Below are 230,686 nucleotides of genomic sequence, written 5' to 3' on the forward strand. Positions count from 1 at the left end.
GATCGCCTGGGCGGCGGTGTGCAGCGCGCTCATCGACGAGCCGCACAGGCGGCTGACGGTCTGGCCGGCCGCGGTGTGAGGGATCTGGGTCATCAGCGACGCCATGCGCGCGATGTTCCAGCCCTGCTCCAGGGTCTGGTTCACGCAGCCCCAGATCACGTCCTCGACTTCGTTCGGGTCGACCTTGACGTTGCGTTCCAGCAGCTTGCTGATCAGGTGCGCCGACATGTCCTCGGCACGGGTATTGCGGTGCATGCCGCCCTTGGAGCGGCCCATCGGAGTACGACCGAAGTCGACAATCACGACGTCTCTAGGATTCAAGCTCATATAGTTCACTCTCGCTCTAGTGTGGGCGCTTAACCGAAGAACCGCTGGCCATTCTTGGCCATCTCACGCAGCTTCGCGGTCGGGTGGTACAGCGCGCCCAGATCGGCGTACTGGTCAGCCAGGGCAACGAACTCGGCCACACCGATAGAATCGATGTAACGCAGCGCACCGCCACGGAAGGGAGGGAAACCGATGCCGTAGACCAGACCCATGTCGGCTTCGGCGGCGGTTTCGACAATACCGTCTTCCAGGCAACGCACGGTTTCCAGGCACAGCGGGATCATCATCCAGTTGATGATGTCCTCGTCGGTCACCTCACGCTGTTCGTAGATGATCGGCTTGAGCACTTCCAGCACCGAGGAATCGGCGACTTTCTTCTGCTTGCCGCGCTTGTCGGTCTCGTAGGCGTAGAAGCCCTTGCCATTCTTCTGGCCCAGGCGCTTGGCTTCGTACAAGGCGTCGACAGCCGAACGACGGTCATCCTTCATGCGGTCCGGGAAACCCTCGGCCATCACGTCACGGCCATGGTGGCCGGTGTCGATGCCGACCACGTCCATCAGGTACGCCGGGCCCATCGGCCAGCCGAACTTCTCCATGATCTTGTCGATACGGACGAAGTCCACACCGGCGCTGACCAGCTTGGCGAAACCACCGAAGTACGGGAACAGGATGCGGTTGACCAGGAAGCCCGGGCAGTCGTTGACCACGATCGGGTTCTTGCCCATTTTCTTGGCGTACGCCACGGTAGTCGCTACCGCTTGCTCGCTGGACTTCTCGCCACGGATCACTTCCACCAGCGGCATCATGTGCACCGGGTTGAAGAAGTGCATGCCGACGAAGTTTTCCGGACGCTTGAGGGCCTTGGCCAGCAGGCTGATGGAAATGGTCGAGGTGTTGGAAGCGAGGATCGCATCTTCCTTGACCTGGGCTTCCACTTCCGCCAGTACCGCCTGCTTGACCTTCGGATTCTCGACCACGGCCTCGACCACCAGGTCGACATGACCGAAGTCACCGTAGGACAGGGTCGGACGAATGCCGTTGAGCACTTCGGCCATCTTCGCCGCGGTCATCCGGCCCTTGTCGACACGACCGACCAACAGCTTGGCGGCTTCGGCCAGCCCCTGCTCGATACCGTGCTCGTTGATGTCCTTCATCAGGATCGGCGTGCCCTTGGACGCCGACTGATAGGCGATACCGCCGCCCATGATACCAGCGCCCAGTACGGCGGCCTGTTTCACGTCCTTGGCGATTTCGTCGTAGGCCTTGGCCTTTTTCTTCAGCTCCTGGTCATTCAGGAACAGGCCGATCAGGCTTTGTGCAGCCGAGGTCTTGGCCAGTTTCACGAAGCCGGCGGCTTCGATTTCCAGGGCCTTGTCACGACCGAAGTTGGCGGCTTTCTGGATGGTCTTGATCGCTTCGACCGGGGCCGGGTAGTTCGGACCGGCCTGACCGGCGACAAAACCCTTGGCGGTTTCGAACGCCATCATCTGTTCGATGGCGTTGAGCTTGAGCTTGTCCAGCTTGGGTTGGCGCTTGGCCTTGTGATCGATCTCGCCGGAAATGGCGCGCTTGATCAGTTCCAGAGCGGCTTCCTGGAGTTTTTCCGGAGCGACCACGGCATCGACGGCGCCGACTTTCAAGGCATCTTCGGCACGGTTTTCCTTACCGGCGGCGATCCACTCGATGGCGTTGTCCGCACCGATCAGGCGCGGCAGGCGCACGGTGCCGCCAAAGCCCGGGTAGATCCCCAGCTTGACTTCCGGCAGGCCGATCTTGGCGCTGGCGGACATGACGCGGAAGTCCGCGGCCAGGCACATTTCCAGACCGCCACCCAGGGCGATGCCATTGATCGCGGCAACGGTCGGCACGGCCAGGTCTTCGAAATCGCTGAAAATCTTGTTGGCTTCGAGGTTGCCCGCCACGAGCTCGGCATCCGGCAACTTGAAGTTGTCGACAAATTCGGTGATGTCGGCGCCGACGATGAACACGTCCTTGCCGCTGCTGACAATCACACCCTTGACCGAGGCATCGGCCTTGATGGTGTCTACCGCCTGACGCAATTCGTTCAGGGTTAGACGGTTGAACTTGTTGACGGACTCACCCTTGAGATCGAACTTCAGTTCGACGATGCCACTTTCAAGAGCCTTAACCGTGATGGCTTTACCTTCGTAAATCATCAACTGATCTCCACGATATGGAAGCTGAACAGTACACGTCGGACGCTAACTTCTGGCCCGGCATTGACCTCATCGTCACTGCTACGCCAAGCCGCCAGGCACACCCGCCGACGCGATAGTCGGGATTCTGTAAGAGCCGTCTGATCAGACAAACGCTCAATTCATACGCCCGTTTGATTTGGGTGTGGACACCTTCACGGAATTCGAGGCAATTGTCAATTGCCGAAAACGCCCCTGAAAATGCGACTTTCCAGTCATTTTCCAGGCGCCCGGACGCTCCAGCAGCCGGCCTGATGGCGCTTCATTCATGAAATCAATAACAAACGAAGCGACCGAGTCAGACGGAAATACAGGAATAGACCTACCAGACCCCAAGAAACAGCCTAGTGGAAAATAGGGACGCTTTTTATGAAGACAAGGCGTAAGCTCGGCAACACAGATTGACCGGCCTGCCTGGCCAACCCCAGCCCGATGTTGCCTGTCGGGCTTTTTATTGGCTGTTTTTCCAGTCGTCGGCCGGCGCCGTTGCAGCCCGGCCCGCCTGCCTCATGCCAGTGCCTTGAGCACCCCGGCAATGGCCTGCAGCACCTGCACTTCGCCACGTTCACCCCAGTAGAGCGCGATCATCTGCCTGTCCGCCTCGACCTTGAACACATTGGCCGGCAATGTCCTGAAATGAACCAGCAGGGATTCGTCCTCCAGCACTTCGCGCCACTGGTTGACCCAGATCCCGGGCTCGGTCTGCCAGTAGCTCCAGCAAGCCGGTTCCTTGCCACGACGGGGCCGGTGATACTGTGCACAGGGGCTCGGCGGCTCCTGCGGCAGCCAGTGCGGCCACTCCTGGGGCGCCAGTTGCATGCCCAGGCCGATGCGGCGCGCCTCCATGCGCAGGGCCATCTGACCGCTCTGGCGGCGCGAGGGACGCAACCACGCCAGAGGGCTGAGGACCACTGCCAGGATTGACACCACTATCCAGACCGTCATATCTCTACTCCCCGAACATTATTCATGAGCGATTGGGTCACTGCCGAACCAATCAGCTTGAAACGAGCCATACTTACAGCAATTGCGATCCTCAGGAGGTGCCTTCATGCCCTACCACCACATTCTGGTTGCCGTCGACCTGACGGAAGAATGCGACCCGGTCATTCATCGCGCACGCGAACTGTCGGTCAGCAACAGCGCCAAACTGTCCCTGGTGCATATCGTCGAGCCCATGGCCATGGCCTTCGGCGGCGATGTGCCGATGGATCTGTCCCAACTGCAGCAGCAACAGTTCGACCAGGCCAAGGAGCGCCTGGAGCGGCTGATCCTCAAGTATCCCGAACTGTCGCGAGACACCAGTCACCTGACCTACGGCCAACCCCGCCAGGAAATCCATCACCTGGCCAAGGAACAGGCCTGTGACCTGATCGTGGTCGGCAGCCACGGCCGCCATGGCCTGGCCCTGCTACTCGGCTCCACCGCCAATGACGTGCTGCACGGCGCGCCGTGCGACGTCCTCGCGGTCCGCCTGCAAAGCAAGAGCTGATCATCAAAAAGCCCGGCACGAAGCCGGGCTTTTTGATTGCAAGTCGATCAATCAGGCATCCAGCTCGGCCCAACGCTCGACCATCACCTCCAGTTCAGCCTGGAGTTTTTCCAACCGGGCGATCACTGCTGCCGTTTCCGCTGCGGGGCGCTGATAGAAACCGGTTTCGGCCATCTCCGCCTCGACAGCAGCGATCTGCTGCTCCTTGGCATCGATCTCGCCCGGCAGGGCTTCCAGCTCGCGCTGCAGCTTGTAGCTGAGCTTCTTCTTCGCGGCCGGAGCTTCGGCCGGGGCGGCCGCCGGTGCCGGCGCAGCGGTGACGACCGCCGAATTCAGCTCGGCCTTGCCCGATTTGTTCTCGGTCACGCCCAGCAGGCGTGGCGAGCCACCCTGGCGCAGCCAGTCCTGATAACCACCGACGTATTCGCGGACCTTGCCTTCGCCTTCGAAGACCAGGGTGCTGGTCACCACGTTATCGAGGAATGCCCGGTCGTGGCTGACCATCAGCACGGTGCCCTTGAAGGTCAACAGCACTTCTTCCAGCAGCTCGAGGGTTTCCACGTCGAGGTCGTTGGTCGGTTCGTCGAGCACCAGCAGGTTCGCCGGCTTGCTGAACAGCTTGGCCAGCAGCAGGCGCGCGCGCTCGCCACCGGACAGGGCCTTGACCGGCGTCCGCGCACGCTGCGGGCTGAACAGGAAGTCGCCGAGGTAGCTGAGCACGTGACGGCTCTGACCATCGATATCGATAAAGTCGCGGCCTTCGGCGACGTTGTCGATCACGGTCTTTTCCAGGTCCAGCTGATGACGCAACTGGTCGAAGTAGGCCACGTCGATGCGGGTGCCCTCTTCCACCTTGCCGCTGGTCGGTACCAGGCCGCTGAGCATCAGCTTCAACAGGGTGGTCTTGCCGGTGCCGTTGGCCCCCAGCAGGCCGATCCGGTCGCCGCGCTGCAGGACCATGGAGAAATCCTTGATCAGGAACGGGCCGCCCGGGTGGGCAAAGCTGACATTGTCGAGGACCATGACCTGCTTGCCGGACTTGTCGGCGGTATCCAGCTGGATATTCGCCTTGCCGGTACGCTCGCGACGTTCGCTACGCTCCACGCGCAAGGCCTTCAATGCCCGCACACGGCCTTCGTTACGGGTACGCCGGGCCTTGATGCCCTGGCGAATCCAGACCTCTTCCTGGGCCAGGCGCTTGTCGAACAGTGCGTTGGCGGTCTCTTCAGCGGCCAAGGCCGCTTCCTTGTGCACCAGGAAGCTGGCGTAGTCGCCGTTCCAGTCGATCAGGCCGCCGCGATCCAGTTCGAGGATACGGGTCGCCAGGTTCTGCAGGAAAGAACGGTCGTGGGTGATGAACAGCACGGCGCCCTGGAAATCCTTCAGGGCCTCTTCCAGCCAGGCGATCGCACCGATATCCAGGTGGTTGGTCGGCTCGTCGAGCAGCAGCAGGTCCGGTTCGGACACCAGCGCCTGGGCCAGCAGTACGCGACGACGCCAGCCGCCGGACAACTCGGCGAGGGTCTTATCGGCCGGCAACTGCAGGCGGCTCAGGGTGCTGTCGACCAGCGTCTGCAAGCGCCAGCCGTCACGGGCCTCGAGGTCGTGCTGGACATGCATCAGCTTGTCCAGGTCGGCATCGGTGACGATGTTCTGGCTCAGGTGGTGATACTGCGCGAGCAACTCGCCGACGCCGTCCAGGCCCTGGGCCACGACATCGAATACGGTCCGCTCGTCGGCCACCGGCAGTTCTTGCGGCAATTCGCCGATCTTGAGCCCGGGCGCACGCCAGACGGAGCCGTCATCGGGCTTCTGATCGCCCTTGACCAGCTTCAACATGCTGGACTTGCCTGTGCCGTTGCGGCCGATGATGCACACCCGCTCACCACGGGCGATCTGCCAGGACACCTTGTCCAACAACGGCATGGCGCCGAAAGCAAGGGACACATCGCTGAATTTGAGCAGGGTCATGAGCTTCTCCAAAAACCGGGCGCGCATTCTACCTGACTTGAGCCCCGAGGCGGCCGCGATTTTTGCCAATGCCCCGGCCAAGATGACATTTAGTATCAAGTTGCGTACAGCGCCCGGCAAAACTTTCGCCCGCCGCCGGCAAAAGGCTAAGCTACCCGACAATCAGTGTCGGTCCTGCCGGCACTTGCCCGTTTTTTTTGCTCGGAAGTCTCATGCGCAGCCGTCTTTTCAATTTTTTATCGTGTCTGCTTCTTTCCACCTGCGCCGTTCAAGCTGCACAGGCCGTCGACCTCGCCCAGCAACGCCAACTCTACGATGAAGCCAAGCGCGCCCTGGCCAAGGGTGACTCCGGCCCCTACTTCCAGTATCAGGACACGTTGCAGACCTATCCGCTGGAACCGTACCTGGCCTACGACGAGCTGACCGCCCGGCTGAAAACCGCCAGCAACGCCGAGATCGAGAAGTTCCTCGCCGAACACGGCGACCTGCCCCAGGCCAACTGGATGAAGCTGCGCTGGTTGCGCTGGCTGGCCGAACGTGGCGACTGGGCCCCCTTCGTCAAGTACTACGACCCGAAACTGAATTTCACCGAACTGGACTGCCTCAACGGCCAGTACCAGCTCAGCCACAACCTGCGTGCCGAAGGCTACGCCACGGCGGAAAAACTCTGGTTGACCGGCAAGACCCAGCCAGCCGCCTGCGACGCGCTGTTCGACCGCTGGGCGACGGAAGGCCAACTGACCGAGCAAAAACGCTGGCAACGCGTCAAGCTGGCCGCCGAAGCCCGCAACTACGGACTTGCCAGCGCCCTGGTCAAGGGCCTGAGCACCCTCGGCCCGCAAGGTCGGATGATGATCGAGGTGGCACAGAAACCCGACCTGCTGAGCCAGCCTTCACGCTTCGTGCCGGCCGACGAAGCCATGTCCGACGTGGTCGGCCTGGGCCTGCGCCGCCTCGCCCGCCAGGACCCGGACAAGGCCATGGCCCTGCTCGACGGCTATGCCACCAGCATGCACTTCTCCCGTGACGAAAAGGTTTCGATCGCCCGCGAGGTCGGCCTGACCCTGGCGCGCCGCTACGACAGCCGCGCCCTCGAGATCATGACCCAGTACGACCCGGAGCTGCGTGACAACACCGTCACCGAGTGGCGCCTGCGCCTGCTGCTGCGCCTGGGGCGCTGGGAAGATGCCTACCAGTTGACTCGCAGGCTGCCCCAGGACCTGGCGACGACCAATCGCTGGCGCTACTGGCAGGCCCGCAGCCTGGAACTGGCGCAACCGCAGAATCCACAGGCACTGGTGCTGTTGAAGAATGTCGCCCGTGAACGCGACTTCTACGGCTTTCTCGCCGCCGATCGCTCGCAGACCGCCTACCAGTTGACCAACCGCCCGCTGGTACTCAGCCAGCAGCTGATCAACAAGGTCCGCAATACGCCAGGCGTGCGCCGGGCGCTGGAACTGCATGACCGCGGCCAGATCGTCGACGGTCGCCGCGAGTGGTACCACGTCAGCCGGATGTTCAACCGTGACGAAATGGTCGCCCAGGCCAGGCTGGCCTACGACTTGAAGTGGTACTTCCCGGCGATTCGCACCATCAGCCAGGCGCAGTACTGGGACGACCTGGATATCCGCTTCCCGATGGCCCACCGCGATACGCTGGTACGCGAAGCCAAGCTGCGCGGCCTGCATTCGAGCTGGGTGTTTGCCATTACCCGCCAGGAAAGTGCCTTCATGGACGATGCCCGCTCCAGCGTCGGCGCCACCGGTCTGATGCAACTGATGCCCGGCACCGCCAAGGAAACCGCGCGCAAGTTCAGCATCCCGCTGGCATCGCCCCAGCAGGTGCTGGATCCGGACAAGAACGTGCAACTGGGTGCCGCTTACCTGAGCCAGGTCCACGGCCAGTTCAACGGCAACCGCGTACTCGCCACCGCCGCCTACAACGCCGGCCCGGGTCGGGTCAGGCAGTGGCTCAAGGGCGCGAACCACCTGAGTTTCGACGTCTGGGTGGAAAGCATCCCGTTCGACGAGACCCGGCAATACGTGCAGAACGTGCTGTCGTACTCGGTGATCTACGGCCAGAAGCTCAACGCACCGCAGCCGCTGGTTGACTGGAACGAGCGGTTTTTCGACGATCAATAATCAGGGACCTACAGGAAGCCCCCGCAGGACCCGCGCCTAACCCTGAACAGGTGTCCGCGCGCGCCCCGTGGGAGCTGGCTTGCCGGCGAAGAGGTCGGCAAGGCTGGCACCGCCTGATCGACCGCTATCGTCGGCAAGCCGGCGCCCACCGTTCACTTCATTATTCGAGAACGGTCACCGGCATCCCCACTTCGAGCCGCCCCTGGCCGTCATTGACCAGGTTCTGCCCGAACATCACATCCCCATCCTGCTCGCGGTAGGTCTTGAGCGTCGTCAACGGTTCCCGGTCGGCGCTACGCTCCCCGGACTGCGGGTCAATGGTGGTCAGGATGCAGCGCGAGCACGGTTTGACCACGCGAAACTCGACGTCACCGATACGAATGCGCTTCCATTGATCCTCGGCAAACGCCGTGCTGCCTTCGATCACCAGGTTGGGACGAAAACGCAGCATCTCCAGAGGCCGTCCGACCTTATGGGAAAGGTCTTCCAGCGAGGCCTGGCCGATCAGCAGCAACGGGAAACCATCGGCAAACGCCACACGGTCATCATCCCTGCCGTAGCCCGGCTGGGTGATCCGCGCCCGCTCCAGCGGTACATGCACCAGGCGCACCGGCTTGCCGATAAACCCGCTGAGCCAGGCCGCCGCTTCATCGCCAGCATCGGGCACCCGCAAGGTATCGCTCCAGATGGTCACGCCACGCAACGACTGGTCGGCCGGCGGCAGTGCCACGTCCAGCGACGGACGCCCCGGCGCGCTCAGGGTCAGGCCACCCGCGGCATTCCACAGGGCGGACAGCTGGCTCATGCCTGCGACGGCACGCTGGGTCAGGAAACGTCCGTTGGCTTCGTCCACCACCATCCAGCGTCGATCCCCGCTCAACCCCAACTCGTCGAGCGGGCTGTGCTGCAGGGATTCGCCCTTGCCGGACTTCAATGGGTAACGATACAGCGCGCTCAGACGCAACATGTCCAACTCCCGTAGAGGTAAAACCCCGATTCTACAGGAGGGTGGACCAGCGCAACACCGAGCGGCCGGCCAAACAGCGGCCTATGGCAGCCAACCGTACGGGATCAGGCTTCATCCAGCAGCAGACGCTGACGCACCACATCCACCAGTTTGTCTGGCTGGAACTTGGACAGGAAGTTGTCGCAGCCAACCTTCTTCACCATGGCATCGTTGAAGCTTCCGGACAGCGAAGTATGCAGCACCACATACAGACCGCGCAGGCGCGGGTCGTTGCGAATCTCGGTGGTCAGGCGGTAGCCGTCCATCTCCGGCATTTCCGCATCGGTAAAGACCATCAGCAGCTTGTCGGTCATCACCGCGCCGGCATCGGCCCAGCCCTTGAGCATGTTCAAGGCCTTCAGGCCATCGCTGGCGATATGCATCTTCACCCCCAACTGGCCCAGGGTATCGCGCAGCTGCGACAAGGCCACGTTGGAGTCGTCGACCAGCAGCACCTCGCGGCCCCGCGCACGCTCCATCACCGGGTCATCGAGTTTTTCACGGGACACCTTGGCGTTGTACGGAACGATCTCCGCCAGGACTTTCTCGACATCGATGATTTCCACCAACTGGTCGTCGACCTTGCTGATGGCGGTCAGGTAATGCTGGCGGCCGGCACTGGTCGGCGGCGGCAGAATCGCCTCCCAGTTCATGTTGACGATGCGATCCACGCCACCGACCAGGAACGCCTGCACCGAACGGTTGTATTCGGTCACGATAATGGTGCTGTTGGGGCCCGGGACCAGGGGACGCATGCCGATCGCCTGGGACAGGTCGATCACCGGCAGGGTCTGCCCCCGCAGATTGACCACACCGCAGACAAACGGATGGCGCTGCGGCATCAGGGTCAGCTTGGGCAGTTGCAGGACTTCCTGAACCTTGAACACGTTGATCGCGAACAGCTGGCGACCGGCCAGGCGAAACATGAGAATCTCCAGACGATTCTCACCCACCAGTTGCGTACGTTGGTCTACCGTGTCGAGAATGCCGGCCATCAATCACTCCTGGGGCGCTGATACAAAAAGACTACATTGAGAGAGTTATCGGCCGGACCCGCCAGACCTTGACCCTCCGACAAAATGCCATGCAAAACGTTTGATGTCACATTAACATCATGCTTTACTGGACTCATCGCCCTGACTCGACACAATTCCCTCCCGGCGCGACCACAAATTGCTCCTTTGGTTCCCCTCCATAGGGGAATCCCCTAGTAACAATCAGGCCCAACCTGATATTCGCGATATCCAATAGCCATTAATGTGACGCCATTCTCATTGCATGAATGGAGTCAGGCTTTTGCTTTCGATCGCGGGACGGTGGCCAGAAAGCCAGGCAAGGCGCCTCACAAATCTTGTGGAAGCGCTCTGGAACGGCCCTTTTGAACGATCTCTGCAAGCGTCGGGACTCTTTTTCCTGAAGATGAGCGCGCGCAACCCAAGAATGTTGCGCAATCAATCAAGACTGAAACAATCGGAAACAGACTACAGACATCCTCTGTTGGCCGACATTAACTTAACGCCGTTCGCCAAGCGCGACGTTCTATCGCCTGCCGATGTTTTCATGGAGATAAAGCATGCTGAACGGTAAAGAGTGGCAGACGAGTCTGCCGGAATTCCTCGTCGAGGCTGGAACCCTGCAGGCGAAAATGCAGGAGTGCTGCCAGCACCTGGGCCTGATCCGCAACGATCGGGATGCGATCGACTGCCTGCTCGCCGCGCTGCACAAGCTGGCCGGCCGCGCCGATGTGCTCGGCGTACGCTGCATGGCCGACTTCTGCCGGCATATCCACGGCGTGCTGAGCCATGCTCCCGAACAGCTCAACCTGCACAATGACGCCTTGCAGGCGCTGCAGGATTGCCTGACCCTGCTGGCATGGCAACTGGAACTGATCGATCCCCATACGGGCCAATTGAGCCTCGACGACAGCGAACAGGCCGAACTGATCGCGGCCCTGGCGGCACAGACCGACCTGTCCGGAACCCAGCTCACCGAGCCGAAAGCCTTCGCACTGATCACCTTTCCCGGACAATCCGTTTGAACAGCGGCACTTTCGCCCATGCATTTACATTAGCTATTTCCAATAGTTAAACGCGTCTTACGCCTCCCTCATAGTCAAAACCGACACGACCAACTAACGAGCAACTTCCCGGTTTCAGACTGGGTTTTTTAGTGCGCGAAGAATAACTAGCGTACACATGACAAAGTGCCGTAAGTTCACAAGTAAGCAGGCTGCAGCGAGCGGTTTCCCGGGCGTTCTGGAACCACCGTACAAAAATGCTGACCATTCGGACATATATCACCGGGGACGACCAACCTTAAACGAAGTGCTATTATGCTGCCCGCTCACTTATGTGCTTGATGGCAAAGTGATTTCATCTTGAATCCTGATGACGCCAGCACTGTTTTGCCGTGTAAACATATACATCACACCACCTTGTGTATAAGTATTGAACCGTAGCCGTTTTTTCAAACAGAGTCCCGCCGGCGACAGCGTGGGGCTCCCCGTAGCGAACACTCATTGGCTCTACACGCTATGTACGCCAGCCTCAAGTCCTTAAAGCCTTGGCTCCCCTCTCGCAAAAACGCCCGCCGGCTGACCGTCCTGCTCTGTGTCGCCTCGGCCGTGATGAGCCTGTCGGTCTATCTGAATTGTTCGAGCCTGCCGCGAAGCCTGTTGCTGCTGATCCTGCTGATGCTGAACCTGGCCGCGCTGACCAGCGTCTGGCTGCAGCACCGGGTGTCACAGACATCGATCAATTTTCAACCCCAGGAACTCGCCGATCGCCTGCTGGAAGTGCAGGAAAACGAACGTCACCGCCTCAGCCGTGAACTGCACGACGATATCGGCCAACTGCTGACGGCCGCCAAACTGCAGACCCAGTGGTTGCAGGGACGCCTGCCGGAGGAATTGCGCAACCACTGCGCCGACCTGAGCAATACCCTGGACGAAACCCTGGCCAAGGTGCGGGACGTGTCGGCGATTCTCAATCCACGCCAGTTGGCCAGCCTCGGACTAGAAGCCAGCCTGCGCGCCCACCTGCTCAAGACCCTGGGCAATACCACGGTGCACTGGAGCCTGGAATGCCAGCAGCGGTTGACCGGGTTGTCCGAGGAAATGGCCGTGACCGCCTTTCGCGTGACCCAGGAAGCCGTTACCAACATGTTGCGCCACGCCAAGGCCAGCAACCTGCTGATACGCCTCAAGCGCCTGCCCGAAGGCCTGTCGCTGCATATCACCGACGATGGCCTGGGTTTTTCCCCGGCAGCCAATCCGGGCGAGCAGGGCCAGCGCGGCATGGCCGGCATGGCGGAGCGTATCGAACAGTTGGGCGGCACATTGACAGTCACCAGCGGACCCGGCAAAGGTACGCAAATCGAAGCCCTTCTTCCCTGGGCCCCCGGGCCCTCGAACGAGCCAGTACGAATAAGGTTCTATGACCTGCAACTTACTTCTTGTGGATGACCACTCTCTGATCAGGGCCGGTGTGCGTGCCCTGGTACTGGATATTCCGGGCTACGCCGTGATCGGCGAAGCCAATGACGGCGCACAGTTGCTCGAAGCCGTCGAACGCCTGAACCCGGATATCATCCTGCTCGACCTGTCCATGCGCGATACCGGCGGGCTCGACGCCTTGCGCCAGCTCCAGGCGGTACGCCCGCAGAGCAAGGTACTGATCCTGTCGATGCACACCGATCCGCAGTTGATCATGCAGGCCCTGGAAATCGGCGCCCATGGCTATCTGCTCAAGGACACCACCGCCACCGAACTGGCCCAGGCCCTGGAGGCCTTGCGCAACGACGAGCGCTACCTCAGCCCGGCGATCGCCCACACGGTGATCAACCAGGCCCTGACCCAGGTCCAGCGCCATTCGCCGGTGGAAACCGAGACCCATAACCTGACCGGACGCCAGCTGGAAATCCTGCGGTTGATCGTGCGCGGCAAATCCACCCGGGAAATCGCCAACGGCCTGGGCCTGAGCATCAAGACCGTGGAAACCCACCGCTCGCAGATCATGAAGCGCCTGCAGATTTTCGACGTCGCCGGGCTGGTCCTGTTCGCCGTCCGCGAGCGCATCATCAGCCTCGACGACTGAGCAGCGGCGAGTCCGCCGGCAAATGCACCTGCAACGCCCCGGCACGCGCTTCGAAACGCAGGCAATCGCTTTCCAGGGGTTCGCCGTCGAGGTTCAGGTACAAGCCTTCGGCAACCTTGATCTCGACCCAGGGCAGGCGGGCCCGGACGAACATGTTGTCGATCCCCCAACCATCGCTCATCAGGCTGCGCAGCGTCCCCACCACCTCCTGGGGCGCCGGCAGGATACTGATATCGAGCAGGCCATCATCGGCCAGCGCCTCGGGGCACAGCAGGTGCCCGCCGCCTGCCTGGCGCCCGTTGCCGATCCCCAGTGCCAGCAGTTCACCCCGCCAATGGAAATCCGGCCCCTGCAACTCGCCATAGGCGGCATGCAGTTCGTTGAAGCGTGACAACCCGGTAAACAGGTAGGCCGCGCCACCCAGGACCTTCTTCAGGTCTTCCGAGGTATTGGCCGTCACCTGACTGCCGAAACCGCCGGTGGCCATGTTCAGGAACAACTGCCCGCCGACAGCGCCCAGGTCGATCGGCCGGGCCGGCACCTCCAGCAGTTGCAAGGCCAGGGCCGGCTCCAGCGGCACTCCGGCGGCACGGGCAAAGTCATTGGCGGTGCCCAGCGGCATCAGCACCAGGCTCGCCTCGCTGGCGGCCAGGGCCAGGGCTTCGGCGATCTCGCGCAAGGTGCCGTCACCACCGCCGGCGATCAACTGCCGATAACCCATGTCCAGCGCTTCATCCACCAGGCGCCGGGCATCGCCGGCCTCCCAGGTGACGCGCACCGCCAGTTCCCAGCCTTCCCGCCGCTTGCCCTCGACCGCTGCCCGCACGTCTTCGTTGAGGGCCTGCTTGCCATGCAGAATCAGCAATGCCTTGCGCTCGTTCATGAGCCGTTTCTCCTGTGTCGATGGGCCTGGAACATGTGGACCACGGCGAGCTGAAAACGACCTGGCGCAACGGGATTTATTTCACCGCTACCCGCCCGAACGCTCTGGAACGCGCGTGATATAGCACAACAGGGGCGCTTCGGATTTTTTTTAGCTACAAGACATCATTCAATTAGCGACCCGCTGTTTCATGAGCTTTACTCAAGCCCGTGCCATTCAAACGAGAGGAAATATCGGCCGCCGCAGCGATAAAAGCGGGGGCATACCTTCAAACGGTTGACTGCCGATACCGGGCCCGCCCGGTAGAGAATTAGCCATCAGGGACGGGGTTATCGCGAAAAACCTTGTGGCTTTGCCATAGGAAGTACCTGCCGTAGTGCTTCGTAGTTGCCATTTCGCGATGGTAGAAAGGGAGGGGTCACATGCGTTTGCAACCCGTCGACAGCTTATTGCTCACTCGACCCAGCATGGTCGAGTACTTTCTGTTCGGCATCCGTCTGGTCCACGGCCTGACGGCCATTCTGCCCGGGCTGTTGCTGCTGGTTTACCTGCGCGAGCAGAGTCCCGAGATCACCCGCAGCTACCTGACCATCCTGCTGTTCTTCGGTGTCATCAGCGTACTGATCTTCCAGGCCCTGGGGGTCTATGCCGAAACCATCTTCAGCAACCTGCTGCGCTTCCAGCTCACCCTCTTCGCCTGGTCCTCGGCGTTCTGCCTGCTGCTGTTCATGCACCACGGCCTGCAACTGTTCAGCTACCTGACCAATACCCAACTGCTGGTCTGGTTCCTCGCCAGCCTGGTGCTGTTCGGCATCGAGCGCCTGATCCTGCTGACGCTGTTCCAGCAACTGATGCAACGCGGCATCTTCCTGCAGAACGCGGTGATCCTCGGCGCCACCGAGAACGGCCAGCGCCTGGCCGAATACCTGGCCCAGCACCAGGACATCCGCTCCGGCGTCATCGGCTTTATCGACGACCGCATCGGCCGGCTGCCGAAAACCATGGTCAACCTGCCGCTGCTGGGCAACTCCAGCGACCTGGAACGGCTGATCCGCGAGGAGAAGGTCACCCAGGTGCTGGTCGCCCTGCCCTGGTCGGCCGAGAACCGCATGGACTACATCATCCGCGAACTGCGCCGGCTACCGGTCAATGTGCTGCTGGTGCCGGACATGGTCGCCTTCCGCCATGCCCACAACCGCATCACCGAAGTCGCCAACCTGCCGATGTTCAACGCTTCCGAAGTGCCCCTGCGCGGCTGGTCGCCGATGTTCAAGCGCCTCGAGGACATGGTGCTGTCGAGCACCGCGCTGATTCTTTTGTCACCGGTGATGCTGCTGGTGGCCCTGGCGATTAAACTCGACTCCCCCGGCCCGGTGCTGTTTCGCCAGAAACGCTATGGCTACAACAACCGGCTGATCGAAGTCTTCAAGTTTCGCTCGATGCATCAGCACCAGAGCGACGCCAACGCAGAGAAACAGACCACCCGCGGCGACCCACGGATCACCCGGGTCGGCCGTTTCATCCGCAAGACCAGCCTCGACGAGTTGCCCCAATTGTTCAATGTATTCATCGGCAGCATGTCCATGGTCGGCCCGCGGCCCCACGCCACGGCGACCAAGGCCGCCGGCATCCTGTTCGAAGAAGCCGTCAAGGAATACACCTCGCGCCACCGGGTCAAGCCGGGGATCACCGGGCTGGCGCAGATCAACGGCTATCGTGGCGAAACCGACACGCTGGAAAAAATCGAGAAACGCGTGGAGTTCGACCTGGAGTACATCGAAAACTGGTCGATCTGGTTCGACCTCTACATTCTGTTCCGCACTGTCCCGGCAGTGCTCCTGACACGCGAGGCCTTCTGAATGAGCCTACTCATTCCCTGCATCATCGCCGGCGGTGCCGGTACCCGACTCTGGCCGGTGTCCCGCGAGGCCATGCCCAAGCCCTTCATGCGCCTGCCCGACGGCGAAAGCCTGCTGCAGAAGACTTTCCGCCGCGCCGCCGGTCTCGCTGACGTCCAGCGCCTGCTGACGGTGACCAACCGCGAGGTGTTCTTTCGCACCCTGGATGACTATCGCCTGCTCAACAAAAGCGCCGCGGCCCTGGACTTCATCCTCGAACCGTTCGGTCGCAACACCGCGCCGGCGATCGCCGCCGCCGCCCTGCATGTTGCCCGCCTGTACGGCGAGGATGCGCAACTGCTGGTGTTGCCCGCGGACCATCTGATCAAGGACCTGGACGCCTTCGCCAAGGCGGTGCGCAGCGCCCGGCAACTGGCGGAACAGGGCTGGCTGGTGACCTTCGGCCTGGTGCCGACCAAGGCCGAGACCGGCTTCGGCTATATCGAGAAAGGCCAGGCCCTGGGCAACGACAGCTTCCAGGTCGCCCGCTTTGTCGAGAAGCCCGACGCGGCCACTGCCCAGCGCTACCTCGACGGTGGCCTGCACCTGTGGAACGCCGGCATGTTCTGCATGCGCGCCGACGCCGTGCTGCGCGAACTGCAGGAACATGCACCGGATGTCCTGGCGGCGATGACCGAGTGCCTGGCCCACAGCCACAGCCGCGAGGGCAACCAGGAATTGCAGCTGGAACTCGACGGCAAGACCCTGGCCCTGGCCCCGGATATTTCCATCGACTATGCGTTGATGGAGCGCTCGCAAAAAGTCGCGGTGGTGCCCTGCCAGCTGGGTTGGAGCGATATCGGCTCCTGGCAGGCGGTACGCGAATTGAGCCCGGCCGACGCCAACGGCAACCAGTGCAATGGCGAAACCGTGCTGCATGACGTGAGCAACTGCTACATCGACTCACCCAAGCGCCTGGTCGGCGGGGTCGGCCTCAAGGACCTGATCATCATCGACACCCCCGATGCCCTGCTGATCGCCGACGGCAAGCGCAGCCAGGACGTTCGGCTCATCGCCCAGGAACTCAAGCGCCAGGGCCACGACGCCTACCGCCTGCACCGCACCGTGACCCGGCCATGGGGCACCTACACCGTGCTCGAAGAGGGCAAGCGTTTCAAGATCAAGCGCATCGTGGTCAAGCCCGAGGCCTCACTGTCGCTGCAGATGCACCACCACCGCAGCGAACACTGGATCGTCGTCAGCGGCATGGCGCGGGTCACCAACGGCGACCACGAATTCCTGCTCGACACCAATGAATCGACCTTCATCAAGCCGGGCAAGACCCATCGCCTGGTCAACCCCGGGGTGATTGACCTGGTGATGATCGAAGTGCAGAGCGGCGAGTACCTCGGCGAGGACGACATCGTGCGTTTCACCGACATTTACGGGCGGGTTCCCGCCACCACCGACAAGGCCTGAAACACCGTCAACGCAATGCCACCTAGCCCGTCAGGGAGCTGCAGATATGCACGACAGGAAGACTGACCGATGAAAAACATCCTGCTGATCCTCAGTGTTTTCTTACTCAGCGCTTGCAGCATCCCGGCCAAGGTGGCCCTGCCGGACGGCAACATATTGCGTGAAGGTCACCGCGCCGGTGACGCCCTGGCCGGCAAGCCGTTGCCAGCGCAGCGGATCCGCGCCGGCGATACCCTGCGTATCGTGCGCAACACCGGCGAGGCGCCGTCGATCTCCGCGTTCACCGCCAACTCGATCTATGAACTGACCCTGTTCACCGTGATGAACGACGGCAGTTTCGCCTACCCCTACATCGGCAACGTCAAGGCGGCGGGCCTGACCCCGCAGCAACTGACGCTGGTCCTCGAAGACAAGCTCAAGAACATCTACCAGGACTCGGCCCTGACCGTGAACATCTCCACTGCACCGAGCAACACCGTGTTCGTCGGTGGTTCGGTGCGCAACCCCGCCAGCCTGCCGGTGACCACCGTCACCACCCTCGAACAGGCGCTGATCGGCGCCGGCGGCCTGCTGCCGGTGGGCGACAGCCGCAACGTCGCGCTGCTGCGCCAGGAAGACGACGGCCGCTACAAGACCTACTTCTTCGACTACCGCGACACCATGCTCGCCGGCGTCAGCAACCGGCCGCCGGTGCTGCTGCAACGCGGCGACGTGGTGTTCGTACCCAAGTCCCATGTGGGCAATGGCATCGAATGGGTCGACCTGTACCTGAACCAGCTGATTCCGTTCCAGAAATCGATCGGTATCGGGGTGAACTACAACTTGCGCGATAACAACAACTGATCGTTAAGGACAACAGACATGATCAATATCCGTTCCTTCCGCGATTTGTTGCGCCTGTTCTTCATCTTCAAGCGCGAAGTGAAAATCACCGTGCTGGTGACCCTCATCATCATCCTGCTGGGGGCCTTCCTGCTGCCGAACCGATACGAGTCCACGGCGTTGTTGCTGGTCAAGCCCGGGCGTGACACCAGCACCCTGCCGATCGAGATCTCCGACCGCCAGGCCACCATCATCCCCAGTGCCCAGCGTGATCCGATCCTCGACGAAGAGCGCATGCTCACCGGACGACCGATTGCCCGCCTGGTCGCCGAGCAATACCTCGACCAGTTGTCCAAGGTGCCGCCACAGGAAGGTTTTATCGGCACCCTCAAGACCCTGGTAAAAAGCGCGGTGCAGGGTGTGATCGAAGCCGGCCGCGGCTTCCTGCAACTGCTCGGCCTGGTGGAAAAACAGACCCCGGTCGAACGCCTGGCCGATCAGTTGTCGAGGAATTTCAGCGTGACCCACGCCGCCGGGTCTTCGGTGATGGAGATCAGCTTCAAGTGGAACGATCCGCAGGTCGCCCAGACCATCGTCAAGAGCTGGGTCGAACAGTACGAGCAGGAACGCACCCGCAGCCTCGGGCGCAAGAGCCTCTACACCTTCTATGAAGGCGAGAGCAAGGCGACCCAGGCACGGATCCTCGACTACAAGAAACAGATCGAGACCCACCTCAACCAGCTGGGCGCGGTGAGCATCGCCGAACGCCTGAACGATATCTCACGCAACCTCAACAACCTGCGCGGCGAGCACCTGAACACCACCCGTGCCGTCGCCTCGACCCAGAGCGGCCTGGAGCGGATCCAGGCGCAGCTCAACAGCATGAAGAAAGAAATCAGCATCGGCCGGCAGATGAGCATCAACCCGGACCGCCAGGACCTGCAACAGCGGATCAACGCCAAGCAGATCGAGCGCCAGGAAATGCTCCGCACCTTCAAGGAAGGCGCGCCACCGGTGCGGGCCATGGACACCGCCATTGCCAACCTGCAGGATCTGCTCAAGTCGCAGAACGCGGTGGTCCAGCGCACCGACAACCTCGCGCCGAACCCGGTCTACACCCGCCTGCAGAACAGCTTCGCCGACCAGCAGGCCAGCCTCAGCCGCCTGACGACCCAGGCCGCGCAACAGAAAACCCAGCTCGAACAGCTGGAAAAGGATCGTCGCCAGGCCCTGGCCATCGAGCCGGAAATGTCGCGCCTGCAACGGGAACTCGACGCCGCCGAGAAAAGCTTCGCGCTGTACAGCGACAGCACCGAGAAAGCGCGGATCGACCGTGAACTGGACAAGAGCCAGATCAGCAACATCGCGGTGATCGAGCACGCCACCCTCAACGAAAGCCGGGTCTTCCCGAAAAGCCTGAGCATGTTGCTGCTGGCGATTCCCCTGAGCCTGGCGGTCGGCCTGCTGGCCCTGTACTTCTTCTACCTGCTGGACCAGCGCATCCACGACGGCGACAAGATCGAGGAACGCTTCGGGGTCAAGGTCTGGACCAGCCTGCAGGACATCAGCGACGGCCAGGCGCAACGGCGCACGGCCTTCACCGCCAGCATGTACCGGCTGTACGGGGTGCTACCGCTGGAACAGGTCGCCGAACACGGCCTGGCCATCGGCCTGACGTCGGCCCGCCATGGCGAAGGGGTCAGCTTCGTCATCGAGCATCTCACCCAGTTGCTGCGCGAGCGCGGCCATAACGTCCGTATCGCCGGGCCGGGCCCCGCGCAACCGGGAGAAATCCTCCTGCTCGATGCCGGCGGTTTCTTCTCCAACCAGGAAGCCTTCGTGATCCTGCGCCAGGCCAATCTGATTGCGCTGATCGTCGAGGCGGAAACCACCACGGTGCCGATCCTGGAGAACGCCCTGTCGACCCTCAACACCGCGTTCAAGCGGGTCGACGGCATCATCCTCAATCGCCGCCGCTTCGAGATCCCGGAGCGTGTCCTCAACGCCCTGGCCCGTATCCGGAGCCATGCCTGATGCATATCGCCCTGCTCGCCCCCCTGCCCCCGGAACAGAACGGCATCGCCGACTACGCCGGGCACCTGAAGGCCGCGCTGGAAAGCCAGGGCGTGCGTGTCAGCACGCCGCTGGCGGGGCTGGGCAACGATCCGCAGCGAGCGATCCAGGGAGTGGCCGACGGCGATTGGCACGGGATCGACCTGGTCCATGGGGAAATCGGTGGCGGCCGCCTGGCCGAGTTCCACGCCCTGAAAGCCTTGCGCGCGCGCTTTGCCCGGTTGCCGCTGACCGCCACCATCCATGATCCGGAACGCCTGGTCTGGCGCCGCGAGCGCCTGCCCTGGCCGCTGTCGCTGGCGAGCAGGCTGCCGTCACCGCTGCCCCAGGTAGCGACGGTGCTGGCCGACCCGCTGTGCCTGCACGAAGAACGACAATTGGCGCGCAGCCTGACCCGACTGATCACCCTGACCCAGTCCGGCGGCCACTGCCTGCGCCAGCGCATGGGCCTGCACAGCGAACAGATGGCGGTGATCCCCCATGGCAACCTCGCCATCGCCCCGGCCCCGCTGCCATCCCTGGATCCGTTGAAGCTGCTGTACTTCGGCTTTATCTATCGCGGCAAGGGCATCGAGGACCTGCTCGACGCCCTGGCGATGACCTTTGCCCAGCAACCCGGATTGCGCGCCAGGCTGCGCCTGACCCTGGCCGGCGGCAGCGAGCCGGAAATGGCCTTCGGCCCGGCCGGCAGCTACCTCGATCAGTTGCGCCAGCATATCCGGCGACTCAACCTGCAAGACAGCATCGACTGGCAGCTCGACCTGCCGGCCGCCGAGATTCCCCGGGTGATCCAGGCCCACCACGTGATGGTCCTGCCGTACCGCGAGTCGAGCAAGCTCAAGCTGCTGGGCAACCTGCGCGGTACCAGCGGCGCGCTGTCCTGGGCCGCCGCCTGCGGCCGTGGCGCGATCACTTCCGACGCCCGCTCCTTTGCCGAAGAGGTGGCCCAGGGCAACGGGGTGATCTTTCCCCAGGGCAATGTCAGCGCCCTGGCCGCCGAGATCAGCCATCTGTGTGCCACCCCCGAGCTGGCGATCCGCTGGGCCGAGCACGCCAGCATGATCGGCAACCAGCGGGTCTGGAGCCAGACCGCGAAACGCTTCCTGCAGGTCTTCCAGGAAGCCTGCCGAGGACAAGAAGATGTTGCGTAGAACCTTGCTCTGGGTGCCGCTGCTGGGACTGCTGGGCGGCGTGGCCTGCACGCTGCCCTGGAGCACCGGCGCCCAGGCCCAGGTATTGCTCAAGGCGCCACGGGCAGTCGAGTGGAAAGACTTCCTCGGGGTCAACGTGCAGTTCCAGTACTTCGACCCGGCCATTTACCAGAAGCAGATGGACCGGCTCGACGCCCTGGGCCTGAACTGGGTACGCCTGACCATCCACTGGCCGATGATCGAACCGCAGGCGGGGGTCTATGATCTCGCCACCCTGGACGCCGCGATGACGGCGATGCAGAGCCACCGGTACAACACCGTCGCCTATCTGGTCGGCTCGCCAGCCTTTGCCAGCAGCGCCCCGGCCGGTACGCCCAGTGCCGACCAGTACCCACCCAGCGATTTCAATCTGTTCGCCAGCCGCATGGCGACCCTGGCCCGGCGCTATCCCCAGGTGAACACCTGGCAGGTCTGGAACGAACCGAACATCATCTGGCTGCCCAAGGAAGACCCGACGGCCTACTACCGGCTGCTGACCACCACCGCCAAGGCGATCCGCGCCGCCGTGCCGGGCAAACCGGTCGCCACCGCCGGCATGGCCTACTACAGCCAGATGCACAGCACCCCGGGGCTGATGCTCGACAGCCTGCTGAGCCAGGGCCTGGCCAGCCAGAACATCATTGCCGCCTACCATCCCTACTCCGAGCTGCCCGAGGGCGACAACGCCGGCACGCAGGATTTTCTCAGTCAGGGCAATGGCCTCAACAGCACCCTGCATGGCGCCGGCGTGTCCCAGGTCTGGGCCACCGAATGGGGCTGGTCGAGCTATGCCGGACCACGGGAAATGCAGGCGCTGATCGGCATCGGCGGCCAGCAGGACTACACCCTGCGCCGACTGGCCCTGATGAGCGCCATGGACTACCAGCGGATCTTCCTCTTCAACCTCAGCGACCTCGACTCCCGGGCCAGTCCGCGTGACCAGTACTACGGCCTGCTGGACCTAGATGGCGAGCCGAAGCCGGTCTACACCGCCCTGAAGAACTTCTTCGACGTCACCGGTCCGGCGCTGCAACCCGCCGACACCCCCAGCCTGAGCAATGCGCCCGACGATCTGTTCAGCGTCACCTGGACCCGTGGCGACGGCGCCCGTGTCTGGATGTTCTGGAGCGCCAGCGGCACCCGCCTGCAACTGCCCGGCGTCACCCGCGCGGCGCTGTTCGATCCCCTCGCCGGCACCCGTACCGACCTGAGCGATGCCCAGGCCGTCACCGTGCCGCTGAAAACCAGCCTGCAACTGTTGGTGTGGTCGCCATGAAAATTCTCTGGACCCTGCCCTACCTGCCCTGGCCCACCACCAGCGGTGGCAAGACCCGGCAATTCCACCTGCTGCGCAGCCTCGCCGCGCGCGGGCACCGGATCACCTTGCTGGTGCAGTCGAAGAGCGAACTCGACGCTGCCACGCGCAACGCCCTGGAACCCTGTCTCGAACGCCTGATCGTGGTACCGCGGCGCTCGCTGCGCAGCCTGCAGACGTTGTTCACCGTCCTCTGCGCGCCCTACCCGATGCTGGCCGCCATCAACGGCTCGGCGCCGCGCCTGCAACAGCAGTTCCGGGCGCTGCTCGACGAACACTGGGACGTGATCCAGATCGAGCACAGCTACAGCTTCCAGCCCTTCGAGCAACCGCTGCTCGACGCCCGACGGGACTTTATCCTCACTGAACACAATGTCGAGTCGGCCCTCGGCGCGGCCAGCTACGACCGGCTGCCGGGCTGGATGAAACCCTTCACACTGTATGACCAGTGGCGTTACCGCCGCTGGGAAAGCCGGGTGTTCCGCCAGGCCGCCGAACTGATCGCCGTGACCCGCCAGGACGCCGATGTGCTGCGCCTGCAGACCGGCAAGCCGGTGGCCGTGGTGGTCAACGGCGTCGACACCGGCCATTACGCCGGCGTCCAGCCCGACCTGCACGCCCAGCGCCTGCTGTTTATCGGCAACTATGAATACAGCCCGAACCTGGATGCGGTCGAATGGGCGCTGGAAGAAATCCTCCCGGCCCTCTGGAAGCTCAATCCCGGCGTGCGTTTCGCCATTGCCGGGTTCGGCCTGCCGGATGCCTGGCGCCAGCGCTGGGACGACCCGCGCATCGAATGGCAAGGCTTTGTCCCCGACCTGCGCACCCTGCAAAGCCGCGCCTCGGTCTTTTTCGCGCCCCTGCGCCAGGGCGGCGGCTCCAAACTCAAGGTGCTGGAAGCCATGGCCGCCGGCCTGCCGGTGGTCACCACCGACCAGGGCAGCTCGGGCCTGAAAGTCGAGAACGGCCGCCATTACCTGGGCAGCGAAGACCCGCAGGCCCTGGCCAGGATTCTCGCCGATGCCCTGGCGCACCCTTCGCGACTGCACCAGATCGCCGAAGCCGGTCGTGCCTACGTCAAGGCCGAACATGACTGGTCCGTGGCTGCCGCGCAGCTCGAAGCGGTCTACTCCCGACTCCCACGCCTCAAGGAGCAAGTGCCCGTATGCGCATAGGCCTGGATTACCGCCCAGCGGCGGGTTACACCCACAGCGGCATCGGCCGCCAGAACCTGGCACTGGAGGACGCCCTGCGCGCCCACCCCGACGTGCAACTGCAACTGTTCGGCGTGGCGCCGGAAGATCATCCGCTGCGCCGCCGGGTCCATTGCCCACGCTGGGGCGCACCGCTGCAAGGCGTGCACCGCCTGCCCCTGCGGCTGAAATTCGAGGGGGCTTCCTGCCCGGCGCACTGCGCGAGGCCGGCGTGGAAATCTATATCTGCAACTTCAACATGGGCCTGCCCCTGGGCCGCAAGCCGGCCGGCATGCGCTATGTGCTGCAGTTGCATGACCTGTTCCAGCTGACGCTGCAGAACAGCCACGGTTCCAGGCTCAAGGAGCGGATCTACGGCACCACCGACAAGCTGTCGATCGGTCACTCGGTGAAGGTTGCCGACCGCATCTGGACACCATCGCAGTACACCGCCGACGAACTGGTCAAGCTGTTCCCCACGGCCCGTGACAAGGTCCGGGTACTGCCCAACCTGGTCGGCGGCTTCACCGAGGAGCCCGCCGACATCGGCGACCTGCAACTACCGGCGCGCTACTGGCTGGCGGTGGGCACCCGTGAACCGCGCAAGAACATGCCCTGGTTCGTCGCCGCCTGGCAGGCCGCGCGCCAGCAATCGGCCGAGGTTCCGGAACTGGTGCTGATCGGTGCGCCGGAACACCTGCCCGCGGAGCTGCAGCACCTGCCCGGCCTGCATTACCTGAACGGCATCAGCGATGCCCAACTGCACGCGGTGTACCGCCAGGCCGCACGCCTGTGGCAGCCGTCCTACGCCGAGGGTTTCGGCCTGCCGGTGATCGAGGCCCTCAGCGTCGGCACCTCGGTGGCCGTCGCCAGCGGCTCGTCCCTGGATGAAATCACCCCGCCGGACAGCCCACGCTTCTCGCCCACCGACAGCACCGCCCTGACCGCGCTGATGGTCAGCCTGGCCGACGCCCCCGGCGAAGACCCCGCGCTGCTCAAGGTCTGGGCCGCCCGCTACGCCACCAGTGCCTATCGCGAGCGCTTCAACCAACTGCTCGAGGATCTGAGATAATGCCGTTGGCGATGCCCATAGCACTGTTGTTCAGCCTGGTATTCGGCGTGCTGGTCTGGCTGTTGCCGGCGTTCAAGGTGCTGGTGGTCCTGATCGGCATCGCCGGAGTGGTGACGATCATCCGCCACCCGCTGTGGGGTCTGCTGCTGTTCACCGTGCTCGCCACGTTCCTGCCCTACTCGACGGTACAGATCGGCCTGCGCACCACGGTATCCGAAGCGCTGGTCCTGCTGGTCTGGGGCAGCGTGCTGGTCCAGGGGATCTTCAACAACCTGCCGGCCAAACCGGCATTGCTGCGCACCGAGCGCTGGCTGGTGGCGCTGATGCTGTTCAGCGCCTTCCCCTTTGTCATCGGCCAACTGACGGTGAATGCCGACGGCAACGGCCCGGTGAACTGGATCCGCTGGTTGCTGAACCTCTCGGTACTGTTCCTCGTCCCGCGCCTGCTGGACACCACGAAGGCCCGCGAACAGGCGGTGACCGGCCTGCTGCTGGGGACCCTGCTGCTGTTGCTGCTGTCGATCCCGGTGTTTCTCAAGAACGGCACCGCCACCAGCATGACGCCGATCCTCGCCAACCTCGGCTACGGCGGGATCGAGGTCCTGGGCGACAGTCTCAGCGCCCTGTCCAACCGCATGGGCTCGCCCTGGATGCACCCCAACGTCACCGGCGGCGCCCTGGCCCTGCTCCTGCCCCTGGCCTTCTGTTTCGGCCTGACGCGCCAGGGCTGGCCACGGGCGCTGGGCTTCGCCGTCGCCGGCCTGGGCGTGATCGCCCTGTTGCTGACCGGCTCGCGCGGCGCCCTGCTGAGCCTGATCGTGGTGCTGATATGGATGGCCCGCAAGCGCGTGCCCTACACCGGCCGCCTGCTGATGGCCGGCGTCGCCTTCGGCACCTTGCTGCTGATGTTCTACCCGCCGTTGCAAGACCGCCTGCTGACCCTCTTCTCGAGCAACGACGCCAGTACCAGCGTGCGTTTCGACGAGTACTCGCACTTCCCCGAGGCCGTCGCGATGTTCCCCTTCGGCATCGGTTTCAAGGTCGAGCCACCGGTGCCCGGCACCGGCCTCTGGGGGATTTCCAATCTGTGGCTGAACTTCGTCTACAAGCTCGGCGTGCCAGGCCTGCTGCTGTTCGTCGCGGTGATCTGGAGCTGGTGGCGGGAAACCCGTCCCTCCCGGCGCACCATCCGCCTGACGGCGGACAACGCGCTCTGGCTCGGCACCACCTCGGGCCTGATGGCCGCCCTGCTCAGCGGCATTTTCGACCACTACTTCAGCTTCACCCAGGTCCTGATCGCGCTGTTCTGGCTGCTGCTCGGCCTGAACCTGCATGAAGCCCGACGCCTCAAGCTCAAGGCCGCGAGCCTTTCTGGAGTCCAACCATGAAACACCGCATGTTTCACTCCCTGAACCTGCAGCAGGCCCTGCCCGAGTACGCGGTGAAAATGGGCGTCAACCTGGACGAACTGCAGGCCACCTATCAGTGGATGCTGGAAAACGACGTGTGCTTCGAGCAGCCGCTCAAGGGCAATGTGCTGTGCTTCATCAGCTACCTGAATATCGAGACGCGGATCGAGCCGCCACTGGCCCGGCGCTTCTATGCCTTGCTCGGGCGCGAGATCAAGGGCGCGCTGATCCCGCTCTACGGAATCAACTGGCCGACCCTGCGCGACCGCATGCTGCGCTGGTGGGAGCTGGCCTACAACATCCTGGTCTGCAAGATCCCCAGCCACACCCTGCGCCTGCTCTGGCTACGGCTGGGCGGGGCGAAGATCGGCAAGGGCTCGACGGTCTGGCGCAACACCGAAGTACTCGGCGTCGACAGCCTGCGGATCGGCAATGACAGCACGGTCGGCTGGCATTGCCAGCTGGATGCCCGGGGCGGGCTGATCATCGGCGACCATGTGACCATCGCCTCCCACGTGCTGGTCATCGCCGGCGGGCACGATGTCCAGGCTCCGGAGTTCTGGGCCGTCGGCGGACCGGTTTATATCCGCGACTACGCCTGGGTCGCCAGCCGCGCGCTGCTCTCCTTCGGTGCCGATATCGGCGAGGGCGCGGTGGTCGGCGGCAACTGCGTGGTGTCCAAGCCGGTGCCGGCCTACGCGATTGTCGGCGGCCCGGATGCGGCGATCAAAGGCGAACGCTGCCGCAACCTGAACTACAAAGTGGGCGGCAAAGGCCTGTTCACTTTGTTCCACTGAGTCGCGACAGTGTTTGGTTCAACCCTGTGGCTGACCCTCGCGACCCTCACCGGCCTGGCCGCCGGGTTCGCCCGGGAATGGCTGCTGGTCGCGGCCTGGGGCGCCGGCGGGCGCAGCGACAGTTTCCTGGTCGCGCTGTTCCTGCCGGAAGCCTTGCGCATGGCGCTTGCCGCCGGCCTGCTCAGCGCGGCGGCACTGCCGCTCTACCAGCAACGCTCGGCCACCGGACAGGCCGACTGGCTCGGCGCGCTGGCTCCGCGCCTGCTGCTCTGCGGCCTGCTGCTGGGGGGGCTGCTGAGCATCGGGGCGCCACTGTGGGTCCGCCTTATCGGCCCCGGGCTCGACGGCCAGGGTTACGCACTCGCGGGCGACAGCCTGCACTGGCTGGCTTGGTGTGCACCGGGATTTATCCTCCATGCGCTGTTCTGCGTGCCGTTGCAGGCCCGCTCGCGGTTTGTCCTGGCCGGCCTCGGCTCGTTGCTGTTCAACCTGCCGCCGGTGCTGTACCTGGCGATCCTGCGACATGCCGCGACGCCAACCGGCCTGGCCGCCGCCTGTGTCCTCGGCAGCCTGTTGATGCCGACCATCCTCTTGCCATCGCTGTACCGCGGCGGCTGGAAACCCTGGAAACCGGGGCATGCGCCCGGGGCCGGCCGCGAGCTGCTGCAACGGATAGGCCCGTTGCTCAGCAGCAACCTGGCGAGCCAGGGCCTGGCCCTGCTGGAACGGATGGTCGCCTCGCTGCTCGGCGAAGGCGCGGTCACCTGGATCAACCTGGCGCGCAAACTGATCAACCTGCCCCTGATCGCCCTGATGAGCCTGAATCAGGTGCTGCTCGGCCTGATGAGCGGCAGCGCCGGCGCCGAACGCCTGTCCCTGCTGCGCAAGGGCCTGGCCAGCGCCACGTTGCTGACCCTGCCGGCCGTCGCCGGCCTGATCGGTGCCGCCGCCGCGCTGGTCAGCCTGCTGCTGCCCAACCAGGCCGGCGACAGCCCGCTGCCGGAACTGCTGGCGTGGTTCTCCGTACCGCTGATGTTCGGCGCCTGGAACGCCCTGCTCGCCCGCTACGCCTATGCCGCCGGCGACACCCGCCTGCCGCTCAACTGCGAACTGACCGGCAGCCTGCTCAATGCCCTAATGCTGGCCGTGCTGCCCTATTTCTTCGGTTTGATCGGCATTGCCCTGGCAGCGGTCTGCGGGGTGATCCTGACCGGCCTGCTGCTGATGCGCCGTCAACAACTGCTGGCCGAAGTGCCCTGGCGCAGCCACTGGTTGCTCGGGCTCGGCGTCATGGGCCTGGCCGCCCTGTTGCTGCATCCCCTGGCGGGTATCTGGTTGCAACTGGGTCTGAGCACCCTGTGCAGCCTGGTCCTGCTGATCGCCCTGGCATTCTGGCTGCGCCCCTGGCGCCCGCTGTCCCCTGGAGGCTGAACCATGTCGACGCTCAACGTGGCCTGCGTGATCCCGACCTACAACGGCTGCCGGGACCTGGCGCGCCTGCTCGACTCCCTCGACCGCCAGACGGCGGTCTTCACGACCCTGATCGTCGACTCCAGCTCCAGCGACGGCACCTTCGAACTGGCCAGCGCACGCTGCCCCAATGTCTTGCGCATCGACAGCAGGGACTTCAACCACGGCGGCACCCGCCAGATGATGGTCGAGCGCAATCCCGGTCATGACATCTACGTGTTCATGACCCAGGATGCCTACCTCGAGGACCCCGAGGCGCTGGCCAATATCGTCCGGCCGTTTGCCGACGACAGCATCGGCGCGGTCTGCGGCCGGCAGCTGCCGCACCTGGATGCCAGCCCGCTGGCCGAGCATGCCCGGCTGTTCAACTACCCGCCGACGTCCCAGGTCAAGAGCCTGGAGGATGCGCCCCGGCTGGGGATCAAGACCGCCTTCGCCTCCAACTCCTTTTGCGCCTACCGGCGCCGGGCACTGATGCAGGTGGGCGGATTCCCGCAGCATGTGATCCTCTCGGAAGACATGTACGTGGCGGCGAAGATGCTCATGGCCGGCTGGAAAGTCGCCTACGAAGGCAGTGCCTGCTGCCGGCACTCGCACAACTACACCCTCGGTGAGGAATTTCGTCGCTACTTCGACATCGGCGTATTCCATGCCCGCGAACCCTGGATCCGCCAACAGTTCGGCGGGGCGGGAGGAGAAGGCCTGAGGTATGTGCTGTCCGAGCTGAGGTTTCTCGGCCCCGGACGTTGCCTGGCGTGGCCGGGCTCGCTATGGCGCAATGCGGTGAAGCTGTTTGCCTACAAACTCAGCCAGCAGGAACGCCATCTGCCCAAGGGTCTGAAAAAAAGCCTCGGCATGTACAAACGCTACTGGGACAGCCCCTATGCCTGACCCAGCGGCCACTTCAGACGCCGGCGACTTTTCCTATGAACATCCGGGAATCGCCTCAATTGACCGAAAAGCGAAATAGCGCGATTTTCCATGGTGTGATCAGGGCAATGGCGCCCGGGACATGAACCACCGAGGACGTGAAAACACATGGAAGTTGAGCTACAGCACTGCGTGACACCCTGCCTGCATCCGGCTCCCCGATGGTCGGGCAATCACGAGGCAATGCAGCAATCCCAGTCACCCACCGACCCCACCAAGACCGGCGAACCGTCTGGAGGCGACACCATGGAACCGCGAATCACCGAACTGGAAACCCACCTGGAGTACATCCACCGCGATCTCGGCGAAGTCCGCGGCGATGTGAAATCGATCAAGGCCCGCCTCGCCTATATCGCCGGCGGCACGGCGGTCCTGGGAGTGCTGCTGAGCTGGGTCGCCAACCACCGGCTGGATCAGATACTGCGCTTGCTGGCTGCCTGAGCATGCTGCCCGGTCGCCCCTTGTCCGGGGCGGCCACCGGAAAAATGGCCTCCGGCCAGACGCCTCTCCCTCAAAGCGCGATCGGCTTGCGCCCTGCAAACGAGTGGGCCAGCGTACCGCCGTCCACCAGTTCCAGCTCACCACCCAGGGGAACGCCATGGGCGATACGCGAGGTGATCAGCCCCTTGTTGGAGAGCAGTTGGGCAATGTAGTGCGCCGTGGCTTCGCCCTCGACCGTCGGGTTGGTGGCGAGGATGATCTCGCTGAAGCTGCCCTGTTCTTCGATACGTGCCAGCAACTGCGGAATGCCAATGGCTTCCGGCCCAAGGCCATCGAGCGGCGACAGGTGCCCCTTGAGCACGAAGTAACGTCCGCGATAACCGGTCTGCTCCACCGCGTAGACATCCATCGGTCCTTCGACCACACACAACAAGGTGTCGTCACGCCGCGGATCGGCACACTGCGGGCAGAGGTCGTCTTCGGTCAGGGTCCGGCACTGGCGGCAATGCCCGACGCCTTCCATGGCCTGGCCCAAAGCCTGTGCCAGGCGCGCGCCGCCGCTGCGATCGCGCTCGAGCAGTTGCAGGGCCATGCGCTGGGCGGTTTTCTGGCCGACGCCGGGCAAAACCCGAAAGGCGTCGATCAGTTGGCGAATCAGGGGGCTGAAGCTCATGGGAAAAGGTCCGACAAAACTGCGAGAGGCGGTTTATACCCGTGGCTCCGGCCAGCGTCAAATGCACAGGCGACCAGCCCCGGAAACAACAATGCCAGGCAGCGAGCCTGGCATTGCTTGAGTACAAAATACCTCAGGTTCCGTACGAAAACTCGCCGAGCGGCGATCAGGCAAGGCAAGCCTGCTTCAACGCAGCCTGATCGTCGCCCAGGCAGTTTTCGTACAGGGCCTAGAACGGCATCTTGAAGCCCGGCGGCAGCTGCATGCCGGCGGTCATGCCGGACATCTTGTCCGAGCTGTTGGCTTCGATCTTGCGCACGGCGTCGTTGACGGCAGCGGCAAACAGATCTTCCAGCACTTCACGGTCATCGTCGCTGACACCTTCCAGCAGGCTCGGGTCGATGCTCACGCGCTTGATATCGTGACGCCCGGTCATGACCACGGTGACCATGTCGCCGCCAGCCTTGCCGGTGATTTCAGCGTTGGCCAGTTCTTCCTGCATCTTGGCCATTTTTTCCTGCATCTGCTGCGCCTGCTTCATCAGGCCGGCCATGCCACCCTTCATCATGGGAATCACCTCAAAAGTTGCTTGGACAATAGGCGCAAGGCTCCGGCCTCGCGCCGCTCAGTTATTAACCCTGGGTCACCAGGGCTTCGACAGGTTCGATTGTATCGTCACGGATCACCGCACCGAACTGTTGCATCATTTGCTGGATGAACGGATCGGCATGAATCGAGGCCACAGCCTCGTTCTGGCGTTCGTGGCGCCGGCGGGACGCCGCCTGGGCCGGGGTTTCCTGCTCGGGCTTGATCAGCTCGATGGTCACCTTCAGCGTCCGCCCATGGTACTGGTTCAGCGCATCGTTCACGCGACGCAACTGCGTGGCGTTGAACAGGGCGCTGTGGGCCGGGTCCAGGTGCAGCAGCCAGTCATCGCCGTCGACCGCGATCAGCGTGCAGTTGGCCGCGATGCTGCCGGTCATGCCGGAGATCGGCAGTTTCGGGAACAGTTGCAACCACTCCAGCGCCAGGCCGGTGGCCGGCTGCGCGGCCGGCAACGGCTCGGGCTCCGGTGCCGGCTCGGCGGTGTGTTCACTGGCCAGGTCGTCGAGGTAGCTATAGGACGAGTCCATATCCGGCTCGATATAGTCTTCATCCAGCGGCGGCTCGTCGTCGCGATCCGGGCCCGGAGTCGCGGCATCCACCTGGGCCGGGGTCGGCTCGGGAATGGTGGCGGCCGCCCACTCGGGGGCGTCCGGCACCACGCTGTCAGGCGTCGGCAGCGGCATCGGCACCAGTTCCGGCTGCTCGGCGGCGGTTTCCAGCACCGGCTCTACGGCGGGCTCCTGCACCACCGGCTCGGCGGGTTCGTTCCAGGGCAGGTCGACTTCTTCGACCGCGGCGGCCAGGGGTTCGGGCACGGTAGCCGCCTCGACCACCGGCTCCGGCTCCGGCTCAGGCACGGCTTCGACCACCGGCGCCGGGGCTGGTTGCACCACGGGCGCGGGGACTGGCGCAGCGGCCGGCGCAGCGACTGGCACGACATCGGCCTCGACCGCCGGAGCCACAGCCGCGACAACCGGCGCAGCAGCCGCTGGGCCAGCCACGTTCTGGGTGGAATCAACTGTGGCCTGGCTGATCCCCACTGGCTTTAGCGGCTGCCTCGGTGCCGAGGCACTGTCGGCCGGCCGGAACGCGAGCATTCGCAGCAGGACCATCTCGAAGCCGCCACGCGGGTCCGGCGCCAGCGGCAGGTCGCGCCGGCCGATCAGGCCCATCTGGTAGTAAAACTGTACGTCTTCGGCCGGCAATGCCTGGGCCAGGGCCAACACGCGATCACGGTCGCCGTGACCGTTGTCGACGCCTTCCGGCAGGGCCTGGGCAATCGCCACGCGGTGCAGCACATTGAGGATTTCCGAGAGCACGCCGTTCCAGTCCGGGCCCTGCTCGGCCAGATGCCGTACCGCTTCGAGCAACGCCTTGGCATCGCCTTCGATCAGCGCGTGCAGCACATCGTAGACCTGGCCGTGGTCCAGGGTGCCGAGCATCGCCCGCACATCGCTGGCCATGACCTTGCCCTCACCGAAGGCAATGGCCTGGTCGGTCAGGCTCATCGCATCGCGCATCGAACCGTCCGCCGCGCGACCGAGCAACCACAGGGCGTCGTCTTCGAATGGCACGTTCTCGACCCCGAGCACGTGGGTCAAATGCTCGACCACCCGCTCCGGGGTCATGTTCTTCAGGGAGAACTGCAGGCAGCGCGACAAAATCGTTGCAGGAAGTTTCTGAGGATCGGTGGTCGCCAGGATGAACTTGACGTAGGGCGGCGGCTCTTCCAGGGTTTTCAGCAAGGCGTTGAACGAGTGGCTGGAAAGCATGTGCACTTCGTCGATCAGGTAGACCTTGAAGCGCCCGCGGCTCGGCGCGTACTGCACGTTGTCCAGCAGTTCGCGGGTGTCCTCGACCTTGGTGCGGCTCGCGGCGTCGATCTCGATCAGGTCGACAAAACGGCCCTCGTCGATCTCGCGGCATACCGAACAGGTGCCACAGGGTGACGAGGTGATCCCGGTTTCGCAATTCAGGCACTTGGCGATGATCCGCGCAATGGTGGTCTTGCCTACACCCCGGGTACCGGTGAACAGATAGGCGTGGTGCAGCCGCTGGCTGTCCAGAGCATTGATCAGCGCCTTGAGCACATGGGTCTGGCCGACCATTTCGCGGAACGAGCGCGGACGCCATTTACGTGCAAGAACCTGATAACTCATCGATAACCGTCGCATCTGGAAAGCGGAAGACCGCTAATGCTAGCGGAGCAGGGGCGAAATTGCATCCGGCGTGCTTCTCTAATCTGACTAAGCTGCACTTTGTGGGAGAATTCGCGTCCTGAAGCGTCGTACTCCAGACGGAGAGTTGAATGCGTGTAGTGTGGGGCGCCCTCGTACTGATGACCGCCAACTGTTTTGCCGCGCCTGCGCCGTTGCGCTTCGCCGTGGCCGACAGCTGGGCCATGCCGCTGGTCCAGATCGAGAACGACCGACCGACCCAGGGCATTCTCTACGACCTGATGACCAGCCTTGCCCAGCAGGTCGGAGTACCGGCCGAGTTTCACGTGCTGGCCCGGGCCCGCGTGCAGAGCGCCATGGAACACGGCGAAATCGACGTGCGCTGCTATGCCGCGCAATCCTGGCTGCCGAACCAGTCGGGCGACTATATATGGAGTATTCCCCTGCTGATGCAGCGCGATGTGCTGATCAGCAATGCCGAACACCCGCGCCAGGTCAAGCCGCAAAGCCTGCCCAGACAGCCTGTCGGCACGGTATTGAGCTACACCTACCCGACCCTGCAGCCGTTGTTCGACAGTGGCCAGTTGATCCGCGACGACGCCCGCAACCAGGAACAGGTGCTGCAGAAACTCTCGGCGGGCCGCTATCACTATGCGGTCAGCAACCAGTGGAGCCTGGACTGGTTCAACCAGAAGCTGATGCCACAACAGCAACTGCATGCCGTCGCGGTGCTGCAGGAACAACCGGTGGGCTGTTTTGTGCGCAACGACCCGGCGCTGCCGGTGCAGCGCATCCTGCGGACCTTGCTGAGAATGAAGATGTCCGGGGAAATCGACGGGATCATCGGGCTCTACACCGGCAATGGCGAGCAACTGGACAGCCCCACGCCTCCCTCTGCGGAAAAACCCGATGACCTGTAGGAGCCCGGCCTGTCGGCGATGACACCCGCAACCTTTTCACCGACAAAGCGGGCTTCCACAGGATGCGTGAAGGCTCAAGCGGTGGTGCTCCACAACCCCGACGGGACAAACCCCGCGACCCAGTCCGGCACCTCGTCGGCCGCCATCGGCCGGGCAATGAAATAGCCCTGGGCCACGTCACAACCCAGGTTCATCAGCAGGCGCCCGTGCTCGGCGGTCTCCAGGCCCTCGGCAATCACCTCGCGACCAAAGGCCCGGGCCAGGCTGATCACAGCCGTGGTCAGGGCCAGGTCATCCTTGTCGTGGAGGATATCGCGCACAAAGGAACGATCGATCTTGATGGTCTGGGTCGGCATGCGCTTGAGGTAGCTCAGGGACGAGTAACCGGTGCCGAAGTCATCCAGGGAAAAACGCACGCCGAGGGCCTGGCAGGCCCGCAGGCACTGGCTGACCCGCTGGATGTTCTCGATGGCCACCGACTCGATGATTTCCAGGTCGAGCATCTGTGGCGGTACTTCGGCATGCCGGGTCAGCAAGGCGCGCAGGCGCTCGACAAAATCCCCGCGCTGGAAATGCCGGGCAGCGATATTCAGGCTGACCGGCCAGTTGTGGCCGGCCTGCAACCAAACCTGCATCTGCGCCATGACCCGGTCGATCACCCACTCGCCGACTTCGATGATCACATCGGTCTGGGCCACCAGCGGCAGGAACTCATGGGGTTCGAGCAGGCCCTTGTGGGGGCTTTCCCAGCGCACCAGCGCCTCGAAGCCGACCACCGTGCCGGTACGCATGTTGACCTTGGGCTGATAGACCAGGCGCAACTCATCGCCGGTCAGTGCATGGCGCATCAGCTCAACGCTCTGGTGCGTGGCCTTGACCTCCTGGTCCTGGGATACATCGAACAGATGGAAACGGTTGCGCCCGCCCTGCTTGGCCAGGTACATCGCCTGGTCCGCGTGGCGCAACAAGGTATCGGCGTCTTCATTGTCGTTGGGGAACAGGGTCACACCGATGCTGGCACAGACATGGATATCCTGGCCGAGGAGCGAATACGGCGCGGAGATCGCCAGCAGCACCCGCTGCAACGCCGCGTGCAGTTCCTGGCTGTCGCGCACATAACGCAGGATCAGCACGAACTCGTCACCGGACAGGCGTGCCACCACATCCTCGCCACGCATGATCCCGCGCAGGCGCGCCGCCACTTCCACCAGCAGCGCGTCACCGCTGGCATGCCCGTAGCCGTCGTTGACCGCCTTGAAGCCGTCCAGGTCGAGCATGCACACCGCCAGCGGAATATGCTCGCGCCGGGAGAACTCCAGGGCCTGGTTCAACAGATCGGAGAGGAACGCGCGGTTCGGCAGGCCGGTCAGTACATCGTGGCCCACCCGCCACTGCAAGGTGTGCAGCAGTCGCAGCTTTTCGCTGACATCAAAACGGATCGACATGTACTTGCGGACCCGTCCCGTCTCTTCGTCCAGCAGCGGCACCATGGTACTGTCGACCCAGTACAGCGAACCGTCCTTGGCACGGTTGCAGACCTCGCCCTTCCAGACCCGGCCAAGGGCGATGGTGCGCCACATCTCACTGAAGAATTCGGTCGGATGAAAACCGGAATTGAGCATCCGGTGGTTCTGCCCCAGCAGCTCCTCGCGGCTGTAGCCGGAGATCTCGCAGAACGGGTCGTTGACGTAGGTAATCCTTCCGCTCAGATCCGTCTCGGAGAAAATCGCTGCTGCATCCACCACCTTGCGGTACGTCTCGTCCATGACTCAGCTCACCTGGGCAGCTACCGGTTGAACTGATCGACACGCTGTTCGAAAGAACTTCGACGAGGATCAACTAGAGTTAAATGAAGGTCATCAGCAAACAGCGGGGTTGGCGAGCGGCACTCCGTGAAACCAACGCCCGAAGGCACGGCTTGACGGTCGTGGCATGAACTCAAGAGAAATGCGAGGATTTCCTGTTTCATCATTTTGCCACCTGAAACCAGATCACCAAATACCTGTCATAACCGTCGATTCTACGAATTGCATCACATTATGCAATAGAAGGTGATGAATCATGGCGTTGTCTAATGTAAAGATTTGTCGTTAAGTTCTTGATTCTAAATGGGAATTGAGCGATGGAAATTTCAAGTTTGGGTACGGCCATCAGGCGCTATCGCAAGGTAGCGGGGCTAACTCAGGCTGAACTTGGCGAGAAAACCGGTTTTGACCCGAAAACCATCAGCCGCTTCGAAACCGGCAGTTACACCCCCAGCGTGGAAGCCCTGTTTCTGTTCGCCGACGTACTGGGAGTGAAGCTCAAGGCCTTTTTTGCGGATATGGCTGACGAAGACGAACAGCGTGCCTACCTGTTCGGCGTCATTCACAAAGCGCCCTCGAAGGACCTGGGAAAGCTGATCGTCGCGGTCGATCTAGCCCTTGCCAAGCCTTAGCCTCATGCCACTGCGCGCCTGGCGCCGCGACCACGCTACTGACAAAAGCTGACAGCCCCCGGGTTAGGCTGGGTTGCCCTGGAATCACCACAAACGATTCCAGGCCTTCCCACCACTTTCCCAGGAACCACACCGTGACCGATCCCAACTACTTCATGCTGTATGTCGAAAGCCCCGCCGTCAGCGTCGACTTCTACCGTCGCCTGCTGGGCAAGGAGCCGCTGATCGACACGCCGGATTTCGCCCTGTTCGCGCTGGACTCGGGCATCAAGCTCGGCCTCTGGTCGGCCAGCGTCGTGACGCCTGCCGTGCCACACACCGGCGGCGGCGGCGAGATGGCCTTCAATGTCGGCGAGAACGCCATTGTCGACGAACTCCATGAAGCCTGGCGCGAACTGGGGGTGCGCATCGTCCAGCCGCCGAGCACCCTGGGTTTCGGTTATGCCTTCGTTGCGGTGGACCCCGATGCACACCGGTTGCGGGTGTATTCGCCGTCCCCTTCACTGCGCTGATCCAGCGGTCCGGCAGCCGGCCTCTGCCGGCGCCCCTCGAAGTGCAGGCCCAGCACGCTCGCCAGGACAATCGAGCCGCCCAGCAGGACCATGCCCGAGACACCGACACCGAGGATCAACGCCGCCATCAGCATGGCCACCGGCGGGATCAGGTACAAGGCGATGGAGGAACGGCTGACCGTCGAGTGCGTCAGCACATAACCCCAGGCCAGGTACGCCAGGGCACTGGGGAAAATACCCAGCACCAGCACCGCCACATTCACCCGCACGGGGGCCAGCGTCACCTCCTGCGCCAGCCCCGGTCCGTAGACACAGAGCAACAGCAGCGTTCCGGCCCAGACCATGTAGCACACGGTGGTCAACCCGCTGTAGTGATGGGCATAGTGTTTCTGCAGGGTGAAATACAGGCTCCAGGACAGCGCCGCGAGCAGGACCAGCAAGCCCCGGGGATTGAACGGGCCGACGCCGTGATCGCCCCACACCACCACCAGCGCCCCGGCCAGCCCCACAAACACACCCAGCCAGCGCCAGCCCGTCACCGACTCCTTCAGCCAGAAGAACGCGATCAGCGTACTGAACAACGGCGTCGACTGGGCCAGTACGCTCCCGGCCCCGGGGCTGACCCACTGCTGCCCATAGTTGAGGCTGACGTGATGCAGGAAGATCGCGAAGAAACCCAGCACGAACAGCCAGGGCAGATCGCGGACCCGGGGCAAGGCAATGCCCTTCATCAGCGCCACTGCGGCCATGAACACCGATGCGATCAGAAAGCGCAGCAGGGCCAGGTGTCCGGGGCTGTAGCTTTCCAGGCCGATATGGATGCCGATGGGCGAATACGCCCAGCACAGGATGACCAGGGCGGTGGCCAATGAAATTTTTATACGCGGCAGGGCTTTCACGAGAACGCTACATCCAAGATGATCCAGGGGTGTGGCCAGTCTTGAGCGGCGTGGCGACAAGCACAATTGACGAATATTGAGTCGAGAATTCACCGGGAGTGAATCATGGAACTGGCGCAAATGCGCATGGTGAAAGCCGTCGCCGAAACCGGCAGCATCGCCCTCGCGGCCCAACGGCTGCATTGCGTGCCGTCCAACATCACCACGCGCATCAAGCACCTGGAAAGCGAGCTGGGCACCGACCTGTTCGTCCGCGCCGGGCGCGGCCTGAGCATCAGCCCCGCCGGCGAAGTGTTCCTCGAATATTGTGCGCAGATCCTCAACCTGGTGGACGAGGCCAAACGCGCCGTCGACGCCAACACCCGGCCCTCCGGCACCTTGCGCATCGGCGCCATCGAATCCTGCGCCACCGTGCACCTGCCGGCCCTGCTCGCCGAATACCATCGGACCTATCCCGAGGTCAGTCTGGAACTGATCACCGGGACCTGGACGCAACTGCTGGAAGATGTCCGCCAACGCCGGCTCGACGGCGCCCTGGTGGCTGCCGATATCCACCACCCGAAAATCGCCAGCACCGCGTTGTACAGCGAAAAACTGGTGCTGATCAGCGCCGCCGACAGCGCACCGATCCACAATGCCCACGACCTGCTGGGCCGCACCCTGATCATGTGGCCGAACGGCTGCCCCTACCGCGCGGCGCTGAAGAACTGGGTCCAGGACTGCGACCGCAACCCACCGATTGCCAGCTACGGCAGTTGGGGCACGATCATCGGCAGCGTCAATGCCGGTGCCGGCGTCTCGCTGGTGCCCGAAGGCATCCTGCGTCGCTACGAACAGTCGACGGGGCTGGCGACCTATCGCTTCGACGAACTGGCCCCCGTGCAAAACAGCTTTATCTGGCACAGGGAAACCACCCGCCATCCGGCCCGCGAGGCCTTTGCGCGACTGCTGCGGGAACGCCTGGAAACGCGTCCGGAGTAGCGCGCCTACACGGCAATCTGGCGATTCGCCAGTCCCTTCAGGTATTCTGCCAGGCAAATTAATTCAAAATGTAAGGGACTACGATGAAACACCTGCGCCAGCTGTTGGCGGCCGTGTTGCTCAGCGCAACCACTCTGCCCGCCATTGCCGCCAGTACCCCCGCTCCAGCCCCCACCGCCAGCGAGCAACCGCACCAGAGCGCCGAACAGTGGCTCACCACCCTCAAGCAGCAGCACGGCACCATCACCCTGCCGAGCGGTATCGCCACCCTGCAACTCAACAACGAGTTCTACTACCTGTCGCCGGACGACACCGAGCGCCTGCTGACCGAAGCCTGGGGCAACCCGCCGGGCCACAAGACCCTGGGCATGATCATCCCCACTGCCGTCAGCCCCCTGGCGGACAACGGCTGGGGCGTGATCGTCAGCTACAAGAACGACGGACATATCTCCGACGATGATGCCGCCAAGATCGACTACGCCGACCTGCTCAAGCAGATGCAGGCCGACGATGAAGAAGACAACAAGGAGCGGCGCAAGCAGGGTTACGCCGGCCTGCAACTGCTGGGCTGGGCCGAACCGCCGAGCTATGACCAGGGCAGCCACAAGATGTACTGGGCCCGCGAACTGAAAGCCGATGACGCCCAACAGAACACCCTGAACTACAGCATTCGCGTGCTGGGGCGCCAGGGCGTGCTGGAACTGAATGCCGTAGCGGCGATGGCCGACCTGCCGACCATCAAGCAGGAAGTGCCGAAGATCCTCGCGTTCACCAACTTCACCGATGGCAACCGCTACGCCGACTTCGACTCCAGCACCGACAAACTGGCGCCCTACGGCCTGGCAGCCCTGGTGGCCGGCGGCATCGCGGCCAAGGCCGGCCTGTTCGCCAAGATCGGCGTAGCCCTGCTGGCCTTCAAGAAATTCATCGTGATCGGCCTGGTGGTGATTGCCGGCTTCTTGCGCAAGTTGTTCAAGCGCACATAAGCCCCACGCGTCCTGTGCTTGATCGTTCCCACGCTCCGCGTGGGAATGCCGCATGGGACGCTCCGCGTCCGCTCTCACAGCCCCTATCGCCCCCCATCGAACAACCCGAGCGTTTCGGCACAATGGTCGAGCGCCGCGGCACAATGCCCAGCCCCCCATCTCCCTAGACTCGTCCTGAATCCCCCCAAAGACGAGGTCATCATGAAAAACCGCTTCCTGCTCACCGCCCTCAGCCTCGGCCTGAGCATCACCGCCCACGCCGCCGACTTCACCGTGACCAGCCGCGATATCAGCAACGGCAAGCCCATGAGCAGCCGCGAAGTGTTCCAGGGCTTCGGTTGCGAAGGCGGCAACACCTCCCCGCAACTGTCCTGGCAGAACGCCCCGGCGGGCACCAAAAGCTTCGCGATCACCGCCTACGACCCCGACGCCCCGACCGGCAGCGGCTGGTGGCACTGGACCGTGGTCAACCTGCCGACCTCCACCCACGAACTGCCTTCCGGCGCCGGCAGCCAGGGCGGCCAGCTACCCGCGGGCGCCGTGCAAGGTCGCACCGACTACGGCCAACCGGGCTTCGGCGGTGCCTGCCCGCCTGTGGGCGATAAACCTCATCGCTATCAGTTCACCGTCTGGGCCCTGAAGACGGATAAACTCCCGGTCAATGAACAGGCCAGCGGCGCCATGGTGGGCTACATGCTCAATGCCAACGCCCTGGGCAAGGCCACACTGACCGCCACCTACGGACGTTAGTTTTTTTGTACGGAGCCTGAGAATCATGAACGCCCCCGCCGGCATCCAGCACCGCCAGCGCCGTATCGGCGCCAGCGTCATCCAGGCCCGCCAGCCCCATGCGCTGCAACGGGTGCCGATTTTCGTCACCACCCTGTGTCGCGTGCGCCAGGGTGAAAAAGTGATGAGTTGGGACGACCGGCAGATGCGCGTGGGATCGCGACACCTGATCCTGATGCCGGCGGGGCGTGAAGTCGGGGTCGGCAACTACCCCGGCACCCAGGGGTTCTACATCGCCGATACCGTGAGCTTTCCCACGGAACTGCTGCGAACCTTTATTGCCCGCCATAGCCAGCAACTCGCGCCACTTCCCGGACGCGGGAGCACCCAGGAACTCTGTGTGCCGCTGGACCGGCATACCACTTCAGCCTGGGAAAACCTGCTGGAAGCCATCAATGCCGATTCGCCGGACGCCCTGTGCAGCCATTACGCCGAAGCCGTGCTGCTGGCATTGGCCCTGGGCGGCTGGGCCGGGCCGTTGTTACTGGATCGCAACGACCCGTTGTGCGAGCGCGTGCAGCAGATCGTCATGAGCGACCCCGCGCGGGACTGGACCGTCGCGGACGTGGCCGAACGGCTGAACCTGGGCGCCTCGACCTTGCGCCGCCAACTGGCGAACGAGGACGACAGCTTCAGCAACATCCTCGAAAATGTCCGGCTGGGCATGGCCTTGCAATGGCTGCAGACCACACCACGGCCGATAGGAGAAATAGCCGCAGCCAGCGGCTATGCCTCGGCGTCACGCTTTGCCGTGCGCTTTCGCAAGCATTACGGGTTGTCGCCGAGGGAGTTGCGGGCAGTCTTGTAGTCAGTCCGGATAGCCTCAGGGCTGCCCAACCCAATCGGTCGAAAAGGCCAGGTCTCTCTGTGCCTCCAGTTCCGCCAGGCGCTCACTGAGCTGCTTGTGCATCACCATGAACGAATCGCTGCCCAGTGCCAGCCGCTTCGGCGCGGGGTGTTGATCGACGCTTTCGATCATCAGCCGGACCATTTTTGCCGGGTCGCCGATCGGCATGACGGTGCCATCCTCGATCATTCTCCGGGCATGGCTAGCGGGCGAAACATCGTAGGCGTCATTCTTCGGTCCGAGCCTGGCACTGCCATAGCGGAACCGGGTACGGGCGCCACCCGGCTCGACCAGCGTGCAGCCGATGCCAAAGCCCCCCACCTCCAGGTTGACCGCGTCGATAAAACCTTCGATACCCCATTTCGTCGCGTGATACAGGGATCCGCCGGGGAACACGGCCTGGCCTCCGACGCTGGATAGCTGGAGGAGAGAAAAACCGGGCATGGCAAAATGAAGCGCTGATCTTGATTCGGCACTTTATTCGATATGCAGGAGATAGGGTTTAGCAGGAGGCGTTATGGAGGCAACCCCACCAGCCACACCCCGGCACACAATGTTCCCGCTGTGGCTGCTCCCTTCCGGGCCTGACCAGGTTAACGGGTAATCGTTGCGGGGGGACCGATGGGGTCACCATAACGACGCTCGCCTGGCAGCGAGCCGCGCCATTGTACCTAGATAACGAGAAGTTACAACCGCCAGGCGCCGATAAAAATTCGATGGAGCTCAAGCACTTGTCGACATTGCCCAGCCCTATTGTCGATCACTGCGTGTGGGAGCGACCGGCGGTGGTGTTGCTCACGACGGTGTCTGGCTGACGGACGCCTTCGCGGGCAAGCCCGCTCCCACAAGGGCCGGGGGTGCCAGGGGCCATTATGGGCGGGCCGCTTATATTGGAGTTGTGGATCAGGCCGTTATCGCTAGCGGACGCAGAGCGTCCGGGGAGGCGTTACCACGCGGAGCGTGGGAACGATCAAACAGGGACAGCCGTCCCTCAGGTCGCCAGCTGCAACACCTCATCCGCCCGACCACCCTCCTCCTGGATCACCAGGTGAATAAAGTGCAGTTTGGCGATGGTCGCCGGCGGCAGAACAAAGGGATAGAAATCCGGTTGGCCCATGCTGCGGGACAGTTCGTTGAGCATGCCCGCCAGTTCGATCCAGGCGTTGACGAAGGACAGGAACGCCGGGCCTTCCGGATGCTGCGGGTCATAGAGCACGTTGGTGGGGAACGGCTGGTAGTCGAAGTCCGATTCGCGGGCGCTCATGCCGAAGCCCAGCGCCGTGTCCACCGCGTCCATCATGTGCAGGTAGTGCGCCCAGGTTTCCGCCCAGTCTTCCCAGGGGTGCATGGTGGCGTAGGCGCTGACGTAGCGCTGCTGCCAGTCCGCCGGAGCGCCGTTCTGGTAGTGGCGCTCCAGTGCGTCGGCGTAGCTCGCGCGCTCGTCGCCGAACAGGCCGCGAAACGGTTCCAGCCACTGGTCGTTGGCAATCAGCCGGTCCCAGTAGTAATGCCCGACTTCATGGCGGAAATGGCCGAGCAAGGTGCGGTACGGTTCGCGCATCTGTACCCGGACCTTTTCCCGATGGGCGTCGTCGGCCTCCTTGATATCGAGGGTGATCAGGCCATTAGCGTGGCCGGTCATCGGCGATTTGCCTTCCAGGTCGACGCCGACGAAGTCGAAGGCCAGGCCATTTTCCTCGTCCCAGGTTTTCGGGATGACTTGCAGGCCCAGGGTGATCAGTTGCGCCACCAGGCGGCGCTTGGCGGTTTCGACCTTGCGCCAGCGCTCGGGGTTTTCCGGGACCGACAGGTCGGGGATGGTGCGGTTGAGGCTGCAAGCGGTGCACAGGGGGCTGCTGTGGGCGTAGGGGATCAGCCAGTTGCAGGCCGCCGCGGTGTCGAGGTTGCCGCAACGGCGGAACAGGCCGGCTTCGGGGTTGGCATCGAGTTGCCAGCTGTCCGGGTACGGACCCGGTTGCAGGGAGGACAGGTGGCTGCCCTGGGGTTCGTAACCCAGGGCCGCGGAACAGGCCAGGCACTGGCTGTTGCGGAAGAACACCGATTGACCGCAGCGGCAATGCCAGACCTTGCTGTTGCGCGAGGGCTCGGAGGCAAAGGGCGCGGCGATGCGGGAACTGAGACGTTCGAAGAAGCGGTACATGGCGATCTCTCCCTGGGACCTGCCAAGACTAGATCATTGGAGCGGCGGCAGGTTCCCTTTAGATCGCAACCGAAAGCATGGGAACGATCAATCCGTAGGAGCCGGGCCTGCCAGCGAAGCTCTTGGCGATCTTGAGGATGCCATCGCCGGCAAGCCGGCTCCTACAGTTGGGCGTCGTACACAAGTCCTGAGCACGCCCGGAACCTGTGGGAGCCTGGCTTGCCAGCGAAGCTCTTGGCGATCTTGGGGACGCCATCGCCGGCAAGCCAGCTCCTACAGTTGGGCGTCATACACAAATCCTGAGCACGCCCGAAACCTGTGGGAGCCTGGCTTGCCAGCGAAGCTCTTGGCGATCTTGAGGACGCCATCGCCGGCAAGCCGGCTCCCACAGTAGGGCGTCGTACACAAATCCTGAGCACGCCCGGAACCTGTGGGAGCCTGGCTTGCCAGCGAAGCTCTTGGCGATCTTGGGGACGCCATCGCCGGCAAGCCGGCTCCTACAGGGAGCAGATGCAGGACCTCAGATTTCGATACCGTGTCCTTTCAGGAACGCCACGAATGCTTCTTCGTCCAGCACCTTGAGTCCCAGTTCGTTGGCCTTGGCCAGCTTCGAGCCGGCGCCCGGGCCTGCGACCACGCAGTGGGTCTTGGCCGAGACGGAACCGGCGACCTTCGCCCCCAGGCTTTCCAGCTTGTCCTTGGCGATATCGCGGCTCATCAGTTCCAGCGAGCCGGTCAGTACCCAGGTCTGGCCCGTCAGCGGCAAGCCGGCGACAGCCTTTTTCTCGCTCTGCCAGTGCATGCCGAAATCACGCAGTTGCGCCTCGATCGCCAGGGCTCGCTCGGCATTCCCCGGTTGCTCGAAGAATTCGCGCACGGCATTGGCCGGCTTTTCGTTCAAGGCCTGGCGCAGGTCCAGCCAGTCGGCGTTGATGATGCCTTCGACCGAACCGAACTTGGCCGCCAGTTTTTCCGCCGCCGTCGGCCCCACCGAGCTGATGTCCAGCTTGGCGACCAGCCCGGCCAGGGTGGTGCTGGCGGCGAACTCGGCGCCCAGTTCACCCTGGTCCTGCAGGGTCAGCCCACGTTCCAGCAGCTGGGCGATCACCGTACGGTTGTGTTCGTCTTCAAAGAAACTGTGGATCTCGTGGGCCACTTCCATACCGACATCCGGCAGGTAGGTCAGTACCGACGGCAAGGCCTGCATGACCCGCTCCAGCGAGCCCAGGGAGCGGGCCAGGACCTTGGCGGTCTCCTCGCCCACATCGGGAATGCCCAACGCGTAGATGAAACGCGCCAGGCTCGGCTGCTTGCTATCGGCGATGGCTTCCAGCAGGTTACGGGTCGACAGTTCGGCAAAGCCTTCGAGGTCGACGATGTCTTCGTGTTTCAGGGTGTAGAGATCGGCCGGCGAGGCGATCAGTTTTTCATCCACCAGTTGCTCGATGGTCTTGTCGCCAAGGCCTTCGATATCCATCGCCCGTCGCGAGACGAAGTGGATGATCGCCTGCTTGAGTTGCGCACCGCAGGCCAGGCGACCGACACAACGATACACCGCGCCCTCGCTGACCGTTTCGCGGCCCTTGCTGCGCTTGATCAGTTGCGTGCGCTCGACATGGGAGCCGCAGACCGGGCAGCTCTGCGGGATCTCGACGGCACGGGCGCTTTCCGGGCGGCGCTCGGTGACGACCTGCACCACTTGCGGGATCACGTCGCCGGCACGGCGGATGATCACCGTGTCGCCGATCATCAGTCCCAGACGCGCCACTTCATCCATATTGTGCAAGGTGGCGTTGGATACCGTGACCCCGGCCACCTTGACCGGCTTCAAGCGCGCCACCGGGGTGACCGCGCCGGTACGACCGACCTGGAATTCCACATCCAGCAGTTCGGTGAGTTCTTCCATGGCCGGGAATTTGTGGGCAATCGCCCAGCGCGGCTCGCGGGCACGGAAGCCCAGTTCACGCTGGGACGCCAGGCTGTTGACCTTGAACACCACGCCATCGATTTCATAGGGCAGCGCGTTGCGGCGCTCGCCGATATCGCGGTAATAGTCCAGGCACTCGTCGATGCCCTTGGCCAGCTTCAGTTCGCGACTGACCGGCATGCCCCAGGCCTTGAGTTGCTGCAGGTTGCCGATATGGGTGTCGGCGATGTCCGCCGAGACCTGGCCCAGGCCGTAGCAGCAGAATTCCAGCGGGCGGCTGGCGGTGATCTTCGAATCCAACTGGCGCAGGCTGCCCGCCGCGGCGTTGCGCGGGTTGGCGAAGGTCTTGCCACCGGCTTCCAGTTGGGTGGCGTTGAGACGTTCGAAACCCGCCTTGGACATGAACACTTCACCGCGCACCTCGAGGGTGGCCGGCCAGCCGCTGCCGTGCAGCTTGAGCGGGATATTGCGCACGGTGCGCACGTTGATGCTGATGTCTTCGCCGGTGGTGCCGTCGCCACGGGTGGCGCCGCGCACGAGCGCTCCGTCCTGGTACAACAGGCTGACCGCCAGGCCGTCGAGTTTCGGCTCGCAGCTGTATTCGACTGCCGCACCGCCACCGAACAGGTCGCCGGCCGGCAGGTCGAGGCCTTCGCTGACACGGCGATCGAACTCGCGCATGTCGGTTTCTTCGAAGGCGTTGCCCAGGCTCAGCATCGGGATTTCATGCCGGACCTGGGTGAAGGCCGACAGGGCCGCGCTGCCGACGCGCTGGGTCGGCGAATCGGCGCTGACCAGTTCCGGGTGTTCGGCTTCCAGCGCCTTGAGTTCGTGGAACAGGCGGTCGTACTCGGCGTCCGGAATGCTCGGCTCGTCGAGCACGTGGTAACGGTAGTTATGCTGATCCAGCTCAGCGCGCAGCTCTAGAATGCGGGTATGGGCAGCAGTCATGGGGGTCTCTCATAAAGCAAGGGAGCAGCCGAGGCTGCTCCCTATGTTAGTGCGTTTTTTGTGGTGAGGCGCCGGGGCCACTTCGCCGCGATGCGGCGTCCCGACAAGCGCGCTCCCACAGTAGCAGTGAGTCGAACACAGAATGTGTGGGAGCGGGCTTGCCCGCGAAAGGGCCCTCGAGAACGCCCAAAAATTCGACGCTTAACGCTTCTGGGTCAGGGCGCGACGTTCGAACTCGACGATCCGCTGACGGTAATGCTCGATGGTCTGGGCGGTCAGCACGCTGCGCTGGTCATCCTTCAACTCGCCATTGAGTTCCTGGGACAGTTTGCGGGCGGCGGCCACCATCACGTCGAAGGCCTGCTTCGGATAACGCGGGCCCGGCAAGCCGAGGAAGAAGCTCACCGCCGGGGTGCTGAAGTGGTCGATATCGTCGAGATCGAACACGCCCGGCTTGACCGCGTTGGCCATGGAGAACAGGACTTCGCCATTGCCGGCCATGCTTTCGTGGCGGTGGAAGATATCCATCTCACCGAAACGCAGACCGCTTTCAAGGATGTTCTGCAGCAATGCCGGGCCCTTGAAGCCGTTGGCATCGCGGCTGATCACGCTGATCACCAGGACTTCTTCCGCCGCGGGCTGTTCCTTGTCCTGGCGTGCGGCCGGCTTGTGTTCATCCGGGAAATCGTCGTCGCGGCTGCTGAAGCTCGGGCCTTCTTCCAGGTCCAGGTTCAGATTCAGGTCGCCCTGGCTCGGCTCGCTGTTGCGTTTGCCGCGCTTGGACGGTTTTTCCCGAGGCTCGCGCGCCGGCATGCTCACCGATGGCAAGTCATGCTCATCGAGCTCGGGTTCCTTGTGGGTTTCCAGCACACGGGGCGGGCCCAGCAATTCGGCGCTGGAGTCATCGTCCGGCAGATTCGAGAAGCTGCGATCCAGACGAAACTTGAGCTTGCCCTTGCCGCCGCGCATCCGGCGCCAGCCATCAAAAAGAATACCGGCAATGACAATTATGCCGATGACGATCAGCCACTCGCGCAGACCGATTTCCATGTAATCCCGTGCCTCTAATAATGGTTCTATGAAGAAAGGGCGGAAAACCCTTTAAAGCGTGGCGCCAACTCTATGTTCTGACAGGCGTTTTTTCCCACGCACAAGAAAATTGGACATTAAATTAACACGACCAAAGGCAACTTTACACCGTCTGTCGTACAGGGTATGCATTAATAAGTCCCCAAGGATCAGTGCTAGTTCCCGCAAGGTCCCAGGAAAACCCCTTGCGTCTCGAATCTGTTGGCTTCGCCAGCCGCCGTCTCAGGCGTCGACCATCGCCATGGCCTCCTCGACATCCACCGCCACCAGCCGGGAGCAACCGGGCTCGTGCATCGTCACGCCCATCAGTTGATCGGCCATTTCCATGGCGATCTTGTTGTGGGTGATATAGATGAACTGCACCGATTCCGACATTTCCTTGACCAATCGGGCATAACGTCCAACGTTAGCGTCATCCAGCGGGGCGTCAACTTCGTCGAGCATACAAAACGGTGCCGGATTCAACTTGAAGATGGAGAAAACCAGGGCCAGGGCGGTCAGGGCTTTTTCACCACCGGAGAGCAAATGGATGGTGCTGTTCTTTTTCCCCGGGGGTCGCGCCATGATCGTGACCCCGGTATCGAGCAGATCATCGCCGGTAAGATCCAGGTACGCGCTGCCACCGCCAAACACTTTTGGAAACAAAGCTTGTAGGCCGGCGTTGATCTGGTCGAAGGTGTCCTTGAAGCGATTGCGGGTTTCCTTGTCGATCTTGCGAATGACGTTTTCCAGGGTTTCGAGGGCCTCGACCAGATCGGCGTCCTGCGCATCCAGATAACGTTTACGCTCCGATTGTTGCTGGTATTCGTCGATGGCCGCGAGGTTGATCGCGCCCAGGCGCTGGATGCGCGCGGCAATCCGCTCCAGTTCTTCCTCGGCGGCCTTCTCGCTGGCCTCGGCGGTCAGGGTGGCGAGCACGCCGTGGAGATCGTAGCCGTCTTCGAGCAACTGGTCCTGCAAGGTCTTGCGGCGCACGGTCAGGGCTTGCCATTCCATGCGCTGCTGTTCGAGCTGGCCGCGGATCAGCTGGGATTGCTGCTCGGCCTGGCTGCGGCGCTTTTCGGCATCGCGCAGTTCGCGGTCGGCATCTTCGAGGGCGATCTGCGCGGTCTTGAGTTCGACATCGACGCTCATGCGCTTGTCGAGCAATTCTTCGAGCTTGAGGCGCAGCTCTTCCAGCGGGGCCTCGCCCTCCTCCAGGTTCAGGCTCAACTGTTCGCGTTTTTCGGTCAGGCGTTCGGACTGCAGCTCCAGACGCTCAAGGGCCTGACGGGTGGAGTCGTGCTGGGCCTTCAGCGAACCGAGACGGACCGCCAACTGATGGGTATGGTCCTTGTGCTGGCGGGCTTCCTGGCGCACCCGGTCAAGGCGTTCGCGCAGGCTGTCGCGCTGGGCCAGCAACAGCTCGCGCTGCTCGGTATCCACCGCCATGGCGTCGAGGGCTTCCTGCAGTTGCAGGCGCGCTTCACCGACTTCCTCGTGTTCCTGGGCCCGCTGCTCGCCCAGTTCGCCGAGCTCTTCGTCGAGACGGGTACGACGCAGTTGCAATTGCTCGGCCTTGGCCTTGCCGGCGGACAACCTGGCCTTCAATTCGCCTTGCTGGCGGGCTTCATCCTGCAGCAAGCGGCGCAGGTGTTCGCGACCGGTTTCCTGCTGGCGCTGGGTGGCCCGCAGGGTTTGCAACTGGGTTTCCAAAGCCGCCAGGGTTTCTTCGCGCTCTTCGCGCTCCAGGCCCAACTGCTGGATTTCCTGGCCGCGGGCAAGCATGCCGCTTTCCGCTTCGCTGGCGCGGCGCACCCGCAGGAAATGTCGGCCGACCCAGAAGCCGTCGCGGCTGATCAGGCTTTCCCCGACCGCCAGTTGGCCGCGCAAGGCCAGGGCCTGCTCCAGGCTCTCGACGGGCCGGACCTGACCCAGCCAAGGCGACAGATCGATATCCGCCTCGACTTTCTCCAGCAGGCTGCCGGGCACTCGCGTGCCGTCGGCCGCCGGACTGAGCAGGCGCAGGTCGCCCTGCTGGAAACCGCTCAAGTCGAGGCCGGCAAAATTATCTACCAGCACCGCCTGCAAGTCGGCACCGAGCACGGTTTCCACCGCCAGTTCCCAGCCGGCTTCGACCTTCAGGCCCTGGGCCAGTCGCGGACGCTCGGCCAGATGCTGTTCGCGCAGCCATTCGGCGGTGCCGGTGCCCGGATCGAGCGCCGCCTGCTGCAAGGCTTCCAGGGAAGCGAGACGGCCGTTGAGCCGTTGCAGGTCGCCCTGGGCCTGTTGCTGGTCCTGGGTGGCCTTGTGCAAATCCTGGCGCAGTTGTTCGAGGCGTTCGACCTGCGCATCTTCACTGGCCTGCAAATCTTCCAGCGTCTGCTCGCTTTCGGCCAACTGCTCGTTGAGTTCGAGGATCGCCGCGTCTTCCGGATCCGCCGCGAGCAAGGCGCGCTCTTCGGTCAGACGCCGCTGGCGCTCGGCCAGGCGCTCCATGTTGGCTTCCAGTTGCTGGATCCGCGACTGCTGGACTTCCGACTGCCGCCGGGGCTCGGCCGAGCGCAGGTTGAAGGCGTCCCACTGCTCCTGCCAGCCGTGCATGGTGGCCTCGGACTCTTCCAGCGCAGCGGCGGCCTCTTCGGCGGCGGCGCTGGTCAGTTCCTGCTCGGGCTCGAGCATCGCCAGCTCTTCGCCGAGGGTCGCCAGCAAGGTGCGGTCATGGCCCAGGTGCGATTCGGTTTCCAGGCGCGCGCGCTCGGCCTCGCGCAGATCGTCCTGCAACTGGCGCAGGCGTTGCTGGCCGTGCTGGATGCTCTGCTCGACCCGGGCGATGTCGCCGCCGACCGAATAGAAGCGCCCCTGCACCAGATTGAAGCGTTCGGACAGTTCATGGTGCCCGTCGCGCAGGCGCTCGATACTGGCATCGGCGTTGCGCTGTTCGGCCACCAGGGCTTCGAAGCTGATTTCCTGGTTGCCGATGATCGACTCGCGCTGGCCGACCTGTTCATTCAGTGCCTGCCAGCGCAAGGCCGACAGTTGGGCCTTGAGCTGGCGCTCCTCGCCCTTGTATTCCTGATACTTCTCGGCGGCCTGGGCCTGGCGGTGCAGGCGTTCGAGCTGGCGCTCGAGCTCTTCGCGCAGGTCAGTCAGGCGCGCCAGATTCTCGTGGGTCCGGCGGATACGGTTTTCGGTTTCCCGGCGGCGTTCCTTGTACTTGGAGATCCCCGCCGCTTCTTCGATGAAGTTGCGCAGGTCTTCCGGCTTGGCCTCGATCAGCTTGGAGATCATCCCCTGCTCGATGATCGAGTAGCTGCGCGGCCCCAGGCCGGTGCCGAGGAAGATATCGGTAATGTCCCGGCGCCGGCATTTGGTGCCATTGAGGAAATAGCTGTTCTGGCTGTCGCGGGTCACTTTGCGGCGGATGGAAATTTCCGCGTAGGCCGCGTATTCGCCGATCAGGGTGCCATCGGAGTTGTCGAACACCAGTTCGATGCTCGCCTGGCTGACCGGCTTGCGGCTGGTGGAGCCGTTGAAGATGACGTCGGTCATCGACTCGCCGCGCAGGTTTTTCGCCGAGCTCTCGCCCATCACCCAGCGCACGGCGTCGATGATGTTCGACTTGCCGCAGCCATTGGGCCCGACCACCGCCGCCATGTTACTGGGGAAGTTCACCGTGGTCGGGTCGACGAAGGATTTGAACCCCGCCAACTTGATGCACTTGAGCCGCACGCTTAATCGACCGCCAGGGCAGACAGCACGATGTCACAGCTGCGCTGGGCGTAGCTGGCCAGGACTTCGCGGATCAGCGGCAGGTCACGGGCGATCACCGCCGCCAGCAGTTGCGCGAACAGTTCCAGGTATTCGGTCATTTCCGCCTTGCGCTGCTCCAGCGCCAGGTAATAGGCACGACTCATGGCCGGCTGCAGGTTCTCGACGGTTTCCTGCAGGTACGGGTTGTCGGCAAACGGATACGCGGCGCGCATCACGTTGAAGCTGTCTTCGACAAAGGTACGGATGTCCTGGCGCTCATAGCTGGCGCTCAGGCGCTGCTGCAATTGCAGGAACGGCGCCAGGTCGGTCTGCACTTTCCAGCGCTGGGCCACGGCATTGCCCAGCAGGATGTACAGCTCGCTCATCAGGGTGCACAGGCTCTGCACCTTGTGGGCGGTGAGCTCGGTCACGTGGGCGCCCCGGCGCGGCAGGATGGCGATCAGATGGCGGCGTTCGAGAATCAACAAGGCTTCGCGTACGGAGCCACGACTGACATTGAGCGCCAGCGTGACTTTCTGTTCCTGGATGCGCTCTCCGGGTTTGAGTTCGCCGCGAATGATGCGTTCGGCGAGGTGGTGAGCAATTTGCTCGGCGAGGCTGTCCGGCGCCTTGAACGTCATGGTTTTCCTTCAAAATCTTTGATCAGTGCAAGCGGCGCAGTGTAGCGCAATTGGTACGTGATGGCGCAGGGCCCAGTGGGCGGAATTTGGCACGGAATACGCATTTGATCCACAGCTAGACTTAAAGCAGAGCCTGCCGTTCATCACTCCGGTTGGCGAAAGCCGCCTTTGAATTCAAAGGGGTTTTCCCGGATGGCGGAATTTCCTGACCTTTCGGTCAGATTTTTATTGACCTGAAAGTCAGACATCACTAGATTCTGCCTCAACGGTCAACAACAATAATGAGTCTGCGAGGCCTTCCGTGATCCAGTTTTTACTCAACCAGGAACTCCGTAGCGAGCACGCCCTGGACCCGAACCTGACGGTGCTCAACTATCTGCGCGAGCACCTGGGCAAGCCCGGCACCAAGGAAGGCTGCGCCAGTGGCGACTGCGGTGCCTGCACCGTGGTGGTCGGCGAACTGCACACGGACGATTCGGGCACCGAGCGGATTCGCTATCGCAGCCTCAACTCGTGCCTGACCTTCGTCTCCTCGCTGCACGGCAAGCAACTGATCAGCGTCGAGGATCTCAAGCACCAGGGCCAGTTGCACAGCGTGCAGAAGGCCATGGTCGAATGCCACGGTTCACAGTGCGGCTTCTGCACGCCGGGCTTTGTCATGTCGCTGTTCGCCCTGCAGAAGAACAGCGAGGCCCCGGACAGCCACAAGGCCCACGAAGCCCTGGCCGGCAACCTCTGCCGTTGCACCGGCTATCGGCCGATCCTCGCCGCCGCCGAGCAGGCCTGCTGCAACAAGCCCGCCGATCAGTTCGATGCCCGCGAAGCCCAGACCATCGCCCGCCTGAAGGCCATCGCCCCCACCGAAACCGGCGAACTGAACAGCGGCGACAAGCGCTGCCTGGTGCCGCTGACGGTCGCCGACCTGGCCGAACTCTACGGCTCGCACCCGGAAGCCCGACTGCTGGCCGGCGGTACCGACCTGGCCCTGGAAGTCACCCAGTTCCATCGTCCCCTGCCGGTGATGATCTACGTCGGTAACGTCGCCGAGCTCAAGCGTGTCGAGACCTTCGACGATCGCCTGGAAATCGGTGCCGCCACCCCGCTGTCGGATTGTTATGCCGCCCTGAAGGCCGAGTACCCGGATTTCGGTGAGTTGTTGCAGCGCTTCGCCTCGCTGCAGATTCGCAACCAGGGCACTCTCGGCGGCAATATCGGCAACGCCTCGCCCATCGGTGATTCACCACCCCTGCTGATCGCGCTGAATGCGCAACTGGTCCTGCGCAAAGGCAGCGGCAGCCGCACCCTGGCACTGGAAGACTATTTCATCGATTACCGGGTGACCGCCCGCCAGGAAAGCGAATTCATCGAGAAGATCATCGTGCCACGGGCCAGCGCCGAACAGCGCTTCCGTGCCTACAAGGTGTCCAAGCGCCTGGATGACGATATTTCCGCGGTCTGCGCCGCGTTCAACCTGCGGATCGAGAACGGCGTGGTCACCGACGCGCGGATCGCCTTCGGCGGCATGGCGGCGATTCCGAAACGCGCCAGGGCCTGCGAAGCCGCGCTGGTCGGTGCGGCCTGGAACCTTGCCGGCATCGAGCGCGCCTGCCGGGCGCTGGCCGAGGACTTCACACCGCTGTCGGACTTCCGCGCCAGCAAGGAATACCGCCTGCTCAGCGCCCAGAACCTGTTGCGCAAATACTTCATCGAACTGCAAACGCCGCATATCGAGACACGGGTGACCGCTTATGTCTAACCATCCTGTTGTGGAAAAAACCCAGGCCGAGCTCGCCGAGCTGTTCGCCCGGGACCTGACCACCGGTGTCGGCCGCAGCGTCAAGCACGACAGCGCCGACAAGCATGTGGCCGGCGAAGCGGTGTATATCGATGACCGCCTGGAATTCCCCAACCAGTTGCACGTCTATGCACGCCTGTCGGACCGCGCCCATGCACGGATCATCAGCATCGACACCGCGCCCTGCCATGCCTTTGCCGGCGTGCGTATCGTCATCACCCACGAAGACATTCCCGGCCTCAAGGATATCGGCCCGCTGCTGCCCGGCGATCCCCTGCTGGCGATCGACAAGGTCGAGTTCGTCGGCCAGCCGGTGCTCGCCGTCGCCGCGAAGGACATGGAAACCGCGCGCAAGGCGGCCATGGCGGCGGTCATCGAATACGAAGACCTGGAGCCGGTGCTGGATGTGGTCGAGGCCCTGCGCAAGCGGCATTTCGTCCTCGACAGCCATACCCACAAGCGCGGCGACTCGGCTGCCGCGCTGGCCAGCGCCGAACACCGGATCCAGGGCAACCTGCATATCGGCGGCCAGGAACACTTCTACCTGGAGACCCAGATATCCTCGGTGATGCCCACCGAAGACGGCGGCATGATCGTCTATTGCTCGACCCAGAACCCCACCGAAGTGCAGAAACTGGTGGCCGAGGTGCTGGATGTGTCGATGAACAAGATCGTCGTCGACATGCGTCGCATGGGCGGCGGCTTCGGTGGCAAGGAAACCCAGGCGGCCAGCCCGGCATGCCTGTGCGCGGTGGTGGCGCGGCTGACCGGGCAACCGACCAAGATGCGCCTGCCACGGGTCGAAGACATGCTGATGACCGGCAAGCGCCATCCGTTCTATATCGAGTACGACGTCGGTTTCGACGGCAGCGGGCGCCTGCACGGGATCAACCTGGAACTGGCCGGCAACTGTGGCTGCTCGCCGGACCTCTCGGCGTCGATCGTCGACCGGGCGATGTTCCACTCCGACAATGCCTATTACCTGGGCGACGCGACGGTCAACGGCCATCGCTGCAAGACCCACACCGCCTCGAACACCGCCTACCGCGGCTTCGGCGGCCCGCAGGGGATGGTCGCCATCGAGGAAGTGATGGACAGCATCGCCCGCCACCTGGGCCTCGACCCGCTGGCGGTGCGCAAGGCCAACTACTACGGCAAGACCGAACGCAACGTCACCCATTACTACCAGACCGTCGAGCACAACATGCTCGAAGAGATGACCGCCGAGCTGGAAGCCAGCAGCCAGTACGCCGAGCGCCGGGAAACCATTCGCCGCTACAACGCCCACAGTCCGATCCTGAAAAAAGGCCTGGCGCTGACCCCGGTGAAGTTCGGCATCTCCTTCACCGCCAGCTTTCTCAACCAGGCCGGCGCGCTGGTGCACGTCTATACCGACGGCAGCATCCACCTGAACCACGGCGGCACGGAAATGGGCCAGGGCTTGAACACCAAGGTGGCCCAGGTGGTGGCCGAAGTGTTCCAGGTGGAAATCGACCGGGTGCAGATCACCGCCACCAACACCGACAAGGTGCCGAACACTTCGCCCACCGCCGCCTCCAGCGGTGCCGACCTGAACGGCAAGGCGGCGCAGAATGCCGCCGAAATCATCAAGCGGCGGCTGGTGGAGTTCGCTGCGCGGCAGTACAAGGTCAGCGAGGAAGATGTCGAGTTCCGCAACGGCCATGTGCGGGTGCGCGAGCAGATCCTGACGTTCGAGGCGCTGATCCAGCAGGCATATTTCGCCCAGGTGTCGCTGTCGAGCACCGGCTTCTACAAGACGCCGAAGATCTACTACGACCGCAGCCAGGCCCGTGGCCGTCCGTTCTACTATTTCGCCTATGGCGCGGCCTGCGCCGAGGTGATCGTCGATACCCTGACCGGCGAGTACAAGATGCTGCGCACCGATATCCTGCATGACGTCGGTGCCTCGCTGAACCCGGCCATCGATGTCGGCCAGGTCGAAGGCGGGTTCGTCCAGGGCATGGGTTGGCTGACCATGGAGGAACTGGTGTGGAACGCCAAGGGCAAGCTGATGACCAACGGCCCGGCCAGCTACAAGATCCCGGCGGTGGCGGACATGCCGCTGGACCTGCGGGTGAAGCTGGTGGAAAACCGCAAGAACCCGGAAGACACGGTGTTCCACTCCAAGGCCGTCGGCGAACCGCCGTTCATGCTGGGGATCGCGGTATGGTGCGCGCTCAAGGATGCGGTGGCGAGCCTGGCGGATTACCGGGTACAGCCGAAGATCGACGCCCCGGCGACGCCGGAGCGAGTGTTGTGGGGCTGCGAACAGATGCGTCAGGTCAAGGCAGGACAGACCGTGCCGGATGACCAGGAAACGGTGTCATCATGACCAGGCCCTACGTACCCGGATCGCCAGCAAGCCGGCTCCCACATTATGTGGGCCACCGGCGGGCCGTGAGCGAGGCAAAACCTGTAGGAGCCGGCTTGCTGGCGATAGCCTTCGAACAGACGACACGGAGGTGTCCATGAACGATTGGATCAGTGCCCTGGCCGACTTGCAGAACCAGGGTGACCCCTGCGTGCTGGTGACCATTATCGAGGAACTCGGCTCGACGCCGCGCAATGCCGGTTCGAAAATGGTCGTCAGCGCCAGTAGCACCTTCGATACCATTGGCGGCGGCCATCTGGAATACAAGGCCACCCAGATCGCCCGGGACATGCTCGCCAGCGGCCAGCAGAACACCCACCTGGAGCGCTTCAGCCTGGGCGCCAGCCTCGGCCAGTGTTGCGGCGGGGTCACGGTGCTGCTATTCGAACCAATGGGCCAAGTCCAGGCCGAGATCGCCGTGTTCGGCGCGGGCCACGTCGGCCGCGCCCTGGTGCCGCTGCTCGCCAGCCTGCCCTGCCGGGTGCGCTGGATCGATTCCCGGGAGCAGGAGTTTCCGCCGCAGATCCCCAGCGGCGTGCGCAAGATCATCAGTGACGAACCGGTGGAGGAAATCGACCGCCTGCCCGCCGGCAGCTATTGCATCGTCATGACCCACAACCACCCGCTCGACCTGGAACTCAGCGCCGCGATCCTCAAGCGCAACGACTTCGCCTACTTCGGCCTGATCGGTTCGAAGACCAAGCGGGTGAAGTTCGAACACCGCCTGCGCGAACGCGGCTACGACAATGCGCTGCTGCAACGCATGCGCTGCCCGATGGGCCTGGCCGAGGTCAAGGGCAAGTTGCCCGTGGAAATCGCCATCTCCATCGCCGGCGAGGTCATCGCCACCTATAACGCGAATTTCGGCCAGCACACCGCGAGCGCCGAACCCATTGCCAAACTGCTGCCGGCCTCGCGCCGCAGCCATGCTTCCAAATGAAAACTTCGCATGAAGCCTGGAAGTGAAAACCACGAATTGAGACAGACCATGCCCCAGACACGCAAAGCCTACCGCGCCGCCCTCCTGCACAGCATCGCCGACCCGGCCGAAGTCGGCATCGACGCCTCCTACGAGTATTTCGAGGACGGCCTGCTGGTGGTCGAGAACGGCAAGATCAGCGCCATCGGCCATGCCAGCGAGCTGCTGCCGACGCTGCCGGCCGATATCGCCGTCACTCACTACACCGACGCGCTGATCACCCCGGGCTTTATCGACACCCATATCCACCTGCCGCAGACCGGCATGGTCGGTGCCTATGGCGAACAATTGCTCGACTGGCTGAACACCTACACCTTCCCCTGTGAAAGCCAGTTCGCCGACCCGGCCCACGCCGAGGAAGTCGCGGATATCTTCATCAAGGAACTGCTGCGCAACGGCACCACTACCGCGCTGGTGTTCGGCAGCGTGCATCCGCAGTCGGTCAATGCCTTCTTCGAGGCCGCCGGGAAACTCGACCTGCGGATGATCGCCGGCAAGGTGATGATGGATCGCAATGCCCCCGACTACCTGACCGATACCGCCGAGTCGGGCTACCTGGAAAGCAAGGCGCTGATCGAGCGCTGGCATGGCAAGGGTCGCCTGCACTATGCGGTGACCCCACGCTTTGCCCCGACCTCGACCCCGGAACAATTGACCCTGGCCGGCCAGTTGCTGGGCGAATACCCGGATCTGTACATGCAGACCCATATCAGCGAAAACCTGCAGGAAGTGCAATGGGTCAAGGAACTGTTCCCGGAGCGCAAGGGCTACCTGGATGTCTATGACCATTACCAGTTGCTGGGAGAGCGCTCGGTGTTCGCCCACGGCGTGCACCTGTGCGACGACGAATGCGCGCGGCTGGCACAGACCGGATCGGCGGTGGCGTTCTGTCCGACCTCGAACTTCTTCCTCGGCAGCGGCCTGTTCAACCTGCCGATGGCCGAGAAGCACAAGCTGAATGTCGGGATCGGTACGGATGTCGGCGGCGGCACCAGCTTCTCGATCCTGCAGACACTGAACGAGGCGTACAAGGTCATGCAGTTGCAAGGGGCGCGGTTGAGCCCGTTCAAGTCGCTGTACCTGGCGACCCTCGGCGGCGCCCGGGCCTTGCGCCTGGAAGAGCGGATCGGCAACCTGCGGGCCGGCAGCGACGCCGACTTCCTGGTACTCGACTACCACGCCACGCCATTGCTCAGCTATCGCCTGAAGCAGGCCAGGAGCATCGACGAAACGCTGTTCGTGTTGATGACCCTGGGGGATGACCGCACGGTGCAGCAGACCTACGCGGCGGGGAACCTGGTGCACCAGCGATAAGTGCACAAACCCAGCCACTGAACTGATCGTTCCCACGCTCCGCGTGGGAATGTCTCTCTGGACGCTCTGCGTCCGCTGTTGTGACGCGGAGCGTCACGGACTGCATTCCCACGCGGAGCATGGGAACGATCAATCGCCAGCAAGCCGGCTCCCACAATGACCGCGTCGACTGCCGGTCAGGACGGCCTCTACAGCTTCGCCGCGGGCCGACCCGGCTTCTTCGCCAGCAGCAGGTGCGAGAACACCGCGTGCAGGTCGTCCGAAGCGCTCTCCTCGTCGAGGTTGAGCTTGCTGTCGATATGGTCCATGTGGTGCATCATCAGGTCCACGGCCAGGACCGCGTCCCGCGCCTCGATGGCATCGATCAGCTGGGTGTGCTCGTCGTAGGAGCAGTGCGAGCGGTTGCCGCTTTCATACTGGGCAATGATCAGCGAGGTCTGGGACACCAGGCTGCGCTGGAAGCTGATCAGCGGCGCATTCTTCGCCGCCTCCGCCAGCTTCAGGTGGAACTCGCCGGACAGGCGGATCCCCGCCCCGCGATCACCACGGGAAAAGCTCTCGCGCTCGTCGTGGACCATCTGCCGCAACTCGGCCAGTTGCTCGGCCGTCGCGTACTGCACCGCCAGCTCGGTGATCGCCTTCTCCACCATGCGCCGGGCAAAGAACACCTGACGGGCTTCCTCGACGCTCGGACTGGCCACCACCGCGCCGCGGTTGGGCCGCAGCAAGACCACGCCCTCGTGGGCCAGGCGCGACAAGGCACGGCGAATGATGGTCCGGCTGACCCCGAAAATCTCTCCCAGTGCCTCTTCGCTCAATTTGGTACCGGGCGCCAGGCGCTGTTCGAGGATCGCCTCGAAGATATGCGCATAGACAATATCGTCCTGGGTTCCGCTGCGGCCGGCCTTGCCTGCTCGCGGTTGTTTCTTGAGGGGCTGCAACTGTTCGTTCATGGGCACTCGAGTCGGAAAACGGCGGCGAATGGACTGTAATACAGCACAGTGGGTCGCTGACAAGTATCGCGTAAAATCATGGCACATTGTACACAACCTGTGTAGCCAACACGACTGTACGGCTATTTGCGGCATTGGCTGTATTGCAATAGACGGTTACTTTTGCGTTTAGGCTGCAAGAAGCATTCACGCCTGTTTTCCAGCAGCGTTTTCCAGAGCAAGGAATCCCGCCATGACCGACATCACTCAAGCGCGCCTGCGCCCCCTGGCCGACACCTCGCCTTCCGCGGTGGTCGCCGGTTTCATTGCGATGATGACCGGCTACACCAGCTCCCTGGTGTTGATGTTCCAGGCCGGACAAGCCGCCGGCCTGAGCGGCGGACAGATTTCCTCGTGGATCTGGGCGCTGTCCATCGGCATGGCAATCTGCAGCATCGGCCTGTCCCTGCGCTACCGAACGCCCGTGACGGTTGCCTGGTCGACCCCGGGTGCCGCACTGCTGATCACCAGCCTGTCCGGCGTCACCTACGGCGAAGCGATCGGTGCCTATATCACCTGCGCGGTGCTGGTGACGATCTGTGGCCTGACAGGCAGCTTCGAAAAACTGGTCAAGCGCCTGCCTTCGTCCCTGGCAGCGGCGCTGCTGGCCGGCATCCTGTTCAAGATCGGCAGCGAGATCTTTGTCGCCGCCCAGCACCGCACGGGCCTGGTGCTGGGGATGTTCTTCACCTATCTGGTGGCCAAGCGCCTGTCGCCACGCTACGCGGTGCTCGCGGCGCTGCTGGTCGGCACCGCCCTTTCCGGGTTGCTGGGCCTGCTGGACTTCAGTGGCTTTCACCTGGAGGTGGCAACACCGGTCTGGACCACCCCGTCGTTCTCGCTGGCGGCGACCATCAGTATCGGCATTCCGCTGTTCGTGGTGGCCATGACTTCGCAGAACATGCCGGGCATCGCCGTGCTGCGGGCAGACGGCTACGACGTGCCCGCCTCGCCCCTGATCAGCGTGACCGGCATCGCTTCGCTGCTACTGGCGCCGTTCGGCTCCCACGGGATCAACCTGGCGGCCATCAGCGCAGCGATCTGCACCGGGCCCCATGCCCATGAGGACAAGAGCAAGCGCTACACCGCGGCGGTGTGGTGCGGGATCTTCTACGGGATCGCCGGGACGTTCGGCGCCACGCTGGCCGCGCTGTTCGCCGCGCTGCCAAAAGAGCTGGTACTGTCGATTGCCGCGCTGGCGCTGTTCGGCTCGATCATCAACGGCCTGAGTATCGCCATGAACGAACCCCGGGAACGGGAAGCCGCGCTGATCACCTTCATGGTCACCGCATCGGGCTTCACCCTGTTTTCGGTAGGCTCGGCGTTCTGGGGGATTGTCGCGGGCATGCTGACGCTGATGATCCTCAACTGGCGCAAGGCCTGAACTCATCGATTCAACGTGTAGGAACCGGCTTGCTGGCGATGAGGCCAGCAAGTCCTGCACCGCTCCCACGGACGCCATCGCCGACAAGCCGGCTCCCACAAAGAACCCGGGCAGCTCAGAGGCGGAAATGCCCGACCATGCCCTTCAGTTCCATCCCCAACTGCGCCAGTTCGATACTGGAGGCCGCGTTGCCCTGCATCGCCACCGCCGATTGATCGGCACTGGCCCGAATGCTGGTCACACTGCGATTGATCTCTTCCGCCACCGAGCTTTGCTCCTCGGCGGCCGCGGCAATCTGCTGGTTCATCTGCTGGATCAGCGACACCGCCGCGGCGATGCTGCCCAGGGCGCTTTCAGTCTGCAGGGCATCGCTGACCGCCAGCTTGACCAGTTCACCGCTGCTGCGGATCTGCTGCACCGACGATTGCGCGGCTGAACGCAGGGCGCTGACCAGCCGTTCGATTTCTTCCGTGGACTGCTGGGTGCGCTTGGCCAGGGCCCGCACCTCGTCCGCCACCACCGCGAAACCGCGTCCCTGCTCACCGGCACGGGCCGCCTCGATCGCGGCATTGAGCGCCAGCAGGTTGGTCTGCTCGGCCACGCTCTTGATCACACTCAGCACGGTGCCGATATTCTGGATTTCCGCACTCAGGCTTTCGATGCTCAGGCTGGCCGAGTTGGCCGAGTCCGCCAGTTGCTCGATACGTTGCATGCTCTGGCGCACCACCTGCTGGCCGCTGTCGACCTTGTCGTCGGCGGTCTGTGCCGCCTGCGCGGCCTCTTCGGCATTGCGCGCGACATCATGGACCGTGGCGGTCATCTGGTTCATCGCCGTCGCCACCTGCTCGGTTTCTTCCTTCTGCGTGCTGACTTCCAGGTTGGTCTGCTCGGTCACCGCCGACAGGGAATGCGCCGAGGTCGCCAACTGCTCGATCCCGGCTTGCAAGCCACTGACGATGCCGCTCAGGCCGGCGCCCATCTGCTGCATCGCCTGCATCAACTGGCCGATCTCGTCACGACGCTGGACCTCCACCGTGCCGGTCAGGTCGCCGGCGGCGATCTGCTGGGCCACCCGGATCACGCTGCGCAGCGGCGCGACAATCAGGCGGGTGATCACCAGCGCCGCCACCAGGCCGACCAACAAGGCCAGGGCGGACGAACCGATGATCAGTATCGAGTTCTTCTTCAGTTCGGCCTGCATCGACTGATCTTCAGCCGCGTAGGCCTGGTTGACCCGCTCGACCACCTGCGCGGCACGCTCGTGCAGTTGCTGGTAGACCTTCTTTTCCTGCTCCAGCAGGCCGGTGTACTCGGTGAGCTTTTCACCGAAACTGGCGATATGGCCGCCGACCTCATTGAGTACCGTCTGGTAGCCGGGGTCCTTGACCGCGGTCTTGAGCTGTTCGACGCCGGCCAGGGCCTGGTCCGCCTGTTCGATCTTGCCCTGGGCCTGGTTTTCCTCGTCGCCCTTGCGGCTTTGATCGAGACGCACCCGCGCCTCGTTCATCGCCTGCAGCATCAACTGCGAGACGTGGCTGACCTGGCCGGCCTGCTCGATGAACTCGCTGCCTTCCTTGCCCTCGGACTGCTTGAGTCCATAGGCGCCATCATCGGCCAGGCCGGCCTGCAGGACATCGAGGTTGTTGGCCACACTGGAGACCGACCAACTGGCCATCTCCAGCGCCAGGTCCTTGGCCTGGGTCAGCTCGACAAATTCGTCGAACGCCTTGCGATAGGCCACCAGGGCCTGCTCGACATCGGTCATCACCGGCACGTTGGCCGGTGATTGCGCCTTGAGTGCCTCTGCCTGCGCCGCCAGGGCATCCACGCCCTCATGCAGCGCATCGACCGTCTTGGCGTCCGAATGCAGGGCATAGTCCTGCTCCAGCAGGCGCACCTTGAGCAGGCTGCTGTTGAGCGAGGACATCTGCTTCAGCCCTTCGAAACGCAGACTGATGGTCTGCAAGGACCAGACGCCGATTGCCGCCACCAATCCGGTCAGCAGCAATACCAGGGCAAAACCGATGCCCATCTTCTTCGCCATACCCAGGTTGGCAAAACGTCCTTGCACGGCAGAAATCATGGTGCTTAATCCCCGTTCGAATGCTGAAGGCGCACAAGCCATTCAAGATTCGTGCAGATTCGCAACCACGACCGGTGAAGCACAAGCCTTTGGCGCCGGAATAATGGCCAAAAGCTACACCCGCGTCGTTTTCAGAATGGTCGAGGTCGATTCGGTATCGCCCAGCAAACGGAAGAATTTCTGTGCCCGCTGATCCGCCGCATAGGCCACGTTGATCCGCAGCCAGCCCGCGGAAGTTGCCCTCGGGGTAAAGACCGCATCCTGTGCAAGCAATACCCCGAGTTTATGGGCACCGGCCTGGACCTGGGTAGGACTGTAACGTCGGCTGCGCGCCCAGACGAACATGCCGCCGGACGGCTCGCTGAAAACTTCCCAGCCCGTCTCTTCGAGCAGGTCCAGGGTCGTGGCCATCTCCGCCCCCAGCCGCTGGCGCAGGCGCTGTACCAGCTTGCGATAGGCGCCGTTGGCCAGCAGCGTGGCAACCACGCATTCGGCAAAGCGCGAAGCCCCCAGGCTGGTAATCATCTTCACCTCGGCCAGGCGCTGGATCAGCCCGGCGTGAGCGCGGATAAAGCCGACCTTCAGGGAACTGCTCAGGGTCTTGGAGAAACCACCCAGGTAGATGACCCGCTGCTGCGAGTCCAGTGCCGCCAGTTGCACTCCGGGGCCGCCCTGCAGATCGCTGAAGGCGCCGTCCTCGACAATCAGGAAATCCTCCGACTGCGCCAGCTGCAACAACTGCGTGGCGACCGGGAGGGTCAGGCTGCTGCCCGTCGGATTATGGTAGAGGCTGTTGATGAACAGGCACTTCGGCCGGTGCCTGCGCAGGTGTCCGCGCAACACCTCGATGTCAGGGCCCGTGCGCGTCCTGGGGACTTCCAGCAATTCGATGCCCTGCAAGGCCAGGAGCTTGTAGAGATTGCCATAACCCGGAGTCTCGACCAGCACGCAATCCCCCGGCCTGAGCAGCGTGCGCACCAGCAGGTCGAGGCCCTGGGTGATGCCCAGGGTCGTCAGGACTTCGCCGTCGCCGGACTGAATGCCTTTCTGGGTCAGGCGCTTGTGCAATTGCTGGCGCAAGGCGGGCAAGCCCAAGGGGGTGCTGTAGTGGAACAGGCCCTGCATCTGGGTCCGGCTGACTTCACGCACCGCATAACCGATATCGTCACTTTCCCGCCAGCCCTGGGGAATCCAGCCACAGCCCAGTTTCAACTCCCCCAATGGATGCTCGCTGAACGCTCCCCACTGGGTTTCCAACCCCTCGTACCACTCCGGCTCGGTACCGGGGGAGGACGCCGTGCCGCTGTCGGCGACAATGAACACCGAGCCATTGCGTGACGCCAGTACCCCCTGCATGACCAGGCGCTCATAGGCCTCGGTCACATTGGCCTGACTGAGAGAGTTTTCCTTGGCCAACTGTCGCACCGACGGCAGGCGCGTCCCCGGACAGGCCCGGGTCAGGCGGGTCCATTCGACGATCGCACTGACGATTTGCTGCACGACGGGCACCAGTGCCTGCCGATCAATTTCCAGATCCATTGTGTGTGACGCTCCAAAGCACGGTTATTTCTCGTTAAACAGTTAAACACAAAAGCCCGGCACCTCAGCTTGCACAAAAAGCTTCCCGGTACTCCCCTGCAAGCCCCGTATACCGCGGCCTGCAGCGCCTGACTGACGGCCGCGAGGGAATATACCGACGGGACGCGCCACACTGGCGGACATAAAAAAACCCGCACTGGGCGGGTTCCTTTACCGGGGGGCTACAGGCAGCGGCGAACAGCACGACAGATCAAATGGCCGTGGCTCCGCCATCCACTGCCAGGGCGTGACCGGTGGTGAACGCCGCGCCGTCGCTGCACAGGTAGAGCACCGCGCTGGCAATCTCCTCGACCTTGCCGATACGGCCGACCGGGTGCATCGCCGCGGCGAACTCGCCCTTCTTCGGATCGGCCTCATAGGCGCGCCGGAACATGTCGGTGTCGATCACCGCCGGGCATACGGCGTTGACACGAATTTTCTTCTTCGCGTATTCGATCGCCGCCGATTTGGTCAGGCCGATCACCGCGTGCTTGGAAGCCGCATAGATGCTCATCTTCGGCGCGGCCCCGAGGCCGGCGACCGACGCCGTGTTGACGATCGCGCCGCCGCCCTGGGCGAGCATCAACGGCAACTGGTACTTCATGCATAGCCAGACGCCTTTGACATTGACGCCCATGATCGCGTCGAACTCATCCAGGGTGCCATCGGCCAACTTGCCCTTCTCGATCTCGATCCCGGCATTGTTGAAGGCGTAATCGACCCGACCGTAGGCAGCGACGGCCTGTTCCATGAGTTTCTGCACGTCGGCTTCCTGGGTGACATTGCAGCGGACGAAGATCGCCTCGCCACCGTCGGCACGGATCAATTCGACGGTGCCCTCGCCCCCCGCCACATCCAGGTCGGCCACCACCACCTTCAGGCCTTCGGCGGCAAAGGCCTGGGCGGTTGCCCGGCCAATCCCGGCGGCAGCGCCGGTCACCAGGGCCACCTGGCCGGAAAACGTCATGCTCATGGTTCTGTCCTCGCTGAGTGGGTGAAAGGTCGCGTTAACCGAGTCTAGCCAGTGGTCGGCTCCGCGGGGCAGCACTATCAGAAGGCCGGTTATCGCCTTATGCACCGTAGTGATAAGTTGTGGTGATAACAGCGCGATGACCACCATCATTGCAGTGGATCGCAGCCTATTCGCCCGACGGGCAAAACTTGCCGTGATGCCGATCAGGGTCTATCTACAAGGCTTCATTGATCGCTTCGAGTGCCTGCCATGACCACCCAGAACAATCGCCAATTCCTCCTGGCCAAACGCCCGGTCGGGGCTGCGAACCGTGACACCTTCACCTATCAGGAAGTCCCGGTGGGCGAGCCGGGGGCAAACCAGATCCTAGTCCGCAACGAGTACCTGTCCCTGGACCCCGCGATGCGCGGCTGGATGAACGAAGGCAAGTCCTATATCCCGCCGGTGGGCCTGGGTGAGGTCATGCGTGCGCTGGGAGTCGGCAAGGTGATTGCTTCCAACAACCCGGGGTTTGCCGTCGGCGACTACGTCAACGGTGCGCTGGGCGTGCAGGATTATTTCCTCGGTGAGCCACGGGGCTTCTACAAGGTCGATCCGAAGCTGGCGCCGCTGCCGGTCTACCTGTCGGCGCTGGGCATGACCGGGATGACCGCCTACTTCGCCCTGCTCGATGTCGGTGCGCCGAAAGCCGGTGAAACCGTGGTGATCTCCGGGGCCGCCGGAGCCGTGGGCAGCATTGCCGGACAGATCGCCAAGCTCAAGGGCTGCCGTGTGGTGGGGATTGCCGGCGGCGCGCAGAAGTGCCGGTTCCTGGTCGACGAACTGGGCTTCGACGGCACCATCGACTACAAGAACGAAGACGTTCAGGCCGGTCTGAAACGCGAGTGTCCGAAGGGTGTCGACGTGTATTTCGACAATGTCGGCGGCGATATCCTCGACGCCGTGCTGACCCGCCTGAACCTCAAGGCTCGCGTGGTGATCTGCGGGGCCATCAGCCAGTACAACAACAAGGAAGCCGTCAAGGGTCCGGCCAACTACCTGGCGCTGCTGGTCAATCGCGCACGCATGGAAGGTTTCGTGGTCATGGACTACGCCGCGCGCTTCGCCGCCGCCGGGCAGGAAATGGCCGGCTGGATGGCCAAGGGGCAGCTCAAGAGCAAGGAGGATATCGTCGAGGGCCTGCAGACTTTCCCCGAAACCCTGGGCAAGCTGTTCAGTGGCGAGAATTTCGGCAAGCTGGTGCTGAAGGTCTGAAAGGACTGCTCACCACGACCGGCAGGAGCGGGCTTGCCCGCTCCCGCACAAGCACCACTCCCCCACCGGCAGGCCGGATCAGGCCAGCTCGGCCACGACCGCCGCCAGGGCCTGGGCCGGGTCTGCCGCCTGGCTGATCGGGCGACCGATCACCAGGTAGTCGGAACCGGCCTGCAGTGCCTGGCGTGGCGTCAGGATCCGTCGTTGGTCGTCCTGGGCGCTGCCCGCCGGACGAATCCCCGGGGTCACCAGTTGCAGGCCCGGATGGGCACTCTTCAGCGCCGTGGCTTCCAGCGCCGAACACACCAGGCCATCGAGCCCGGCCTTCTCGGCCAGGGCCGCCAGACGCAGCACCTGCACCTGCGGCTCGACATCCAGGCCGATACCCGCCAGGTCTTCACGCTCCATGCTGGTCAGCACGGTCACGCCGATCAACAACGGCTTCGGACCGCTGCGCTGGTCGAGCACTTCACGACAGGCCGCCATCATGCGCAGGCCACCGGAGCAATGGACATTGACCATCCAGACCCCCATTTCCGCGGCTGCCTTGACCGCCATCGCGGTGGTGTTGGGAATGTCGTGGAACTTGAGATCCAGGAACACTTCGAAGCCCTTGTCGCGCAGGGTCCCGACAATTTCCGAGGCGCAGCTGGTGAACAGTTCCTTGCCGACTTTGACCCGGCACAGTTTCGGGTCCAGTTGATCGGCCAGCTTCAGGGCGGCGTCACGGGTGGGGTAATCCAGGGCGACGATGATAGGAGTCTGGCAGGCGGACATGGATGGGCTCTCAGGCAAGTCGAAATCGGCGCGGATTGTAGCGCAAGCCGGGGCTGATCGGGACCCGGTGATCGGCAAATGTGCCCACGGCGCGCCATAAAGGTCCCCACTCGCACCAATTAAAGTCGAAATCCCGGGCAACATCGGCGAAATATCCTCGATACGACAGCTTTTTCACCCTTTGCGACGCATTCCCCGGCGCTGGCACGTCCGCTGCACCCGCCTGTTCCGAGCGGTATCCAAACGGTTCAGGGAGAAACATATGAACACTCGACTCAAGCCCACGCTGGGCACGTTGCATCTGTGGGGCATCGCCGTCGGCCTGGTGATTTCCGGCGAGTATTTCGGCTGGAGCTACGGCTGGGGCGTCGCCGGTACGCTCGGATTCCTGGTGACATCGTTGATGGTCGCGGCGATGTACACCTGCTTCATCTTCAGCTTTACCGAACTGACCACCGCCATTCCCCACGCGGGCGGCCCCTTTGCCTACAGCCGCCGGGCCTTTGGCGAGAAAGGCGGGCTGATCGCCGGCCTGGCGACACTGATCGAGTTTGTCTTCGCGCCACCGGCCATTGCCCTGGCCATCGGTGCCTACCTGAATGTGCAGTTCCCCGCGCTTGATCCCAAGCATGCCGCCGTGGGCGCCTACATTGTGTTCATGGGCCTGAACATCCTCGGGGTGAAACTGGCCGCCACCTTCGAACTGGTGGTCTGCGTCCTGGCGGTGGCCGAGTTGCTGGTATTCATGGGCGTGGTCGCACCGGCCTTCAGCTTCAGCCATTTCGCCCTGAACGGCTGGGCCGGAGCCGACAGCTTCGGCGCGCCGGCGATTGCCGGGATGTTCGCAGCCATTCCGTTTGCCATCTGGTTTTTCCTCGCGATCGAAGGCGCCGCCATGGCCGCCGAAGAAGCCAAGGATCCGAAACGCACCATTCCCAAGGCCTATATCAGCGGCATCCTGACCCTGGTGCTGCTGGCGATGGGCGTGATGTTCTTCGCCGGTGGCGTCGGTGACTGGCGTACCTTGTCGAACATCAACGATCCCCTGCCACAGGCGATGAAAGCCGTGGTCGGCGACAGCTCCGGCTGGCTGCACATGCTGGTGTGGATCGGCCTGTTCGGCCTGGTGGCGAGTTTCCACGGGATCATCCTCGGTTATTCGCGCCAGTTCTTCGCCCTGGCCCGCGCCGGCTACCTGCCCGCGTCCCTGGCCAAGCTCTCGCGCTTCCAGACCCCGCATCGCGCCATTATCGTCGGCGGCCTGATCGGCATCGCCGCCATCTACAGCGACGGCCTGATCAACCTCAGCGGCATGACCCTCACCGCGGCCATGATCACCATGGCGGTATTCGGCGCGATCGTCATGTACATCATGAGCATGCTCAGCCTGTTCAAACTGCGCAAAACCGAGCCGGACCTGGAGCGCACCTTCCGCGCGCCGGGCTATCCGCTCGTCCCGGCCATCGCGCTGTTCCTGGCCGTGGTCTGCCTGGTCGCCATGGCCTGGTTCAACGCGCTGATCGGCCTGATCTTCGTCGGCTTCATGGCCGCCGGCTTCCTGTACTTCCTGCTGACCGCGCAGTTGCGCGCCGACGCCCCGGCGGATGCGATGCTGACCGGGCAGTAAGAGCTATCGGAGCAGAACGGGCTTACAATTGAACCACTGAGAAATCCCGTGACTCAAAGTGGTAAGGGCCGGCATCCCGCACGAACTTCTCGCGCGGGATCGGTCCATCAAGGAGAATCCCATGCCCTGGTATGCCTGGTTGATCATCGTGGTTGCCATCGGCTCCATCGTCGGCGGCCTGATGATGTTGCGCGACACCGCCACCAAAGTGGAGCTCACCGACGAACAGCGCAAGCGCGTCCAGGAGCGCAACGCCGAGATGGATGCCAAGGACGCGCAGGACCGCTGACACCCCCTCCTGCATTTGAACGGATTTGAACCAACCTTCAAAAAATCCAACCCTCTGCCGACAACTCACAGTTATCATTGGCCGGAGATTTGGAGGTTGAGCCATGCGCTATTCACACGATCATAAAGCCCAGACCCACGAGCGCATCATCAAGGAAGCAGCGGCCCGCTTTCGCCGTGACGGTATTGGCGCGACCGGCCTGCAGCCCTTGATGAAAGCCCTGGGCCTGACCCACGGCGGCTTCTACGCGCACTTCAAATCCAAGGACGAACTGGTCGAGAAAGCCCTGCAGGAAGCCGCGGCGGAACTGGACGTGCATTGCGACACGCTGTTCAGCCAGGACAAGCCGGTACAGGCGTTCATCGACAGCTACCTGTCCGAGTGGCACCTGACCACGCCGGAACACGGATGCCCATTGCCGACCATGTGCTCGGAGCTGGGACAACGTGGCGCACCGAGCCCGACCACCGACACGGTGATCGAGTCCCGGCTCAAGCAGGTCGAGGAGGCGCTGGGTGGCGGACCGGATGCACAGGACCAGAGTATCGTGATGCTGGCGACGCTGGTCGGGGCGCTGGTGCTCTCGCGCAGTGCGGAAGACGCCGAACTGGCGCAGAAGATCCTGGATGTGACCAGGGCGCATTTGAAGGATCAGGTGGAGTAAGGCTCGCCAGGGGCTGCGACAACCAGAGCCCCTGACGAAAAAGAGACCGATCCCCGGACCGGTCTCGAGCGCCGGATCGACGCCGTCAGTTGATCGCCAGTTGGTCGCGATTCTTGTCGAGAATCGCCTTGCCGATCCCCTTGACCTCAAGCAACTCATCCACCGAAGAGAAAGGTCCGTTCGCTTCCCGATAGGCGACGATGGCCTGGGCCTTGGCCTCGCCGATGCCCGACAGTTCACGCTGGATGGTTTCGGCATCGGCGGTGTTCAGGTTGACCTTGCCGGCTTTTGGAGCGGACTCCGCCTGACTCGCGGGTGCGGCTTGCTGGCCGGTCTGGGCGGCTGGCGCCGCATTGACCGCCGCGGTGGCGCCGAGCAGAACGGTTAACAACAGGGAGGGGAAAAAGCCTGTACGCATAGGTGACACTCCATGACATCGTAGGGGAAAGCAGCTTTTCCGAAGCTGCTTTCCAAACCTAGGTGATGCTGGAGCCTTGTCAAAAACGAGGCCGTTACCGGGTGTGTAGCTTCAGGGATCCATGCGCCGCTGCTGATAGATCCAGTCCACTATCTCACCGTCCGGGGCATAGCCGCTGACAGTGTCCCGCAACAACTGACGCACGCGCGCGTAGTCATCGTCCTCCACGGCCGCAAGCAATTCGGACAGGCGCAACTTGAGCGCCTCCCAGGGCAGCAGGTCTTCATTGGCGGTCATGATCATCGGATGCTGGGTCGCCGCCACGTTGTCGCCGATCAGCAACTCTTCGTAAAGCTTTTCTCCAGGTCGCAACCCCGAGAACTCGATCGCGATATCACCATGAGGGTTCTTGTCGGAACGGATACTCAGGCCGGAAAGGTGAATCATCTTTTCCGCCAGCTCGACAATCCTGACCGGTTCGCCCATGTCCAGGACAAACACATCGCCCCCCTGCCCCATCGAGCCGGCCTGGATGACCAGTTGGGCGGCTTCAGGGATAGTCATGAAGTAACGCGTGATCTTCGGATGGGTCACCGTCAGCGGCCCACCCGCCTTGATCTGCTTGTGGAACAACGGAATAACCGACCCCGACGAACCCAGCACGTTGCCAAACCGAACCATGGTGAAACGGGTCTTGTTGACCCGGGACACATTGCTAGAATCACCAAAGAGCACCGGTGCCAGCTCACGACTGAGGGCCTGCAGGGTCATCTCGGCCAGACGCTTGGTGCTGCCCATGACATTGGTCGGCCGCACCGCCTTGTCGGTGGAAATGAGCACGAAGTTCGCCACGCCGGCCTGCAATGCCGCCTGAGCGGTGTTCAGGGTGCCGATCACATTGTTCAGCACGCCTTCGGCGATGTTGTGCTCGACCATGGGCACGTGCTTGTACGCCGCCGCATGGTAGACCGTCTCCACACGCCAGGTTTTCATGACAGACAGCAACTTGTCCGGATTACGCACAGAGCCGAGGATCGGCAGCAGGCGCACGGACAGGGACTCACGGGCCACGCGCCGCTCAAGCTCCGACAAGATGCTGTAGAGATTGAACTCACTGTGCTCGAAAAGCAGAAGCGTCGTTGGGCGCAAGGCAAGAATCTGCCGGCAAAGCTCCGAACCAATGGAGCCGCCGGCTCCGGTGACAAGCACCGCACGGCCCTTGATGCAATGCTCAAGCAGTTCAGCCTGGGCAGGCACGGCGTCACGCCCGAGCAGATCGGCGATATCGACTTCCTGGATATCGTCGACCTTGACCCGCCCGCTGGCCAGATCCATGAACCCGGGCACACTGCGTACATGCAAGGGGTAACCTTCCAGGAAACCAAGAATCTCACGGCGGCGCCCGCGGGAAGAGGAAGGAATCGCCAGCAGGATTTCCTGGGCTCCCGTGGTATCGATCATCTGCTGGATATGCTTGGGTTTGTAGACCTGCAACCCGGAAATACTGCGATCGGCAATACTGCTGTCATCGTCAATAAAGGCAACGGGCTGCATGGCGCGGCCCATGCGCAGCGCAGCAACCAGTTGGTTACCCGCCGAACCGGCTCCGTACACTGCCACCTTCGTCAGCCCGCTATCACGATTGGCAAAAGGCATGTGCTGGGAGGCACCAAACCAATCCCCCAGGAAGTACTGGCGCATCACCAGACGCAGACCACCGATCATGATCAGGCTCAACCACCAGTAGTTGAACATGATGGATCGCGGCACCACTGTCTGGTGGTTGCTATAGAGATAGACCACCACACCGAGGATCAGCGCGGACAGGCTCACCGCCTTGACGATGGCGATCAGGGCATCATTGCCGAAATAACGCATCACCGCCCGGTACAACCCGAATTTTACAAACAGCGGAATAGCCACCACAGGCGCGGAGAGAAACAACCAGCGGTGCTGGGTAAACGGGTTGATCACGTCGTCCAGCCCCAGCCTGACGACAAACGACATCCACAGCGCCAACCACACCAGCACAATGTCGGCGATGACCTGAAGAACGCGTTTTTGCCGACGCGGGAGGCCTAACAAAAAGGCTCGTATCTTATCCATAACCCCTCTAAGGCCAGTATCCAAAAAACGGCAATACACATGCTGTATCCGATACAGGCATGTCCAAGCCAACTGGAAAAACGATAACGCTCAGCCCGCTTTTTCCAGCTCGCCCGCGTGAAACCTGAAGGCCAGGAAAACCAACGGCACATACGCGACAATCAGCCCGATGGCGCCGTCCACTATCGACAATCCGACACATAGGGCAATCGGCAACAACCAGCCAAGATTGATCCCGGTTACCGCCAGAGTCACCGGCAGATGGCTGCCCACCTGCCGCGAGGCAAATTGATAGGCATGACTGCGATGCGCCTCGTACACCTTGTCACCACGCAGTAAACGTCGTATCAACGTAAACGTCGCGTCGACGACGAACACGCCCAGCAAAATCAACCACACCCACAGCAACCGGGGTTCAGCCCAGGCCGCATGAAGGGAAAGCCCGCCGAGCATCACGCCGAGAAAACCGCTGCCGGCATCACCCATGAAAATCCTGGCAGGTGGAAAATTCCAGTATAGAAAACCACCGACCGCCATCGCCAGCAGCAACGGCGGCCAGATCAGGCCTGCATTGTCTGTGAGTGTATAGACAAGACACGCGCCGAGGCACGCCGTCAGCGCTTCTACGCTGGCAATCCCGTCGATTCCATCCATGAAATTATAAAGATTGAGCATCCACACCAGATAGAAGGCGGCCAAGACATCACCGACCAACCCCAGGTTGATACGTGCGCCCATGATATCAAGAGTCGGCAGGCCACCCATCCAGAAAAGCAACCAGGCCGCCGCCGAAAAATGAGCCAACAAGCGCCAGCGAGCAGCTACATGGCCATGATCGTCGAGAAACCCCACCAGCGCGATACAGGCGCCGGCACCCAGCAGCGCCCAGACGATGGGCCAAAGCACGATGCCGGTAAACGCCAGGACAGGCAAGACAGCCAGGAAACTGACGACGATGGCCACGCCACCACCACGGGGAGTGGCGACGGAATGAGAGCTGCGCTCGTTGGGAATATCCATCAGGCTGCGCGCCAACGCGTAATGACGAAGAGCGCCCGTCAACAATAACGACGCCATCAACACGACCAAACAGCACAACAAAATCATCATCAAGCCAAGATCCTTGCCACACTTAAATAACGATATTCACGAGCAGCTTTTACTCGCCAGACCCGGAAACTTTACGCGTCGTAAAAAACAGGAGGCCAAGCCAGAAAATACTCGACCTGGCAGTTGGGCCCGCGAATATAGACGACTCTACGCAATAACTCGACACTTGCCACCATGGACAAGAAAACCAGCGAAATACAGAGGGGAAGAGATAACGGGGAAATAGCCGCTACGACCGGACATGATCCCGGAGCACAAAGGGAGACAGTGAACCGAACGGGTCAATCCCGGATGCCATCCAATAAACGGAATGCCGATTTATCGGGATAGATACAATCGCCCGCAGGGTGATGAACAACGGGACAGATCACCAGGCCAGACGCATACGCACCTGGCGAAGATGATCAGGCATCATCATGCTCTTCATCTTCATTCACCCGATCCCGAAGCTCCTTCCCCGGTTTGAAGTGCGGTACAAACTTCCCATCCAGGCTGACCGACTGCCCGGTCTTGGGATTGCGCCCCACGCGCGGTGCGCGATAGTGCAGGGAAAAGCTACCGAATCCACGAATTTCGATCCGGTCCCCAGTCGCCAGGCACTGGGACATTTGCTCAAGCATGGTCTTGATGGCCAACTCGACATCCTTGGATGAGAGCAGCCCCTGATGGGTGACAATTCGTTCGATCAACTCCGACTTCGTCATATTTTTCCCTTCTTTTTCAAGCAGCTAGGAAAAGCGCTTCGAAGGTTTTAGCATGACCTGAGGATTTTGAACAGCCCATCTATTGACTTATCTGCATACCAGATACGTCCGGGCCTGGAGGTGTGTATATCGACTAGTTGCAGATCACCAGCATCGTCCGGGTGGCATAGCCTGCCGGATTCCAGCCAAAGAGATAGTCACCTTCATCATCCTTGGCATCACTGGACTTGGTGACGACCTTGTAGCCCTGAGCCTTGCACTCGCGAGCCGCCCGTTTGTAGCACTTTTCCCAGCCGGAACCCAATCCCGAGCAGTCGATCTCGATACCGCTCACACCGTGCCTGACGTGGGTCTTGGCGTTGGTGGTACATCCGGCAAGCAACGCCAGGGCAAATACTGCTATGAGCTTGCTCATTCACATCCTTATCAAGGTGACACCCTGAGAAAAGCCTTCGACAGCTGACAATGGCTGATCCAGACACACAGATCTTTACACTTATAAATGTGACCGTAGCACGTCCGATTTGGTTTCACCCGTGAAACACTCAAATCCCGGCCATAAAAAAGGGCGACCGAAGTCGCCCTTTTTTCAACAGTCAGACAGAACTCAGTTCTGTTTGGCCATTGCTTGACGCAGCAGAGCAGCCATGGTGGTGTCAGCTGCTTCGCCTTCCGGAGCTGCTTTCAGGCTCTGGATGGCTTCTTTCTCGTCTTCAACGTCTTTCGACTTGATCGACAGCTGGATCACGCGGCTCTTGCGGTCAACGCTGATGATCTTGGCTTCTACTTCTTCGCCTTCCTTCAGGACGTTACGCGCGTCTTCAACGCGGTCACGGCTGATTTCGGAGGCTTTCAGAGTCGCTTCGATATCGTCGGCCAGAACGATGATGGCGCCTTTGGCGTCAACTTCTTTCACAGTGCCTTTAACGATGGCGCCTTTGTCGTTAACCGAGACGTACTCGGAGAACGGGTCGCTTTCCAGTTGCTTGATGCCCAGGGAGATGCGCTCACGCTCTGGGTCAACCGACAGGATGACGGTGTCCAGCTCGTCGCCCTTCTTGAAACGACGTACGGCTTCTTCGCCCACTTCGTTCCAGGAGATGTCGGACAGGTGAACCAGACCGTCGATGCCGCCGTCCAGACCAATGAAGATACCGAAATCGGTGATCGACTTGATGGTGCCGGAGATCTTGTCGCCCTTGTTGAACTGGCCAGAGAAGTCTTCCCATGGGTTCGACTTGCACTGCTTGATGCCCAGGGAGATACGACGACGCTCTTCGTCGATGTCCAGAACCATGACTTCCACTTCGTCGCCGACTTGTACGACTTTCGAAGGGTGGATGTTCTTGTTGGTCCAGTCCATTTCCGAAACGTGCACCAGACCTTCAACGCCTTCTTCCAGCTCAGCGAAGCAGCCGTAGTCGGTCAGGTTGGTTACACGCGCGGTAACGCGGGTGCTTTCTGGGTAACGGGCTTTGATAGCAACCCATGGATCTTCGCCCAGCTGCTTTAGGCCCAGGGAAACACGATTGCGCTCGCGATCGTACTTCAGAACCTTGACATCGATCTCGTCGCCAACGTTGACGATTTCCGATGGATGCTTGATGCGCTTCCAGGCCATGTCGGTGATGTGCAGCAGGCCATCGACGCCACCCAGATCGACGAATGCGCCGTAGTCGGTGAGGTTCTTGACGATACCCTTGACTTGCTGACCTTCCTGCAGGGATTCCAGCAGAGCTTCACGCTCGGCGGAGTTCTCGGCTTCCAGGACGCTGCGGCGGGAAACGACAACGTTGTTGCGTTTCTGGTCGAGCTTGATGACCTTGAACTCGAGCTCTTTGCCTTCCAGGTGCGTGGTGTCGCGCACTGGACGGACGTCAACCAGGGAACCTGGCAGGAACGCACGGATGCCGTTAACGTCGACAGTGAAGCCGCCTTTAACCTTACCGTTGATAACGCCCTTGACCACTTCCTCGGCTGCGAAGGCTGCTTCCAGAACGATCCAGCATTCAGCGCGCTTGGCTTTTTCACGGGACAGCTTGGTTTCACCAAAGCCGTCTTCAACCGAATCCAGCGCCACGTGAACTTCGTCACCGACGTTGATGTTCAGCTCGCCAGCATCGTTGTAGAACTGTTCCAGCGGGATCAGAGCTTCAGACTTCAGACCAGCGTGGACAGTGACCCAACGAGCTTGGTAATCGATATCAACGATAACACCGGTGATGATCGAACCAGCCTGAAGATTAAGGGTCTTCAAGCTCTCTTCAAAGAGTTCCGCAAAGCTTTCGCTCATTTTAATTCCTGTTGATAAGGGCGAAGAATACGCCCATCTGCCACACCCCAGACGGTGTGGGTTACGTTCATATGAAAGAAGCCATGCAGGACTATGACTGGTCCCCTGCACGCTTCTTGGTCACCCGGCGATATCGCGAATGGCGATCTCGCTCATGATGCGTTCCAGCACCTGCTCGATGGACAACTCCGTGGAATCCAGCTGTATGGCGTCAGCCGCCGGCTTGAGCGGGGCTACCGCTCGCTGGGTGTCACGCTCATCGCGTGCACGTATCTCATCTAGCAGACTCGACAGACTAACATCATCGCCCTTGGCCTTCAACTGCAAGTACCGGCGACGCGCCCGCTCCTCGGAACTGGCGGTGAGGAAAATCTTCAGCGGCGCATCGGGAAACACTACGGTCCCCATGTCGCGACCGTCGGCCACCAGTCCCGGCGGCTCCTGGAATGCGCGCTGGCGCTGCAGCAAGGCGTCGCGCACCGCCGGCAGGGCCGCGACCTGGGAAGCACCGGCACCGATCGACTCGTTGCGGATATCCTGGGTGACATCGTCCCCTTCGAGAATGATGCGCTGCGGCTGGCCGTCGGTCGCACCGATGAACTGCACGTCGAGATGGGCGGCCAGCAGCTTGAGGGACTCTTCGTTGGTCAGGTCGACACCGTGATTGCGCGCGGCGAAGGCCAGCAACCGATACAGCGCACCAGAGTCCAGCAGGCACCAGCCCAGACGCTTGGCCAGCAGACCGGCGATAGTGCCCTTGCCCGAGCCGCTGGGTCCGTCGATGGCGATGACTGGAGCTTGAATATTCACGACTGAGCCTCTTTGTGATCATCGTTGGCGTTCATTGTGTCCTTGCGGGCCCGTCGGGCCAAGATCCTGCCGAAATGTTCGCGTGCCGCCTGGGCCCGCTCGAACACATCCAGCAGTTGATGCCCATCCCCCGCGTCGACGGCATCGCGCAAGACATCCAGGTCGCTGCGGAAGGTGTCCAGTGCACGCAACACCGCCTCGCGATTGGCCAGGAAGATGTCGTGCCACATGACCGGATCGCTGCCGGCAATTCGCGTGAAATCACGGAATCCACCGGCGGCGTAACGGAAAATCTCCAGGTTCTCGTTGCGCTTGGCCAGGGAATCCACCAGGCCGAAAGCCAGCAGGTGCGGCAAATGACTGGTGGCCGCCAGGACTTCGTCGTGGCGCTGGACCTGCATATGCTCGACATCCGCGCCCAGGGCACGCCACAGCCGGTCGACCGTGGCCACCGCCGCCGGATCGGTTTCATCCAGCGGGGTCAGGATCACCTTGTGCCGGCGGAACAGCTTGCCGTTGGAAGCCTGCACCCCGCTCTGTTCGGATCCGGCAATCGGGTGCCCGGGCACGAACCGCGGCGGCATGGCGCCAAACGCCGAGCAGGCGGCACGCACCACATTGCCCTTGGCACTGCCGACATCCGTCAGGATCGCTTGCCCCAGGTCCATGCCCGCCAACAGGCCGAGCATCTTCTCCATGGCCAGGATCGGCACCGCCAGTTGAATCACATCGGCTCCCCGACAAGCGGTCGCCAGATCTTCCTCGCAGCGATCGACCACCCCCAGCTCCACCGCCAACTGGCGTGATTGCGGATCGAGATCGACACCGACCACTTCCCGGCAGAGGCCGCTTTCCCGCAGCCCCTTGGCGAAGGAACCGCCAATCAGCCCGAGACCGACCACCACCAGGCGGCCGATCATAGGCGTCACAGATTGCATCGGCATGACATCAACCACGAGCCAGGACCTTGGCCAGGGCCTCGAGCAAACGACTGTTTTCACTGGCCAGGCCAATACTGATGCGCAGGTGCCGCGGCAAACCATAACCGGCGATCGGACGCACGATCACGCCCTCGCGCAGCAGGCCCCGGTAAACCGGCCCCGCGTCGCGACCGACATCGACAGCGAGGAAATTGGCGCGCGAGGGAATCCAGCCCAGGCCCATCTGCCGGAAACCTTCCTCCAGTTGCCGCATGCCGGCTTCGTTCAGCTCGCGACTGCGTGCCACGTACTCGACATCGTCCAGCGCGGCATGGGCCGCCACCAGGGCGAGACTGTTCACGTTGAACGGCTGGCGCACCCGATTGAGGATGTCCGCCACCGCCGGCGACGACAGCCCGTAGCCGACACGCAGCGCCGCCAGGCCGTAGGCCTTGGAGAACGTGCGGGAAACCAGCAGGTTCGGATAGGTCGACAGGTAGTTCAGGCCATTCGGCAGATCTTCGCCCTGGGCGTACTCGATATACGCCTCGTCCAGCACCACCAGCACATTGCCGGGCACCTTCGCCAGGAAGGCTTCCAGCGCCTGCGGGCCGAACCAGGTGCCGGTCGGGTTGTTCGGGTTGGCGATAAACACCACGCGGGTGTTCTCGTCGATCGCCGCCAGCATCGCCGGCAGGTCATGTCCGAAATCCCTGGCCGGAGCCACGCGGGCGTCGGCGGCCACGGCCTGGGTCACGATCGGATAGATCGCGAAGGCATGCTCGCTGAAGACCGCATTCAGGCCCGGCGCCAGGTAGGCACGGGCGACCAGTTCGAGGATATCGTTGGAACCGTTGCCCAGGGTCACCTGGCTGGCCTGCACGCCGCACAACTCGGACAGGCGCTGCTTCAGCTCGAAGCCGTTGCCGTCCGGGTAGCGGGTCAGGTCGGCCAACGCCTCGCCAATCGCCGCCAGGGCCCTGGGACTGGCGCCCAGCGGGTTTTCATTGCTCGCCAGCTTGATGATGCGCGCCGGATCGATATCCAGCTCGCGCGCCAATTCGTCCACGGGCTTGCCCGGAACGTAAGGCGAAAGTTGTTGCACGCCCGGCTGCGCCAGGGCGAGGAAGTCGCCACTCATGTTCAACGCCTTTAGAGAACCGCTTTCGGGTAGGAACCCAGCACCTTGAGGGCCACCGCTTCCTGACTGATCTTCTCCAGCACACCCTTGACCAGCGGATCACGGTGATGGCCGACGAAGTCGATAAAGAACACGTACGTCCATTTACCGCTGCGCGAAGGTCGGGTTTCGATTCGCGTCAGGTCAATCCCGTTGTCGTGGAACGGCACCAGCAGCTCATGGAGCGCGCCGGGCTTGTTGCTCATGGAAACAATGATCGAGGTCTTGTCGTCGCCGGTCGGCGGCACTTCCTGGCTGCCGATCATCAGGAACCGCGTGGAGTTGTCCGGACGGTCCTCGATTTTCTCGGCCAGGCGGGTCAACCCATACAGGCCTGCCGCCATATCGCCGGCAATCGCCGCCGAATTCCACTCACCCTTGACCCGCTTGGCCGCCTCGGCGTTGCTCGACACCGCCACGCGCTCGACATTCGGATAATGGGCGTCCAGCCATTTGCGGCACTGGGCCAGCGACTGGGCATGGGAGTAGATGCGACTGATGCTGTCGGTCTTGGTATTTTCGCCCACCAGCAGATGGTGGTGGATACGCAGCTCGACTTCGCCACAGATCACCATGTCGTGCTCGAGGAAACTGTCGAGGGTGTGGTTGACCGCACCCTCGGTGGAGTTTTCCACCGGCACCACGCCGAAGTTCACCGCACCGGCGGCGACTTCACGGAATACTTCATCGATGGCCGCCATCGGCTTGCTGATCACCGCATGACCGAAGTGCTTCATCGCCGCCGCCTGGGTAAAGGTACCCTCGGGGCCCAGATAAGCCACTTTCAGCGGCTGCTCCAGCGCCAGGCAGGAGGACATGATCTCGCGGAACAACCGCGCCATCTCCTCATTGCCCAGCGGCCCCTGGTTGCGCTCCATGACTCGCTTGAGCACCTGGGCTTCACGCTCCGGGCGATAGAACACCGGCACTTCGCCTTCGGCCAGCGAGGCCATCTTTACCCGCGCGACTTCCTGGGCGCAGCGTGCGCGCTCGCTGATCAGCTCGAGGACTTTCTCGTCGAGACTGTCGATGCGCAGGCGCAGTGCCTTGAGTTCTTGCTCAGACATTAGCCGTGTTCCTTCTCGAACTCTGCCATGTACGCCACCAGCGCATTGACTGCATTGATGTCGACGGCGTTATAGATGGAGGCACGCATGCCGCCCACCGAACGGTGACCCTTGAGGTTCAACAGGCCGCGGGCGTCGGCGCCGGCCAGGAACGGTTTGTCCAGGCGGTCGTCAGCCAGACGGAACGGCACGTTCATCCACGAGCGGTCGGTCTTGTTGATCGGGTTGCTGTACAGGCCGCTGGCATCGATGAAGTCATACAGAGTGCGCTGCTTGACCTCATTGAGCTTGCCGATGGCCGCTATACCACCCTGCTCCTTCAGCCACTCGAATACCAGCCCGGAGAGGTACCAGGCCAGGGTCGGCGGCGTGTTGTACATGGAGCCGTTGTCGGCCGCGACCTTGTAGTTGAGCATGGTCGGGCAGATCGAACGCGCGTGCCCCAGGAGGTCTTCGCGAATGATGTTCACGACGATGCCGCTCGGGCCGATGTTCTTCTGCGCACCGGCGTAGATCATGCCGAAGCGGGAGATATCCACAGGGCGCGAGAGAATGTCCGAGGACATGTCGGCGACCAGCGGCACATCGCCGGTTTCCGGAATCCAGTTGAATTCCAGGCCACCGATGGTTTCGTTCGGCGCGTAGTGAACGTAGGCAGCATCCTTGGACAGGTTCCACTCGTTCTGCCCGGGAATGGCGAAGTAGTCGTAGGGCTTGGCCGTGGCCGCCACATTGACAGCACCATAACGCGAGGCTTCTTCGATGGCTTTCTGCGACCAGATACCGGTATCGATATAGTCGGCCTTGCCGTTTTCAGGCAGCAGGTTCAATGGAATCTGGGAAAACTGCTGGCTGGCGCCACCTTGCAGGAACAGCACCTTGTAGTTCGAGGGGATATCCAGCAGGTCGCGCAGATCCTGCTCGGCCTTGGTGGCGATGGAGACGAATTCATCGCTGCGATGACTCATTTCCATGACCGACAGCCCTTTGCCGTGCCAGTCCAGCAATTCCGACTGGGCACGCAACAGGACAGCTTCAGGCAGCGCAGCGGGACCCGCGCAGAAGTTATAGGCTCGTTTGCTCACATCCACTCTCGCTTTGCTTGGAGATATACACGCCGCCCGTCCTGCCCGGCGCCCTGCAGGAAAGAATCGCCGGCCGAGCGGGCCGGGGAATCTCGATACTCCTGACACGACGAAGCGGTCCGACAACGACCGCTCCGCGTTCGATCACAACCGATCACACCTCGATCGGTTGTCCTACAGTAGCTACAACGTCAGGCGCAGGCGCTTGATTAATCCTGCGGTTCAACTTCGTCGGCCGCAGCATCCAGCGACGAATCGTCGGCCACGCCGTCGATCATCACCTCGCCGCCGAACTCGACGCCTTCTTCACTTTCCAGGTCCTCGCCTTCGACTTCCGATGGCTCCTGCACACGCTCCAGGCCGACCAGGGTCTCGTCGCTGGCCAGCTTGATCAGGGTCACGCCCTGGGTGTTACGGCCCAGGCTGGAAACCTCGTCGACACGGGTACGCACCAGCGTGCCCTGGTCGGAAATCAGCATGATTTCCTCGCCTTCCTGCACCTGGATCGCGCCAATCAGCTGGCCGTTGCGGTCCTTGGTGACCATGGCGATCACGCCCTGGCCGCCACGTCCGCGCCGCGGGAACTTGCTCAGCGGAGTGCGCTTGCCGAAACCGCGCTCGGAAGCGGTCAGGATCTGCGCCCCCGATTCCGGGATCAGCATGGAGATCAACTGCTGGCCCTTGCCGATACGCATGCCGCGGATACCACGGGCGCCACGGCCCATCTCGCGAACCACGCTCTCGGCGAAACGAATCACCTTGCCGGCGTTGGAGAACAGCATGACTTCCTTGGCGCCATCGGTGATCGCCGCGGCAATCAGGGTATCGCCTTCCTTCAGCTTCAGGGCGATCAGGCCGCTGGAGCGTGGACGGCTGAATTGTGCCAGCGGGGTTTTCTTGACCGTACCAAAGGCCGTGGCCATGAAGATATAGGCACCGGTCGGCTCGGCCACCAACTCTGCCGTGTCGCCATCGACTTCTTCGGCCGCATCGGCCGCTTCATCGGCTTCGATCACTTCGCCTTCGATCACCGCATCATCGGCATCGTCCAGGTCGTCATCGGCACCGGCGCTCTGCTGCAGGGCCTCCAGGTCGATCTGCAGCATGGTGGTGATGTACTCGCCTTCGTCCAGCGGCAGCAGGTTGACCAGCGGACGGCCGCGAGCGGCGCGGGACGCTTCGGGAATTTCATAGGTCTTGAGCCAGTACACCTTGCCCTTGCTGGAGAACAGCAGGAGCGTGGCATGGCTGTTGGCGACCAGCAGGTGGGAGATGTAGTCCTCATCCTTGACGCCGGTCGCCGACTTGCCCTTACCACCGCGACGCTGGGCCTGGTAGGCCGACAGCGGCTGGGTCTTGGCGTAGCCGCTGTGGGAAATGGTCACCACGCGCTCTTCTTCCGGGATCATGTCGCCCAGGGTCAGGTCGAGGCGCGCATCGAGGATTTCGGTGCGACGCGCATCGCCGTACTCTGCGCGGATGACTTCCAGCTCTTCGCGGATCACTTCCATCAGGCGCGTGGCGCTGTTGAGGATGCGGATCAGCTCGCCGATCTGGTTGAGGATCTCCTGGTATTCGGCCAGCAGCTTCTCGTGCTCCAGGCCGGTCAGGCGGTGCAGGCGCAGCTCCAGGATGGCTTGTGCCTGTTCCGGCGACAGGAAATACTTGCCGTCGCGCAGGCCGTATTGCGGATCGAGGTTTTCCGGACGGCAGGAATCTGCCCCGGCACGCTCGACCATGGTCATCACCGCACTGGATTCCCAGGGCGTGCTGATCAGCGCTTCCTTGGCTTCCGACGGCGTCGGCGAAGCCTTGATCAGGGCGATCACCGGGTCGATGTTCGACAGGGCCACGGCCTGGCCTTCGAGGATATGTCCACGCTCGCGGGCCTTGCGCAGTTCGAACACGGTACGCCGGGTGACGACTTCGCGACGGTGACGGACAAAGGCTTCCAGCAGGTCCTTGAGATTGAGGATCCGCGGACGACCGTCGATCAGCGCAACGATGTTGATGCCGAACACACTCTGCAACTGGGTCTGGGCGTAGAGGTTGTTGAGAATCACCTCGGGCACTTCGCCACGACGCAGCTCGATCACGACGCGCATACCGTCCTTGTCGGACTCGTCGCGCAGCTCGGTGATGCCTTCGAGCTTCTTCTCTTTGACCAGCTCGGCGATCTTCTCGATCAGGCGAGCCTTGTTCAATTGATAAGGCAGTTCGGTGATGACGATCTGCTGGCGACCACCGACCTTGTCGATATCCTCGACGGTCGAGCGGGCACGCATGTAGATGCGTCCGCGACCGGTGCGGTAGGCCTCGATGATCCCGGCGCGGCCGTTGATGATCGCGGCGGTCGGGAAGTCCGGCCCCGGGATGAACTGCATCAGTTCGTCGACGGTCAGCTCGGGGTTGTCGATCAGCGCCAGGCAGCCGTCGATCACTTCACCGAGGTTGTGCGGCGGGATGTTGGTCGCCATGCCCACGGCGATACCGCTGGAACCGTTGACCAGCAGGTTGGGGATACGGGTCGGCATGACCGCCGGGATCTGCTCGGTGCCGTCATAGTTAGGCACCCAGTCCACGGTTTCCTTGTGCAGGTCGGCCAGCAGCTCGTGCGCCAGCTTGGTCATGCGCACTTCGGTGTATCGCATGGCCGCGGCATTGTCACCGTCGACCGAACCGAAGTTGCCCTGGCCGTCGACCAGGAGATAACGCAGGGAGAATGGCTGCGCCATCCGAACAATGGTGTCGTACACCGCGGTATCACCGTGAGGGTGATACTTACCGATCACGTCACCGACCACACGGGCAGATTTCTTGTACGGCTTGTTCCAGTCGTTACCCAGCTCGCTCATCGCAAACAGGACACGCCGGTGCACGGGCTTCAAGCCATCGCGCGCATCGGGCAATGCCCGCCCGACAATCACGCTCATCGCGTAGTCGAGGTAGGACTGTTTCAGCTCGTCTTCGATATTGACCGGGAGGATTTCTTTGGCCAGTTCGCCCATGAGAAGCCTGATTCCTTTTTCTGGTGAAACCTCGTCGCATCCATATGGGACGAACGAAGCTTGCCGCTGCCGACCTGATGCCTGGCAACGACTTACGACAAATCAACGAGTTATGCCATGGATCTGCGCAGTAAGGGCAGTCGGTTCGGACAGCCCTGGAAACCGCCGAATGTTATCACAATCGCCGCCACGCACCTATCCCCGGATACATAAGGATGTAGACAGGCGACCAACGAAACCCTTCGAGAGCGCATCGGGAGGGGCTTAAAAGCAAAATGCCTGCATCCAGACCCCGAAAAAATCACCTGGCCGGAAAAAAACCGGCTCAGTGCAGGCGCTTGCGACACATCAATTGAGTCATCTTCGCGGCGTCCGGTCGTTCGACTATGCCCTTTTCGGTCACGATGACATCGATCAGGTCCGCCGGCGTCACATCGAATACCGGATTGAACGCTTCGACCGGCACACCGAGCCGCTGCCCGCCGACGCTGAGCAATTCGTCGCCATCGCGCTCTTCCAGCACGATATCGTCGCCGCTGGCCAGGCTCATGTCGATGGTCGAGCTCGCGGCCACGACCATGAACCGCACGCCATGGTGCATGGCACAGACGGCCAGTTGGTAGGTGCCGATCTTGCTCGCCACATCGCCGTTCGCGGTGATCCGGTCGGCCCCGACGATGACCCAGGTCACGCCCTTGGTCTTCAGGATGTGGGCGGCGGCGGAATCGGCGTTCACGGTCACCGGGATGTCCGCGTTGGCCAGTTCCCAGGCGGTCAGGCGCGATCCCTGCAGCCAGGGCCGGGTTTCGTCGACGTAGACCCGCTCGACCATGCCTTCGAGGAATGCACCGCGAATCACCCCCAGCGCGGTACCGAAGCCACCGGTCGCCAAGGCGCCGGTATTGCCGTGGGTGAGGATCGCCTGGGCATTGCCCTGATGCTTGCGGATCAGGTCGACACCCAACTGCGCCATGGTCAGGTTGGCCTCACGATCGCTTTCATGGATGGCAATGGCCTCGGCCTCCAGCGCCGCCAGCGGATCGGCGAGGTCACGGGCGCGCTCCAGGCGTTCGCGCATCCGCCCGAGAGCCCAGGAAAGATTGACCGCGGTCGGTCGCGAAGCGGCCAGCAAGGCAAAATCCTCTTCCAGCGCCGCCACCCAGCCACGCCCGTCGGCAAACCGCGCGCGCGCCGCCAGCACCAGGCCGTAGGCGGCAGCGATGCCGATGACCGGCGCGCCGCGCACGACCCTCTCGCGAATCGCCTCGGCCACCCCGGCCGCGCTGTTACAGGCCAACCAGCTGTCCTCGAACGGCAGGATGCGCTGGTCGAGCAGATACAAGGCCCCCTGGCGCCAATCGATGGCCTTGACCTTTTCCGCTGCCAACAACCGATCGCGCATGATTCACTCCGCACTGGGAAACAAAAGCCGCCGATTATAGCGAGCCCCCCGCCAAGACGCTCGGGTATACTTCGCCGTCCTTTTGTATAAAGCCTGGAAGCCGTCCTCGATGCCGAACATCGCCGCCCCGCTCGACTTGCTGTTGCTGCCCACCTGGCTGGTGCCTGTCGAACCCGCCGGCGTGGTCCTCAAGGAGCACGGCCTGGGCATCCGCGACGGGCGTATCGTCTTTATCGGCCCGCGGGCCGAGGCCTTGAAACTCAAGGCCGGCGAAGTCCGCGAGCTGCCGGGGGCACTGCTCGCCCCGGGACTGGTGAATGCCCATGGCCATGCCGCCATGACCCTGTTCCGTGGCCTGGCCGACGACCTGCCGCTGATGACCTGGCTGGAGCAACATATCTGGCCCGCCGAAGGCAAGTGGGTCGACGAAACCTTCGTCCGCGACGGCACCGACCTGGCCATTGCCGAACAGCTCAAGGGCGGCATCAGTTGTTTCTCGGACATGTACTTTTTCCCGAAAGTTGCCAGCGAGTGCGTCCATGACAGCGGCATTCGCGCCCAGATCGCCGTGCCCATCCTCGACTTCCCGATCCCCGGCGCGGCCAGCAGCGACGAATCCCTGCGCCAGGCCATCGAACTGTTCGGCGACCTCAAGCATCACCCCCGTATCAAGATAGCCTTCGGTCCCCATGCACCTTATACCGTCGGCGACGAAAACCTGGAAAAAATCCGCGTCATCGCCGAAGAACTCGACGCCGCGATCCATATGCATGTGCATGAGACCGCCTTCGAGGTCCAGCAGGCGGTTGAACAGAACGGCGAACGGCCACTGACCCGCCTGGCTCGCCTCGGCCTGCTGGGACCGCGCTTCCAGGCCGTGCACATGACCCAGATCAGCGATGACGACCTGGCCTTGCTGGTAGAAAGCAACACCAGCGTGATCCACTGCCCGGAATCGAACCTGAAACTGGCCAGCGGCTTCTGCCCGGTGGAACGCCTGTGGCAGGCCGGCGTCAATGTGGCAGTAGGCACCGATGGCGCGGCGAGCAACAATGACCTCGACCTGCTGGGTGAAACCCGTACCGCCGCCCTGCTGGCCAAGGCCGTTGCCGGCTCCGCCAGCGCCCTGGATGCCCATCGCGCCCTGCGCATGGCCACCCTGAACGGCGCGCGCGCCCTGGGCCTGGAGAGTGAAATCGGCACCCTGGAAGTCGGCAAGGCCGCGGATATCGTCGCCTTCGACCTTTCCGGCATGGCCCAGCAACCGGTCTATGATCCGGTGTCCACCCTGATCTACGCCAGCGGCCGCGAGTGTGTGCAACACCTGTGGGTTGGCGGCAAGCAACTGCTCGACGACCGGCGCCTGACCCGCCTGGACGAACAACGACTGAGCGCCACGGCCCGGACCTGGGGCCGGCGCATCGGCGGTCATGCGCACTGATTTGATCATCCCGGGCCCGAACGGTCCTGGATCACCCTGGTTTCCAAGTTTTCAGAGGATAGTTCCATGAGCAACGTCGACCACGCCGAAATCGCCAAATTCGAAGCCCTCGCCCATCGCTGGTGGGACCGTGAAAGCGAGTTCAAGCCGCTGCACGACATCAATCCGCTGCGGGTCAACTGGATCGACGAGCGGGTCAAGCTGGCCGGCAAGAAAGTCCTCGACGTCGGTTGCGGCGGCGGCATCCTCAGTGAAGCCATGGCCCAGCGCGGCGCCACGGTCATGGGCATCGACATGGGCGAGGCGCCCCTGGCCGTGGCCCAACTGCACCAACTGGAATCGGGTGTCAGCGTCGAGTACCGGCAGATCACCGCCGAAGCCCTGGCCGAGGAAATGCCCGAGCAGTTCGACGTGGTCACCTGCCTGGAAATGCTGGAGCACGTACCCGATCCATCGTCGGTGATTCGCGCCTGCTTCCGCATGGTCAAGCCCGGCGGCCAGGTGTTCTTCTCCACCATCAACCGCAACCCGAAGGCCTATCTGTTCGCCATCGTCGGCGCCGAATACATCATGGGCCTGCTGCCACGCGGCACCCACGACTTCAAGAAATTCATCCGTCCTTCCGAGCTGGGCTCCTGGAGCCGCGACGCCGGCCTGTCGGTCAAGGACATCATCGGCCTGACCTACAACCCGCTGACCAAGCACTACAAGCTGGCTCCGGACGTGGCGGTGAACTACATGATCCAGACCCTGCGCGAGGAATGACCGATGCGTTTGAGAGCGGTTCTCTTCGACATGGACGGTACCCTGCTCGATACCGCGCCGGACTTTATCGCCATCTGCCAGGCCATGCTGGCTGATCGCGGGCTGCCGGCGATTGCCGACAGGCTGATCCGCGACGAGATTTCCGGCGGTGCCCGCGCGATGGTCGCCGTGACCTTCATGATGGACCCCGAGTCACCAGGCTTCGAGGAACTGCGCCAGGAGTTCCTCGAGCGCTACCTGAAGGCCTGCGCCGTCCACAGCAAGCTGTTCGACGGCATGGGCGAGTTGCTGGCGGATATCGAGAAAGCCAATCTGCTCTGGGGCGTGGTCACCAACAAACCGTTGCGCTTCGCCGAGCCGATCATGCAGCAGCTCGGCCTGGCCGAACGCTCGGCCCTGCTGATCTGCCCGGACCATGTGAAGAACAGCAAACCCGACCCGGAGCCGCTGATCCTGGCGTGCAAGATGCTCGACCTGGACCCGGCCAGTGTCCTGTTTGTCGGCGACGACCTGCGCGATATCGAATCGGGCCGCGACGCCGGGACCCGTACCGCCGCCGTGCGCTACGGCTACATCCACCCGGACGACAACCCCGATCACTGGGGCGCCGACGTCGTGGTGGATCATCCACTGGACCTGCGCAAGGTCCTGGATAACGCGCTGTGCAGTTGTTGAGCTGATTCCTGCGGGAGCCGGCTTGCCGGCGATAGCTTCGACGCGGGTATCTGTCCGATCACGCCGCCTGGATCGCCAGCAAGCCGGCTCCCATGGATAGCGTCATTCTTACATTTGTTGAGGTTCAGCCATGTTTGATTACTCCGCCCGCCCCGAATTGCTCAAGGATCGGGTGATCCTGGTCACCGGCGCCGGCCGCGGCATCGGCGCGGCCGCCGCCAGGACCTATGCCGCCCACGGCGCCACCGTGCTGTTGCTGGGCAAGACCGAGGCCAACCTGACCCAGGTCTATGACGAGATCGAAGCCGCCGGCCATCCACAACCGGCGGTGATTCCGTTCAACCTGGAAACCGCCCTGCCGCACCAGTACGACGAACTGGCGGCAATGATCGAGACCGAGTTCGGCCACCTCGACGGCCTGCTCCACAACGCCTCGATCATTGGCCCGCGCACGCCGATCGAACAGCTCTCGGGCGAAAACTTCATGCGGGTCATGCAAGTCAACGTCAACGCGATGTTCATGCTGACCAGCACTCTGCTGCCATTGCTCAAGCTGTCCCAAGACGCCTCGGTGATCTTCACTTCCAGCAGCGTCGGCCGCAAGGGCCGTGCCTACTGGGGCGCCTACGGGGTCTCCAAGTTCGCCACCGAGGGCCTGATGCAGACCCTGGCCGACGAACTCGACAACGTTGCCCCCGTGCGCGCCAACAGCATCAATCCCGGCGCCACTCGCACCAGCATGCGCGCCCAGGCCTATCCCGGAGAGGACCCGCAGAACAATCCGACGCCTGAAGAGATCATGCCGGTCTACCTGTACCTGATGGGCCCGGACAGCACCGGCATCAACGGCCAGGCCTTCAACGCCCAGTAATCCATCCCTCCTCACGCCCCCCGTGCCGGAATACCGGCACGGCAAGTCGGGCATTTCAAAAAGCCAGTACGGCAAGTCAAACAACTGCCGCCCGTCCCCGGCTTTGCCCTTCAAGCAAAAAACAACCTGATGAATTGCAACGAGTTTTATTTGATTGAACCGGTTGGCACGACTTTCGCTCTAACTTCCCTCAGACAGGTTGTGTGAAAGCCGCGGGCGTTCCATCGGCTCGGGCTACCAAGCCCGGGCGAAACGATTAGACTGTTGCCAATTGTCCTACGGGACTGATGGATCAGTACGACGCGCAGCCCCCAAGCCGCTCTCACCAGCCTGTAAGACCGCATGCTGTACCCAGGGGCTGACCACCATGAAGACACCGATCCAGACCAACACCATTGACTTCGACAGTGCCAAGTTGCAGCGCCTGGGTTTCGGTCAAGCCCCCAGTCTTTTCCAACGCCCCACCACCCTCACCCAGCTGCGCCAGCAACTCGGCCTGCAGTTGCAGACCAGCCTTGAGCCGGAACGCATCCTCGGCCTGTTCTTCCGCGAGATTCAGCGCCTGGTCCCCCTGCACTCACTGATCTACGTGCATCAAAGCAGCGACCTGCGCCTCGAATTCGGCCAGCGCGGTCATCACTCGGTGAGCTACAGCCTCAGCCACGAGGGCGAGCACCTGGGGCAGTTGCTGTTCCGGCGCAACCAGCGCTTCACCGAACAGGAACTGGGCAACCTGGAGTCACTGCTCTCCTGCCTGCTCTATCCGGTACGCAACGCCTTGCTGTACCGCGCCGCCACCCAGAGCGCGCTGCGCGACCCACTGACCGAGACCGGCAACCGCATTGCCATGGACCAGACCCTGCAACGGGAAATCGAATTGGCCCGTCGCCACAGCCAGCCGCTCTCGTTGTTGATGCTCGATATCGATCACTTCAAGCGCATCAACGACAGCCACGGCCACAGCGCCGGCGACCAGGTACTCAAGGCCGTCGCCGCCTCGATCAAGAGCCAGCTGCGCAATATCGACATGGTGTTCCGGTATGGCGGGGAAGAGTTCCTGATCGTCCTGTCCAACACCAGTCGCGAAGCGGCGGCCATGGTCGGTGAACGCCTGCGCCAGGCGGCGCAGAGCCAGGATTATCCGGCCAACGAGCAGACCATCGCCCTGACGGTGAGCCTGGGCTGCGCCACCTTGCTGGCGGGGGAGTCAACGGAAAGCCTGCTGCGGCGCGCGGACAGCGCCTTGTATGTGGCCAAGCGCGAAGGTCGCAACCGACTGGCAATGGCGGGGTAACCCCCGCCACCTGTCAACTCAGCCTGCAGCGAGTTCTGCCTGGCGCTCACGGGCGACCGGGACCTTTTCCAGCTGCATGCAACGTTCCAGGAACAGGTACATGTAGTCGTAGCTCTTGCAGACGGCCTGGCGCAGCTCGACCTGCAACGCCTTGCTCGGATTCATGCCCGCCAGGGTGCAGACGATCTCCAGCGCTTCCCACGGATGAGCATCGTCATACTGGGCGTGCATCTTCAGCCATTTCATCGCCCGCTTGCGCTCCTCCTCGGGGAATGCCGCCGCGTAGACGCCAGAGGAGCAGACCACCGCCGACCATTCGCCGGTGGCCCCTTCGATGGCGTAGTTGGTCGCGGCAATCGCCACCACCAGCGAATCCGCCGAGCTGGTATGCCAGCACCAGTGGCTCAAGGCATGCAGTTCAGGGGCGACCTGTTGCGCCTGCAGGTCTTCGAGCGTCACGCCATGGGCTCGACTCCAGTGCACCCAGTAGTCGGCATGGTTCAACTCCACGCGGATATTGCGCATCAGCCAGCGACGCGCCATGTCCTCGCCAGGATGGCGGGCAAAGCGGGTCTTGGTGAGATTCTGGGCCATGTACAACGCAAACTGTTCTACCACCGGCCAGCCGCCAATCAGGTACTGGCGCATGGTTTTCGCGCTCAGCTTGTTGTCGCGCATCCGCTGGTAAAGTTCGTGTTCGACAACCCGGCGCTTGCTCTCGCTACAGTCCCGAATAAGCTGTTGTGCCCATGCGGGGTAGCTGGAGGCTTCCATAAGCGGGCCGGTTCTGCTGAATGTGTCGATCACTGTCGAGCTCCTTTTGAGTGGTGATGTGTGCAGACCTGCAAAGGTTTCAGCGGAACGTGCCAGGCGCCCTGAACAACAAGGGTCGAGGTCGCGCGGGTCGACACAGCAGACTGTCGCACGTGAACAGCTGCGGGCGTTCGATCACATAGCCCTGAGCATAATCGACACCGATCTCCAGCAATGCCTGCTCGATCTGCGGCGTTTCAACAAACTCGGCAATGGTTCGCTTCCCCATGACATGGCCGATGTGATTGATCACTTCGACCATGGCGCGGTTAATCGGGTCGTCCAGCATATCCTTTACGAAACTTCCATCGATCTTCAGGAAGTCTACAGGCAAATGTTTAAGATATGCGAATGAAGACATACCGGCACAAAAGTCATCCAGAGAGAAGTGACAACCCAACCCTTTGAGCTCATTGATAAAACGAATGGCACTCCCGAGGTTGGAAATAGCGCTGGTTTCAGTGATTTCAAAACAGATCAGCCGCGGCGGAATCCCGTGCAGGGCAAATTGCTCGTGGAGGAAGCCGAGGAAGTTCTCGTCGCCGATGGTCGTGCCTGACAGATTGATCGCACACATCGCCATCGGCTCTTCACGCTCCAGGGCAATGCACTGCGCCACCACCTTGAACACGTTCTGCACCACCCAGCGGTCCAGCTGGTTCATCAGACCGTAGCGCTCGGCCGCCGGGATAAAGCTGTCAGGGAGGATCATCCGCCCTGCTTCATCATGCAACCTGAGCAGGATTTCTACATGACCATCTGCATGATCGGTCTGACCCAGCGCGGAAATTTCCTGCGAGTACAGGCAAAAACGATCCTCCTCCAGGGCCATGTGCAGACGCTGGACCCAGGCCATTTCGCCGAAGCGCAGGGACAACTCCGAATCGTCGGCGTGATACACCTGAACCCGGTTGCGACCTTTTTCCTTGGCCATGTAGCACGCCATGTCCGCCGCCCGCAGGGAGGATTCCAGCGTCGCGGGCGTCTGCTGGATATGCACCAGACCGATACTGACCGTGGTGACAAAGGGCCGCCCTTTCCAGACAAAGTGCAGATTCTGCACAGTCTGACGTAATCCTTCCGCGATTTTTTCAGAGACGTCTGAAGGGCAATTCTCCAGCAAAATGCCGAACTCATCACCGCCCAGCCGCGCCAGGGTATCGCCTTCGCGCAGGCCGGATTGCAACAGCGCGCAGATATGCCGGAGCAGTTCGTCACCGGCGGCATGCCCACAGGTGTCGTTGACCAGCTTGAACTGGTCCAGGTCGAGGAACATCAGAGCGTGTCGACCGGGCTGGCGCCCCAGGTTATGCAGCGCCTGCTCCAGGCGGTATTCGAATTCGCGCCGGTTCGCCAGGCCGGTCAAGGCATCGTGGGTGGCCTGCCAGGACAGGTTGGCGATGTATTGCCGCTCCTGGGTCATGTCGTGCAGCACCAGCACCGCACCACTGACCTTCCCCGCATTGCGGATCGGCGCCCCGACCAGGGTCACCGACACGGTACTGCCGTCCAGCCGCTGGATCAGCTTGGAGTGCTCGCTGCCGCCGCCCAACTGCCCGCTGAGAATATGTTCGATCAGGGTAAAACCTTCCTCCTGGGCATTTTCGTCCAGCAGGTTGAACAGTGCCGCCAGAGGTAATCCGTAGGCCTGGGCTGCTTTCCAGTGGGTCAGGTGCTCCGCGGCGGGGTTCATATAGGCAATGGCCCCCTCGACATCGGTGGTGATCACCCCGTCGCCGATGGACTCCAGGGTGATCTGCGCCCGCTCCTTTTCCAGTTGCAGGGCGTCGGCAAAGGCATGGCGCTGGGCCAGCAGCTTGTGCGTGCGCAGCAAAGCCAGGGCGATCAGCCCGAGGGCCGTGGCGAGGTTGGTGATCAGCAGCAGTCGCAGGATCACCCGCGAGCCTTCGCCCAGGGCATCGCTGAAGGCCCTGGCAGCCGGGGTCACCCCGTCGTTGATGGCGAAGATCCGGCCTTTCCAGTGCTGGATGTCGGCAGCGCTTGCCATATTGGCGGAAATCGCCCGGTGCATCTGCTGGGCAACCTCATCCAGTTGCACCAGGTAGCCATCGCCCACCGTCCACTTTTCGATGGCCTGTTCGAGGTAACTGAAATGGCGAAAATTGAGGTACAGCCAGATCAGGCTGGAGACGTCATCCGGGTGATTGCCGCCCTGCAGGATCCCCCGACGCGCCGCTTCCAGGTCGGGTGTCGCGGCATCCAGGGCGATGCGCAGCTCATGCCCGCCCTGGGGCACGGCAATCGCCTGCTGGTACTTGAGGAAAATCGCCTCGTCGCGGCTGTCGGCATACAGGTTGAGGTAGTAGATCGCGTCCTTCTGCCCCTTTGACCAGAGACTCTCGCCAGCCACATAACCCCGCACGGCAGAAAGCACATAGAGGCTGAGACAACCGAGCAATGCCTGAAACAGCACGACGGCGATAAAGGGCCAGACGATGCCCAACAGCCGTGGCGTTCCGAGAGTTTGCTTGCGCTTCATGAGTTCCCTTGCATCAGCACAGCCAGATGGACAGCCGAGAGAATTTCACCCCTGATAGCACAGCCTAGGCTAATTTCAGCAACCTCGAATGGATCGTTGATCGACTCGAAACCACCGCTTCTGGCCAGGTATCCACCGACAACAAGGGAAAAATATTTCTTCCAGTCAATTCAACCACTAAGCACAGAAATTCGCGAAAAACTCAAGAGCGTCAAATTTTCTGCAGGTGCCCGTAAAGCTTGGCGTACAGGCCACCTTCGGCGATCAGCTGTTGATGGTCGCCATCTTCGGCTATCCGGCCGCCATCGAACACCAGCACGCGATCGGCCTGTTTTACCGCCGACAGGCGATGGGCAATGATCAAGGTGGTACGACCGCTGAGAAACCGGCTCAAGGCCTGATGCAGGTTGTATTCGGTGGCGGCGTCCAGTGCCGAGGTCGCCTCGTCGAGAATCACCACCTTGGGTTCGGCCAGTACCATCCGGGCAATCGCCAGGCGCTGGCGCTGCCCGCCGGACAGGCGCACGCCGGAACGCCCGACAATGCTGTCCAGGCCCTGGGGCAGGACCCTGATGGTGCTGTCGAGTTGGGCGATTTCCAGGGCGCGCCAGCAGGCTTCGTCACTGCGTTCGCGGCCCATGGTGAGATTGGCGCGGACCGTGTCGTTGAACAGCGCCGGGTGCTGCAGCACCACTGCGACATGCTCGCGCACGGTCTCCAGGCCGATTTCGGCCTGGGACGAGCCGCCAAACCTGATGGTCCCGGACTGCGGCGTATAGAGACCGAGCAGCAATTGCACCAGGGTGCTCTTGCCACCGCCGCTGGCACCGACGATCGCGACCTTTTCACCCGGCGCGATGGACAGGTCCAGTTGATCGAGAACCGGCTCGTCGCCATAGGCAAAGCTCAGCCCGCGCACTTCGATCCCGACCGTATCCCGCCCGACAAACGGGTCGACGCCACCCGGATACTGCGGCTCGTCGGCACGCGCCAGCAATTCGTTGATCCGCGTCAGCGCGCCGCCTGCCGCGTAGAAGGCGTATTGCAGGTTGAGCAGTTGTTCCACCGGACCGATCATGAACCACAGGTAACTGAACACCGCGAGCATCTGACCGATCGACAGGTCCGAAAACAGCACGGTGAGCATGGCCGCCGCGCGGAAGATATCGATGCCGAACTGGAACAGCAGGCCACTGGCCCGACTCGACGCGTCGCTTTTCCACTGCGAGGCCACGGCATAGTCGCGCACTTCCCGGGCCCGCTGTCCGAGGCGGCCGAGAAAAAAGCCCTGGCGATTGCCGGCGCGGACTTCCTGGATGGCATCGAGGGTTTCCGTCAGTGCCTGGGTGAACCGCGAAGTGCTGTCGTTCTCCAGCTTCTTCAGGTGCTTGACGCGCTTGCCCAGTTGCACCGTGAAGTAGATCACCAGCGGATTGAACAGCAGGATCAGCAGCGCCAGCTTCCAGTGCATCCACACCAGGATGCCGGAGGTGCCGACCAGCATCAGCATCGCCACCAGGAAACGGCTCAGGGTTTCCCCGACAAATTTGTCGAGGGTATCCAGGTCGGTGACCAGGTGCGTGGTCACCGTGCCACTGCCGAGGCTTTCGTACTCACCCAGGGAAATCCGCTTCAGGCGCTCGATCAGGCGGGTGCGGATGCGATAGACGATATCCTTCGCCAGCCCGGCAAACAGCCGGGCCTGGAGGACGTTGAACAACAGCGCGCCACAACGCAGGCACAAGGTGATCAGCAGCATCAGGCCGATATAACCGACCGCGCTCTGCCAACCGCCGGGCAGCAGATGGTTCATCACCTGCAACGCCGCGTCGCCGTGCTTGAGCAGCACCTCGTCCACCAGCAATGGCAGCAACAGCGGGATCGGCACGCTGCACAGGGTCGCCATGACCGCGACGCCATTGGCAATCCACAAGGCCTTTCTGTGCTGCAGTGCCAGGCGCCGGATTTCCGCCCAGCTCAGGCGGTCGGCGGGTTGTCGCGAAGCGTCGGGATCAGGCACAGGCCGCACGCTCCAGCCAGCGGCCGAGCAGCGGTGACAACTCGGAAAGGGGCTGGTAGCCATTGGTCAACAGCGCCAGCTGGCCATTGCGCTCGGCCAGCAGGGTCGGGAAACCGGCGATGCCCAGGTCCTGGACCCAGGTAAAGTCCGCCGCCGTGGCCGCATGCTGCTCGGCCTTGTCGTAGGCCTCGGCAAACTCGATGCGCGGCACGCCGGCCGCCTCGGCCAACTCCACCAGCACACTGGCCTGGGTGACATCCCGTCCTTCAACGTAGAAAGCCCGCTGGATCAGCCCCACCAGCCGCCAGGCGCAGTCCGCCGCCAGGCTTCGTGCGGTGATCACCGCCCGGCACGCCGGCTCGGTGTCGTAGACAAAACCCTCGGGCAAGGCGCCTTCGAAGGTGAAGGGCTGGCCGGTGGCCTCGGTGACCGCCTGCCAGTGCTCGAGGATGTAACGCCGGGTGGTCGGTTCCAGGGCCGTGCCGCTGCCGGTGCGCAAGCCACCCATCACCAGGTGCAACTCGACGCCCGCGGCCTGCGCCTGCTTGACCAGGGCCTCGGCCACCGGGGCAAAGCCCCAGCACCAGGAGCACATCGGATCCATCACATAGAGCAGGCGCGCGGACATGGTTCAGGCCTCGGAAGGTTGGCGATAGTTGTAGCCGATCGGATGGGGTTGATTGCGCGCCTTGGCCAACTCGATCTGCTTCTGCCGGTCGATGGCACTGCGGCGGGTCTTCTCGCTCAGTGTGTTCCAGCAATGCGGACAACTGATGCCGGCCACATAGTGTTCCGACGCACGGTCTTCGACGCTGACAGGCGTACGGCAGGCGTGGCACTGATCGTAGTCGCCTTCGCTCAGGTCATGGCGAACGGTCACGCGGTTATCGAACACGAAGCAGTCGCCACGCCATTGGCTCTGTTCCTGGGGCACTTCCTCGAGGTACTTGAGGATCCCGCCCTTGAGGTGATAGACCTCGTCGAAACCCTGGCCGAGCATATAGCTCGAGGCCTTCTCGCAACGAATGCCGCCGGTGCAGAACATGGCGACCTTCTTGTGCCGGGCCGGGTCGAAGTTGGCCTTGATGTAGTCGGGAAACTCGCGAAAGCTGGTGGTTTTCGGATCGATGGCGCCTTCGAAGGTACCGATCGAGACCTCGTAGTCGTTGCGGGTATCGATCAGCAGCACTTCCGGATCGGCAATCAGGGCGTTCCAGTCCTGCGGATCGACATAGGTACCGACCTGCTTGTTCGGGTCCACGCCTTCGACGCCCAAGGTTACGATTTCCTTCTTCAGCTTGACCTTGGTCCGATAGAACGGCTGGTCGTCGCAGTAGGATTCCTTGTGGTCGATATCCACCATGCGCGGATCTTTCTTCAGCCAGGCCATCAGCCCGTCGATGCCTTCGCGGCTACCGGACACGGTGCCGTTGATGCCTTCCTCGGCGATCAGCAGCGTGCCCTTGATGCCGTTGTCGACCATCGCCTGCAACAGTGGCTCGCGCAGGGCGACGTAATCTTCGAGGGTGACGAACTTGTACAGTGCCGCCACGACGATAGGTTGGGTCATGGGTATTTCTCTCCAGGTGGCTGCCCTCGCAAAGGGCGAACCGGACGCAAAAAAAACGCGCCGACTGAGCGGCGCGTTGCGGATTCTAGCAAAAAGCGAACTTAGTGCCCACCGCCGGCGCAGGTCGGCGAAGCCGGTGCCGAACCGATTTTCACCCACTCTTCAGGGGTGTAGGTATGCAAGGCCAACGCATGGAACTGCCCCATCAGGTCACCCAGGGTGGCGTAGACCTTCTGGTGGCGCTTGACGCTGTTCAACCCGGCAAACTGCTCGCTGACCAGCACCGCCTTGAAGTGGGTCTGCAACCCGCGGCTATGCATGTGGCTTTCATCCAGCACTTGCAGATGCTCGGGGTGCAAGGCGCCCAAGGCGGTTTCGATACGTTGTTGCATGGTCATCGCGGGCTCCGCTTACTTCTTCTTCGCCGGTGCAGCCTTGGCCGGCGCCAGTTCGTTGGTCATGTCTTCCAGCAGCTTGTTGACCACGGGCACCGCGCTTTCCAGCTTGGCCTGGGTCATCTGGGCCGATTGCTGGGTCAGCTGCGGCATTTTTTCCAGGACTTTCTTGCCCAGTGGCGACTGGTAGAACGCGACCAGGTCCTTGAGTTCGGATTCGCTGAAATTGTCGGTGTAGAGCTTGACCATGTCAGGCTTGAGCTTGTTCCAGCCGATGGCCTGGTCCAGGGCGGCATTGGCCTTGGCCTGGTAGGTATCGAGCAGCGGCTTTTTCGAGTCCGGCGCCTGGGTCTGGGCGAAGCGCTGGGCGAACATCTGCTGCACTTGCGAGTAGACCGGGGTTCCGAGCTTGTCGGCATGGGCCAGCGTCAGGAAAGCTTCGGCACTGGCGTTGTGGCTGGCGGTATCGGCGAAAACCTGGCCGCTGGCGCATACCAGAGCAACCGCGGTACAGATGGCACGAAGACGGGTCATCGAGTTTCCTTTAACTAACAGGCGAGGTAAAACCCCAAGGGCGACCATTCTGCGCCTAACAAAGTGTGTCACTCAACCCCGGCACCGTTTGTGACACTCCCGAGGCGGGCCCCAGGTGGTAAAAACCGACGCAAGGAACCTACCAGGCCGATCAGGGCCTAAACTGCGCTATCAGACCTTGAGGAGTGTGCCCCATGAGCCGTATCGAAACCGACAGCCTTGGCCAGGTGAATGTCCCGGAAGACGCCTACTGGGGCGCCCAGACCCAGCGTTCACTGATCAATTTCGCCATCGGCGACGAAAAGATGCCGCTGGCGGTGATGCATGCCCTGGCCCTGATCAAGAAGGCCGCGGCCCGGGTCAACGACCGCAATGGCGACCTGCCCGCCGATGTCGCCCGGCTGATCGAACAGGCCGCCGACGAAGTGCTGGCCGGCGAACATGACAGCCAGTTCCCCCTGGCGGTCTGGCAGACCGGCAGTGGCACCCAGAGCAACATGAACGCCAACGAGGTCATCGCCGGACGCGCCAACGAACTGGCCGGCAAGGGCCGTGGCGGCAAGTCGCCAGTACACCCGAACGATCACGTCAATCGCTCGCAAAGCTCCAACGACTGTTTCCCCACTGCCATGCATATCGCCGCGGTCCAGGCGGTGCACCGGCAACTGCTGCCGGCGATAGCCGAGCTGTCCGGTGGCCTGGCGGAACTGGCCGCGCGCCATATGAAGCTGGTCAAGACCGGGCGCACCCACATGATGGATGCCACGCCGATCACTTTCGGCCAGGAAGTCTCCGCCTACATCGCGCAACTCGACTATGCCGAGCGGGCCATCCGCGCGACATTGCCGGCGGTTTGCGAACTGGCCCAGGGCGGGACGGCGGTCGGCACCGGGCTCAACGCGCCCCACGGTTTTTCCGAAGCGATCGCCGCCGAACTGGCGGCCCTGGCCGGCCTGCCGTTCGTCAGCGCACCGAACAAATTCGCCGCCCTGGCCGGCCATGAACCCCTCACCAGCCTGTCCGGCGCCCTGAAGACCCTGGCCGTGGCCCTGATGAAGATCGCCAACGACCTGCGTCTGCTGGGCTCCGGCCCCCGTGCAGGGTTCGCCGAGGTCAGGTTGCCGGCCAATGAGCCGGGTAGCTCGATCATGCCCGGCAAGGTCAACCCGACCCAGTGTGAAGCCCTGTCGATGCTGGCCTGCCAGGTCATGGGCAACGATGTGACCATCGGGTTTGCCGCCAGCCAGGGCCACCTGCAATTGAACGTGTACAAGCCGGTGATCATCCACAACCTGCTGCAATCGATCCGCCTGCTGGCAGATGGCTGCAGCAACTTCCAGGCCCATTGCATCGCCGGCCTGGAACCGGACCCGGTGCAGATGGCCGCGCACCTGGAACGAGGACTGATGCTGGTCACCGCGCTGAACCCGCATATCGGCTACGACAAGGCGGCGGAAATCGCCAAGAAGGCCTACGGCGAGAACCTTACCCTGCGCGAAGCGGCGCTGGAGCTGGGCTATCTCACCGACGAAGAGTTCGACGCCTGGGTACGTCCGGAAAACATGCTGGAATCGGGCAAGAACGGCTGATACCCGTCCGCTTGTCGTTGCAGGAGCCGGCTTGCTGGCGATAGCGCCGGGGCAGTCGATAAAGATGTCGGCTCGTTATCGCCAGCAAGCCGGCTCCTACAGGCCGCATCACGAGCTACAAGGTGGGCTGCCCCGCCAACCGCGCTCGCCGGGCCTTGAGCCCGGCAATCAGCGAAGGGCCGAGCGCCACCAGCGCGGAACCGACCACCACCAGTACCGCCCCGCCATACCCCAGGCCGTTGATCTCTTCGGCATGCACATATTCCGGCCAGATCCACGCTGCCAGCGCCACCGAACCGAAAGTCACCAGCGGCGTGATAGCCAGGGTCGCACTGACCCGTGATGCCTCCCAATGCGCCAGCGCCTCGGCAAACGCGCCATAGGCCACCAGCGTATTCAGGCAGCACCCCAGCAGCAGCCAGCCCTGCAACGGGCTCAACTGCAAGGCCTCGGCGGGATGCGCCCAGGGGGTCAGCAGCAAGGCACAGAACAGGTAGATCACCATCATCACCTGCAACGAATTCCAGACCGTCAGCAACTGCTTCTGGCTCAGGGCGTAAAAGGTCCAGACCGTCGAGGCCAGCAGCACCAGCAACACACCGGCGGTGTAGTTTCCGAGGGAGGTCAGCAACTCGCTCAAGCGCTGGTTGAAGAACAACCCGAAGCCGACCAGCAGCACCAGCAGCCCGATGCCCTGGCCCAGGCTGAAGCGTTCCTTGAACACGAACAGACTGGCGATCAGCAGGAAGATCGGCCCCATCTGCACCACCAGTTGCGCGGTGCCCGGACTCAGCAGGTTCAGGCCCATCAGGTACAACACATAGTTGCCGGTGAGGCCGAACACCGCCAGCAGCACCAGCCAGCCACCCCGCGGGCCCAGCGCGCGCCAGCTCGGCAGGCGGCGCGTGGCCGCCAGGTAGAAGAACAGGAAACCGCCGGAGACGACCAGCCGGCACCAGGTCACGCTCACCGGGTCCATCACCAGCAGGACCTGCTTGAGCTTGATGGGCAGGATGCCCCAGAGCACGGCGGTCAACAGGGCGAGGAACATCCCATAGCCCCAGCGGCCGGATGAAATATGCATGGACAGTCCTGTGGGCCGAGGGATTCAAGCCGCCATTCTAAGCGGCTCACGATCCGCTCCACAGCCGCCAGGGCAGACAAAAGCGACATTGATCGACGCCTGAGCGCCGCCAGTAAATTGGCTTCAACCGTTGATCGGACGATCAGGCGACGTATCTCTATAAGTTTTATGCTGGTTTTCTGACAGCCACCTTCTATCCACGGAATTTTCTCCATGTTCGGCAAACGCGCCCAGGACAGCACCGAGGCCACGCGCTTTCGTAGCGACCGTGTCACTGCAATCAATGGCCTGTATTTTTTCAGCACCCGGGAGAACACCCTGGAAGGACCGTTTTTCACCCGCGACGATGCCCAGCGGGGAACCCGGCTCTATATACAGCGGATGCAACTGGCAAAGGATATCCAGGCTGGTCTCTGACAAAAGTACAGCCGCCTTGTGGCAGAAGTGCGGGCTTGTGTGGGCAGCCAGCTTTTGTGGGGGCCGGCTTGTGTGGGAGCGAGCTTGCCCGCGAAGGCGTCCTCAGGAGCCCCAAAAGCTTCGCGGGCAAGCCCGCTCCCACATGAACAGAGCTCCCCTACAGACAGCATTCCCCTCCAGGCAGCACTCCCCTAAAGACTACCTACACCTGTCATCAGCGCACCGCTTCAAACAACCCCGTCGCGCCCATCCCGCCACCCACGCACATGGTCACGATGCCATAGCGCAGGTTGCGCCGTTGCAGCTCGCGCACCAGATGCCCGACCTGGCGTGAACCGGTCATGCCGAATGGATGGCCGATGGAAATCGAACCGCCGTTGACGTTGTACCTGGCATTGTCGATCTCCAGCCGGTCGCGGCTGTACAGGCATTGCGAGGCAAAGGCTTCATTGAGCTCCCACAGGTCGATGTCCGCCACCGTCAAGCCCTTGGCCTTGAGCAGCTTCGGCACCGAGAACACCGGGCCGATGCCCATCTCGTCCGGCTCGCAACCGGCCACGGTGAAACCACGGAAAAACGCCTTGGGTTTCAGCCCCAGTTGCAGTGCCCTCTCCAGGCTCATGACCAGGGTCATCGACGCGCCATCGGACAACTGCGACGAGTTCCCCGCCGTCACCGAACCGTCTTCGGCAAATACCGGCTTGAGTCCGGCCAGGCTGTCGAGGGTGGTGTCCGGGCGATTGCAATCATCCCGGTCGACCACGCCTTGCAGGCGCTGGATCTGCCCGCTGGCCTTGTCCTCGACCGCGTAGGTTACCGTCATCGGCACGATTTCATCGTCGAACAGGCCCGCGGCCTGGGCGGCGGCGGTGCGCTGCTGGCTTTGCAGGGCATACAGGTCCTGCTGCTCGCGACTGACGTCATAACGCCGGGCGACCACCTCCGCCGTCTGCCCCATGGGGAAGTAGATACCCGGAACCTGCTCCTTGAGCAGCGGGTTGATCAGGTTCTCGGTATTGACGCTTTTCATCGTCAGGCTGATGGACTCGACACCACCGGCGACGATGATATCGCTGCACCCGGAGGCGATCTGGTTGGCGGCAATGGCAATCGCCTGCAGGCCCGAGGAACAGAAGCGGTTGAGGGTCATGCCCGCCGTGCCGGTGCCCAGTTGCGACAGCACCGCGACGTTGCGCCCGATGTTGTAGCCCTGGGCGCCTTCGTTGGAGCCGGCACCGACAATGCAATCCTCGACGCTGGCCGGATCGATGCCGTTGCGCACCAGCAGGGCGTTGACACAATGGGCGGCCATGTCGTCGGGCCGGGTCTGGTTGAACTTGCCGCGGAACGACTTGGCCAGGCCAGTACGCACGCTATCGACGATCACCACTTCACGCATGGGAACACCTCATTGTCATTGTCGGTCCAGGAGAGCACGAGCATAAGCTCGCCCAATCCGGGACTGCGACAATCATTCACTGGGCGTATGCGTCATCATCGTCTTATTTCGACTTCTTGCCCTTCTTGTCGTGTTTGTCGGACTTGGCGAAGGCCTCTTCGATCGCCTGGTTGACCGTGCGCAGGACCTTGACCCGGGCCCAGCGCTTGTCGTTGGCCTCCACCAGGGTCCAGGGCGAGATCTCGGTGCTGGTGCGGTCGACCATGTCGCCCACCGCCGCGCGGTAGAGGTCCCATTTCTCGCGGTTGCGCCAGTCGTCCTCGGTGATCTTGAAGCGCTTGAACGGAATCTCTTCACGCTGCTGGAAACGTTCCAGCTGGGTCTGCTTGTCGATGGCCAGCCAGAACTTCACTACGATCACCCCGGCGTCGCTCAACTGTTCCTCGAAATCGTTGATCTCGCCGTAGGCACGCAACCAGTCGCTGACGCTACAGAAGCCCTCCACCCGCTCCACCAGCACCCGGCCGTACCAGGATCGGTCGAACACGGTGAACTTGCCCCGCGCCGGGATCTGCCGCCAGAAGCGCCACAGATAAGGCTGGGCCCGCTCGTCTTCACTGGGCGCGGCAATCGGCACGATGCTGTACTGGCGCGGATCGAGGGCCGCGGCCAGGCGGCGGATCGCCCCACCCTTGCCCGCCGCGTCATTGCCTTCGAACACCGCGACCAGTGCGTGCTTGCGCATGCGCTTGTCACGCATCAGGCCCGACAGTCGCGCCTGCTCGGTGATCAGTTGTTCCTCGTAGTCGGCCTTCTCCAGGCTCAGGGTCATGTCCAGGCTGTCGAGCAGGCTCATCTGGTCGACGCCCGCCGGCAGCGGCGCGCTATTGGTCGGCCGCGACTCGACCTGGGAAGCCTTCAACGCCGCCTGCAGGCCCTCGAGGAGGATTTTCCCCACCGTCAGGCTGCGGTAGTGCGGGTCGACGCCTTCGATCACATGCCACGGGGCATAATCGCGGCTGGTCCGGCGCAGCACCCGCTCGCCGAAATGCACGAAGGTGTCGTAGGTTTCCGACTGCTGCCAGTCCAGCGGGCTGATGCGCCAGCTGTGCAGCGGGTCATCCTGCAAGGCCTTGAGCCGGGCCTTCATCTGCTTCTTGGACAGATGGAACCAGAACTTGAAGATCAGCGCGCCTTCGTCGCAGAGCATCTTCTCCAGGCGCTCGGCCCCGGCAATCGCCTGGTCGAGTACCGCATCCTTGAACAGGCCGTGTACCCGTCCCTGCAGCATCTGGCTGTACCAGTTGCCGAAAAACACCCCCATCCGCCCCTTGGCCGGCAACATCCGCCAGTAGCGCCAGGCCGGCGGGTGGGCCAGTTCTTCATCGGTCTGCTGGTCGAAGGTGCGGACCTCGATCAGCCGCGGGTCCATCCATTCATTGAGCAACTTGACGGTTTCGCCCTTGCCGGCCCCTTCGATGCCGTTGATCAGGACGATCACCGGGAAACGCTTCTGCTGTTGCAATTCGAACTGCACTTCGAGCAGGGCCTCGCGCAGGGCGGGCACCTCGGCGTCGAAGGTGTCTTTGTCGATGGCGTGACCGATTTCAGCGGATTCGAACATGGAGGGCTCCTTCCAGAATTGAGCAAGATTAGCGGATCAGACCGCACCGTGGGCCGCTAAGTCCCTGGCATTTGCCCTGGATCAATCCGGTGCCGGCCAATCGGCTAGAATGGCCGACTGTTTGTTCACGAGTTCCACCATGAGCCGCGTACCGCCCCACGCCCAGATCGACTGGGACGACCAGGGATTGCCCCACTCCCGGGTGTTCGACGATGTGTATTTTTCCGATGCCTCGGGCCTGGAAGAAACCCGCTATGTCTTTATCGAACAGAATCGCCTGAAGGAACGCTTCGAAGCCCTGGAGCCGAACGGGCGGCTGGTGATCGGCGAGACGGGGTTCGGTACCGGACTGAATTTTCTCTGCGCCTGGCAACTCTTCGAACAATGCGCGGTGCCCGGTGCGCGCCTGCATTTCGTCAGCGTCGAGAAGTACCCGCTGAGCCATGCCGACCTGCAACGGGCCCTGGCCCTCTGGCCCGAACTGGCGGCGTTTGCCACCCCGCTGCTCAAGCAATACGTGGCGATCCACCCGGGCTTCCAGCGCCTGCTGCTGGATAACGGACGGGTCACCCTGACCCTGCTGATCGGCGATGTGCTGGAGCAACTGCCGCAACTGGATGCCCAGGTCGATGCCTGGTTCCTCGACGGTTTCGCCCCGGCGAAAAACCCCGAGATGTGGACCGCCGGGCTGTTCGCCGAACTGGCGCGCCTGGCAGCCCCCGGCTCGACCATCAGCACCTTTACCAGCACCGGCTGGGTCCGCCGCTCGCTGAACGCGGCCGGTTTCAAGATGAAGCGCACGCCGGGCATCGGCCACAAATGGGAAATCCTGCGGGGCGAGTTCGTCGGCTGGCCGCCGGAGGTGCCGGCGCCGCTGCCGGCCAAACCCTGGTTTGCCCGCCCCGCCCCCCGGATCGGCGAACGCCGGGCCCTGGTGATCGGCGGCGGCCTGGCCGGTTGTGCCAGCGCCGCGAGCCTGGCTGCCCGTGGCTGGCAGGTCTGCCTGCTGGAACGCCACGAGGCCCTGGCCCGGGAAGCCTCGGGCAACCCCCAGGGTGTGCTGTACCTCAAGCTGTCGGCCCATGGCACCGCGCTGTCGCAGCTGATTCTCAGTGGTTTCGGGCACACCCGGCGCCTGCTCGAACAGTTGCACAGAGGCGTCGACTGGGACGGCTGCGGCGTGCTGCAACTGGCCTTCGACGAGAAGGAAGCCGAGCGCCAGGCGCAACTGGCCGCCGCCTTCAGCACCGAGTTGCTGCAGGTGCTGGATCGCGAGCAGGCCGAAGCCCGGGCCGGCGTGACGCTTGAACACGGCGGGCTGTTCTTCCCCGAGGGCGGCTGGGTCCACCCGCCGGCCCTGTGTGATTGGCAGGCCGCACAACCGAACATCGAGGTCCGTCCCCACAGCGATGCCGTCGAACTGCGCAAGGTCGACGGCCAGTGGCAGGCCTGGGACGCCGATGCCCTGCTGGCCAGCGCCCCGGTGCTGGTCCTCGCCGGGGCCGCCGAAGTGACGCGTTTCGCCGCCGCCGCGGCCTTGCCGCTCAAGCGCATTCGCGGGCAGATCACCCGCCTGGCCCAGACCGCCGACAGTGCCGCCCTGAGCACGGTGGTCTGCGCCGAAGGCTATGTCGCGCCGGCACGCCTCGGCGAACACACCCTCGGTGCCAGCTTCGATTTCAAGAACGCTGACCTGGCCCCGACCACGGCGGAGCACATCGGCAACCTGGCGCTGTTGCAGGACATCTCCGCCGATCTGGCGACACGCCTGAACGCCGTCGGACAGGACCCGGAGCAGTTGCAAGGGCGTGCCGCCTTTCGCTGCACCAGCGCCGACTATCTGCCCATCGTCGGTCCGCTGGCCGACCCGGCAGCGTTCGCCGAGGCCTACGGCATCCTGGCCAAGGATGCGCGGCAGATACCGCAGGTGCCCTGCCCCTGGCTCGAAGGGCTGTACATCAACAGCGGCCATGGTTCCCGTGGCCTGATCACCGCACCGCTGTCGGGCGAGTTGCTGGCCGCCTGGCTGGAGAACGAACCACTGCCACTGCCCCGCAGCGTCGCCGAGGCCTGCCATCCGAACCGCTTCGCCTGGCGGGCGCTGGTCCGCGGCCAGCCCCCGCGCAAGGCCGACGCCTGAATCAGTCACCCGGCAACGGCGCGGGCTGCTGGTTCAGCTCGTGCTGGGTCAGCCCCTCGAGAAACACCCGTTCCTCGGCCATGCGGGTTTCCATCAACGCCGACAGGCGCCGGGAGTAACTGTCACTGAGCATCTCCGGCGACTGCTGCAACAGCAGCTCCTCCTGTTCATGAAACGGCCTGTTGAACCGTGAGAAATCACGCGGGTATTTCTTCCTCAGGAAGTCGATCCAGAAGTCGCGCGAAGCGATAAAGGTTTTCATCGCCGGTTTTATCTCGGCCTGTCGGATCCGATTGCGCGCTGCAAGGATCTGTTCTTCGGTGACATTGGCAATCTTCCTGAAGAGTATTTCCCGTGGCTGTCCGGGCAAATACAGCGAACGTCCCAGCCCGACCCGGTACGCCAGGTTCACCTCGATCTCGTCGACCGACTCGGACGAAGGCACTTCGGGACGATCGACCAGGTCGCGCACATGCTCGCGGGCAATGGCATCGATCTGCTCCAGGCGAAACAGGCCACGCGCCAGCCTGAGCAGCTCGGTCGGATCATCGCTGCCACTCGCCAGGCTCCGCGCCCGGTTCAACAACACCCGAACTTCCAGGTCGCTGAAATTCTTCGCCGCGCTGTCAACGCAGGTCATGGGGTTGGCCGCGAGGTCGAACAGTTCGCCGCGCAACTGGCTGTCCCGGGCCGCGGCCTCGAGCACCTTCCAGACCCGTCGTGTCAGGTCCGTGCGGGTCTTCATGTATTCCGCGCTCCCTCCCAGTCGGCCCAACAATACGAAAAACTCGTCGGCCCCCTCTTCCAGTCGTAGCTCTTGCCACAACTCCTGCAAGGCAGTCCGTCGTTCACCCTCGATACCGAACAGCCAACGCTGGCGCGCGGCGTATTCGTCCAGTGGCAGTTCTGTCTCCGGGATGCCAAAGGTGACGCCGGTACGCAATCGGTAATCGGCCAAAGTGCTCTGGGCGGCAGACTCCAGGGGATTGTTACGCAGGATGATGCGCCGGGTGATCGGTGAAGGCGCCAGGTAGAGTTCACTGGGCAAGGCCTGGATCTGGTTGCCGCGCAGATCGGCCTCGGAGAGGGACGTGCGCGTCAGCAGCCCCGACGGCAGGTGGTCGATGCCCGTCCCGCGCACGAACAGGCGGCGCAGGTGCGGCATCTGGCTGACGTCCAGCAGGCCGATGTCGAAGTTGCCGTTCATGTTCAGCACCTCGAGATGCCGCAAGTGCGACAGCACGCGGACCGAGTGACGGGTCAGCGCGATCCGGTTGTCCTGCAGGTTCAGCACCCGCAGCTCGGTCATGTCGGCAATCGCGCTCGGCAGGAACTCCAGCTGATTGTTGTTCAGCTCCAGTTTGCGCAGCTTGGTAAACCGCTCGAGAAAGCCTGGGGGAATGGTCTTCAGTCGCATGTTCTGCAAGGACAGTTCGGTGACGTGCTCGAAGCTGACGCCCTTGGGCAGACCCGGCAAGGTGGCGACGCGCAGGCCCGCCAGGCTCAGGCTATGACCGATGGCCACGCCATTCTCGTCATAGGTCCGTGGGGTTTGCCGACGCCAGCAGCGCTTGATGATTTGCGCGGCCTGCTGGCGGCTTTCGGCCAGTCCGCCCAGCCAGAGGTGCTGCCCGTACATCCAGGGCGATGCTCCACGCCAGGTGCGCAGCGTCGAACGCAGCAGGGCGGATTCTTCCTCCAATGCCCGCAACCTGCGCCGGGCGTCGATCGGGTCTTCGCCCAGGGACAACAGGAAATTGCGCGCTTCCGGTTCGCACAGATCAGGGTACAACCGGGTCACTCGCCGCAACACGCGCTGCGAGCCCTGCACGCCGCCGCGCCTGACGCGCAGGCAACCCGCGCCCTCGCCCTCGCGCCATGCCGGCAAGCGCTGGTCCGGTCTTCGCGGGGCAAAGCCGAGCGTTTCTTCCAGCACCGGTCGCGGACGCTCCAGGACCTTGGACATCAGCAGTTTGTGCAACGGGCCCGCCTCGTCCAGCTTGAGACCCATGGCGCCCCGCTCGCTCAAGGTCAGGGCGCTCAACAACGCCCCGCTCAGGGCATGCGGCCCCCTGGTCTGCGGCCCCAGGGTCAGGCCTTCGCCATCGAATGCCCGATACCCGTCGAGGCTCCTGACCAGGACCCGGCGCCTGGGCAGGTCGACCTTGCCCATTTCGATCAGCAAGGGGCCGTCGGACCTGCCCTGGCGGATTTCCAGTCGCAGATCCCCCGGCCATCCCCCTAAAATGCCGATCATCGGCACCTGCAATCGCGCCGTGTCCAGATTGCTCGTCCCTTGCAGGAAGCCGGCGTCCAGCGCCTGGTTGAGACGTACCTCGCGCAGGCTGTCGCTCGCCGCCTCGATCAGTCGTAGCTGCGGACTCTGGCCGCTGGCCAGGCGCTCCCTCGCGACATCGTCGGTCTGCGCGAGGATTTCCCGCAGGACACCGTCCGGCAGGTCGGGAAAACGTTGCTTCAGGCGCAAGGGCAAATCCTTGCCATTGAGGTAATGGAGCTTGTAGAGGCGCCGGAACACCGCCGCCCGATGATCACGCACATGCGCGCCCAGGATCGGGGCCAGCAGGCTGGCCTCGTCACCGGGCGGCACGCCAGGCCCGAGCAATGCACGCCGTTGCTCCTGAGCCAGGTTGCGCAGGACCACCGCCAGCCCCTCGGCCTCGATTTCCCTGGCCGATAACACCATCGTTGTCGGCTTGGCCGTCAGGTCCGCGCCATACTCGCGCAGCGGTCGACGCAATCCATCCAGCAACATGAGGGTGTGGTTCTCGGGCCAGCCCTTGAGGCTGGGCAGCACCTGCAACTGCAGTTCGAGCAGGCGCGCGGCGGCCGATGCCGGAGCCTCGGCGGGGGTGATCAGCCAACTCAATTCGTGGTCCAACCTGAAGCGCTGGATCGAATCGAGCAAGGATGCCGGGATTGCCGAGAGGTTCATATGGAGTCGACGCAACTGTGATTCGTCCAACTGATGAATCGCCAGGATCTGCTCGATATCTTCATCGCTCAGCCAACGCAGCGCCGGGCCCAGGCGACGAAACAGATGGACCGGGTCATGCCAGCGCCAGGGCCACTCGTGGGCCAGGCGCCAGGCGCCGCCGCCGTTGTGCTCCAGCAACGGCGAATAGGCCGATTCACGAGCGGGATGACGCAGGCGCCAGGCTCCGGCGTCCTCATCGTGATAGGCGCGGTAAGGCTCGCCGGCGATTTCCAGGTAACGATGGCCTTCACCGGCTTCGCCCCTGTCGCCATGGAAACCCTGCTCATCCGGCACCCGTGTCGCCAGCCAGGGTGCCTCATGACGGTAGGCACGCAGGTCAGGCTGCCACAGGCGATAACGCCCGTCGCCCGACTTGACGGGTATCAGGTCGTCGAAGAAATCCGAGTAGCGCCGCAGCAGGCCCTTGACCGCCTTGCCGCCCCAGTGCACGGCGGTGCCCAGGGCAACCATGGTGGCAATGTCCTCGGCCACCGACATCATGTGCGAAATGGCCTCGTCACGCTCACCGCGCCGCCAGTCCTCATACCCTTCATAGGTTTCGGCCAGCAGTTGCCCGACCGCCACCCCCATCATCAGCAAGCCCAGCCAGGGATTGGCGAACGCGGCCAGGTTCAGCAGCGTCATCCCCAGTCCCAGCAGGGACTGGTTTCTGGCGGTACGGGCATCCTGATCGACATCCTCGGTCGGCACCGCCACGGTCCGCGCATCCGCCTGCAGGCGCAGGATCTGTTGCTGGTAGAGGGAGAAAAACAGCTCGCGGCTCAAGGGTTGCGCTTTCAACTGCAGATCGGCCCGGGTATTCAGGGACGTCGTGCCCTGGTCGAGGGCACGCCCGCTCCCGATGGTCAGGCGCTTGCGCAATGTCGAGAGAAAGGCCGGCAGCTCGCGCTGGCTGACAAAGCCGCAGAAGAACCGTTCATAGGCGGGTTGCCAGAGACGACGGCGCAGTTCCGCCTCGAAGTCCTCAAGCGAGGCATAGAGCTTGAAGGGGCTGAGCGGGTCATTGGGAATATGCACCAGGACCCGCTTCTCCATGCCGCCGGGCTCGATCCGAGGCATATCCACCAGGGTGAACAGGCAGATGCCGGACAAGGTGACGCCCAGCAACCTCAACTCATTGGCGATCATCCTGGAGCCATCCGCGCCCACGGCAACATTCAACTCGATCAACCGGCAGACCTGCTGGTGAGCCAGAGCGTCGATGTCTTTCTTCAGGTAGGCGATACAGGCATCGACCAGCATATCGGCCTTTTTCTGTTGGCCGATGGCGAACTCGATCCGGAACTCATCGTTATCGGGTTGCTGCCCGGTGTTCTTCGGCAGATGAAAGACCTCGCACAGATGCTGCTGGTACAACTTGCCCAGATCCAGGCTGCGGACCAGATCGATAAATGAAGGGACGGCGATCTTCGGCCGCGGATTCGCCCCGGGGCCGAGCTGGATATGCGATTGCGGCGGCAGCTGTTCATCCGGCCCGAAGTTCTGCAGCGCAGCCACCAGCAGGCTGCTGCTGGAATAGGTCATCGGCAGGCTGTAGCCCGGACCGATCGGCGGTGGCAGCGGCGGCCAGCGATCGGCGATGGCCAGTTGATCCTGGTGAATATCCAGGCCCGGCCCGAAACGCTCGCGCAGGGCCGCCTCCAGCAAGGGTTCGGAAAAATCCCGGACGGATTTCAGGTCCTTGAGCCAGGTAGAAATCTCTTCCTTGAAGAACTGGCTCCTGCGCATGTACTCGCGCAATTGCGCGATATCCTCGGCGCGGGCCGCCAACAGCCAGGGGGGCGCGTTGGCCCTGATCACCTCTTCGTTATCGCTGTGCTCGTCCAGGTCGGACGGTGCAAGACTGACAATCGCTGACATTTCAAACATCCTTATTTCAAAAGCTCGTCGTCGCGACCAGCTGTTCCAGGTCGACGAGCTGGGTTTCCAGCGTCTCGGTGCACCCGCGCGGGCCATCGGCGTAGAGAAACACCGCCTCGCGCAAGGTGCCGTGGTTCACGCAGGCCTCGACCAGCGCAGCGACCCGGCGGGCAGTGTCCTCCTGCGTTGCCACGTCGAGCTCCAGCGCCCACAGGTGCAGACGCCAGAGCAACATGAAAAAGCCGTCGGCCATGGGTTCGGCGCGCAGGCGTCGCCAGTTCGTCCGTGGCGCCGACAGCGGCGCGTGAGAGCCCTGGGTCGTCAGGGCTGCCGGGGCGTAGGGCTCGATCCAGGCATCTTCTTGCGCCTGCTCGCCGCCACGGGGTGGAAACGGCAGGACGCCCAGGCTGACACCGGGGTTCTGCCTGAGCCCCGCCAGTTGGCCAAGACTTTCGGCGGACCAGGGATTGTTCTGCAGGCCGATATGGCGCGTAAGGACAGCCGGCACGTCGAACAAGCCGGTGGGCAACTGCGTGAGGCGGTTATCCCGCAGATCCAGTGCCTCCAGGGACGAACGCGGGAACAGTCCCACGGGCCAGCGGTCGATCCCGGTGGCCCGCAACATCAGTCGCCGCAAGGCCGGCAAGCCACTCAGGTCAGGCACTTGGCCGAGAGGGTTGTCGTTGAGGTTGAGGCATTCCAGCGCACTCATTTGCGTCAGCAGCGCGACACCGGGAGCATCCAGGTGAATCCGGTTGCCTTGCAGGCATAGTCGGGTCAGATGCGGCATCTCGGACAGGGCGTCCGGCAAGGCCGTCAGGCGGTTGTCGCTCAGGTCCAGCCGGCGCAGGCCGGTGAAGCCCGTGAAAAACGCCTGGTCGGCGTCAGTCAGGGCCATGTCACGGCCGATCAGTTCGCTGACGTGGCTGAAATCGATCTGCCAATGCAGTTCGGGCAAACGCCCAACGTGCATGCCCTGCATATCGAGTGTCACGCGTCGCGTTTCCCCTGCGTGTTGCCACCCTCCCTGCTCCCAGGCCCGCTTGATCGAATACGCCAGTTGCCTGCGGCTCGCCGCGCGGTCCGGCGAGTCGTCGGCCGACTCGACCCATAAAAGCAACTGGCTCCTGAGCTGCTCGCACTCACGCTCGCGTGTGGCAAGCAGGCGGGCGGCCTGCTCGAGGGTGCCCGCCGATTGCAGATAGACGCTGATCTGCGTCGCCGACAGCAATGGGTAGAGCCGGCTCACGCGGTTGCTCAGGCCCTGCCATTGCCGATCCTCCCCGGCCAGCTCCCACAGCGGGTAACCCTGGGGAGGTTCCGGCAACGCCAATGGTCCTGAAGCCTGCAATCGCGCCACCAGCCGGCGCTGCTTGGCCGCCAGTTCGGCCAGCGCCTCGCGCAGTGCCCCCGGCTGGCTCGAGTCGAATCCCAGGGCGCTGCGCTGTTCGGGCAACAGCGCCAGCAGTACCGCCTGCATCAGGCTGCCGGCCGAGGCCGTCGGCTTGTCGAGCGCATTCAGTACACGGTACTCGTCGCGACGCTGCTCGCTGGCCGACAAACGCCAGGCCAGCGCCGCCGATTCCGGCCCCAGGACGAAGGTCTGGGGCTGCCCGCCGTCCTTGCGTTCATAGCGCAATTCCACGCGCAGGCTGTCCGGCCAGCCCGGCAAATGCTCCAGCAGGTGGAAGGCCAGGCGGTCGGTTTCGAATGTCGCCGGGGCATTGAGAAAAAGGTCGCCGATGACGCGATTGACCGCCAACTCCAACTGGCACCCTCGGGCGGCCTCGGACAGGCTCAGGGGAATGTGTTCGTCGGTCACCAGCCGGCGCCGCTGCCTGTCGCAGGCATCGGCCATCAGTTCCTGTTCCACCGGTAGCGGCAGCTCGGGGAAAAACCGTCGGGGTGCCTGCGTGACCGCGGCAACGGTCACCGCTTCGACGTCCAGCAGCATCTTATGCCGTCGCCAGCGCTGGATACTCTCCCGGAGCACCCCGGGCACCGGCAGCAGTTCAATGTGCAGCCGCCGCAACAACGCGGCATGGGTGTTCGTCACCTTGAGCAATTGCCTGATGCTGCTATCGCAGAGCCCCTCGGCAATCGGCCCCAGGCGCCGGAACAGATACAGTTCGTCGCTCCATTTCCCCGGCTGCTCGAAGGCAAACCGCCAGGCGCCCTCACCGTTGTGCAGCAGCAAAGGGCCGTAGGCATCCGGACAGGTCGGGTGCAACAGGCGCCTGCGGCCATCGAATGCCTGGGGATCCAACCGATAGAGCCGGGCATCGATACGGACATAACACGCGTCCCCGTCATGGAATATCCCCTGGGCATCCGGCTCGTCCAACTCCGGCGGTTCCCGCCGTTGCTCATAGACCCGTGGATCAGGATTCCACAGGCGCAGGACGCGCTGCCTGTCCATGATCACGATCAGGCCGTCACTGAAAGCCGATACCCGCGGTTCACCCCGCTCGCGGAAAACCTGCTCGCGTTGGCCCGGTTCCAGCTCCAGCAGCTCGATGACCTGCGCCATCATTGAACCGACCATTTCATGTCGATTCCTGGGTTGCCAGTCCCGCCAGCCCTCGTAGAAAAGATCCAACAGGCCCTGGGCGCGCGCTGCCTGGGCCAGCCACCCCGGTCCCGGCGGGTCATAGAGCGCCCGTTGTCCGGTGGACAGGCCCACCCCCTCCCAGCCTTGTCGCGGTGCGCTGCCTGTCGTCCGCTCCCCGGAATCGGTCGGCACGACCTGGCTGCCCACTTCCGCGAGGAGCTTGTCGATCTGCAGGCGGACCAGTTCGCTGAACAGCTCCCGGCCTGCGGGCCGCGTGGTGAACGCCCAGTGCGCGCCACCGCGGGAATGTTCCCGCGCCTGCTCCAGCAGCGCCGGGATGAATTCAGGCACCCGGCGGTAGTCCACCCGGCGGGCGATCACATGCCGATAGTCGGTGTCGCCATCGATCTTCTGCGCCAGCCAGAGGGAAAGCGCCGCCATCGACGCATGTTCCCGGAAAGGACAGTCGGGCTCGTTCGGCAGGTACACCACGCAGGCGCGCGTCTCTTCGCTCAAGGCGTCTTCGGCGGCAAGGAGCAGCGCCCCTTCCAGCGCATGACCGAGCATCGACAGATGGCTGACCCGGACCGCCTGCCCGGCCCACTGCCCCGCCGGCTGGTGGTTCAGTACCCGGCAGAGCATGTCGTAGGCGGGCCGGGCGATATCATCGTTCAGGCAGGCGACATGGGCATCGAGCAACAGGCTCGCCTGGCGCTGGCGTTCCAGCAGGAACGATAACCGCGCGTCGGGCCTCGCCAGCCGTTCGGCAAAGGCTGCGGGGGCCGTGCAGGCTCCCAGGCTCGCCTCTATTTCAGCGCGGTAGTACTCGCTCAGCCTCATGCTTTCGCCCAGGGCGGCCCACAGATCACACCCGCCGGACCGACGCCTCAGGTAACGCGGGGCGTTCTGGGCAAAAACGTTGTAGCTGCGAAAACTGCGCTGTTCGTCCGGCAGCAGATGCTGTTCTCCGGCCCCCAACCATTTCAACATGTGGAAGTGTCCTTATCGTCCATGTCGGCCGAGATTAACAGTCCGCCTCACGCTGAAAACCGCAAAAAACTCATTATTTATCAGTCAGTTAAATCAATCATTCGAACCTTTCCGATACCCCGGTAGCACCGTTCCCGGCACGGCCGCGCAGGGCCGCGGGCCGACTCCGCTTTGCCCTCACCCCATCGCTTATAACGGATCGATATAAAACTCCCGGTTTCGTCACGGGTCAGTTTCAGAGTCACCCACCCTCCCCAACGGATAACCGGTAAGGAATTTATGTGCGGATTAGCTGGAGAACTACGTTTCGATCGACGCCCCGCGGACCTCGCCGCGCTTGAGCGGATCACCCACCATATGGCCCCGCGCGGCCCCGATGCCTGGGGTTTCCATAGCCAGGGGCCGATAGCCCTCGGCCATCGTCGACTGAAAATCATGGACCTGTCGGACGCCTCGGCGCAGCCGATGATCGACCCGGACCTGGGCCTGTCCCTGGCCTTCAATGGCGCGATCTACAACTTCCCCGAACTGCGCCGCGAACTGGAACAGTTGGGCTACGCCTTCCATTCCGGCGGCGATACCGAAGTCCTGCTCAAGGGCTACCACGCCTGGGGCGAAGCGCTGCTGCCCAAGCTCAATGGCATGTTCGCGTTCGCCATCTGGGAGCGCGATGCCCAGCGGCTGTTCATCGCCCGCGACCGCCTCGGGGTCAAGCCGCTGTACCTGTCGCGTACCACCCAGCGCCTGCGCTTTGCTTCCAGCCTGCCGGCACTGCTCAAAGGCGGTGATATCAACCCGCTGCTGGACCCGGTCGCGCTCAACCACTACCTGAACTTCCACGCCGTGGTCCCCGCCCCGCGCACCTTGCTGGCCGGAATCGAGAAACTGCCGCCGGCCACCTGGATGCGTATCGACGCCGATGGCCGCGGCGAACAGAAAACCTGGTGGACCCTGCCCTATGGCCCGCATGCCGACGAGGCCAACCTGAGCCTGGAAGACTGGCGCGACCGCGTGCTCGACAGCACCCGTGAAGCCGTGGCGATCCGCCAGCGGGCGGCGGTCGATGTCGGTGTGCTGCTGTCCGGCGGCGTCGACTCCAGCCTGCTGGTCGGCCTGCTGCGCGAAGTCGGGGTCGAGCAGTTGTCGACCTTCTCCATCGGCTTCCAGGATGCCGGTGGCGAGCGCGGCGACGAATTCCAGTATTCGGACCTGATCGCCCGCCATTACGGAACGAGGCACCATCAGCTGCGCATCGACGAACGGGAAATCATCGAGCAGTTGCCGGCGGCCTTCCGCGCCATGAGCGAGCCGATGGTCAGCCATGACTGCATCGCGTTCTACCTGCTGTCCCGTGAGGTGGCCAAGCACTGCAAAGTGGTGCAAAGCGGCCAGGGCGCCGATGAACTCTTCGCCGGCTACCACTGGTACCCGCAGGTGGACGGTGCCGCCGATCCCCATGCCGCCTACCGCGAAGCCTTCTTCGACCGCAGCTACGCCGACTATGCCGATACCGTGCAGCCGCAGTGGCGCGTCGAGCAGGATGCCGCCGGTGATTTCGTCCGCGAGCACTTCGCCCAACCCGGCGCCAGTGCCGCGGTGGACAAGGCCTTGCGCCTGGATAGCACGGTGATGCTGGTGGACGACCCGGTCAAGCGCGTCGACAACATGACCATGGCCTGGGGCCTGGAAGCCCGCACGCCGTTTCTCGACTACCGGCTGGTGGAACTCTCAGCCCGTGTGCCGGCGAAATTCAAGCTGCCGGACGGCGGCAAGCAGGTCCTCAAGGAAGCGGCACGGCTGGTCATTCCCAGCGAAGTCATCGATCGCAAGAAAGGCTATTTCCCGGTTCCCGGCCTCAAGCACCTGCAGGGCGACACCCTGAACTGGGTGCGCGAGCTGCTGCTCGACCCGAGCCAGGACCGTGGCCTGTTCAACCCGGCGACCCTCGATCGCCTGCTGACCGACCCCCACGGTCAACTGACCCCGCTGCGCGGTTCGAAGCTGTGGCAACTGGCGGCCCTGAACCTGTGGCTCAGCGAACAAGGAATCTGACCCGATGAAAGCTCATGCCACGGCTTACAGCCAACGCCTGCTGCGCGGCCAGCCGCCGTCCTACGAACGCCTGCAGGCACGCCTGGCCGAAGACGGCAACGAACCGGCCACCCGCCCGGTGGTCCTGCATTGCGGCTGGGGCCGGCTGCTGATCGGGCACACCTTCGCCGATCCCGCCGGGCTGGCCGAAGAGCTGTTGAACGAACAGTCCGGCGAACGCGATATCGCCCTGTATGTCGCCGCACCCCAACAGGTGCTCGCCCAGGCCCCGCAACAATTGTTTCTCGACCCGTCGGATACCCTGCGCCTGTGGTTCAGCGACTATCGCCCGGCCACCCGGGTCTTTCGCGGCTTCCGCATTCGCCGGGCGCAGAGTGCCGAGGACTGGCTGGCGATCAACCAGTTGTACATCGCCCGCGGCATGCTGCCCATCGACCCGCAGCTGCTCACCCCACGCCACCAGGGCGGTCCGGTCTACTGGCTGGCGGAAGACGAGGACAGCGGTGCCCTGATCGGCAGCGTCATGGGCCTCAATCACCACAAGGCCTTCCACGATCCGGAGCACGGTTGCAGCCTCTGGTGCCTGGCGGTCGACCCACAGTGCAGCCGGCCGGGGGTCGGTGAGGTGCTGGTGCGCCATCTGATCGAGCACTTCATGAGTCGCGGCCTGAACCACCTGGACCTGTCGGTACTGCACGATAATCGCCAGGCCAAGAGCCTCTACGCCAAGCTCGGCTTCCGCACCCTGAGCACCTTTGCCATCAAGCGCAAGAACGGCATCAACCAGCCGCTGTTTCTCGGCCCGGGCCCCCAGGCCGGGTTCAACCCCTACGCGCGGATCCTGGTGGAGGAGGCCCATCGACGCGGCATCGACGTGCAGGTCGACGACGCCGTGGCCGGCATGTTCACCCTCAGCCATGGCGGCCGCCGCGTGCGCTGCCGGGAATCGCTGACCGACTTGACCAGCGCCATCAGCATGAGCCTGTGCCAGGACAAGAGCCAGACCCATCGAGTACTGCACGAAGCCGGCCTGAACGTACCCAGCCAGCAGCGCGCCGGCACTGCCGAAGACAATCTGGCCTTTCTCGAGGCCCATGGACGCATCGTCGTCAAACCTCTCGACGGCGAACAGGGCCAGGGCGTGGCCGTGGACCTGCGCAACGCCGACGAAGTGGAAAAAGCCATCGAGGCCGCCCGCGCCTTCGACAGCCGGGTCCTGCTGGAAAGCTTTCACGAAGGGCTGGACCTGCGCATCGTGGTGATCGGTTTCGAAGTGGTGGCGGCCGCCATTCGCCATCCGGCCCAGGTGGTCGGCGACGGCCACCACAGCATCGGCGCGCTGATCGAAGCGCAGAGCCGGCGCCGCCAGGCCGCTACCGGCGGCGAGAGCCGGATTCCCCTCGACGCGGAAACCCAGCGCACCCTGCATGCGGCCGGCCATGACTACAACACGGTACTGGCCCGGGGTGAACAACTGGCGGTGCGGCGCACCGCCAACCTGCACACCGGCGGGTGTCTGGAGGACGTGACGGCGATCCTCCATCCGACCCTGGCCGAGGCCGCCGTACGGGCGGCACGGGCCCTGGATATCCCGGTGGTCGGGCTCGACCTGATGGTCCCCGCGGCAGACCAGCCGGAGTACGTCTTCATCGAAGCCAATGAACGTTGCGGGCTGGCCAACCATGAGCCACAGCCCACGGCCGAGCGCTTTATCGACCTGCTGTTTCCCCACAGCCTGCCGGCGTGATGAAGCAGCGCGGATCGTTCCCTTTTACCCGCGGGAGTTCTCCAGCAGGCATTGCGCTGGAAGCATTCTCCTGCAAGAAGGAGCAGCCATGAACACTGCCATCCCCCAACCCGACCTCGACTACCTGCAACGGGTTCTCCTGGAAATGCTCGCCATTCCCAGCCCGACGGGGTTCACCGATACCATCGTGCGTTATGTCGCCGAGCGTCTGGAAGAACTGGGCATTCCCTTCGAACTGACCCGGCGCGGCACCATCCGCGCCACCCTCAAGGGCCGCCAGAACAGTCCCGACCGCGCCGTATCGGCCCACCTCGACACCATCGGCGCCGCCGTCCGGGCGATCAAGGACAACGGGCGCCTGACCCTGGCGCCTGTCGGTTGCTGGTCGAGTCGCTTTGCCGAGGGCAGCCGGGTCAGCCTGTTCACCGACACCGGGGTGATCCGTGGCAGCGTATTGCCGCTGCTGGCTTCCGGACACGCCTTCAACACCGCGGTGGATGAACTGCCGGTCAGTTGGGATCACGTCGAACTGCGCCTGGACGCCTACTGCACCACCCGCGCCGACTGCGACTCGCTGGGCATCAGCATCGGCGATTTCGTCGCCTTCGACCCGTTGCCGGAGTTCACCGACAGCGGTCATATCAGCGCCCGCCACCTCGACGACAAGGCCGGCGTGGCCGCGCTGCTGGCGGCACTCAAGGCGATTGTCGAAAGTGGCGCGCAACCGCCGATCGACTGCCATCCGCTGTTCACCATTACCGAGGAAACCGGCAGCGGCGCGGCGGCGGCCCTGCCCTGGGACGTCAGTGAGTTCGTCGGCATCGATATCGCCCCGGTCGCGCCGGGCCAGCATTCGAACGAACACGCGGTGAGCGTGGCGATGCAGGACTCCGGCGGTCCCTATGACTATCACCTGTCGCGCCACCTGCTGAGCCTGGCGGCCGATAACGAGTTGCCGGTGCGCCGCGACCTGTTTCGCTACTACTTCAGCGATGCCCACTCGGCTGCCACCGCCGGGCACGACAGCCGCATGGCACTGCTGGCATTCGGCTGCGATGCCACCCATGGCTACGAGCGCACCCATATCGACAGCCTGGCGGCGTTGAGTCGCCTGCTCGGTGCCTATATGCTCAGCCCGCCGGTCTTCGCCAGCGATGCCCAGCCGGCCACCGGCTCCCTCGACCGTTTCAGCCATCAACTGGAACACGAGACCCAGATGGAAAGCGATACCCGGGTGCCCTCAGTGGACAGCCTGATCGGCCAGCGCAATCCGCTCGACTGAAGGTATCCAGGCCGGGGCTCGCTGCCCGCCGCCCCGGTTACCCGCTGTATTGCCGGTAGCCGGGCCCGGCTGGTGGCAGTAGCATGCCGCAGATTCCTGAAGAGAACTTTCCATGCTGATTCCCTACGACCAACTCGAACCCGACACCCTGACCCGGCTGATCGAGGATTTCGTCAGCCGCGACGGCACCGACAACGGCGATGACACCCCCCAGGAAACCCGTGTACTGCGGGTACGCCAGGCACTGGGCAAAGGCCAGGCGGTGATTTTCTTCGATCTGGAAAGCCAGCAGTGCCAGTTGCTGCCCAGGCACGCGGTGCCCAAGGAATTCTTCGACTGACCTCAGGCCACCGGATCGCGGATCTCGCGAAGGGGGACACCCGGCTCCACCTTCGTCAGGATCCGGCGGTAGATCTCGGCACGATGCACATTGACGTGTTTCGGTGCTTCCACACCAAAACGCACATGGTTGCCGTTGACGGCGAGAATTCGCACGGTGATGTTATCGCCGATGGAAATCATCTCGCCCACGACGCGGCTCAATACAAGCATGGCACTCATCCTCAAGGGTTTATGAGCGGCCAAGACTGCCCGGCCCGACCACGGCCTTCAATGCAGCGGCGGCAAATCAGCCCGCCCTTACCGACACGGCCGATTCGCCCTACAGAATCAGATTTCATACTTCAGCCCATCAGAAGTTTCGCTGCGAGTAGACCTGAGCGAAGCTTCCCCGGGACGGCCTATTGCCTGGCCTTGGCTCGCATCTTGTCGGCCATCACGGTCATTTCGTCATAGAGCAGTTGCGGGTTCTTCTGCTTCAGGGCCCAGGCCATGCGCCCCTGTTCATGAGGCAGGATCATGAACTCGCCCTGCGCGACATGCTGGTAGATGTAGTCGGCGATATCGCTGGCGGTAATCGGCGAGCTTTCCAGCAACTTGCCGACCTGGGCCTTCATGGCCGGGGTCGGACCGCGGAACGAATCCAGCAGGTTGGTCTGGAAAAACGACGGGCAGACCACGTGCACGCCGATTTCCTGCTGCGCCAGTTCGACCAGCAGGCTTTCCGACAACGCCACCACACCCGCCTTGGCGACGTTGTAGTTGCTCATGGCCGGGCCCTGCATCAGCGCCGCCATGGATGCGATATTGATGATCTTGCCCTTGCTCTGCTCCAGCAGCGGCAGGAAGGCCTTGCAGCCCTTGACCACGCCCATCAGGTTGATCGCGATCTGCCATTCCCAGTCTTCCAGGGACAGCTCGCTGAAGAAGCCGCCGGAGGCCACACCGGCATTGTTGACGATCACATCGATACCGCCGAATTTGACCTCACAGGCCTGGGCGAATGCCGTCAGCTGGCTGTAGTCACGCACGTCGCAACGCTGGGTGAAGCCGTCACCGCCCGCCTCGCGCACCTGCCTCAGGGTTTCCTGCAGGCCCGCCTCACTGACGTCGGACAAGGCCAGCCGCCAGCCTTCGCGAGCCCAGCGCAATGCGATTTCGCGGCCAAGGCCGGAGCCGGCGCCCGTGATCATGATGCGATTTTGCATAGGAGATGCCTTGTGCGTTCGGAGGAAGATGAGCCGCAGTGTAGCGAAGGAATATCAGCCGCCGATGCACCATCAGATTGCTGAATGCCCCAGGCAAAGTCGCACCCGAGGACGACTGTCGGCGCCCTTGCAAGTTCAACGATGAAAACCTGCGAAGTGAATAAACGGCAATAATCAAAAGAAATAAAAGACGGATCAAAATACCTTGATAAAAAACTGAATTTTCCAAGCCCGGCTCCAGTCGGAGATGTTAAGCCGTTGGTTATTTAACGACTGAATCAAACACTGAATGAAAGTCTGCAATGGCAGAACAACCGATAAGGAAAAAGCCATGGGTACTATTCTGATCGTCATCCTGATCCTGCTGCTGATTGGCGGCCTGCCGGTCTTTCCACACTCCAGAAGTTGGGGTTACGGCCCATCGGGCATTATCGGTACGGTGCTGGTCGTACTCTTGATTCTGTTGTTGCTCGGCAAGATATGACGGCATTGCCCACGGGTCATCCTTGATCCCAGGCAATGAAAAACGCCCCGACAAGTCGGGGCGTTTTTTATTCGACGGATAATCCGCGCAAGACGTTACTTGGTCGGTGCGACACCCGCGGTGTTATCCAGCAGGCTCTTGGTCGCGGTCTGGATGAAAGAACCCAGCTTCTGCTTCAGCTCGGCCTCGTCCGGCGAGTTCGGAATCACTTCGCCACCAGGATTGGCGCCCAACTGGTAGCGCCAGACCTTGGCCGGTACATCCTTGGGCTGGACCAGGACGTGATCGCCGCTGATGATCGCCACGGTCGGTTCGTTACCCGACGGCTTGATCATGCCGATGCCCTTGTCGCCTTCCGGCAGGTTGAGCAGGTCACGTCCCCAGCACTGCTGGCGGAACTCGCCGCCCAGGCGGCCCATGATGGTCGGCACGATATCGATCTGGGTGCCCACGGTGTCGCGGCGCGCGCCGAACTTCTCCTGGATGCCCGGACCGATCAGCAACAACGGTACGTTGAAGCGGCCCAGGTCCATTTCGGTGATCTGCTCGTCGTTGCCAAAACCATGGTCACCGACCACCACGAACAGGGTTTCCTTGAAGTAGGGCTCCTTGCGGGCCTTCTCGAAGAACTGGCCCAGGGCCCAGTCGGCATAACGCATGGCCGTCAGGTGCTCGTTGAGGGAGCCACGGTCGGTCACCCGCTCGACCGGCAACGGCGTCGGCAGCGCATACGGCGTGTGGTTGGACAGGGTCTGCAGCAACGCGTAGAACGGCTTGCCGGCTTCACCACGGGTCTTGAGCTCTTCCAGGCTGCGATCGAACATGTCCTGATCGGAGACGCCCCAGGTCGGATCGGAGAACACCGGATTGACGAAGTCGTTACGGCCGATAAAGGTGGTCATGCCCTGGCTGCCGAAGAAGCCCGACTGGTTGTCCCAGGCGAAGTCGCCGTTGTAGACATACACGTCGTCATACTTGCGGGCGCTGAGCAGTTGCGGCAGGCCCGACAGCTTGTGGCTGCCCTCCGGCGTCTGCATCAGGTATTCGAAGCCCGGCAGGTTGGGGAAACAGGCCATGGTCGCGAACATGCCCTGGTGGGTATGGGTACCGTTGGAGAAGAAGCGATCGAACAACAGGCCTTCCTTCGACAGCTTGTCGAAGTACGGGGTGATGTTGCCCGGACGACCCAGGGCGCCCACCGAGTGACCGGCGAAGCTTTCCATCAGGATCACCACCACGTTCTTGATCGGCAGGGTGTTCTGCGCCGGCGGCGTGGTGTCGCGGCGGATCGCGGCGATATCGCTTTCGACCAGCTTGTCGTCGCCGGTCAGCAGCATGTCGCGCACGGTCTGCTGGGCCAATGGCTGCTGCAGGGTGGCCTTCCAGATATTGTCGCGATCATCGGACAAACGACTCTGGGCCGCCGAGATCAGCGTCAACGAGCCGTTGAGGCCCAACTGGTTGGCGAAGTTCGAGTTGGTGGTATAGGCATCGCCCCAACGCAGCGGCGGGCCCTGGCGCAGGGTGCCGCGGGCGGCGACCACGCAGATCAGCAACAGCACCACGAACACCACCGCCCGGGCATACCAGGGCGCAACCGTACGGGTGCCGACACTGGCATTGAAGGTGGCACGGGGCCGGGTGATGCGGTCGGCGCCCTTGAACAGCAGGCTCAACACCACGGTGCCCACGGCCCACGCCAGCAGGTAGCGGACCACCGGGAAACCGTACCAGAGCATGCTCATGACGGTTTTCGGGTCTTCCTTCACATACTGGAACACCAGGCCGTTGAGGCGCTGGTGGAACTCGCGATAGAAGTCCATCTCCATCAGCCCGCAGAACAGCGCCAGGCTCGACGCCGCGGTCAGCCAGAGGCGGAACAGACCACGAGCGGCCATCGCCCGGGCGCTGAGGAAGGCCAGGGTCAATGGAATGCAGAGGTAGACCACGATGCGGATATCGAAGCGCAGGCCGTTGCCGAACGCCTCGATGAAGGTCGAAGCCGGGGTGTCGAGAATCATCTCGCGGTTGTAGACCAGCAATGCAACCCGCAGCAGGGTGAACATCACCATCATGATCAATGCACACAACAGCGTGTAGGCCAGATGAGACTTAACTGTCGGTTGCAGCAGGCGCGTTGAGGGGCGCTGCTTGCTCAGGGCGTCCGGGTTTGCCATGTCGGTTTGGGACTCGTTGGATTCAAGTTGAAAAGTCGGGTTCAGCGGCGCCCCGCCCTCGATGGACCACAAGAGGGGCGCGAAGCCGGCAAATGTTGCACGATCATCGATGGTTTACCACCCGTGCGTTGCCGGTCGCTGTTGAAATCTTTCCTCGCCCAGGCCGAAAACCGTTCTGGAACAGCGGATTGCAAGGAGCGGGAGGTCAATCGGGCGCAGGAATTGTCTGCGACAGAATGTGAAAATTTCGTCTGGCGCATGTTTTGACACATAAAAAACCGGAAGCCGCCGAAGCAGCAGTCACTGCTCCGGCGAGAGGTCGTCACTTGTCGTGGACGAGGGCCCCTCTAGAACCGCACGTTGCCCCTGGGTCCGGCAATCGCCCAGATAATCAGGCCCAGCACCGGCAACAGGATGATCAACAGGATCCAGAGGACTTTCATCCCGGTTTCAGCGCCGCTTTTCAGCACATTGAGGATGGCCCAGATATCCAGGGCCAGAATGATCAGGCCGACGAGGCCGTTGAAGGTTGAACCCATGGTGTTGCTCCCTAATGAGGACGTGCCTTCCTTAGGATAGCCCGCGCGGGACAGGGTTCCGTTTATTCTGCGGCCAGGATGATCCCGTCGCTCAGACGTGCAACGCAATCCGCAGGGCTTCCAGGGACGGTCCAGCGGTAATGCCGACCTGCTCGCACAGTTCCAGTACTCGTGGCAGGTCGTTGCCATAGACCAGGACTGCCTGCAATTCGTCATCCAGCGGCTGGCTGAAGTCCATCAGGACGTAGCCGCCCATTTCCGGATTCATGCTGCCGAGCTGGATCTGGATGCGGTTCAGTGCCGTCAGCGCCTCGACCTTGGCCAGTTGCTTGGGCTTGATGTTGAACGGGACGTCCTTGCCGAAGGAGTCGACGATCTGCGCGAACAGATCCATATAGGTATCCGCCTGGAACAGCACGGTTTCCGGCAGGCTGCCGACCACCACCCATTCGCCCAGGGGAATCGGGAAGCTGTCGTCATAGTTGATATCCGGATTGGCCGCCAGGAACCCCGCCGCGTCGGCATAGGCCTGGGCCGCCTCGTCGGCGATCTGCTGGATCTCGGCCTCGCCCATGCAGCCGGAGCTGATTTTACTGATGAGTTCGATAAGGGCGGTTTTCATGACGGGATCCTGCGACCTGGGGCTGTTCGGGGTCGCGAAGGATAGCGCAAATGCCGGCACGGCGCAGGAGCAAAGCCTGCGCCGCGGCACAAATCTCAGGCGGTGAGTCGTTGCAACTGGGCCACCGTGTCGGCCGCCCCCATGGTCTGGGCCGCCGCCAGCGCGGTGACGCCATTGGCGTCCCTGGCCTGGGGATCGGCACCCTGGCCGAGCAGGTACTCGACGATGCTGGTGCGGTTGAACATCGCGGCCATCATCAAGGCCGTACGACCGTCCGCCGAGGCGCCCTCGACCTGGGCACCGCCTTCGATCAGCAGCTTGACCATCGGCAGGTCCCCCTTGAAGGCAGCCCCGGCAATCGGGCTCTGGCCATTGTCGTTGCGGATTTCCGGATCGGCCTTGTGCTCGAGCAGTACCCGTACGGCGTCGACGTGCCCGTGATAACTGGCAAGCATCAACAGGGTATCGCCCTTGTGATTGCGCAGGTTCGCCGACAGGCCCTTGTTCAACAGGGCCGCCAGCATGGCCGCATCGCCTTTGCGCGCCACGTCGAATACCTGTTCGGCAAACTCGGCGGCTTCTTCTTCGGTCATTTGTCGGGCTTGATCGGACATGGTGGACTCCCTGTGGCTGCACGAGAAACTGGATAACTGATGGAGTCAGTTTCCCGAGCCTGAGTTTCCTTGTCATGCCTTATTTTTCAAGCATTTCCATAGACAGAATCAATAACGGAACTTGCCGGCATGAATATCCTCATGGACCTGTCCCGTCACCTGCACGTAGGTTTCCGAGCCGGGCAACCAGGCATAGATCGGATCCTCGCCGACTTTCCCGGGGTCGAACGCCTCGTCCCTGAGCCGGCCCTTCTGGTACTTGAAGGTTCCGGTGGTTTCCATCTTCAGCTTCACCCGCAGGAACAACGGCACCGCGTAGGGTGGCATCTGCTCCCGGGCAAAATTCAGCAGCTCGGTGAAATCCAGGGTCGCCAGTGACTCGGCGGGGGTGATCGCGGCCATGCCGGCACGCCCGTTGGTATTGCTGATTTCCACCCCGTAGGCCACCACTTCGGCGATATGCGGATGTTGCAGCAGGATGTTCTCCACTTCGGTGGTGGAGACGTTTTCGCCCTTCCAGCGATAGGAATCCCCCAGGCGATCGACGAACTGGGCGTGACCGAAGCCGATATCGCGCAACAGGTCGCCGGTATTGAAATAGCGGTCGCCTTTTTCGAACACATCGCACAGCACGACCTTCTGGGTCTTGGCCGACTCGGTGTAGCCGTCCAGCGGCGCCTTGTCATCGATCCTGGCCAGCAGCAGGCCCTGGCCGCCCTTGGGCACCTTGCGCATGAAACCATCGGCATCGCGCAACGGCGTGCCGCAATCCGGGGCGTATTCCACCAGAGCCCAGGACATCAGGGAAAAACCGATGGTGTTGTTGAAATTGAGCGCGTTGGTAAAACCGATATTGCCATCGCTTGCAGCATAGAACTCACTGATGTGATCGATGCCGAAGCGCTGCTTGAACTCGCGCCAGACGCCGGGTCGCAAGCCGTTGCCAATCATCTTGCTGACCTTGTTGTGCGCATCGCCGGGGCTGGGCGGCTGGTCGAGCAGGTAGCGGCACAACTCGCCGACATAACCCAGGGTCGTGGCATTGAAGCGCCGGGCCTCGTCCCAGAACTGGCTGGCGCTGAACTTGCGCCGGAAGGCGAACCCCGACGCCCCGGCAATCGCCGAGCCCCAGCACACGCACAGGCCCGTGGCGTGGTACAGCGGCAGCGTGCAATAGATGACGTCCTGCGGCCCCATGTCGAGGGCGATCAGGCCAAAACTGGCATAGGTCTTCATCCAGCGACCGTGGCGGAAAATCCCCGCCTTGGGCAGGCCGGTGGTGCCGGAGGTGTAGATGTAGAAACACGGGTCATTGCTGAAGATCTGCTGGCTGCTGGCCGGATTGGCATCGGACGCGCCGACGCTAGCGGCCATCAGGTTGTTCCAGCCCGCGGGTGCCTCGCCGGGGTCGGCGGCGGTGTCCTGGTCCGCCACGAAGTAATGCCGCGCCGGGTCGATCGCCACCTGCTCGCGCACCGCCGAATAGGCCTCCAGCAGTTCCGAACCGACCACCATCGCCACTGGCGAGACCAGGGTAATGCTGTGGACCAGGGCGCTCTGCGTCTGCGAGGTATTGAGCATCGCGCAGACGCCACCGACCTTGGCCACCGCCAGCACCGTCACCAGCAGTTCGATACGGTTCTCGATGAGGATCCCCAGCACATCGCCCTTGCCGATGCCCTGTGCGATCAGGTAGTGGGCGATACGATTGGCCCATTGATTGGCCTGTTGATAACTGAGGCTACGGTTGCCGTACAGCAGTGCCGGCCCCGACGGGTTGCGCGCAACGGCCTGCTCGAAACTCCAGCCGAGCCCGCAAGGCTGGTCGGGTTTCTTCACATTGGACAGCTTGAGCCCGCGGATCACCCGCGGCAGGGCTTTGGCAACGGTGGGCAGCTTGCAGAGCATCATGCCCCAGGTAATCACGTCGTCTGTTCGAACGTTCATGGGTCGCATCCTGTCTTTATTATTATCGAGCGAACGTCGCCTGGGAGGACAACCTCGCCAACATTCCTTGTCACAGCCGCAGGGCTTCGGCAGTTCCTTGAGGCCCGCCTCACCGCGAAAAATACGTCACCCCGCGCGAGGCTGTACACGAAGGTTTTGAAAAGTTTTGTATCCTCGATCGCGACTGCCGCACGCCTCGGCGACCAATGGGCAAAATGCAGGATGCACGATGGCTATTCTTGCAATTTGCACGATCCCTTGAAGTTCAATAAAACTTAAATCATTGATTTATATCGATTTTTTAAAACGACAATGCTGGCACAATCGCTGCACCTATCACTCCATGCCTAGCCATTCATGAGCTGACGGAGCTGATCGACATGAACCTGATCCAGGAAAAATTCTCTTCTGTGTTCTCCAACTACGAAGTAACGACCCAACCGCGTCCTGATGGTGGTGTGTTGCTGACGCTGCGTGGCAGCGATGGCAAGCAGGTCAAACGCTCGATTTCCTACGCCCAGTTGCATACCGCGGAACAACTGACCTGGGTGATCAGCGCGATTCGTCGCGATCTTGCCGGCGAGGCCAGCGAACTGCCGTCGATTTCCCTGCTGCAGAGCCAGAATCGCTTTGCCCTGCCAACCTATCACTGAAACCACGGCAGACATCCAGCCGCGGGTCGCGAACAGGGACGGAACCCACCGCTCCGACTTGCCGCCCGTGGCTCACTCCCTTATCCCCCTAAACCAGGCCACGATTAACCGCCTCGCCAACCGCGTGCGCGCGATTGCTCACCCCCAGCTTGTGATAGATGTTGCGCAAGTGAAACTTCACGGTGGCTTCCGACACGTTGCGGATCACGCTGATTTCCCAGACCGTCTTGCCCGCCCTCGCCCACCTGAGCACTTCCAGTTCCTTCTCGCTGAGGTTCTTGGCCTTGGAGAGACGGTTTCTCCTGGGCTTGCTCAAACCCGGCAGGAGTACCACCTGGACAACATCCTGTTTAAGCGGCTCCCCCAAATCCACAATGTCGACCGACCGGTGCCTGGGCGCGGGGCCGCCCCCGGCACTCAGCATCTTGGGAATGCTCATGTCTGTTTCTCCCTGTGAATTTCAATAAGTCGCGCGGCTGCCGCCAGGTCTCTCCGGCAACAAATGAACAACCATCAAAAAACAGAGAGTTACACAGAAGCGGGATTTAACAACCAACTACAAACACAAACAGGGATGGCCGACATTTCAATAGGTAACGTCCTACAACTTGAAACATGCAACTCTGACTCAAGCTTTAATCGTTCCTGCCGGCCATCACTTGTTTAATGTCGGTTCCCTGTAGATTCAGTCGTCAAGACGCGGGAAGTGACTGGCGATATCTTCACCGGTAAAACTGACCACTCGTCCTTCAGACTTGTCGAACAGGCGAATAACCACGCAACGCGGGTTATCCCCCATGTCGAACCAGTGACGTGTACCGGCCGGCAGCGAAACCAGATCGTTCCTCTCACACAACACGGCATAGACATAGTCGCCGATATGCAGGCTGAGCAAACCACGGCCGGCGACGAAGAAGCGCACTTCGCTGGCCGCGTGCTGCTGTTCAGCGAAGCCTGCCGCGCACAGCTCGGCAGACTGCGGATGGTCGCCGTCGAGGCTGATGACCTCGACGCTCACGCTACCGCGCTCGCTCATCAACTGGTCGATCTGCCCACGATAGGCGGCCAGCACCTCCTCGTGACCGGCACCCGCGCGAACGGGCGTCGTGGCTGGCAGGCGCTCGAAACGGACACCGTGTTCCGCCAGGGTCGAGGCAATGTCGTCGACATGGGTCAGGACCTTGTTGGGAAGATCCGGAGTGGCAACGGGGTAAACGGACAGGCTGCTCATGGGGCTCTCTTTCCTCGGTTCGGGCTCAGGGCCGATCCTCTTGCATGCGTGTGGCAATGATAATCGCGGCGGCCAGGGCCGCCAGGCTGGCGATACTGAACGTCAGGGTCGGTCCCAGGGCATTCCAGCTGTAGCCGGCGTACAAGGCGCCCAGGGCTCCACCGGTGCCGGACAGGGCGGCGTACAGCGCCTGGCCCTGCCCTTGCTGGCGCGCACCGAAGCTGCGTTGCACGAAATGGATGGCCGAGGCGTGGAAGCTGCCGAAGGTCGCGGCGTGCAACAGCTGGGCAAACAACAATACCCACAGGTGCTCGGCGAACGACCCCAGCAGCAGCCAGCGCAAGGCGGCCAGGAGAAAACTGGCCAGTAGCACCCGGCGCACGGAGAAACGCGTGAGAATCCGGCTCATGGCCAGGAACATCAGAACCTCCGCCACCACGCCCAGGGCCCAGAGCAGGCCGATCAGGCCACGGCTGTAGCCGAGATTGTCGAGGTGCAGGGTCAGGAAGGTGTAATAAGGGCCATGGCTCATCTGCATCAGCGCGACGCAGCCATAGAAGGCCAGTACCCCCGGACTGCGCAACTGCCTGAGAAAGCCTTCGCCCGCCGGCCGGTTGGCCTGGCTCACCGGCTGGGCATTGGGCACCCAGGCGCTGCTCAGGACGATACCGCTCATGATCACCACAATGGCCACCGGATAGATATCCAGGCTCAACCATTCGAACAGCCGCCCGAGCGCCACCACGGCAAGAATGAAACCGATCGAGCCCCACAGGCGGATCTGACTGTAGCGCGCGGCCTGGCCTTGCAGGTGCGCCAGGGTGATGACTTCGAACTGCGGCAGTACCGCATGCCAGAAGAACGCGTGCAGGGCCATCACCAGCGCCAGCCAAGCGTAGCTTTTGTCGAAGAAGATCAGTGAGAACGCCAGCAGGGTGCAGACCGCGCCGAAGCGCACGATCACCAGGCGCCGACCGGTGTAGTCACCCAGCCAGCCCCAGATGTTCGGCGCCACGCAGCGCATCAGCATGGGGATTGCCACCAGTTCGCCAATCCGCGCCGGGGCAAAGCCCAGGTGGTGGAAGTACAGCGCCAGGAACGGCGCCGTCGCCCCCAGCAGGGCAAAGTAGAACAGGTAGAAACCGGACAGCCGCCAGTAAGGGAGCGGCGCTCCCGACATTACAGCTGGCCCAGTACCGGGGTGCTCACGCGCACATCCGCATTCTGCCCGCGGTGACGCAGCAGGTGATCCATCAGCACAATCGCCATCATCGCTTCGGCGATCGGCGTGGCACGGATGCCGACGCACGGATCGTGGCGACCCTTGGTGATCACATCCACCGGATTGCCATGGATATCGATGGAGCGCCCCGGCGTGGTGATACTCGAGGTCGGCTTGAGCGCCAGGTGCGCGACAATCGGCTGTCCGGAGGAAATCCCGCCGAGAATGCCGCCCGCGTTGTTGCTGAGGAAACCTTGCGGCGTCAGTTCGTCGCGATGCTCGGTACCGCGCTGGGCCACGCAGGCGAAACCGGCGCCGATTTCCACGCCCTTGACCGCGTTGATGCTCATCAGCGCATGCGCCAGCTCGGCGTCGAGACGGTCGAAGATCGGCTCGCCCAGGCCGGGCATCACCCCTTCGGCGACCACGGTGATCTTCGCGCCGACCGAATCCTGGTCGCGACGCAACTGGTCCATGTAGGCTTCCAGCTCGGGCACCTTGTCCGGGTCGGGGCTGAAAAAGGCGTTCTGCTCCACCGACTCCCAGGTCTTGAACGGGATTTCGATCGGCCCCAGCTGGCTCATGTAGCCACGAACGACAATGCCCTGGCTCGCCAGGAATTTCTTCGCGATGGCACCGGCCGCCACGCGCATCGCGGTTTCCCGGGCCGAACTGCGGCCACCACCACGGTAGTCGCGCTCACCGTACTTGTGATGGTAGGTGTAGTCGGCATGGGCCGGGCGGAACAGGTCCTTGATCGCCGAGTAGTCCTTGGACTTCTGGTCGGTATTGCGGATCAGCAGGCCGATGGCGCAGCCGGTGGTGCGCCCTTCGAAGACCCCCGAGAGGATCTCCACTTCGTCGGCTTCCTGGCGCTGGGTGGTGTGCCGGCTGGTGCCGGGCTTGCGGCGGTCGAGATCACGCTGCAGGTCTTCCAGGGACAGCTCCAGGCCCGGCGGGCAGCCGTCGACAATGGCGACCAACGCCGGGCCATGGCTTTCGCCAGCGGTGGTGACAGTGAACAGCTTGCCGTAGGTATTGCCGGACATGCAGGGTGCTCCGCGAATCAGATCTAGATAACCGAGCGGCCCAGTATACGCAGGCTGTCCAAGTAGTTCATCCTCGAACCTTATCGGCGGTTGCGAGTCCAACCGACACCTTGTCCATAATGGCGTGATGATGCTACGTGTTTTGCTCCTTACCTTGACCCTGTTCAGCGGTTTCACCCAGGCCGGCGTGGTCCTGCAACGACCGATCAACCTCGACACCGGCAGCGGCGAGCTGTTCGGCTCGCTGCTGCTGCCGCAGTCCGACACGCCAGTACCGGTCGTGCTGATCGTGGCCGGCTCCGGCCCTACCGACCGCGATGGCAACAATCCGGACGGCGGGCGCAACGACAGCCTCAAGCGCCTGGCCTGGCTGCTGGCCAAGCACAATATCGCCAGCGTGCGCTACGACAAGCGCGGCGTGGCCGCGAGCCTGGCCGCCGCCCCCGATGAACGCAACCTGAGCGTCGAAAGCTACGTCGCCGATGCGGTGGCCTGGGGCGAGAAGCTCAAGGCCGACCCGCGCCTGGGGCCGCTGGTCCTGCTCGGCCACAGCGAAGGCGCGCTGATCGCCACCCTCGCCGCGCCGAAGCTGGAGGCCGCCGGAGTCATTTCCCTGTCCGGCAGCGGCCGTCCGGTGGACCAGGTGATCCGCCAGCAACTGGCCAACCGCTTGCCGCCGGCGCTGATGTTGCGCAGCAACGAACTGCTCGACAGCCTCAAGGCCGGGCGTCCGGACAACGATATCCCACCGCCGCTGGAGCCGATCTTCCGCCGCAGTGTGCAGCCCTACCTGATCAGCCTGTTCCGCCAGGATCCGGCGGTGGCCTTCGGCCAGTTGAAAATGCCGGCCCTGATCATCCAGGGGCGCAATGATATCCAGGTCAGCATCGCCGACGCACAGGACCTGAAGAACGCCAAGCCGGATGCGCAGCTTGTCCTGGTCGACGGCATGAATCATGTCCTGCGCATCGTGCCCAGGGACATCCAGCGCCAGCTGGCTTCCTACAATGCCCCGCAACAGCCCCTGGCCGCCGAACTGGAAGGACGGATTACCGCCTTTATCGACGGACTTGCTCGCCATTGAGATGATTTTGCGCTCCAGTCCTGACAGAAACGGCCGATAAGGCCATTGCCGGTATCGATATTGTTGCCGGCAAGCTGGACACGGACAGGATCTCGCCGAATGACTGATACCCAAGCGTCACCCGAAAGCAACGCCGCAGCCGCCGAACCCGCGCCGGTGGATCTGCCGTGGGCGGATGTGCAGCCCGAGCACTTCAAGATGTTGCGCCTGGCGCCGTTGACCACCGACCGGGCCACCGGTGGGCGGCCGCTGCGGTTTGTCCAGTTCGGCTATGCCGAGCGCAACAGCAAGGAACGCAGCCTGCTGCGCATGAATATCCAGTTGCCGGCGCAACGGGTACGCAAGGAACAGAACCATCTGGACATGTGGGTCGACCACACCACCAAGCGCGTGCATTTCGGCCCCGAAGGCGGCTTGCAGGTGGAACCGTGGAACCGTGGTATCGGTCGTTTCCTCGTGGCCCAGGCCGCGATCTGGGCGCAGAAGAAATGGTCGCACTACCGCGTCGATGGCGCGGCCTTGCAGAACAAGGACGCCCTGAACGAAGACACCCGCCTGCGCCGCGATCACTTCCTGCGGGTCCAGGGCTTCGACGTGGTCTACGCCGATCCCCAGCACCTCAAGGGCAGCTACAAGGACCTGCAGGTCGGCGAACTGCTGGCCCAGTGGAACACCGAGAAGCTGCAGTTCGTGGAAATCCTCGAAGCCGCGCAGATGCTGCAGAATGCCGAACAGAACCTGATGGAGCAGGAAGTGAAGCTGCGCCAGCAGGAAGAGCGGGTCAGCAAGTTCAAGCGCGAGGACAGCGGGCTGCGTTTCACCATCACTTGCCTGGTGGCCTTCGCGATGTTCCAGGCCGGGCTGTTGATCTGGATCGCCACGCACCGCTAGACGGATTTTCCTGACAAACCTGTGGGAGCCGGCAAGCCGGCCCGCACAAAGTGCCTGGCGATCAGACGCGCGAGGCGAACAACGCCTGGTGCTCGCGGCACTGTGGTGCCGTCAGCATGAACACCCCGTGCCCGCCGCGTTCGAAGTCCAGCCAGGCAAAATCCACTTCCGGGTACAAGGCTTCGACGTGGACCTGGCTGTTGCCCACCTCGACGATCAGCAGACCTTTCTCGGTCAGGTGATCCGCCGCTTCGGCGAGCATCCGCCGCACCAGGTTCAAACCATCCTCACCGCAGGCCAGGCCCAGCTCCGGCTCATGCTGGTACTCGTCCGGCATGTCGGCGAAATCCTCGGCATCGACATAGGGCGGGTTGGACACGATCAGGTCGAAGCGCTGTCCCGGCAGGCCGTCGAAGCCATCGCCCTGGACCGTGAACACCCGCTCATCGACGCCGTGGCGCTCGATGTTCTGGTTCGCCACTTCCAGCGCTTCGAAAGACAGGTCGGCCAACACCACTTCCGCCTGCTGGAACTCGTAGGCACAGGCAATGCCGATGCAACCCGAGCCCGTGCACAGGTCGAGGATTCGCGCTGGCTCCGCGCCCAGCCAGGGAGCGAAGCGGCTTTCGATCAGCTCGCCGATCGGCGAACGCGGGATCAGCACGCGCTCGTCGACGATGAACGACAACCCGCAGAACCAGGCTTCGCCCAGCAGATAGGCGGTCGGCACCCGATCCTCGATACGACGCTTGAGCAGATGCTGCAGATGCGTCAGCTCGTCGTCCTCCAGGCGGCAGTCCAGATAGCTGTCGGCGATTTCCCAGGGCAGGTGCAACGCGCCCAGCACCAGTTGGCGTGCCTCGTCCCAGGCGTTGTCGGTGCCATGACCGAAAAACAGATCCGCGCCATGGAAACGGCTGACAGCCCAACGGATGTGGTCGCGCAGGGTGCGCAGGCGGGAAGTGATCACGGGTAGACTCCTGAAAAAACGACGGGCGATTCTAACAGCCAAACGGACGTCGGGTGGAAACAAGGCAAAAAGACATCATGGCGTGGCTTTTCGGCCTCCGGCAAACACCCCTTGACACGGCTACAGGCCAGTAACCACGCCGCCTGCGCGGGTAGCGATTCACATACGCGCTCAGCCGGAGGACAATGCGGCAAAAGCCCCACTCAAAGGAGCCCCAGAATGTCCGTTCCAAAGACGATGTTTCAACTCAGCGGCCGTGGTTATGCAGCAGCCAATCTGAACCATGCCAGCCTGTTGATCATCGATGCCCAGAAAGAATACCTCAGCGGCCCGCTCGCGCTGTCCGGCATGCAGGCTGCCGTCGACAACATCAAGCAGTTGGTCGCTGCTGCCCGTGCGGCCGGCCGGCCGATCGTGCATATCCGTCACCTGGGCACCGTTGGCGGGTTGTTCGACCCGCAGGGCGAACGCGGCGAATTCATTCCCGGCCTCGAGCCCCAGGGTGACGAAACCCTGATCGGCAAGCTGCTGCCGAGCGCCTTCCACGGCACCGGCCTGGAGAAACACCTGCAGGAACTCGGCTCGCTGGACCTGATCGTCTGCGGCTTCATGAGCCACTCCAGCGTCAGCACCACCGTCCGCGCCGCCAAGAACCTGGGCTTTCGCTGCACCCTGGTGGAAGACGCCTGTGCCACCCGCGACCTGCCCTACAAGGGCGAGATCATCAGTGCCGAGCAGGTCCAGCGCACTGAAATGGCGATCATGGCCGATAACTTCGCCACCCTGGCTTTGACCCGAGACCTGATCTGAGCCCGAGGATGGGTCGTCCTCGCGACCGCCCATCCGTTACAGGTGCCGAACCACCCGCCATTTGCCGATTTCCCAACCGCGTCAGGAACAAGCCGACCATCTCCCGGTCGAAGGGCCGATACTCATAGAGGAAATCGGAATGAAGATATCCGATGGTTTTGACGCTCGCCGACTGCGCCCCAAGGGCCAGAGCAACTGGCGTTCGCGCTTGGGCGCCGGTTTCGCGGCGCTGTTGGCAACCTTCGGGGTGCTGCTGGCCATGGCCGGTGCCGCCAGCCTGTTGGGACACGCCCCGGCCATGGGCGATCTGAACGCCACCACCACCGGTTCGGCGGTCATCCTGGTGGTGGGCCTGCTGGTGCTGTACTGCGGTGTCTGGCTCTGGCGGCGCAGCCGTCGCCGGACACGCCGCAACCAGGCGCTCAACATGGCGCCGCACCTGATGAAAAAGCACGACTGACACCTGCCTTCCGGGGAATCTGCCTGTGACTTGAGCCATGCGACTTGGGTAAACTGGCGGTTCCTGCGGAGACTGACATGCAAGACGACGATTTTTCCCTGTTCAAAAGCGAAATCCGCGGTGTAAAGCCGATCAAGCACGATCGTGCCGATACCGGCAAACCCAAATCCGACCGCGCGCAACTGGCCAAGCTACGCCAGGCGGCGACAGTGCGCAGCGAATCCACCACGGTGGACGGCCTGTCCGACCAGTTCGTCATCGATGTCGGCCCCGAGGACGACCTGCACTGGTCCCGTGACGGCGTGCAGGAAAGCCAGATGCGCAAGCTCAAGGCCGCGCAGATTCCTTTCGAAGGCAGCCTCGACCTGCACGGCATGAGCGTGGAAAAGGCCCGGGAAACCCTCTGGGCATTCCTGGCCGAAGCGACGAAATTCGAAATCCGCTGCGTGCGCGTCACCCACGGCAAGGCCGTGCGCCTGGACGGCAAGCGCCCGATGATCAAGAGCCACGTCAACACCTGGCTGCGCCAGCATGCCCAGGTGCTCGGTTTCACCTCCTGCCAGCCGAAGCATGGCGGCGCCGGCGCGGTGTATGTGATGCTCAAGCGCACCATGATGGAAGGTCGCGACGAGTAACCGGACTGTCATCGAATTTGCAGGCGGCTGCCAGCCACCGTATCCTTGCTCCTTTGCGCAGACTCCCACAGGTAGCTTCATGTCCCTGGAACAAAACTATACGGCGATTCTCGGCCAACTCGGCGAGGACGTCTCCCGCGAGGGCCTGCTGGACACGCCCAAGCGCGCCGCCAAAGCCATGCAGTACCTTTGCCGCGGTTACGAACAGACCCTGGAAGAAGTCACCAACGGTGCCTTGTTCAGTTCCGACAACAGCGAAATGGTGCTGGTCAAGGACATCGAGCTCTACTCGCTGTGCGAACACCACCTGCTGCCGTTCATCGGCAAGGCTCATGTCGCCTATATCCCGAGCGGCAAGGTACTGGGCCTGTCGAAGGTCGCGCGGATCGTCGACATGTATGCCCGACGCCTGCAGATCCAGGAAAACCTGAGCCGCCAGATCGCCGATGCGGTCCAGCAGGTGACCGGCGCCCTGGGCGTGGCCGTGGTGATCGAAGCCAAGCACATGTGCATGATGATGCGCGGCGTGGAAAAGCAGAACTCGTCGATGATCACCTCGGTGATGCTCGGTGAGTTCCGTGAAAACGCCGCGACCCGCAGCGAGTTCCTGGCGCTGATCAAGTAAAGGATTGTCCGAGATCGATGCTTTTGTGTGGGAGCGGGCTTGCCCGCTAAGCTTTTGGCGGCCCCAAGACCCTGTTCGTCGGGGTGCCGCCCAGACCAAGCCCGCTCCCACATGACCACAAGCCCTCTCAGACAAGCTTCCCTCTTCTTTCTCCGCCCGCGAGGCTATACCGTGTTCGTCAAAGCACTTCGAGTCGGCCTCGGCCAACTGATCATCTTCATCGATTTCCTCACCCGCCCACGCAAGCAACAGCGCCCCGCTGCGGACCAGGCCAAGGTCGACGCCGCCGCCCGCAACCTGACCCTGTATCAGTTCCACGCCTGCCCGTTCTGCGTGAAGACCCGCCGCACCCTCCGTCGCCTGAACCTGCCGGTGGCACTGCGGGACGCGAAGAACAACGAACAGGATCGACAGACCCTGCTCGAACAGGGCGGCAAGATCAAGGTGCCGTGCCTGCGTATCGAAGAAAACGGCCAGACCACCTGGATGTACGAGTCCAAGGTGATCATCGACTACCTGGACAAGCGCTTTTCCGCCGCCTGAGGTCGGTGCCAGTCAGTTCGGGCACTGATCGTATTCGCTCCGACACTCGGTGTAGGCCTTCAACTGCGCCACGCGCTGCTGGGTCAACGCGGTCTTGCACTGCAGGTTGACCATCGGCCACATCGAACCGCCATCCGCCGGCTTCCCGGTCTGATACAGGCAGTCGGCATCACGGAAGGCCAGCCACTTGCGCTGGGCATCCTTGAGCGCATCCCTGGACGCCGGGGTCTTCAGGTAGTCCATCTGGATCTTGTAGTACTTGTTCAGGTCGTCGTCGGCCTTCTTGAATGCCTTGCCCGCACACTCGTTCATCGACGCCTGGTTGGCATCGCAATCGTCGGCCGCCTGTGCCCCGGCGGCCAGGCCCAACAGACCGAAAGTCAAAAACGCTACGACTGGATACTTCATGGACGACACCCCGTTCAGTGGATAGGCAATCAGGTTTCCGATAGGACCTCGGCAGCGACAAAAGTGCCTGCGCCGGCAAAAATAAACCGGCCCTGAGGCCGGTTTAAGTGTTTCCGGATTTACCGGTCAATCCAGCATCCCGACATGCTTCGGATGACTGGCCACCCGTTGCAACCAGGCCTGGATACCCGGATAGAGACTCAGGTCGAAGCCCCCTGGTGGGCGACATGGGTATAGGCGTACAAGGCGATGTCGGCGATCGAATAATGCTCGCCCACCAGGTACGGGGTGTGCTGAAGCTGCTTCTCCATCACCTTCAATGCCTTGTGCCCGCGCTTCTGCAACTTGAGGTATTCCTCCCGGCGCTCCTCCGGCAAGCCCAGGTAGAACTCGATGAAGCGTGCCACCGCGATATAGGGCTCATGACTGTACTGCTCGAAAAACTGCCACTGCAGCACCTGGGTGCGCAAGCGCGGCTCGGTAGGCAGGAACTCGCTGCCATCGGCGAGGAAGTTGAGAATCGCATTGGACTCCCACAGGCAGGTGCCGTCTTCCAGCTCCAGTACCGGCACCTTGCCGTTGGGGTTCATCGCCAGGAATTCCGGCGTCTCGGTGTCACCCTTGAGGATGTCCACCGGGTGCCAGCGATACTCCTGCCCCAGCAGGTGCAGCATCAGTTTGATCTTGTAGCAATTGCCCGACTGGTAATCGCCATAAACCTTGTACATGGCCCTCCCCTTAAGCCGCTTGTGCGGCCTGTGCATGACGTACGACAGCGGCCAGGCGCCTGAGACCTTCGTCCAGGCGCTCCGGCGCGATATGACTGAAATTAAGACGAAGATTACCCGGATTACGCTCCGGTTCGGCAAAAAAAGGTTCGCCGGGCATAAAGGCGACATCCCGGGCCAGGGCGGCGTCGAGCAAGGTGCGGGTGTCCAGGGGTTGCCTGAGGGTCAGCCAGAAGAACAATCCGCCCTGGGGCACCTGCCAGTCGGCGAGGTCGGCGAAGTGTTTTTCCAGGGCCAGGGCAAAGGCATCCCGCCGGACCCGATAGAAGTCACGCAACTCCAGCAGGTGCCGGCGATACTTTTCCGTGCCGATCCATTGCAGCGCCTGCCATTGCCCGACGCGATTACTGTGCAGGTCCGCCGACTGCTTGAGTTTGAGCAGGTGCGCAAACAGATCCGGGCTGGCGATCAGGTAACCGACACGCAAGCCCGGGGCCAGGGTCTTGGACACGGTGCCGGTGTAGACCCAGCTCGCCCGCCGCAGGCGGCCGGCAATGGGCACGGCGTCGACGCCATCGTAGCTGAGTTCGCGATAGGGCTCGTCTTCGATCAGGGTCACGCCGAATTCGTCCAGCAATGCCGCGACACCGGCACGCTTGGCTTCGCTGTAGCAGACGGCGGACGGATTCTGGAATGTCGGGATCAGGTAGATAAACGCCGGCCGATGCTTTTCCAGGCGGGCCCGTAGTTGCAGCAGGTCCGGACCGTCCTGCTCCTGGGGAATGCCCAGGCAATCGGCACCGAACAACTGGAAGATCTGCAAGGCCGCCAGATAGGTCGGCGCTTCCATGAAGATCTCGGTGCCCTTGTCGATATGCAGCTTCGCCACCAGGTCGAGGGTCTGCTGGGAACCGCTGACCACCAGCACCTGGCTGGCCTGGCAATTGATCCCCAGCGCCCGCGCCTCGGCCGCCAGTGCCTCACGCAAGGCCGGCTCGCCCTCACTCATGCCGTACTGCCCCATGGTCACCGGCATGCCATCCCATTCCAGCTTCGGCAGCATCGCCTCGGCCGGCAGCCCACCGGCGAACGACATCACTTCGGGACGCTGGGCGGCGGCGAGGATTTCACGGATCAGGGAGCTTTTGAGGCGCGTAACACGTTCGGAGAAGGCCATAAAGAGTCACCGGTAGCAAAGTGAGAGACAAATACGTCAAACTACTTGACCGAAATTACGACGCCGCGAGCCAATACGTCAATATGCTTGACCTTAAAAATTCCAATACCCAACAAGACGCCATGGAAGCGTTCTTCTTCGGCTACCAGGCATTCACCGCCAAGGCCGACGAAATGCTCGAACGCCGTGGCTTGAGTCGGGTACACCAACGGATCGTGTTTTTCATCGCGCGCTACCCGGACCTCAGCGTCAAGGAACTGCTGGGGCAACTGGGTGTGAGCAAACAGGCGCTGAACATGCCGCTGCGCCAGTTGACCGAAATGGACCTGGTGCAAAGCGTTGCGTCCCCCACGGACAAGCGCAAGCGTCTGCTGTGCCTGACCGCCGATGGGATCAGCCTGGAAGAATCGTTGCGCCGCGAGCAGGTCAAGTTGCTGCAGAAGGCCTTTGCCCAGGCCGGCGAAGCCGCCGTGGATGGCTGGATGGCGGTCAACCGGGCCCTGGGCGACAGCCGCCCGACCTGATCCCCTCCCCTTGTTTGATCGCCTCCCACGCTGCAGCGTGGGAACGATCGACACCTGGCTATATAGCGCGTCCGCGCAATCCATCGCACACAAAAACAAAAACATTATTTGCTTTATTTGTATACAAAAGCATAATTCGCTTCGTGCGAGTTCTTGACCTATCGGTCAACAAAACCCGTACTGCCTCAAAGAGCCGCTGCCCACGATCACGTGTCCGGCTCTGGAAATAACAATAAAACTCTTGAGGAGTACTCGCTGTGGAAAGCCGCAAATCCGAAGCCCCCACGCTGGATCTCTCGCCGCCGTCGAGCACTGGCCTGCTCGAACGTCTGTTCAAACTGAGGCTGCATGGCACCACGGTGAAAACCGAACTGATTGCCGGTGTGACCACCTTCATCACCATGGCCTACATCATCTTCGTCAACCCCAACATCATGGCCGACGCCGGCATCGACCACGGTGCGGCCTTTGTCGCCACCTGCATCGCCGCCGCCCTCGGCTGCCTGTTGATGGGGCTCTACGCCAACTGGCCGGTAGGCCTGGCCCCGGGCATGGGGCTGAACGCCTTCTTCACCTATACCGTGGTCGGCACCATGGGTTACCACTGGGAAACCGCCCTCGGCGCGGTCTTTATCTCCGGCGCACTGTTCATGGCCCTGACCCTGTCGCGCATCCGCGAGTGGCTGCTCAACAGCATTCCGGTCAGCCTGCGCCATGCGATGGGCGCCGGCGTCGGCCTGTTCCTCGGCGTCATCGGCCTGAAAACCGCCGGGATCGTCGTCGCCAGCCCCGCCACCCTGATCAGGCTCGGCGCCCTGCATGAGCCCGGCCCGCTGCTGGCCGCCATCTGCTTCCTGATGATCGCGATCCTCAGCTACCACCGGGTCTTCGGCTCCATCCTGATCAGCATCATCACCGTCACCCTCGCAGGCTGGGGCCTGGGCCTGGTGGAATACCAAGGCATCTTCTCCACCCCGCCAAGCCTGGCCCCGACGTGGATGGCCATGGACCTGGCCGGCGTGTTCAACGTCAGCATGATCAGCGTGGTACTGGCCTTTCTCTTCGTCCATATGTTCGACACCGCCGGCACCCTGATGGGGGTCGCCCAGCGCGCCGGCCTGGTCAATGCGGACGGTCGTATCGAGAACCTGTCGCGGGCGATGAAAGCCGACAGCGTCTCCAGCGTCTTCGGTGCGGTAGTCGGTGTTCCGCCCGTCACCAGCTATGTGGAAAGTGCTGCCGGCGTTGCCGCTGGTGGTCGGACTGGTCTGACCTCTGTTACTGTAGGCATACTGTTTGTGGCGGCCATGTTCTTTGCCCCGCTGGCTGGCATGATCCCTGCCTACGCGACCGCGGGTGCATTGATTTACGTGGCCATGCTGATGATGAGCGGCATGGCGCATATCGAGTGGGACGATGCGACGGACAGCATTCCGGCGATCGTCACCGCGATCATGATGCCGCTGACTTTTTCGGTCGCCGACGGAATCGCCCTGGGATTTATCACCTACGTGGCGCTGAAGGCCGGGACCGGCAAGTTCAAGGATATTTCCGTCAGCCTGTGGGTGTTGTGCGCCATTTTTATCGCCAAGTTCATCTTCCTCTAGGAAGACCCTGGCGGTAGTAGCCAGCCCCGCTTCGGCGGGGCTTTTGTACATGAGGGAGAAACCCGATGAGTCTGGAAACCTGGTTGTTGTTCAGCGCCGCCGCCCTGGTGGTGATTCTTATCCCCGGGCCGCTGTCGCTGCTGATGATCAGCAACAGCCTGAACTATGGATTGCGTCGTTCATACCCGGCCTTTCTCGGTGGTGTCAGCGCCTCGATCTGCCTGCTGAGCGCCTCGGCCCTGGGTCTCGGGGCGTTGCTGCTGGCCTCGGAACAGCTGTTCAGCGCCCTGAAGATCGTCGGGGCCCTGTACCTGTTCTATCTCGCCTGGCAGAGCTGGCAGCAGTCGCGCCAGCCCGCACAGGCGGCGAATGTGCCCGAAATCGCGCCGGCACCACGCTTTCGTGCCCTGTTCGGGCGCGCTTTCGTACTGGGCGCAAGCAATCCCAAGGACATCCTGTTCTTTGCCGCGTTCCTGCCACAGTTTCTCAAGGCCGATGAACCCTTTCTCGGCCAGTTGCTGGTGATGATCATCACCTGGACCCTGCTCGACCTGCTCTGCGAGCTGACCTACGGCCTCGGTGCCCATGGCGCGGCGCGTTATCTGCGCAGCGGCAAGGGGCAGAGCTGGTTCAACCGGATCAGTGCCGGGTTGTTCAGCGGGGCGGGAGCGGCGTCGTTGTTGAGCCGTTAGATGGATGCGGGCGATACCGGCCTCTTCGCGGGCAAGCCCGCTCCCACAAGTGTGGCGCCAGGCACCTGTTCTGTATGCATCGCGGACCTGTGGGAGCGGGCTTGCCCGCGAAAGGGCCGGGACTGGCGACACAGCCCCCCCGGAGAACATTGATCGGTCGTTGCCACGCGGCGCAGGGACACGATCATTCGGCAAGACATAAAAAAGCCCGCAGTGTGCGCGGGCAAGGTGACCAAAGAAGTTGTGCAGCGCCTTGGGGGATCTAACTTCCTCGGTAGGTCGAATAACTGTAGGGCGATATCAACAAGGGGACGTGATAGTGCTCCTGCTCGGCGCTGATGCCGAAGCGCAGCACCACCACGTCGAGAAAGGCCGGCTCCGGCAGCGTCACGCCACGGGCCCGATAGTAGTCACCGGCATGAAACTGCAACTGATAGACCCCGGAACGGTAATCGTCCCCCTGCAGCAGCGGTGCATCGCAGCGTCCGTCGCTGTTGGTCAGGGTGCTGGCGACCCGTTCCAGCCGTGCGCCCTCGACCCGATACAGCTCGACCTTGATCGAACTGCCGGGGCAGCCATGTGCGGCATCCAAAACATGCGTAGTCAAACGTCCCATTGCTTCTGCGTGCCCGCCTGCCCTGCTGGCAGACCGGGCCTCGCGCCTCCCGGAGTCAGTGGATAAAGGAGATGCCGCACGGCGCGGGAAAGCCCCGGGCGTGTGGCGATAAAATGATTAAGACATTTTTAATAAAAATTGTACACAATAAATTTTGCACTTTTCAGCGCCCTTTTCGAACACTGCTAATCTTGGCAGAAAGCCCATGGATAGAAGACCTTTCATCCATTAGCTGACCGATCAGGCAGATTTCTTGCAGCGAATCGAACAGGCTTTTTCTGGCAGAAATGGAAAAAAACGGGCTTACAAAGTGAATATAAAGTTGTATACAATCGTTCCATCGCTGTGACGCCACCCGGTCTGACGGGACGCCACGCAATCGTCACCACGAACAAGAAGGAAGACTGCAGTGAGCGCTGACTATCCACGCGACCTGATCGGTTACGGCAGTAACCCTCCTCACCCCCATTGGCCGGGCAATGCCCGTATCGCCTTGTCCTTCGTGCTCAACTACGAAGAAGGCGGCGAGCGCAACATCCTGCACGGCGACAAGGAGTCCGAATCCTTCCTCTCGGAGATGGTCGCGGCGCAACCGCTGCAGGGCGAACGCAACATGAGCATGGAGTCGCTCTACGAGTATGGCAGCCGTGCCGGCGTCTGGCGGATCCTCAAGCTGTTCAAGACCTTCGACATCCCGCTGACGATCTTTGCCGTGGCCATGGCCGCCCAGCGTCACCCGGACGTCATCCGCGCCATGGTCGAGGCCGGTCACGAGATCTGCAGCCACGGCTACCGCTGGATCGACTACCAGTACATGGACGAGGCGCAGGAACGCGAGCATATGCTCGAAGCCATCCGCATCCTCACCGAAGTCAGTGGCGAGCGGCCGCTGGGCTGGTACACCGGCCGTACCGGGCCGAACACCCGCAGGCTGGTGATGGAAGAAGGCGGTTTCCTCTATGACTCGGACACCTACGACGATGACCTGCCCTACTGGGAACCGAACAACCCGACCGGCAAGCCGCACCTGGTGATTCCGTACACCCTCGACACCAACGACATGCGCTTCACCCAGGTCCAGGGTTTCAACCAGGGCGACGATTTCTACCAGTACCTCAAGGACGCCTTCGACGTGCTCTACGCCGAAGGCGCCGAGGCGCCGAAAATGCTTTCCATCGGCCTGCACTGCCGATTGATCGGGCGTCCGGCACGCCTGGCCTCGCTGCGGCGCTTCATCGAATACGTGAAGGGCTTCGACCAGGTCTGGTTCACGCGCCGGGTCGATATCGCCCGCCACTGGCACACCACCCATCCGTACCAGGAGCCGGTGCAATGAGTGCTTTCCAGACCCTCAAGCCATCGACCCTGAGCCGCGCGGCCTTTGTCGAGGCCTTCGCCGATATCTACGAACATTCGCCATGGGTCGCCGAAAAGGCCTTCGACCTCGGCCAGGACAGCGGTATCGACCAGATCGAAACCCTGCACCGGCGCATGAGCGACATCCTGTTGAGCGCCGATCACGCCAGCCAGCTGGCACTGATCAACGCCCACCCGGACCTGGCAGGCAAAGCCGCCGTCCAGGGCCAGCTTACCGAAGCCAGCACCCATGAACAGGCTGGCGCCGGTATTCACCAATGCACGGCCGAAGAGTTCCAGCGCTTCACCGAGCTGAACGAGGCCTACAAGGCCAGGTTCAAGTTTCCCTTCATCATGGCGGTAAAAGGCAGCAACCGGCATCAGATCCTCGCCGCGTTCGAAACACGCATCCACAACCCGGTGGACACCGAGTTCAGGTGCGCCCTGGCGGAGATCAACAAGATCGCCCTGTTCCGTTTACTGACCCTATAGCGACCTTGGCCCGAGCACCGAAGGTGCCCAGGGCCCTGCGAGCATCCCCAGCCACTTATTCAAAGGCAGACAAGAAGAATGAAAGCTTACGCCGTACCTTTCGAGAAATTCGTCAACCTGGCCGACGCACGCCTGGGTACCAAGATCATTTCCGTCACCGACGACTGGTTCGCCGACGCCAACCGCCTGTTCCAGCCGACCCCGGCTGTCTGGAAGGAAGGCGTGTTCGATGACAACGGCAAGTGGATGGACGGCTGGGAATCGCGCCGCAAGCGCTTCGAAGGCTACGACAGCGCTGTGATCCGCCTGGGCGTGCCCGGTTCGATCAAGGGCGTGGACATCGACACCTCATTCTTCACCGGCAACTACCCGCCGTCGGCCTCGCTGGAAGCCTGCTTCCTCGCCGAAGGCGAACCGGACGACAACACCCAGTGGGTCGAAGTGCTGTCCGCCGTCGAGCTCCAAGGCAACAGTCACCACTACCATGAAATCGGCAACGACCAGGCCTTCAGCCACCTGCGTTTCAATATCTACCCGGACGGTGGCGTGGCCCGCCTGCGGGTCTACGGCATCCCCTACCGCGACTGGTCGGCCGTGGGCGACAACGAACAGATCGACCTCGCCGCCGCCCTCAACGGCGGTCGTGCCCTGGCCTGCTCCGACGAGCACTTCGGACGCATGAGCAACATCCTCAACCCGGGCCGTGGCATCAACATGGGCGACGGCTGGGAAACCGCTCGTCGTCGTACCCCGGGCAATGACTGGGTGATCGTTGCCCTGGGCCATCCGGGCGAGATCGAGAAGATCATCGTCGATACCTTGCACTTCAAGGGCAACTACCCCGACAGCTGCTCGATCCAGGCGGCCTTCGTCAAGGGCGGCACCGACAGCCAGATCGAGACCCAGAGCCTGTTCTGGCGCGAACTGCTGCCGAGCCAGAAACTGGAAATGCACGCCGAACACACCTTCGCCGAACAGATCAAGGCCCTGGGACCGATCACCCATATCCGCCTGAACGTGTTCCCCGATGGTGGCGTGAGCCGTCTGCGAGTCCTCGGCAAGGTCGCCAGGTAAGCGATGACCCCGATCGCAGGCAAGCCGGCTCCCACAGCAGAACGCGTTGCAAATGTGGGAGCGGGCCTGCCCGCGATGACGATAGAACAAACAACACAGAATTCGGATAAGAAGACAGCCATGCGCACACTGATGATCGAACCCCTGAGCAAAGAAGCCTTCGCCCCTTTCGGTGACGTGATCGAAACCGACGGCAGCGATCACTTCATGATCAACAACGGTTCGACCCAGCGCTTCCATCGTCTGGCCACGGTAGAAACCGCGACGCCCGACGACAAGGCGATCATCAGCATTTTCCGCGCCGACGCGCTGGACATGCCGCTGACCGTACGCATGCTCGAACGCCATCCGCTGGGCAGCCAGGCTTTCATCCCGCTGCTCGGCAACCCCTTTCTGATCGTGGTCGCGCCACTTGGCGATGCACCTGTATCAGGTCTGGTCCGCGCCTTCGTCAGCAATGGCAGGCAGGGCATCAATTACCATCGCGGCGTCTGGCACCACCCGGTGCTGACGATCGAAAAGCGGGATGACTTCCTGGTGGTTGATCGCAGTGGCAGTGGCAATAACTGCGATGAGCATTTCTTCAAAGAGGATGAGTACCTGATCCTCGCCCACCAATAAGAGAAGGTCTGATCACTCCCGAAAAAGAGTGACAGGCGAGAGGTAAAGACTGTGGAAGCACATCTGTTGGAATGGCTGAACCTGAGCGTGCGCTGGGTTCACATGATCACCGGCGTCGCCTGGATCGGCGCGTCGTTCTACTTCGTCTGGCTGGAGAACAACCTCAACCAGGCCAACCCCAGGGACGGCCTGGCCGGCGACCTCTGGGCCATCCATGGCGGCGGCATCTACCACCTGGAAAAATACAAGCTGGCCCCACCGACCATGCCGGACAACCTGCACTGGTTCAAATGGGAAGCCTACTTCACCTGGATGTCGGGGATCGCCCTGCTCTGCGTGGTGTTCTACTCCAATCCCGTGCTCTACCTCGTGGCCCCCGGCAGCGGCCTGAGCGGTCCCGAAGGCGTCGCCATCGGCATCGGCGCGTTGATCGCCGGCTGGTTCGTCTACGACTTCCTCTGCGACTCGGCCCTGGGCAAGCGCCCGGCCCTGCTCGGCTTCATCCTGTTCGTCCTGCTGATCGCCGCGGCCTACGGCTTCAGCAAGGTGTTCAGCGGACGCGGGGCATACCTGCACGTCGGCGCGATCATCGGCACCATCATGGTCGGCAATGTCTTCCGCATCATCATGCCGGCCCAGCGCGCCCTGGTGGCGGCGATCGCCGAGAACCGCACACCGGACCCGGCGCTGCCGGCCAAGGGCCTGCTGCGCTCACGGCACAACAACTACTTCACCCTGCCGGTGCTGTTCATCATGATCAGCAACCATTTCCCGAGCACCTACGGCAGCCAGTACAACTGGTTGATCCTGGCCGGGATCGCGGTACTGGCGGTACTGGTACGGCACTACTTCAACACCCGCCACGACAGCCACAGGTTCGCCTGGACCTTGCCGGTCGCGGCGCTGGGCATGATCTGCCTGGCCTATGTCACCGGGCCCGCCTCGAACCCCGGCGCACCGCAGGTGGCCAAGGCACCGGCGAAGATCGAGTACCAGCCGCTGCCGGAAACCGCCCTCGGCGGTGGCCTCAAGCCGGCACCGGCGGCTGAACCGGGCGCTCCGTCGACACCTGCCGCGCCGGCACCGGCACAAGCGGCGAACAGCGCGGCCGGCGATATCGCCTTCGACAAGGTCCACAGTGTGATCCAGGAACGTTGTGCGGTGTGTCATTCGGCCAGGCCCACCAGCCCGCTGTTCAGCACCGCCCCGGCCGGGGTGATGTTCGACACCCCGCAACAGATCCAGCAACTGGCCCCGCGGATCCAGGCCCAGGCCGTCGCGAGCCAGATCATGCCCCTGGGCAATATCACCCAGATGACCCAGCAGGAACGTGACCTGATTGGCGCCTGGATCAACCAGGGGGCACGTACCAACTGAAGCCGATGTGGCGAGCTTGCTTGTGGCGAGTGGGCTTGCCCGCTCGCCACAAGGCTGTAACCGATTCAAAAACGCTGTCCGCAACCACACAGCGCTAAAACCACAAGAACAAAAAAAATCCGAGGTGTTGCATGTCCGAGTCATCCGAACCGCGCATCCCCGCCGCACCCGCTATTCAACGTCTGCCTCTGTTGCAACTGATCCTCGTGGGTCTGCAACACGTCCTGCTGATGTATGGCGGAGCCGTCGCGGTGCCGCTGATCATCGGACAGGCCGCAGGCCTGAGTCGTGAAGAAATCGCCTTTCTGATCAACGCCGACCTGCTGGTGGCCGGTATCGCCACCGTGGTGCAATCCTTCGGCATCGGCCCCCTGGGCATCCGCATGCCGGTGATGATGGGAGCCAGCTTCGCCGCCGTCGGCAGCATGGTGGCCATGGCCGGCATGCCCGGTATCGGCATGACCGGGATCTTCGGCGCCACCATCGCCGCCGGTTTCTTCGGCATGCTCATCGCGCCCTTCATGTCCAGGGTGGTGCGGTTCTTCCCGCCCCTGGTCACCGGTACCGTGATCACCGCCATCGGCCTTTCGCTGTTCCCGGTCGCGGTGAACTGGGCCGGCGGCGGCAATGCCGCGGCGCAGTTCGGCTCGCCGATCTACCTCGGCGTCGCCGCCCTGGTGCTGGCGACCATCCTGCTGATCAATCGCTTCATGCGCGGTTTCTGGGTCAATATCTCGGTGCTGATCGGCATGGCGCTAGGCTATGTGCTGTCCGGCGCCATAGGCATGGTCGACCTCGCCGGCCTGGCCCAGGCCCCCTGGGTGAAAGTGGTGACGCCGCTGCATTTCGGCATGCCGCAATTCCACCTCGCACCGATCCTCTCCATGTGCCTGGTGGTGGTGATCATTTTTGTCGAGTCCACCGGCATGTTCCTCGCGCTGGGCAAGATCACCGGCCAGGAAGTCACCCCGCGCATGCTGCGCCGCGGCCTGCTGTGCGATGCCGGCGCCTCGTTCCTGGCCGGTTTCTTCAACACCTTCACCCACTCCTCGTTCGCCCAGAACATTGGCCTGGTGCAGATGACCGGCGTGCGCTGCCGTTCGGTGACCATGGTCGCCGGCGGCTTCCTGATCATCCTCAGCCTGCTGCCCAAGGCGGCGTTCCTGGTTGCCTCGATCCCACCGGCGGTGCTCGGCGGCGCGGCCATCGCGATGTTCGGCATGGTGGCCGCGACCGGGATCAGGATCCTCCAGGAAGCCGACATCTCCGACCGCCGCAACCAGTTGCTGGTGGCGGTGAGCATCGGCATGGGCCTGATCCCCGTGGTCCGCCCGGAGTTCTTCGCCCACCTGCCGCTGTGGATGGGGCCCATCACCCACAGCGGGATTGCCATGGCGACCCTCAGCGCGGTGTCCCTGAACCTGCTGTTCAATGTACTCGGCGGCGCTGGACGGGCCGCCCTCAGCGGGCACGCGCACCAGCACTGACTGACAGGCTCCGGCAGCAGGCGTCATCGCTGCCGGCCGGGCTCCCTCGCGGAGCACTTGAGACAGTGGACGTGCCTCTGTATCCTGCGCGCCCGCTCGCTTGCGGTCTGAAAAAGACCGGATTGAAAAGCTGACCACCTGACCAACCTACCCCGGTTACTGGCAGCTTCGAGGCCCCCTGAAACACCATCAGGCCGATTGTTCCCGAACAGTCGGACGGGTGTGCTTTGGCGTTTTTCCGGCCTTGGCGCAGCACTTGCCAACAGCAAGGAAGCTGACCGATTGAATAGTTTTACCGCAATGAGCAAAGGCGCCACACCAGAGCGCCGAACGACACCACCGTCGAATCATTTCACTTTGGGAGCAACCAGATGAAACGTACTTGCACGAGCCTGATGCTCGCGGGAACACTGCTGGGCGCGGGACAGGCCATGGCCGGTGACCTGCTGCAATGGCAAAACAACAGCCTGACTTACCTGTGGGGCAAGAACTTCACGGTCAATCCGCAGATTCAGCAGACCGTGACCTTCGAACATGCCGACGCCTGGAAATACGGCGACAACTTCCTGTTCGTCGACCGGATCTTCTACAACGGCAAGGAAGACGGCAATGTCGGCCCGGACACCTACTACGGCGAGTTCAGCCCGCGCCTGTCGTTCGGCAAGATCCTCGACCAGAAGCTCGAGTTCGGCCCGATCAAGGACGTCCTGCTGGCCCTGACCTATGAGTTCGGCGAAGGCGACAACGAGTCCTACCTGGTGGGTCCGGGTTTCGACCTGGCGATCCCCGGCTTCGACTATTTCCAGTTGAACTTCTACCAGCGCCAGACCGAAGGCAACCGTCCCGGCGACAACGTCTGGCAGATCACTCCGGTCTGGTCCTACACCATCCCCGTGGGCGACTCCAATGTGCTGATCGACGGCTTCATGGACTGGGTGGTCGACAACGACAAGACCGCGCGCGGCACCTACCACGCCAACCTGCACTTCAACCCGCAGATCAAGTACGACCTCGGCAAGGCCCTGCACTGGAGCGAAAAGCAGCTGTACGTCGGTATCGAGTACGACTACTGGAAGAACAAATACGGCATCGAAGACTCCGGCGCCTTCAAGACCAACCAGGACACCGCGAGCCTGCTGGTCAAATACCACTTCTGACGAGAAACGGGAGCCCGGCGGGCTCCCTGTTTGACGGTTGCCCCGCGTCATCACACAACCTTGAAAAAAATTGCCTTTCTCCCCTCCGGCGTCCAGAAGCTCTAGATCGAGCCTTCAAGCCCCTATCTCATTGAACAAGCCGATTTTCCATCGGGCTCGGCCATGTTCCCGGCCTACCAGAGCGTTGACAAAGCGCTTTTTCGCTGTCGATAATCCGGCTGATGTTGTACGACAACGTATAACACTAATAACAATAAAAACCCTGGAGCTGCCTGTTCATGATGAATCGTCCCTCTCGTTCGCTGGTGCTGTTCGGCACCGCAAGCCTCACGCTCACGCTACCTTCCCTGGCCACCGCCGACGGTTTCGTCGATGACGCCGTCGCCAACCTGAACCTGCGCAACGCCTACTTCAATCGCAATTTCACCAACCCGGCTTACCCCCAGGGCAAGGCCGAGGAATGGACGCAGAACTTCATCCTCGACGCGAAATCCGGCTTCACCCAGGGCACGATCGGCTTCGGTCTCGACGTGCTCGGCAGCTTTTCCCAGAAGCTCGACGGCGGCAAAGGCACCGGCGGTACCCAGTTGCTGCCGCTGGACCGTGACGGACGTCCGGCCGACAACTTCGGTCGCCTGGACGTGGCCTTCAAGGCGCGGATTTCCAGGACCGAACTGAAGGTCGGCGAATGGATGCCGGTACTACCCATCCTCCGCTCGGACGATGGCCGCTCGCTGCCGCAGACCTTTCGCGGCGGCCAGCTCACCTCGAAGGAAATCGACGGCCTGACGCTCTACGGCGGCCAGTTCCAGAAGAACAGCCCGCGCAACGATTCGAGCATGACCGATATGTTCATGAACGGCAGAGCCGGTATCACCTCCGACCGCTTCAATTTCCAGGGCGGCGAATACAGCTTCAACGACAAGCGCACGATGGTCGGGCTGTGGAATGCCCAGCTCAAGGACATCTACCGCCAGCAGTACGTCAACCTGGTCCACAGCCAGCCGCTGGGTGACTGGACCCTGGGCGCCAACCTCGGCTTCTTCTACGGCAAGGAAGACGGCAGCGCCCTGGCCGGCGACCTGGAGAACAAGACCTGGTCGGGGATGTTCTCCGCCCGCCATGGCGGCAACACCTTCTATGTCGGCCTGCAGAAACTCACCGGCGACAGTGCCTGGATGCGGGTCAACGGCACCAGCGGCGGCACTCTCGCCAACGACAGCTACAACAACAGCTACGACAACGCTCGGGAGAAATCCTGGCAGTTGCGCCATGACTACAACTTCGCCGCGCTGGGCATCCCCGGTCTGACCCTGATGAACCGCTATATCAGCGGCGACAACGTGCACATCGGCACGGTGACCGACGGCAAGGAATGGGGCCGTGAATCGGAGCTGGCCTATACCGTGCAGAGCGGCACCTTCCGCGACCTCAACGTGCGCTGGCGCAACTCCAGTATCCGCAAGAGCTTCAGCACCAACGAGTTCGACGAGAACCGCCTGTTTATCAGCTACCCGATTTCGTTGTTGTAGCCGATCGCTGCCGATTGATCGCTCCCGCGCTCCGCCGGGAAGCGATCATGCAGCTCGAAACATTTTGAAAAATCTACAGCCCGTGGTGGCCACCGATCAAAGCGTCCATCGCATTGACAAAGCCGTTTCGCGCTGACGATAATCCAGACTCAATGTCGTACGACAACAGACGACAAAAATAACAACAAACATTCGACCAGGGCCACGCCATGACCTCAGCGACAACCACCCCGCAGCCCTTCAATCGTCTCCTGCTCACCGGTGCGGCCGGCGGCCTGGGCAAGGTCCTGCGCGAAAGCCTGCGGCCCTATGCCCGTGTCCTGCGCCTGTCGGATATCGCCCAGATGGCGGTGCCCATCGATGACCGCGAGGAAGTCCGGCCCTGCGACCTCGCCGACAAGCAGGCGGTGCACCAGCTGGTCGAAGGCGTCGACGCGATCCTGCATTTCGGCGGCGTCTCGGTGGAACGCCCCTTCGAGGAAATCCTCGGGGCCAATATCTGCGGCGTCTTCCATATCTACGAAGCCGCCCGTCGCCATGGCGTCAAACGGGTGATCTTCGCCAGTTCCAACCATGTGATCGGCTTCTACAAGCAGAGCGAAACCATCGACGCCCACGCGCCACGGCGCCCGGACAGTTACTACGGACTGTCCAAGTCCTACGGCGAGGACATGGCCAGCTTCTACTTCGACCGCTATGGCATCGAGACCGTCAGCATCCGCATCGGTTCATCGTTCCCGGAACCGCAGAACCGCCGGATGCTCAGCAGTTGGTTGAGCTTCGACGACCTGACGCAACTGCTCGAACGCGCCCTGTATGCGCCCAATGTCGGGCACACCGTGGTCTACGGCGTCTCCGACAATCGTTATGTCTGGTGGGACAACCATCTGGCCGCGCACCTCGGCTACCAGCCACAGGACAGCTCCGAGCCGTTCCGCGCCAAGGTCGAGGCCCAGCCGGCCCCGGCGGCGGACGATCCGGCCATGGTCTACCAGGGCGGTGCCTTTGTCGCCGCGGGTCCTTTCGGCGACTGAGCCGACGAACCATCCTCTTCAGGGAACGAAGTGCCCATGGACGCAGAATTGATTCTCGACGCCCGCAACGCCACCGGCGAAAGCCCGGTGTGGAGCGTGCGCGAACAGGCGCTGTACTGGGTCGATATCCCGGCCCGTCGCCTGCACCGCTGGAGTGCCGGGACCGGGCAGACCCACAGCTGGGAAACCCCGGAAATGCTCGCCTGCATAGCCCGCGGCAAGGACGGCAGCTGGATCGCCGGCCTGGAAAGCGGCCTGTTCAGGCTGCAGGCCGATGTCGACAACGGCCTGCACAGCCGGTTGCTGGCACCGGTCCGGCATGCCAGCCCCGGCATGCGTTTCAACGATGGCCGTTGCGACCGCCAGGGGCGTTTCTGGGCCGGCACCATGCTCCTGGACATGAGCCAGGGCCGAGCGGTCGGCGCCCTGTATCGCTACGACGCCGGGCAACAGCAACCGCTCCAGGCCAGCCTGGACAACCTGATCGTGCCCAACGGCCTGGCCTTCAGTCCTGACGGCAAGACCCTGTACCTGTCCGATTCCCATCCGAGCGTGCAGCGCATCTGGGCCTTCGACTACGACACCGACAGCGGCACGCCGCACAACCGCAGGCTGTTCGTCGACATGAACCAGTACCCCGGTCGACCCGATGGCGCCGCCATGGACGTCGATGGCTGCTACTGGATCTGCGGCAACGACGAAGGCCTGATCCATCGCTTCACCCCTGACGGTCGCCTCGACCGTTCCCTGGCGGTGCCGGTGAAGAAACCCGCCATGTGCGCGTTCGGCGGCAGCGACCTGGGCACCCTGTTCGTCACCTCGATCCGCCCCGGCGGCGACCTGCACGACCAGCCCCTGGCCGGCGGCGTGTTTGCCCTGCGCCCGGGCGTCCAGGGCCTGGAGGAACCGTTTTTCCACGCCTGATGCCTTGTGCCCGAGGGCGTGGATACCGAGCACTTTTGAACGAAGCAGCCAAAAAATAACAACAAGACGGAGAATCACCCCATGGACTTCAAACGCAAGCTTCTCATCGCCGCACTCCCCCTCGCCTTCAGCTTCAGCCACCTGGCCCATGCCCTGGAAATCAAGTTCGCCGACATCCACCCGGCCGGCTACCCGACCGTGGTCGCCGAAGAAAACATGGGCAAGGCCCTGGTCAAGGAAAGCAACGGCAGCCTGACGTTCAAGATGTTCGCCGGCGGCGTGCTCGGTTCGGAAAAGGAGGTGGTGGAACAGGCCCAGGTCGGTGCGGTCCAGATGGCCCGGGTCAGCCTCGGCATCGTCGGGCCGGTGGTACCGGACGTGAACGTGTTCAACATGCCCTTCGTGTTTCGTGACCAGGCCCATATGCGCAAGGTCATCGACGGCGAGATCGGCCAGGAGATCCTCGACAAGATCACCCAGTCCGAATTCAACCTGGTGGCCCTGGCCTGGATGGATGGCGGCACCCGCAACCTCTACACCAAGAAGCCGGTGCGCAGCCTCGCCGACCTCAAGGGCATGAAGATCCGCGTGCAGGGCAATCCGCTGTTTATCGAAACCATCAATGCCATGGGCGGCAACGGCATCGCCATGGACACCGGCGAGATCTTCAGCGCCCTGCAGACCGGGGTGATCGACGGCGCGGAAAACAACCCGCCGACCATGCTCGAACACAACCATTACCAGAACGCCAAGTACTACGCCCTGACCGGACACCTGATCCTGCCCGAGCCGGTGGTGATGTCGAAGACCACCTGGGAAAAGCTCACCCCCGAGCAGCAGACCCTGGTCCGCAAGGTGGCCAAGCAGGCGCAACTCGAAGAGCGCGCGCTGTGGGACGCCAAGTCCGCCAGCAGCGAAGAGAAGCTCAAGGCAGCCGGCGTCGAGTTCATCGTCGTCGACAAGAAACCCTTCTATGAGGCCACCGCCTCGATCCGCGAGAAGTACGGCGCGCCCTACGCCGAGCTGATGACCCGCATCGAAGCGGTCGAGTAAGCCCCTCCCACCTCATGGAAGGCCCGACCGGCTGGCGCCCAGCGCCCAGGCCGGCGGGTAACGGTGACATCCGATGAAGAATCTTGTGCTGCAGATCAACGACCGGGTCTACATGGCCTGCATCTGGGTCGCGGGGCTGGCGATACTCGCCATCTCCCTGATCATTCCCTGGGGCATCTTTGCCCGCTACGTCCTCGGCACCGGCTCCAGCTGGCCGGAGCCCAGCGCCATCCTGCTGATGATGGTGTTCACCTTTATCGGTGCCGCCGCCAGCTACCGTGCCGGCGCGCACATGGCCGTGGCCATGCTCACCGACCGCATGAGCCCGGCCATGCGCTCGGGCGCCGCCCTCATCGCCCAGGTGCTGATGGCGACCATCTGCCTGTTCATGACGATCTGGGGGGCCAAGCTCTGCGCCTCGACCTGGAACCAGTTCATGAGCGCGCTGCCGACCTTGCGGGTCGGTATCACCTATATGCCGATTCCCGTGGGCGGCGCCCTGACGCTGATCTTCGTGCTGGAAAAACTCCTGCTGGGCGACCAGAGCCAGCGCCGCGTGGTGCGTTTCGACCTGGTCGAAGAAAACGAAGGGGCTGCCTGAATGGACGCGCTGATGCTGTTGGGCAGTTTTATACTCCTGATCCTGATCGGCATGCCGGTGGCCTACGCCCTGGGCCTGGCCGCGCTGATCGGCGCCTGGTGGATCGATATCCCGTTCCAGGCCCTGATGATCCAGGTCGCCGGCGGGGTGAACAAGTTTTCGCTGATGGCGATTCCGTTCTTTGTCCTGGCCGGCGCGATCATGGCCGAGGGCGGCATGTCACGGCGCCTGGTGGCGTTCGCCGGAGTCCTGGTGGGTTTCGTGCGCGGCGGCCTGTCACTGGTGAACATCATGGCCTCGACCTTCTTCGGGGCGATTTCCGGCTCGTCGGTGGCCGACACCGCCTCGGTCGGTTCGGTGCTGATCCCGGAAATGGAGCGCCGCGGCTATCCCCGCGATTTCTCCACCGCCGTCACCGTCAGCGGTTCGGTGCAGGCCTTGCTGACACCGCCCAGCCACAACTCGGTGCTCTACTCCCTGGCCGCCGGCGGCACGGTGTCCATCGCCTCGCTGTTCATGGCGGGGGTGGTCCCGGGCCTGTTGATGAGCGCCTGCCTGATGGTGCTGTGCCTGATCTTCGCGAAAAAGCGCGACTACCCCAAGGGCGAAGTCATTCCCCTGCGCCAGGCCCTGAAAATCTGCGCCGATGCCCTGTGGGGCCTGATGGCCATGGTGATCATCCTCGGCGGGATTCTCTCGGGGATCTTCACCGCCACCGAGTCGGCGGCGATCGCCGTGCTCTGGTCGTTCTTCGTGACCATGTTCATCTACCGCGACTACAAGTGGAGCGAGCTGCCCAAGCTGATGCACCGCACGGTACGCACGATCTCCATCGTGATGATCCTGATCGGCTTCGCCGCCAGCTTCGGCTACATCATGACCCTGATGCAGATCCCGGCGAAGATCACCACACTGTTCCTGACCCTGTCGGACAACCGCTATGTGATCCTGATGTGCATCAACGTCATGCTGCTGTTGCTCGGCACGGTGATGGACATGGCCCCGCTGATCCTGATCCTCACGCCGATCCTGATGCCGGTGATCCTCGGCATCGGCGTCGATCCGGTGCAGTTCGGCATGATCATGCTGGTGAACCTGGGGATCGGCCTGATCACGCCGCCGGTGGGCGCGGTGCTGTTCGTCGGCTCGGCGGTGGGCAAGGTCAGCATCGAGAAGACCGTCAAGGCGCTGCTGCCGTTCTACGGCGTGCTGTTCCTGGTGCTGATGGCCGTCACCTATATCCCCGCGCTGTCGCTCTGGCTGCCGCACCTGGTGCTGTAGGTCGCCCCTCCCCCGGGAGCCGCCACACCTGGCGGCTCCTGATCCCGGTCAAGGAAAACCGCCTGTCATGTCCGCTTCCCCAACGCAGTCACTCTCCACCGCACTGCCGCGCCCGCTCGCGGTACTGATTCTCGCCACCCTCGCCTGTGCCTTCGCTGGCAATCACATCGCCGCGCGGATCGCCTTCGACCACGACACAGGCCTGTTGCTGGCGATTCTCTGCCGTTCCGGCGTGACCTTGCTGGTGCTCGCCGGGCTGGTGTTCTGGCAGCGGGAAACCCTGAAGCTCAAGGCCGGGACCTGGCGCTGGCAATTGCTGATGGGACTGCTGATCGCCGCGCAGAGCTTTTGTGTCTATTCGGCCGTGGCGCGGATTCCCGTGGCCCTGGCGTTGCTGGTGGGCAATACCGCGCCGATCCTGCTGGTGCTGCTGAACTGGGCGCTCGGCGGACGTGCGCCGACCCGGCAGGCGATGCTGTTGATGGGCATGATCCTGATCGGCCTGGTGTTCGCCCTGGACGTGCCGCAGCGCCTGTCCAGCCAGGACAGCGGCGAAGCACAATGGCTGGAAGGGATACTGTTCGGCTTTGCCGCCGCCAGTGTCTTTGCCTGCGCCCTGTGGATAACCGAGCACAAGCTGTCACAGGTGCGTGGCAGCGTGCGCAGCCTGCTGACCTTGCTGGTGGTGTTCTGCGTCACCGCACTGCTGGGCCTGAGCGAACTGCTGCCCGGTGGCATCAACCAGCCGGGCGCGCCGACCGGCTGGTTGGCGCTGGGCTGCCTGGTGCTGCTCTACGGCCTGGCGTTTTCCCTGCTGTTCATCTGCGTGAGCCGCCTGGACATTGTGCGCAATGCGCCAGTGATGAACGTCGAACCGATCGCCAGCCTGCTGTTCGGCTGGCTGATCCTCGACCAGTTGCTGAGCCGCGGGCAAGTCATCGGCGGCTTGATCGTGGTCGGCGGGATCGTCCTGCTGACCTCGCGCAGGCCGGCCTGATTCCCTGTCAGCCGCGGGTTGCGCGCCAAAGCCTGGTGACCAGCGTCACCAGGGCCAGCACCACCGCCCCGGCGACAATCCCCACTACCGCATTGAGCAGCGTCGGCACCACCACCGCGAAGCCGCCGGTCTCCGCGGCCACACCCTCGATCCAGTGATGCAGCGCCGGTACGCCATGGGTGAGAATCCCGCCGCCGACCAGGAACATCGCCGCCGTGCCGATCACCGACAGGCTCTTCATCAGGTACGGCGCAGCACTCAGCACGCCACGCCCGAGACTGCGCTGCAAAGAGGCCCAGGCACCCTCGCCGGCCTTGCGACTCAGGTACAGGCCGCCGTCGTCGAGCTTGACGATACCGCCCACCAGGCCGTACACGCCGACCGTCATCACGATGGCGATGCCCGACAGCACCACCACCTGCTGCATCAGCGGCGCGTCGGCCACCGTGCCGAGGGTAATGGCGATGATCTCCGCCGAGAGAATGAAGTCGGTGCGCACCGCGCCCTTGATCTTGTCCCGCTCGAAGGCCACCAGGTCGGTCGCCGGATCGCCGATCGCCTGCACCAGCCGGACATGCCCGGCCTCGTCCTCGGCCTGGCTGTGGAGGAATTTATGCGCGAGCTTTTCGAAGCCTTCGAAACACAGGTAGGCACCGCCCAGCATCAACAGCGGCGTCACCAGCCAGGGCGCCAGCGCACTGATTGCCAGGGCCGCCGGGACCAGGATCAGCTTGTTGCGAAACGATCCCTTGGCCACCGCCCAGACCACCGGCAGCTCACGCTCGGCGCGCACCCCGGAGACCTGCTGGGCATTGAGCGCCAGGTCGTCACCGAGGACCCCGGCGGTTTTCTTGGCCGCCATCTTGGTCATCAGCGCGACGTCATCCAGTACCGCCGCGATATCGTCGATCAAGACCAGCAAACTGCTTCCTGCCATGGTGCATTCCTCGGGAAAATTGCGTTGCACAGTGTGCCGTCGGGCGTCCCGGAGGGCAATCTTGAGACTCGCGCAAGCCCGGTGCTACCATGCCCAACCGCCCGGACAGGCAAGGAAAACCCTGGTTTATGAGCACCATCCGCGAACGCAACAAAGAACTGATTCTGCGCGCAGCCAGTGAAGAGTTCGCCGACAAGGGTTTCGCTGCCACCAAGACCAGCGACATCGCGGCCAGGGCCGGCCTGCCCAAGCCCAATGTCTACTACTACTTCAAATCCAAGGACAACCTTTACCGCGAGGTCCTGGAAAGCATTATCGAGCCGATCCTGCAGGCGTCGACGCCGTTCAACCCCGAAGGCGTGCCCGGTGAAGTGCTGGCCGGCTATATCCGCTCGAAGATCCGCATCTCCCGCGACCTGCCGGCTGCCTCCAAGGTCTTCGCCAGCGAAATCATGCACGGCGCGCCGCACCTGAGTCCCGAGCAGGTGGAACAGCTCAACGCCCAGGCCCGGCACAATATCGAGTGCATCCAGAGCTGGATCGACCGGGGACAGATCGCCCCCATCGACCCCAACCACCTGATGTTCACCATCTGGGCCGCGACCCAGACCTATGCCGACTTCGACTGGCAGATCTCCTCGATCACCGGCAAGGCCAGGCTCGACGACAGCGACTACGAGGCGGCGGCACAGACCATCGTGCGTCTGGTGCTCAAGGGCTGCGAACCCGATCGATAATTGCCAGCCCCGGCAACCCCGGTCAGGCTGACACCCCGGCATCCGCCGTCAGCCCCAACGCCTCGATCGCACTGATCGCGCACTGCTCGTCGATATCCGACGTATCGCCACTGATCCCGAGGGCGCCGAGCACCTGCCCGGCCTGATCGCGGATCAGCACCCCACCCGGTGCCGGCACCACGCTGCCCTGCCCCAGGCTGTTCAACGCCGCGATAAACGCCGGCCGTTGCTGCGCATCCAGCGCCAGCAGGCGCGAGCCCTTGCCCAGGGCAATCGCGCCCCAGGCCTTGCCGATGGCGATCTGCGGCCGCAGCAGGCTGGCACCGTCCTCGCGCTGCAAGGTCACCAGATGCCCGCCACCATCCAGTACCGCAATGGCCAGCGGGGCCGCGGAAATCGTCCGTCCCGCCGCAATCGCCTGGCCGGCCAGGCTGACTGCGACTTTCAAGGTTAAAGCGCTCATGGGTGCCGTCCTCATGGTGTGTTGGGAAGCCTTTGACGCTCAATGCAAGCGCCACTCTACCCAACAAATAGAGCACAATAATAAATATTTTTGTATACAATAATTTTGCAAAAGACGCTAAACATCGTCAAAACCTCAATTTCACGGGTTCCCGACGAACGCAGCAGCCGTTTGAGAAAATGGATTGACCTGCGCCATTCGCCGTGAATACACTCGACGCAAAGCCACTTGTATACAATTACAAAACGTAAGAGGCACAAAATAATGAGCAAAATGAGAGCAATCGAAGCCGCCGTTCTGGTGATGCGCCGTGAAGGGGTCGATACCGCCTTTGGCATTCCCGGTGCCGCGATCAACCCTCTGTACAGTGCGCTGCAAAAAGTCGGCGGCATCGATCACGTCCTTGCTCGTCATGTCGAAGGTGCCTCGCACATGGCCGAGGGCTACACCCGGACCAGGGCGGGCAATATCGGCGTGTGCATCGGCACTTCGGGGCCCGCCGGCACCGATATGGTCACTGGCCTGTACAGCGCCAGCGCCGACTCGATCCCGATCCTCTGCATCACCGGCCAGGCTCCCCGGGCGCGCCTGCACAAGGAAGACTTCCAGGCCGTGGACATCACCAGCATCGTCAAGCCGGTGACCAAGTGGGCGACCACTGTCCTGGAGCCGGGCCAGGTGCCCTACGCGTTCCAGAAAGCCTTTCATGAAATGCGTTCCGGGCGGCCCGGCCCGGTACTGATCGACCTGCCGTTCGACGTGCAGATGGCGGAAATCGAGTTCGATATCGACGCCTACCAGCCACTGCCGCTGGCCAAGCCCGGTGCCACCCGTATCCAGGTGGAAAAGGCCCTGGCCCTGCTCGACCAGGCCGAGCGCCCGTTGCTGGTGGCCGGTGGCGGTATCATCAATGCCGACGCCAGCGAGCTGCTGGTGGAGTTCGCCGAGCTGACCGGCATCCCGGTGATCCCGACCCTGATGGGCTGGGGCACGCTGCCCGACGATCATCCGCTGATGGTCGGCATGGTCGGGCTGCAGACCTCTCACCGCTACGGCAACGCCACCCTGCTCAAGTCCGACCTGGTGCTGGGCATCGGCAACCGCTGGGCCAACCGTCATACCGGTTCGGTGGAGGTCTACACCGAAGGTCGCAAGTTCATCCACGTCGACATCGAGCCGACCCAGATCGGCCGCGTGTTCACTCCCGACCTCGGCATCGTTTCCGACGCGGCCTCGGCACTGACGGTCTTTATCGAGGTCGCCCGCGAATGGCAGGCCGCCGGCAAGCTGAAGAACCGCAGCGCCTGGTTGCGCGATTGCCAGCAGCGCAAGGCCAGCCTGCAACGCAAGACCCACTTCGACAATGTGCCGGTCAAGCCCCAGCGTGTGTATGAAGAGATGAACCAGGTGTTCGGCAAGGACACCTGCTACGTCAGCACCATCGGCCTGTCGCAGATTGCCGGTGCGCAGTTCCTCCACGTCTACAAGCCACGCCACTGGATCAACTGCGGCCAGGCCGGCCCCCTGGGCTGGACCATCCCGGCGGCCCTGGGCGTGGTCAAGGCCGATCCCGAGCGCAAGGTCGTGGCGTTGTCCGGTGACTACGACTTCCAGTTCATGATCGAGGAACTGGCGGTCGGCGCGCAGTTCAAGCTGCCGTACATCCACGTCGTGGTGAACAACTCCTATCTGGGGTTGATCCGCCAGGCCCAGCGCGGCTTCGACATGGACTATTGCGTGCAACTGTCCTTCGACAACCTCAATGCCCCGGAACTCAACGGCTACGGCGTCGACCATGTGGCCGTCGCCGAAGGCCTGGGTTGCAAGGCCCTGCGCGTGTTCGAACCGGGCCAGATCCAGCCGGCACTGCGCAAGGCCCAGGAGTTGATCGAGGAGTTCCGGGTGCCGGTGATCGTCGAGATCATCCTCGAGCGCGTGACCAATATTTCCATGGGCACCGAGATCAACGCCGTCAACGAGTTCGAAGACCTCGCGCTGGTCGGCAACGATGCGCCGACCGCCATCGCACTGCTCGACTGACCGACCTTGATTGTGGGAGCGGGCCTGCTCGCGAAGAAGGCATCGAGGCGGCCAAAAGCTTCGTCGGAATGCCGCCCGGACCAGGCCCACTCCCACGGGATCAACGCAAACCGTTCCACAGGAGACCACCATGCCGCGTTTTGCCGCCAACCTTTCCATGCTGTTCACCGAACAGGACTTCCTCGCCCGCTTCAAGGCCGCTGCCGATGCCGGCTTCAGTGGCGTGGAATACCTGTTCCCCTACGACTTCAGCTCCGCCGAGATCAAGGCGCAACTCGATGCCCACGGCCTGACCCAGGTGCTGTTCAACCTGCCGGCCGGTGACTGGGCCAAGGGCGAGCGCGGGATCGCCTGCCACCCGGACCGCGTCGACGAATTCCGTGGCGGGGTCGACCTGGCCATCGCCTATGCCCAGGTCCTGGGCAACACCCAGATCAATTGCCTGGCCGGGATTCGCCCGCAGGGTTTCGATGAGGCCTTCCTGGAAAAGACCCTGGTCGCCAACCTCCGATACGCCGCCGACAAGCTCCAGGCCGTGGGCATCAAGCTGGTGATGGAGGCGATCAACACCCGCGACATTCCCGGTTTCTACCTGAACACCACGGCCCAGGCCCTGTCGATTCGCGAGCAGGTCGCCAGCGCCAACCTGTTCCTGCAATACGACATCTACCACATGCAGGTGATGGAGGGCGACCTGGCCCGGACCCTGAGCAATCACCTCGGCGAAATCAATCATGTGCAACTCGCCGACAACCCCGGCCGCAACGAACCGGGCACCGGCGAGATCAACTACCGCTTCCTGTTCGAATACCTGGACCGCATCGGCTACCAGGGCTGGGTCGGCTGCGAGTACAAGCCGCTGACCACCACCGAGGCCGGGCTCGGCTGGTTGAAAACCCATAACGCGATCTGAACGCATCCCCCTATGACAAGTACGACAAGAGGATTTTCTCATGGCTAAAATCGGTTTTATCGGCACCGGCATCATGGGCCACCCCATGGCTTCGAACCTGCAGAAAGCGGGTCACAGCCTGTTCCTGTCCCAGCATCACGACGCCGCTCCGGCCGACCTCGTCGCCGCCGGCGCCGTGGCCCTGGCGAACCCGAAGGAAGTCGCCCAGGAAGCCGAGTTCATCATCGTCATGGTGCCGGACACCCCGCAGGTCGAAGACGTGCTGTTCCGAGCCGATGGCATCGCCGCCGGGGTCGGCCCGGGCAAGATCGTCATCGACATGAGCTCGATCTCCCCACCGCCACCAAGGCCTTCGCCGCCAGGATCAATGAAAAGGGCGCGCAATACCTCGATGCGCCGGTGTCGGGCGGTGAAGTCGGGGCCAAGGCCGCGACCCTGAGCATCATGATCGGCGGCGACAGCCAGGCCTTCGCCCGCGCCCTGCCGCTGTTCCAGAGCATGGGCAAGAACATCACCCTGGTCGGCGCCAATGGCGACGGCCAGACCGCCAAGGTGGCGAACCAGATCATCGTCGCCCTGAATATCCAGGCGGTGGCCGAGGCGCTGTTGTTCGCCGCGAAGAACGGCGCCGATCCGGCCAAGGTGCGTGAGGCGCTGATGGGCGGCTTTGCCTCGTCGAAGATCCTCGAAGTGCACGGCGAGCGCATGATCAAGGGCACTTTCGATCCGGGCTTCCGCATCAGCCTGCACCAGAAGGACCTGAACCTGGCCCTGGCCGGGGCCCGCGAGCTGAACATCAACCTGCCCAACACCGCCAATGCCCAGCAGGTCTTCAGCACCTGCGCGGCCATCGGCGGCAGCAACTGGGACCACTCGGCGCTGATCAGGGGCCTGGAGCATATGGCCAACTTCTCGATCCGCGACAAATAAGCGCGCCCTGGAGATCGTTCCCACGCGCGGCAAAGAAATGCAGCCGGTGATGCTGTGGGAGCGGGCTTGCCCGCGAAGCTTTTGAAGCGGACGCGGAGCGTCCAGTGCGGCATTCCCACGCGGAACGTGGGAACGATCAACGCGGTGCGTCCAGTGAGGCGTTCCCACGCAGAGCCGGGGAACAATCTCTGCACCCATAACAATAAATCCGGGAGCCCGCCATGTCGGTCGATCCGCAAGCATTCCTGCGTCAGTTGTTCACCACGGCCATCGACGCCGCCCACCCGCAACAGGTACTCGAACCCTGCCTGCCCAAGGACCGTAGCGGTCGTGTCATCGTCATCGGCGCCGGCAAGGCCGCCGCGGCCATGGCCCAGGTGGTGGAGCGCTGCTGGCAAGGGGAAATTTCCGGCCTGGTCGTCACCCGCTACGGCCACGGTGCCCCTTGCGAGAAAATCGAAGTGGTCGAAGCCGCTCACCCGGTGCCCGACGCCGCCGGTCTCGCCGTCGCCAGGCGTGTCCTGGAACGGGTCAGCGACCTCGACGAAAACGACCGGGTGATCTTCCTGCTCTCCGGTGGCGGCTCGGCCCTGCTGGCACTGCCGGCGCCCGGCATCAGCCTGGCGGACAAGCAGTCGATCAACAAGGCCCTGCTCAAGTCCGGCGCGACCATCGGCGAGATGAACTGCGTACGCAAGCACCTCTCCGCCATCAAGGGCGGCCGCCTGGCCAAGGCCTGCTGGCCGGCCAGTGTCTACACCTACGCGATTTCCGATGTCCCGGGCGACGAGGCCACGGTGATCGCCTCGGGCCCGACCGTCGGCGACCCCAGCACCTCGGCCGATGCCCTGGCGATCCTCAGGCGCCATGCCATCGAGGTTCCGGCAGCGGTGCGCGACTGGTTGCAGAGTGCCGAGTCGGAAACCGTCAAGCCCGGCGATCCGTGCCTGTCCCGCAGCCATTTCCAGTTGATCGCCCGTCCCCAGCAATCCCTAGAAGCGGCCGCGGTAAAAGCCCGTCAGGCCGGCTTCAGCCCACTGATCCTCGGCGACCTCGAAGGCGAATCCCGGGAGGTGGCGAAAGTCCATGCCGGGATTGCCCGGCAGATCGTCCAGCACGGCCAGCCGCTGGCGGCCCCCTGCGTGATTCTCTCGGGCGGTGAAACCACCGTCACCGTGCGCGGCAATGGCCGTGGCGGGCGCAATGCGGAATTCCTGCTGAGTCTGACCGACAGCCTCAAGGGCCTGCCCGGGGTCTACGCCCTGGCCGGCGACACCGACGGTATCGACGGTTCCGAAGACAACGCCGGCGCCCTGATGACACCCCAGAGCTACAGCTGCGCCCAGGCCCTGGGCCTGAGCGCCGGCGACGAACTGGACAACAACAATGGCTACGGCTACTTCGCCGCCCTGGACGCGCTGATCGTCACCGAACCGACCCGGACCAACGTCAACGACTTCCGCGCCATCCTGATTCTCGACAGCGCCGCCCATGAGAGCCCCGAACATGACGCCTGACAAGAAAGTCAAAATCCTCGCCACCCTCGGCCCCGCCACCCGTGGCATCGACGATATCCGCGAACTGGTGGAAGCCGGGGTGAATATCTTTCGCCTCAACTTCAGCCATGGTGAGCATGCCGATCATGCCCGGCGCTTCGCGTGGATCCGTAGCGTCGAGCGCCAGCTCAATTACCCGCTGGGCATCCTGATGGACCTGCAGGGCCCGAAGCTGCGGGTCGGCCGCTTTGCCGAAGGCAAGGTGCAACTGGTGCGTGGCCAGGCCCTGCGCCTGGACCTCGACAGCACGCCCGGCGATCAATGCCGGGTCAACCTGCCGCACCCGGAAATCATCGCCGCGCTGGAACCGGGCATGGACCTGCTGCTGGACGATGGCAAGCTGCGCCTGCGGGTCACCGGCAAGCACCGTGATGCCATCGACACCACGGTGCTCAATGGCGGCGAGTTGTCCGACCGCAAGGGCGTCAATGTCCCGCAGGCCCTGCTGGAACTGAGCCCGTTGACGCCCAAGGATCGCCAGGACCTGAGCTTCGGCCTGGAACTGGGCGTGGACTGGGTGGCCCTGTCCTTCGTGCAGCGTCCGGAAGATATCCGCGAGGCCCGCGAGCTGATCGGCGACCGCGCCTTCCTGATGGCCAAGATCGAGAAACCGTCGGCGGTCGAACGCCTGCGGGAAATCGCCGAACTGAGCGACGCGATCATGGTTGCCCGCGGCGACCTCGGCGTCGAGGTGCCGGCCGAAAGCGTGCCGCAGATCCAGAAGGACATCATCGGCACCTGCCGCCAACTGGGCAAACCGGTGGTGGTGGCGACGCAGATGCTGGAGTCGATGCGCTTCTCCCCGGCCCCGACCCGCGCGGAAGTGACCGATGTCGCCAATGCCGTGGCCGAAGGTGCCGATGCGGTGATGCTCTCGGCCGAAACCGCTTCCGGCGACTACCCGCTGGAGGCCGTGCAGATGATGAGCAAGATCATCCGCCAGGTGGAAAGCGGGCCGGATTACCAGACCCAGCTGGATGTCAGCCGGCCGCAGGCGGAGGCGACGGTCTCGGATGCCATCAGCTGCGCGATCCGCCGTATCAGCCGCATCCTGCCGGTGGCCGTGCTGGTCAACTACAGCGAGTCCGGCGCCTCCAGCCTGCGAGCGGCGCGGGAACGGCCGGCGGCACCGATCCTCAACCTCACGCCGAATGTGCAGACCGCCCGCCGCCTGAGCCTGACCTGGGGTGTGCATTCGGTGGTCAACGACCGCTTGCGACAAGTGGATGAAGTCTGTTCGACGGCCCTGGAGATTGCCCAGGCCCAGGGCATGGCGGAGCGTGGCGACACCTTGCTGATCACTGCGGGCGTGCCCTTCGGACAGCCCGGCTCGACCAACTCGCTGCGGATCGAAACCTTGATCTGAGTTGCCTGCACCGGCCTTTTCGTGGGCAAGCCCACTCCTGCAGGGCTGAACTGTGGGAGTGGGCTTGCCCACGAAGAGAATCTCCCTGCCACAAAAAGATTCCCTGACCCGCCACCATGCAATCGAACCCCTTCAACCCGCACTGTCCCGACTGGGCCACTGCCCTGCTCAACGGCTTCAGCCAGATCGTCCTCCAGCGTCACCCGCTCTGTGGCCTGTGCTGCCTGCTGGCGATCCTGGTCGGCGCTCCGAGCCTGCTGGGCGGTGCGTTGCTGGGCGGGCTCGCCGGCCTGCTCACGGCCCAGCGCCGTGGTTATCCGAAGGCCGAGCGCCAGGCCGGCCTCTACAGCTACAACGGCGTACTGCTCGGTTTGCTGATCAGCTTGCAATGGCCCTGGTCGGCATTGCTGCCACTGCTGATCGTCGCCGCCAGCGGCCTGAGTGCGATCCTGGTCCGGCATTGGCTGGCCTACACCGGCGAGCGCCTGCCCGCCTACACCGCACCTTTCGTTCTGCTTGGCTGGGCGCTGCTGACCTTCGCCACGCCCCTGCCGACGATCGGCGTACCCGCACTCGAACCGCAGCTGTCCGACCTGCCACGCGCGGCACTCAACGGCTTCGGCCAGATCATGTTCCTCGCCGAACCACTGGCCGGCGCGCTGATCATGACCGGCCTGTTGCTGGCCAATCGGCGGGCTGCCCTCTGGGCCCTGCTCGGCAGTTGCATGGGACTGGCATTCAGCCTTTGTACCGAACCTTCCCCGGCGCTATCGGGACTGAGTGGCTACAACGCCGCCCTCGCCGCCCTGGCCTTGAGTGCGCAACCCCGGCAACCCTGGCTGACGCTGGCCGGCATCGCCCTGGCGATCCTCCTGGCCGCGGGCTTCGGCCCCCTGGGCCTGGAACCGCTGACCGCCCCCTTTGTCCTGGCCTGCTGGCTGGCCCGGGCCGGCGCGCGGGTGTTGCTCCCGGCCCGGCTTGCGCATTGACCGCGATTCCCCCACGCTTCCCACATTTACCGTTCGGGCAGCACCTCATGAACAGCAGCAACGACTGGCGCCAACGGCTCTATGTCATGGTTTTCCAAACCGATACCGTCGCCGGCAGGCGCTTCGACAAAATCCTCCTGCTGATCATCCTCGCCAGCCTGGTGGTGGTGATCCTCGACAGCATCGAAAGCGTCCACCAGAACTTCGCCGATGCCCTGGCCTATATCGAATGGGGCTTCACCCTGATCTTCGCGATCGAATACCTGGCGCGCCTCTATTGCTCGCCACGCCCCTTGCGCTACGCCTTCAGTTTCTACGGGCTGGTGGACCTGCTGGCGATCGTCCCGGGCATCCTGGCGATCTACTACAGCGACGCCCAGTACCTGCTGATCATCCGGATCATCCGGATGCTGCGGATCTTCCGGGTACTCAAGCTCAGCCCCTACCTGAAGCAGGCCCATTACCTGCTCGATGCCCTGCGTGGCAGCAAGCAGAAGATCCTGGTATTCCTGCTCGGCGTCTGCACCCTGGTGACCGTGTTCGGCACCCTGATGTACGTGATCGAAGGCCCGGAACATGGCTTCACCAGCATTCCGAAAAGCATCTATTGGGCTATCGTCACCCTGACCACGGTCGGCTACGGCGACATCGTGCCCAAGACAGCCCTGGGCCAGGTGATCTCGGCCCTGGTGATGATCACCGGTTACTCGATCATCGCCGTGCCCACCGGGATTTTCACCGCCGAACTGGCCAGCACCCTGCGCGGCGAACAGCTCAAGCACGATTGCCCGGTGTGCCGGAAGAACAGCCACGAACCCGAAGCCTCTTTCTGCTCCCGGTGTGGCAATGCCCTTTTCCGAAAAATGGAATAAGTACAGTACTTTTTAATCTTTAAATGACTATGCCAGCGCCGTTATAGTCGCTGGCAAAATGCCCTCTCTCTACTCGAACAAGGAATGCGCAGTGAAAAAACTCTTTGGCGCCTCACTCCTGGCCGCCGGCCTGGCCTTCGGCAGCGTGGCCCAGGCCGCCCCGACCCTGCTGAACGTGTCCTATGACGTCATGCGCGACTTCTACAAGGACTACAACACCGCCTTCCAGAAACACTGGCAGGCCGAGCACAACGAGAACATCACCCTGCAGATGTCCTTCGGCGGCTCCAGCAAACAGGCGCGTTCGGTTATCGACGGCCTGCCGGCGGACGTGATCACCATGAACATGGCCACCGACATCAACGCCCTGGTGGACAACGGCAAGCTGGTACCGGACAACTGGGTCACCCGCCTGCCGAACAACAGCGCGCCGTTCACCTCGGCCACTGTGTTTATCGTGCGCAAGGGCAACCCGAAGGCGCTGAAGGACTGGCCGGACCTGCTCAAGGACGGCGTGCAGGTCATCGTGCCGAACCCGAAGACCTCGGGTAATGGCCGCTACACCTACCTGTCGGCCTGGGGTTATGTGCTGAAGAACGGCGGTGATGAAAACAAGGCCAAGGACTTTGTCGCCAAGCTGTTCAAGCAGGCGCCAGTGCTCGATACCGGTGGCCGCGCCGCCACCACCACCTTCATGACCAACCAGATCGGCGATGTGCTGGTGACCTTCGAGAACGAAGCGGAAATGATTGCCCGCGAGTTCGGTCGTGACCAGTTCGAAGTGATCTACCCGAGCGTCTCCGCCGAAGCCGAGCCACCGGTGAGCGTGGTCGACAAGGTGGTCGACAAGAAAGGCACCCGCGCAGCGGCCGAGGAGTACTTGAAGTACCTGTGGTCGCCGGAAGGCCAGGAAATCGCCGCCAACAACTACCTGCGTCCGCGCGATCCGGCGGTGCTGGCCAAGTTCACCGACCGCTTCCCGAAAGTCGACTTCCTCTCGGTGGAAAAGACCTTTGGCGACTGGCGCACCGTGCAGAAGACCCACTTCAATGACGGTGGCGTGTTCGACCAGATCTACAACGGCAAATAACGTTCAAACCGGGCAGGAAGGCCCGCTCCCACGGTATCCCTGTGGGAGCGGGCTTGCCCGCGAAGGCAATCGAACAGCCCCCCCTACATCGGTGGCTTGACCCCGTTCTCCCCTGCCGAAATCCCTGCCGCCGTCAGCTTGCCATCCGCCCCTTGCTGGGCAAACAGTACCACCTTCACACCGGGCTTGAGCAGGCTGCGATCCCCCGGCACCAGGTTGACCACCGGCACATCGTCCGGCACCACCACCTTCTTCTCGCCGCCCTTGTAGCTGAGGGTCAGGGTCCGCCCATTGGCGACCTTCAACTCACCCACGCGACCATTGGTCATGGTGCTGCCCTGTGCCAGGTCGAATGGCCGGTGACCATCGCCCGTACCGGCCAGCTCCGGCGGGAAGACATGCACTTCCATCGCCGTCAGCGTGCCATCCGGACCGGGCATCGCCGCCGTGCCGATGTAACTGCCGGGCTTGATATCCGCCAGCTTCGCCAGCGTCACGCCGCGCACCTGGGTGTCCTTGGTCAGGGCGACCGTGACATCTTCGTTGGCGAGGGTATGCACCTTGAGCGCATCGGCCTCGACCGCGGTGATCTCGCCGCGTACCGCGACCCTCTGGGCCGGAGCGTCGGCGGCCTGCGCCACGCCGACAGACATCAATACCGCCAGGCTCATCGCCGAGGCCAACGCACTGCGGCGGGCCGACTTGCCGAAAATCGATTTCATGGGAATTCAGGTTCCTTGGGTAGGGGCATCAACGGTTGCAGACTCAACAAGACCGTTATAGCGCCGATCAGCAGGCTCGGGGATGAAATATCACCGCCTCGGGTTCGACTGCCTCGCCAGGAGATATGTTTGCGGACATGGCCCGGGCCGATCCGCCGACAAGCCGACCCCGCTCGCCAGGATCAGCCTCTGAGTCCTGTCACTGCCCGAACTGTTTGCTCAACCCCGGCGGCACGCCGTGGACATCGGTTTCTTCCCACGGTCCGTTGGGGCTGATGGAGCGGCTCCAGCCGTTGTCCCAGCGGTAGTAGGTGCGCTGGCGGTAGAAAGTGTTGGGCTGGCTGTCGAGTACGTAGACGCCCATCTGCCCGTCCCAGTGGCTGCGGCCACCCGGTGGCGGGGCGAAGGTCGCCGAGGTGCTGGGGCGTGGCTTGGCCGGTGGGATCGGCTTGCCCGGCGTCGCCGGCGGATAGGGTTGGGTGGTCGGGCCGGAAGGCGGGATCGTCGGGCCGCTCGGTGGTGGCCGATGGACCGCACAAGCGCTCAACCCCAGGACCAGCGTTAACAGGGTGAGGCGGGCGATGGCGGTCATGGCGAATTCTCTATTTGTCCGGGCTGTCGATGGTCAGGTTCTGTTGCGCGGCGGTGCTGCTGGCCAACGGCTGGCTGCGCCCGATCCACTCGCCCGCCGTCGGCTGGCCGGCGCGGGAAATCCGTGCAACCAGTTGGACTTCAGGAAAGTTCGACAGTTTCAATTGCGGCATCATCGCGTCCGCATCGCCCAGTTCGACCGTGGCCGGCAGGTCGGCAACCGTCAGCCGCTTGGCCGCCAACGGCGCCGGCGGCCCCTGGGTCGCACGGGCGAAGACAAAGACGCTGTCGCCCGGCTGGACCTTGGCTTTCAGATCGGCGGCCAGGTCTACCCGCACCTTCAGCACAGCGGTCCTGGCAACGACGGCTTCGGCGACCTTGCCACCACCTTGCACCAGTTTCTGGCTGGCGCGGTCGATGCCGCCCTGCAACGCGGCGCGGGACTGATCTTCGGGTGGCAGTTGGGCCAGCAGGCGTTTCCAGTAGTCGATGGCCTCCTGGTAACGCTGGCCTTCGAACGCGGCAATGCCGAGCAGGCCCAGGCTGGTGACTTCCTTCGGGTCGGCCTTGAGGGCTTCGTCGGTCAGCGCCTGGACCTGCGGCGACCATTGCTTGCCATCGGCGAAGTACTGCGCCTGCGCCCACTGCCCCAACAGCTCGGGCTGGCGACCGGCAAGCCTGACCGTGCGTTCGAAGATCTTCGCCGCCTCACCAGCGCGATCCTGGGCCATATAGGCGCGACCGAGGAAGTACAGCCCCTCGGCGGAGTCCGGCTGGGCCGCGACCGCCCGTTCCAGGCGCCGGGTCATGTCTTCCATGGACTGCGGTGCCTGGGCGAATTCGCGGGTCAGTTCGACTTTGTCGCTGGCGCCGAAATGCAGGTACAACGCCAGCCCGAGCACCGGCACCAGCACCGCCGCCAGCAGCGGCAACGGCTTGCCCAGGCGCGAAACCCGCGCCGGCGCCACGCCCTCGGTATCGGCCAGCAATTCGCGGGCAGCCTCGGCACGGCCAGTGTCCATCTGCTGTGCCGTCAGTACGCCCTCCTCCTGCTGAGCCTGCAGCTCAGCCACGCGCTCCTGGTACAGCGCCACGTTCAGCGCGGTGCGATCTTCTTCCCGCTGGGCGCGGCGATCACGCAATACCGGGATCAGCAGGAAACTCAGGGCGATCAGTAACAACAGACCTGTAGCGAGCCAGAAATCAATCATTCGTGGTTTTTATCCAGCAGGTGGTCGAGGCGCTCGCGCTCCTCGGCGGAAAGCGCGTCCGGGGCTTCGCTGCGCTGGGCGCGGCGGCGACGGACGATCACGGCGATCACGACCAGGCCGCCCAGCAACAGCCCCGCGGGACCGAACCAGAGCAACGCGGTCTTGCCGGTCAGGGCCGGCTTGTAGCGGACGAAGTCACCATAACGATCGACCATGAAATCGATGATCTGCTGATTGTCCTTGCCCTCGCCGAGCATGCGGAAGATCTCCCGGCGCAGGTCGGCGGCAATCGGCGCGTTGGAGTCGGCGATGTCCTGGTTCTGGCACTTGGGGCAGCGCAGTTCCTTGGTCAGGTCACGGAAACGCTCGCGCTCGGCATCGTTGGCGAACTCGTAGGTATCGATGGCTGCGTGAGCCACGCCGGTCAGGGCCAGGCCCAGGGCAACGGCGGCCAACCAGCGCTTCATGGCCGGGCCTCGTCCACCAGCGACTGGTAGACCGCCGCCAGTTGTTCGCGCCAGACCACTTCGTCGATCACCCCGACATACTTGTGGCGAATCACGCCCTTGGCATCGATGAAGAAGGTTTCCGGCGCGCCATACACGCCCAGGTCCAGGCCCAGGGTGCCCTGCTCGTCGCGGATATCCAGCTGGTACGGATTGTGGAAATCCTTCAGCCATTTCAGTGCATCGGCGTTGTCATCCTTGTAGTTCACGCCGTAGATCTGCACGCCCTGCTGGGCCAGTTTGTTCAGGACCGGGTGCTCGACCCGGCACGAAATGCACCAGGTCCCCCAGACGTTGACCAGCGCCGGCTTGCCATGCAGGTCGAGCTGGGTCAGGGTCTTGTCGCCCTGCACATTGGGCAGGGAAAACGCCGGGAACGGCTTGCCGATCATGGCCGAGGGCAACTCGGCCGGGTCCAGGTACAGGCCCCGATACAGAAACACCGCCACCACCAGGAACAGCGCCAGCGGCACTACCATCATCCAACGCTTCATGCAGTCGCTCCACTCATGCCCAGTGCTTCCCGCACACGGCTCTTGACCTTGACCCGATAACGCCGGTCCAGCGCTGCCAGCAAACCACCGAGGCCGGTCAGCAGGCCGCCGAACCAGATCCAGCGGACAAACGGCTTGACGTGCACCCGTACCGCCCAGGCGCCATCGCCCAGCGGTTCGCCGAGGGCGACATAGAGGTCACGGGTGAAACCGGCGTCGATCCCGGCTTCGGTCATCATCGATTGCTGCACGGTGTAGAGACGTTTCTCCGGATGCAGCACGGCGATTTCCTTGCCGTTGTCGATGACCCGGATAGTGCCTTTGTCCGAGGTGAAGTTCGGCCCCTCGAAATGCTTCGCCCCTTCGAAGAGGAAGTGATAACCGGCCAGTTCCATGGACTCGCCCGGCGCCAGGCGCAAGTCGCGTTCGGCGCTCTCCTGGCTCGACAGCACTACGCCCAGGGCACAGACCGCGATCCCCAGGTGCGCCAGCTGCATGCCCCAGTAGCTGCGGGTCAGGCCCGGCAGGCCCTTGACCAGGCCTTTGTGGCGGGTCTTGTCGAGAATGTCGCGCACGCACGCCAGCAGCACCCAGGCCGCCAGCAGGAAGGTCGCCAGCACCGCCCAGTTGAAGTCGCCGTAGACCACGCCCGCGACCACGGCCAGGGCCACGCTGCCCAGCAGGACCGGGGTCAGCATGCCCACCAGCCATTTCACCGGGGTGTCTTTCCAGCGCACCAGCACGCCGACCGCCATCACCACCATCAACAGCGCCATCAGCGGGATGAACAGCGCATTGAAGTACGGCGGGCCGACCGACAGCTTGGCCCCGCTCAGGGCATCGAGCACCAGCGGATACAGGGTACCCAGGAGGATCATCGACGCGGCCACCACCAGCACCAGGTTGTTGCCCAGCAGCAGCGTTTCGCGGGACCACAGGTTGAAGCCGACATGGCTTTTCACCACCGGCGCCCGCAGGGCGAACAAGGTCAGCGAACCGCCGACCACGAACAGCAGGAAGATCAGGATGAACACGCCTCGTGCCGGATCGGATGCGAACGCATGCACCGAGGTCAGCACGCCCGAACGCACGAGGAAGGTCCCGAGCAGGCTGAGGGAGAACGCGGCGATGGCGAGCAGGACGGTCCAGCTCTTGAACACCCCGCGCTTTTCCGTGACCGCCAGGGAGTGGATCAGTGCCGTGCCCACCAGCCAGGGCATGAACGAGGCGTTTTCCACCGGATCCCAGAACCACCAGCCGCCCCAGCCGAGCTCGTAGTAGGCCCACCAGGAGCCGAGGGTGATACCGATGCCGAGGAATGCCCAGGCGACAATGGTCCATGGCCGCGACCAGCGCGCCCAGGCCGCGTCGAGCCGACCACCGAGCAGCGCGGCGATGGCGAAGGCGAAGGCCACGGAGAAACCGACATAACCCATGTAGAGCATCGGCGGATGGACGATCAGGCCGATGTCCTGCAGCAACGGGTTGAGGTCGCGCCCGTCCGCCGGGATCTGCGGCAGGATGCGCGAGAACGGGTTGGACGTGAGGATCAGGAACAGCAGGAAGCCGGTGCTGATCATGCCCATCACCGCCAGCACCCGGGCCAGCATCACTTGCGGCAACTGCCGGGAGAACACCGACACGGCGAAGGTCCAGCCGCCGAGGATCAGCGCCCAGAGCAGCAGCGAACCTTCGTGGGCGCCCCACACGGCACTGAACTTGAAGTACCAGGGCAAGGCGCTGTTGGAGTTGTTGGCGACATAACCGACGGAAAAGTCATCGGTCATGAAGGCGTAGGTCAGGGCGCCGAAAGCGAAGGCGAGGAAGGCGAACTGCCCCCAGGCCGCGGGCTGCGCGAGGCTCATCCACAGGCGATCGCCGCGCCAGGCGCCAAGCAGGGGGACGATGGCTTGCACGACGGCAAAGCACAACGCGAGGATCATGGCCAGGTGGCCCAGCTCAGGTATCAGAAGCCCGGAAATCATCGATCAACCCTCCTTGGCGGGAACAGGTGCGGACTGGCCGCTGTCTTTGAGCGCCTTGGTCACTTCCGGCGGCATGTACTTTTCGTCGTGCTTGGCCAGGACTTCATCGGCGACGACCACGCCGTCGGCGTTCAGCTTGCCCAGAGCGACGATACCCTGCCCTTCGCGGAACAGGTCCGGGAGAATCCCGCGGTAGGTGATGGTCACGGACTTGTTGAAATCGGTGACCACGAATTTCACGTCCAGGGAGTCGCCGGAACGTACCAGCGAGCCCTTCTCGACCATGCCACCGGCACGGATCCGCGTGTCCCGAGGTGCTTCGCCATTGGCGATCTGGGTCGGGGTGTAGAACAGGTTGATGTTCTCCTGCAACGCGCTCAAGGCCAGGCCGACGGCAGCGCCGACCCCGACCAGGATCGCCAGGATGATGATCAGACGCTTCTTGCGCAGCGGGTTCACTTGGCATTCTCCCGGCGCAGACGTCGCGCCTCTTGTTGCAGGTAACGCCGGCGGGCCAGCAGCGGCGCCACGACGTTCAGGACCAGTACCGCGAGGCAGATGCCATAGGCCGACCAGACATACAGGCCATGATGGCCCATGGCGAGGAAATCGCCGAATGAAGCAAAACTCATCGGGCCGCCTCCAGCTCGTTCAACACTTCAGCCCTGACCCAACTGGCTCGGGCCTCGCGCTTGAGCACTTCGAGGCGCATGCGCAGCAGCACCACGGCTCCGAAGAAGCAGTAGAAGCCCAGCACGGTCAGCAGCAGCGGCATCCACATCTCGACGGGCATCGCCGGTTTCTCGGTGAGGCTGAAGGTCGCGCCCTGGTGCAGGGTGTTCCACCACTCCACCGAATACTTGATGATCGGGATATTGATCACGCCGACAATCGCCAGCACCGCACAGGCCTTGGCCGCACTGTCGCGGTTGGTGATGGCATTGCCCAGGGCGATCAGGCCGAAATAGAGGAACAGCAGGATCAGCATCGAGGTCAGGCGTGCGTCCCAGACCCACCATGCGCCCCAGGTCGGCTTGCCCCAGATGGCTCCGGTGAGCAGCGCCACGGCGGTCATCCAGGCGCCGATGGGCGCCGCGCATTGCAGGGCGACATCGGCCAGCTTCATCTTCCACACCAGCCCCACCACCCCACAGACCGCCAGCAGCACATAGCAAGACTGGGCCAGCATCGCGGCCGGCACGTGGATGTAGATGATTCGAAAGCTGTTGCCTTGCTGGTAGTCCGGTGGCGCGAAGGCCAGGCCCCAGACCACGCCGACGCCGATCAGCAGCACGGCGGCGATGCTCAGCCAGGGCAACAGGCGCCCGCTGATGCCATAGAACCATTTGGGCGAGCCCAGCTTATGAAACCAAGTCCAGTTCATCACGGTACATCCAAGGGTCTTTGCTGGTCAGAAATCGACCAGACCTCATTATTCGCCGACGCTGATCTTCAGGCCAGCCGCTATTGCAAAAGGTGTCAGGGTTACCGCCAGGGCGGCCAGGCTGCCAAGCCAGAGCAGGTAACCCGTTGCCGGCATGCCCTGCAACGCGGCCTGCAAGGCCCCGCTGCCGAGTATCAGCACCGGGATATACAACGGCAGGATCAGCAACGCCAGCAGCAGGCCACCGCGCTTGAGCCCCACGGTCAGTGCAGCACCCACGGCGCCGAGCAGGCTCAACACCGGTGTCCCCAATAACAGTGACAGCAGCAGCACCGGCAGGCAGGCGGCCGGCAGGCCGAGCATCAGCGCCAGCAACGGCGCCAGCAACACCAGGGCCAGGCCGGAAAACACCCAGTGTGCCAGCACCTTGGCCAAAACCAGAAGGGCCAGGGGGTGCGACGAAAGGACCCACTGCTCGAGGGAACCGTCTTCGAAATCACTGCGGAAAAGCCCGTCCAGCGAGAGCAGGATGGACAAAAGCGCCGCGACCCAGACCAGTCCCGGAGACAAGGTTTGCAACAGTTTAGTCTCGGGACCGACCGCCAGCGGGAACAACGCGATCACGATGGCAAAGAACACCAGCGGGTTGGCCAGTTCCGCCGGACGCCGGAACAGCAGCCGCGCTTCGCGGGCGAACAACAGCCCGAAGACACTCATACGGCCCACCGCCCGAGATCGAGGTCGCGGTAGCCGGCCGGCACGCGGGTCAGGCTGTGATGGGTGGTCAGCACGATCATGCCACCGCGTTCGCAGTGGGCGGCGAGATGCTCTTCGAGCTGCGCCACGCCCTGCTTGTCCAGGGCCGTGAAAGGTTCATCGAGGATCCACAGCGGCGGACTGTCCAGGTACAGCCGGGCCAGGGCCACACGGCGCTGCTGGCCGGCCGACAGGGTATGGCAGGGCACATCCTCGAAACCGCGCAGGCCGACGGCCGCCAGTGCCTGCCAGATCGCCTCACGTCCGGCCGGCTGGTGCAGCGCACAGAGCCAGCTGAGGTTTTCCTCGGCGCTCAACAGATCCTTGATGCCGGCGGCATGGCCGATCCACAGCAGCGTGCGCGCCAGCTCGCCGTGATGGCCGTGCAGCGGTTCGCCATTGAGACGGATTTCGCCGGCGGTCGGCTGCATCAACCCGGCCAGCAGGCGCAACAGGCTGGTCTTGCCGCTGCCGTTGGGGCCGCTGATCTGCAACATGTCGCCGGGGCTCAGGCGCAATTCGAGGTTCTCGAAGAGCATCCGCCAGTCACGCTCACAGGCGAGCGCTACGGCTTCTAGAAGAGGGCTGGTCAAATGATCGAGGCCTTTTGCGGTTCTCAAGTCGGCCATGGCGCGGCCGTTAACGTGAGGCAGAATAAATGCTTTTGCGGCTCTATCCACAGAGCTGTGTCAATTTATGCGATATTTTGGACACACTTTCGGGGTGGCGCGGCATTATACATGCCATGCCCTACTCCAAAGAGGGCTATTTCGACAGGTTGCGACCCGATGACAGGCGAACTCAACATCACTCCCCTGGCCCAGTTGATCCAGGCCAGCAGCCGTCCGGCGGTCCTCGCCAGCGAACTGCTGAAGCTGACCCCGCCCCTCGACGGACTGATCGCTCCCGGGCAAAGCGCCAAGGCCGATGTGCTGTCGCTGAAGCAGGCCGACCAGACCTTCCAGCTGTTGCTCAAGCTGACCACCGACAATGGCCGCCAGACCACCGTGCAGGCCACCAGCAACCAGCCGCTGCCCCAGGGCACCCAACTGACCGTGACCCAACCCTCGGCCGGCAACCTGGCCATCACCGTGCAGCAGGCGCTCAGCGCCAGCGTTGCCGCCCTGACCCGCCTGGACACCACGCAACTGCCGGCCGGGACCCTGCTGCAAGGCAAGGTCATGACCACCCAGGTGCTGCCGCAGGTGCCGGGGCAACCGCTGGTCTATCGCTCGCTGGTGAGCCTGCTCAATACTGTGCTGAGCGGCACCACCCTGGCCATCGACAGTCCGCAACCGCTGCGTATCGGCAGCCTGCTCAGCGCCCTGGTGCAGGACTCGCAGAGCCTGAGCTTCGTGCCGCTGAGCGGCCGCCAGGACCAGTTGGCGGTGGCCCAGCAACTGCTGGCCCAGCAAGGCCGCCAGGGCTCGCTGGACAGCCTGATCAACAGCCTGCAGAACCTGCCGCGCCAAGACGACCTGCCCGCCGACCTGCGTGCCGCCATCGCCACCCTGCTCGACGATCTGCCCGACCTCGCGCAGTTGAGCAACCCCAAGGGCCTGGCCCTGGCCCTGCAGAACAGCGGACTGTTTCTCGAGGCCAGGCTGTTGCTGGGACAGAACCCGGCCATGGCGCCGGACCTCAAGGGCAACCTGTTGCGCCTGATCGCCCAGATCATGCCGCAGTTACCGGACACCCCGGCCAGCAACCCGGGTGCCTCCGCCGCCGTACTGGCCCAGGCCTTGCCGGGGTTTGTCCGCAGTGCCCTGGGGGCGCTTGGCCAGGTCGGCGGCAAGGCCGAGCCCGTCAGTTTTCCCCTGCCCTCGCGGCTGCTGCAGAGCCTGGCCGGCGAAGGCGGTCTGGAGAACCTGCTGCGTCTCGCCGCCGCGGCCGTTTCGCGCCTGCAAAGCCATCAACTGTCGAGCCTGGAACAGACCGGCCGAACGCCCGACGGCAACCTGCAGACCACGTGGCAACTGGAAATCCCGATGCGCAACCTGCAGGACATCGTGCCCCTGCAGATCAAGATCCAGCACGAAGAAACCCCGGAGAAGGAATCCGGCGAGAAACCCGAGCAACGCGAGCAGAAGGCGCCGCTATGGCGCGTGGAACTGGCCTTCGACCTGGACCCGCTGGGCCCGCTCCATGTCCAGGCGCAACTGCTGCAAGGCAACCTGTCCGGCCATCTCTGGGCCGAGCGGCCCTACACCGCCAGCCTGATCGAAAGCGAGCTGGGGGCGCTGCGTGAACAATTGCGCAACAGCGGCCTGAGCGTCGGCGAATTCGATTGCCACCAGGGCACGCCACCACAAGGCACTCAAACCCGACTGGAACAACGCTGGGTCGACGAAACCGCATGAAGAATCCGCATACCCCGCGCCAGGCCATCGCCCTCAAGTACGATGGCCAGCAAGCCCCGACCCTGACCGCCAAGGGCGATGAAGAGTTGGCCGAAGCCATCCTCAAGCTGGCCCGCGACTACGAAGTGCCGATCTACGAGAATGCCGAACTGGTGAAACTGCTGGCGCGCCTGGAACTGGGCGACAGCATTCCGGAGGAGTTGTACCGGACCATTGCCGAGATCATCGCCTTCGCCTGGCGCTTGAAAGGCAAGTTCCCCCAGGGACAGGACCCCGATGCACCGGCAGTGGAGAAGGATGTGACTGCCAGGGGAGACGACTACTGATGATCGCTCCCACAGGGCCTGCAGCCGTGACGCTGTGGGAGCGGGCTTGCCCGCGAAGCTCTTGAGCGGACGCGGAGCGTCCCGTAAGGCATTCCCACGCTGGAGCGTGGGAACGATCAGCGTAGGTCTAGCCCATCAATTGCGATGCAGCTTGCTCATCAGTTCCGCCTCGGCCTGGGTCAGGCCGCAGGACTGGGTCAGTTCGTCGACGCTGGCCCCCATGCCGACCAGCCGGGCAGCCTGGGCGAAGGACAGGGTCGAAGGATCACGCTGCTCCAGTTGCGCCAGCTTGTCCGGCAAGGGGCCGACCACCGCGCGCAGTTCGTGCAGGTCTTCGCCCATGCGCACCGTGCCGTTCTGGAAATTGTCGACCCGCCGGGCCAGTTCCTTGATGCGCTGGTCGCGCAACGCATCGCCCTCGGCCTGCTGCGCGGCGATCTGCCGCTGACCACGGGTGTAGGCCAGGAACATGCCCAGCGTCCCGGCCCACAACAGGGCCAGGAGGATGACTGCAACCTCAAGAATCAATCAGATGCTCTCCAGCTCGGACCATTCTTCTTCGCTCATCATCTTGTCCAGTTCCACCAGGATCAGCAACTCGCCGTTCTTGTTGCACACGCCCTGGATGAACTTGGCCGACTCTTCGTTACCGACGTTCGGTGCGGTCTCGACTTCCGACTGACGCAGGTAAACCACTTCCGCCACGCTGTCGACCATGATCCCGACCACTTGCTTGTCGGCTTCGATGATGACGATACGGGTGTTGTCGTTGACTTCGGTCGGCACCAGGCCGAAACGCTGGCGGGTGTCGATCACGGTGACGACGTTGCCGCGCAGGTTAATGATCCCCAGAACGTAGCTCGGTGCACCCGGTACCGGGGCGATCTCGGTATAACGCAGGACTTCCTGGACCCGCATCACGTTGATGCCGTAGGACTCGTTGTCCAGCTTGAACGTCACCCACTGCAGGATTGGATCATCGGAACCCTGTGAAGACGCTGACTTATTCATACCCCTGCCCCTCGATTACCGTTGATACGGTGTGTGTGCTGTCTGACGCCCGGGCGCGATAACCGCCCTGGCGCTGTTATTTGTTGGTTGGCTTGTTCAACTGCATGTGCTTGACAGCGCCGCTGGCGATCAACTCGGCCAGTTCGGAGACGTCCAGCAGCGCACACATGTGTTCGATGACCGTGCCCGCCAGCCACGGCCGCTGTCCACGATGAGAGCGCCATTTGATTTCATTGGGGTCCAGGCGCAACGAGCGACTGACCTGATGCACCGCCAGCCCCCATTCGTAGCCCTGTACCGAAATAACGTATTGCAGCCCCTGGCGGAAGTCGTCGCGATAGCGATCAGGCATCACCCAGCGAGCGGTGTCCAGTACCTTCAGATTACCGGCCTGGCTCGGCAGGATGCCGAGGAACCAGTCCGGCTGGCCGAACAACGGTGTCAGCTCATGACCGGCCAGGGAGTAGATCGACCCCAGGCACACAAGCGGCACCGCCAGGGTCAACCCGGCGACGTCGAACAACAGGCATTCGAACGGCTCGGCGGCCCAATGCGGACGCGCATCGCCCTCGACCGGCGGCGGCGTGATGTTCTGGGCCGGAGGCAGATGCACCTCGACCACCGGTTCCACCAGCACCGGGGCGACCGGGCGGGCCACGGGCAACTCGACGGCCACCTCGACCGGCGCCGGAACGGGCGCAAGCGCTACAGGCGCGACCAGCGCCTGGGCGACCATGGCGTCGCGGGCCTGTTCTTCCAGTACCGCCGCCTGGAATTCATCCAGTTCGCTGACCGGCTCGGGTTCGACCGCAACCGGGACGGTGATCTCGGGCTCTGCGGCGAGCGCCACCGGCAGTTCTTCGGTAGCCTCCTGCAGCAATGCATCCAGATAGGATTGCAGCGCCACCTGCGGACGGGTCGTGATGTCGACAGGACGGTTCATCTGGATGCCCATGGAGATGCCCCGCTACAGTGACCTGTAGGGGTTATCGGCGGGACTGGCAGGCGACTTGAGCAATACATCATGTCAGGCCACCTGCGGTACGAGCTGCTGGGTCAGCAGATGTTTGAGCAATGCCCGGTAAGCCAGCACGCCACGGCTCTTGCCGTCGAACTGCGACGGCGTGACCCCGGCCCGGCTGGCGTCACGCAGGCGCGTGTCGACCGGAATGTAGCCTTGCCAGATCGCATCCGGGAACTTGTCGCGCAGCACCCGCAGGGTGCCCATGGACGCCTGGGTCCGCCGGTCGAACAGGGTCGGAATGATCGTGTAGGGCAAGGCCTGCTTACGCGATCGGTTGATCATCGCCAGGGTGTTGACCATGCGTTCCAGGCCCTTCACCGCCAGGTGTTCGGTCTGCACCGGCACCACCAGCTGCTGGCTGGCCGCCAGGGCATTGACCATCAGCACGCCGAGCAGTGGCGGGCTGTCGATCACCGCATAATCGAAATCCTGCCACAACTGCGCCAGGCTCTTGGCGATCACCAGGCCCAGCCCGCTCTGGCCCGGCGACAGGCGCTCGAGGGTCGCCAGCGCGGTGCTGGAAGGCAACAGGGAAATGCGTTCGTCACTGGTCGACAGCAGCAACTGCCCGGGCAGGCCTTCAGGCACCTGGCCCTTGTGCTGGAACAGATCGAAGTTGCTGTGCTCCAGGGTATCTGGATCGTAGCCGAAGTAGCTGGTCATCGAGCCGTGCGGGTCGAGGTCGACGACGACCACGCGCTTGCCCGCCTCGGCCAGCAAGCCGGCTAAAGCGATGGAGGAAGTGGTCTTACCGACGCCACCTTTTTGATTGGCTACTGCCCAGACTCTCATTCAGTGTGTTCCTCCCGGCAAAGCGTCACGCTCGCCGAGAAATAGCGCTAAGTTATAGAGCAGGTGCCGGAGATTTGACGGCATTCTCGCGTACCGCTTGCTTTACCGCTGGCGGTGCAGTTTGTGTGCCAGCCCGCTTCAGTGCCGCATCGGGTGTCGCATGGGCGGTCCCCGTGCCGGTCAGGCTGCGGCGCACATCCAGGTTGCGCGACACCACCAGCACCACCCGGCGATTGCGCGCCCGGCCTTCCGCCGTGGCATTGTTGGCCACCGGCTGGAACTCGCCGTAACCGACCGACGCCATCCGCTGCGGATTGACCCCTTCCATCGCCATCATCCGCACGATACTCGACGAACGCGCCGAGGACAGCTCCCAGTTGGTCGGGTATTGCGCCGTGCGGATCGGCTGGTCATCGGTAAACCCCTCGACATGGATCGGGTTGTCGAAGGGTTTGAGGATCTTCGACACTTTGGCGATGATGTCGAAGGCCTTGTCGCTGGGCAAGGCGTCGCCGCTGCCGAACAACAGGCCGGAATTGAGTTCGATCTCGACCCACAACTCGTTGCCGCGCACGGTCATCTGGTTGGAACTGATCAGGTCGCCGAACGCCGCGCTGATATCGTCGGCAATGCTCTTGAGCGGATCCGCCGCACCCTGGCCGAAGGCCGCGTCGGTCTGGTCGGCGTCCTTGATCAGCGGGTCCGCCGGCTTGACGGTCACCGGCCGTTCGTCGCCGATGGGGATCGGCTTGAGGCTGCGATCGGCATCGGTGAAGACGCCGACCAGGGCCTGGGAGATGATCTTGTACTTGCCTTCGTTGATCGACGAAATCGAGTACATGACCACGAAAAAGGCGAACAGCAGGGTGATGAAGTCGGCGTAGGAAACCAGCCAGCGCTCGTGGTTCACATGCTCTTCGTGTTGGCGGCGTCTGGCCATGTCCTACTCCATCAGTCCATGAAGCCCTGGAGCTTCAGTTCAATGGAGCGCGGGTTCTCGCCTTCGGCTATCGACAGGATGCCTTCGAGGAGCATTTCCCGATAACGCGACTGGCGCAGGGCGATCGACTTCAGTTTGCTGGCAATCGGCAACAGCACCAGGTTGGCACTGGCCACGCCATAGATGGTCGCGACGAACGCCACGGCGATGCCGTTGCCCAGTTGCGACGGGTCACCGAGGTTGCCCATTACGTGGATCAGGCCCATGACCGCACCGATGATACCGATGGTCGGCGCATAGCCGCCCATGCTCTCGAAGACCTTGGCGGCTTCGATATCGCGGCTCTCCTGGGTGTAGAAATCCACCTCGAGGATACTGCGGATGGCTTCCGGTTCGGCACCGTCGACCAGCAATTGCAGGCCCTTGCGCGAATAGGTGTCCGGTTCGGCATCCGCCACGCCTTCCAGGCCCAGCAGGCCCTCCTTGCGCGCCGTCAGGCTCCAGTTCACCACACGATCGATGCCACCGGGCAGGTCGACGCGGGGCGGGAACAGGATCCAGCCGAGAATCTGCATGGCCCGCTTGAACGCGCTCATCGGCGACTGCAGCAAGGCCGCGCCGATGGTCCCGCCCAGCACGATGAGCGCCGCCGGGCCGTTGGCCAGGGCGCCGAGGTGGCCGCCTTCGAGGTAGTTGCCGCCGATAATGGCGACAAACGCCATGATGATGCCGATAAGGCTCAACACATCCATCAGAGACAAGCCTCGACCAGATGTTTGCCGATATCGTCCAGGCTGTACACGGCATCAGCCAGCTCGGCCTTGACGATCGCCATCGGCATGCCGTAGATCACGCAGCTCGCCTCGTCCTGGGCCCAGATCGCGCTGCCGCCCTGCTTGAGCAGGCGCGCGCCTTCGCGGCCGTCGGCGCCCATGCCGGTCAGCACCACCGCCAGAACTTTGTCACCATAGGACTTGGCCGCGGAACCGAAGGTGATATCCACACACGGTTTGTAGTTCAGGCGCTCGTCGCCCGGCAGAATCTTCACCGCGCCACGACCGTCGATCATCATCTGCTTGCCACCCGGAGCCAGCAACGCCAGGCCCGGACGCAGGATGTCGCCATCCTCGGCTTCCTTGACGCTGATCCGGCAGAGCTTGTCCAGGCGCTCGGCGAAGGCCTTGGTGAAGGCCGCCGGCATATGCTGGATCAGCACGATCGGCGCCGGGAAGTTGGCCGGCAGTTGTGTCAGGACGCGTTGCAGCGCAACCGGACCGCCGGTGGAAGTGCCGATGGCGACCAGCTTGTAGGCCTTGCGCTTCGGTGTGGCCGAGGTCGATGCGGCTGGCGCCGGCGCACGGCTGGCCACCGGCGTGGTGCGCACGGGAGCCGGCGCCGCGGCGCTGCTGCCAAAGCTGCCCGAAGAAGCCGGAGCGGCACTCGGCGCCGGGGTTGAAGGCGAGGCCGGAGCACTGTAGCTGCTGAAACGACGGTTGCTGCGCGAAATGCTGTGCACCTTCTCGCACAGCAATTGCTTGACCTTCTCGGGATTGCGCGAGATGTCTTCGAAATTCTTCGGCAGGAAGTCCACGGCCCCGGCATCCAGCGCGTCGAGGGTGACCCGCGCGCCTTCATGGGTCAGGGACGAGAACATCAGAACCGGAGTCGGACAGCGCTGCATGATATGCCGCACCGCCGTGATGCCATCCATCATCGGCATCTCGTAGTCCATGGTGATCACGTCCGGCTTGAGCGCCTGGGCCTGATCGATGGCTTCTTTACCGTTGGTCGCCGTGCCGACAACCTGGATGCTCGGATCCGCCGAAAGAATTTCCGAGACGCGGCGGCGGAAAAACCCCGAATCATCCACCACCAGGACCTTGACTACCATAAACACTCCGTTAGGTACGGCGGCGGACTCATGCACCGCCGCCGAACCAGAATCAAATACGCCGTGCGGCGTAACGCTTGAGCATGCTCGGCACATCGAGAATCAGCGCGATGCGACCGTCACCGGTGATGGTGGCGCCCGACATGCCCGGGGTTCCCTGCAGCATTTTGCCCAGCGGCTTGATGACCACTTCTTCCTGGCCGACCAGTTGATCGACGACGAAGCCGATCCGCTGCGTGCCCACCGAAAGGATCACCACATGGCCTTCGCGCTGCTCTTCGTGAGCGGCAGAGCTGACCAGCCAGCGCTTGAGGTAGAACAGCGGCAGGGCCTTGTCCCGCACGATCACCACTTCCTGGCCGTCGACCACGTTGGTGCGCGACAGGTCGAGGTGGAAGATCTCGTTGACGTTGACCAGCGGGAACGCAAAGGCCTGGTTGCCGAGCATGACCATCAGGGTCGGCATGATCGCCAGGGTCAACGGGACCTTGATGACGATCTTCGAGCCCTTGCCCTTGGTCGAGTAGATATTGATGGTGCCGTTGAGCTGGGCGATCTTGGTCTTCACCACGTCCATGCCCACGCCACGACCGGACACGTCGGAAATCTCGGTCTTGGTCGAGAAGCCCGGGGCGAAGATCAGGTTGAAGCAGTCGGTCTCGCTGAGACGGTCAGCCGCATCCTTGTCCATCAGGCCTTTCTTCACGGCGATGCCGCGCAGCACATCGGCGTCCATGCCCTTGCCGTCATCGGAGATCGACAGCAGGATGTGGTCGCCTTCCTGTTCCGCCGAGAGCACGACCCGACCGCTGCGGGGCTTGCCCATGGCTTCGCGATCGGCCGGCTCTTCGATACCGTGGTCGACCGAGTTGCGCACCAGGTGGACCAGCGGGTCGGCCAGGGCCTCGACAAGGTTCTTGTCGAGGTCGGTCTCTTCACCCACCAGTTCCAGGTTGATCTCTTTCTTCAACTGCCGGGCCAGGTCGCGAACCAGGCGCGGGAAGCGGCCGAAGACTTTCTTGATCGGCTGCATGCGGGTCTTCATCACCGCGGTCTGCAGGTCGGCAGTCACCACGTCGAGGTTGGACACCGCCTTGGACATGGCTTCGTCGCCGCTGTTGAGGCCCAGGCGCACCAGACGGTTACGCACCAGCACCAACTCGCCGACCATGTTCATGATCTCGTCGAGGCGTGCGGTATCGACCCGTACGGTGGTCTCGGCTTCACTGGCTGGCTTTTCCGCCGCCGCTGCCGCCGGAGCCCGCGCGGGGGCAGGCGCAGCAGCAGCAGCAGCAGCGGGCGCAGGCGCTGGCTTGGCCGGCTCGGCCTTGGCTTCCACCTTGGCCGCAGGCGCCGCAGCCGGCTTGGCGGCGGCCGCTGCCGGTGCTGCCACAGCCGCCGTGGTGCCACCCGCCACTTCGGAGAACTTGCCCTTGCCGTGCAACTCGTCGAGCAGGGATTCGAACTCGTGGTCGGTGATCAGGTCGCTGCCCGCTGCCGCCGCGCTATCCGGGGCTTTCGCCGCCGGCGCGGAAGCCGCTGCCGCGTCGAGGGCGTCGACCTTGAACGAACCCTTGCCATGCAACTGGTCGAGCAGGGCTTCGAATTCGTCGTCGGTGATATCGGAGCTTTCCGCCGTCGAGGCCGGTGCGGCCGCCGCGCTCGCCGCTGCGGCGGCTTCGGCGGCAATAGCCTCGGGGGCGAACTGGCCCTTGCCGTGCAACTGATCGAGCAACGACTCGAACTCGGCGTCGGTGATCTCGTCGCTACCCGCTTCGGCGGCGACCGGGGCTGGCGCCGCGGGCGCCTGTGCCTGTTCCTTGACCGCGTTGAGCGAGTCGAGGAGCAGTTCGAATTCATTGTCGGTGATGTCGCCGGAATCGCTTTCGGCGACCGGCTCGACGACCGCTTCCTCCACCACGGCAGCCGGTGCTTCACCAGCAGCGGCCGGCTCCGCCAGGCGCGCCAGGGCGGCCAGCAGTTCCGGGGTGGCCGCGGTGATCGGGCTGCGTTCGCGGACTTCGCCGAACATGCCGTTGACCGCGTCCAGCGCTTCCAGGACCACGTCCATCAGTTCCGAGTCGACGCGACGCTCACCCTTGCGCAGGATGTCGAACACGTTCTCGGCGATGTGACAGCACTCCACCAGCTCGTTGAGCTGGAGGAAGCCGGCGCCCCCTTTTACAGTGTGAAAACCGCGAAAAATGGCATTGAGCAGATCCGCGTCATCCGGGCGGCTTTCCAGCTCGACCAGTTGCTCGGACAGTTGCTCAAGAATCTCGCCGGCCTCAACCAGGAAATCCTGAAGGATCTCTTCATCGGCGCCGAAGCTCATGTGTATGGGTGCTCCTAGAATCCAAGGCTGGAAAGCAAATCGTCGACATCGTCCTGACCGGACATAACGTCTTCACGTTTATCGGCATGAATCTGCGGACCTTCACCCTTTGCCATCTGTTTTTGTGGATCTTTTTCCGCGAGGATGGCTTCGCGGTCATGTTCGATACCCGCAAAACGATCCACCTGGCTGGCCATCAGCACCAGTTTGAGCAGATTGCTTTCGACTTCGGTGACCATCTGCGTGACGCGCTTGATCACCTGGCCGGTAAGGTCCTGGTAATCCTGGGCCAGCAGGATGTCGTTGAGATCGCTCGATACCGCACGGGTCTCCTGCTCGCTGCGCGAAAGGAAACCGTCGACCCGCCGGGCCAGTGCGCGAAACTCTTCGGCACCGACTTCACGCCGCATGAAGCGACCCCAGTCGGCGCTCAGGGCCTTGGCTTCCTCGTTCAGGCCACTGACCCGCGGGGTCGCGCTCTCCACCAGGTCCATGGTGCGATTGGCCGCCGCCTCGGTCAGCCTGACCACATAGGACAGGCGCTCGGTGGCGTCGGTGATCTGCGAAACTTCCTCGGCTTGCGGCATGGTCGGGTCAATCTGGAAATTGACGATCGCACTGTGCAGCTCGCGGGTCAGCTTGCCGACTTCCAGATACAGGCCGCGGTCACGGGTCTGGTTCAGCTCATGGATCATTTGCACCGCATCGCCGAAACGGCCTTTTTCAAGGCTGTCGACCAGTTCACGGGCATGTTTTTTCAGGGTCGATTCAAAATCGCCCAGTGAAGATTCGTTGTGCTCCATAGCGCCCCCGTGGCGGACTTCATCAACCGATGCGTTCGAAGATCTTTTCGATCTTCTCTTTCAGCGCCTGGGCCGTGAATGGTTTGACCACATAGCCGTTGACGCCGGCCTGGGCGGCTTCGATGATCTGCTCGCGCTTGGCTTCGGCCGTGACCATCAGGACCGGCAGGTGCTTGAGCTTTTCATCGGCACGCACGTGGCGCAGCAGGTCGATGCCGGTCATGCCGGGCATGTTCCAGTCGGTGACCAGAAAGTCGATGCTACCGCTGTTGAGGACCGGAATGGCGGTAGTACCGTCATCGGCCTCGACCGTGTTGGTGAACCCGAGGTCACGCAACAGGTTCTTGATGATCCGCCGCATCGTTGAGAAGTCATCAACAATGAGGATTTTCATGTTCTTGTTCAATTCGACCTCCAAGCAGTCTTAAACGCGTTTCAGCACCTGAACGCGCTGTTCAATCAATTCGGCACAACACTCGACTACTGCATGGAAACCACAACCGGCCGAGCCGCCGACACACCGTCAAACGCTGCATCGGTCTCGTTCGCAGTGTCCCCACACTGCCTGTCAACGCGCTCGCCACTCTCCCAAACGCCCCCGCAAGCGGGCCGCGCACTGGCTGTGTAACTGGCTGACTCGCGATTCGCTGACCCCCAGTACCTCACCGATTTCCTTGAGGTTCAGCTCCTCGTCGTAGTACAGCGCCAAGACCAGTCGCTCACGCTCCGGCAAATTGGCAATCGCATCCGCCAGCGCCGCCTGGAAGCGTTCATCCTCCAGATCGCGTGACGGCTCGAGATGAGCACTCGCGCCATCCTCGTGCAGCCCTTCATGCTCGCCGTCCTGCAACAGGTCGTCGAAACTGAACAATCGGCTGCCCAGGGTATCGTTCAAAATCCCGTAATAATCATCGAGACTCAATTGGAGTTCGGCTGCAACCTCGTGATCTTTAGCGTCACGACCGGTTTTCGCTTCAATTGCCCTGATTGCGTCACTGACCATACGGGTATTGCGGTGTACCGAACGGGGTGCCCAGTCGCCCTTGCGGACCTCATCGAGCATCGCGCCGCGAATCCGGATACCGGCATAGGTCTCGAAACTCGCACCTTTGCTGGAGTCATACTTGGTCGAGACTTCCAGCAGGCCGATCATGCCCGCCTGGATCAGGTCCTCGACCTGCACACTGGCCGGCAGCCGCGCCAGCAAGTGATAGGCGATCCGCTTGACCAGAGGCGCATAACGCTCGATCAACTCATACTGGCTGTCACGCGACGACTTGGAATACATGCGATAGCCACTGGCAGTCATAGCACTGGTCCCGCACTCGTCTGATGCACCAGACGTTCGACGAAGAACTCCAGGTGCCCGCGTGGGTTGGCGGGCAACGGCCAGGTGTCGACCTTCTGGGCAATGGCCTTGAACGCCAGGGCGCATTTCGAACGAGGGAACGCTTCGTAGACCGCGCGCTGCTTCTGCACGGCCTTGCGTACGCATTCATCGTAGGGAACGGCACCGACGTATTGTAGGGCTACATCGAGGAAGCGATCCGTGACCTTGGTCAACTTGGCGAACAGATTGCGACCTTCCTGGGGGCTCTGGGCCATGTTGGCCAGCACGCGGAAACGGTTCATGCCGTAGTCGCGGTTGAGCAGCTTGATCAGGGCATAGGCGTCAGTGATCGAGGTCGGCTCGTCGCAGACCACCAGCAGGACTTCCTGGGCCGCGCGGACAAAACTGACTACCGAGTCACCAATACCCGCAGCGGTGTCGATCACCAGCACATCGAGGTTGTCGCCAATATCGCTGAACGCCTGGATCAGGCCGGCATGCTGGGCCGGGCTCAGGTGGACCATGCTCTGGGTGCCGGAGGCGGCCGGCACGATACGGATCCCGCCCGGCCCCTGCAACAGCACATCACGCAACTCACAGCGCCCCTCGACCACGTCGGCCAGGGTGCGTTTGGGGGTCAGCCCCAGCAGGACGTCGACATTCGCCAGCCCCAGGTCGGCGTCCAGCAGCATGACCCGCCGGCCAAGCTCAGCCAGCGCCAGGGACAAGTTCACTGACACGTTAGTCTTCCCGACGCCACCCTTGCCGCCGGTCACCGCGATCACCTGTACGGGATGCATGCTGCCCATGTTCTCTTCTTACCTTGTCTTGCTTAGACGGAAGGCCACATAACTGGCTGCGCGTTCCCGGAGGGAACTAATGCCTGGCAGACCATCGATGTAGGTGCATTGCAACGTCTTCATGATTACCTCAACCCACTCGTTTGGACGGGCTGTGGTAGATGTCAGCGAACATATCGGCCATGGCCTCTTCGCTGGGTTCTTCCTGCATTTGCACACTGACTGCGCGGCTCACCAGCTGGTGGCGGCGCGGCAAATGCAGATCGTCCGGAATCCTTGGACCATCGGTCAGATAGGCCACCGGCAATTCGTGGCTGATGGCCAGGCTCAGCACTTCGCCGAGACTCGCCGTTTCATCCAGTTTAGTCAGGATGCAGCCAGCCAGCCCGCAGCGCTTGTAGCTGTGGTAGGCGGCGGTCAACACCTGTTTCTGGCTGGTCGTGGCCAGGACCAGGTAATTCTTGGCCTTGATCCCGCGTCCGGCCAGGCTTTCCAGTTGCATGCGCAGCGCCGGGTCGCTGGCCTGCAGGCCGGCGGTATCGATCAGCACGACGCGCTTGCGCAGCAGCGGATCGAGGGCTTGCGCCAGGGACTGGCCCGGGTCGACGTGGGTCACGGGTACGTTGAGGATCCGCCCCAGGGTCTTGAGCTGTTCCTGGGCACCGATACGGAAGCTGTCCATGCTGACCAGGGCGATGTTCTGCGCACCGTACTTGAGCACGTAGCGCGCCGCCAGCTTGGCCAGCGTGGTGGTCTTGCCCATGCCGGCCGGACCGACCATGGCTATGACCCCGCCCTCTTCCAAGGGTTCGATCTCGGGAGTGACGATCATCCGGGCCAGGTGCGCCAGCAGCATACGCCAGGCCTGACGCGGCTCTTCGATGCCGGTGATCAGTGCCAGCAGGTCGCGCGACAGCGGGCCGGACAGGCCGACACGCTGCAGGCGGCGCCAGAGGTTGGCCTGCGCCGGCTGGCTGCCTTGCAACTGGTTCCAGGCCAGGGAGCCGAGCTGGACTTCCAGCAGCTCGCGCAGGCCGTTGAGCTCGAAACGCATCGAATCGAAGACCCGCTGGTCCACCGCCGGGGCCGCCGCGACAGGCGCCGGGGCCGGGCGACGCGGCTCGTCGAAAGTCGGTTCGATCAGCGGCTCGGCAGCGGTCAGCGGCAGGCCGGCGAACAACTGGCGATTGGTGGTCGCATCGCTCTCGCCCTCGCTGCGCAGGCTCAGTTCGGCCTGGGCGGTGACGATCCGCGACTGGGTCTTGCGCAGCTCGTCCTCGAGCTCCATGTTCGGTACACGCGGCGCCAGGGCCGAGAGCTTGTAGTCCAGGGCAGCCGTCAGCTCGACACCGCCCGCGATGCGGCGGTTGCCGATGATGGCCGCGTCCGAGCCCAGCTCATCACGAACCAGCTTCATGGCCTGACGCATATCGGCGGCGAAAAAACGCTTAACTTGCATAACCCACTACCTCAGCCGTTGGGCCCTACTGTCGCAACGATGGTGACTTGCTTGTTGTCCGGAATTTCCTGGTAGGCCAAGACATGCAGACTTGGTACCGCCAGGCGTCCGAACCGCGAAAGCATCGCGCGAACCGGACCGGCCACCAGCAGGATCACCGGCTGCCCTTGCATCTCTTGGCGCTGGGCGGCGTCGATCAGTGAACGCTGGAGTTTTTCGGCCATGCTCGGTTCCAGGAGAACCCCCTCTTCCGAGCCTTGTCCGGCCTTCTGCAGACTATTGAGCAATATTTGTTCCAACCTTGGTTCCAAGGTGATCACAGGCAGCTCGGAGTCAAGCCCTACAATGCTTTGGACGATTGCGCGAGACAAGCCGACACGCACTGCCGCCACCAGAGCGGCAGTATCTTGACTCTTGGCGGCATTGTTTGCGATGGCTTCGGCAATGCTGCGGATATCGCGTACCGGCACGTGTTCGGCCAGCAGGCACTGCAGCACCTTGAGCAGGTGCGACAGGGAAATGATGCCCGGCACCAGCTCTTCGGCCAGCTTCGGCGAGCCCTTGGCCAGCAGTTGCATGAGCTGCTGGACTTCTTCGTGGCCGATCAGCTCGCTGGAGTGCTTGTAGAGAATCTGGTTGAGGTGCGTCGCCACCACCGTGCTGGCGTCCACTACGGTGTAGCCCAGCGACTGCGCCTGGGCGCGCTGGCTGATCTCGATCCAGACCGCCTCCAGGCCGAAAGCCGGGTCCTTGGCGGTAATGCCGTTGAGGGTGCCGTAGACCTGGCCCGGGTTGATCGCCAGTTCGCGATCCGGGTAGATCTCCGCTTCGGCCAGGGTCACGCCCATCAGGGTCAGGCGATACGCACTGGGCGCCAGGTCGAGGTTGTCACGAATATGCACAGTCGGCATCAGGAAGCCGAGATCCTGGGACAGCTTCTTGCGCACGCCCTTGATCCGTGCCAGCAATTGCCCGCCCTGGTTGCGGTCCACCAGCGGAATCAGGCGATAACCCACTTCCAGGCCGATCATGTCGATCGGCGTGACGTCATCCCAGCCCAGCTCTTTGGTTTCCATGGCGCGGGCCGGCGACGGCAGGAGCTCCTGCTGGCGCTGCACTTCGGCCAGGGCCTGGACCTTGACCACGTTCTGCTTTTTCCACAGCAGGTAAGCCGCGCCACCTGCCACCAGCGCCAGGCTGAGGAAGGAAAAGTGCGGCATGCCCGGCACCAGGCCCATCACCGCCATCAGGCCGGCGGCCACGCCGAGGGCCTTGGGCGAGGCGAACATCTGCCGGTTGATCTGCTTGCCCATGTCTTCCGAGCCGGAAGCACGGGTCACCATGATGGCCGCTGCTGTGGATAACAACAGTGATGGCAACTGCGCCACTAAACCGTCACCGATGGTCAGCAGGGCGTAGACCTTGCCGGCGTCGGCAAACGACATGTTGTGCTGGAAGATACCGACCGCCATGCCGCCGATCAGGTTGATGAACAGAATCAGCAAACCGGCGATGGCGTCACCGCGGACGAATTTGCTGGCACCGTCCATGGAGCCGTAGAACTCGGCCTCCTGGGCCACTTCCAGGCGGCGCAGCTTGGCTTGTGGCTGATCGATCAGGCCGGCGTTGAGATCGGCGTCGATCGCCATCTGCTTGCCGGGCATCGCATCGAGGGTGAAACGCGCGCTGACCTCGGAAATCCGCCCGGCGCCCTTGGTCACCACGACGAAGTTGATGATCATCAGGATGGCGAAAACCACGATACCGACCACGTAGTTACCACCGATCACCACCTCGCCGAAGGCCTGGATCACCTTGCCCGCGGCGGCGTGACCGTCCTGGCCGTGGAGCATCACCACCCGGGTGGAGGCCACGTTCAGGGCCAGGCGCAACAGCGTGGCGATCAGCAGGATGGTCGGGAAGACGGCGAAGTCCAGCGGCCGCAGGGCGTAGACGCAGACCAGCAGGACGACAATCGACAGGGCGATGTTGAAGGTGAAGAAGACGTCCAGCAGGAACGCCGGCACTGGCAACATCATCATCGCCAGCATGACCAACAGCAGCAGCGGCACGCCCAGGTTGCCCCGGCCGAGACCACTCACATTGCTGCGCGCCGTGTTGATAAATTGAGTGCGGTCCACCGGTATTCCTCGTCACCTTGAAGCAAACTTTTGACGCTGAAAGCGTCGCAAAACCTGCTTGTGCAAGAAACCTTCCAACTCTGTGGAAGTGACTGAAAATGCGGGGGACGATCGACGGACAGGAGAAATGTTCAGGAATCGCGGCGCAGGTCCGGTGGAATCGGCAGGTTGTCCTTGAGCGGATCCGGACGCTTGCCCTTGCCCGCGCGGAACTGGCGGATCTGGAAGACATAGGCGAGCACCTGCGCCACCGCCAGGTAGAGCCCCGCCGGAATCTCCTGGTCCAACTCGGTGGAGTAGTAGATCGAACGCGCCAGGGCCGGCGATTCGAGCAGCATGATCTCGTGCTCGACGGCGATCTCGCGGATCTTCAGGGCGATGAAGTCATTGCCCTTGGCCAGCAGCACCGGCGCCCCGCCCTTCTCGGCATCGTACTTGAGCGCCACCGCGTAGTGGGTCGGGTTGGTGATGACCACATCCGCCTCGGGAATCGCCGCCATCATCCGCCGCTGGGACATCTCGCGCTGCAGCTGGCGAATCCGCTGCTTGACCTCCGGACGGCCTTCCTGGTCCTTGTATTCGTCACGCACTTCCTGCTTGGTCATCAGCAGCTTCTTGTGGCTTTCCCAGAGCTGTACCGGCACATCCACTGCGGCAATCAGCAGCAACCCGAGGGACATCCACAAGGCGCTCCACCCCACCACCTGCAGACTGTGGATAATCGACGACTCCAGGGGTTCATGGGCAATCCGCACCAGATCGTCGATATCCGACGACAATACCGCCAGGGCCACCAACAGCACGATGATGAATTTCGCCAGGGCCTTGAGCAACTCCACCAGGGCCTTGGTCGAGAACATCCGCTTGAGCCCGGCCAGAGGATTCATCCGGCTGAACTTGGGTGCCAGACTACCGGCCGCGAACAGCCACCCCCCCAGGGAGATCGGTCCGATAAAGGCGGCCAGCAACAAGGTCAGCAGGACCGGCTGAACCGCCCAGAGCGCTATCTTGCCCGACTGCAGGAGGAAGATCGCCATGTAGCGCTGGTCGAGTATCACTTCCCGCGAAAGCGTGAAGTTCAGGCGCATCAACTCGGCCATGTCCTGCGCCAGCGCGCCACCAAAGACCAGCAGGCCACCGGTGCCGGCCAACATCACCGCCAGGGTGTTGAGTTCCTTGGAACGGGCAATCTCGCCCTTCTCACGGGAGTCCTTCTTCCTTTTCTCCGTGGGGTCTTCTGTCTTGTCCTGACCGCTCTCGCTCTCTGCCATGGCTCAGGGCGCCCGTATCAGTTGACGTAGGAACTGCAGGGCCTCGACGGCCAGCGGTTGATACTGGTTGAGGATATCGCCCAGGCTGATCCAGAGGATGAACATCCCCAGCACCAGCGTCAGCGGGAAACCGATGGAGAAGATGTTCAACTGCGGCGCGGCGCGAGTCATGATGCCGAAGGCCACGTTGACCACCAGCAAGGCGGTGATCGCCGGCAGCACCAGCATCAACGCCGCGCCGAGAACCCAGCCGAGCTTGCCGGCAATCACCCACAGATCCGTGGTCGACAGCCCGCTGCCGACCGGGAAGGTGGTGAAGCTCTCGGTCAGCACCTCGAACACCACCAGATGGCCATTCATCGCCAGGAACATCAGCGTCACCAGCATGGTGAAAAACTGCCCGATCACCGCACTGGAGACGCCGTTGATCGGGTCGACCATGGACGCGAAGCCCATGCCCATCTGCACCGCGACAATCTGCCCGGCGACCACGAAGGCCTGGAAGAACAACTGCAGGGAGAAACCGAGCAAGGCGCCGAAGATGATCTGCTCGGCAATCAGCATCAGTCCGCTGAGATCCAGCGGATGCACCTCGGGCATCGGCGGCAGGCCCGGCGCGATCACCACGGTGATAGCAAAGATAAAGTACAACCGTACCCGCCGCGGCACCAGGGTGGTCCCGAAGATCGGCATGGTCATGACCACCGCGCCGACCCGGAACATCGGCAGCATGAAACTGGCGACCCAGGTGCTGATCTGCGTATCGGTCAGCGCGAGCAGCGACATGTCAGCCGATGACCTGCGGGATACTGCCGTAGAGCGACAGGATGTATTCCATGAATTTCTGCACCAGCCAGGGACCGGCGACAATCAGGGTGATGAGCATCACCAGCAGGCGCGGCAGGAAACCCAGGGTCTGTTCGTTGATCTGCGTGGCGGCCTGGAACATCGCCACCAGCAGACCTATAAGCAGGGTCGGAACCACCAGCACGGTGACCATCAGCGTGGTCAGCCAGAGGGCATCGCGAAAGATGTCAATTGCAACTTCAGGCGTCATGGCGCACTACTCGTGAAGGTTCTAGACACCACCAAAACTGCTCGCCAGGGTACCGATGATCAGCGCCCAGCCATCCACCAGCACGAACAGCATGATCTTGAACGGCAGGGAAATGATCAACGGCGACAGCATCATCATACCCATCGCCATCAACACACTGGCGACCACCAGGTCGATGACCAGGAACGGAATGAAGATCATGAAGCCGATCTGGAACGCGGTCTTCAACTCGGAGGTGACGAAGGCCGGCACGATAATGGTCAGCGGCGCCTGGTCGGGCGTGGCGATGTCGGTGCGCTTGGACAGGCGCATGAACAGCTCCAGGTCGCTGCTGCGGGTCTGCGCCAGCATGAAGTCCTTGATCGGCCCCTGGGCCTTGAGCACCGCATCCTGGGCCGTGAGTTTCTCGGCCAGGTAGGGCTGCAGGGCATCCTGGTTCACCTTGTCGAAGACCGGCGCCATGATGAACAGGGTCAGGAACATCGCCATGCCGGTCAGGATCTGGTTCGACGGCGTCTGCTGCAGGCCCAGGGCCTGGCGCAGGATCGAGAAGACGATGATGATCCGGGTAAAGCTGGTCATCAGGATGACGAACGCCGGGATGAAACTCAGCGCCGTCATGATCAGCAGGATCTGCAGGCTGACCGAGTACTCCTGCTGTCCGTTGGCCCCGGTGCCGAGGGTGATGGCCGGGATCGACAGCGGATCGGCGCCGAACGCCAGCGGCGCGGCCAGCACCAGCGTCAGGCCGAGGATAAAACGCAACGCAGCCATCACTTCTTGTCCTTACCCAGCAATTCCATCAGGCGTTGAGCGAACTCCGGGGTCGCCGGCTCGCCATTCGGAACCTGGACCGGCTCCTTGAGCACATGCAAGGGCGTGATGGTGCCCGGTGTCAGCCCGAGCAGGATCTGCTCGTTGCCGACCTGCACCAGCACCAGCCGGTCCCGCGGCCCGAGGGCACGGGAGCCGATCAGTTCGATCACCTGCCCTTTCTTGCCCGCCGGCCCCGCCTGCTGCACCCGGCGCAACAGCCAGGCCAAGGCAAAGATGATCCCCAGCACCAGCAGCAAACCCAACACCAGTTGCGTCAGTTGCCCGGCCATGCCACCACCGACCGCCGGCGCAGCCGCCGCCGCGCTGGTCACGGGCTCAGCCGCCAACGCACTGAACGGCAACAGCAGGAGACCGCCGAGAAGCCTGCTCATTCAGCGCAACTTCTTGATGCGTTCGCTCGGGCTGATCACGTCCGTCAGACGGATGCCGAACTTTTCGTTGACCACCACCACTTCACCGTGGGCAATCAGCGTGCCGTTGACCAGCACATCCAGCGGCTCGCCGGCCAGGCGATCGAGCTCGATGACCGACCCCTGGTTCAATTGCAGGAGGTTGCGGATATTGATATCGGTGCTGCCGACTTCCATGGAGATCGACACCGGGATATCCAGGATCACGTCCAGGTTCGGCCCGTCCAGGGTCACCGGCTCGTGGCTTTTCGGCACACTGCCGAATTCTTCCATCGGCAGGCGATTGGAGCTCGGCGCGGTACCGGCATCGGCCGCCAGCAGGGCGTCGATATCGTCCTGGCCGGTTTCGCCGGATTCTTCCAGGGCAGCCGCCCACTCGTCAGCCAGGGCCTGGTCGTCAGTCATATCGTGTTCGTCAGCCATCAGTTGTCCTCGGCGGGCAGAAAATCAGTTAACACAGCACATTCTTGATCGACCCGCTCAACGGCGTTCGATCGGCTCAATCACTTGCAATGCCAGGTTGCCCTTGTGGGAACCGAGCTTGACCTTGAACGACGGCACGCCGTTGGCGCGCATGACCATGTCCTCGGGCAGTTCCACCGGAATCACGTCGCCCGGCTGCATGTGCAGGATGTCCCGCAGGCGCAACTGGCGACGCGCCACCGTGGCACTGAGCGGCACCGCCACATCCAGCACGTCTTCGCGCAGGGCCTTGACCCAGCGTTCGTCCTGGTCGTCGAGGTCCGACTGGAAACCGGCGTCGAGCATTTCCCGTACCGGCTCGATCATCGAGTACGGCATGGTCACGTGCAGGTCGCCGCCACCGCCGTCGAGTTCAATGTGGAAGGTCGAGACCACCACCGCTTCGCTCGGCCCGACGATGTTGGCCATGGCTGGGTTCACTTCCGAGTTGATGTACTCGAAATTGACTTCCATGATCGCCTGCCAGGCTTCCTTCAAGTCGATGAAGGCCTGCTCCAGCACCATGCGCACCACGCGCAGCTCGGTCGGGGTGAATTCGCGCCCCTCGATCTTGGCGTGACGGCCGTCGCCGCCGAAGAAGTTGTCCACCAGCTTGAACACCAGCTTGGCGTCGAGGATGAACAGCGCCGTGCCGCGCAACGGCTTGATCTTGACCAGGTTGAGACTGGTCGGCACATACAGCGAGTGCACGTATTCGCCGAACTTCATCACCTGAACCCCGCCCACCGCCACATCGGCGGAGCGACGCAGCATGTTGAACATGCTGATACGGGTGTAGCGGGCAAAACGCTCGTTGATCATCTCCAGGGTCGGCATGCGTCCACGGACGATGCGATCCTGGCTGGTCAGGTCGTAGCTTTTGACGCTGCCGGGTTCGGCGGCGTTTTCGGTCTGTACCAGACCGTCATCGACACCATGCAAGAGGGCATCGATCTCATCCTGGGACAGCAGGTCTTGCACGGCCATGTCGTGATCCTACTGCAGTACGTAGTTAGTGAAGAGCAACTGTTCGACCACCACCTTGCCGACTTCCTTCTGCGCCACTTCCTGCACGCTGGCAGTGGCTTTCTGGCGCAGCAACTCCTGGCCGACCGGGGTCGCCAGGGTTTCGTAGGTCTGCCCGGAGAACAGCATCACCAGATTGTTGCGGATCACCGGCATATGGACTTTCAGGGCCTCCAGGTCGCCCTGGTTGCGCGCCATCATGGTAATGCTCACCTGCATATAGCGCTGGCGGCCGTTGGCGTCCTTGAAGTTGGCGACAAACGCCGGCGCCATCGACTCGTAGATCGCCGGCTGCTTGGTCGTGCTGGCCTCGGCAGGAGCCGGTGCCGGCTTGCTCTGGGCGCTGTGCATGAAGTACCAGGTCGCCCCCACGGAGAGCCCGATCGCCAATAGCAAAGCCACCACGATCACGATAATCAGCTTGAGTTTGCCTTTACCGCCAGGTTCTTTTACCGCTGCTGCTTCGCTCTTCGCCATGCCAATAATCCGTCACTATTCGGTTTTTCACAGTCGCACGGCAAGGCTGGAGCAAGTGTTATGCCAGAGTTGGCAGAGAGGGAAAGGACAGTGCGAGGACGCCGCTCATATCGGCGCGGGCCCGGGTGTGAGCAGGCTTGTATGAGAGTGGGTTTGCGTGGGAGCGGGCTTGCCCGCGAAGAGCCCCTTGAGACCTCAAGAGGCTTCAGGGGCAAGCCCCCTCCCACATGCCACACAAACACCCACCGGCCATGAAGACAATCAGGCGTAGTAGTCGACCGCGCTGGAACCCACCACCACGCTGGCACTGGTGGCTGCCGCTTCGGTCGCGGCCGCGATGGCGATATCGTCGTCGCCGCTATCCAGGCGGCCGCCGCTGCCGTTGTTGCTGCCTTTCTGGGCCTGCTGTTGCTGTTGTTGCGGATCCTGGCCCTGGCCAGCCCAGCCACGCGACTGGTCGGAGACACTGACATCGGCCTGCCCCAGGCCCTGCTGCTGGAGCATGTCGCGCAGGCGGAACATATTGCTTTCCAGTGCATCACGCACGCCGGCATGACCACTGACGAAGCTGATCTGCGTCGCCTGGTCGGCGGCCATATTGACCTTGATGTCCAGTCGTCCCAGCTCGGCCGGTTCCAGCTGGATATCGGCGGACTTGATGCTGGCGCTCGACAGGTACATGACCCGGTTGACCACTTCCTCGGTCCAGCCACTCTGATGCATGGCCAGAGGCTGGTTGACCGGCAGCGCGTTCGCGGTTTTCGGCACCGCGGCCTGGGTCAGGGCCGCCAGGCGATTGGCGAAGTCGTCGACACGGGTGTCACTGGAGGCGCTTTTCAGATCCTTCAGGCCGTCTTCGATCAACCCCTTGAAGGATTTTTCGCCGCCCTGCTCGGTGGTCCCGGCATCGGTTTTCTGATCCACCAGCATGGCCACGCCGGCGTTCTGGTTCAGGGCCTGGTTAGGATCCGTATCGTTGTTGCTGGTGGTGGTTTTCGTAGTCGGCTGACTGGTCGTCGACACATGTCCGCCCTGCTCCATCGCCAGACGCACGGCGGGCAGGTTATCCAGCGGATCGGAATTCGGATCGAAATCACTGTCGCTGGCCGGCGGTGTCGCGGCGGCCTGCACCGGCGCCGCGGTCACCGCTGCCGCCAGGGGCGCTTCGACCACCGGTGGCTGCGCGGGAGCCACGGCCGGCGGCGCTTCCGGAACCGGCATCGGTGGCGTGACGGCAGCCTGGATCAACGCCGGATCGAGGGTCGGATCCACTGGCGTGGCATCCACCACCGGTGTATCGGTGGCGGTGTCCTTGTCGCTGTCATCAGAGGCAACCTGGTCGTCATCGGCCTTGGTCGTCGTGTCGCTGCTGGTGGTTTTGTCGGCAGGCAAGGAATTGCCGCTATCGGCAACCGCCGGCTTTGCCGCATCCCCCTTGTTGCTGGCAACCACATCCTTTTTCGCCGGCACCGCGGGAGTGCTGTCCCGGTTCGCCTTGACCGGGCTGTCAGGTGTCTTTACCGACTTGCCCTGGCTGTTCTGGTAGACCTGGGCAAAGCTGGAAGCATTGTCCTTGGGCTGCGCGACCGGTGCCGGCGGATTGCTCGCGAGGTCCGCCTTGGGTTTGGCCGCAGCGGTGGCCTGAAGAAGAGAATTGGGAGCGAGGGGCATAACACAGTCTCCGCTGCACAGGGATCGTAAAGTCAATGCAGGGAGTGGTAGCAAGGTTCGGGCCAGCTTGCCCGGATTGCCACAAAGGTCATTGCTTGATCGGGAACCGCTCGCGCTCGCGGGCGTACAGATGGCGTACCTGCTCGTACTCGCGGTCTATCCGCCCCACGAGGTCCTCGACCCCGGTCAGCGGCAATTGCGCGGCCCGCTCTTCCAGTTGCCGGCAAAGATCGGCCAGGTGCAACGCGCCCATATTGCTGCTGCTGCCCTTGAAGCTGTGGGCCGCCAGCCCCAGTTCTATCGCGTTGCTGGCCTGGTGCAACTGCCCCAGGCGTTTTTCCGAATCGTTGAGAAAGGTATCCAGCAACAAGGGATACTCATCCTCCATGACTTCCTGCAATGCGCCGAGCACATCGTAGTCAAGGTGCTTTTCCTGATTGCCGTCCACTCGTTCACTCCTTGATCAACACCTGCAAATTATGCCTGAGCCTCCCACGAAAACTCCACGTGGGCACGCCGGCCATCATTCGACCAACGGGCACAGTGACTGAGTTGCCGGACCAGGCCGACACCTCTTCCCGACAACCGATCGACCTCCAGCGGACGCGCCATGACCCGCTCGACGTCAAACCCGGCACCACTGTCCTCGACCTCGATGCACAACCGTCCGCCCTTCCCTTCCGGGACCACCTGCAGGCTCACGCGGACAAAACCTTCCTGCAAGTCGAGCAGACGCCGATTGCGTTGCTCATAGTATTGCGCAAATCCACGGACATCGCGCTTGAGGCTTGAATCCAGGCCCAGCACCCCGTGCTCCAGGGCATTGGAGTAGAGCTCGGCCAGCACGCTGTACAGCGCCCCGCTGTGGGCACGCAAGCCGTGTACCTCCATCAGCAGTTGCAGCAGATAAGGCAAGGGGTTGAAACGCCGTAGCGTCGCCGCGCGGAATTCGAAGTTCACCGACCAGTCCAGCGGACAGGATTCGCCGCTGTCGGAGTAGACCATGGTCGCCGGCAGCGCCCGCCCGGGCGCGGGCAGACTGATCTCGACCATGCTGATATCGTCACGCGCCTCGCCGCCGAACCGTGCCAGCGCCTGCTGGATCTCCTCGAACAAGCAATCCGGATCCCGATTGCTCTCGAAGACCTGATGCAGGCGCTCGACACCGAACAACTGCTCATCGCCATTACAGGTATCGATCACCCCGTCGGACAGCAGGAACACCCGGTCACCCGGGGCCATGGGGTAGACATCGATGTGGTCGTCGAACGCCTCGGCCCCCAATACCCCCAGTGGCAAGTGCCGCGCCACCAGGGGACGCCGCTCGCCCGAGGCGATATCGTGCAGGTAGCCGTCGGGCATACCGCCGTTCCAGACCTCGACCACCTGCCGCTGCGGACTCAGGCGCAGGAAGGTGGCGCAACAGAACATGTCCACCGGCAGGATGCGCTTGAGCTTGGCGTTCATCTCCCGCAGGGTTTCGGGCAGGCCGTAGCCCTTGGCGGTCATGCCGTAGAAGACTTCCGCCAACGGCATCGCACCGACGGCGGCGGGCAGGCCATGCCCGGTGAAATCGCCGAGCAGGATATGCATGTCCCCGCCCGGGGCATGGGCCGCCAGCAACAGGTCGCCGTTGAACAGCGCATAGGGTGATTGCAGGTAGCGGATATTCGGCGCCCGCAGGCATCCGGAATGCGCCACCTTGTCGAACACCGCCTTGGCTACCCGCTGCTCGTTGAGCAGGTAGTCGTGGTGCCGGGCGATCAGGTCGCGTTGCTGCAGCACCGTAGCCTGCAGGCGCCGCAGACGGTCCATCGCCTTGATCTTGGCACCGAGGATGACCTGGTTGTAGGGTTTCGCCAGAAAGTCGTCGCCGCCGGCGTCCAGGCAACGGACCAGGGCGTCGCTTTCGCTCAGGGAGGTGAGAAAGATGATCGGCACCAGCGAATCGCCGGCCAGCGCCTTGATTTGCCGCGCCGCCTCGAAGCCGTCCATCACCGGCATCAGGGCATCCATCAGGACCAGCTGGGGTCGCTGCGCCCTGAACACCTCGACCGCCTCGGCACCGTTGCTGGCAGTCAGGACTGCATGCCCCTGGCGCCGTACGATACTCGACAGCAGCAGCCGATCCGCCGCCCCGTCCTCGGCGATCAGCACCGTCAGCGACTCCTCGGCCGTTTGCATGATGCTCAAGTGATGTCGAAGAGCTTGTCGAAATTGGAAATGGCGAGGATCTTGCGCACATCCGTATTGCTGTTGATCACCCGGATATCGGCATCGTCGCCGCCGGCGTGGTCGCGCAGCAGCAGGAGCATGCCCAGGGCCGAACTGTCGAGATAGGTCGTCTCGACCAGGTCGACGATAACCGACTCGGGCGGGGTAGCGACCCGCTCGTAGGACTCGCGAAATTCCTGGTGCTTGCCGAAGTCAAAGCGCCCCTTGACCGAAATCGTCAACTTCCTGCCGTTGTCTGTTAATGCCGACTCTACAGCCATGATCCAGCTTCCTTGTCAGTGGCGATGTGTACAAGGTGTAGCACCCCGCTGACAGCAGGGCAACCGGGAGCGTCAAAATACCTGCGATTCAATAGGGACTCTGCCGCGGCAGGCGCTGGGACAGCTCATCCAGCAGTTTCTGTTCACGTTTGTCTTCCAGCTGGCGGGCCTCGTCGATGTAGCGCTGCACCAGCTTGCGCAAGCCCTCGACACGAGTATAGGCCTCTTGCCAGGCAACGCGCCCCTTGTCGAGGTTGTTCTGGTGCCAGGCCAGGCTTTGCCGCTGTTGGGCGACGGCGGTGTCGAGCTGGCTGAGAAACTGCTGGTAGCCCAGCAACCATTGGCTGGAGACGCCATGCCGGCCACGCTCGATCCACTGTTCCTGGTATTGCAGGCGAAAACCTTCGAGGTCGGCCAGCTTGCTTTGCGCCAGGCGTACCTGTCCCTGGAAATAACCCAGGCGCTGGACAGCGGTACGCTCGGTGCTTTCGGCCATCTCGACCACCGGCGCCAACCGCGCGGCACGACTCTGGGCCATGGCCGGTTAGCCGCCAGCCGCCGGCGCGAAGACCGTCGACAGATGCGCTTCGCTCTCGCCCAGGCTGACATTGTCGTTCAGCCCCTGGCGCAGGTACTGGACCATCGCCGGTTGCAGGGCGATCGCCGTGTCGGTCTCGCGATCGCCACCGGCCACATAGGCGCCGACGCTGATCAGGTCGCGGCTCTGCTGGTAGCGTGACCAGAGCTGCTTGAAATACTGCGCACGCTTCATGTGCTCCGGACTGACCACCGCCGGCATCACCCGGCTGATGGACGCTTCGATATCGATCGCCGGGTAGTGACCTTCCTCGGCCAGGCGCCGGGACAATACGATATGCCCGTCGAGCACGCCCCGCGCCGAGTCGGCAATCGGGTCCTGCTGGTCGTCGCCTTCGGACAACACGGTATAGAACGCGGTGATCGAACCGCCGCCGGCCTCGGCATTCCCCGCGCGCTCCACCAGCTTCGGCAGTTTGGCGAACACCGAGGGCGGATAGCCCTTGGTCGCCGGCGGCTCGCCGATGGCCAGGGCGATTTCCCGCTGGGCCTGGGCAAAACGGGTCAGTGAATCCATGAGCAACAGGACATTCTTGCCCTTGTCGCGAAAATACTCGGCGATCCGCGTGCAATACATGGCCGCCCGCAGGCGCATCAGCGGCGCATCGTCGGCAGGCGATGCGACCACCACCGAACGCTTGAGCCCCTCCTCGCCGAGGATGTGCTCGATGAACTCCTTCACTTCCCGGCCCCGCTCACCGATCAACCCGACCACGATGATGTCGGCCTCGGTAAAGCGGGTCATCATGCCCAGCAGCACACTCTTGCCGACGCCGGTACCGGCGAACAGGCCAAGACGCTGCCCGCGGCCCACTGTCAATAATCCGTTGATACTGCGGATGCCCACGTCCAGCGGCTGGTGGATCGGGTCACGATTGAGCGGGTTGATGGTCGGCCCGTCCATCGGCACCCAGTCCTCGGCCTTCATCCCGCCCTTGCCGTCCAGCGCCCGACCGGCACCATCCAGCACCCGCCCGAGCATGCTCATGCCCATCGGCAGGCGCCCGGTATCGGCCAGCGGCACGACCCTGGCGCCCGGGGCGATACCGGCCACGCTGCCCACCGGCATCAGGAACACCTTGCTGCCGGAGAAGCCCATGACTTCGGCTTCGACCTGCACCGGGTGATAGCTGTCGTCGTTGATCACCAGGCAGCGGGCGCCCATGGCGGCCCGCAGGCCTTCGGCCTCGAGGGTCAGGCCGACCATGCGCAGCAGGCGGCCTTCGAGAATCGGCTGGCCCGGCAGGTTGATGGCATCGGCGTAAGTACCAAGACGCTTGCCGAAGCTGGTTCGCTCAAGGCGCATCGGACAGGTCCGGGGCGCTGTTCGGGGCATGGGGCTCACCCAACTCGAGCGTCAGGTCGGGCTGGGCCGGATGCAGGGATTGTTCGTGCAACTGGTCGAACAACTGGGCCAGCGCCTGCTCGATACGGGTCTCGACGCTGGCGTCGATCCGGCTGTGCTCGGTTTCGACCCGGCAACCGCCGGGCAGCAGGGCCTCGTCCTCGACAATGCGCCAGGTCGCCTCGTGGCGCTCGCGCAAGGCCTTGACCTGTTCGAAGTCCTGGGGATTGATGTACAGCCGCACGTTCTCGGCGCCCAGCGGCAACAACTTCAGGGTTTCCCGCAGGACATGCTCGATCTGGCTGGAGTCGGTCTTGAGTTCACGCTGGATGACCTGGCGAGCGATATGCCCGACCAGGCCCACCAGGCTCTTCTCGATCTGCTGGTCCTGTTCGGCGATGGGCGCGAACAGATTGCCCATCAGGGCCTCCAGGTTGACCAGCTTGGCGCTCAGGGCGACCTCGGCTTCCTGGCGAACCCTGATCTGGGTGCTGTGGAAACCTTCCCGCTCGCCCACCGCGAAACCTTCGTTGTAGGCTTCCTGGCGAATGCTTTCGAGCTCTTCGAGGGTCAGCGGCTGGACTTCCTCCAGCGGCACTTCCTCCATCTCGGCCGGCGGCTCTTCCACCGGCTCCGGTTCAGGCTCTTCGACATGCGGGTCGAAGCTGGGCAACGACCACAGGTCGAAGCCGCTCACGTCCCGCGCGCGGATCAGGTCGGTTGGATCAGTCATGGCTTGATCCTTAGATCATCTCTTCGCCGCCCTTGCCACCGAGCACGATTTCTCCGGCTTCGGCCATACGGCGGGCGATGGTGAGGATTTCCTTCTGGGCGGTTTCGACGTCGCTGACGCGCACCGGTCCCTTGGCCTCGAGGTCGTCGCGCAGCAGTTCGGCCGCACGCTTGGACATGTTCTTGAAGATCTTTTCCTTGACGCCCTCGTCCGAGCCCTTGAGGGCAAGTACCAGCACGTCGGAAGAAACTTCGCGCAACAGCGCCTGGATACCGCGGTCGTCGACATCCGACAGGTTGTTGAAGACGAACATCAGGTCTTCGATCTGCGTCGACAGGTCCTCGTCCACTTCGCGGATCGAGTCCATCAACTGGCCTTCGATCGAGCTGTCGAGGAAGTTCATGATATCCGCCGCACGCTTGATACCGCCCAGGGTGGTGCGGGCAGCGTTGGAGTTGCCGGAGAACTGCTTCTCGAGAATCTGGTTGAGTTCCTTGAGGGCCGCCGGCTGTACCGTGTTCAGCGACGAGACGCGCAGGATGATGTCCAGGCGCACCTTGTGATCGAAGTTGTTCAGCACCTCGCCGGCCTGGTCGGGATCGAGGTAGGCCACGACGATGGCCTGGATCTGCGGGTGCTCGTAGCGGATCACGTCTGCCACGGCGCGCGGTTCCATCCACTTGAGACTGTCCAGGCCGCTGGTGTTGCCACCGAGCAGGATGCGGTCGATCAGGCCGTTGGCCTTGTCCTCGCCGAGGGCCTGGGTGAGCATCTTGCGGACATAGTCGTCGGAGCCGACGCCCAGGCTGGTCTGGTCGCCGACGATCTCGACGAACTCGCTCATGACCTGCTCGACCTGCTCGCGATGCACGTTGCGCATCTGCGCCATGGCCACGCCGACCCGCTGGACCTCCTTGGGCCCCATGTGGCGCAGCACCTGTGCAGCATCGGTGGAACCCAGCGACAGCAGCAAGATCGCGGCTTTATCGACCCGGGTCAGCTTCTGGGTGACGGCGGCGTTATTACTCATCGGCGTTAATCCACTCTTTGACGACCTGTGCCACACGGCCCGGATCTTCGGCTACCAGACTCTTGATGGCGTTCAGTTGAGCGTCATAGCCTTCGCTCGGGCTTGGCAGGAGGATGCTTTGCGGACCGCCGAGGCTCACGCGATCGTTGGCCAGTTCGCCATCCAGACCGCCCATGCCACCGAGTTCGACATCGCTGCCCAGGCCCGCCAGCTGCTTCTTGCCACCGCCGGTGATGTTGTTGAGCACCGGACGCAGCACACCGAATACCAGCACCAGGATGAACAGCACGCCCAGTACCTGTTTGACCACATCCCAGAACCAGGGTTGCGAGTAGAACGGGATATCGGCGATCACTTCCCCGCGCTCGGCGGAGAATGGCACGTTGATTACACTGACGCTGTCGCCGCGGCTGGCGTCGAAACCGACGGCATCCTGGACCAGGCGGGTAAAGCGCGCCAATTCGTCGGCGCTCCATGGCGCACGGGTGGTTTCACCGTTGGCGGCGTTGACCTTGACCTGATCGTCGACCACCACGGCCACCGACAGGCGGGTCAGGCGACCCTGCTGCTGCTTGGTGTGGCTGATGGAGCGGTCCAGCTCGAAGTTCTTGGTGGATTGTTGACGCTTGTCCGCCGGATACGGCGCCAGCATCGGCTGGCCGGTGGCCGGGTCCATGATCTGCTGGCCGTTGGCATCGAGCAGCGGCTGGCCGGGTTGCACAGGCCCCGAAGACGCGGTGGCGCCACCGGTGGTCTGCGGTGCCGAGGCCGGTGCCGGAGGCTGGTTGCTCAACGCCCCGGGAACCCCTTGCGGACCGTTGCTGGCAGTACGTTGTTCGGTGGTCGACTGCTCGCTGCGCAGCGCCGGCTGATCCGGGTTGAACTGTTCGGAGGTCGACTCGACCGCGCTGAAGTCCACATCGGCGGACACTTCAGCCTTGTAGCGATCGTTACCGAGGATCGGCTGCAGGATATTGTGCACGCGCTGGGTCAGCATGCTTTCCATGCGACGGCTGTAGTCGAACTGCTTGCCGGCCATGGTCAATTCGGAGTTTTGCGCCTGGTCGGAGAGCAGGTTGCCCTTCTGGTCGACCACGGTGATCTGCGACTTGCTCAACTCGGGAACACTGGTCGCCACGAGGTTGATGATCGCCACCACCTGGCCCGGCTCCAGGGAACGCCCGGAATACAGCTCGACCAGTACCGAAGCGCTCGGCTTGCGTTCGTCACGGACGAATACCGAACTCTTCGGAATCGCCAGGTGCACACGCGCACCCTTGACATTGTTCAGGCTGGAAATGGTCCGCGCCAGTTCACCTTCAAGGCCGCGACGGTAACGGGTCGCCTCCATGAACTGGCTGGTACCCAGGCCCTGGTCCTTGTCGAGGATCTCGAAACCGATATTGCCATCGGTGGGCGTCACACCGGCCGCGGCCAGTTTCAGGCGGGCACGGGACACGTCGTCTGCCTTGACCAGCAACGCACCGGAATTCGGTTCGACGGTGTAGGGAATATCCGCAGCCGCCAGGGTTTCCATGACCTGCTTGGCGTCCATACCGGCCAGGCTGCCGTACAGCGGCCGGTAGTCGGGTTGCTGGGACCACAACACCACGGCAAAGCCAATCGCCACGCTCGCGGCCAGGCCGACCATCAGGCCGACCTGACGCAGCATGGTCATTTCGGAAAGGTTTTCCAGAAAGGACAAACCAAACAGCGGCGGTTTGCCGTCTGTCGAACCGGCCTTGGCCGGTACGTTATCGGCGACTGCTTCAGCCATGACTCAATCTCGTCCTTAAACCGGCATCTGCATGATGTCTTGATACGCCTGGACCAACTTGTTGCGCACCTGGGTCAGGGCCTGGAACGAGACGCTGGCTTTCTGCGAAGAAATCATCACGTCCGTCAGGTCCACGCCGGTCTTGCCGATCTCGAAGGCGTTCGCCAACTGGCCAGCGGCCTGCTGGGTGTCGTTGACCTTGCCGACGGCCTTGCCGAGCAGATCGGCAAAGCTGCTACCGCCCATTTCAGGCGCCGCCACAGCCGACTTCGGTTGAGCCATGGCGTCCATCTGCATGGAACGCATGTCCAACATCAATCGATTAAATTCAATACCCTGGCTCATGGACTACTCTCTCCGGCGACCTGCAATTTTTTGACACTCGTGCAGCGGTTAATGAGGTGTTAGCAACAAGGGTGCCAGCTCCTTGTCGCCTCTGAACAAAAACCGATACACGACCGTAAAGCCGATAAATCGACTCAACTGGCGAATAAATAAGCCTCGACGTCCATGCCGGCATCGCGCATCTGCGCCAGTTTGTAGCGCAGCGTACGCGGGCTGATACCCAGGCGTTCCGCCGCTTCCTTGCGACGCCCGCGCTCGGCGCGCAGGGTGTCGATGATCATCTGGAACTCGCGCCGACGCAGGTCGTCGCCCAGGGCCCCGGCGGACTCGGCAGGCGCCACTTCGCTGGCAACCGTCTCGACCAGTGGCGCGCGCATGACCGGCAAGGGTGCACAACCGAGCGGCCCGGCCAGACAGAAATCCTCGGCCTGGATCAGTCCGCCCTGCTGCAAAATCAACGCACGCTGGATCGCATTGTCGAGTTCGCGGACATTGCCCGGCCAGGCGTACCCGATCAGGCAAGCCTGGGCCTGGGGCGACAATCTAACGGCGGCATGCTTCATTTTTGCGCTGTGCTTGGCCAGCAGGCGCTCGGCCAGCGGCAGGATATCGGCGGTGCGCTCGCGCAACGGACGCCAGGCCAGCGGAAACACCGACAGCCGGTAATAGAGATCTTCACGGAAGCGCCCCGCCGCCACTTCGCCGGCCAGATCACGGTTGGTGGTGGCCACCACGCGGATATCCAGGGTGATCGGCTTGCGCGCGCCCACCCGCTCGACTTCACGTTCCTGCAGCACCCGCAGCAGCTTGGCTTGCAGGCCGAGGGGCATTTCGGAAATCTCGTCAAGCAGGATCGTCCCGCCGTCGGCCTGCTCGAACTTGCCCGCCTGGGCGGCGATGGCACCGGTAAACGAGCCCTTCTCATGCCCGAACAGGGTCGCCTCGAGCATATTGTCGGGGATCGCCGCACAGTTGATCGCGACGAACGGCTGGTCGGCACGATGGGATTGCTGGTGGATATAGCGCGCCAGCACTTCCTTGCCGGTCCCCGACTCCCCGGAGATCAGCACGGTCGAATCACTGCGCGCTACCCGCGCCGCCAGTTCCAGCAATTGCGCACTGGCCGGCTCGGCCGCAATCGGCCCTTCGCTCTCCACCGCGCCCAGCCGCCCCAGCGCATGGCGCGCCACCAGGTCGAGCAACGCCTTGGGCTCGAAGGGCTTGACCAGATAATCGGCGGCGCCCTGGCGCATGGCTTCCACCGCCCGCTCGACCGCGCCGTGCGCCGTCATCAGCAGCACCGGCAGCAGTGGCTGGCGCGCACGCAGCAAACCAAGCAACTGGTGCCCGTCCATGCCTGGCATATTCACATCGCTGACCACCAGGCTGAACGATTCCTGCGCCACCGCCTCCAGCGCCTCCTCGGCACAGGCCACCGCACGGAACTCATAGCCGGCCAGCAGCAGGGTGTCCGCCAGCGCTTCGCGCAGCGCCCGATCATCCTCGACCAACAGGACCTTGATCATCCCGATCATCATTGTGTCTCCATGGCGCCGGGAATCAGCGGCAGGCACAACATCGCGCAGGTGCCACGCCCCAGCCGTGAACGTAATTGCATGTCACCCTGGTGCGCCCGGGCAACGGCCTTGACCACGGTCAGGCCGAGGCCGGTACCGGTGGTCTTGGTGGTAAAGAAGGGTTCGCCCAGGCGCGCCAGCACTTCGGGTTCGATCCCGCTGCCATTGTCGCTGACACTCAGGCGCAAGGTATTGCCGCGGCTGTACAGGTGCACCTTGAGGCGCACGTCGCGGCCGCTGGCCTGCATGGCATTTTCAATCAGGTTGAGCAGCGCCCCGACCAGGGTATCGCGATTGCACAGCAGCTCGCCGTCATGGCTGTCGCACTGCCAGCGGATCGCCACACCCTGCACATGGGTCTGCGCGGCAGCCTGCAAGGCCTGCAGCAACACCTTGGGCGCCAGTCGATCGGTCAGCGGCAACTCGCCACGGGCAAACACCAGCATGTCGCGAACCTGATGCTCAAGCTCATGCAGGCGCTCTTTCAGGCGTCCGGCGAAACGTTGCTGGGTCTCCACCGGCAAGGCCTGTTCGGTGAGATGGCTGGCGTACAGCAGGGCCGCCGACAGCGGGGTGCGAATCTGATGCGCGAGGGAAGCGACCATCCGCCCCAGGGACGACAGCCGCTCATGACGAGCCAGCTGATCCTGGAGGCGACGGGTTTCAGTCAGGTCATTGAGCAGCACCAGTTGCCCCGGTTCGCCTTCCAGCGAACGCGTGGCAATCGACAGCCGTCGACCGTCCTTGAGGGAGATTTCATGACCGTCGTCTTCACGAGGAGCAAAGCAGCGGGCGATCACCTGGCGCCACAACTCACCTTCCAGCGGCGAACCCAGCAGCTCACGGGCGGCGGGGTTAGCCTCGCTGACAAAACCATGGGAGTCGATCACGATCACGCCGCCCGGCAGCAGGTCGAGCAGGTTCTGCAGGCGATTGGCCAAGCGTTCCTTTTCCGCCAGCTCGGTCATGCGCTGGGCACTGACCACGGCCAGCTCGCCCTTGAGCTCGGTGACCCGCGCCTCGAGCATGCTGTAGGAATCGGTGAGTTGCGTCGACATCTGGTTGAACAGGTTGAAGGCCTGCTCAAGACCCAGCCGGCTTGCCTGCTCTACGGACGACGGTTGCCCCGGGACTTCAGGGACAGGAGACATCTGGGCGGCTTGGGGCATCGTGCTCTCTCGCTTGACTGACCGTCATTTAAACGGAACGTTGCGAGAGACTTAGCAATACCCGTGCCTAAAAAAAACCGCCCGGTTTTCAGTGACTTGAAAAACAGGCGTCAATCATCCGCCTGTTCATCACCTTCACGACGGCTCATGCCGTACTTGCGCATCTTCTCCACCAGGGTGGTGCGACGGATACGCAGGCGTTCGGCGGCCCGTGCAACGATGCCGTTGGCATCGTCCAGCGCCTGCTGGATCAGACCCTGCTCCAGGCCCCCGAGGTAGTCCTTGAGGTCCAGGCCTTCGGGCGGCAGCATCGCCGAAGTACTGAAGTCCGGCGTATGGCCGTTGATCGCCACGCGCTCTTCCAGGTCGCTGCGCAGGCTGTCGACCATCTGCTCGTCTTCATCGTCGACGTAGCGGAATTTCTTCGGCAACTCGACCACGCCGATCACCCCGTACGGATGCATGATCGCCATGCGCTCCACCAGGTTGGCCAGTTCGCGAACGTTACCCGGCCAGCCATGACGGCACAGGGACATGATCGCCGCCGAGTTGAAACGGATCGAACCGCGCTTTTCGTGCTCCATGCGCGAGATCAATTCGTTCATCAGCAACGGGATATCTTCGACCCGCTCGCGCAGCGGCGCCATTTCGATCGGGAAGACGTTCAGGCGGTAGTAGAGGTCTTCACGGAAGCTGCCGACCTCGATCATGCTTTCGAGGTTCTTGTGGGTCGCGGCGATGATGCGCACGTCAACGCTCTGGGTCTTGTTGCTGCCCACGCGTTCGAAGGTGCGCTCCTGCAACACGCGCAACAGCTTGACCTGCATCGGCAACGGCATGTCGCCGATTTCGTCGAGGAACAGGGTACCGCCGTTGGCCAGCTCGAAACGTCCGGCACGGCTGGTGATGGCACCGGTAAAGGCACCTTTCTCATGGCCGAACAGCTCGCTTTCCAGCAGTTCCGCGGGGATCGCCCCGCAGTTGACCGGGACAAACGGCGCGTCACGGCGCTTGGAGTGATAGTGCAGGTTGCGCGCCACCACCTCCTTGCCGGTGCCGGACTCGCCCAGGATCAGCACGCTGGCGTCGGTATCGGCCACCTGCTGCATCATCTGGCGGACGTGCTGGATGGCGCGACTGGTGCCGACCAGGCTGCGGAACAGGTTCGGTTCGCGCTGACGACCACGCTCACGCGCCTGGTCATACATCTCGCGATAGACCTGGGCACGGTGCAGGGAGTCGAGCAACTTGCTGTAGCTGGGCGGCATTTCCAGGCTGGAAAGCACCCGGCGACGCAGGTCCTCGGGAAGGTCGGTGGAAGTATTTTCACCCAAAAGCAGAACCGGAAGGAACTCATCCCAGGTTCCGAGTGTCTTTAACAAGCCCGATAGCCCCGACGGCGCATTGACTGTCCCGATCAGGACACAAAGCACCTCGCGGCTGGAAGCCAAAGAGTCGACCGCCTGCTGCCAGTCAAGGCTGGCGCAGGACAGATTTTCTTCGCCGAGAAAATTTAAAATCACCGCCAGGTCGCGGCGGCGAACGCTATCGTCATCGATCAGCAGAATTTTGGTTTCACGCCACATGCAATAGCAACTTCCCTAGTCAACTCGATGCCCGGGATGGGTGGGCAAGCTAGACGCCCGAGGTGGGATATCACCTTCAAAGACGACTTAAACCTGAAAAACAGCACTAGTTAAGTCAAAAATTCGTACGCAGTCAAATTTATGGCGCAATACGCTTCGATTAACCCTGCGTTAACCGAACAGATGGTAAACCTTTGCCGCGTTCTGCGCTTGCTGGATCTGTTGCATCTCGTCGACTATCGCCTGTCTTTCCGCCATCGCCGTTTCCAGCAACTCGCGATAGACATGCAGCAGCTCTTCCAGGCTGCTGCGCAGGGCATCTTCATCCAGTGAAGCCTCGTTGAGCACGTCTTCCATGCAGGCACGACAGGCCAGGTCCAACTGGGCAATGCTCCCCCAGTCGCGCTCGGCCAAGGCCCTGACAAGGGCTTCGCGGGTATCCTGGATACGCTGCAGTACGAGGTTCATGAAGATGGACTCCTTAAAACTGTGGACCCGGGGTACCGATGGCGTCCCAGCCTTCTTTGACCGTGCTGAGCAGGCCTGAGACTTCATCGAGGATCTTCGGATCGGACGTGATATTGGCCTCGGCCAGGCGCTTCATCATGTAGGTGTAGAGGCTGTCCAGGTCAGCGAGCGCATCCGCCTGCTTTTCCAGGTCCAGGCCTTCGCGCAAGCCGCCGACAATGCCGATGGCCTTGCCGATCGCCACGCCCTTGGCGGGAATATCCTTGCGCTCTATGGCGCCCTTGGCCTGCGCGATGCGGTCCAGGCCACCTTCCATCAGCATTTGTACCAGGCGATGAGGACTGGCCTCGGAAGTCTGTGCTTGAGCACCCACCTTCTGATATTGCCGAAGGGCTAGCATCGGGTTCATGTTCTACCTCGTCACAACTCAAGAGTTCGTATACCCAGTGTATCGCCTTTGAGTCAAAAAACTTTAACCCAAAAGGCAAAAACCCGGCGCGCGGTAAAGCGTAGCCGGGTTTTTGGCGTCAGCCCAGGAACTAGCTGGACTTCTGCGCGTTCAGGGAGCTGAAGAACGAGGTGATACTGTTCGCCGTCGCCTTCATTTGCCCGACCAGCAGGTCCATCGCGTTGTACTTGGCGGTCAGGGTTGTCGTCAGGCTCTTGACCCGCGCATCCAGCGCCGATTGCTGGCTCAACAGGCTCTTGGCCGTGCTCTGATAGCTGGTGTTGCGCTGATCGAGCATGCCGCCCAGGCGCAAACCGGTGGAGAGCGGCGTGCCCAGATACGGGTTGAGCGTATTGCTCAGACGCGACAACAGGCCGTTGCTGGAGTTGGTGCCGTTGAACAGTTGCTGTACCTGCCCGCTCATGCCGTTGGTGGCCATGGCCTTGTTGAAGGCGGCAGTATCCAGGGCCAGGTTGCCGGAGTTACTGGCGTCATTACCCGCCACCGTCAACACCCCCAACTGCGACAGCACAGCCAGCGGACCACCCGCGCCCACCGCAGTGAGCTGACTACGGATATCGGAAATCAGCGCGCGCGGCATGGAGTCGCCGGTGAAGGCTGCCGCTACAGTCAGGTTGCCATCGGCATCCGCGGTCGCCTTGGACAGGCTGTTGATGGTGTTCATCAGGGTGTTGTAGGAGTCAATGAACGACTGGATCGACGTCTGTAATCCCGAGGTATTGGTCGTCACGCTCACGTTCGAGGTTCCCGGAGGCGTGCCTGCGTCAGCCGAGACCAGATTCATCGTAATGCCGCTGATCGCACCGGTAACCGTGTTGCTCTTGCTGGAAACGGCCAGGCCGTCGACAGTCAGGTTTGCATTCTTGGCAATCCCGTTGACCGCCCCGGAACTCGAGGCCGAGGGGTTCGCCCCCATCTCCTGGGTACCATCGATTTCCAGCCCGGCGATGCCGCTGACCGTCAAGTCGGAGCCCGCGCCCGTCTTGTTCGAGCTGATGACCAGGCGCGACGAACCCGAGCTGTCGGTCACGATGTTGGCCGAGATACCGTTGGTGCCCTGGGCCGAGTTGATCGCGTCCCGGGTGCTCTGCAACGTGGCATTGGCCGGAATCGTGACATTGTAATCAGTGCCATTTTGACTGATTTTCAGGGTACCACTCGGAATGGCACTGGACGCACCGCCGGCAAAAGAAGCACTGGCTACTTTCGAACTGGTGGCCAGGTTCTTGACGACAACGGTGTAGTTACCCGCGACCGCCGTATTATCGGAAGTGACCGTCATCACCGACGAAGCACTGGATGTCGCCGCATACCCCGCGAATGCCGGGGTCGTCGTGCTACTCAGCGTAGTGAGCGTTGCCTGGAATGCGGACAGCGCACTCTTCAGGGACGCGATGCCGGAAATCTTCAGCGTGTTGGTTTTTGTCGCGCTATCGATCTGCGTCTGCTTGGCCGATTTGTCGGCGTTCACCAGAGCGGTCACGATCGAACCGATGTCCAGGCCGGAACCCAGGCCCGTACCCGGTAAAATTGGACTTGCCATTTGCCTCTCCCATCAGGTTGCTGCCAGTCTTTTGGCCTTTACCAGCACCCAAAGAACGTACAAACACTATTCATGCCAGCTATCAGACTTTGGCGTCGAACAACACATGACTGGCATTGCTGAGGCTGTCTGCCAGTTTGAGCGCTTCCGCGGAGGGGATCTGTCGAACAACCTCACCCGTTTCGCTTGCAATCACCTTGACGATGACCTTTCCAGAGTGCTCGTCGATGGAGAACTCCAGATTGCGCTTGATCGACTGTACGAACTTCTCGATCTCCTGCACCGCCAATTTCAGCTTGTCACCATCCGAGCCCTGGCTTTTGTCTGCCGCGGGATCAGCGACACTGGCGACTTGAGGAGCAGCTTGAGGCGCCTCTGGCGGTTTATCGGTCACAGTGGTCGCTGGCTTGGGAGCCGGATAAGACAAGTTAAGCTTTACGCTCATGTCCATGTCCATCACCTCCTAACGTAAAAAAGCGAGAGAGCGCGACCAGCACACTCCCCCGCCGAAACTCATTCCGAAATTACTGAAGCAGCTTCAGTACAGCGGAAGGCAGTTGGTTAGCCTGGGCCAGAACAGAGGTGGAAGCCTGTTGCAGGGTCTGCTGCTTGGTCAGGTTAGCAGTTTCTGCGGCGAAGTCGGTGTCTTGTACGCGACCTTGTGCAGCAGTGGTGTTTTCGTTGATGTTCTGCAAGTTCTGGATGGTGCTGGTCAGACGGTTCTGCGAAGCACCGAGGCTGGCACGGGTAGCACCGATGGCAGCGATTGCAGCGTCGATCGCGGTGATCGCGTTGTCGATGTTCGAAGCGGCGGCGGCGGAGGTCGCACCGGTCAGAACTACAGTACCGCTACCTACCGACAGGCTGGCGGCGTCGAACTTGGAGCTCAGTACCAGGTCGATGTGGTTGGCCGAACCGGTGTTGGCGCCGACTTGCAGGGTCACAGTACCAGCCGAGCCGTCCAGCAGGTTCTTGCCGTTCAGGTTGGTGGCAGCCGAGATACGAGTCAATTCGTCAGACATCTGAGCGAATTCAGCGTTGGTAGCGGTCTGGTCAGCAGTACCGTTGGTACCGTTACGTGCTTTAACAGCCAGTTCACGCATACGCTGCAGGATGTCGGTCGAAGCTTGCAGAGCGCCTTCAGCGGTCTGGGCTACGGAGATACCGTCGTTGGCGTTCTGGATGGCCTGGGTGTTACCGCGGATCTGGGCACCCATACGGTTGGAGATCTGCAGGCCGGCGGCGTCGTCTTTGGCGCTGTTGATTTTCAGGCCGGAAGACAGGCGCTGCATGGAGGTAGACAGGGCATCGGAAGCGCGGTTCAGGTTCTTCTGAACGTTCAACGACGTGGTGTTGGTGTTTACTGTTAAAGCCATGACGAAATCCTCGTTGGTTGGGTACTGCGGCTTCCGGCCCTGGCAACCGCCGGGTGTGGCCTAGAGAACCTTCGTAATAGTTATCGTCGGGATAGCAGGTTGCTTGAGGGCTTTTTTCAAAAAATTTGCCATCAACCTGCCACCTCTCGAAAAACAAGGGCTTAGCGCACACCCACGAGGGAAAAATGGCGCCAGAGAACTGCCCGGAAACGAGAATTTGCCAACAATGCCTCAACGATCTGCCTGAACCGCCTCCAGCAGCTCAATCATTTCGTACTGCAGGGTATCCGCCAACCCCAACCAGTCCTGACGCTCCTGACAACCGAGCATCAACAGCAACAGCCGTGTCCATGCCTGCTGGTGCACGGACGATGCCTCGGACAACAGTACCTGGACACCATCGAACAACTCGACCATCACCAGCGCCGCCTCGACATCGCGCCCGAAGCGGAACAGCGCCGAACAGCGCCAGGCCTCCTTGAGGCTGTATTCGAAGGACTTCATTGGACGAACTCCTGGTCGAAAGCGGTACCAATGATCCGCGCGCCCGCACGACTGCTGTTGAGGAAACGCACCTGCGGATGCCTGGCGATATAACGTTCCAGCTCGCAAAGGTAACGGCGGAAATTCAACTGCGTCCTGACCCGCTGGCCATTGCCGTCCTTTACCCAGTAACGGGCTTCCTTGACGAGAGAGCCAAGCTCGCCATCATTCCAGCCGGCGTGAGTCTTGTTCATAGGAAAGGCAAAATCGGCACCAAACAACGTAATAGTCCCGGCCCCCATCTGCACCGCCAGGTCTACGGCCGGATGCAAAACACTGCCACCGACATATAGCACACCTCGTCCAATCTGCTGGCGAACCGTCTCATAGATAGGACTGAGGGAGTAACCGCCGTAACGTGGCCCCTTCCAGGCTTCCAGCACCTGGGGATCACTCATCGGCATGTAGACCAGAGGGATACCCACGGATGCCTCCGACGGCAGGTGCCGGAAGCTGATGCGCTTATCTACGCTCACCACCAGGTCCGGCCGGATACCTTGCTCGCACAAGGGGCGGTAGGCGGTATCGACGCTGATGAACAGCGGTCGCCGCGCCTGCCCACGGATGGCCCGCAACTTGTCGAACTGCTGCTCCAGGCTCGGCCCCGTACCGATCACGTAGATGTGCTGCCCCGGCCGTGTCGCAAACAACTGCGCGACATCGCGATCAGCGGCAAAGATCTCGCGACTGTCGCGCAGACGCTGGAGGATCTCCGGCGATTGCGGGTCGAACTCCCGATTGTTGAAGCTCAGATGCACCTCGCCGACCAGCCGATCGCGCATCCGGGCGTTGAAATCGTCGGCCAGGACCAGCTCGGCCGGCAGCGCAAAGAACGGAAAGAGGATTTCCGGGTGATCGGCGGCGTAACTCAACTCGACCCGCGGATCGGCAAGCCATTGGTCCTGCTCCAGCAAACCGAGCACCTGCTTGAACAGCGCGCCATTGAGAATATGCACAGCGAGGCGCTGCAAGCCCGGTGCCTCCAGCAGCACCTGCTGCAAATCTCCGAGCCCGGTGCCATAGACATGCACTTGCGCGCTGCCGGGCGGCAGGCTGGAAGCCTGCAGGCGCGCTTCGGCCACCCGGTCGTGACGGCTGGTCAGTTGCACGCCGCCGACACTCAGGGTCGAGCCCTGCCCTTCGACCAGCTCCAGTGCCAGGCTATCGCCATCTTCGGCCAGCAGCCGGGGCAGCAACCCCGGCCAGCGCGCCTCGATGATCCGTGCATTCAGCTCAAAGCTCTCGCTCATGTCGCCTCGCTCAATATCCACGCAAAAAAATAGCGCTCAAGGTTAACCTACCCGGAGCGCTACTTTGCGACCTTGTCGGATCAAGGTCGATGAATAATCGCCGAGCCCCACGACAGGCCGACGCCGAAACCACTGAGGGCGACGCGCTTCCAGGTGGAATCGAGGACATGCTTCTCCAGCAGCAGCGGAATGCTCGAAGACACGGTATTGCCGGTCTCGACCATGTCCTTGATGAACTTCTCCGGCTCGCCCTCGAAACGACGCGCCACGGCATCGACAATCGCCGCACTGCCCTGGTGGATGCAGAACGCATCGATATCGGCCGGCTGCAGGCCGGAATCATCAAGCAGCTCGTGCAAATGCGCCGGGACCTTCAGCAGGGCGAAGTTGAACACCTGGCGCCCGTTCATGAAGAACACGCCGTCGCTGACCTTCAGGTGCGGCGCACCGGCACCGTCGGTACCGAACTTGGCCTTGCCCAGCTGCCAGGGTGCGTCTTCGCCCATCCAGGTCGCGGTCGCGGCATCACCGAACAGCATGGTGGTGTTGCGATCTTCCGGATCGACGATCTTCGAATACGGGTCGGCGGTCACCAGCAGGCCGTTCTTCAGGCCAGCGGCTTCCATGAAACCTTTCATGGCATAGATGCCATAGACATAACCGGAACAGCCCAGGGAAATATCGAACGCCGCCACGGTGGTCGGCAGGCCGAGCTTGTCCTGGACAATGGCCGCGGTGTGCGGCAGGCCTTCCTCGTCACCGTTCTGGGTGACGACGATCAGCGCATCGATGCTCTCGCGCTTGAGTTCGGGGTTGTTGGCGAACAAGGCGTTCACGGCTTCGACACACAGGTCCGAGGTTTCCTGCCCGGCGTCTTTGCGCGGCAGGAAGGCTGAACCGATCTTGCCCAGGATGAACTCCTCATCCTTGGCGAATTTGGCACCCTGAGCGTAGTTATCCACGCCGGCTGTCGGCACGTAACTGGCAATGCTTTTTATGCCAATCATTATGGCTTCCCAATAATAAACAGCTGAATATCACCGCTCGCAGGAATCGAGGGGCGCCGATCAACAGGGATTTGCCGTCACTCCAAAATGGAGCAGAAACGGCGCAATCGAGGGGCAATCACCGACCAAAAAGGCTCAGGCGCCCGCATCCCCGGCAAATACAATACAGTGAAGATGCGCGTTATGACTCACAGGTCACGCTTATTTTGCCCGAATGCGTGCGCGAGGGGTTATTCGATCAGCGACCAATCCAGCGGTGTGCCGCGTTTCAGGGACATGCGGGCCTTGCGCCCGAGCACGCCATCGACATGTTTCGGTGCCAGCCCCAGCCCCGGGCGGATGGCCCGCACGTTTTGCGCGGTGAAACATTCACCCTCGAGCAGGTCCTGCACGACATAGAGCGAGCGGCGGTAGACCAGGGATTTCTGCTCCGCCTCGGTGGCGCCGTAGCGCACCTGTCCAAGCGCCTGCCAGGCCCGCGCGGCCGTCAAGCAGGTACAGCGAGACCTCGGCGCGGTTGACCGCGAGGTCGTAGCGCAGCACGCCCACCGGCCCCTCTTGCGCTTCGGCGACCAGCAGCAGGCATCCGGGGTCGCGTAGCTTCGCCGCCAGCCAGACCCGGTGCGCATCCCAGTCGATCGGCGCGGAGTTCAAGGAAGCGCTGCGCACCGACGGCTGGTTGCGACCCTCAAACAACAGGCGCGCATCCTCCAGCGTCACTTGCCGCAGCTTCAGGGCTGAACTGGCCAGCGCCACGGCGAATCGCCGCGAGCGTTCGGCCAGGCTCTGCCGCAGGCCGATATTGCCCAGCACAAAACCCACCGCCTGTTTCAGACCGTCGACACTTACCGTCCGGCTGGTGCCGAGATAGATATGCATGCCAGCCGCGGCCAGGCGCTCGGCGTTGGCCTGCTGGTTTTGCGCAACGGCGATGCACAGGGTCGGCAATCCCAGGGCAACAGCGCCTCGATACCCAGGGCCGGATTCTCCCCGCAATACAGGGGCGGCAGCACCAGCGCGGCAAACCCCTCCTGCGCCAGGCGGGCAAAGGCATTGCCGGGCAACTCCCGACAGGCGAACAGCACTTCGGCGCCCATGTCGCGCAGCACCTGGGCCAGGGTCAGACAACGCGCGACATGTCCGCTGCCGATGGCCGCCGAGGCGTCGGCACGCACCAGCACTCTCACGATTCCAGCTCTCCGGCCGCCTTCAGGGCCGCATACAGGTATTCCGCCCGACGCCAGTCCTCGGGGGTATCGATATCCTGGACCAGATGGCGCGGCAAACGCACCGGCAGGCTCTTCTCGGAAAACAGCACATCGCCGCGCAACCAGGCAGCACTGCGCCCCCAGTAGAATTGCCCGGCATCCTGAAAGGCCGGCGGCAGATCCTGGGAGCGGGTCTGCCGATGCTCGGGGTAAAGCGCGGTCAGCGCTCCTTCGTCGGTCAGGGTCAGGGCCCGCTGGATCGGAAAGCCGAACTCACAGACCGAAAACGCAAAGGATTTTTCCCCATGCTGCTCCAGTAGCGCCAGGCCCTGGCGCAGGAAACGGGTTTGCAGGAGCGGTGCAGTGGCATAGAGGCAACAGGCGTAGTCGAAGGTCTCGCCCTGTTGCTCCAGCGTCTCGATGGCATGCACGATCACCGCCGCCGTACCAGTGAAATCGTCGGCCAGGGCCGCCGGCCGCACGAAAGGCACCAAGGCCCCGTGCTCACGGGCCACGGCGGCGATTTCCGGATCGTCGGTACTGACCATGACCCGATCGAACAGGCCGCACGCCAAGGCGAGCCGAATCGAACGCGCGATCATCGGCTCGCCATGGAACAGCTTGAGATTCTTGCGCGGGATGCGTTTGCTGCCACCCCGCGCCGGAATGATCGCAATCGCACTCAAGGGCGTTTTTCCAGGAAGAACCAGTTCACATCGTCAATCGGGAACTACGGATCGAGGGAGCCCGGTGGTTCGCGCCAGGTTGGCGGTGATCAGCGCCGGCCCCTGGTTGCGGCCCACGTATTCATCGCCGAACTCGCCACGCCAGAAGACTTCCTGTTCGCTGAACTCACGCATATCTGACTCTTATCCTCGGAGCATTGATCGTGTTTAACCGACAAGCTTGCGTAACTGTTCGACCACATAGTCTTGCTGTTCTTCAGTGAGCAGCGGGAACAACGGCAAACTGATCGCTTCGCTGAAATAACGCTCGGCTTCGGGAAAGTCGCCGTCCTTGAATCCCTGCTCACGGTAATACGGCTGCAGGTGCACAGGAATGTAATGCAGGTTCACACCGATCCCCGCCGGCCGCAGTGTCTCGAAGACATCGCGCTGGGTGACCTTGACCCGATCCAGTTGCAAACGCACCACGTACAGGTGCCAGGCAGACTCGGCACCCGCCTGCGCGGCTGGCAGGGTCAAGGGCAGATCGGCCAGCAAGCGGTTGTAACGGGCCGCCAGCTCCCGCCGTCGGGCGACAAAGCTGTCGAGCCGCGCCGTTTGCGAAAGGCCCAATGCCGCGTGCAGGTCGGTCATCCGGTAATTGAAACCCAGCTCCAGTTGCTGGTAGTACCAGAGACCGTGCTCGGGCACCTTCATCTGCGCCGGATCGCCGGTAATACCATGACTGCGCAGGCGACGCAGGCGTTCGGCCAGTTCGGCGCTGTTGGTCAGGACCATGCCGCCTTCGGCCGAGGTGATGATCTTCACCGGATGAAAACTGAAGATGGTCATCGCCGCATAGGCGCCGCAGCCCACCGGCCGACCGAGGTAGGAGGCGCCCACCGCATGGGAGGCGTCCTCGATCAGGATGAAGCCATATTGCTCGGCCAACCCGGCGATGGCGCGCATATCGCAGCTCTGGCCGGCAAAGGCCACGGCCACCACCACCTTGGGCAAGCGACCGGCCACTGCCGCGGCCTCCAGCTTGTGCGCCAACAAGCGGGCATCGAGGTTCAGGGTCAAAGGATCGATATCGACAAAGTCCACCTCGGCGCCACAGTAGCGACCGCAGTTGGCCGAGGCGACAAAGGTGTTCGGGCTGGTCCACAAGCGGTCACCTGGCCCCAGGCCCGCCGCCAGGCAGGCAATGTGCAGGGCCGCCGTGGCATTGCACACCGCCACCGCGAAGTCGGCCTGGCAATGTTCCGCCAGCGCCGCCTCGAACCGTGGGATGGTCGGCCCCTGGGTCAGCCAGGGCGACTTGAGCACCTCGACCACGGCATCGATATCTGCCTGTTCGATACTCTGGCAACCATAAGGAATCTGGTACGGCGTCATGGCAACAGCTCCAGCGGGGACCGATCCGGCGTCCAGTGAATGAAATTACGCCCGAACGAGCCGGTGTCACCGGAGACGAAAATCGATTTGCCGTTGAACATGCCGTAGGTCCTTTTTTAAACCAGCAACTGCGACCAATCCACACCCTTGGCCATGCCGAGGGTGAAGCCCTTGCCCGTCAAGGCCAGGTTGGCGTTGTAGGCAGGATCGGCCTGGAACGTCGCCGACCATTTCTCGCGCAAGGCCGCCAGGGCCGCCGGCGCCTCGGGCAGGAGACCGGGGTGCAGGACCTGTACCTGCGGCGTCCACGACACCAGGTGGCCGGACTGGCCGACCTTGAGGCACAGGTCGACATCGGCGAAGGCCTCGGCGAAATCACTCTCGTCCAGCCCCCCGACCGCTTCGAACAGCGCCTTGCGCACCATCAGGCATACCGCCGACACCGCCGAATAGTTCTGCTCCACCATCAGGCGCTGCATATAGCCCTTGGCGTCCTTCTTCTCGCCGATGAAAGGCGAACCGACACCGCCGTTCAGGCCGAGCACCAGACCGGCCTGGGACACCTTGGTATCGCGGCTGTAGAGCTTGGCCCCGACCACGCCGATTTCCGGTCGCAGCGCCTGGTTGAGCAGGGACTCGATCCAGTTGGGATTGACCACCTCGCTGTCCGCCGCAAGCAGCAACAGATACTCGCCGGTGGCCTGACGCGCTGCCGCGTTGCAAAACGCCGAACGGCTCGACCAGTCGGATTGCAACACGCTCACCTTGCCGGCCTGCGGCTGCTCGCGGAGCCAGTTGGCAAGTGCCTGGGAGTCGTTCGCCTGATCGGCCAGCAGTACTTCGAAGTTCAGGTAGCGGGTTCGTTGCAGAACGGCCTTGAGGCAGCGCTCCAGCTCGTTGAAGCTCGCCTGGCCATGAAGGATGATCGACACCCGCGGACGCTCGGTATGGCGATAATCGACAAAGTAGCTGCCCGGCTGCGGCGAACTGACCATTGCCTTGTAGCCCCGAGTCCCCAGATGACGCATCAGCGCCAGGCGTTCGTGGGCGTTCTCCTCGTGCGAAGGCACACTGGTGATCAGCAGGGGCTCGTCCAGGTGAGCCAGCCCGGCCATGCCCCCCTCCTCTATCAGGCGCAGCAGCAGATCGAACTCCAGTGCCTTGCTGAAGTCGGCCTTGTAGCCGCCGACGCCCAGCACGACCTCGCGCCGCACCAGCCAGTGCCGGGCCATCAGCGCCGGTACGCTCTGCAACAGATCGAGGTTGAAGTCAGGCCGGAACACCTCGATCAGCGCGCCGTTGGCATCGCGCTGGATTTCATCGGTCGCCACCGCGCGACACTCGCCGGCGTTGCGCAATTCCAGGCCGGCCCGCAACAGGCCCGCCGGCGTGAATTCGTCCCCGGCCTCGGCCAGCAACAACCAGTCGCAAGGCAGTTGGGCAATCGTCTGGTTCAGCTTGTCGACCAGATTGCCCGGCGTGACCCGGACAAAGTGCAGGGTATTCTGCAGCGTGGTCGCCGCCTGCGGTTCGCCCGTGGTGAAAACCACGATCCGGAAGGCCATGCCATGCCCTTCCAGCAGGCTGTCGAGCGTCACCTGCAACTGACCGACCTCATCCTCCAGATCCAGTACCAATAGACCGAAGACCGGGCCGCTGCCCTGCTCGCGCCGATACCCGGCGATCGCCTCCAGTTCGCCGGCAACCGGCTCGCGGGCTTGCAGCCAGTTCAGCAGGCGCCCCGACGGCATTGCCTCGAAGGTCGACACATTATCCTCGGTGCACAGCGCATCCAGCCGCTCGGCCCAGGCGGACATATCCCGCGCCTCGTCCTCCTCGCCCAGCAGTTGCAGTTGCGCGGCCAGGCGCTTGACCAGCGGACGGTTGAACAGGTTGATGTCCTGGGCCAGCCACAGGCGATCCACCACGCTTTCCGGGGTGTCGTTGTTGTGCGCACGCATCAGCGCCCGCTGACGGGTCCACACGCCTTCCAGCCCTTGCAACTGGACACGGCCGGCCGGCATCGCATGGATCAGGAATTCGAACCAGGTCAACTGATCGAAGAAGGCCTGGTTGTAGTAAGGCATCTCCATGTACTGCTTGGGTCCGAACCGGCGTTGCGGGCCTTCCTTGATGCTGTTCCACGTCGAATCGAAGAGCAGTTCCACGGTCAGTGCCCGCCCGCTGCGCAGGCTGTCGACCATTGCCTCGAAGCTTTCCAGGGCGAAGGCCTTGGTCTGTGCCGTATCGAGACCCTCGATGGCGGTGGGCAGCGTTGCCAGGAAATCGGCAAAGGCCTCGCGCTCGGCGACCGACTTGGCATCGGTGTAGCTCAAGGAGTGGTAGACCTCGGTGCTGTGCTCCGAATCGCCGTAGTTGACCTCGCGGACCACATAGGGGATCGGCAGGATCCGTGCCTTGGCCCGTGCCAGCATGTAGTACACGTGACCGATTTCCTGCCACTGGAAACTGGTGCCTTCCGGCAGCGCCGAGTGCCAGTCGCGCATCAGCGCGGTACGGTGCACGGCGTAGAATGGAGGCAGATACTGGCGCATGTACTCCACCACCCGATCCTGGGCCCGCTCGGAGGCGTAGTCCTCGCAGACCTTCTTGTCGCGACGGTAGTAGCCGACGCTGCCGGCCATGGCCAGGTACATCATGCAATAGCCATGGCACATGCCGTAGTCCGGGTTGGCCTCGAGAAAGGCCACCGATTCGGCCAGCGCGTCATGGACGATGAAGTCGTCGTCGGCGGCAAACACCATGTAGGGCGTCTGCACGCTCATCACGCCATGGGCGAACTTGTTCTGCAGCTTCCAGTAGTCGTACTGCGGTATATGCAGGTACTCGACCGAGTCGTAGCCGTGGGCAACCCCGGCATTGGCCACCGGGGACGAATCCAGCACCAGCAGTTTGCAAGGCAGCGCGCCGTAGAACTTCACCGCACGGCGCAGGAAGGCCGGCCGGTTATGGGTGACCAGCACGACCGTCAACAAATCGCCGAGGAACTGCAAGTCCCCCTGCTGCCGTGCCTGCTCAGATACGTACTTGCCTTGCATAAACTTTCCCCAAAACTGCCGAATCGACCCATGAACCCAGGATGATGTTGTTACTCAGCGAACCCGACGCAGGTAGCCGTCCGGTGCAACGGTGACCAGCAACTTGTTTTCCAGTTGCTTGTCGATCTCGAAATCACGGTTCTCTTCCAGGTAGGCCCAGACCGCGGTCTTCGGGTTGTCACCCGGCCCCCATGGACGATCCGGGAAAAACTCCGGCGGCATGTCCTCGACCACGGTGTCCATCACCACGCAGTAGCTGCCGACCGAGACCAGCGGCGCGTACAGGCGCAGCTCTTCCAGCACGTGATCGTGGGTATGGTTGGAGTCCAGGACCAGGATCACCTTCTTGCCCTCGGCGGCAGCGCGGACCTGCTCGACGGTCGACAGCTCGATGCTCGAGCCTTCGATCATGCTGATGCGCTTGCTCATCGGGTGGCTTTCGATGGCTTCGCGGTTGTGCGGGCGAATGTCACGGTCGATACCCAGCACCTCGCCATGGCCTTGCAGTTCCAGCAGCGAGGCGTAGTAGATGATCGAGCCGCCATGGGCAATACCGCACTCGATGACCAGGTCCGGCTTGACCTGCCAGATGATCTCCTGCATCGCCATCATGTCCTGGGGCAACTGGATGATCGGCCGGCCCATCCAGGAAAAGTGGTAGCTGTACTTGTGCTTGGCCGATTCATTGAAGAACTCGCGGGCCAGGCCCTGGAGTTTTTCGTCCTGGCCCTGGGCGGCGATTTCAGCCTGGCATTCGGCTTCGAAGGCTTGCATTACGGTCTTGGTCATTGTTCGGTCTCGGCAAAAGTTCATTGAAAGGAGGCGCTGTCGACGGCGTGGTAGACATAACGTCCACCGGTCATGCGCTTTATTTCTTCGAGGTAATTGGAATTCATCACAAACAGGTTGGCCCCGATGGG

General features: G+C 62.9%; 205 protein-coding genes, 1 other RNA gene and 7 pseudogenes (2 of these 213 cut by a window edge). 83 read left to right on the forward strand and 130 right to left on the reverse strand.

Annotated features, from left to right (window positions below):
• The 3 genes from fadA to KI243_RS22650 all read right to left on the reverse strand — a co-directional run.
• Window positions 1–327, reverse strand: partial view of an acetyl-CoA C-acyltransferase FadA gene (fadA, locus tag KI243_RS22640; protein WP_040063197.1) — the beginning only. Its footprint begins 849 nt before the window's first position; only the first 327 of its 1,176 coding nucleotides appear in the window; it begins with the start codon at window positions 325–327; the stop codon falls past the left edge of the window.
• Window positions 328–356: 29 nt separating this feature from the next.
• The gene (gene fadB / locus KI243_RS22645) at window positions 357–2,504 is read right to left on the reverse strand and encodes a fatty acid oxidation complex subunit alpha FadB (protein WP_017129596.1); all 2,148 of its coding nucleotides are present in this window, start codon (window positions 2,502–2,504) and stop codon (window positions 357–359) included.
• Window positions 2,505–3,050: 546 nt separating this feature from the next.
• Complete coding sequence (locus KI243_RS22650; RefSeq protein WP_042937144.1) at window positions 3,051–3,488, reverse strand: hypothetical protein; 438 nt, start codon at window positions 3,486–3,488, stop codon at window positions 3,051–3,053.
• Between the two features lie 106 nt (window positions 3,489–3,594).
• On the opposite strand from KI243_RS22650, the gene KI243_RS22655 reads away from it, so the two are divergent.
• Window positions 3,595–4,035, forward strand: coding sequence for a universal stress protein (locus KI243_RS22655; protein WP_017129598.1), 441 nt, complete (start codon window positions 3,595–3,597; stop codon window positions 4,033–4,035).
• Between the two features lie 51 nt (window positions 4,036–4,086).
• Here KI243_RS22655 and KI243_RS22660 read toward each other — a convergent pair whose 3' ends face one another.
• The gene (locus KI243_RS22660; protein ID WP_177107583.1) at window positions 4,087–6,006 is read right to left on the reverse strand and encodes an ATP-binding cassette domain-containing protein; all 1,920 of its coding nucleotides are present in this window, start codon (window positions 6,004–6,006) and stop codon (window positions 4,087–4,089) included.
• A gap of 212 nt (window positions 6,007–6,218) precedes the next feature.
• Here KI243_RS22660 and KI243_RS22665 point away from each other — a divergent pair, with 212 nt between their 5' ends.
• Window positions 6,219–8,147, forward strand: coding sequence for a transglycosylase SLT domain-containing protein (locus tag KI243_RS22665; protein ID WP_017129600.1), 1,929 nt, complete (start codon window positions 6,219–6,221; stop codon window positions 8,145–8,147).
• Window positions 8,148–8,307: 160 nt separating this feature from the next.
• On the opposite strand, the gene KI243_RS22670 is transcribed toward KI243_RS22665, so the two are convergent.
• Both KI243_RS22670 and KI243_RS22675 read right to left on the reverse strand, forming a co-directional pair.
• Entirely contained in the window at window positions 8,308–9,114 is an 807-nt protein-coding gene (locus KI243_RS22670) for an MOSC domain-containing protein (protein WP_212809932.1), read from the reverse strand.
• A 104-nt stretch (window positions 9,115–9,218) separates the two neighbouring features.
• Window positions 9,219–10,148: a chemotaxis protein CheV gene (locus tag KI243_RS22675; RefSeq protein ID WP_017129602.1), complete on the reverse strand. Its 930-nt coding sequence runs from the start codon at window positions 10,146–10,148 to the stop codon at window positions 9,219–9,221.
• Between the two features lie 578 nt (window positions 10,149–10,726).
• Here KI243_RS22675 and KI243_RS22680 point away from each other — a divergent pair.
• The 3 genes and pseudogenes from KI243_RS22680 to KI243_RS22690 all read left to right on the forward strand — a co-directional run bounded on the left by KI243_RS22680 (window position 10,727) and on the right by KI243_RS22690 (window position 13,247).
• Complete coding sequence (locus KI243_RS22680) at window positions 10,727–11,191, forward strand: Hpt domain-containing protein (protein WP_177107580.1); 465 nt, start codon at window positions 10,727–10,729, stop codon at window positions 11,189–11,191.
• 495 nt (window positions 11,192–11,686) lie between these two features.
• Window positions 11,687–12,591 (forward strand): annotated as a pseudogene (locus KI243_RS22685) (sensor histidine kinase).
• Entirely contained in the window at window positions 12,588–13,247 is a 660-nt protein-coding gene (locus KI243_RS22690) for a response regulator transcription factor (protein WP_177107579.1), read from the forward strand. The pseudogene KI243_RS22685 and the gene KI243_RS22690 overlap by 4 nt, the downstream one beginning before the upstream one ends.
• Here the strand turns inward: KI243_RS22690 and yegS are convergent.
• Entirely contained in the window at window positions 13,231–14,130 is a 900-nt protein-coding gene (yegS, locus tag KI243_RS22695; RefSeq protein ID WP_017129606.1) for a lipid kinase YegS, read from the reverse strand. The two genes, KI243_RS22690 and yegS, sit on opposite strands and share 17 nt — an antisense overlap.
• 422 nt (window positions 14,131–14,552) lie before the next feature.
• On the opposite strand from yegS, the gene KI243_RS22700 reads away from it, so the two are divergent.
• From KI243_RS22700 to KI243_RS22760, 13 genes and pseudogenes are all read left to right on the forward strand, one after another.
• Complete coding sequence (locus KI243_RS22700) at window positions 14,553–15,989, forward strand: undecaprenyl-phosphate glucose phosphotransferase (RefSeq protein WP_017129608.1); 1,437 nt, start codon at window positions 14,553–14,555, stop codon at window positions 15,987–15,989.
• Complete coding sequence (locus KI243_RS22705) at window positions 15,990–17,447, forward strand: mannose-1-phosphate guanylyltransferase/mannose-6-phosphate isomerase (protein ID WP_017129609.1); 1,458 nt, start codon at window positions 15,990–15,992, stop codon at window positions 17,445–17,447.
• A gap of 69 nt (window positions 17,448–17,516) precedes the next feature.
• Complete coding sequence (locus KI243_RS22710) at window positions 17,517–18,290, forward strand: polysaccharide biosynthesis/export family protein (RefSeq protein WP_017129610.1); 774 nt, start codon at window positions 17,517–17,519, stop codon at window positions 18,288–18,290.
• An 18-nt stretch (window positions 18,291–18,308) separates the two neighbouring features.
• Window positions 18,309–20,303, forward strand: coding sequence for a GumC family protein (locus KI243_RS22715; protein WP_212809933.1), 1,995 nt, complete (start codon window positions 18,309–18,311; stop codon window positions 20,301–20,303).
• Window positions 20,303–21,493, forward strand: a complete 1,191-nt coding sequence (locus KI243_RS22720) for a glycosyltransferase (protein ID WP_017129612.1) — start codon at window positions 20,303–20,305, stop codon at window positions 21,491–21,493. The genes KI243_RS22715 and KI243_RS22720 overlap by 1 nt, the downstream gene beginning before the upstream one ends.
• Complete coding sequence (locus tag KI243_RS22725; RefSeq protein ID WP_212809934.1) at window positions 21,483–22,808, forward strand: cellulase family glycosylhydrolase; 1,326 nt, start codon at window positions 21,483–21,485, stop codon at window positions 22,806–22,808. Before KI243_RS22720 ends, KI243_RS22725 begins: the two co-directional genes overlap by 11 nt.
• A complete protein-coding gene (locus tag KI243_RS22730; protein WP_017129614.1) occupies window positions 22,805–24,022 on the forward strand; it encodes a glycosyltransferase family 4 protein in 1,218 nt (405 codons plus the stop codon). Before KI243_RS22725 ends, KI243_RS22730 begins: the two co-directional genes overlap by 4 nt.
• Window positions 24,013–25,112 (forward strand): annotated as a pseudogene (locus tag KI243_RS22735) (glycosyltransferase family 1 protein). Before KI243_RS22730 ends, KI243_RS22735 begins: the two are co-directional and overlap by 10 nt.
• Window positions 25,112–26,500: an O-antigen ligase family protein gene (locus KI243_RS22740; RefSeq protein ID WP_177086551.1), complete on the forward strand. Its 1,389-nt coding sequence runs from the start codon at window positions 25,112–25,114 to the stop codon at window positions 26,498–26,500. Before KI243_RS22735 ends, KI243_RS22740 begins: the two are co-directional and overlap by 1 nt.
• Window positions 26,497–27,318 (forward strand): acyltransferase, encoded by an 822-nt coding sequence (locus tag KI243_RS22745; protein WP_017129617.1) that lies wholly within the window; start codon window positions 26,497–26,499, stop codon window positions 27,316–27,318. The genes KI243_RS22740 and KI243_RS22745 overlap by 4 nt, the downstream gene beginning before the upstream one ends.
• A gap of 9 nt (window positions 27,319–27,327) precedes the next feature.
• Window positions 27,328–28,749, forward strand: a complete 1,422-nt coding sequence (locus KI243_RS22750) for a lipid II flippase MurJ (RefSeq protein WP_017129618.1) — start codon at window positions 27,328–27,330, stop codon at window positions 28,747–28,749.
• A gap of 3 nt (window positions 28,750–28,752) precedes the next feature.
• A complete protein-coding gene (locus tag KI243_RS22755) occupies window positions 28,753–29,679 on the forward strand; it encodes a glycosyltransferase (protein ID WP_177109302.1) in 927 nt (308 codons plus the stop codon).
• Window positions 29,680–29,964: 285 nt separating this feature from the next.
• Entirely contained in the window at window positions 29,965–30,159 is a 195-nt protein-coding gene (locus tag KI243_RS22760; RefSeq protein ID WP_017129620.1) for a hypothetical protein, read from the forward strand.
• 70 nt (window positions 30,160–30,229) lie between these two features.
• On the opposite strand, the gene recR is transcribed toward KI243_RS22760, so the two are convergent.
• The 3 genes from recR to dnaX form a co-directional block, all read right to left on the reverse strand.
• Window positions 30,230–30,832, reverse strand: a complete 603-nt coding sequence (gene recR / locus KI243_RS22765; protein ID WP_017129621.1) for a recombination mediator RecR — start codon at window positions 30,830–30,832, stop codon at window positions 30,230–30,232.
• Between the two features lie 229 nt (window positions 30,833–31,061).
• The gene (locus KI243_RS22770; RefSeq protein ID WP_017134152.1) at window positions 31,062–31,400 is read right to left on the reverse strand and encodes a YbaB/EbfC family nucleoid-associated protein; all 339 of its coding nucleotides are present in this window, start codon (window positions 31,398–31,400) and stop codon (window positions 31,062–31,064) included.
• Between the two features lie 64 nt (window positions 31,401–31,464).
• The gene (gene dnaX / locus KI243_RS22775; protein WP_212809935.1) at window positions 31,465–33,597 is read right to left on the reverse strand and encodes a DNA polymerase III subunit gamma/tau; all 2,133 of its coding nucleotides are present in this window, start codon (window positions 33,595–33,597) and stop codon (window positions 31,465–31,467) included.
• Window positions 33,598–33,746: 149 nt separating this feature from the next.
• On the opposite strand from dnaX, the gene KI243_RS22780 reads away from it, so the two are divergent.
• On the forward strand, window positions 33,747–34,535 hold the full coding sequence (locus tag KI243_RS22780) for a transporter substrate-binding domain-containing protein (RefSeq protein ID WP_017129624.1): 789 nt from the start codon (window positions 33,747–33,749) through the stop codon (window positions 34,533–34,535).
• A 74-nt stretch (window positions 34,536–34,609) separates the two neighbouring features.
• On the opposite strand, the gene KI243_RS22785 is transcribed toward KI243_RS22780, so the two are convergent.
• Complete coding sequence (locus KI243_RS22785) at window positions 34,610–36,301, reverse strand: GGDEF and EAL domain-containing protein (protein ID WP_212809936.1); 1,692 nt, start codon at window positions 36,299–36,301, stop codon at window positions 34,610–34,612.
• Window positions 36,302–36,657: 356 nt separating this feature from the next.
• Between KI243_RS22785 and KI243_RS22790 the strand changes: the two genes are divergently transcribed.
• Together KI243_RS22790 and KI243_RS22795 are read left to right on the forward strand one after the other, a co-directional pair.
• Complete coding sequence (locus KI243_RS22790; RefSeq protein ID WP_042937148.1) at window positions 36,658–36,972, forward strand: helix-turn-helix transcriptional regulator; 315 nt, start codon at window positions 36,658–36,660, stop codon at window positions 36,970–36,972.
• A gap of 155 nt (window positions 36,973–37,127) precedes the next feature.
• The gene (locus KI243_RS22795; RefSeq protein WP_042937227.1) at window positions 37,128–37,484 is read left to right on the forward strand and encodes a VOC family protein; all 357 of its coding nucleotides are present in this window, start codon (window positions 37,128–37,130) and stop codon (window positions 37,482–37,484) included.
• On the opposite strand, the gene KI243_RS22800 is transcribed toward KI243_RS22795, so the two are convergent.
• The gene (locus KI243_RS22800) at window positions 37,412–38,383 is read right to left on the reverse strand and encodes a DMT family transporter (RefSeq protein ID WP_244861767.1); all 972 of its coding nucleotides are present in this window, start codon (window positions 38,381–38,383) and stop codon (window positions 37,412–37,414) included. The two genes, KI243_RS22795 and KI243_RS22800, sit on opposite strands and share 73 nt — an antisense overlap.
• Before the next feature lie 105 nt (window positions 38,384–38,488).
• Between KI243_RS22800 and KI243_RS22805 the strand changes: the two genes are divergently transcribed.
• From KI243_RS22805 to KI243_RS22820, 4 genes are all read left to right on the forward strand, one after another.
• Window positions 38,489–39,364 carry a LysR substrate-binding domain-containing protein gene (locus tag KI243_RS22805; RefSeq protein ID WP_177086537.1) on the forward strand — a complete coding sequence of 292 codons (876 nt, stop codon included), beginning with the start codon at window positions 38,489–38,491 and terminating at the stop codon, window positions 39,362–39,364.
• Between the two features lie 83 nt (window positions 39,365–39,447).
• Window positions 39,448–40,350, forward strand: coding sequence for a DUF2167 domain-containing protein (locus KI243_RS22810; protein ID WP_212809937.1), 903 nt, complete (start codon window positions 39,448–39,450; stop codon window positions 40,348–40,350).
• Between the two features lie 201 nt (window positions 40,351–40,551).
• Window positions 40,552–41,100: a kinase inhibitor gene (locus KI243_RS22815; protein WP_103032906.1), complete on the forward strand. Its 549-nt coding sequence runs from the start codon at window positions 40,552–40,554 to the stop codon at window positions 41,098–41,100.
• Window positions 41,101–41,125: 25 nt separating this feature from the next.
• Window positions 41,126–41,947, forward strand: coding sequence for a helix-turn-helix transcriptional regulator (locus tag KI243_RS22820; RefSeq protein WP_178990124.1), 822 nt, complete (start codon window positions 41,126–41,128; stop codon window positions 41,945–41,947).
• A 15-nt stretch (window positions 41,948–41,962) separates the two neighbouring features.
• Here KI243_RS22820 and KI243_RS22825 read toward each other — a convergent pair whose 3' ends face one another.
• The 7 genes from KI243_RS22825 to KI243_RS22855 form a co-directional block, all read right to left on the reverse strand.
• Window positions 41,963–42,430, reverse strand: a complete 468-nt coding sequence (locus KI243_RS22825; protein WP_212809938.1) for an SDR family NAD(P)-dependent oxidoreductase — start codon at window positions 42,428–42,430, stop codon at window positions 41,963–41,965.
• 83 nt (window positions 42,431–42,513) lie between these two features.
• Window positions 42,514–42,610, reverse strand: an RNA gene (gene ffs / locus KI243_RS22830) — signal recognition particle sRNA small type.
• Window positions 42,611–42,977: 367 nt separating this feature from the next.
• The gene (locus tag KI243_RS22835; RefSeq protein ID WP_212809939.1) at window positions 42,978–44,147 is read right to left on the reverse strand and encodes a putative zinc-binding metallopeptidase; all 1,170 of its coding nucleotides are present in this window, start codon (window positions 44,145–44,147) and stop codon (window positions 42,978–42,980) included.
• 520 nt (window positions 44,148–44,667) lie between these two features.
• Entirely contained in the window at window positions 44,668–47,025 is a 2,358-nt protein-coding gene (ligA, locus tag KI243_RS22840) for an NAD-dependent DNA ligase LigA (RefSeq protein ID WP_017129636.1), read from the reverse strand.
• Between the two features lie 201 nt (window positions 47,026–47,226).
• Window positions 47,227–48,075 carry a cell division protein ZipA gene (zipA, locus tag KI243_RS22845; protein ID WP_017129637.1) on the reverse strand — a complete coding sequence of 283 codons (849 nt, stop codon included), beginning with the start codon at window positions 48,073–48,075 and terminating at the stop codon, window positions 47,227–47,229.
• Window positions 48,076–48,336: 261 nt separating this feature from the next.
• Window positions 48,337–51,825, reverse strand: coding sequence for a chromosome segregation protein SMC (gene smc / locus KI243_RS22850; protein WP_177086528.1), 3,489 nt, complete (start codon window positions 51,823–51,825; stop codon window positions 48,337–48,339).
• 2 nt (window positions 51,826–51,827) lie between these two features.
• Window positions 51,828–52,487 (reverse strand): GntR family transcriptional regulator, encoded by a 660-nt coding sequence (locus KI243_RS22855; RefSeq protein WP_017129639.1) that lies wholly within the window; start codon window positions 52,485–52,487, stop codon window positions 51,828–51,830.
• Between the two features lie 301 nt (window positions 52,488–52,788).
• Between KI243_RS22855 and xdhA the strand changes: the two genes are divergently transcribed.
• The 4 genes from xdhA to guaD all read left to right on the forward strand — a co-directional run bounded on the left by xdhA (window position 52,789) and on the right by guaD (window position 58,967).
• The gene (gene xdhA, locus KI243_RS22860; RefSeq protein WP_212809940.1) at window positions 52,789–54,243 is read left to right on the forward strand and encodes a xanthine dehydrogenase small subunit; all 1,455 of its coding nucleotides are present in this window, start codon (window positions 52,789–52,791) and stop codon (window positions 54,241–54,243) included.
• Window positions 54,236–56,635, forward strand: a complete 2,400-nt coding sequence (gene xdhB, locus KI243_RS22865; RefSeq protein WP_042937160.1) for a xanthine dehydrogenase molybdopterin binding subunit — start codon at window positions 54,236–54,238, stop codon at window positions 56,633–56,635. The genes xdhA and xdhB overlap by 8 nt, the downstream gene beginning before the upstream one ends.
• 136 nt (window positions 56,636–56,771) lie before the next feature.
• Entirely contained in the window at window positions 56,772–57,614 is an 843-nt protein-coding gene (gene xdhC, locus KI243_RS22870) for a xanthine dehydrogenase accessory protein XdhC (RefSeq protein WP_017129642.1), read from the forward strand.
• 48 nt (window positions 57,615–57,662) lie between these two features.
• Window positions 57,663–58,967, forward strand: coding sequence for a guanine deaminase (gene guaD / locus KI243_RS22875; protein ID WP_212809941.1), 1,305 nt, complete (start codon window positions 57,663–57,665; stop codon window positions 58,965–58,967).
• Between the two features lie 188 nt (window positions 58,968–59,155).
• Here guaD and KI243_RS22880 read toward each other — a convergent pair whose 3' ends face one another.
• Window positions 59,156–59,920 (reverse strand): GntR family transcriptional regulator, encoded by a 765-nt coding sequence (locus KI243_RS22880; RefSeq protein ID WP_017129644.1) that lies wholly within the window; start codon window positions 59,918–59,920, stop codon window positions 59,156–59,158.
• Between the two features lie 232 nt (window positions 59,921–60,152).
• Between KI243_RS22880 and KI243_RS22885 the strand changes: the two genes are divergently transcribed.
• Window positions 60,153–61,343: a benzoate/H(+) symporter BenE family transporter gene (locus tag KI243_RS22885; protein ID WP_177118865.1), complete on the forward strand. Its 1,191-nt coding sequence runs from the start codon at window positions 60,153–60,155 to the stop codon at window positions 61,341–61,343.
• A 115-nt stretch (window positions 61,344–61,458) separates the two neighbouring features.
• On the opposite strand, the gene KI243_RS22890 is transcribed toward KI243_RS22885, so the two are convergent.
• The 3 genes from KI243_RS22890 to KI243_RS22900 all read right to left on the reverse strand — a co-directional run bounded on the left by KI243_RS22890 (window position 61,459) and on the right by KI243_RS22900 (window position 65,977).
• Entirely contained in the window at window positions 61,459–63,426 is a 1,968-nt protein-coding gene (locus KI243_RS22890) for a methyl-accepting chemotaxis protein (protein ID WP_042937161.1), read from the reverse strand.
• Window positions 63,427–63,540: 114 nt separating this feature from the next.
• On the reverse strand, window positions 63,541–64,965 hold the full coding sequence (locus tag KI243_RS22895) for a PLP-dependent aminotransferase family protein (RefSeq protein WP_212809942.1): 1,425 nt from the start codon (window positions 64,963–64,965) through the stop codon (window positions 63,541–63,543).
• 250 nt (window positions 64,966–65,215) lie between these two features.
• Window positions 65,216–65,977 (reverse strand): SDR family oxidoreductase, encoded by a 762-nt coding sequence (locus KI243_RS22900; RefSeq protein WP_017129648.1) that lies wholly within the window; start codon window positions 65,975–65,977, stop codon window positions 65,216–65,218.
• Window positions 65,978–66,226: 249 nt separating this feature from the next.
• Here KI243_RS22900 and KI243_RS22905 point away from each other — a divergent pair, with 249 nt between their 5' ends.
• A complete protein-coding gene (locus KI243_RS22905) occupies window positions 66,227–67,231 on the forward strand; it encodes an NADP-dependent oxidoreductase (protein ID WP_017129649.1) in 1,005 nt (334 codons plus the stop codon).
• Between the two features lie 78 nt (window positions 67,232–67,309).
• Here KI243_RS22905 and pyrF read toward each other — a convergent pair whose 3' ends face one another.
• Window positions 67,310–68,008, reverse strand: a complete 699-nt coding sequence (pyrF, locus tag KI243_RS22910; RefSeq protein ID WP_017129650.1) for an orotidine-5'-phosphate decarboxylase — start codon at window positions 68,006–68,008, stop codon at window positions 67,310–67,312.
• Window positions 68,009–68,270: 262 nt separating this feature from the next.
• Here pyrF and eat point away from each other — a divergent pair, with 262 nt between their 5' ends.
• From eat to KI243_RS22925, 3 genes are all read left to right on the forward strand, one after another.
• Window positions 68,271–69,635 carry an ethanolamine permease gene (eat, locus tag KI243_RS22915; RefSeq protein ID WP_017129651.1) on the forward strand — a complete coding sequence of 455 codons (1,365 nt, stop codon included), beginning with the start codon at window positions 68,271–68,273 and terminating at the stop codon, window positions 69,633–69,635.
• 121 nt (window positions 69,636–69,756) lie between these two features.
• The gene (locus KI243_RS22920) at window positions 69,757–69,924 is read left to right on the forward strand and encodes a DUF2897 family protein (RefSeq protein ID WP_017129652.1); all 168 of its coding nucleotides are present in this window, start codon (window positions 69,757–69,759) and stop codon (window positions 69,922–69,924) included.
• A gap of 103 nt (window positions 69,925–70,027) precedes the next feature.
• Window positions 70,028–70,588: a TetR/AcrR family transcriptional regulator gene (locus KI243_RS22925; RefSeq protein WP_017129653.1), complete on the forward strand. Its 561-nt coding sequence runs from the start codon at window positions 70,028–70,030 to the stop codon at window positions 70,586–70,588.
• A gap of 85 nt (window positions 70,589–70,673) precedes the next feature.
• Here KI243_RS22925 and KI243_RS22930 read toward each other — a convergent pair whose 3' ends face one another.
• From KI243_RS22930 to mtnA, 13 genes and pseudogenes are all read right to left on the reverse strand, one after another.
• Window positions 70,674–71,006, reverse strand: coding sequence for a helix-hairpin-helix domain-containing protein (locus KI243_RS22930; RefSeq protein WP_017129654.1), 333 nt, complete (start codon window positions 71,004–71,006; stop codon window positions 70,674–70,676).
• A gap of 111 nt (window positions 71,007–71,117) precedes the next feature.
• Window positions 71,118–73,112 (reverse strand): nucleoside-diphosphate sugar epimerase/dehydratase, encoded by a 1,995-nt coding sequence (locus KI243_RS22935; RefSeq protein WP_212811247.1) that lies wholly within the window; start codon window positions 73,110–73,112, stop codon window positions 71,118–71,120.
• Window positions 73,113–73,202: 90 nt separating this feature from the next.
• Window positions 73,203–74,222: a glycosyltransferase family 4 protein gene (locus KI243_RS22940; protein ID WP_017129656.1), complete on the reverse strand. Its 1,020-nt coding sequence runs from the start codon at window positions 74,220–74,222 to the stop codon at window positions 73,203–73,205.
• Between the two features lie 404 nt (window positions 74,223–74,626).
• Complete coding sequence (gene ihfB / locus KI243_RS22945; RefSeq protein ID WP_017129657.1) at window positions 74,627–74,926, reverse strand: integration host factor subunit beta; 300 nt, start codon at window positions 74,924–74,926, stop codon at window positions 74,627–74,629.
• Window positions 74,927–75,059: 133 nt separating this feature from the next.
• Window positions 75,060–75,341 carry a hypothetical protein gene (locus KI243_RS22950; RefSeq protein WP_017129658.1) on the reverse strand — a complete coding sequence of 94 codons (282 nt, stop codon included), beginning with the start codon at window positions 75,339–75,341 and terminating at the stop codon, window positions 75,060–75,062.
• Between the two features lie 192 nt (window positions 75,342–75,533).
• A complete protein-coding gene (gene rpsA, locus KI243_RS22955; RefSeq protein ID WP_017129659.1) occupies window positions 75,534–77,219 on the reverse strand; it encodes a 30S ribosomal protein S1 in 1,686 nt (561 codons plus the stop codon).
• A gap of 120 nt (window positions 77,220–77,339) precedes the next feature.
• Window positions 77,340–78,029 (reverse strand): (d)CMP kinase, encoded by a 690-nt coding sequence (gene cmk / locus KI243_RS22960; RefSeq protein WP_017129660.1) that lies wholly within the window; start codon window positions 78,027–78,029, stop codon window positions 77,340–77,342.
• A 20-nt stretch (window positions 78,030–78,049) separates the two neighbouring features.
• A pseudogene (locus KI243_RS22965) lies at window positions 78,050–78,949 on the reverse strand (prephenate dehydrogenase/arogenate dehydrogenase family protein); the annotation flags it as partial.
• A gap of 28 nt (window positions 78,950–78,977) precedes the next feature.
• Entirely contained in the window at window positions 78,978–80,090 is a 1,113-nt protein-coding gene (gene hisC / locus KI243_RS22970) for a histidinol-phosphate transaminase (RefSeq protein WP_212809943.1), read from the reverse strand.
• Between the two features lie 11 nt (window positions 80,091–80,101).
• Window positions 80,102–81,196, reverse strand: a complete 1,095-nt coding sequence (pheA, locus tag KI243_RS22975; protein ID WP_017129662.1) for a prephenate dehydratase — start codon at window positions 81,194–81,196, stop codon at window positions 80,102–80,104.
• Window positions 81,196–82,281 carry a 3-phosphoserine/phosphohydroxythreonine transaminase gene (gene serC / locus KI243_RS22980; RefSeq protein ID WP_212809944.1) on the reverse strand — a complete coding sequence of 362 codons (1,086 nt, stop codon included), beginning with the start codon at window positions 82,279–82,281 and terminating at the stop codon, window positions 81,196–81,198. Before serC ends, pheA begins: the two co-directional genes overlap by 1 nt.
• Window positions 82,282–82,490: 209 nt before the next feature.
• Window positions 82,491–85,289 carry a DNA gyrase subunit A gene (gene gyrA / locus KI243_RS22985; RefSeq protein ID WP_017129664.1) on the reverse strand — a complete coding sequence of 933 codons (2,799 nt, stop codon included), beginning with the start codon at window positions 85,287–85,289 and terminating at the stop codon, window positions 82,491–82,493.
• Window positions 85,290–85,614: 325 nt separating this feature from the next.
• Window positions 85,615–86,691, reverse strand: coding sequence for an S-methyl-5-thioribose-1-phosphate isomerase (mtnA, locus tag KI243_RS22990; RefSeq protein WP_212809945.1), 1,077 nt, complete (start codon window positions 86,689–86,691; stop codon window positions 85,615–85,617).
• A gap of 109 nt (window positions 86,692–86,800) precedes the next feature.
• Here mtnA and KI243_RS22995 point away from each other — a divergent pair, with 109 nt between their 5' ends.
• The 5 genes from KI243_RS22995 (at window position 86,801) to KI243_RS23015 (ending at window position 91,737) form a co-directional block, all read left to right on the forward strand.
• On the forward strand, window positions 86,801–88,132 hold the full coding sequence (locus tag KI243_RS22995) for a TRZ/ATZ family hydrolase (protein WP_177086513.1): 1,332 nt from the start codon (window positions 86,801–86,803) through the stop codon (window positions 88,130–88,132).
• A 66-nt stretch (window positions 88,133–88,198) separates the two neighbouring features.
• Window positions 88,199–88,897: a bifunctional 2-polyprenyl-6-hydroxyphenol methylase/3-demethylubiquinol 3-O-methyltransferase UbiG gene (ubiG, locus tag KI243_RS23000; RefSeq protein WP_017129667.1), complete on the forward strand. Its 699-nt coding sequence runs from the start codon at window positions 88,199–88,201 to the stop codon at window positions 88,895–88,897.
• Between the two features lie 3 nt (window positions 88,898–88,900).
• Window positions 88,901–89,572 (forward strand): N-acetylmuramic acid 6-phosphate phosphatase MupP, encoded by a 672-nt coding sequence (gene mupP / locus KI243_RS23005; RefSeq protein ID WP_042937165.1) that lies wholly within the window; start codon window positions 88,901–88,903, stop codon window positions 89,570–89,572.
• A 130-nt stretch (window positions 89,573–89,702) separates the two neighbouring features.
• Window positions 89,703–90,443, forward strand: coding sequence for a YciK family oxidoreductase (locus KI243_RS23010; RefSeq protein WP_177086511.1), 741 nt, complete (start codon window positions 89,703–89,705; stop codon window positions 90,441–90,443).
• Between the two features lie 367 nt (window positions 90,444–90,810).
• Window positions 90,811–91,737: a GGDEF domain-containing protein gene (locus KI243_RS23015; RefSeq protein WP_017129670.1), complete on the forward strand. Its 927-nt coding sequence runs from the start codon at window positions 90,811–90,813 to the stop codon at window positions 91,735–91,737.
• 18 nt (window positions 91,738–91,755) lie between these two features.
• Here KI243_RS23015 and KI243_RS23020 read toward each other — a convergent pair whose 3' ends face one another.
• The 7 genes from KI243_RS23020 to KI243_RS23050 all read right to left on the reverse strand — a co-directional run bounded on the left by KI243_RS23020 (window position 91,756) and on the right by KI243_RS23050 (window position 99,569).
• Window positions 91,756–92,544 (reverse strand): iron-containing redox enzyme family protein, encoded by a 789-nt coding sequence (locus KI243_RS23020; RefSeq protein ID WP_017129671.1) that lies wholly within the window; start codon window positions 92,542–92,544, stop codon window positions 91,756–91,758.
• A 46-nt stretch (window positions 92,545–92,590) separates the two neighbouring features.
• Complete coding sequence (locus KI243_RS23025; protein ID WP_042937167.1) at window positions 92,591–95,050, reverse strand: EAL domain-containing protein; 2,460 nt, start codon at window positions 95,048–95,050, stop codon at window positions 92,591–92,593.
• Window positions 95,051–95,261: 211 nt separating this feature from the next.
• Window positions 95,262–97,070: an ABC transporter ATP-binding protein gene (locus KI243_RS23030; RefSeq protein ID WP_212809946.1), complete on the reverse strand. Its 1,809-nt coding sequence runs from the start codon at window positions 97,068–97,070 to the stop codon at window positions 95,262–95,264.
• Complete coding sequence (locus KI243_RS23035) at window positions 97,063–97,665, reverse strand: DsbA family protein (RefSeq protein ID WP_177086872.1); 603 nt, start codon at window positions 97,663–97,665, stop codon at window positions 97,063–97,065. The genes KI243_RS23030 and KI243_RS23035 overlap by 8 nt, the downstream gene beginning before the upstream one ends.
• A 36-nt stretch (window positions 97,666–97,701) precedes the next feature.
• On the reverse strand, window positions 97,702–98,640 hold the full coding sequence (locus tag KI243_RS23040) for a rhodanese-related sulfurtransferase (protein WP_017129675.1): 939 nt from the start codon (window positions 98,638–98,640) through the stop codon (window positions 97,702–97,704).
• 101 nt (window positions 98,641–98,741) lie between these two features.
• Entirely contained in the window at window positions 98,742–99,038 is a 297-nt protein-coding gene (locus KI243_RS23045) for a BolA/IbaG family iron-sulfur metabolism protein (protein WP_017129676.1), read from the reverse strand.
• A 12-nt stretch (window positions 99,039–99,050) separates the two neighbouring features.
• Complete coding sequence (locus tag KI243_RS23050; RefSeq protein ID WP_017129677.1) at window positions 99,051–99,569, reverse strand: DUF2059 domain-containing protein; 519 nt, start codon at window positions 99,567–99,569, stop codon at window positions 99,051–99,053.
• Window positions 99,570–99,763: 194 nt separating this feature from the next.
• Between KI243_RS23050 and KI243_RS23055 the strand changes: the two genes are divergently transcribed.
• A complete protein-coding gene (locus KI243_RS23055) occupies window positions 99,764–101,158 on the forward strand; it encodes a class II fumarate hydratase (protein ID WP_103032679.1) in 1,395 nt (464 codons plus the stop codon).
• Between the two features lie 115 nt (window positions 101,159–101,273).
• On the opposite strand, the gene KI243_RS23060 is transcribed toward KI243_RS23055, so the two are convergent.
• Window positions 101,274–102,242, reverse strand: a complete 969-nt coding sequence (locus tag KI243_RS23060; protein WP_017129678.1) for a DMT family transporter — start codon at window positions 102,240–102,242, stop codon at window positions 101,274–101,276.
• A 213-nt stretch (window positions 102,243–102,455) separates the two neighbouring features.
• On the opposite strand from KI243_RS23060, the gene KI243_RS23065 reads away from it, so the two are divergent.
• On the forward strand, window positions 102,456–102,659 hold the full coding sequence (locus tag KI243_RS23065; RefSeq protein WP_017129679.1) for a DUF6316 family protein: 204 nt from the start codon (window positions 102,456–102,458) through the stop codon (window positions 102,657–102,659).
• 214 nt (window positions 102,660–102,873) lie between these two features.
• Here the strand turns inward: KI243_RS23065 and KI243_RS23070 are convergent, their stop codons facing one another.
• Together KI243_RS23070 and pap are read right to left on the reverse strand one after the other, a co-directional pair.
• On the reverse strand, window positions 102,874–104,058 hold the full coding sequence (locus KI243_RS23070; RefSeq protein ID WP_017129680.1) for an acetyl-CoA C-acyltransferase: 1,185 nt from the start codon (window positions 104,056–104,058) through the stop codon (window positions 102,874–102,876).
• Between the two features lie 103 nt (window positions 104,059–104,161).
• Window positions 104,162–105,682 (reverse strand): polyphosphate:AMP phosphotransferase, encoded by a 1,521-nt coding sequence (gene pap / locus KI243_RS23075; RefSeq protein WP_017129681.1) that lies wholly within the window; start codon window positions 105,680–105,682, stop codon window positions 104,162–104,164.
• Window positions 105,683–105,821: 139 nt separating this feature from the next.
• On the opposite strand from pap, the gene mnmC reads away from it, so the two are divergent.
• Entirely contained in the window at window positions 105,822–107,822 is a 2,001-nt protein-coding gene (gene mnmC, locus KI243_RS23080) for a bifunctional tRNA (5-methylaminomethyl-2-thiouridine)(34)-methyltransferase MnmD/FAD-dependent 5-carboxymethylaminomethyl-2-thiouridine(34) oxidoreductase MnmC (RefSeq protein WP_103032681.1), read from the forward strand.
• 1 nt (window position 107,823) lies between these two features.
• Here the strand turns inward: mnmC and KI243_RS23085 are convergent, their stop codons facing one another.
• Together KI243_RS23085 and KI243_RS23090 are read right to left on the reverse strand one after the other, a co-directional pair.
• Window positions 107,824–112,698, reverse strand: coding sequence for an NEL-type E3 ubiquitin ligase domain-containing protein (locus tag KI243_RS23085; RefSeq protein WP_244861768.1), 4,875 nt, complete (start codon window positions 112,696–112,698; stop codon window positions 107,824–107,826).
• A gap of 16 nt (window positions 112,699–112,714) precedes the next feature.
• Window positions 112,715–116,239, reverse strand: coding sequence for a leucine-rich repeat domain-containing protein (locus tag KI243_RS23090; protein ID WP_212809947.1), 3,525 nt, complete (start codon window positions 116,237–116,239; stop codon window positions 112,715–112,717).
• Window positions 116,240–116,518: 279 nt separating this feature from the next.
• On the opposite strand from KI243_RS23090, the gene KI243_RS23095 reads away from it, so the two are divergent.
• The 4 genes from KI243_RS23095 (at window position 116,519) to KI243_RS23110 (ending at window position 121,660) form a co-directional block, all read left to right on the forward strand.
• Window positions 116,519–118,291, forward strand: coding sequence for an N-acetylglutaminylglutamine amidotransferase (locus tag KI243_RS23095; protein ID WP_177129534.1), 1,773 nt, complete (start codon window positions 116,519–116,521; stop codon window positions 118,289–118,291).
• 4 nt (window positions 118,292–118,295) lie between these two features.
• On the forward strand, window positions 118,296–120,038 hold the full coding sequence (gene ngg, locus KI243_RS23100; protein WP_212809948.1) for an N-acetylglutaminylglutamine synthetase: 1,743 nt from the start codon (window positions 118,296–118,298) through the stop codon (window positions 120,036–120,038).
• A gap of 88 nt (window positions 120,039–120,126) precedes the next feature.
• A complete protein-coding gene (locus KI243_RS23105; protein WP_017129688.1) occupies window positions 120,127–121,320 on the forward strand; it encodes an osmoprotectant NAGGN system M42 family peptidase in 1,194 nt (397 codons plus the stop codon).
• Between the two features lie 112 nt (window positions 121,321–121,432).
• Complete coding sequence (locus KI243_RS23110; RefSeq protein WP_017129689.1) at window positions 121,433–121,660, forward strand: YheU family protein; 228 nt, start codon at window positions 121,433–121,435, stop codon at window positions 121,658–121,660.
• A gap of 2 nt (window positions 121,661–121,662) precedes the next feature.
• Here the strand turns inward: KI243_RS23110 and csrA are convergent, their stop codons facing one another.
• Window positions 121,663–121,872: a carbon storage regulator CsrA gene (csrA, locus tag KI243_RS23115; RefSeq protein WP_017129690.1), complete on the reverse strand. Its 210-nt coding sequence runs from the start codon at window positions 121,870–121,872 to the stop codon at window positions 121,663–121,665.
• A gap of 188 nt (window positions 121,873–122,060) precedes the next feature.
• The gene (locus tag KI243_RS23120; RefSeq protein ID WP_177086497.1) at window positions 122,061–122,867 is read right to left on the reverse strand and encodes an SDR family oxidoreductase; all 807 of its coding nucleotides are present in this window, start codon (window positions 122,865–122,867) and stop codon (window positions 122,061–122,063) included.
• Window positions 122,868–123,198: 331 nt separating this feature from the next.
• Between KI243_RS23120 and KI243_RS23125 the strand changes: the two genes are divergently transcribed.
• The gene (locus KI243_RS23125) at window positions 123,199–123,351 is read left to right on the forward strand and encodes a DUF3309 family protein (RefSeq protein ID WP_017129692.1); all 153 of its coding nucleotides are present in this window, start codon (window positions 123,199–123,201) and stop codon (window positions 123,349–123,351) included.
• 95 nt (window positions 123,352–123,446) lie between these two features.
• Here the strand turns inward: KI243_RS23125 and KI243_RS23130 are convergent, their stop codons facing one another.
• The 5 genes from KI243_RS23130 to KI243_RS23150 all read right to left on the reverse strand — a co-directional run bounded on the left by KI243_RS23130 (window position 123,447) and on the right by KI243_RS23150 (window position 129,250).
• A complete protein-coding gene (locus tag KI243_RS23130; RefSeq protein ID WP_042937235.1) occupies window positions 123,447–125,528 on the reverse strand; it encodes an LTA synthase family protein in 2,082 nt (693 codons plus the stop codon).
• A 347-nt stretch (window positions 125,529–125,875) separates the two neighbouring features.
• Complete coding sequence (locus KI243_RS23135) at window positions 125,876–126,067, reverse strand: PLDc N-terminal domain-containing protein (protein ID WP_017129694.1); 192 nt, start codon at window positions 126,065–126,067, stop codon at window positions 125,876–125,878.
• 91 nt (window positions 126,068–126,158) lie between these two features.
• Window positions 126,159–126,689, reverse strand: a complete 531-nt coding sequence (locus tag KI243_RS23140; RefSeq protein WP_212809949.1) for a hypothetical protein — start codon at window positions 126,687–126,689, stop codon at window positions 126,159–126,161.
• Between the two features lie 95 nt (window positions 126,690–126,784).
• On the reverse strand, window positions 126,785–127,303 hold the full coding sequence (locus KI243_RS23145; protein WP_212809950.1) for an ankyrin repeat domain-containing protein: 519 nt from the start codon (window positions 127,301–127,303) through the stop codon (window positions 126,785–126,787).
• A gap of 108 nt (window positions 127,304–127,411) precedes the next feature.
• On the reverse strand, window positions 127,412–129,250 hold the full coding sequence (locus KI243_RS23150) for a long-chain-acyl-CoA synthetase (RefSeq protein ID WP_212809951.1): 1,839 nt from the start codon (window positions 129,248–129,250) through the stop codon (window positions 127,412–127,414).
• A gap of 380 nt (window positions 129,251–129,630) precedes the next feature.
• Here KI243_RS23150 and KI243_RS23155 point away from each other — a divergent pair, with 380 nt between their 5' ends.
• Window positions 129,631–129,903: a DUF3509 domain-containing protein gene (locus KI243_RS23155; protein WP_017129698.1), complete on the forward strand. Its 273-nt coding sequence runs from the start codon at window positions 129,631–129,633 to the stop codon at window positions 129,901–129,903.
• Between the two features lie 88 nt (window positions 129,904–129,991).
• Here the strand turns inward: KI243_RS23155 and KI243_RS33165 are convergent.
• The 4 genes and pseudogenes from KI243_RS33165 to aroC all read right to left on the reverse strand — a co-directional run.
• Window positions 129,992–130,186 (reverse strand): annotated as a pseudogene (locus KI243_RS33165) (helix-turn-helix transcriptional regulator); the annotation flags it as partial.
• Between the two features lie 402 nt (window positions 130,187–130,588).
• Window positions 130,589–131,134, reverse strand: coding sequence for an acireductone dioxygenase (locus KI243_RS23165; protein WP_177086491.1), 546 nt, complete (start codon window positions 131,132–131,134; stop codon window positions 130,589–130,591).
• Between the two features lie 25 nt (window positions 131,135–131,159).
• A complete protein-coding gene (locus tag KI243_RS23170) occupies window positions 131,160–132,314 on the reverse strand; it encodes an MFS transporter (RefSeq protein ID WP_177086489.1) in 1,155 nt (384 codons plus the stop codon).
• Window positions 132,314–133,405, reverse strand: a complete 1,092-nt coding sequence (gene aroC / locus KI243_RS23175) for a chorismate synthase (protein WP_017129702.1) — start codon at window positions 133,403–133,405, stop codon at window positions 132,314–132,316. The genes KI243_RS23170 and aroC overlap by 1 nt, the downstream gene beginning before the upstream one ends.
• An 82-nt stretch (window positions 133,406–133,487) precedes the next feature.
• Here aroC and KI243_RS23180 point away from each other — a divergent pair, with 82 nt between their 5' ends.
• Together KI243_RS23180 and KI243_RS23185 are read left to right on the forward strand one after the other, a co-directional pair.
• Window positions 133,488–134,489, forward strand: coding sequence for an alpha/beta fold hydrolase (locus KI243_RS23180; RefSeq protein ID WP_212811249.1), 1,002 nt, complete (start codon window positions 133,488–133,490; stop codon window positions 134,487–134,489).
• Between the two features lie 99 nt (window positions 134,490–134,588).
• The gene (locus KI243_RS23185) at window positions 134,589–135,380 is read left to right on the forward strand and encodes a hypothetical protein (RefSeq protein WP_177086487.1); all 792 of its coding nucleotides are present in this window, start codon (window positions 134,589–134,591) and stop codon (window positions 135,378–135,380) included.
• Window positions 135,381–135,441: 61 nt separating this feature from the next.
• Here the strand turns inward: KI243_RS23185 and prmB are convergent, their stop codons facing one another.
• Window positions 135,442–136,350: a 50S ribosomal protein L3 N(5)-glutamine methyltransferase gene (gene prmB / locus KI243_RS23190; RefSeq protein WP_017129705.1), complete on the reverse strand. Its 909-nt coding sequence runs from the start codon at window positions 136,348–136,350 to the stop codon at window positions 135,442–135,444.
• A 219-nt stretch (window positions 136,351–136,569) separates the two neighbouring features.
• Between prmB and KI243_RS23195 the strand changes: the two genes are divergently transcribed.
• The 5 genes from KI243_RS23195 (at window position 136,570) to KI243_RS23215 (ending at window position 139,423) form a co-directional block, all read left to right on the forward strand.
• Window positions 136,570–137,160 (forward strand): cysteine hydrolase family protein, encoded by a 591-nt coding sequence (locus tag KI243_RS23195; RefSeq protein ID WP_177086485.1) that lies wholly within the window; start codon window positions 136,570–136,572, stop codon window positions 137,158–137,160.
• Window positions 137,161–137,299: 139 nt separating this feature from the next.
• Window positions 137,300–137,620, forward strand: coding sequence for a hypothetical protein (locus tag KI243_RS23200; protein ID WP_017129707.1), 321 nt, complete (start codon window positions 137,300–137,302; stop codon window positions 137,618–137,620).
• Between the two features lie 77 nt (window positions 137,621–137,697).
• On the forward strand, window positions 137,698–138,255 hold the full coding sequence (locus KI243_RS23205) for a Smr/MutS family protein (protein WP_017129708.1): 558 nt from the start codon (window positions 137,698–137,700) through the stop codon (window positions 138,253–138,255).
• Window positions 138,256–138,334: 79 nt separating this feature from the next.
• Window positions 138,335–138,880: a GTP cyclohydrolase I FolE gene (gene folE / locus KI243_RS23210; RefSeq protein WP_017129709.1), complete on the forward strand. Its 546-nt coding sequence runs from the start codon at window positions 138,335–138,337 to the stop codon at window positions 138,878–138,880.
• Between the two features lie 171 nt (window positions 138,881–139,051).
• Complete coding sequence (locus KI243_RS23215; protein WP_017129710.1) at window positions 139,052–139,423, forward strand: glutathione S-transferase N-terminal domain-containing protein; 372 nt, start codon at window positions 139,052–139,054, stop codon at window positions 139,421–139,423.
• 12 nt (window positions 139,424–139,435) lie between these two features.
• Here KI243_RS23215 and KI243_RS23220 read toward each other — a convergent pair whose 3' ends face one another.
• The 3 genes and pseudogenes from KI243_RS23220 to KI243_RS23230 all read right to left on the reverse strand — a co-directional run bounded on the left by KI243_RS23220 (window position 139,436) and on the right by KI243_RS23230 (window position 141,736).
• The gene (locus KI243_RS23220) at window positions 139,436–139,831 is read right to left on the reverse strand and encodes a lysozyme inhibitor LprI family protein (protein ID WP_212809952.1); all 396 of its coding nucleotides are present in this window, start codon (window positions 139,829–139,831) and stop codon (window positions 139,436–139,438) included.
• A 126-nt stretch (window positions 139,832–139,957) separates the two neighbouring features.
• Window positions 139,958–140,559 (reverse strand): annotated as a pseudogene (locus KI243_RS23225) (glutathione S-transferase family protein).
• Between the two features lie 10 nt (window positions 140,560–140,569).
• Window positions 140,570–141,736 carry a PLP-dependent aminotransferase family protein gene (locus tag KI243_RS23230; RefSeq protein WP_212809953.1) on the reverse strand — a complete coding sequence of 389 codons (1,167 nt, stop codon included), beginning with the start codon at window positions 141,734–141,736 and terminating at the stop codon, window positions 140,570–140,572.
• Between the two features lie 83 nt (window positions 141,737–141,819).
• Here KI243_RS23230 and KI243_RS23235 point away from each other — a divergent pair, with 83 nt between their 5' ends.
• From KI243_RS23235 to KI243_RS23245, 3 genes are all read left to right on the forward strand, one after another.
• On the forward strand, window positions 141,820–142,260 hold the full coding sequence (locus tag KI243_RS23235) for a MarR family transcriptional regulator (protein ID WP_042937185.1): 441 nt from the start codon (window positions 141,820–141,822) through the stop codon (window positions 142,258–142,260).
• Between the two features lie 257 nt (window positions 142,261–142,517).
• Window positions 142,518–143,867 (forward strand): NCS2 family permease, encoded by a 1,350-nt coding sequence (locus tag KI243_RS23240; RefSeq protein ID WP_212809954.1) that lies wholly within the window; start codon window positions 142,518–142,520, stop codon window positions 143,865–143,867.
• Window positions 143,868–143,932: 65 nt separating this feature from the next.
• On the forward strand, window positions 143,933–144,559 hold the full coding sequence (locus tag KI243_RS23245; RefSeq protein ID WP_212809955.1) for a LysE family translocator: 627 nt from the start codon (window positions 143,933–143,935) through the stop codon (window positions 144,557–144,559).
• A gap of 262 nt (window positions 144,560–144,821) precedes the next feature.
• Here the strand turns inward: KI243_RS23245 and uraH are convergent, their stop codons facing one another.
• Window positions 144,822–145,175, reverse strand: coding sequence for a hydroxyisourate hydrolase (uraH, locus tag KI243_RS23250; protein WP_042937186.1), 354 nt, complete (start codon window positions 145,173–145,175; stop codon window positions 144,822–144,824).
• A 409-nt stretch (window positions 145,176–145,584) separates the two neighbouring features.
• On the opposite strand from uraH, the gene puuE reads away from it, so the two are divergent.
• The 14 genes from puuE (at window position 145,585) to KI243_RS23320 (ending at window position 160,161) form a co-directional block, all read left to right on the forward strand.
• Window positions 145,585–146,511 carry an allantoinase PuuE gene (gene puuE / locus KI243_RS23255; protein ID WP_017129718.1) on the forward strand — a complete coding sequence of 309 codons (927 nt, stop codon included), beginning with the start codon at window positions 145,585–145,587 and terminating at the stop codon, window positions 146,509–146,511.
• Window positions 146,508–147,023 (forward strand): 2-oxo-4-hydroxy-4-carboxy-5-ureidoimidazoline decarboxylase, encoded by a 516-nt coding sequence (gene uraD, locus KI243_RS23260; protein WP_017129719.1) that lies wholly within the window; start codon window positions 146,508–146,510, stop codon window positions 147,021–147,023. Before puuE ends, uraD begins: the two co-directional genes overlap by 4 nt.
• 78 nt (window positions 147,024–147,101) lie before the next feature.
• A complete protein-coding gene (alc, locus tag KI243_RS23265) occupies window positions 147,102–148,097 on the forward strand; it encodes an allantoicase (protein ID WP_017129720.1) in 996 nt (331 codons plus the stop codon).
• Window positions 148,098–148,217: 120 nt separating this feature from the next.
• Window positions 148,218–148,718 carry an ureidoglycolate lyase gene (locus KI243_RS23270; RefSeq protein WP_017129721.1) on the forward strand — a complete coding sequence of 167 codons (501 nt, stop codon included), beginning with the start codon at window positions 148,218–148,220 and terminating at the stop codon, window positions 148,716–148,718.
• Between the two features lie 51 nt (window positions 148,719–148,769).
• Window positions 148,770–150,095 carry a urate hydroxylase PuuD gene (locus KI243_RS23275; protein WP_212809956.1) on the forward strand — a complete coding sequence of 442 codons (1,326 nt, stop codon included), beginning with the start codon at window positions 148,770–148,772 and terminating at the stop codon, window positions 150,093–150,095.
• A 131-nt stretch (window positions 150,096–150,226) separates the two neighbouring features.
• The gene (locus tag KI243_RS23280) at window positions 150,227–151,582 is read left to right on the forward strand and encodes a nucleobase:cation symporter-2 family protein (RefSeq protein ID WP_017127697.1); all 1,356 of its coding nucleotides are present in this window, start codon (window positions 150,227–150,229) and stop codon (window positions 151,580–151,582) included.
• A 371-nt stretch (window positions 151,583–151,953) separates the two neighbouring features.
• On the forward strand, window positions 151,954–152,739 hold the full coding sequence (locus tag KI243_RS23285; RefSeq protein WP_177086471.1) for an outer membrane protein OmpK: 786 nt from the start codon (window positions 151,954–151,956) through the stop codon (window positions 152,737–152,739).
• A 278-nt stretch (window positions 152,740–153,017) separates the two neighbouring features.
• The gene (locus KI243_RS23290) at window positions 153,018–154,271 is read left to right on the forward strand and encodes an OprD family porin (protein WP_212809957.1); all 1,254 of its coding nucleotides are present in this window, start codon (window positions 153,018–153,020) and stop codon (window positions 154,269–154,271) included.
• A 209-nt stretch (window positions 154,272–154,480) separates the two neighbouring features.
• On the forward strand, window positions 154,481–155,305 hold the full coding sequence (locus KI243_RS23295) for an NAD(P)-dependent oxidoreductase (RefSeq protein ID WP_212809958.1): 825 nt from the start codon (window positions 154,481–154,483) through the stop codon (window positions 155,303–155,305).
• A 36-nt stretch (window positions 155,306–155,341) separates the two neighbouring features.
• Window positions 155,342–156,229 (forward strand): SMP-30/gluconolactonase/LRE family protein, encoded by an 888-nt coding sequence (locus KI243_RS23300; RefSeq protein WP_212809959.1) that lies wholly within the window; start codon window positions 155,342–155,344, stop codon window positions 156,227–156,229.
• Window positions 156,230–156,310: 81 nt separating this feature from the next.
• Complete coding sequence (locus tag KI243_RS23305; RefSeq protein WP_212809960.1) at window positions 156,311–157,282, forward strand: TRAP transporter substrate-binding protein; 972 nt, start codon at window positions 156,311–156,313, stop codon at window positions 157,280–157,282.
• A gap of 73 nt (window positions 157,283–157,355) precedes the next feature.
• Window positions 157,356–157,883 (forward strand): TRAP transporter small permease, encoded by a 528-nt coding sequence (locus KI243_RS23310; protein WP_103032909.1) that lies wholly within the window; start codon window positions 157,356–157,358, stop codon window positions 157,881–157,883.
• Window positions 157,884–159,164 (forward strand): TRAP transporter large permease, encoded by a 1,281-nt coding sequence (locus KI243_RS23315; RefSeq protein WP_177117853.1) that lies wholly within the window; start codon window positions 157,884–157,886, stop codon window positions 159,162–159,164. It abuts the gene before it with no gap.
• 67 nt (window positions 159,165–159,231) lie between these two features.
• Window positions 159,232–160,161 (forward strand): DMT family transporter, encoded by a 930-nt coding sequence (locus KI243_RS23320; RefSeq protein ID WP_212809961.1) that lies wholly within the window; start codon window positions 159,232–159,234, stop codon window positions 160,159–160,161.
• 7 nt (window positions 160,162–160,168) lie between these two features.
• Here the strand turns inward: KI243_RS23320 and KI243_RS23325 are convergent, their stop codons facing one another.
• Window positions 160,169–161,098, reverse strand: coding sequence for a DUF808 domain-containing protein (locus KI243_RS23325; RefSeq protein WP_212809962.1), 930 nt, complete (start codon window positions 161,096–161,098; stop codon window positions 160,169–160,171).
• A 128-nt stretch (window positions 161,099–161,226) separates the two neighbouring features.
• Between KI243_RS23325 and KI243_RS23330 the strand changes: the two genes are divergently transcribed.
• Window positions 161,227–161,835 (forward strand): TetR/AcrR family transcriptional regulator, encoded by a 609-nt coding sequence (locus KI243_RS23330; protein WP_017124377.1) that lies wholly within the window; start codon window positions 161,227–161,229, stop codon window positions 161,833–161,835.
• A gap of 22 nt (window positions 161,836–161,857) precedes the next feature.
• Here the strand turns inward: KI243_RS23330 and KI243_RS23335 are convergent, their stop codons facing one another.
• Window positions 161,858–162,298, reverse strand: coding sequence for a heme-binding protein (locus KI243_RS23335; protein ID WP_042934616.1), 441 nt, complete (start codon window positions 162,296–162,298; stop codon window positions 161,858–161,860).
• A 264-nt stretch (window positions 162,299–162,562) separates the two neighbouring features.
• Here KI243_RS23335 and gcl point away from each other — a divergent pair, with 264 nt between their 5' ends.
• From gcl to KI243_RS23375, 8 genes and pseudogenes are all read left to right on the forward strand, one after another.
• Window positions 162,563–164,338 (forward strand): glyoxylate carboligase, encoded by a 1,776-nt coding sequence (gene gcl, locus KI243_RS23340; RefSeq protein WP_042934617.1) that lies wholly within the window; start codon window positions 162,563–162,565, stop codon window positions 164,336–164,338.
• 130 nt (window positions 164,339–164,468) lie between these two features.
• On the forward strand, window positions 164,469–165,251 hold the full coding sequence (gene hyi / locus KI243_RS23345) for a hydroxypyruvate isomerase (RefSeq protein ID WP_177088468.1): 783 nt from the start codon (window positions 164,469–164,471) through the stop codon (window positions 165,249–165,251).
• Window positions 165,252–165,291: 40 nt separating this feature from the next.
• A pseudogene (locus KI243_RS23350) lies at window positions 165,292–166,181 on the forward strand (2-hydroxy-3-oxopropionate reductase).
• Window positions 166,182–166,402: 221 nt separating this feature from the next.
• A complete protein-coding gene (locus KI243_RS23355) occupies window positions 166,403–167,698 on the forward strand; it encodes a glycerate kinase (protein ID WP_177088472.1) in 1,296 nt (431 codons plus the stop codon).
• A complete protein-coding gene (gene pyk, locus KI243_RS23360) occupies window positions 167,688–169,103 on the forward strand; it encodes a pyruvate kinase (RefSeq protein ID WP_017124383.1) in 1,416 nt (471 codons plus the stop codon). The genes KI243_RS23355 and pyk overlap by 11 nt, the downstream gene beginning before the upstream one ends.
• Before the next feature lie 116 nt (window positions 169,104–169,219).
• Window positions 169,220–170,092 carry an urea transporter gene (locus KI243_RS23365; RefSeq protein ID WP_212809963.1) on the forward strand — a complete coding sequence of 291 codons (873 nt, stop codon included), beginning with the start codon at window positions 169,220–169,222 and terminating at the stop codon, window positions 170,090–170,092.
• A 47-nt stretch (window positions 170,093–170,139) separates the two neighbouring features.
• Window positions 170,140–170,964, forward strand: a complete 825-nt coding sequence (locus KI243_RS23370) for an ion transporter (protein WP_017124385.1) — start codon at window positions 170,140–170,142, stop codon at window positions 170,962–170,964.
• Window positions 170,965–171,055: 91 nt separating this feature from the next.
• Window positions 171,056–172,054, forward strand: coding sequence for a sulfate ABC transporter substrate-binding protein (locus tag KI243_RS23375; protein WP_017124386.1), 999 nt, complete (start codon window positions 171,056–171,058; stop codon window positions 172,052–172,054).
• Window positions 172,055–172,137: 83 nt separating this feature from the next.
• On the opposite strand, the gene KI243_RS23380 is transcribed toward KI243_RS23375, so the two are convergent.
• From KI243_RS23380 to ccmA, 11 genes are all read right to left on the reverse strand, one after another.
• Window positions 172,138–172,725 (reverse strand): DUF5666 domain-containing protein, encoded by a 588-nt coding sequence (locus KI243_RS23380; RefSeq protein ID WP_085983759.1) that lies wholly within the window; start codon window positions 172,723–172,725, stop codon window positions 172,138–172,140.
• Between the two features lie 250 nt (window positions 172,726–172,975).
• Window positions 172,976–173,368, reverse strand: a complete 393-nt coding sequence (locus tag KI243_RS23385) for a hypothetical protein (protein ID WP_017124388.1) — start codon at window positions 173,366–173,368, stop codon at window positions 172,976–172,978.
• Window positions 173,369–173,378: 10 nt separating this feature from the next.
• On the reverse strand, window positions 173,379–174,578 hold the full coding sequence (ccmI, locus tag KI243_RS23390; protein ID WP_212809964.1) for a c-type cytochrome biogenesis protein CcmI: 1,200 nt from the start codon (window positions 174,576–174,578) through the stop codon (window positions 173,379–173,381).
• On the reverse strand, window positions 174,575–175,045 hold the full coding sequence (locus KI243_RS23395) for a cytochrome c-type biogenesis protein (protein WP_017124390.1): 471 nt from the start codon (window positions 175,043–175,045) through the stop codon (window positions 174,575–174,577). The genes ccmI and KI243_RS23395 overlap by 4 nt, the downstream gene beginning before the upstream one ends.
• Complete coding sequence (locus KI243_RS23400) at window positions 175,042–175,578, reverse strand: DsbE family thiol:disulfide interchange protein (RefSeq protein ID WP_212809965.1); 537 nt, start codon at window positions 175,576–175,578, stop codon at window positions 175,042–175,044. Before KI243_RS23400 ends, KI243_RS23395 begins: the two co-directional genes overlap by 4 nt.
• Window positions 175,575–177,548: a heme lyase CcmF/NrfE family subunit gene (locus KI243_RS23405; RefSeq protein ID WP_212811250.1), complete on the reverse strand. Its 1,974-nt coding sequence runs from the start codon at window positions 177,546–177,548 to the stop codon at window positions 175,575–175,577. The genes KI243_RS23400 and KI243_RS23405 overlap by 4 nt, the downstream gene beginning before the upstream one ends.
• Window positions 177,549–177,566: 18 nt before the next feature.
• Entirely contained in the window at window positions 177,567–178,022 is a 456-nt protein-coding gene (gene ccmE, locus KI243_RS23410) for a cytochrome c maturation protein CcmE (RefSeq protein ID WP_177088482.1), read from the reverse strand.
• Entirely contained in the window at window positions 178,019–178,195 is a 177-nt protein-coding gene (ccmD, locus tag KI243_RS23415) for a heme exporter protein CcmD (protein WP_017124394.1), read from the reverse strand. The genes ccmE and ccmD overlap by 4 nt, the downstream gene beginning before the upstream one ends.
• On the reverse strand, window positions 178,192–178,950 hold the full coding sequence (locus KI243_RS23420) for a heme ABC transporter permease (RefSeq protein ID WP_177088484.1): 759 nt from the start codon (window positions 178,948–178,950) through the stop codon (window positions 178,192–178,194). Before KI243_RS23420 ends, ccmD begins: the two co-directional genes overlap by 4 nt.
• Window positions 178,951–178,995: 45 nt before the next feature.
• On the reverse strand, window positions 178,996–179,664 hold the full coding sequence (gene ccmB, locus KI243_RS23425) for a heme exporter protein CcmB (protein WP_212809966.1): 669 nt from the start codon (window positions 179,662–179,664) through the stop codon (window positions 178,996–178,998).
• Window positions 179,661–180,332 carry a cytochrome c biogenesis heme-transporting ATPase CcmA gene (gene ccmA, locus KI243_RS23430; RefSeq protein ID WP_167331617.1) on the reverse strand — a complete coding sequence of 224 codons (672 nt, stop codon included), beginning with the start codon at window positions 180,330–180,332 and terminating at the stop codon, window positions 179,661–179,663. The genes ccmB and ccmA overlap by 4 nt, the downstream gene beginning before the upstream one ends.
• A gap of 159 nt (window positions 180,333–180,491) precedes the next feature.
• On the opposite strand from ccmA, the gene KI243_RS23435 reads away from it, so the two are divergent.
• Window positions 180,492–182,063: a flagellar hook-length control protein FliK gene (locus KI243_RS23435; protein WP_212809967.1), complete on the forward strand. Its 1,572-nt coding sequence runs from the start codon at window positions 180,492–180,494 to the stop codon at window positions 182,061–182,063.
• Complete coding sequence (locus KI243_RS23440) at window positions 182,060–182,389, forward strand: EscU/YscU/HrcU family type III secretion system export apparatus switch protein (protein WP_017124399.1); 330 nt, start codon at window positions 182,060–182,062, stop codon at window positions 182,387–182,389. The genes KI243_RS23435 and KI243_RS23440 overlap by 4 nt, the downstream gene beginning before the upstream one ends.
• A 135-nt stretch (window positions 182,390–182,524) precedes the next feature.
• Here KI243_RS23440 and KI243_RS23445 read toward each other — a convergent pair whose 3' ends face one another.
• From KI243_RS23445 to KI243_RS23695, 52 genes and pseudogenes are all read right to left on the reverse strand, one after another.
• Window positions 182,525–182,917, reverse strand: coding sequence for a DUF2802 domain-containing protein (locus tag KI243_RS23445; RefSeq protein WP_017124400.1), 393 nt, complete (start codon window positions 182,915–182,917; stop codon window positions 182,525–182,527).
• On the reverse strand, window positions 182,918–183,400 hold the full coding sequence (locus KI243_RS23450) for a chemotaxis protein CheW (protein WP_017124401.1): 483 nt from the start codon (window positions 183,398–183,400) through the stop codon (window positions 182,918–182,920).
• Between the two features lie 76 nt (window positions 183,401–183,476).
• Window positions 183,477–184,343, reverse strand: a complete 867-nt coding sequence (locus KI243_RS23455) for a CheW domain-containing protein (RefSeq protein ID WP_212809968.1) — start codon at window positions 184,341–184,343, stop codon at window positions 183,477–183,479.
• 84 nt (window positions 184,344–184,427) lie between these two features.
• Window positions 184,428–185,216: a ParA family protein gene (locus KI243_RS23460; RefSeq protein ID WP_017124403.1), complete on the reverse strand. Its 789-nt coding sequence runs from the start codon at window positions 185,214–185,216 to the stop codon at window positions 184,428–184,430.
• A gap of 52 nt (window positions 185,217–185,268) precedes the next feature.
• Complete coding sequence (gene motD / locus KI243_RS23465) at window positions 185,269–186,156, reverse strand: flagellar motor protein MotD (RefSeq protein WP_017124404.1); 888 nt, start codon at window positions 186,154–186,156, stop codon at window positions 185,269–185,271.
• 11 nt (window positions 186,157–186,167) lie between these two features.
• Window positions 186,168–186,908: a flagellar motor protein gene (locus KI243_RS23470; protein ID WP_017124405.1), complete on the reverse strand. Its 741-nt coding sequence runs from the start codon at window positions 186,906–186,908 to the stop codon at window positions 186,168–186,170.
• Window positions 186,908–188,047: a chemotaxis response regulator protein-glutamate methylesterase gene (locus tag KI243_RS23475; protein WP_212809969.1), complete on the reverse strand. Its 1,140-nt coding sequence runs from the start codon at window positions 188,045–188,047 to the stop codon at window positions 186,908–186,910. Before KI243_RS23475 ends, KI243_RS23470 begins: the two co-directional genes overlap by 1 nt.
• A 52-nt stretch (window positions 188,048–188,099) precedes the next feature.
• Window positions 188,100–190,382, reverse strand: coding sequence for a chemotaxis protein CheA (locus KI243_RS23480; RefSeq protein ID WP_177130318.1), 2,283 nt, complete (start codon window positions 190,380–190,382; stop codon window positions 188,100–188,102).
• Window positions 190,383–190,396: 14 nt separating this feature from the next.
• Window positions 190,397–191,185, reverse strand: coding sequence for a protein phosphatase CheZ (locus tag KI243_RS23485; RefSeq protein ID WP_017124407.1), 789 nt, complete (start codon window positions 191,183–191,185; stop codon window positions 190,397–190,399).
• A gap of 22 nt (window positions 191,186–191,207) precedes the next feature.
• Complete coding sequence (locus tag KI243_RS23490; RefSeq protein ID WP_003183998.1) at window positions 191,208–191,579, reverse strand: chemotaxis response regulator CheY; 372 nt, start codon at window positions 191,577–191,579, stop codon at window positions 191,208–191,210.
• Window positions 191,580–191,753: 174 nt separating this feature from the next.
• Complete coding sequence (gene fliA, locus KI243_RS23495) at window positions 191,754–192,494, reverse strand: RNA polymerase sigma factor FliA (protein ID WP_017124408.1); 741 nt, start codon at window positions 192,492–192,494, stop codon at window positions 191,754–191,756.
• On the reverse strand, window positions 192,491–193,324 hold the full coding sequence (gene fleN / locus KI243_RS23500) for a flagellar synthesis regulator FleN (protein ID WP_017124409.1): 834 nt from the start codon (window positions 193,322–193,324) through the stop codon (window positions 192,491–192,493). The genes fliA and fleN overlap by 4 nt, the downstream gene beginning before the upstream one ends.
• Before the next feature lie 121 nt (window positions 193,325–193,445).
• Complete coding sequence (gene flhF / locus KI243_RS23505; protein ID WP_017124410.1) at window positions 193,446–194,774, reverse strand: flagellar biosynthesis protein FlhF; 1,329 nt, start codon at window positions 194,772–194,774, stop codon at window positions 193,446–193,448.
• A gap of 11 nt (window positions 194,775–194,785) precedes the next feature.
• A complete protein-coding gene (flhA, locus tag KI243_RS23510) occupies window positions 194,786–196,915 on the reverse strand; it encodes a flagellar biosynthesis protein FlhA (RefSeq protein WP_212809970.1) in 2,130 nt (709 codons plus the stop codon).
• A gap of 131 nt (window positions 196,916–197,046) precedes the next feature.
• Window positions 197,047–198,186, reverse strand: a complete 1,140-nt coding sequence (gene flhB, locus KI243_RS23515; RefSeq protein WP_103032651.1) for a flagellar biosynthesis protein FlhB — start codon at window positions 198,184–198,186, stop codon at window positions 197,047–197,049.
• A 3-nt stretch (window positions 198,187–198,189) separates the two neighbouring features.
• A complete protein-coding gene (gene fliR, locus KI243_RS23520) occupies window positions 198,190–198,972 on the reverse strand; it encodes a flagellar biosynthetic protein FliR (RefSeq protein WP_017124412.1) in 783 nt (260 codons plus the stop codon).
• A 1-nt stretch (window position 198,973) separates the two neighbouring features.
• Entirely contained in the window at window positions 198,974–199,243 is a 270-nt protein-coding gene (locus KI243_RS23525; RefSeq protein ID WP_017124413.1) for a flagellar biosynthetic protein FliQ, read from the reverse strand.
• 21 nt (window positions 199,244–199,264) lie between these two features.
• On the reverse strand, window positions 199,265–200,017 hold the full coding sequence (gene fliP, locus KI243_RS23530) for a flagellar type III secretion system pore protein FliP (protein WP_017124414.1): 753 nt from the start codon (window positions 200,015–200,017) through the stop codon (window positions 199,265–199,267).
• Complete coding sequence (gene fliO, locus KI243_RS23535; RefSeq protein WP_017124415.1) at window positions 200,017–200,451, reverse strand: flagellar biosynthetic protein FliO; 435 nt, start codon at window positions 200,449–200,451, stop codon at window positions 200,017–200,019. Before fliO ends, fliP begins: the two co-directional genes overlap by 1 nt.
• On the reverse strand, window positions 200,452–200,913 hold the full coding sequence (gene fliN, locus KI243_RS23540) for a flagellar motor switch protein FliN (RefSeq protein WP_017124416.1): 462 nt from the start codon (window positions 200,911–200,913) through the stop codon (window positions 200,452–200,454).
• A 57-nt stretch (window positions 200,914–200,970) separates the two neighbouring features.
• Window positions 200,971–201,939 carry a flagellar motor switch protein FliM gene (gene fliM / locus KI243_RS23545; RefSeq protein WP_017124417.1) on the reverse strand — a complete coding sequence of 323 codons (969 nt, stop codon included), beginning with the start codon at window positions 201,937–201,939 and terminating at the stop codon, window positions 200,971–200,973.
• 9 nt (window positions 201,940–201,948) lie between these two features.
• Window positions 201,949–202,455 (reverse strand): flagellar basal body-associated protein FliL, encoded by a 507-nt coding sequence (gene fliL, locus KI243_RS23550; RefSeq protein WP_177108742.1) that lies wholly within the window; start codon window positions 202,453–202,455, stop codon window positions 201,949–201,951.
• 261 nt (window positions 202,456–202,716) lie between these two features.
• A complete protein-coding gene (locus KI243_RS23555) occupies window positions 202,717–204,126 on the reverse strand; it encodes a flagellar hook-length control protein FliK (RefSeq protein WP_178991578.1) in 1,410 nt (469 codons plus the stop codon).
• 88 nt (window positions 204,127–204,214) lie between these two features.
• Window positions 204,215–204,514 carry an Hpt domain-containing protein gene (locus KI243_RS23560; RefSeq protein WP_042934657.1) on the reverse strand — a complete coding sequence of 100 codons (300 nt, stop codon included), beginning with the start codon at window positions 204,512–204,514 and terminating at the stop codon, window positions 204,215–204,217.
• 89 nt (window positions 204,515–204,603) lie between these two features.
• A complete protein-coding gene (locus KI243_RS23565; protein WP_177088499.1) occupies window positions 204,604–206,310 on the reverse strand; it encodes a fused response regulator/phosphatase in 1,707 nt (568 codons plus the stop codon).
• 5 nt (window positions 206,311–206,315) lie between these two features.
• A complete protein-coding gene (locus KI243_RS23570; protein ID WP_042934623.1) occupies window positions 206,316–206,621 on the reverse strand; it encodes an STAS domain-containing protein in 306 nt (101 codons plus the stop codon).
• A gap of 88 nt (window positions 206,622–206,709) precedes the next feature.
• Window positions 206,710–207,159 carry a flagellar export protein FliJ gene (fliJ, locus tag KI243_RS23575; RefSeq protein WP_017124423.1) on the reverse strand — a complete coding sequence of 150 codons (450 nt, stop codon included), beginning with the start codon at window positions 207,157–207,159 and terminating at the stop codon, window positions 206,710–206,712.
• Between the two features lie 6 nt (window positions 207,160–207,165).
• Entirely contained in the window at window positions 207,166–208,524 is a 1,359-nt protein-coding gene (gene fliI, locus KI243_RS23580) for a flagellar protein export ATPase FliI (protein ID WP_017124424.1), read from the reverse strand.
• A complete protein-coding gene (gene fliH, locus KI243_RS23585) occupies window positions 208,514–209,296 on the reverse strand; it encodes a flagellar assembly protein FliH (RefSeq protein ID WP_017124425.1) in 783 nt (260 codons plus the stop codon). Before fliH ends, fliI begins: the two co-directional genes overlap by 11 nt.
• Before the next feature lie 10 nt (window positions 209,297–209,306).
• Window positions 209,307–210,326: a flagellar motor switch protein FliG gene (gene fliG, locus KI243_RS23590; protein WP_017124426.1), complete on the reverse strand. Its 1,020-nt coding sequence runs from the start codon at window positions 210,324–210,326 to the stop codon at window positions 209,307–209,309.
• The gene (gene fliF, locus KI243_RS23595; protein ID WP_017124427.1) at window positions 210,319–212,103 is read right to left on the reverse strand and encodes a flagellar basal-body MS-ring/collar protein FliF; all 1,785 of its coding nucleotides are present in this window, start codon (window positions 212,101–212,103) and stop codon (window positions 210,319–210,321) included. The genes fliG and fliF overlap by 8 nt, the downstream gene beginning before the upstream one ends.
• Window positions 212,104–212,118: 15 nt before the next feature.
• Window positions 212,119–212,448, reverse strand: a complete 330-nt coding sequence (gene fliE, locus KI243_RS23600) for a flagellar hook-basal body complex protein FliE (protein WP_042934624.1) — start codon at window positions 212,446–212,448, stop codon at window positions 212,119–212,121.
• A 134-nt stretch (window positions 212,449–212,582) separates the two neighbouring features.
• Window positions 212,583–213,974, reverse strand: a complete 1,392-nt coding sequence (fleR, locus tag KI243_RS23605) for a sigma-54-dependent response regulator transcription factor FleR (protein WP_177116452.1) — start codon at window positions 213,972–213,974, stop codon at window positions 212,583–212,585.
• A gap of 8 nt (window positions 213,975–213,982) precedes the next feature.
• On the reverse strand, window positions 213,983–215,176 hold the full coding sequence (locus tag KI243_RS23610) for an ATP-binding protein (RefSeq protein ID WP_177088501.1): 1,194 nt from the start codon (window positions 215,174–215,176) through the stop codon (window positions 213,983–213,985).
• Window positions 215,177–215,304: 128 nt separating this feature from the next.
• A complete protein-coding gene (locus tag KI243_RS23615; protein WP_017124430.1) occupies window positions 215,305–216,780 on the reverse strand; it encodes a sigma-54 dependent transcriptional regulator in 1,476 nt (491 codons plus the stop codon).
• Between the two features lie 171 nt (window positions 216,781–216,951).
• Window positions 216,952–217,248, reverse strand: coding sequence for a hypothetical protein (locus tag KI243_RS23620; protein WP_017124431.1), 297 nt, complete (start codon window positions 217,246–217,248; stop codon window positions 216,952–216,954).
• Between the two features lie 13 nt (window positions 217,249–217,261).
• Entirely contained in the window at window positions 217,262–217,657 is a 396-nt protein-coding gene (gene fliS, locus KI243_RS23625) for a flagellar export chaperone FliS (protein ID WP_042934626.1), read from the reverse strand.
• A gap of 130 nt (window positions 217,658–217,787) precedes the next feature.
• Window positions 217,788–219,260, reverse strand: a complete 1,473-nt coding sequence (gene fliD, locus KI243_RS23630) for a flagellar filament capping protein FliD (protein ID WP_017124433.1) — start codon at window positions 219,258–219,260, stop codon at window positions 217,788–217,790.
• Between the two features lie 82 nt (window positions 219,261–219,342).
• Window positions 219,343–219,711: a flagellar protein FlaG gene (locus tag KI243_RS23635; RefSeq protein WP_042934660.1), complete on the reverse strand. Its 369-nt coding sequence runs from the start codon at window positions 219,709–219,711 to the stop codon at window positions 219,343–219,345.
• Window positions 219,712–219,784: 73 nt separating this feature from the next.
• Window positions 219,785–220,636 carry a flagellin domain-containing protein gene (locus KI243_RS23640; RefSeq protein ID WP_042934627.1) on the reverse strand — a complete coding sequence of 284 codons (852 nt, stop codon included), beginning with the start codon at window positions 220,634–220,636 and terminating at the stop codon, window positions 219,785–219,787.
• A 231-nt stretch (window positions 220,637–220,867) separates the two neighbouring features.
• Window positions 220,868–221,140, reverse strand: a complete 273-nt coding sequence (locus tag KI243_RS23645; protein WP_177088503.1) for a hypothetical protein — start codon at window positions 221,138–221,140, stop codon at window positions 220,868–220,870.
• Window positions 221,137–222,429 carry a 6-hydroxymethylpterin diphosphokinase MptE-like protein gene (locus KI243_RS23650; protein ID WP_178991693.1) on the reverse strand — a complete coding sequence of 431 codons (1,293 nt, stop codon included), beginning with the start codon at window positions 222,427–222,429 and terminating at the stop codon, window positions 221,137–221,139. Before KI243_RS23650 ends, KI243_RS23645 begins: the two co-directional genes overlap by 4 nt.
• 80 nt (window positions 222,430–222,509) lie before the next feature.
• Window positions 222,510–223,436 (reverse strand): ketoacyl-ACP synthase III, encoded by a 927-nt coding sequence (locus KI243_RS23655; protein ID WP_017124438.1) that lies wholly within the window; start codon window positions 223,434–223,436, stop codon window positions 222,510–222,512.
• A gap of 230 nt (window positions 223,437–223,666) precedes the next feature.
• Window positions 223,667–223,915: pseudogene (locus tag KI243_RS23660) on the reverse strand (SAF domain-containing protein); the annotation flags it as partial.
• Window positions 223,806–224,315: a hypothetical protein gene (locus KI243_RS33170; protein ID WP_306173043.1), complete on the reverse strand. Its 510-nt coding sequence runs from the start codon at window positions 224,313–224,315 to the stop codon at window positions 223,806–223,808. The pseudogene KI243_RS23660 and the gene KI243_RS33170, both read right to left, overlap by 110 nt.
• Window positions 224,282–224,623, reverse strand: coding sequence for a hypothetical protein (locus KI243_RS33175; protein ID WP_306173041.1), 342 nt, complete (start codon window positions 224,621–224,623; stop codon window positions 224,282–224,284). The genes KI243_RS33170 and KI243_RS33175 overlap by 34 nt, the downstream gene beginning before the upstream one ends.
• Window positions 224,620–225,330, reverse strand: coding sequence for a pseudaminic acid cytidylyltransferase (pseF, locus tag KI243_RS23670; protein ID WP_178991697.1), 711 nt, complete (start codon window positions 225,328–225,330; stop codon window positions 224,620–224,622). The genes KI243_RS33175 and pseF overlap by 4 nt, the downstream gene beginning before the upstream one ends.
• Window positions 225,331–225,363: 33 nt before the next feature.
• Window positions 225,364–225,504 carry a hypothetical protein gene (locus KI243_RS23675; RefSeq protein ID WP_178991699.1) on the reverse strand — a complete coding sequence of 47 codons (141 nt, stop codon included), beginning with the start codon at window positions 225,502–225,504 and terminating at the stop codon, window positions 225,364–225,366.
• Between the two features lie 33 nt (window positions 225,505–225,537).
• On the reverse strand, window positions 225,538–226,707 hold the full coding sequence (gene pseC / locus KI243_RS23680; RefSeq protein ID WP_178991701.1) for a UDP-4-amino-4,6-dideoxy-N-acetyl-beta-L-altrosamine transaminase: 1,170 nt from the start codon (window positions 226,705–226,707) through the stop codon (window positions 225,538–225,540).
• 116 nt (window positions 226,708–226,823) lie between these two features.
• Window positions 226,824–229,766, reverse strand: coding sequence for a TIGR00180 family glycosyltransferase (locus KI243_RS23685; RefSeq protein WP_212809971.1), 2,943 nt, complete (start codon window positions 229,764–229,766; stop codon window positions 226,824–226,826).
• A 54-nt stretch (window positions 229,767–229,820) separates the two neighbouring features.
• Window positions 229,821–230,555 (reverse strand): cephalosporin hydroxylase family protein, encoded by a 735-nt coding sequence (locus KI243_RS23690; RefSeq protein ID WP_017124447.1) that lies wholly within the window; start codon window positions 230,553–230,555, stop codon window positions 229,821–229,823.
• Between the two features lie 20 nt (window positions 230,556–230,575).
• Window positions 230,576–230,686, reverse strand: the end of a protein-coding gene (locus KI243_RS23695) for a class I SAM-dependent methyltransferase (RefSeq protein ID WP_177130343.1). Its footprint extends 960 nt past the window's final position; only the last 111 of its 1,071 coding nucleotides appear in the window; the start codon falls outside the window, past its right edge — the gene reads right to left on this strand; it ends in the stop codon at window positions 230,576–230,578.

This window comes from Pseudomonas sp. Ost2 (assembly GCF_018326065.1).
GTDB classification, from domain to species: Bacteria; Pseudomonadota; Gammaproteobacteria; order Pseudomonadales; family Pseudomonadaceae; genus Aquipseudomonas; species Aquipseudomonas gingeri.

Excerpts from the sequence above, each read along its gene's own strand:
- KI243_RS23325 (WP_212809962.1), bottom strand. The coding sequence starts at position 161,098 with ATGGCAGGAAGCAGTTTGCTGGTCTTGATCGACGATATCGCGGCGGTA.
- KI243_RS23165 (WP_177086491.1), bottom strand. The coding sequence starts at position 131,134 with ATGAGCAGCCTGTCCGTTTACCCCGTTGCCACTCCGGATCTTCCCAAC.
- fliM (WP_017124417.1), bottom strand. The coding sequence starts at position 201,939 with ATGGCCGTGCAAGACCTGCTGTCCCAGGATGAGATCGATGCCCTCTTG.
- KI243_RS23690 (WP_017124447.1), bottom strand. The coding sequence starts at position 230,555 with ATGACCAAGACCGTAATGCAAGCCTTCGAAGCCGAATGCCAGGCTGAA.
- KI243_RS22665 (WP_017129600.1), top strand. The coding sequence starts at position 6,219 with ATGCGCAGCCGTCTTTTCAATTTTTTATCGTGTCTGCTTCTTTCCACC.
- KI243_RS23525 (WP_017124413.1), bottom strand. The coding sequence starts at position 199,243 with ATGACGCCTGAAGTTGCAATTGACATCTTTCGCGATGCCCTCTGGCTG.
- KI243_RS23040 (WP_017129675.1), bottom strand. The coding sequence starts at position 98,640 with ATGACCCAACCTATCGTCGTGGCGGCACTGTACAAGTTCGTCACCCTC.
- KI243_RS23095 (WP_177129534.1), top strand. The coding sequence starts at position 116,519 with ATGTGCGGATTAGCTGGAGAACTACGTTTCGATCGACGCCCCGCGGAC.
- ligA (WP_017129636.1), bottom strand. The coding sequence starts at position 47,025 with ATGACTGCTGCCCATACCCGCATTCTAGAGCTGCGCGCTGAGCTGGAT.
- KI243_RS22795 (WP_042937227.1), top strand. The coding sequence starts at position 37,128 with ATGCTGTATGTCGAAAGCCCCGCCGTCAGCGTCGACTTCTACCGTCGC.
- csrA (WP_017129690.1), bottom strand. The coding sequence starts at position 121,872 with ATGCTTGTATTGAGCCGCGTCGTGGGCGAGATGATTTCCATCGGCGAT.
- flhB (WP_103032651.1), bottom strand. The coding sequence starts at position 198,186 with ATGGCAGAGAGCGAGAGCGGTCAGGACAAGACAGAAGACCCCACGGAG.
- KI243_RS22810 (WP_212809937.1), top strand. The coding sequence starts at position 39,448 with ATGAAACACCTGCGCCAGCTGTTGGCGGCCGTGTTGCTCAGCGCAACC.
- pyk (WP_017124383.1), top strand. The coding sequence starts at position 167,688 with ATGACGCCTGACAAGAAAGTCAAAATCCTCGCCACCCTCGGCCCCGCC.
- hyi (WP_177088468.1), top strand. The coding sequence starts at position 164,469 with ATGCCGCGTTTTGCCGCCAACCTTTCCATGCTGTTCACCGAACAGGAC.
- gcl (WP_042934617.1), top strand. The coding sequence starts at position 162,563 with ATGAGCAAAATGAGAGCAATCGAAGCCGCCGTTCTGGTGATGCGCCGT.
- fliS (WP_042934626.1), bottom strand. The coding sequence starts at position 217,657 with ATGAACCCGATGCTAGCCCTTCGGCAATATCAGAAGGTGGGTGCTCAA.
- KI243_RS22815 (WP_103032906.1), top strand. The coding sequence starts at position 40,552 with ATGAAAAACCGCTTCCTGCTCACCGCCCTCAGCCTCGGCCTGAGCATC.
- ccmI (WP_212809964.1), bottom strand. The coding sequence starts at position 174,578 with ATGATTGATTTCTGGCTCGCTACAGGTCTGTTGTTACTGATCGCCCTG.
- KI243_RS23380 (WP_085983759.1), bottom strand. The coding sequence starts at position 172,725 with ATGAGCCTGGCGGTATTGATGTCTGTCGGCGTGGCGCAGGCCGCCGAC.
- KI243_RS22755 (WP_177109302.1), top strand. The coding sequence starts at position 28,753 with ATGTCGACGCTCAACGTGGCCTGCGTGATCCCGACCTACAACGGCTGC.
- fliI (WP_017124424.1), bottom strand. The coding sequence starts at position 208,524 with ATGCGCCTTGAGCGAACCAGCTTCGGCAAGCGTCTTGGTACTTACGCC.
- KI243_RS23155 (WP_017129698.1), top strand. The coding sequence starts at position 129,631 with ATGAACCTGATCCAGGAAAAATTCTCTTCTGTGTTCTCCAACTACGAA.
- KI243_RS23400 (WP_212809965.1), bottom strand. The coding sequence starts at position 175,578 with ATGAAGCGTTGGATGATGGTAGTGCCGCTGGCGCTGTTCCTGGTGGTG.
- recR (WP_017129621.1), bottom strand. The coding sequence starts at position 30,832 with ATGAGCTTCAGCCCCCTGATTCGCCAACTGATCGACGCCTTTCGGGTT.
- KI243_RS23245 (WP_212809955.1), top strand. The coding sequence starts at position 143,933 with ATGAGTCTGGAAACCTGGTTGTTGTTCAGCGCCGCCGCCCTGGTGGTG.
- KI243_RS23280 (WP_017127697.1), top strand. The coding sequence starts at position 150,227 with ATGTCCGAGTCATCCGAACCGCGCATCCCCGCCGCACCCGCTATTCAA.
- KI243_RS23300 (WP_212809959.1), top strand. The coding sequence starts at position 155,342 with ATGGACGCAGAATTGATTCTCGACGCCCGCAACGCCACCGGCGAAAGC.
- folE (WP_017129709.1), top strand. The coding sequence starts at position 138,335 with ATGTCCCTGGAACAAAACTATACGGCGATTCTCGGCCAACTCGGCGAG.
- KI243_RS22995 (WP_177086513.1), top strand. The coding sequence starts at position 86,801 with ATGCCGAACATCGCCGCCCCGCTCGACTTGCTGTTGCTGCCCACCTGG.
- KI243_RS23130 (WP_042937235.1), bottom strand. The coding sequence starts at position 125,528 with ATGGCAAACCCGGACGCCCTGAGCAAGCAGCGCCCCTCAACGCGCCTG.
- KI243_RS23635 (WP_042934660.1), bottom strand. The coding sequence starts at position 219,711 with ATGGACATGAGCGTAAAGCTTAACTTGTCTTATCCGGCTCCCAAGCCA.
- fliL (WP_177108742.1), bottom strand. The coding sequence starts at position 202,455 with ATGGCGAAGAGCGAAGCAGCAGCGGTAAAAGAACCTGGCGGTAAAGGC.
- fliN (WP_017124416.1), bottom strand. The coding sequence starts at position 200,913 with ATGGCTGACGAACACGATATGACTGACGACCAGGCCCTGGCTGACGAG.
- fadB (WP_017129596.1), bottom strand. The coding sequence starts at position 2,504 with ATGATTTACGAAGGTAAAGCCATCACGGTTAAGGCTCTTGAAAGTGGC.
- KI243_RS22675 (WP_017129602.1), bottom strand. The coding sequence starts at position 10,148 with ATGGCCGGCATTCTCGACACGGTAGACCAACGTACGCAACTGGTGGGT.
- mnmC (WP_103032681.1), top strand. The coding sequence starts at position 105,822 with ATGAGCCGCGTACCGCCCCACGCCCAGATCGACTGGGACGACCAGGGA.
- motD (WP_017124404.1), bottom strand. The coding sequence starts at position 186,156 with ATGGCCAGACGCCGCCAACACGAAGAGCATGTGAACCACGAGCGCTGG.
- KI243_RS22720 (WP_017129612.1), top strand. The coding sequence starts at position 20,303 with ATGCATATCGCCCTGCTCGCCCCCCTGCCCCCGGAACAGAACGGCATC.
- KI243_RS22925 (WP_017129653.1), top strand. The coding sequence starts at position 70,028 with ATGCGCTATTCACACGATCATAAAGCCCAGACCCACGAGCGCATCATC.
- KI243_RS23230 (WP_212809953.1), bottom strand. The coding sequence starts at position 141,736 with ATGGCCTTCTCCGAACGTGTTACGCGCCTCAAAAGCTCCCTGATCCGT.
- KI243_RS23475 (WP_212809969.1), bottom strand. The coding sequence starts at position 188,047 with ATGGTAGTCAAGGTCCTGGTGGTGGATGATTCGGGGTTTTTCCGCCGC.
- mtnA (WP_212809945.1), bottom strand. The coding sequence starts at position 86,691 with ATGCGCGATCGGTTGTTGGCAGCGGAAAAGGTCAAGGCCATCGATTGG.
- KI243_RS23105 (WP_017129688.1), top strand. The coding sequence starts at position 120,127 with ATGAACACTGCCATCCCCCAACCCGACCTCGACTACCTGCAACGGGTT.
- KI243_RS23035 (WP_177086872.1), bottom strand. The coding sequence starts at position 97,665 with ATGTGCTCCTGGTGCTGGGGCTTTGCCCCGGTGGCCGAGGCCCTGGTC.
- KI243_RS23135 (WP_017129694.1), bottom strand. The coding sequence starts at position 126,067 with ATGGGTTCAACCTTCAACGGCCTCGTCGGCCTGATCATTCTGGCCCTG.
- KI243_RS23450 (WP_017124401.1), bottom strand. The coding sequence starts at position 183,400 with ATGAATAAGTCAGCGTCTTCACAGGGTTCCGATGATCCAATCCTGCAG.
- KI243_RS22820 (WP_178990124.1), top strand. The coding sequence starts at position 41,126 with ATGAACGCCCCCGCCGGCATCCAGCACCGCCAGCGCCGTATCGGCGCC.
- KI243_RS23435 (WP_212809967.1), top strand. The coding sequence starts at position 180,492 with ATGACAGGCGAACTCAACATCACTCCCCTGGCCCAGTTGATCCAGGCC.
- KI243_RS23395 (WP_017124390.1), bottom strand. The coding sequence starts at position 175,045 with ATGAAGCGCTGGTTGGCCGCCGTTGCCCTGGGCCTGGCCCTGACCGGC.
- KI243_RS23140 (WP_212809949.1), bottom strand. The coding sequence starts at position 126,689 with ATGAAAACCGCCCTTATCGAACTCATCAGTAAAATCAGCTCCGGCTGC.
- KI243_RS23620 (WP_017124431.1), bottom strand. The coding sequence starts at position 217,248 with ATGAACCTCGTACTGCAGCGTATCCAGGATACCCGCGAAGCCCTTGTC.
- KI243_RS23065 (WP_017129679.1), top strand. The coding sequence starts at position 102,456 with ATGTTCGGCAAACGCGCCCAGGACAGCACCGAGGCCACGCGCTTTCGT.
- KI243_RS23640 (WP_042934627.1), bottom strand. The coding sequence starts at position 220,636 with ATGGCTTTAACAGTAAACACCAACACCACGTCGTTGAACGTTCAGAAG.
- KI243_RS23120 (WP_177086497.1), bottom strand. The coding sequence starts at position 122,867 with ATGCAAAATCGCATCATGATCACGGGCGCCGGCTCCGGCCTTGGCCGC.
- KI243_RS23470 (WP_017124405.1), bottom strand. The coding sequence starts at position 186,908 with ATGGATGTGTTGAGCCTTATCGGCATCATCATGGCGTTTGTCGCCATT.
- yegS (WP_017129606.1), bottom strand. The coding sequence starts at position 14,130 with ATGAACGAGCGCAAGGCATTGCTGATTCTGCATGGCAAGCAGGCCCTC.
- KI243_RS23015 (WP_017129670.1), top strand. The coding sequence starts at position 90,811 with ATGAAGACACCGATCCAGACCAACACCATTGACTTCGACAGTGCCAAG.
- KI243_RS22855 (WP_017129639.1), bottom strand. The coding sequence starts at position 52,487 with ATGACGTTCAAGGCGCCGGACAGCCTCGCCGAGCAAATTGCTCACCAC.
- KI243_RS23295 (WP_212809958.1), top strand. The coding sequence starts at position 154,481 with ATGACCTCAGCGACAACCACCCCGCAGCCCTTCAATCGTCTCCTGCTC.
- KI243_RS23085 (WP_244861768.1), bottom strand. The coding sequence starts at position 112,698 with ATGTCAGCGATTGTCAGTCTTGCACCGTCCGACCTGGACGAGCACAGC.
- alc (WP_017129720.1), top strand. The coding sequence starts at position 147,102 with ATGAAAGCTTACGCCGTACCTTTCGAGAAATTCGTCAACCTGGCCGAC.
- KI243_RS23235 (WP_042937185.1), top strand. The coding sequence starts at position 141,820 with ATGCTTGACCTTAAAAATTCCAATACCCAACAAGACGCCATGGAAGCG.
- KI243_RS23480 (WP_177130318.1), bottom strand. The coding sequence starts at position 190,382 with ATGAGCTTCGGCGCCGATGAAGAGATCCTTCAGGATTTCCTGGTTGAG.
- KI243_RS23655 (WP_017124438.1), bottom strand. The coding sequence starts at position 223,436 with ATGATTGGCATAAAAAGCATTGCCAGTTACGTGCCGACAGCCGGCGTG.
- KI243_RS22740 (WP_177086551.1), top strand. The coding sequence starts at position 25,112 with ATGCCGTTGGCGATGCCCATAGCACTGTTGTTCAGCCTGGTATTCGGC.
- pyrF (WP_017129650.1), bottom strand. The coding sequence starts at position 68,008 with ATGTCCGCCTGCCAGACTCCTATCATCGTCGCCCTGGATTACCCCACC.
- KI243_RS23355 (WP_177088472.1), top strand. The coding sequence starts at position 166,403 with ATGTCGGTCGATCCGCAAGCATTCCTGCGTCAGTTGTTCACCACGGCC.
- KI243_RS22715 (WP_212809933.1), top strand. The coding sequence starts at position 18,309 with ATGATCAATATCCGTTCCTTCCGCGATTTGTTGCGCCTGTTCTTCATC.
- uraH (WP_042937186.1), bottom strand. The coding sequence starts at position 145,175 with ATGGGACGTTTGACTACGCATGTTTTGGATGCCGCACATGGCTGCCCC.
- KI243_RS23440 (WP_017124399.1), top strand. The coding sequence starts at position 182,060 with ATGAAGAATCCGCATACCCCGCGCCAGGCCATCGCCCTCAAGTACGAT.
- KI243_RS23460 (WP_017124403.1), bottom strand. The coding sequence starts at position 185,216 with ATGAGAGTCTGGGCAGTAGCCAATCAAAAAGGTGGCGTCGGTAAGACC.
- KI243_RS23060 (WP_017129678.1), bottom strand. The coding sequence starts at position 102,242 with ATGCATATTTCATCCGGCCGCTGGGGCTATGGGATGTTCCTCGCCCTG.
- KI243_RS23220 (WP_212809952.1), bottom strand. The coding sequence starts at position 139,831 with ATGAAGTATCCAGTCGTAGCGTTTTTGACTTTCGGTCTGTTGGGCCTG.
- KI243_RS23330 (WP_017124377.1), top strand. The coding sequence starts at position 161,227 with ATGAGCACCATCCGCGAACGCAACAAAGAACTGATTCTGCGCGCAGCC.
- KI243_RS23615 (WP_017124430.1), bottom strand. The coding sequence starts at position 216,780 with ATGTGGCGTGAAACCAAAATTCTGCTGATCGATGACGATAGCGTTCGC.
- KI243_RS23570 (WP_042934623.1), bottom strand. The coding sequence starts at position 206,621 with ATGGCTGTAGAGTCGGCATTAACAGACAACGGCAGGAAGTTGACGATT.
- KI243_RS22700 (WP_017129608.1), top strand. The coding sequence starts at position 14,553 with ATGCGTTTGCAACCCGTCGACAGCTTATTGCTCACTCGACCCAGCATG.
- KI243_RS23645 (WP_177088503.1), bottom strand. The coding sequence starts at position 221,140 with ATGAAGTCCTTCGAATACAGCCTCAAGGAGGCCTGGCGCTGTTCGGCG.
- KI243_RS22790 (WP_042937148.1), top strand. The coding sequence starts at position 36,658 with ATGGAAATTTCAAGTTTGGGTACGGCCATCAGGCGCTATCGCAAGGTA.
- KI243_RS22835 (WP_212809939.1), bottom strand. The coding sequence starts at position 44,147 with ATGTACCGCTTCTTCGAACGTCTCAGTTCCCGCATCGCCGCGCCCTTT.
- KI243_RS23320 (WP_212809961.1), top strand. The coding sequence starts at position 159,232 with ATGTCCGCTTCCCCAACGCAGTCACTCTCCACCGCACTGCCGCGCCCG.
- KI243_RS23270 (WP_017129721.1), top strand. The coding sequence starts at position 148,218 with ATGCGCACACTGATGATCGAACCCCTGAGCAAAGAAGCCTTCGCCCCT.
- KI243_RS23490 (WP_003183998.1), bottom strand. The coding sequence starts at position 191,579 with ATGAAAATCCTCATTGTTGATGACTTCTCAACGATGCGGCGGATCATC.
- KI243_RS23050 (WP_017129677.1), bottom strand. The coding sequence starts at position 99,569 with ATGACCCGTCTTCGTGCCATCTGTACCGCGGTTGCTCTGGTATGCGCC.
- KI243_RS22950 (WP_017129658.1), bottom strand. The coding sequence starts at position 75,341 with ATGAGCAAGCTCATAGCAGTATTTGCCCTGGCGTTGCTTGCCGGATGT.
- KI243_RS23170 (WP_177086489.1), bottom strand. The coding sequence starts at position 132,314 with ATGTCGGGAGCGCCGCTCCCTTACTGGCGGCTGTCCGGTTTCTACCTG.
- fliP (WP_017124414.1), bottom strand. The coding sequence starts at position 200,017 with ATGGCTGCGTTGCGTTTTATCCTCGGCCTGACGCTGGTGCTGGCCGCG.
- gyrA (WP_017129664.1), bottom strand. The coding sequence starts at position 85,289 with ATGGGCGAACTGGCCAAAGAAATCCTCCCGGTCAATATCGAAGACGAG.
- flhF (WP_017124410.1), bottom strand. The coding sequence starts at position 194,774 with ATGCAAGTTAAGCGTTTTTTCGCCGCCGATATGCGTCAGGCCATGAAG.
- KI243_RS22655 (WP_017129598.1), top strand. The coding sequence starts at position 3,595 with ATGCCCTACCACCACATTCTGGTTGCCGTCGACCTGACGGAAGAATGC.
- fleN (WP_017124409.1), bottom strand. The coding sequence starts at position 193,324 with ATGGGCAGCATGCATCCCGTACAGGTGATCGCGGTGACCGGCGGCAAG.
- KI243_RS22730 (WP_017129614.1), top strand. The coding sequence starts at position 22,805 with ATGAAAATTCTCTGGACCCTGCCCTACCTGCCCTGGCCCACCACCAGC.
- zipA (WP_017129637.1), bottom strand. The coding sequence starts at position 48,075 with ATGGAAATCGGTCTGCGCGAGTGGCTGATCGTCATCGGCATAATTGTC.
- KI243_RS22670 (WP_212809932.1), bottom strand. The coding sequence starts at position 9,114 with ATGTTGCGTCTGAGCGCGCTGTATCGTTACCCATTGAAGTCCGGCAAG.
- KI243_RS22785 (WP_212809936.1), bottom strand. The coding sequence starts at position 36,301 with ATGGACGAGACGTACCGCAAGGTGGTGGATGCAGCAGCGATTTTCTCC.
- KI243_RS33170 (WP_306173043.1), bottom strand. The coding sequence starts at position 224,315 with ATGCATATCTATCTCGGCACCAGCCGGACGGTAAGTGTCGACGGTCTG.
- KI243_RS22900 (WP_017129648.1), bottom strand. The coding sequence starts at position 65,977 with ATGAGCATGACGTTTTCCGGCCAGGTGGCCCTGGTGACCGGCGCTGCC.
- KI243_RS23025 (WP_042937167.1), bottom strand. The coding sequence starts at position 95,050 with ATGAAGCGCAAGCAAACTCTCGGAACGCCACGGCTGTTGGGCATCGTC.
- KI243_RS23335 (WP_042934616.1), bottom strand. The coding sequence starts at position 162,298 with ATGAGCGCTTTAACCTTGAAAGTCGCAGTCAGCCTGGCCGGCCAGGCG.
- KI243_RS22930 (WP_017129654.1), bottom strand. The coding sequence starts at position 71,006 with ATGCGTACAGGCTTTTTCCCCTCCCTGTTGTTAACCGTTCTGCTCGGC.
- KI243_RS23185 (WP_177086487.1), top strand. The coding sequence starts at position 134,589 with ATGACTGATACCCAAGCGTCACCCGAAAGCAACGCCGCAGCCGCCGAA.
- KI243_RS22880 (WP_017129644.1), bottom strand. The coding sequence starts at position 59,920 with ATGAACGAACAGTTGCAGCCCCTCAAGAAACAACCGCGAGCAGGCAAG.
- KI243_RS23485 (WP_017124407.1), bottom strand. The coding sequence starts at position 191,185 with ATGGAGCACAACGAATCTTCACTGGGCGATTTTGAATCGACCCTGAAA.
- pap (WP_017129681.1), bottom strand. The coding sequence starts at position 105,682 with ATGTTCGAATCCGCTGAAATCGGTCACGCCATCGACAAAGACACCTTC.
- KI243_RS22920 (WP_017129652.1), top strand. The coding sequence starts at position 69,757 with ATGCCCTGGTATGCCTGGTTGATCATCGTGGTTGCCATCGGCTCCATC.
- fliJ (WP_017124423.1), bottom strand. The coding sequence starts at position 207,159 with ATGGCCCAGAGTCGTGCCGCGCGGTTGGCGCCGGTGGTCGAGATGGCC.
- KI243_RS23610 (WP_177088501.1), bottom strand. The coding sequence starts at position 215,176 with ATGTCTCCTGTCCCTGAAGTCCCGGGGCAACCGTCGTCCGTAGAGCAG.
- ngg (WP_212809948.1), top strand. The coding sequence starts at position 118,296 with ATGAAAGCTCATGCCACGGCTTACAGCCAACGCCTGCTGCGCGGCCAG.
- fliR (WP_017124412.1), bottom strand. The coding sequence starts at position 198,972 with ATGTCGCTGCTCGCGCTGACCGATACGCAGATCAGCACCTGGGTCGCC.
- KI243_RS23205 (WP_017129708.1), top strand. The coding sequence starts at position 137,698 with ATGCAAGACGACGATTTTTCCCTGTTCAAAAGCGAAATCCGCGGTGTA.
- ccmA (WP_167331617.1), bottom strand. The coding sequence starts at position 180,332 with ATGGCCGACTTGAGAACCGCAAAAGGCCTCGATCATTTGACCAGCCCT.
- KI243_RS23110 (WP_017129689.1), top strand. The coding sequence starts at position 121,433 with ATGCTGATTCCCTACGACCAACTCGAACCCGACACCCTGACCCGGCTG.
- KI243_RS23385 (WP_017124388.1), bottom strand. The coding sequence starts at position 173,368 with ATGACCGCCATCGCCCGCCTCACCCTGTTAACGCTGGTCCTGGGGTTG.
- ubiG (WP_017129667.1), top strand. The coding sequence starts at position 88,199 with ATGAGCAACGTCGACCACGCCGAAATCGCCAAATTCGAAGCCCTCGCC.
- KI243_RS22680 (WP_177107580.1), top strand. The coding sequence starts at position 10,727 with ATGCTGAACGGTAAAGAGTGGCAGACGAGTCTGCCGGAATTCCTCGTC.
- KI243_RS23010 (WP_177086511.1), top strand. The coding sequence starts at position 89,703 with ATGTTTGATTACTCCGCCCGCCCCGAATTGCTCAAGGATCGGGTGATC.
- fleR (WP_177116452.1), bottom strand. The coding sequence starts at position 213,974 with ATGATCAAGGTCCTGTTGGTCGAGGATGATCGGGCGCTGCGCGAAGCG.
- KI243_RS23310 (WP_103032909.1), top strand. The coding sequence starts at position 157,356 with ATGAAGAATCTTGTGCTGCAGATCAACGACCGGGTCTACATGGCCTGC.
- KI243_RS22745 (WP_017129617.1), top strand. The coding sequence starts at position 26,497 with ATGAAACACCGCATGTTTCACTCCCTGAACCTGCAGCAGGCCCTGCCC.
- KI243_RS22825 (WP_212809938.1), bottom strand. The coding sequence starts at position 42,430 with ATGCCCGGTTTTTCTCTCCTCCAGCTATCCAGCGTCGGAGGCCAGGCC.
- KI243_RS23195 (WP_177086485.1), top strand. The coding sequence starts at position 136,570 with ATGTCCGTTCCAAAGACGATGTTTCAACTCAGCGGCCGTGGTTATGCA.
- KI243_RS22805 (WP_177086537.1), top strand. The coding sequence starts at position 38,489 with ATGGAACTGGCGCAAATGCGCATGGTGAAAGCCGTCGCCGAAACCGGC.
- fliF (WP_017124427.1), bottom strand. The coding sequence starts at position 212,103 with ATGGCTGAAGCAGTCGCCGATAACGTACCGGCCAAGGCCGGTTCGACA.
- pheA (WP_017129662.1), bottom strand. The coding sequence starts at position 81,196 with ATGTCTGAGCAAGAACTCAAGGCACTGCGCCTGCGCATCGACAGTCTC.
- KI243_RS23555 (WP_178991578.1), bottom strand. The coding sequence starts at position 204,126 with ATGCCCCTCGCTCCCAATTCTCTTCTTCAGGCCACCGCTGCGGCCAAA.
- KI243_RS23125 (WP_017129692.1), top strand. The coding sequence starts at position 123,199 with ATGGGTACTATTCTGATCGTCATCCTGATCCTGCTGCTGATTGGCGGC.
- guaD (WP_212809941.1), top strand. The coding sequence starts at position 57,663 with ATGCCCCAGACACGCAAAGCCTACCGCGCCGCCCTCCTGCACAGCATC.
- ihfB (WP_017129657.1), bottom strand. The coding sequence starts at position 74,926 with ATGACGAAGTCGGAGTTGATCGAACGAATTGTCACCCATCAGGGGCTG.
- fliA (WP_017124408.1), bottom strand. The coding sequence starts at position 192,494 with ATGACTGCCAGTGGCTATCGCATGTATTCCAAGTCGTCGCGTGACAGC.
- KI243_RS23145 (WP_212809950.1), bottom strand. The coding sequence starts at position 127,303 with ATGTCCGATCAAGCCCGACAAATGACCGAAGAAGAAGCCGCCGAGTTT.
- KI243_RS23090 (WP_212809947.1), bottom strand. The coding sequence starts at position 116,239 with ATGTTGAAATGGTTGGGGGCCGGAGAACAGCATCTGCTGCCGGACGAA.
- KI243_RS22770 (WP_017134152.1), bottom strand. The coding sequence starts at position 31,400 with ATGATGAAGGGTGGCATGGCCGGCCTGATGAAGCAGGCGCAGCAGATG.
- KI243_RS22650 (WP_042937144.1), bottom strand. The coding sequence starts at position 3,488 with ATGACGGTCTGGATAGTGGTGTCAATCCTGGCAGTGGTCCTCAGCCCT.
- fliG (WP_017124426.1), bottom strand. The coding sequence starts at position 210,326 with ATGAGTAATAACGCCGCCGTCACCCAGAAGCTGACCCGGGTCGATAAA.
- rpsA (WP_017129659.1), bottom strand. The coding sequence starts at position 77,219 with ATGAGCGAAAGCTTTGCGGAACTCTTTGAAGAGAGCTTGAAGACCCTT.
- KI243_RS22905 (WP_017129649.1), top strand. The coding sequence starts at position 66,227 with ATGACCACCCAGAACAATCGCCAATTCCTCCTGGCCAAACGCCCGGTC.
- KI243_RS23560 (WP_042934657.1), bottom strand. The coding sequence starts at position 204,514 with ATGGAGGATGAGTATCCCTTGTTGCTGGATACCTTTCTCAACGATTCG.
- KI243_RS23150 (WP_212809951.1), bottom strand. The coding sequence starts at position 129,250 with ATGAACGTTCGAACAGACGACGTGATTACCTGGGGCATGATGCTCTGC.
- fliD (WP_017124433.1), bottom strand. The coding sequence starts at position 219,260 with ATGGCAAGTCCAATTTTACCGGGTACGGGCCTGGGTTCCGGCCTGGAC.
- KI243_RS22895 (WP_212809942.1), bottom strand. The coding sequence starts at position 64,965 with ATGGATCTGGAAATTGATCGGCAGGCACTGGTGCCCGTCGTGCAGCAA.
- KI243_RS22780 (WP_017129624.1), top strand. The coding sequence starts at position 33,747 with ATGCGTGTAGTGTGGGGCGCCCTCGTACTGATGACCGCCAACTGTTTT.
- KI243_RS22760 (WP_017129620.1), top strand. The coding sequence starts at position 29,965 with ATGGAACCGCGAATCACCGAACTGGAAACCCACCTGGAGTACATCCAC.
- KI243_RS22890 (WP_042937161.1), bottom strand. The coding sequence starts at position 63,426 with ATGATTTCTGCCGTGCAAGGACGTTTTGCCAACCTGGGTATGGCGAAG.
- ccmB (WP_212809966.1), bottom strand. The coding sequence starts at position 179,664 with ATGAGTGTCTTCGGGCTGTTGTTCGCCCGCGAAGCGCGGCTGCTGTTC.
- KI243_RS22660 (WP_177107583.1), bottom strand. The coding sequence starts at position 6,006 with ATGACCCTGCTCAAATTCAGCGATGTGTCCCTTGCTTTCGGCGCCATG.
- KI243_RS23685 (WP_212809971.1), bottom strand. The coding sequence starts at position 229,766 with ATGCAAGGCAAGTACGTATCTGAGCAGGCACGGCAGCAGGGGGACTTG.
- KI243_RS22940 (WP_017129656.1), bottom strand. The coding sequence starts at position 74,222 with ATGATGATTTTGTTGTGCTGTTTGGTCGTGTTGATGGCGTCGTTATTG.
- KI243_RS23365 (WP_212809963.1), top strand. The coding sequence starts at position 169,220 with ATGCAATCGAACCCCTTCAACCCGCACTGTCCCGACTGGGCCACTGCC.
- dnaX (WP_212809935.1), bottom strand. The coding sequence starts at position 33,597 with ATGAGTTATCAGGTTCTTGCACGTAAATGGCGTCCGCGCTCGTTCCGC.
- KI243_RS23200 (WP_017129707.1), top strand. The coding sequence starts at position 137,300 with ATGAAGATATCCGATGGTTTTGACGCTCGCCGACTGCGCCCCAAGGGC.
- fliO (WP_017124415.1), bottom strand. The coding sequence starts at position 200,451 with ATGAGCAGGCTTCTCGGCGGTCTCCTGCTGTTGCCGTTCAGTGCGTTG.
- KI243_RS22885 (WP_177118865.1), top strand. The coding sequence starts at position 60,153 with ATGACCGACATCACTCAAGCGCGCCTGCGCCCCCTGGCCGACACCTCG.
- pseC (WP_178991701.1), bottom strand. The coding sequence starts at position 226,707 with ATGACGCCGTACCAGATTCCTTATGGTTGCCAGAGTATCGAACAGGCA.
- ccmD (WP_017124394.1), bottom strand. The coding sequence starts at position 178,195 with ATGAGTTTTGCTTCATTCGGCGATTTCCTCGCCATGGGCCATCATGGC.
- xdhC (WP_017129642.1), top strand. The coding sequence starts at position 56,772 with ATGAACGATTGGATCAGTGCCCTGGCCGACTTGCAGAACCAGGGTGAC.
- KI243_RS23070 (WP_017129680.1), bottom strand. The coding sequence starts at position 104,058 with ATGCGTGAAGTGGTGATCGTCGATAGCGTGCGTACTGGCCTGGCCAAG.
- KI243_RS23455 (WP_212809968.1), bottom strand. The coding sequence starts at position 184,343 with ATGAACCGTCCTGTCGACATCACGACCCGTCCGCAGGTGGCGCTGCAA.
- uraD (WP_017129719.1), top strand. The coding sequence starts at position 146,508 with ATGAGTGCTTTCCAGACCCTCAAGCCATCGACCCTGAGCCGCGCGGCC.
- fliH (WP_017124425.1), bottom strand. The coding sequence starts at position 209,296 with ATGACTGATCCAACCGACCTGATCCGCGCGCGGGACGTGAGCGGCTTC.
- KI243_RS23370 (WP_017124385.1), top strand. The coding sequence starts at position 170,140 with ATGAACAGCAGCAACGACTGGCGCCAACGGCTCTATGTCATGGTTTTC.
- KI243_RS23650 (WP_178991693.1), bottom strand. The coding sequence starts at position 222,429 with ATGAGCGAGAGCTTTGAGCTGAATGCACGGATCATCGAGGCGCGCTGG.
- fliE (WP_042934624.1), bottom strand. The coding sequence starts at position 212,448 with ATGAGCCAGGGTATTGAATTTAATCGATTGATGTTGGACATGCGTTCC.
- KI243_RS23565 (WP_177088499.1), bottom strand. The coding sequence starts at position 206,310 with ATGCAAACGGCCGAGGAGTCGCTGACGGTGCTGATCGCCGAGGACGGG.
- KI243_RS23285 (WP_177086471.1), top strand. The coding sequence starts at position 151,954 with ATGAAACGTACTTGCACGAGCCTGATGCTCGCGGGAACACTGCTGGGC.
- KI243_RS22725 (WP_212809934.1), top strand. The coding sequence starts at position 21,483 with ATGTTGCGTAGAACCTTGCTCTGGGTGCCGCTGCTGGGACTGCTGGGC.
- aroC (WP_017129702.1), bottom strand. The coding sequence starts at position 133,405 with ATGTCCGGCAATACCTACGGCAAGCTGTTCACTGTCACCACCGCTGGC.
- KI243_RS23290 (WP_212809957.1), top strand. The coding sequence starts at position 153,018 with ATGATGAATCGTCCCTCTCGTTCGCTGGTGCTGTTCGGCACCGCAAGC.
- eat (WP_017129651.1), top strand. The coding sequence starts at position 68,271 with ATGAACACTCGACTCAAGCCCACGCTGGGCACGTTGCATCTGTGGGGC.
- KI243_RS22935 (WP_212811247.1), bottom strand. The coding sequence starts at position 73,112 with ATGGATAAGATACGAGCCTTTTTGTTAGGCCTCCCGCGTCGGCAAAAA.
- KI243_RS22690 (WP_177107579.1), top strand. The coding sequence starts at position 12,588 with ATGACCTGCAACTTACTTCTTGTGGATGACCACTCTCTGATCAGGGCC.
- KI243_RS23675 (WP_178991699.1), bottom strand. The coding sequence starts at position 225,504 with ATGCGTGAGTTCAGCGAACAGGAAGTCTTCTGGCGTGGCGAGTTCGGC.
- xdhB (WP_042937160.1), top strand. The coding sequence starts at position 54,236 with ATGTCTAACCATCCTGTTGTGGAAAAAACCCAGGCCGAGCTCGCCGAG.
- mupP (WP_042937165.1), top strand. The coding sequence starts at position 88,901 with ATGCGTTTGAGAGCGGTTCTCTTCGACATGGACGGTACCCTGCTCGAT.
- KI243_RS22710 (WP_017129610.1), top strand. The coding sequence starts at position 17,517 with ATGAAAAACATCCTGCTGATCCTCAGTGTTTTCTTACTCAGCGCTTGC.
- KI243_RS23045 (WP_017129676.1), bottom strand. The coding sequence starts at position 99,038 with ATGACCATGCAACAACGTATCGAAACCGCCTTGGGCGCCTTGCACCCC.
- KI243_RS22705 (WP_017129609.1), top strand. The coding sequence starts at position 15,990 with ATGAGCCTACTCATTCCCTGCATCATCGCCGGCGGTGCCGGTACCCGA.
- KI243_RS23055 (WP_103032679.1), top strand. The coding sequence starts at position 99,764 with ATGAGCCGTATCGAAACCGACAGCCTTGGCCAGGTGAATGTCCCGGAA.
- KI243_RS23305 (WP_212809960.1), top strand. The coding sequence starts at position 156,311 with ATGGACTTCAAACGCAAGCTTCTCATCGCCGCACTCCCCCTCGCCTTC.
- KI243_RS23315 (WP_177117853.1), top strand. The coding sequence starts at position 157,884 with ATGGACGCGCTGATGCTGTTGGGCAGTTTTATACTCCTGATCCTGATC.
- hisC (WP_212809943.1), bottom strand. The coding sequence starts at position 80,090 with ATGAGTGGCGACTTCCTCGCCCTGGCGCAGCCGGGCGTGCAACAACTT.